Raw genomic sequence first — 225672 nt, 5'->3', positions numbered from 1 at the left:
CCGGGGCCGACGCGGTGCTGGTCCATGTAACCCCTCAGGTCCGCGGGCCGGTCGTGCTCGGGCAGCAGGCTGACCGAGTACATGAACACGTCGCGCCCGACGCGGCCGCCGAGTGCCTCCTGCACCTGCCGGAGGTTGAAGGTCATGGGCGGGCAGCGGTCGTTGCACTGCGCATACATCATGTTCACGAGTACCAGCCGGTCCTTCACCAGGTCCGAGTAGAAGCGCACCGGCTTGCCCTCGTGCGTCACCAGCGGCACGTCGGGAACGCGCCCCGTTCCGCGCCAGCGCATCGGCGCGGGCGAGGGGCTGCGCATCGTCGCCGCGCCGAACGCCGCGAGCGATGCGACCATGCCCCCGGCGCCCCAGGCGAGCAGGTTCCGGCGGCGCTGGCGCTCACCGCGAGCGCCGTCGGCCGAGGGGGTTGTGGGCTTAGGCGACGATGTCATAGCGGGCCATCATGGCGTGGTCTTCGTGGATGATGTTGTGGCAGTGCATGATGTATTTGCCGGGGAAATCCCGAAATCGCATGTAGATCTGCACGCGGTCATACGGTCCGAGATAGAAGACGTCCTTGCGTCCTCGCTCGTGAGGGGCGGGCGCGCGGCCGTTGCGCGAGATCATCTGTCCCTCTTCGAAGTGGATGTGCACCGGGTGGGCCCAGCCTCCGCTTTCGTTGTGCAGGTTCCATATCTCCGCCGTTCCCAGGCGCGGCGTGGCCACGGGGCGGTTGTTGAAGATGCGGTCGTTGATGGTCCATGAGCCGCCCGAGCGGTCGAAGCGGAACGTGCGCTCCTGCACCACGGCCGCCATGTCGATGGGGGGCTGCTCGCGCAGCTTGTACGGCACCCGGCTCAGGTCCTTGCGGGCGAGCGGCTGGTCCACGACGATCTTCAGAAGCTCGACCGGCGTCTTCAAGCGGTCGTCCTCGGGTCTGCGGCCGTCGCGCTGCTCCAGCCGGTTCACGAGATACAGCTCCGAGCCCATGGGCACGGACGAGAAGTCGATCACCAGGTCGGCCCGTTCCGCCGGAGCCAGCATCACGTCGTAGCGCGCCACGGGAGCGGCCAGCAGGTTGCCGTCGCTGGCGATCATCTGGAACGGCTGTGCGCGGCCCTGGTGGCGGATCTGCAGCTCCATGACCCGCGCGACACTCGCGTTCAGCAGCCGGAAGCGGTACCTGCGCGGCTGCACGTGGAAGAACGGCTGGATCACGCCGTTGACCAGCTGCTTGTCTCCGACGTAGCCGTCCCCACTGAGTTGGTCGAAGATTTCGTAGCCGCTGGCATCGAACTGCTTGTCGCTCAGCATCAGGGGCACGTCGAAGTTCCCGCTGGGCAAGCGCAGCGCCATGGGGTTGGCGTCGCGTTCGTCGCCCGAATCGATCTCGTCGAAGGCGATGAAGAAACCGGCCATGCCGCGATACACGTTGGAGGAGGTGAAGTCCACCCGGTGGTCGTGGTACCACATGGTGCCCAGGGCCTCGCGCGGGTCGCCGATGCCTCCGTACTGATCGACTCCGGCGTAGACCATCGGGTAGTGATGGTCCTTGTAGCGGCCCGGCCGCGTGAGCGTCGGGCCGTAGGCCGTTTCGCTGAACCAGTCGGTGGGATAGCCGTCGCTTTCCGAAGGCGTGTGCATGTTGTGCAGGTGCATGGACACATCGGGCGACCCATACCCGCGCAGGTCCCACGGCAGCTTGTTGCGCAGGCGAACCATCACCGGCTTGCCATAGCGCGCGTGGATCAGCGGACCGGGGAACGATCCGCGATAGCCCCACACCTCGTCGCTCGGGTAGTCGGGGTGGAACTTGTGCGAGCCGACCTTCACGTCGATCTCGTAGAACTCCTGGGGCGGAAAACGGGTGAAGGCCTGGTGGTCCGCCCGGCCGCACTCGTTGCGCTCTGCCCAGAGCGTGGGCAGTGGAGTCAACTCGGTCTTGGGCCGGATCGGCCGCTGCACCGGCAGCTCCTGCGCCCAGGGGCGATTGGGCGGGCTCGTCGGCATGGTCGGCAGCAACTGTGCGTTGGCCAGGTGCGGTGCGAAGGTGGCCGCCGCCGCGGCGCCCCCGGTCTTGAGCAGCCATCGCCGTCCGCTGTCGGTCGGCCCTGGGGTGCCGCATCCTCGAAGCTCACGTGAACGCCATGTCTTCATCGGGATCCCCCTGCCAGGTGAGTGACTCCGCCGCAAGGACCGATACGGACCTCGACGGCAAAGTCAGCGTAGCGCCGAGCTTCAGCTGTACCGCAGGAAATTTTCAATGCGTTGCAATTTGCGCGGTGCCCGAAGCCCAAGTGTTCTGCCTTCCTGGAAAAAAGGATGAGCAGCAGCGCGAACAATTTCCGCTCGTCAAATGGATCACTGCGGAAGTTCGCCAAAAAAAGCGAAGCGGCAGCCTCCCCCGTTTGTGACATATCGCTAGCCGGGTAACGATGCGTTTGCGCGTGGAGCGGCCTGATGAGCTTGCGCAATGGGTACTCGCGGCTTACCACGGGTGCGGGATGGAGGCGCACCACAGCCGCGCCACAGACTGGCCGCGAGGCAAGCCGAAAGGGTCCCGCGACTGCTCGATTTCGAGAGTCCATCGGGTGGGAAACCAACCCAATTGCGCTTGCCGTCGAGGCCGGTCTTGCCGGCGCAGCAGCCATGCCATCAGGGAGCCAACCATGTCCTTTCGTGTCAACCTCGAAGACCTCAGGCGCATCCTCTCGGACATCAAGATCGCCGAGCACCATGTCGCCACCAACTACACCAGCCTGACCGACGCCAGCGGCAACCCGCTGAACAACCTCGTGCCCTTCGGGCTTCGCACCGTCAGCGGCCAGTACAACAACCTGGTCAACATCGACTACGGCTCGTCCGACCTCACGATGCCGAGACTGTTGACGCCGACCTGGCGCGATGCCGAGATCAATCCGCGTACGCAGCAGGGCACCTCGTACGCGACGCCGGCCGATGTCTACGACTCGCAGCCGCGCGTCATCAGCAACCTGATCGCCGACATGTCGGTCGATAACCCCGCCGCAGTGGTCGCGGCGCTGACGGCCATCGGATCGTCGGACCCCTATGGCGACGCCACCCGCTTCGGCGAAGCGCGCCAGGCCGTGAAGGACGCCGCTGCCGCCCTGCAGGCGGTGCAGGCCAACGCGCCGCAGGGCGGCGATATATCAGCCTTGCAGGCCGCCTACGATGCCGCAGCGGCCGTGGCGGCTTCGGATGCAGCCACTGCGGGCAGCGCCGCGGCCCATGCGCAGACGCTGCAGGCCGATGCCGCCGCCCAGGCGCTTACGCTGGAGCAGGCGCAGCAGAACCTGGCCAGCGCAGTCCTGGCCGAGGCGCAGGCCGACGCGGCGAATTCTGCCGCGTACGCCGCACGCGCAGCGGCGCTCGCCGCCCGTGACTCCGCCTTGGCGCAGCACAACATGGACCTCGCCGCACGCGCCGTCGCGCTGCAGGAGTTCCGGGACGCCGCCGCAGTGGAGGCGGCCGCATCGGCGACGCTGTCGGCCGCGCGGGACAACCTGCAGAACCTCCTGAACAACAACGGAACGCAAGAGCAGATCGACGCCCAGGAGGCGCTGATCGCGCAGCTGGAAACCGCACTGGAGGTGGCGCAGCTCGCGGCGGCCGGCGCGCTGTCCAACTTCTCGGACGCCGCCGTGGCGGCCGCCGCATCCGGCGACGACCTGCAGGACGCCGAGGCCGCCTACCTGGCCGCCGACCAGGCCTGGGAGCAGGCGGCTGTTGCCGAACAGGAGGCCGAGCTGGCGGTCATCGCAGCCCAGGAGCAACTAGCCACCGCGCAGACCCAGGCCACCTTGGCCGAAGCTGCCGCCACGGCCGCCACCGCCGAGGCCGATGCCGCCGCCGCAGAGGCCGCGCAATCGCAGGCACTCGCCGACGCTGCGCTGGCCGAGCTCGAAGCCGCGCAGCAGACGCCGCAGGACTACCAGGAGCAGCTCGAGGCGGCGCAGGCCGCGCTCACGCAGGCTCAGGCCGAGCTCGAGGACGTCACCGAGGACCTCGGCCTGACGCTGGAGGGCAACGGTGCGACGGTCGTCATCCCCAACGTCATGCCCGACCTCGGCTCCAGCGCACCCTACAACAGCTTCCTCACGCTGTTCGGCCAGTTCTTCGACCACGGCCTCGACCTCATCACCAAGGGCGGCAGCGGCACCGTGTACATCCCGCTGCAGCCGGACGATCCGCTGTACGTGCCGGGCAGCCCGACCAACTTCATGGTGCTCACCCGCGCGACCAACCAGCCCGGCGCCGACGGAGTGCTTGGAACGGCCGACGACGTGCGCGAGCACCAGAACCAGACCACGCCCTTCGTCGATCTGAACCAGGTCTACACCTCGCACGAGTCGCACCAGGTCTTCCTGCGCGAGTACGTGCGCGTGGAGGTGAACGGCCAGATGCGCACCGTGGCCACCGGCCACATGCTGGAGGGCCAGAACGGCGGGCCGCCCACCTGGGCCGACGTCAAGCAGCAGGCGCGCGAGATGCTCGGTATCGAGCTCAGCGACTTCGACGTGCACCGCGTGCCGCTCGTCGCGACCGACATGTACGGCAACTTCGCGCCCAGCGCCGACGGCTATGCGCAGCTGGTCACGGCCGCCGGTCTGGTCAGCGGCACGGCCGACGCGCCCGTCTCCACCGCCAACGGCATCCCCTCGGGCGCTGCCTTCCTGCACGACATCGCCCACAACGCCGTGCCCGGAATGGTGGACCACGACCGCAACCCCGCCACCGCCCGCGTCGCCACGACCGCCGACGCGGACGAGGACGTCGGCAACGCACTCGTGCCCAACCAGTTCGGCATCAACCTCGAGTACGACGACGAGCTGCTGGACCGCCACTACATCGTGGGCGACGGCCGCGGCAACGAGAACATCGGCCTCACCGCCGTCCACCACGTGTTCCACAGCGAGCACAACAACCGCGTGGACCAGGTCAAAGGTGAGATCCTCGCCAGCGGCGACCTCGCCTTCATCAACGAGTGGCTGCTGGTACCCGTGAGCGCCGTGCCCACCAGCACCGACGCGCTGGTGTGGAACGGCGAGCGCCTGTTCCAGGCTGCCCGCTTCACGACCGAGATGGTCTACCAGCACCTGGTGTTCGAGGAGTTCGCGCGGCTGATCTCGCCGGACATCGACCCCTTCACCTTCTCCAACACCGTGGACATCGACCCGGCCATCGTCGCGGAGTTCGCCCACGTGGTCTACCGCTTCGGCCATTCGATGCTCACCGAAACGGTCGATCGGCTCTCGGCCGACGGACAGACCTTCGACAACATCGGGCTCATCGAAGCCTTCCTGAACCCGGTGGAGTTCGCCGCCAGCGGCGCCGACGCGGACAGCGCCGCCGGCGCCATCCTGCGCGGCATGACGCGCCAGGTGGGCAACGAGATCGACGAGTTCCTCACCGGCGCCTTGCGCAACAACCTGGTGGGGCTGCCGCTCGACCTGGGCGCCATCAACATCGCCCGCGGCCGCGAGACCGGCGTGCCCTCGCTCAACGAGGCGCGGCGCCAGTTCTACGAGCAGACCAACGACACCACGCTCAAGCCCTACGAGAGCTGGTATGAGTTCGCGCAGGCCATCAAGCATCCGGCATCGATCATCAACTTCATCGCCGCCTACGGCACCCACAGCTCCATCACCTCGGCGCAAACGGCGGAAGCCAAGCGCGATGCGGCCACGCTGCTGGTCATGGGCGGTGCAGGCGCTCCGGCAGACCGCATCGACTTCCTCAACGCCACGGGCGCCTGGGCTGGCGGCAGCCTCGGTGGCCTGAACAACGTCGATTTCTGGATCGGCGGCCTGGCCGAGCGCAAGATCGACTTCATGGGCCAGCTCGGCACCACCTTCAACTTCGTCTTCGAGATGCAGATGGAGGCGCTCCAGGAGGGGGACCGCTTCTACTATCTCAGCCGCACGCAGGGCATGAACCTGCTGAACCAGCTGGAGGCCGATTCCTTCGCCCACCTGGTCATGCGCAACACCGACCTCGGCAACCCGAACGCGACGCACCTGCCGAGCTCGCTGTTCGCCACGCCGGCCTACATCCTGGAGCTCGACATGCAGCGCCAGCGGGTGGCCGACCCGGTTCACACCGACCCGATCCTGGGCAGCATCGGCAGCCTGGTCGTGCGGCGCGACACCGACGGCGACGGTCGCAACGACTACCTCCAGTACAACGGGGAAGACCATGTGGTGCTGGGCGGAACGCAGGGTGACGACACGCTGATCGGCGGTCGCGGCGACGACACCCTGTGGGGTGACGGCGGCAACGACCGGCTCGAGGGCGGCTACGGTGTCGACCACCTGTTCGGCGGCGAGGGCGACGACATCATCACCGACGCGGGCACCGACTCGGGCGAGGCCGACGTGATCCATGGTGACGGCGGCAACGACGTCATCAACGGCGGCAACGGACTCGACCTGTTGTTCGGCGGCGAAGGCCAGGACTTCATCTTCGGCGGCGCCGACGGCAAGGTCATCTCCGGCGGCGAAGGCAACGACTTCATCCGCGGGCCGGGCGGCGCGAGCTTCCTGGCGGGCAACGAGGGCGACGACTGGATCGAGGGCGGCGACAGCTTCGACACCCTGGCCGGCGAGAACTCGGAGCTGTTCTTCAACAGCCCCATCATCGGCCACGACGTGCTCGACGGCGGTGGCAACGACACCGACTACGACGGCGAGTCGGGCGACGACATCATGTTCCAGGGCCCCGGCATCCAGCGCAACAACGGCATGGCCGGCTTCGACTGGACGATCCACAAGGGCGAAACGCAGGGCGCCAACTCCGACCTGGGTATCCCGATCTTCGTGAACCAGGAGGAGAACATCCTGCGCGACCGCTTCGACCTGGTCGAGGGCCTCTCGGGATGGAACCACGACGACGTTCTCACCGGACGCAACGTGGTCGTCGGCGCCTACGACGAAGAGGCGGATGCGGCGGCGCTGTTCGACGCCAACGACAAGTTCGAGTCCTACTCGAACGCACTGCTCGAAAGCGGCGTGGCGCGTGTCGCGGGACTGGACAAGCTGGTCGCACACCTGGAGCGCGTCACCTTCACGGTGGCGGGCCAGACGCATACCGCCGTGGTGTTCGATCAGGAGGCCGTCCAGTTCAACGAAGACGGCAGCGTTCGCACCCTCTACGACACCGCAGCCGACATCCTGCTCGGCGGCGGCGGCAGCGACATCCTCACGGGCAAGGCCGGCAACGACATCATCGATGGCGACCGCTGGCTCAACGTGCGCATCGGCATCCGCGACGGCCAGGGCAATGTGTTCGCCTGGGCCGACAACATGGGCGGCAGGGTCTACAGCACCGCCGGCGCGCTCCTGTACAACGGGCGCTCGCTGGACAACCTGATGTTCGACCGCACCCTCAACCCCGGGCAGCTGACCATCATCCGCGAGATCCTGGAGGCGGAGTCGGCACAGAACGACATCGACACCGCCGTCTACCGCGGCAACCTGTCCGAGTACGACATCGAGTTCCACGACGACGGCTCGATCACCGTGGCGCACCTGACCCCGCAGTCCGATCTGCTCGACGACGGCGTCGATCGCCTGTTCAACATCGAGCGGCTGCAGTTCGCCGACGCGGTGGTCTCCAACCAGGCGCTGGACATCTTCGGCACCGAAGGCGACGACCTGCTGGAGGGCGACGGTCGCGCCGACCGCATCTTCGGCTTCGGCGGCAACGACATCCTGATCGGCCATGCCGGCAACGACCTGATGGAGGGCGGCACGGGCAACGACACGCTCGACGGCGGCTCGGGTCGCGACACCCTGCGGGGCCAGGGCGGCAGCGACATCCTGCTGGGCGGCGCAGGCGACGACATGCTGGACGGCGGCGCCGGCAACGACACCCTCGATGGCGGCACCGGCAACGACCACATGATGGGCGGCGCGGGCAACGACATCTATGTGGTCGACAGCACCGGCGACATCGTGCAGGAGGCGGAGAACAGCGGCACCGACACGATCCGCACCGCGCTGGGCGCCTATGTCCTGGGCGAGCACATCGAGCACCTGACCTTCACCGGTGCCGGCGACTTCGACGGCCGCGGCAACGACCTGAACAACACCATCACAGGCGGCGCCGGCAACGACACGCTGAACGGCGCTGGCGGCACCGACCGGCTGGTCGGCGGCGCCGGCGACGACACCTACCACCTGGCCGACCAGGACGTGGTGGTGGAGGCGGCGGGCGGCGGCATCGACAAGGTGGTCTACAGCGGCAGCGGCAGCTACGTGCTCGCCAACAACGTCGAGAACCTCGACTACCTGGCGGCCGGAGGCAGCCTGACCGGCAACAACCTCGCCAACACCATCCGCGACCTCGGCGATGCGGCCTCGATCAACGCTGCCGGCGGCAACGACGTGGTGTTCGCCGGCGCCGGCAACGACACCGTCTTCGGCGGCGCGGGCAACGACACGCTGCATGGCGGCGAGGGCAACGACACCCTGCACGGCGACGGCGGCAACGACACGCTCTACGGGGACGAGGGCGACGACACCCTGTTCGGTGGCGCGGGCGCCGACACCCTGGAGGGCGGCGTCGGCAACGACACCATCCACGGAGGCGACGCGGCCGACCAGATCCACGGCGGTGATGGCGACGACACCCTGCACGGCGACCTGGGCAACGACGTGATCCAGGGCGGCGCCGGCAACGACACCATCTACGGGGGAGCCGGCAACGACCGCATCACCGGAGGTGCCGGCGACGACACGATCGATGTCTCCCTCGGCGCCGACATCGTGGTGTTCGGGCCCAACTTCGGCAACGACACGGTGCTCGGCTTCACGGCGGGCGGCGCCGGCCAGGACCGGCTGAACCTGGCCGCGTTCGAGTTCGACACGGCTGCATTCAACAGCCGCGTGCAGGTCAGCGCCGATGGTGGCGACACGCTGGTGACGGTCGCCGGCGCCGACGGCGGCACGGTGCGGCTGGTCGGGGTGGCCGACCACACGACGGTCACGATCGTCGACTTCCAGCTGGCCTGACCGCAGTCCTCGCGCGGCCGGCGCCGGCCGCGCGAGCCCCATCGCCACTTCGCACCGAGGCCATCATGTCGCTCGAATCCACCACCGCTGCCGTGAGCGGCGATGCCGCGCCCGCCCGGGCCGGCGTCTTCCGCTTTCCCAACAACGAGATCGGCGAGGCGCTGGGCGCCTGCCGCGCGTCCTTCCGCACCGTGGGCGCCTTCAGCGCCATCATCAACCTGCTGATGCTGGTGCCGTCGCTGTACATGCTGCAGGTCTACGACCGGGTGCTCGCCAGCGCAAACCAAACCACGCTGTGGATGCTCACCGTGATGGTGCTGGGTGCCTACCTGCTGATGAACGGCCTGGAACTGGTGCGCAGCTTCATGCTGGTGCGCGTCGGAACCCGCGTCGATCTGAAGCTCAACCAGCGCGTCTACACCGCCGCCTTCGAGCAGAACCTGCGCCAGCCCGGCGGCAACGCCGGCAACGCGTTGCAGGACCTCACCACGGTGCGCCAGTTCGTCACCGGGCAGGGGCTGTTCGCCTTCTTCGATGCGCCCTGGTTTCCGGTGTACCTGGCGGTGATCTTCCTGTTCGACTGGGTTCTCGGCGCTTTCGCCGTCGGGGCCACGCTGCTGCTGGTGGGGCTGGCCTGGGCCAACGAGGCGGTGTCGCGCAAACCGCTGGCGCAGGCCAACGCGCTGTCGGTGCAGGCGGGCAACCTGGCTACCAACCACCTGCGCAACGCCGAGGTGATCGAGGCCATGGGCATGCTGCCGGCGCTGATGGGCCGCTGGTGGCGGCTGCACGGCCGCTTCCTCGCGCTGCAGGCGCAGGCCAGCGAAAAGGCCGGCACGGTCGCGGCCATCTCCAAATTCGTGCGCGTCTCCATGCAGTCGCTGATCCTCGGGCTCGGCGCGCTGCTGGCGCTGGAGCAGCGCATCACCCCCGGCATGATGATCGTCGCCTCCATCCTCATGGGGCGGGCGCTGAGCCCTGTGGACCAGTTGATCAACAGCTGGAAGGGCTGGGCGGCCACCCGCAGCGCCTACGCCCGCCTGGCCAAGCTGCTGCAACAGAGCCCGCAACGCGCGCACGCCATGTCGCTGCCCCGGCCGAAGGGGCAGCTCGCAGCCCAGGCCGTGACCGCAGTGCCGCCCGGCGCCACGCTGCCGGCGGTGCGCGGCATCAGCTTTGCCGTCGAGGCAGGCGAGGTGCTCGGCATCATCGGCCCCAGCGGCTCGGGAAAGTCCACGCTGGCGCGGCTGCTGGTGGGCGTGTGGGCTCCCACGCAAGGCAAGGTGCGGCTGGATGGCGCCGACCTGCAGCACTGGGACAAGCGTGAGCTCGGACCGTGCGTGGGCTACCTGCCCCAGGACATCGAACTCTTCGCCGGCACCGTGAGCGAGAACATCGCGCGCTTCGGCGACATCGATCCGCAGCAGGTGGTCGAGGCGGCGCGGCAGGCCGGCGTGCACGAGCTGATCCTGCAGCTTCCACAGGGCTACGACTCGGTGCTGGGCGAGGGCGGCAGCGGACTCTCGGGCGGACAGAAGCAGCGCATCGCGCTGGCGCGCGCCCTGTACGGCAACCCGGCGCTGCTGGTGCTGGACGAGCCCAACTCGAACCTCGACGACATGGGCGAGCAGGCCCTGGTGACGGCGCTCGGGCAGCTGCGCGAGCGCGGCGCCACCGTGGTGGTGATCTCGCATCGGGCGAGCACCCTGGCCGCCACCACCCGCTTGCTGCTGCTGCGCCAGGGCTCGGTGCAGGCGTTCGGACCGACGCAGGAGGTGCTGGGCGAGCTGTCCCGGCTGTCCGGCTCGCACGCGGCTGCGCCCGGCGCGAAGCTGCGCGCGCCGCGCCGGCGCGTCGCCGCAACCGACGATGCCGAGCGCGCAACCACCACCGCCTGAACGGGAGCACTGCCATGACCACACCCTTTACCCCCATGCCGCAGGAACCGTTCGCGTCCATGGACCAGGCGCCCGACACCAATGCCGGACGATTCGGCCGCTGGGGCTGGCTGCTCGTCCTCGTGGGCCTCGGCGGATTTCTGCTGTGGGCGGGGCTGGCCCCGCTGGACCAGGGCGTGCCCGTCACCGGAACGGTCACCGTCTCGGGCAACAAGAAGGCGGTGCAGCACGAGATCGGCGGCACCGTGGAACGCATCCTGGTCCAAGAGGGCGCGCGCGTCGTCGCCGGACAGGAGCTGGTGCGCATGAATTCGGTGCACGCGCGCTCCAACGCCGACAGCACCCGGGTGCAGTACCACACGGCGCGCAGCACGGAGGCGCGCCTGCTGGCCGAGCGCGACGGCCGCACCGCGATCTCGTTCGCCGCCGACACCCAGGCGGCAGCGCGCAGCCAGCCGCGCGTAGCCGCCATCATGGCGGTGCAGCAGCAGCTTTTCTCGTCGCGCCGCTTCTCGCTGCAGGCCGAGCTGTCGGCGCTCGACGAAAGCATCGCGGGCATCGAGGCCCACAGCGCCGGGCTGCAGGCCGCGCGCAGCGGCAAGCTCGATCAGCAGCGCCTGATGAAGGAGCACATCGACAACCTGCGCGAGCTCGCACGCGACGGCTATGTTCCGCGCAACCGGCTGCTGGAGCTCGAACGCGGCTACGCACAGCTCGCGGCATCGCTGTCGGAGGACCTGGGCAACATCCACCGCGCGCAGCGGCAGGCGAGCGAGTTCAAGCTGCGGCGGCTGCAGCGGCTGCAGGAATACCAGATGGAGGTGCGCACCCAGCTGGCCGACGTGCAGAAGGAAGCCGACGTGCTGCGCAGCCAGCTGGAGGGGTTGGAGCACCAGCTGGCCACTGCGGTGGTGCGTGCGCCCGTGAGCGGGATCGTGGCCGACCTCAGTGTCTTCACCGAAGGCGGCGTGGTAGCGCCGGGCTTGCGCATGATGGACATCGTGCCGCTTTCGGAGCCGCTGGTGGTGCAGGCGCAGCTGCCCGTGCACCTGGTCGATTCGGTTCGCCCGGGACTCCCGCTGGAGCTGATCTTCTCGGCCTTCAATCAGAACGTCACGCCTCGCGTGCCCGGCGTTGTCACCGAGGTCTCGGCCGACCGGCTGGTCGACGACAAGAGCGGCTCGGCCTACTACCGCCTGGAGGCGCACATCACCGAAGAGGGCAAGCGGCTGCTGGCGCAGTTGCCGGTGCGCCCCGGCATGCCGGTGGACCTGTTCGTCAAGACCGGCGAACGCACGATGGCCAACTACCTGCTGCGCCCGCTGCGCGACCACCTCGCGATGGCCTTGACGGAGGAGTGAGATGACGCTTCGTGTGCGCGTCCCGAAGCTGCGGCGGATCGTCGGGGCGGCGGCCGTGGTTGCCGCCGCGTGGTGCGGCGCGGCCGGTGCCCAGCCGGATGCCTCGCTCGGGCTGCTGGAAGCCTACATGGCCGCCCGTGCGAACGACCCGGTTTTTCAGGCGGCCATCGCCGACCAGCGGGCTGGCCAGGAGTTCGAGGCGATCGGGCGCGCGTCGCTGCTGCCATCGATTTCGGCGGTGCTGTCCACCAACCGCAACTCCGCCGTCGTCGATGCCGCCGACGGCTCGCGCGAGGACCGAGGCGACTACACCAGCAGAACCAACGCCATCCAGCTGCGCCAGCCCCTCTTCAACCCCGAAGGGTGGGCCGCGCGCCGCCAGGGTATCGCGCGTGCGGCCGAAGCGCAGGCGCAGTTCCGGCACAGGCAGCAGGAGTTGATCGTGCGCGTGTTCGACGCCTATTCGCAGGCCCTGGTCGCGCAGGAGGAGGTGCAACTGGTGCGCGCGCAGCTTGCGGCGCTCGATACGCTCCTGCAGGCCAACGAACAGCGCCTGCGCGCGGGCGAGGGCACCCGCACGGAGGTCCTCGAGACCAGCGCGAAACGGGCCCTGGTGCGTGCACGGCTGGTGGAGGCGCAGGACGCCTATGCCAACCGGCTCGAGGCCTTGCGGGCGCTGGTCGGCGTGCCGTTCGCGCGGCTGCACACGCTGCGCACCGGCGCCGCGGCCCGCGTGGAAGCGCCCGGCTCGCTGGAGGAGTGGCGACGCCGGGCGCACGCGGCCAGCGCCGAGCTCGAAAGCCTGCGGCATGCGGTCACGGTCGCGCGCGAGGAAATGCGGCGCCTGCAAAGCGGCCATCTGCCTCGCCTGGACCTGCTGCTGAGCGCCGGCCGCAGCGCATCGGAGACCACGGCGACGTTCCAGCAAAGCTCGAGCACCCGCACCGTGGGGCTGCAACTGAACGTGCCGCTGTATTCGGGCGGCGCCGTGTCGGCCCAGGTGCGGCAGGCCGCTGCACTGGTGGATCGCGCACAGGCGGAGCTGGACATCCGCCGCGCCGAACTGGATGTCGAACTGCACCGCCACTACGCCGTGCTGCAGCAGGGCACGCTGCGCTACGAGGCGCTGTCGGAAGCAGTGGCGGCGGGCGAGGCCCTCGTCCTGGCCACGGAGCGCAGCGTCGCCGGCGGCGAGCGCACCAACGTCGATGTGATCGATGCGCGAGAACGCCTGGCGCAGGCGCGGCGCGACCTCGCACGGGCCGGCTACGAACAGCTCACGGCGTTGCTGCGTCTGCGCCTGTTGGCGGGAGAATTGGACGAGGCGCAGCTGCAGGCTCTGGCGGCGCGCTTTGTTGCCGGGTGAGGGCTAGGGTGGCGTGGACCTGCGGCAACGTGGCATAGCTCTATTTTTTGTAACAAGGTAGCCTTTAAGATTTTATTTCCGCCACTCGCGAATTCCTGCGTTCTATTTGCGGCACCGGCTTGATTTGCACATGGAGCGAGGTCTTTCCTACACTGCGTAAACAGATGTAAGGGTGGGCCGATGTCGCACGCTTTCTCCGCAATGCCGGGGCTCCCGGCCGAATCGCCGACGAATGGCGGAACACTTTCCGCCTTGACGCCGCTGCCGTTTCGCGAACCGGGGCGGCCGGTGCGGGTGATCGTCATCGACGACGATCCCGACATACGCGCTCGCGTGGTGAAGGAGCTCGAGGCCGATCCGCGCATGCACCTGGTTGCCCACGGCGGCTCCGTGCGGTCGGGCAAGCGGCTGATCGCCACGCGCACTTTCGATGTCATGCTGGTCGATCTGAACCTCGGCGACGGATCGGGTTTCGAGCTGATCGAATACATGAAGTGCACGCGCGACCATGCCGAGGCCATCGTCATCTCGGTGATGGACGACGAGCAGCGGGCCTTGCGCGCGTTCGAGCTCGGGGCTGCCGGGTACCTGACCAAGAACACCGCCTTCGGGCAGTTCGCCACGGCCGTGCTGCAGGTCTGGAACGGAGGCGCCTCCATCACGCCGACGCTGGCGCGCCGTATGCTGCAACGGCTGCGACCCGCTGCCGCGCCGGCGCCGGCGCCGGGCTGGGCAGCGCAGATGACGCAGGACGAAGACGTGCCGCTGTCTGCGCGCGAGATCGAGGTGCTCAAGCTGATCGCCATCGGCTACACCAATCCGGAGATAGCCCAGCGGCTCGGCCTGAGCGTCCAGACGGTGCATACGCACGTGCGCAACGTCTACACCAAGCTGCACGTGAACTCGCGTGCACAGGCGGTCAGCAAGGCAACCCGCCGGCGCCTGATCTGAACCGGCACGGAAGGCGCCATGCTCCACGGTGACCAGGTCGGCTTTCTGTTCGGCTTGCTGCTGGTGGTGTTCAGCGCCGGAATGCTCACCGTGCTGAGCCGTCGGCTCCCCTCGCGCCTGGTCGATCAGCTGCTGGCGCTCGGGATCGTCGCCTGGACGGTGTTCCTCGTCTGGAAGCCGCGCTTTGCGGACCACATGCCCGGCAGGCAGGACGAGTTCATCGAGCACATGGCCCTGCAGGTGTGCATCGCGGTGGCGTGCAGGCTCATGCTGGAGGGAACCCGTGCAGTCCGCCGGACGCTGCCGATCTGGCTGGGGCAGCTCGCCGCCGGCGCCGGCTTGCTGCTGCTGTGGATCACGGGCGGCAACGGGCAGTGGTACACGGCCTGGATCCTGGCGAACGCGGCGTTTGCGCTGTGCCTGCTGCTGCGCGTCGCGGCGCGGCGCAGCCCCTGGCGCAGCCGCGACGAAGCGCGCATCTTCGTGTTCTCGACGCTCCTGTTGATCTCGACCATCGCTGCGGAATTCTGGAGCGATGCGGCCTCTGCGCCGGTGCTGGCTGCCTTGTTCACCTACCCGGCCGCGCTGATCGGCCTGTGGAAGGTCACCACGCTCAGGAGCGGCGAGGAGCCGCGGCACGCGCAGCCTTCGCAAAGCGAAGCTGCCGAGCGCGAGCGGCAGCGGATCGCGCAGGAGGTGCACGACGGCGTTGGCTCCCAGCTCGTGGCGCTGCTGTCCTCGCTCGATCCGCGCGACCCGCAGCAGCAGGCGCTGGCATTGGGGCTGGAGCGCTGCCTGCTGGAGTTGAAGATCACGGTGGACAGCCTGCATACGACGACACCTCCTGGGCTGCTCGAGGGCCTGGGCACCCTGCGCCATCGGCTCCAGCCCAGCCTGACACGCATGGGCGTCGAACTGCACTGGCACGTGGAGCCGCACGAATGCATCGAGCAGCTTCGACCGTTGACGGTGACCCATGCCCTGCGCGTCGCGCAGGAGGCGGTGGCCAACGCGCTGCGGCACGCGCAGGCACGCCACCTCACCGTGGGCTGCTACTTCGACGAGACGCGTTGCGGCGTGGTGCTGGACATTCGCGACGACGGCACCGGAATGCTGCCGCGCGAGCTGGGAAGCAACCGCGGCCGCGGCCTGGCCGGCATGACGCGGCGCGCTGAGGAAGCCGGCATTCGCCTGGAGATCGATGCCGCGCCCGAACGCGGGTGCGCGGTGCGGCTGCTCATTCCGGTGGACCCTGCGTCGGCGCGCCAGGTGGGGGAGGCGGGAGCGGCGCCGCACGGGCCGAAACCGTCGGGGAGCGACAGTCTGCGGCAGCGCAAGGGTAAGCCGGTCGCCGCTGCATAGCCGTTGCGTGGTCCCGCCGATCCCACTGCGCCGATGGTCTCGTCCGCGCGCCGGCCCAGCCGGCGTGGCTCTTCGGCTTGATCGATCCCTTGTCGATGCGGCCGTGTCGCCGAGCTCGGCGCCTAGGCCCCCGGTCCGAACGTCGAACCAGGTCCCGGCTGTGACGTTCCCGGTAGTTTGCCAAGTCTCGACTGATCGATGCCGTCGCGCACGCCTGCCCGGATCACGATGTACAGCACCCACATGAAAGCAAGAAAGACCAGCAGTTGCAGCACGAGGCCGGCAACCATCATTCCGCCGCCCATGTCCGTCATCATCACGAGCTCCTGAGAAAAATTCGATTGTCTCCCGGGAGCATCTGCGGTGCGAGTCGGCTCGCCTGCAGAGTTGCGCGACCCGCGGGCAGTCGCGGCGGTTGCGCTTTCCTGCGCACTTGCGAGTGACGGTGTCGTTGGTGAGCAATTGCTGCAAGTGAGGTCCTGTTCGCGCGGAGATCAGGGTTGATCCGGAGTCGGGTGCATCTGCGCTGGCCTATGGTGTGCAGATCCATCATCAGGAGACTACCCATGCGCACCCTGCTCGTTGCCCTCGGTCTGGCCTTCACCGGCGCGGCCTTCGCGCACAACTGCCCGAACGAGATGAAGGCCATCGACGCCAAACTGGCCACCAAGCCGCAGATGTCGCAGGCGAACGCCGACAAGGTCGCCAAGCTGCGGGCCGAAGGCGAAGCGCACCACAAGGCCGGGAAGCACACCGAATCCATGGCGGCACTGGGCGAGGCCAAGAAGCTGCTGGGCCTTTGAGTCGCGCCTCGGGCGGACTTCCCCTTCGGCCGGAACGCAGGCTTGAACGAGGCTGCGCCTGAGCAGGACCTGGCGCGTGTTCAGACGCTCGCGTCGTTGCCCGATACGACGTGGGCCTTCTACCAGCAGGCGGTCCGGGCGCGAGGCATCTTCTGCTCGCCCAGGCTTGCCGTGAAGGGCGCGTTGTTCTGGCGCGGCGGCTGGCGGATCAGGGTGCGTTACGCAGCGCCATCAGTTCCTGTGGCGCTGCGGCGGCTTCCAAGCCGGACAGCTCCGAGAGCAGCATCTGGTCGCTCGCCGCCGCCCCGATCCCGCGCGCCGCAGCACGCAGAGCCGGCAAGTGGCGTCGCACCATCTCTCGCTCGGTCATCGCAGCGCGGTTCCAGTTGATGTTGAGGGCGCCAAGCACCCAGCCGCCGTGCACGATCGGCACGGCGATCGCCTGCAGCGCATCATCGCGCGGCACGCCGTTGTAGCCGCCGCCCTTGTACTGTGGGTGGCGGGCGGCATAGCCTCGGCGACGCGCTTCCTCCACGCGCCGTTCGAGGTCGCTGGCTGCGATCACAGCCATGTTGTGCGGATCGCGCCCGCAGCGCGCTGCCTGCACCAGCTCTTGCCGACGGGCAGCGGGCAGTGCGGCCAGATATGCGCTTCCGGCTGCCGATCCGAGCAGGTTGACCCGCACCCTGCCACCGCGGCGCCGTACGTAAAAGCGTGACTGCCGCAGGCTGGACTCCAGCACCATCAGGAAATCATCGTCGCCCTGGTGTACAGCGAGATCGGACGGCCATTCCACCTGCTGGCAGAGGCTGTCGAGCCAGGGCGCCGCCACATCCGCCAGCCGCTCCGCCGGCTCCATGCCCCGGGTCAGCCCCTGCAGCTGCACACTGTTGCGGTAGCGCTGGTCCGTGGTGCTGCGCCGTACCGCCTGCACCCCGATCAGCGTCTTGAGCATGCGCAGCAGGGTCGGCCCTGAAAGGCCGGTCGCCGCCTGCAGCTCGACCAGCGTCGCGCCCTGCGGCATGGCTTGCAGCGCGCGCAGCACTTCGAAGGATCGCTCTACCGCTCGGATGGTCTTGACGCTCTCCACCAGATTTCACCACGTGTAATTGCTTCGATTTTCGCTTGGTCGGGATGTTGCGACGCCCTACCGTGAAGGTCAGGAGACACATGGAAATGATCGAAGCCCTGACCACCGCCATCTCGCGCCGCGGGCTGCTGCGCGCCAGCCTGCCCGTGCTTGCCGCCGCCGCCGGATTGCCTGCCCTGGCGCAGGCGCGCCTGCAGCTCGCCACCATCACCACCGGCTTTCCGGCAGGCGGCTCATCTGACGTCACCGCCCGCCTGCTGGCAGAGCATCTGCGGGGCCGCCACGCCGAAACGGTGCTGGTGGAGAACAAGCCCGGTGCCAGCGGCCGCATCGCGGTGGAGCACGTGAAGGCAGGCGCCGCCGACGGCAGCAGCCTTCTGCTGAGCCCGAGCGGCATGATGGTGCTGTTTCCGCACATCTATCGCAACCTGCGCTATGAGCCGCTGCAGGACTTCGCCCCCGTGACGCCGTTGGCGAAGTTCCCCTTCGTGCTGGCCATCAGCGACAGGGTGCCGGCCAGCGTGCAGTCGCTGCCTGACTTTCTGGCCTGGGCCAAGGCGAATTCGCGGCAGGCATCGTTCGGGTCCCCCGGCGCCGGCACCAGCGCCCATTTCTCCGGAATCATGCTCGGGCGGCGCGCGAACATCGAATACACGCACGTGCCCTATAAAGGCATGGCGCCGCTGGTGCAGGACCTGCTGGGCGGCCAGATCGCCTCCGGCGTGCTGACGCCGGGCGACGCACTGCCCGTGGCCTCCAAGGGCAGGCTGCGGCTGCTGGCCACGACCGGTTCCACCCGCTCGCGCTTCATGCCGCAGGTGCCTACCTATACCGAACTCGGGTTTCCCGAGATCCTGATCGAGGAGTCCTACTCCCTCTACGCGCCCGCCGCGGTTCCCGCAGGCAGCATTCAGCAGATAGCCACGCTGTCGCACGGCATGCTGGAAAAACCCGATGTGCAGGAGCGCTTCACTCGCATGGGACTGGAGCCGGCCCGCAGTTCGCCAGCGGAGTTCCGCCAGAACCTGCGCGCCCTGCACGAACGCTGGGGCCGCATCGTGCGCGAGTCCGGCTTTACGCCGACCGAATGACAAAGAAGGTTAGCAATCGTCATGAACCACCGCAGTACACCCGCAGCGCCGAGCACCAGCCTGCGCGGCGATCCCGTCGTCGCCGACGTTGATGTCGTCGTCATCGGCGGCGGCCCGGGCGGTTTCGCTGCGGCCCTGCGTGCGCGGCGCGAAGGCTGCAGCGTCGTGCTGGTCGAGAAGTTCGACATGCCCGGCGGGGTCCACACATCGGGCCTGCAGGGCGCGGCCAACCCCGGAGTCGGTGGCATCCACACCGAGTTGATGGACCGCTTCGCGCGCGAGGGCTGCATCTACGAGGCCAACGAGACAAACCTGCCGCACTGGGCTGGCAACGCGCTATCCCACTACGACTATTACCTGCCGCCCGGCAGTCCGTTCAGGCGGGTGTCCTTCAATCCCGACGGCGCCGGCAACGTGATGGTGAAAATGCTGGAAGAGGCCGGTGTGCAGGCGATCTACGGCGCTTCCTTCGTCGATGTGGAGATGGAGCCCGACGGCGCCGCGCGTCGCATCACGCACGCGGTCATCGAGACGGTGGCGGGCCGCCAGGCCATTCGCGCAAAGGTGTTCGTCGAAGGCAGCGGCACGGGCGAAGTGGTGGCGCGCGCCGGTGCGCCCTTCGTGCGGGGCGGCGGCCGCCAGCCGGAGACCCTTACCGACGGCCAGAGCCGCCCGATTCCCGGCGGCCTGCTGTGGATCATGAGCGGCATTGACTTCGCCGAGACCGCCGCCTACCAGAAGCGCGAGAACGATCCCGCTCTCAGCAACCTGATCAACAAGGCGCGCGCCGCCGGCGACATCCCGCCGGAGCTGTACCGGCCCCGCCTGGCGGACAAAGGCGTCTACGGCGACCACTACATCGGCCATCCCACCGTGGACATGAGCCCGATCCAGGGACCCGGGACCTTCATCCTGTGGCAGAACGTGCCCTACGAGTGGGCGCTGCACATGGACGACGACGCCGAGCATGCCTCGCGCGCCAAGAAGGAGCTGCGGCGGCTGATCGACGCCGAGGCGCGCTTTCTCACGAAGTACGTGCCGGGCTTCCAGAACGCCTTCATTTCGCACGTGGGCCGCTACGTGGGCGTGCGCGACGGGCGCCATCCGATCGGAGAGTACGTGTTCTCCATCGATGACGCGCGCGAGGGCCGGCGTTTCCCGGATGCGGTCACGAAGCCGATGACCAAGACCTTCTTCTGGGACGCTTATGCGAAGTACACCTTCGAGGTGCCGTTCCGCTGCTTCCTGCCCAAGGAGGTGAACAACCTGCTGCTGACCGGCGCCTCGTTGTCGTTCACCTTCGAGACCATCTTCATGGTGATGCGCAACTTCCCCTGGTGCACCCAGACCGGCGAGATCGCCGGCCTGGCCGCCGCCAGGGCCGTCCGGCGCGGCATCTCACCCAAGCAGCTGCAGTGGACAGAGCCGATCTTCTGAGGAGACACGTCCCATGCCGACCCGCAGGAGGCTCTTGGCGGGCGCAGGTGCAATTCCTCGCCGCCGCCAAGGCCGACCCGCTCAAGGGCAGCATCGGTACGTCCAGCATGAGCAGTGCGGCGCCCTGCTGATGCTGCGACTGCGCCAGCTCTCCAGTTTTGTTCGACAGGCTTCTTCGTGCGCGGCGGAGTCGATGGAACGGGGACCCGCGGAGGTTCGCAACCCTGTAGGTCGTCTCCGACAGTGGCGAACTCGCACAGCCGACAAGGTCAGTGGATTTGCAGAATCACCATGCAGTAGGCCGCTGAAGGTAGCCCAGGCGTAGCCGTTGCACCGGGCTTGGCGGCACCGTACCCGCCCCCGAAACTCGCGCGAACAGGTGAGCGCATGATCGGCCTCACACGGCTCGCGCGCATTCCCCCGCGACGAGATCAAGATGAATCGGAACCGAATGTCCAGAATTCCTGCGCGCGCCCTGGCCGGCGTTCTACTGGGCGCCAGCGTTGGCTTCGCTGCAAGCCTGCTGCCGGTATGGGCTGCCGCCCCATCAGCCGAGGCGCCCAAGCTGACCCGTACCGTCGTGATGACGGGCTTGCAGAACCCGTGGGACATTGCCTTCACGCCCGACGGCGTGATGCTGTTTACCGAGAAGTGTCGCGGCGTATCGGCTCGCCTTGCCGACGGAAAGACGGTCCGGCTGTTCGGCACCACCGGCTCGGCTGTCGTGGCGCCGGATCTGTTTTGCCAAGGCCAGAGCGGTGTGCACGGCATCGTGGTCGATCCGGATTTCGCCAAGGGAAAACGCGACATCTATGTGTTCATGGCATCGAGCTTGCGCACACCGGCCACCAACAGGGTTGTCCGCTTGACCCTCAACGCCGACGCAACGAGTGTCAGCAACCGTACCGACATCATCGAGGACATTGCCTACAAGCATGCGGCCAATGGAGCTGGAGCCGCCGGCGCCCACAGCGGCGGGCGAATGCGTTTCGGCCCGGACGGATATCTGTACGTCACCACCGGGGACAACCACAACGCAACGCTGCCCCAGGACCTGAAGCGTCTCGGAGGCAAGGTGCTGCGCGTGAACCGCGACGGCGCGGCGGCGCCGGGCAACAACACGCCGGCCGGAGGCGACCCGCGCATCTTCACTTACGGTCATCGCAACGTGCAGGGCATCACCTTCCGGCCGGCGGGGCAGCCCGACGCCGGCCGGCCGTTCACCGCCGAGCACGGACCGAACCACAGCGACGAAGTCACTGCGCTGGTCGCGGGTGGGAACGCCGGATGGGATCCGCAGAATCGTCCGGGACTGCGTTGCCCCGACGACTACTGCGGCTACGCGGGCAACCCCAACACGATGCCGATGACCGACACCCAGCGCTTTCCCGACGCGATGCCCCCAAGCTGGGTCTACAACGGCAGTGGCCGCGGAATGGACTCGGCGCTGTTTCTCGACGGAGAACAGTGGAAGGGATGGAACGGCCGCTTGCTCGTGAGCTTGATGCGCGGGCAAAGGATCGTGGTGCTCAAACTCGACGAGCGCGGCATGGCGGTCGATGATGCGACCGTCGATCTGCCTTCGACGCGAACCCGCACGCTGGTGCAAGGCCCCAAGGGGAATCTCTACACCGCCAACGACGACGGCGAGATCTGGCGCGTCGTTCCGAACTGATACCAGCTGCCCAAGGTGCTGCGGCGCAGGAGCTGCTTGCCGTCTCCGGTGTTCAGCCCTTCGCCAAGGTCTGGATCAGCGCCATGATGTTGCCCTCACTGTCCTTGAACCAGGCTGCCTTGGCGCCGCCAGCGGTGATGGCTCCCTGCGGGCTGCGTTCGCCGGGCATGTCGTCATAACGCTCGAACTGCACACCGCGGGCTTTGAGCCTCTGCATTTCCGCGTCGATGTCCTGCACTGACCAGAAGGCCTGGCTGGCGTGTGAGGTGCCGGCGTTCGGCGTGGGGTAGAGGAAGGCGGCCGTGCCGCCGCCGAACTCGTACACGACACCTCCGTTCGTCTCCTCCTTCGGGCGCAGCCCGAGCGTGTCCTCATAGAACCGGCGCGCGCGGGCAATGTCCTTGGCCGGGATGTACGAGTACATCGGGGAAGCCTGCAGCATCACCTGTTCTCCACCACGACCTGGAAGCCGCCGAAGATCATGCGCTGGCCATCGAAGGGCATGTCCTTCATCTCCTTGATCCGCGGCTCGTCCATGAACTTCTTCATGCCATCGTCGCGCACGGCCTTGGACGGCCAGGTGATCCAGGAGAACACGACGGTTTCGTCCGCCTTGCGCTGGACGGCCATCGGAAACGAAGTGACCTTGCCTTCCGGCACGTCGTCGCCCCAGCACTCCACGACCTCCAGGGCTCCGAGCTCCCTGAAGACTTGTGCGGCCACGGCGGCATGCTGGAGGTACTCCTCCTTCCTGGCAGTGGGCACGGCAATCACGAATCCATCGACGTAGTTCATGAGCGTTCTCCTGTTGACGGCGCACGATTGTCACGCCATCCGGAGTACGACGCAGCACCACTGCAGCCGGGCATGAACCCATCATGTTTGCTGAGGTTGTACCTGCTGAGCCCAGGTCACCCTCACGCACGTACCGGCTCGCAGCCGCACCTTGGGCAGCATGTGCTGTGCTGTGCTGTGCTGTGCTGTGCTGTGCTGTGCTGTGCTGTGCTGTGCTTGCGGGTCGGGTACACCGGAATTTCGCCTTGCTCCTCGCCTCGCTTACGATGCCTCGGTGCCGATCACGCACTACACCTAGGAATTGGACGGTCGGTTTCCTCCGGCATCTCACCACCTCAGGAAAGGCAGACCGCATGAGTCCGACCTGGCCAGACATACCTTATTCGCCCTGGCGCGAGACCTGTTCGGCGCTGCACCTGTATGCGCAGATGATCGGCAAGTACCGCTTCGCCCACGCTCCCTGGCAGAACCATTCCTGGCACGCGACGCTCTACGTGACTGCGCGCGGCTTCACCACCTCGCTCGTGCCCGATGGATCGGGCGGGGTGGAGATCACCCTGGATCTCGTCGATCACGCAGTGGTAGGCGCGGCGGCCGACGGGAGAACGGCGCGATTTGCCCTCGGTCCGATGGCGGTAGCCGATTTCCACGCGCACTTCCTCCGACTGCTCGGCGAGCTTGGGGCTACGCCCGCTTTCCATGGACGGCCGAACGAGGTGGCGGACGCGTTGCCATTTGTCGAGGATCGCGTTGAGCGGCCATACGAGCGCGACGCCGTCAGCCGCTTCTTCCGCGCCAGCGTGTTGGCGGACCGCGTCTTGAAACGCTTCCGCACGGGGTTCCTGGGCAAGGTCAGCCCTGTGCACCTGTTCTGGGGCAGCTTCGACTTGGCGGTGACGCGCTTTTCCGGGCGAGACGCGCCCATGCACCCAGGCGGCATCCCCGCGCTGCCCGACGAAGTCACGCGCGAAGCCTATAGCCACGAGGTGTCCTCGGCCGGCTTCTGGCCGGGCGGCGGGCCGATCGACTATCCGGCCTTCTATTCCTACGCCTATCCCGCGCCGATCGGTTTCGCCGAAGCGCAGGTCGCGCCGGAGGGCGCCTTCTACAGCAGGGAACTCGGTGAATTTCTTCTGCCGTACGACGCGGTGCGGCAGGCCGCCGATCCGGAAGCGGCGCTGATGGCGTTCTTCGGCACCACCTATCGAGCGGCGGCCGACCTTGGCGGATGGAATGCCGGCGCCCTTGAATGCGCCATCGGCGAGCCACGCCGGCCGCGCGCGCTCCACCCCCTGAGAGAAGAGAAGGAGCAACGGTGATGGGCGAAACGCCGACTTCGAAGGACAGCTTCACGATCGTACGGGAAGAGGGATCGTCCAAAGGTCGCTACGTAGTGCGGCTGGGCGGCCACGAAGCCGAGATGACCTATTCGCGCACTGGCGAACGGATGATCATCATTGATCACACCGGCGTACCGGACGCACTGCGCGGCCGCGGAGTCGGTCTGGCGCTGGTGCGCCGCGGCGTGGAAGACGCGCGGGCGGAGGGTCGCGTCGTCATCCCGCTGTGTCCGTTTGCCAAGGCTCAGATCGCCCGTCACTCCGAATGGCAGGACGTGCTGAAGCGCTGACGGCGCGCGCGAAGAGGCCGAGGGGTAGTAGGACCTGCCTGGCGTTTGAAAGTGGCGCTGACGCGGCGTGCGGCGGACGGGACGCAGTGGGCCGCGGTTGCGCAGTCATCAACCCGCCAGACGTCCGCTTCCGGCCAGAAGAGCCTTTTCAGGGAAACCTATCGTCACCGGTCACCGGTCACCGGTCACCGGTCACCGGTCACCGGCGCACGAGCGCACGCGAACGGTCAAGGTATCGGCCGGCCAAGCCGGCGGCTTGCCCTCGAAATGGCGTAGTTCACCGAGCAGTACAGCATCGCCACCGCAAGGTACACGGGTACGAGAGACCGGTAGTTGGAGATCAGCACCTTGGCGTTCTGCATCAGTTCGCCGTACGTGACGACGTAGCCGAAGGTCGTGTCCTTGACCACGATCACCAGCTGTGCGACCAGTGCGGGGACGATGTAGCGCAGCGCCTGTGGAAACACGACATGAGCGAAGACGCGTGCTTCGCTGAGACCCAGCGCCCGGGCCGCATCGGTCTGGCCGCGGGGAACGGCGAGCACGCCTGCGCGGTACACCTCCGCGACCACGGCGGCGGTGCTCAGGCCCACGGGCAAGGTCAACATCCAGTAGGCACTCAGCTTGATCCCGACCGACGGAAGAACCAGGAAAAACACGTAGATGAGCAGCAGCGTCGGCACGCCGCGCAGGAATTCGATGATCGCGACGGCCGGCCAGCGCGCGAGCCGCAGCCGCGACTGGCGGCCCAGCATGAGCACCAGCCCGAGGACCAGTGCGATGGCGGCCGCCGCTGCCGCCGAAGCGAGCGTGCCGAGCAGGCCCTTGCCCAGGAAGATCCAGGTACTCTCCCAGGCGAAGAATTCCCAGAGCCTCCCTGCGAACTGGCCCGCGGCATGGAACCGGTAGACGATCCCTGCGGCCAGTACGAGCAGTGTTGTCGCGACGGTCACGCTCAGGGCGCGGGTGATGGCCCGCGCCCTGGGCCCCAGGTCGGCAAAGAGAATGTCTTCCACGGCGCGGCTCATCGCAGGATCCGCACCTTTTTTTCCAGGGTGGCGCCCGCCCAGGCGATGAGCAGGCCCGATACCAGGTACATCGCAGCAGCCACTGCGAAGGCGGAAATCCCGGCGGCGGAGTCGTTGGCGATCTTGGCCACCAGCGCCGTGAGTTCGCGGCCCGGCAGGGGGACCTGTGACGCCAACGACGTCGACAACATCAGCGCGATCAGCAGTGAGGTCATCGGTTGCACGACGGAGCGCATCGCCTGCGGCAGCACGATCGATGAGATGACCACCAGCGGCCGCATGCCCAGACTGCGGGCGGCCTCGATCTGGCCGCGATCGACCGTGTTGATGCCCGTGCGCAGATAGTCCGCCGTGAATGCGGAGCACACCAGGGTCAGGGTCAGGATCACGCTCGGCTCATAGTCGATCACGACACCGAGATCCGGCAGCGCGAACACGATGAAGACCAGCAGCGCGACGCTCGGAATGTTGCGGAAGACCTCGACGTAGCCGGTCAGCACGAAACGAAGTGGCCGCAGCGGCAGGAGCAGGGCCACCGTCACGACGACGCCGAGCGCGAAGCCGGCCACGAACGACAGCGCCGTGAGCTTCCAGGTGAGCAAGAGGGCCTGTCCGAAGGCAGGCCCGTAGTCGGCCAGCAGCCCGACGACACTCTCCATCGGTCAGGGGATCGGGGGCGGCGTCGGAACGTTCGTGCTGCCGGTGCGCTGTCCGATGGTCACCGTCCACAGCTTGGCCCAGGTGCCATCCGCCTCGATCTTCTTCAGGAAGTCATTGACGAAGGCTACGCCGTCCGAGCCCTTCGGCAGTCCGACGCCGTACTGGTCTTGCGGACCGAAGGGAGCACCAGCCAGACGCGTTTCGCCGGCGCCGAGGCTCAGGACATTCAGCAGCAGCGTGTAGTCGGTCACGTAGGCCGCCACGCGTCCCTGGCGCAGGGCGTCGAGGGCTTCCTGATGTGTCTGGAATTCCTGCACGACCGCCTTGGGCGCGAATTGCGCAAGGATCGCGGGCCCCGTCGATCCCGCCTGGGTGGCGACCCTCTTGCCGGCGAGGTCGTTGTACGACTGGATCGTCTTGTCGTTCTCCTTGACCAGCACCCCCGCCTGCGAGGTGTAGTAGGGCCCGGCGAAAGAGATCTTCTCCGCGCGGGCAGGGGTGATCGAATACGTCGCCAACACCATGTCCACCTGGTCGTTGATGAGCACCTGTTCGCGCGTGGACGACGTGACCTGCGTGAAACGGTACTTGGACCCGTCGCCCAGGATGTAGCGGGTGAGGAGCTGCGCCAGCCCCGCATCGAACCCGCGGATCTTGCCGTCCTTCTCGTTGAGCTGCGAAAAGAGGTTCGACGTCTGGGTGGCGCCGAGGCGCAGCGTGCCGGCCTGCTTGATCTTGCTTGCCCATGTGCTCGACGCGACGGTTGCCGCGTCGGCCACGGGGCCCTGAGCGACCAGCGAGTCGAATGCTGCCGCATTGATGGGTGTGGCTTGTGCAAAAAGCGGCGCACCGGTCACAACGGCCAGTGCGACCACGGCGGCTTTCAGGACGGATGGGATCGACATGGGATTCTCTCGGTTGGTGTGTACCGCCAGCGAATGTATAGCAGTCCTCCATTGGGGTGGTCCCTCGCGCCCGATGCCTTCTACGAGCCCTTCGCTCCGCGCTGCTCCGCCAAAGCGGCAGCAGCCCGCAATTTGTCTTTCCTGCTCGGCCTCTTTCCCTTGATGCCGCCGCTCCCGGGCGCGGCCTCGGGCGTGGGCACCGTCTCATCGACGGGCTCGAATCCCGCCACCCGCTCACGCGGCAACAGGAGCTTCATCCGCTTCTCGATCAGCCGGAAATGCGCTTGCGTGCCCGCACTCGCGAAACTCACGGCGAGTCCGCCGGCGCCCGCGCGGCCTGTGCGGCCGACGCGGTGCACGTAGTCGTTTGCGGAGCGCGGCAGGTCGTAGTTGACGACCACCTGCAGGCCGGGGATGTCGATGCCGCGGGCCGCCAGGTCGGTGGTCACCAGTACATGCCAGCGGCTGTCCTTGAACTCCGCCAGCACCTCGCTGCGGCGCGTCTGGCTCATGTCGCCGTGCAGGGGTGCGGCGCGCACGCCGCGGTCGTGAAGCTTGCGCGCGACGTGTTCGGTGGCATAGCGGGTGGCCACGAACACCAGCACGCGCCGCCAGCCCTCCTGCTTGACCAGATGACGCAGCAGCTCGGTTCGGCGCGGCGCGTCCACTGCGATCGCTCGGTGGACGATCGCGGGTTCGAGGCGTGGCTCGGCGGTGGCATCGACCCTCGCCGGGTCGCGTAGCAACCCATCGGCCAGCGCCTGCACCTCCGGCGGAAAGGTCGCCGAGAAAAGCAGGTTCTGCCTGCGGGCCGGCAGTGCAGCCAGCACACGTTCGCGTTCGGCTGAAAAGCCCAGATCCAGCAGGCGGTCGGCCTCGTCCAGCACCAGTGCCTCGACGGCGTCGAGCCGTACCGCATTTCTCTCCAGCAGGTCGAGCAGCCGCCCCGGTGTGGCCACCACGATGTCCGCGCCGCCACGCAGCGCCATCATCTGCGGGTTGACCGAAACGCCGCCATGAAGCACCGCGACCTTGAGCGCACGAGGGCAGCACGATCCCAGCCGGCGGAAAGTCTCTCCTACCTGTCCCGCCAGTTCTCGCGTCGGCACCAGCACGAGCGCGCGCACCCGCCGGTATGCATGCTGCCGACCATTGATGAACCGCTGCAGCAACGGCAGCGCGAACGCGGCGGTCTTGCCGGAGCCGGTCGGCGCCAAGGCGAGCAGGTCCTGGCCACGCAGCAGGAGCGGGATGACTTCGACCTGGATTGCGGTCGGGAACGCATAGCCCGCTTCGGCGCACGCATGCAGCAGCGGCGCGGACAGCCCCAGCGACTCGAAGCTCGTGGCGCTCATGGCGACCGGTGCAGCCTGGGCGCAGAGAGCGCTTGCAGGTTTTCGGTGATGGCGGCATCGACATCGCGCCACTTTCCCGTCAGCCGAGCGGCGTCGAGCGCTTTCTCCAAGGCTCGCAGGTCGCGGACGCTGGGCGCCACCTTGATCTGGGCGATCGCGGCCGTCGGGTTGCCGGCGCGCAGTAGAGCCAGGATCTTGCCGGGCCAGACGGGGGATTGACTCACGGGATTCTTCGGTCAGGGGGGAGGCGCATTGTCCGCCAGAGCGCTGTGAAATGATCGGACCATGTCCTCAGCACTCCAGACAAGCTTCGAAACGCTTCCCCTGCCGCCCGCCACGCTGGCCAACCTGCGCCGCCTCGGCTACCTCGAAATGACAGCCATCCAGGCCGCCAGCCTGCCGGCCGCGCTCCTGGGCAAGGACCTGATCGCACAGGCCAAGACGGGCAGCGGCAAGACTGCCGCATTCGCGCTGGCCCTGCTGGCGAACCTCAACGCGCGCCGCTTCGCCGTGCAGGCATTGGTGCTGTGCCCGACGCGTGAGCTGGCGGACCAGGTCACCACCGAGATCCGCCGCCTCGCCCGCGCCGAGGACAACGTCAAGGTCATCACGCTTGTCGGCGGCGTACCGTTGCGAGGGCAAACCACCAGCCTGGGGCACGGTGCGCACATCGTGGTCGGCACCCCCGGTCGCGTCATGGATCACCTTGACCGGGGCAACCTGCAGCTCGACGGCCTCAACACTCTGGTGCTCGACGAAGCAGACCGCATGCTGGACATGGGGTTCGCCGATGACATCGCCAGGGTGGCCCGACAGTGCCCCCCGCAGCGGCAAACCCTGCTGTTCTCGGCAACCTATCCCGAAGGCATCGCCAAGCTCGCGGCGCAGTTCCTGCGCCAACCCGTCACGGTGAAAGTCGAAGCGCAGCACGGCGACGAGCAGATCGAGCAGCGTTGGTACGAGGTATTTGAATCCCAGCGCCTGGGGCAGGTAGCGCGACTTCTGGACCACTTTCGTCCGGCCAGCACGCTCGCGTTCTGCAACACCCGGGCGCGTTGCCGCGAACTGGTGGAACTGCTGTTGGCGCAGGGCTACAGTGCGCTCGCCCTGCATGGCGATCTGGAGCAGCGGGAACGCGACCAGGTGCTCGTGCGCTTCGCGAACGGCAGCTGCTCGGTGCTGGTCGCCACCGACGTGGCAGCGCGGGGACTGGACGTCGCTGGTCTGGCTGCCGTCATCAACGTGGACGTGCCGGTCGATCCCGAAGTGCACGTGCACCGGATCGGCCGCACCGGCCGAGCCGGACAGACCGGCCTGGCGCTCAGCCTGGCGAGCCTCGACGAAATGGGCGCGGTGGGGCGCATCGAGCAACTGCAGGGGCGGGAATCGGTATGGCACGAGCTGACCGAGCTCTCGACCCCGTCGAGTGGCCGCCTGCTGCCGGTCATGGCGACCATCCATTTGCAAGCCGGACGCAAGGAGAAGATTCGCCCCGGCGATGTGCTGGGCGCTCTGACAGCCGACCTGGGCTACACCCGGGAGCAAGTGGGCAAGATCGACATCAACGAGTTCGCCACCTATGTCGCGGTGGAACGCGGCATCGCGCACGAGGTCGTGGCGCGCTTGAACGAGGGGCGCATCAAAGGCCGCAGCATCAAGGCGCGGTGGTTGAAGGAGTGAGCAAAGGCATCCGCTTCGACGCACGCTGCCGTCACGATCGCACGTTTTCTTCGGGCCTTGGCTTCACGCCCGAACGGTGACGTTGCTTCGAACTTCGTGGTCCTTGCGTGAGCTGCATGCCTGTGGACCGGTCCGGAAAGCAATTCCTGTCGAGTACGATATTTGTTCCAGAAAGAGGAGTGGATTTCATGAAGAAAATCGCACTGGGACTGATTACCGTTGCAACCCTCGCCGGTTGCGCATCGGTGAAGATGGAGCCGAAGGAAGCCTCCGACAAGGCAAAGCAATTCGCTGCTCCGGCGGCCGGCGTGGCGGGTGTCTACGTTTACCGGGACAGCTTCGTAGGCAAGGCGCTCAAGAAAGACGTCTGGATCGACGGCAAGTGCATCGGCGAGTCTGGCCCGGACGTGTTCTTCTACACCGAAGCGGCGCCGGGCAAGCACACCTTGTCAACCGAATCCGAGTTCTCGCCGAACGACTTGGCCATCATGCTGGAGGCCGGCAAGAACTACTTCTACCGGCAGTTCATCAAGATGGGGCTGGTGAAGGGCGGGGCGGATCTGGAAGCTGTTCCCGAAGCCGAAGCCAAGCCCGCCATCGCGAAGCTGGAACTTGCTTCCGGCGGCGCTTGCAGCGGCGCCTACGCCAAGTAGGAAATGCAGGCCGCGCATCTCTCTGCGCGGTGAGCGGCGCCTACTGCTCCTGCGCTGCGAGACTCGCGCCGGTGGGGGGCGGTCGGCGGCGCGGCGCAGGCAACTTCGAGATTCCCGGAGTGCCTCGGCCCAAAAGAAAAAGGCCTTGTAGAACAAGGCCTTGAAAAGATTGTGGTGGAGAGGAGGAGGATCGAACTCCCGACCTTCGCATTGCGAACGCGACGCTCTCCCAGCTGAGCTACCCCCCCACAACGGACGCATTCTAACCCGAAGGAATCGCCGATTCGTCCTCGGGGCCGCCGCTGTGTGCGGCCTTCGCGGCACAACGTGGGCGGCGAAGCTTCGTTCGCGCCGGGTCGGGCTTGCGCTATGGTTGCGCTGCAGCAGGGGCTTGCCCGGCTGCACGAGAGCAGCGGGCCGCCCCGGCTCGCAACCGACACCTTCACCCTACCTGGCAGGAGAGCGCATGCAGCTTGACGACCCCGAGTGGCTCGAGGAGCAGTACAACAACCGCACCCGCGTGCCCGATTTTCCGGAGCACTTCGCGCGCTGGGCGCGCGACTCGGAGCGGCTGCGCAGCGAGGTGCCGTGCTCGCTGGACATCGCCTACGGCGACGCGTCCGGCGAGCGGCTCGATGTCTTCCCGACGCGCCAGCGCGATGCGCCCGTGCTGGTGTTCATCCACGGCGGCTACTGGCGCGCCCTCGACAAGAGCGACCACTCCTTCGTTGGCGCTGCGTTCGCCCGGGCCGGCGCCTGCGCCGTGGTGCCGAATTACGACCTGTGCCCGGCCGTCACGATCCCGCAGATCGTGATGCAGCAGGTGAGGGCGCTCGCCTGGACCTGGCGCCATATCGCCGAGCACGGCGGCGATCCGCGGCGCATCGTCGTGGCCGGGCATTCTGCCGGCGGCCACCTGGCAGCCATGCTCATGGCGTGCGACTGGCCGGCTTTCGATGGCGGCCTGCCCGAGAACCTGGTGGGAAAGGCGCTGGCGATCTCGGGGCTGTACGAGCTGGAAGCGCTGCGCCGCACGCCGAGCCTGCAGGCTTCGCTGCAACTGACGCCGCAGCAGGTGCGCATGGCCAGCCCCGCTCTGCTGCCGCCGCCGCGAGGCGGAGCGCTCTACACCGTGGCGGGTGCCGAGGAAAGCGCGGAGTTCCTGCGGCACAACGCGCTTATGCAGCAGGCATGGGGCGCGGCACGGGTGCCGGTGTGCGAGGCGCTGCCCGGGCTGAACCACTTCAGCATCCTGGAGGACCTGGTGAACCCCGGAACGCGCTTGAACGCCCTGGCGCTGGAGTTGCTGGGGCTTTGAAATCCACTGCAGGGTCGCCGGCTCCGGCGACGCCTGCAGCGATCACATCAGCAGGTGCTCGCCCGCGTTGTCCCCACCGAGGATGACGTAGTTCACCTTGCGGATGTCCAGCAGCTTGCGACCGCCCGAATAGCTGATCGAGCTCTGGACGTCTTCCTGCATCTCGCGCAGCGTGTCGGCCAGGCGGCCCTTGACCGGCTCGAGGATGCGCTTGCCTTCGACGTGCTTGTACTCGCCCTTGTTGAAGTCCGAGGCGCTGCCGTAGTACTCCTTGAACAGCTTGCCATCGACTTCCACCGTGCGGCCGGGAGACTCTTCGTGCCCGGCCAGCATGGACCCCACCATGACCATGGTGGCGCCGAAGCGGATGCTCTTGGCGATGTCGCCGTGTTCGCGGATGCCGCCGTCCGCGATGATCGGCTTGGTCGCCACGCGGGCACACCACTTGAGCGCCGAGAGCTGCCAGCCGCCGGTGCCGAAGCCCGTCTTCATGCGCGTGATGCAGACCTTGCCCGGGCCGATGCCGACCTTGGTGGCGTCGGCGCCCCAGTTCTCCAGGTCGATCACGGCCTCGGGCGTGCCCACGTTGCCTGCGATCACGAAGCTCGAGGGCAGCCTTTTCTTGAGGTGGGCGATCATGCGCTGCACGGTGTCCGCGTGGCCGTGCGCGATGTCGATGGTGATGTACTCGGGCGCCAGGCCTTCGGCGGCCAGCTTGTCCACGGTGTCGTAGTCGGGCTGCTTCACCCCCAGCGAGATGGAGGCGAAGGCCTGCTGCTCGCGCATGCGGCGCACGAAGGCGACGTTGTCGAGATCGAACCGGTGCATGACGTAGAAGTAGCCGTGCTGCGCCAGCCAGGCGCAGATGGACTCGTCCACCACCGTCTTCATGTTCGCCGGCACGACCGGGATGCGGAAGCTGCGCCCGCCGAGCTCGACGCTGGCGTCGCATTCGGAGCGGCTTTCCACGCGGCATTTGCGCGGCAGCAGCAGGATGTTGTCGTAGTCGAAGATTTCCATACCAGGGCTCCGTGGAACTGTTGTGAGAACAGGGAGAGCGCTTGGACGTTGGCCCGGTGACCGGCGCGCGAGGAAGGAGCGGGCGCGCCAAAAAGAAACCGGGCCTCGATGCTTGGGCCCGGTGCGCGATTCTACCGCCGCCCTTCCTGGTGGCGGCATCGCGATTCCGAGATGACCCTGATACGTCCCCGTGCATCTTCCACCCAGCCCACCACCCGCAGCCGCTCTGGCCTGGCGCCCTCCGGCACGCGCATCGACCGCATCTCCAACAGCTTCTGCTCCTCTGAGCGGCTCGGCGGTCTGGAGCCGGTCCAGGGCGGCTGGAGGGCGGCGCGCACCAGGTTGCGTTCCACTTGCGTGCCCTCCGTGCCGGCGGGGATGGTCTCCACCAGCAGCAGCCAGGCTTTCCAGGGCGCGCGGCCCGCCGGGCGCAGCTCGATGGAAGTGCCGATGTAGTCGTTGAACGGCATGCCGTGCGAGACCCGCAGCGTGCGCGCCGAGGCGACCAGCGGCGACTTCAGGCGTTCCAGCCGCGACGGCGCCTGCCGCCCATGCTGGGCCAGCCGCTCCAGGGCTTCGGGCAGGGCCGCCGCAGAGAGCGGCGCCTCGTCGCCCTCCTGGCCCGGCACGATCCAGTCCAGCGCCAGCTCGCGCGGGCCCACCGGCGCGGCCGCCGGGTCGGCCCAGCAGGTGGCGCAGTCGGCGTTGATGAAGCGCTCGACCAGGGCGCGCGGGCGCGGCTGGCCATCGCTCGCACAGTAGCCCTCCTGCGCGTGGGAGGGCAGCGCCAGGAGGGCGGCGGCGCACGCGCAGGACAGCACGCGCGCCAGGCGCGGCAGCAGGGGCTTGTGTGTCATCGGGCTGGACGCTCGCTTTCTACAATGCCGCATGTTCCCAGAGTTTCAGCCATCCGCGGCCGCCGCGGGCGACACGCCGTCTTCCTCGCCGCTGCTGCGGCACCTCAACGACGAGCAGCGCGCGGCGGTGGGCCTGCCGGCCGAACATGCGCTGATCCTGGCGGGCGCCGGTTCGGGCAAGACCCGCGTGCTCACCACCCGCATCGCCTGGCTGCTGTCCACGGGCCAGGTCTCGCCCGGCGGCATCATGGCCGTCACCTTCACCAACAAGGCGGCCAAGGAGATGATGACGCGCCTGTCCACCATGCTGCCGGTGAACGTGCGCGGCATGTGGATCGGCACCTTTCACGGCCTGTGCAACCGCTTCCTGCGCGCGCACCACAAGCTGGCGCAACTTCCCCAGGCGTTCCAGATCCTCGACACCCAGGACCAGCTCTCGGCCATCAAGCGCCTGATGAAGCAGCACAACGTCGATGAGGAGCGCTTTCCGGCCAGGGAGCTGCAGTGGTTCATCGGCGGCTGCAAGGAGGAGGGCATGCGCCCCGGCGACGTGCCGGCGCGCAGCGAGGACGACCGGCGCAAGGTCGAGTTCTATCAACTGTACGAAGCGCAGTGCCAGCGCGAGGGCGTGGTCGATTTCGGCGAGCTGATGCTGCGCAGCTACGAGCTGATGCGCGACAACGCACCGGTGCGTGAGCACTACCAGCGGCGCTTTCGCCACATCCTCATCGACGAGTTCCAGGACACCAACCGGCTGCAGTACCTGTGGATCAAGGCCTTCGCGGGCACAGGCAACGCGGTGTTCGCGGTGGGCGACGACGACCAGAGCATCTACGCCTTCCGCGGCGCGCGCGTGGGCAACATGGCCGATTTCGTGCGCGAGTTCGCGGTGCGCCACCAGATCAAGCTCGAGCAGAACTACCGCAGCTTCAGCAATATCCTCGACTCGGCGAACGCGCTGATCAGCCACAACAAGGGACGCCTCGGCAAGAACCTGCGCACGGACCAGGGGCCGGGCGAGCCGGTGCGGGTGGTCGAGTCGCCCACCGACCTGGCCGAAGCGCAATGGGTCGTGGAGGAGATCCGGCACCTGGCCGGCAGCCTGGCGCGCCACGAGATCGCGCTGCTCTATCGCAGCAACGCGCAAAGCCGCGTGCTCGAGACCGCGCTGTTCAACGCCGGTGTGCCTTACCGCGTCTATGGCGGCTTGCGCTTCTTCGAGCGCGCCGAGATCAAGCACGCCCTGGCCTACCTGCGGCTGCTGGAGAACCCGAACGACGACACCTCGTTCCTGCGGGTGGTGAACTTTCCGCCGCGCGGCATCGGCGCGCGCAGCATCGAGCAGCTGCAGGACGCCGCACGGGCGGCCGGCTGTTCGCTGCACGACGCGGTGAGCGCCACCACCGGCAAGGCCGGCGCCAACCTCATGGCCTTCGTCGCCAAGATCGACGTCGTGCGCGAGCAGACGCAGGGGTGCAGCCTGCGCGAGATCATCGAGCTGGTGCTGCGGCACTCGGGGCTGGTCGAGCACTACCGCGCCGAGCGCGATGGCGCCGACCGCATCGAAAACCTGGACGAACTGGTCAACGCGGCGGAGAGCTTCGTCACCCAGGAAGGCTTCGGGCGCGATGCCGTGGCGCTGCCGGTCGATGAACTCGGCGCCAACCTCAGCCAGTCGCCGGCAAGCCAGGGGCTGGACCCCGCGCAGCCCGTCATCGACGAACCCTTGGCGCCCCTCGCGCCCGATGCCGAGACCGGCGAGACCCTGTCGCCGCTGGCCGCCTTCCTCACCCACGCTGCCCTGGAGGCCGGCGACAACCAGGCGCAGGCCGGCCAGGACGCGGTGCAGCTCATGACCGTGCACGCGGCCAAGGGGCTGGAGTTCGACGCGGTGTTCGTCACCGGCCTCGAGGAGGGGCTGTTCCCGAGCGATCGGTCGATGTCCGACCTGGACGGCCTGGAGGAAGAGCGACGCCTGATGTACGTGGCCATCACCCGCGCGCGCCAGCGGCTCTACCTCAGCTACTCGCAGACGCGCATGCTGCACGGGCAGACGCGCTACAACGTCCGCAGCCGCTTCTTCGACGAACTGCCCGAGCACGCGCTGAAGTGGCTCACGCCGCGCAACCAGGGGCAGTTGCAGGGCCGATCGGCCTTCGGTTTCGGCGCGGGCTATCCCAGCACGCGCGGCGGCGGACGCGACCATGCGCCCGCCACCTTCGCCAGTCCGCCCGTGCCGGCACAGAAGGAGCCGCCGGCCCACGGGCTGCGCGCCGGCATGAAGGTCTTTCACACCAAGTTCGGCGAGGGCAAGGTGCAGACGCTGGAGGGCAGCGGCGAAGACGCGCGGGCGCAGGTCAATTTCCCGCGCCATGGCGTGAAGTGGCTGGCGCTGAGCGTGGCCAAGCTCACGCCGGTGGACTGAGCGAAAGGGGAGGGACTGCAGGGCTGCGATCACCGCACCGCGTACCGCCGTGTCGCGCCGGGTGCTGCGGCCGCGCCTGCCGGCTCACGCAGGTGCTGTTCGGGCGCCGGCGCATGACCTGTGCAGCCGGTCGTCCGCGTCCAGGCGCTTCAGCCCTCCACGTGCTGCCACTGCTCCTCGGTCAAACCCCGCAGGTAGCCCAGGGCGTCCGGCAGCAGCCCGTGGGCCTCGGCCCACTGAAGCTGGTCGCGCAGCACCATGCGCCTGGCCAGGAACGAGGTCGGCTCCCGCTGATCACTGGCGGCCGGCGGTGGCGGCGGGCGGTCGCCGGCTGGTGCACGCGCCAGCAGCATGTCGTGCAGCTGCTGCCACGCGACCGGTCGCGGGCATACGCGGTTGTAGCGGCGGGCCTCGACCATGGCGTCGTGCAGGCTGAGCGGGCCGGTGGGTGACTGCGGCGGTGCGGCCAGGCGGCCTGCGGGGCCTGCGTGGCCGGAGTCCGGCTGGGTCGGTGCGAAGTCGGTGCCGGGCGTGGGCGCCGTGGTGCCTGCGTGCTGCGGCCCGTCCGCAGGCGACGGCAGGTCGCGCAAGCGCTCGAACTCAGCCCAGGCCGTGGCGGAGTCGAGCTCGAGCGCCGCGGGCACCGACGGCCTGTCTCCCGCAAAGCGCGCGGGCCGCAGGTAGTCCGGCTTGGACGGAGGGCTGCTGTCGCTTTCCATGGTGGTGGGCTCCGGGTGATGGCCCCGCAGCGGCAGCAAGCGCGTTCCCGTGCAAGTTCCCCAGGGGCAGGCGCGACAATGGCACAGCGGATGGGGTGGCGTCAATGGCGGATCTGAGCTCCCGCCAGCCCGTCGCGATCAGGGGGCCTGCTGCTGCTCGGGCGCCTCGACCACGTCCTCGGAGACGAAGCTGTCGCGGAAGGTGAAGTAGATGGAGCAGGAGAACATCGCCGCCAGCATCAGGGCCACCGGCATCATCATCGCCTGTGCCAGGCCGGGCCCGCCCAGAATGCCGCCCAGCAGGCCCATCAGGGAGCCTGCCCCGAGGAACAGCGCCAGCCAGGACAGGCTGAACACGACGTGTGCGCCGAAGTTGCGCACCACTGCAACCATGCTGAAAAACAGGCTCTTGGCGGGGGTGATGCCGTGCCAGTGCACCAGGGCCGGCGCATGCCAGAACATGAGGAAGAGGGGGGCGTGCAGCACCAGGGCCAGCAGCGTGCTGGCGTCGAACTGGCCGGGCTGGGGATCCTGAGGCGCGCCCGCAATGAGCGCAGCGAGGCCCGACGCGACAATGGAGCCGGTGGTGTAGATGGCCCCCAGCACCAGCATGGCACGGGCACGCTGGCGGCCGGCGCGAAAGGCGCTGATCAGCACCGACGGCATCGGGAAGCGGCCGCGGCTGGCCTCGGCGGTGGCAGCCATCAGGCCCAGGGTGGCCGCGGGCACCAGCAGCCCGCCGATCACCACGCCGATGACCGGCACCTGCGACAGCACCAGCACCGCCGTCATGTACATGAAGAACAGCCCCGCCAAGGCCAGCGGCTGCCGGAAGAAGGTGCGCAGGCCCAGCCGGACCCATTCGATGCCGGTGCGCGGCGGGACCACATGGAGTTTCATCGGCTCATGAATTTACCTGACTCAAGCCCGGGGCCTGCTTTCAGGGGTGCAGGGGACGGGCGATGCGCTCGCGCAGCACCCGCTCGAAGTGAGCCGGATCGTGCGGCTGGAGCATGCTGGCTTCGCGGGGCAGGTGAAAGTCCCACAGGCGCGAAATCCAGAATCGCAACGCGCCCGCGCGCAGCGTGGCCGGCAGCAGCTGGCGTTCGGGCCCGGTGAGCGGACGGCGCGCGGTGTAGGCGCCGAGCAGGGCCGCCGCGCGTTCGCCGTCGTGGCGGCCGGTGGCCAGGTCGATGCACCAGTCGTTCAGGCAGACCGCCAGATCGAACAGCCAGGTGTCCACCCCCGCGAAGTAGAAGTCGAAACAGCCCGTGAGCACCGGACCGGCCGGGCCCTGGTCGAACATCACGTTGTCGCGGAACAGGTCGGCGTGGACGGGGCCGCGCGGCAGAGCCGCATAGGCGCTGCCGGCGGCTACGTGGTTCTGGTAGGCGAGCTCGCTGCGCAAGAGCGCGGCCTGCGCCTCCTGGAGATGCGGCAGCACCACCGGCACGGTTTCGTTCCACCACGGCAGCCCGCGCAGGTTGGGCTGCCGGCGGTCGTAGTCGCGAGCAGCGAGGTGCATGCGCGCAAGCACCTCGCCGACTTGCGCGCAGTGCGCCGGCCCGGGCGCCAGCTCGCTGTGGCCGGGCAGCCGATCGACCAGCGCCGCAGGCTTGCCGCTCACCGTGTGCAGGATGTCGCCGTTGCGATCGGCTTGCGGATCGGGCACCGGAATGCCGCGCTCCGCGAGGTGCTTCATCAGATAGAGATAGAAGGGCAGTTGCTCGGGTGTGAGGCGCTCGAACAGCGTCAGCACCCACTCCCGCTGCAGACCGTCCTGCTCGGAGGTGACGAAGTAATTGGTGTTCTCGATGCCGCCCTGGATGCCGCGCAGCGCGCGCAACTCTCCCAGGCGCAGCTCGCGCAGCAGGCGACTCGCCTCGTCGGCGCTGACTTCAGTGAAAACGGCCATGGATGCAGCAGGAGATTCAGAAGCGCAGGACGTTCCACTTGCGCTGCCCGGCGGCGCTGGACGGGCCGTCGCGGGTGTCGGCCGGGCGGCCGCGCGCGGCGGGGTCGGACTGCACCTCGTACTCGGGCATGCCGCCCTTGGGCTGGACGGTGATGCGCTGGGTCTGGCCGCCGTAACGCAATTCGTCGATGCGGTTGGCGGCGTCTTCGTGCTGGAAACGCTCGACCTTCTGGTTGGTGCGGGGCTCCAGCGCCTCGCGCTGCGCCGGCGGGGTGGACGGCGCAAGCGGCGCCTGGGCGGCAACGAGGCCGGCCGACAGGGCGGCACCAAGGAACAGGAGCGGGGAGCGCATCGCCCGATTGTAGGAGCCTCGCGACAGGCCATTCCGAGCGGGCGGCACAATCGCGCCATGTCCGTGACCCTGCCCCATGCACACCCGGCCGACACCAAGACCCTGCTGCTGGTCGACGGCTCCAGCTACCTCTATCGCGCCTTCCACGCCATGCCCGACCTGCGGGCCGTGCCCGGCGATCCGAGCAGCCCGGCCACGGGAGCCATCCGCGGCATGATCAACATGCTGCAGAAGCTGCGCAAGGACGTGCGCGCGGATTACGCGGCGGTGGTGTTCGATGCTCCCGGCAAGACCTTCCGCGACGACCTGTACCCGCAGTACAAGGCCACCCGTTCACCCATGCCGGACGATCTGCGCTCGCAGATCGATCCCATCCACGAGGTGGTGCGCCTGCTCGGCTGGAAGGTCCTGTGGGTGCCGGGCGTGGAGGCCGACGACGTCATCGGCACGCTGGCCTGCGTGGCCTGCGAGCGCGGGGTGGACACCGTGATTTCCTCCGGCGACAAGGACCTGAGCCAGCTCGTCAACGAGCGCGTGGTCGTCATCGACACCATGAACGACCGGCGCCGCGACATGGCCGGCGTCGAGGCCGAGTTCGGTGTGCCCCCGACGCTCATGGTGGACTACCAGACGCTGGTGGGCGACGCCGTGGACAACGTGCCCGGCGTGGACAAGGTCGGCCCGAAGACAGCCGTCAAGCTGCTCAAGGAATATGGATCGCTGGACGCCTTGATCGCGCGTGCCGGTGAGGTCAAGGGCGCGGTGGGCGAGCACCTGCGCAACGCGCTCGAGTGGCTGCCCCGCGGGCGCGAACTGCTCACCATCCGCACCAATTGCGAGCTGGCCGAACACATTCCCGGCTTCCCCGACCTGGAGGACATCGTCGTCGGCGGCCAGGACACCGACAAGCTCAAGGTGTTCTATGAACGCTATGGCTTCAAGGGCCTGGTGCGGCAGCTGGAGACGCACGAAGTCCAGCCGGAGATGCTCAAGACGCAGAAGCTCCAGCCGGTGCGGACCGACGAGCCGGACGACGCGCAGGCGGGGTCGTCGCGCGTCACCAACCTGCAGTACGAGACGGTGAGCGACTGGCCGCAGTTCGACGCGCTGCTCGCCCGCCTCGAAGCTGCGCCGATCGTGGCACTGGACACCGAGACCAATTCGCTCGATGAGATGCGCGCCGAGATCATCGGCATCTCCTTCAGCACCGAGCCCGGCGTGGCGGCCTACCTGCCGCTCGGCCACGCCGGCCCCGATGGTGCGCAGCAGCTGCCGCTGGCCGAGGTGCTGGCGCGGCTCAAGCCCTGGCTGGAAGACCCGGCCCGCGCCAAGCTCGGGCAGAACACCAAGTACGACCGGCATGTGTTCGCCAACTACGGCATCGAGGTGCGCGGCTATGCGCACGACACCATGCTGCAAAGCTATGTGCTCGAAGTGCACAAGCCGCATGGCCTGGCGAGCCTGGCCGAGCGCCACCTGGGCCGCAGCGGCGTCGATTACGAAGACCTCACGGGCAAGGGCGCGCACCAGATCCCCTTCGCGCAGGTCGCCGTGGACAAAGCCGCCGAATACGCCTGCGAAGACGCCGAGCAGACGCTCGATGTGCACCTGGCCTTGTGGCCCAAGCTCGAGCAGGACGCACGCCTGCGCTTCGTGTATGAGCTGGAGCTGCAAAGCAGCGAGGTGCTCTATCGCGTCGAACGCAACGGCGTGCTGATCGACGGCCCCATGCTCGCGCGCCAGAGCGCCGAACTGGGCCAGCGCATGCTGCAGCTCGAGCAGCAGGCCTATGAACTCGCGGGCCAGCCCTTCAACCTGGGCAGCCCCAAGCAGATCGGCGAAATCTTCTTCGGCAAGCTGGGCCTGCCGGTGGTCAAGAAGACGGCAAGCGGCGCACCCAGCACCGACGAAGAGGTGCTGGAAAAACTGGCCGAAGACTTCCCGCTGCCGGCCAAGGTGCTGGAGCACCGCAGCCTCGCCAAGCTCAAGGGAACCTACACCGACAAGCTCGCGCAACTGGCCCACCCGCGCACCGGCCGCGTGCACACCCACTACGCGCAGGCCGTGGCCGTCACGGGGCGGCTGTCCAGCAACGAGCCCAACCTGCAGAACATCCCGGTGAAGACCACCGAGGGAAGGCGCGTGCGCGAGGCCTTCGTCGCTGCGCCCGGGCACGTCATCGCCAGCGCCGACTACAGTCAGATCGAGCTGCGCATCATGGCCCACCTGAGCGAAGACCCGGCCTTGTTGCGCGCCTTCACCGAAGGCCTGGACGTGCACCGCGCCACCGCCGCCGAAGTGTTCGGCGTCGCGCCCGACGCGGTCAGCAGCGAGCAGCGGCGCTATGCCAAGGTCATCAACTTCGGCCTAATCTACGGCATGAGCGCCTTCGGCCTCGCGCGCAACCTCGGCATCGACAACGCAGCTGCCAAGAGCTACATCGACCGCTACTTCCAGCGGTATCCGGGCGTGAAGACCTACATGGACGAGACGCGGCTGTCGGCCAAGAGCCGGGGGTATGTGGAGACGGTGTTCGGGCGCCGGCTGTATTTGCCCGAGATCAACTCACCGAACGGTCCCCGTCGCGGGGGCGCAGAGCGTGCGGCGATCAACGCACCCATGCAAGGGACGGCGGCGGACTTGATCAAGCTCTCGATGGTCAAGGTGCAGCAGACGCTGGAGGCGCAGGGGCGGAGCACGAAGATGATCATGCAGGTGCATGACGAGCTGGTGTTCGAAGTGCCTGAAAGCGAAGTGGCGTGGGTGCGGGAGGAGATTCCTCGCATCATGGCGGGGGTGGCGCAGCTGAGGGTGCCGCTGGTGGCGGAGGTGGGGGTGGGGGGGAATTGGGAGAGGGCGCATTGAGGGGCAAGTTGATTGAAGACTCTTCTGCGGTCGCAGGCTGCCTCCTTCTGCTGACGCGCTGGCTAACCTTTTCCACCCAGTAACGGGAACATCGTACGGACGGCCTGAATCATCACTGGCCCCAACAACACCATGAGAATGGCGGGGAAGATGCACAGCACAAGGGGAAACAGCATCTTCACCGGAATCTTTGCAGCGAGTTCTTCGGCACGTGTCTGTCGCTTGTGACGCAGGTCGTCTGAAAAGACTCGCATGCTGTCGCCGATGTCGGTACCGAACCTGTCGGCCTGTGTCAGCATGCTGGCGAAAATACTGATTTCCTCAACACCAGTGCGCAGCGCCAAGTTCCGCAAAGCCTGTTCTCGGCTGACCCCGGCACGCATTTCAAGGTTTGTAATGAGTAGTTCCTCTGCCACGGCTGGGCTTTTGCGCTCAATCTCATCGGCTACCCGGTTCATGCTGGCGTCCAGACCCAAGCCTGCTTCGACACACACGAGCATCAGGTCTGCGGCGTCGGGGAAGCCCTCGAATACGTCACGCTGGCGACTCCTCACGAGCACATAGAGCACGAGGTTGGGGAGATAGCATCCAATCAATGCAGCGGAGAACACAAACAACAGAAGCTTATACGCTTCACTGTAGTTCGCGCTGCGCAGTAGCGTATAGGTGACGCCTGCTAGAAGCAGTGGAAGCAGCGACTTGGCCGCGAAGTAGAACGCAGGAGCGTCGGGGTGGCGAATGCCTGCGTTGAGCATTCGGATTCTGATGGGCGATGTCTCCCACTCTCCAGAGGGAACAGTCAGGCGGGCAAACCGCGCCGCCGCTTTTGCTGCCGTCTCGCTCCATCCGCTCTGCTGCTTGATCGGGACGGTATCTTGGAGACGCTGTTCCACTCGCGATGGCGATGCCCACACGAGAATGGCTGCGAGCGCCAGGACGCAACTTAGAAACACCAGGAGTGAGAGAACGAGCATGGTGACTCCAGTCAAACGCGAATGCGAGTTATGCGCCGCAGAAGCAGCGCGCCGAGGGCCATGACAGGAAGCACGTACTGGAGAATCTGTATGCCCAGCGGATCAGTCCATAGCGGGCTCATGAACTTCGGGTTGAACGCGTTCAGTACTGCTGCGAGCGCGAAGGGCAGCAAGCCCATGACCCAGCCCGACAAGCGACTTTCAGCCGAGAGAACCCGTACCTTGGCCTGCAACTTGAAGCGTTCTCGCATGAGTCGGCTAAGGCTGGTGAGAATCTCGGCGAGGTTCCCTCCGGACTCGCGCTGAATCAACACTGCCACGACGAAATAGCGCAAATCCATCAGAGGAATGCGGTCTGCCATATTGGTCAAGGCTTGCTGCTGGCTCACGCCATAGGTCACCTCGTCGTGCATGACCCGGAGCTCGCCGGCAATCGGCTCCGGCAACTCCTCTCCACCCATCTTTATGGACGAAGAAAAGGCATGCCCAGCCCGCAGCGCTCGTGCGATCAGGTCCAGCGCATCAGGCAGTTGTCGTTCCAGGGTGCTCAAGCGACGAGATCGCTTCCAACGCACGACTGCCAGAGGCAAACCAAAGAGCACGCCGGCTGCCAGTATTCCGAACACCGTTCCAGGAAATAGCGCTGAGAGGAACATCCAGCCTGCAGCCGCCAACGCGATAGAAGCCAGCAGCATCCCCGTTATCGTCCAGGAAAGCCCGGCTTGCCGGATCTGCGCGTCCAGCGTGCGTGCGGCACCGAACGAGCTCAAGCTTCGCTCCAGGGGCGATGCGTCTCCAAAGGAGCCCCGCCGCAAGATCGACTGGCGATCGGCGACCTTCGCGTGTGCGAACGCTTCCATCCGCGCGTTAAGTTTGCGAGCGGCCGGTCCACGAGCCGACCGCCATAGCAGGTACCCGGCTTCTGCGAGGAGCAGGACCGCAACGAAGACGAGTACCGACACCACGGCAACGCTGTTGGAAAGCAGGTCGAACAGCATGGAGCCCCCTACTGGTAGTGGCGTGTCGGATCGAACATTTGCTCGGACAGCTGGACTCCGTACGCCCGCAGCCGATCACTGAGCTTCGGTCGCACTCCTGTGGCGGCGAAATGTCCCACCACAAGCCCGTCTGGGCCAACACCTACCTGCTTAAAGGTGAAAAGTTCCTGCATCGTCACAACGTCCCCCTCCATGCCGGTGACCTCCTGGATGCTGGTCACCTTGCGGCGGCCATCGATGAGCCGGGATACTTGCACGACGAGGTTGAGTGCTGATGCGATCTGTTGACGCGCGGCCTTATGTGGCAGATTTAGGTTGGCCATGCCAATCATGTTCTCGAGCCGGGCCAAAGCATCGCGAGGCGTATTCGCGTGGATCGTGGTGAGTGAGCCCTCGTGCCCTGTATTCATGGCCTGCAGCATGTCGAACGCTTCGGCTCCACGAACCTCCCCAACGACGATCCGGTCTGGGCGCATCCGCAGTGCATTGCGCACCAGTGCACGCGGGGTAATTTCGCCGCGTCCTTCGATGTTGGATGGGCGGGTTTCGAGGCGGATGACGTGACGCTGCTGCAACTGAAGTTCTGCGGCATCTTCGATCGTCACGACACGTTCCCCGTCCGGTATGTAGCTGGACAGGATGTTCAGGAAGGTCGTCTTGCCCGCACCCGTACCTCCCGAGATCAGCACGTTCACCTTGGCCTTCACCAGGCCCTGAAGCAAATAAGCCATCTCCGGCGTAAGTGTCTTGAGCCCCTCTCCGACGAGGTCGTCCATGCGCAGCGGCGTATGCGCGAAGCGCCGAATCGACATCATGGGACCGTCGATTGCGATTGGCGGAATGACGGCATTCACGCGCGAGCCGTCTGGAAGACGGGCATCGACCATCGGACTCGATTCGTCAATTCGGCGGCCGACGAGTGACACGATCTTGTCGATGATGCGCAGCAGGTGCGCCTCGTCCTTGAAGGTGATGTCCGTCGGCTCGATGCGACCCCGACGCTCCACGTAGATCTGGCGATACGAGTTGACGAGGATGTCGGACACCGTGGGGTCGGCCATGAGCAGCTCCAACGGTCCGAATCCCATCATCTCGTTCTGGATGTCCCGCACGAGCGACTTGCGTTCTGCGTCGTTGATCGCCACCTGCTCTTCCGCAATCAAACGTTCAGCCGCCGTTGCGATCTCCTGTCGCAACGCAACGGCGTCCAAAGACTCCAGCGCCATCAGATCGAACTTCTCGAGCAGCTTCAGGTGCAGACGGCTCTTGAGTTCCTGATAACTGCTTGATCCGGCTGACGCATCTGCCGGTTTGGGCGCTCGGTCCGATGCCGGGGCTCCCAGCTTCTCGCGCAGACTGGCACCGCCCGCGCGGCGCTTTTCACCAAGAACAGTTGCTAGTGTCATCATGCGGCCTTGAAGAACCGGCCAAAGAGTCCCTTTGCTCTCTCCTGCCGGGGTTGAACGGTTTGTGCGAACTGCGCAATCTGGCGAGCAATCTGGTGCGAGCGAGCCGTCTTGGCCAGAGGTTCACCCTGGTTGATCGACGCGCGGACATCGCGGAACGAATTCGGAATGGTGTGCACCTTCAGCCGTCCAAGGCTTCGCTGGACGTGATCTACCCCGATCTCGGAGCTGCGCTCGTGCCGATTGAGTATCAGCTCGGATTTTTCATCCGCATAACCGAGCCCTCGAAACGCTTCGAGAAGACGGCTGGCGTGACGCACGTCCGGCAGGGCGGACTGGAGTACCAGGTAGATGCGTTCCGTAGCATCGAGCGCCCGCACGATGACTGGATCCAGCGAACGCGGGAGATCGAGCAGGACGAAGTCATATTGCGTCGTTGCAAGTGCGAGGAGCTTGTCCACGTGCTCGGGCTGGATCTCTACTGCCTGCCCCATGTCATCCGGCGCCGCAAGGATGCTAAAGCGCGGCGACACACGCGTAACGCTCGAAGCAAGCAGGGTTGCGTCCAGCCGTGTGATATCCCTGGCGACTTCAGCCACGGTCGAAGTGGGTTTGCTGTCGTGCACGAAGCTCAGTGCGTCGCCGAATTGAAGGTTCAAATCGATCAGCAATACGCTGTGCCTCTCGGTCAGGGACCATCCGAGGTTAGAGGCAACGAATGTAGCCCCCGCGCCTCCTTTCGGTGCCATGAAGGAAAGTACCCGGCCTTGCTGCAGCTGGGCGGCAGGCCCCTGGCGTCGCGCGGTGATGCGTTCGACCGCGGCGTAGAGCGCCGGCGCTGCCGGCGGGGAGGGAAGTACCTCGCGGACCCCGGCGCGCATGGCGCCTATCAGGAATTCCGGTGTATGCGTCGCACACAGAAGCAGGACGGCAGTCTGCGGGTGCGCATTTGTCACCTGTTCAACCTGTTGAAGCTCCGACACGTCGCAACACATGCCATCCACCAGAACGATGTCTGGATGCTGTTGCTGCACCACTTCCACAAGCCGGCTCTTCCCTCCCGCGCTGGATGTCACCTGATGCCCCACGGCCTTCAGTCGAGTTTCCAGTTCTGCGAGATGTTGTGGGTTCGGTGAAATGATGGAAATGTTCATGATGTGGAGTTGCAGAGAATGGAGTCACTGTGGTCGTCCTGCCGCATCACCTCGCGCGGCAGGTAGGTCTGAAACCGTGGCATCGCGAACGTCGGACGGACCAGTGTTCCGACCATGGGCGTAATCCACTGGAAATTCAGGTTCTCGATGCCGACGGTGACACCCTGGCAGGTCTCTGGCGTGCATGCCGGTGGGTCCCAGACGATCGAAATATCCGCGATGTGGGGCAGCACCCCACGCATTCGCGAACGAACTGCATCGCTATGCGCACTGGTGTTGTCGTGGCACACAACGGCGAAACGCGCTCCGGCACGCGTCGCCTCGTTGGCCGCGCCCCACATGAAGAGCATTCGGGAGAAATCCACAATGCCGAGAAGAAAGGTGAGGAACAGGATCATCACCATCGCGAACTCGATCGCGGTGGCTCCCCGCTGATTGGTCCGGTTCATATGAGGGGGCTCGGCATGGTTGCACTGATGATCGGAAACGGGATCATGCCGAGGTCCACCCAGAACACCGTGCCCCAGAGCGGCACGAACTGGTAGCCCTGAATCCGCACCGTTACCACGTTCACCGTGGGCGCCGCACCGATGACGGACCACACAGGCTCGTCAACATGGGTGGCGGAGAGTCCCGGCGCAAGCGGCTGCGTGCCCGGTGTGGTCGTGCCATAGACGATGAGGTTCGTTGCCTCCTCGACGCCGGTCCCAGGCATCTGGACAGAAAGGTAGCGGGCTGCATCCCGCACCGCCTTCGTCAGCGTGTTGTACTGGTAGAACGCCCTGCTGAATTCGATGGTCACCAGCATGAGCGTCAACAGGAAGGGCACGACCAAAGCGAACTCAACAAGCGCCACGCCACGCTGCTTGTTCGTAGTAAACATGGCAGGCCTCCTCACCGCACCAACGCAGGAACTAGCGGTCCTGCGCTTCCGCCAGGAAGTCCGCTCGTAGTGCATGGGCTATTCAGCGATCCCGCGTTCCCACGAACCTCGATCTGTGCGTCGTCCTGTGGACCCGTCAGTGGATGGAGCATGAAAATGCACATGTAGTCGATGACGCGGTTCGCTTCGTCGATCACTGGTACAAGGGCCAATCTGCGGTTGGCGCCAAGTTGTCCGTGTTGTCCCGCTGCACCAGGCGTCGCGACGTCGTGAAAGCTGTTCAAGGCATTCCGGCGTCCGAAAACGATGAGGCTGCCCTCCTGAATGCTGCCGCCGTCATGGAAGCTGCCGTACGTGCGACGCTTCTCGCGAAAGTTCTGCGCAGACTCGTGCGACCCAGGCGCAGGGTCGCCTTCAAAGGCGTTCTGCGGCATGGCATTGCGCCAGTTGAGCGATGTATACGCGTACCCAGAAAAGTCGGGGCGGTTTACCGAAGGATCTTCGTTGTTGCGATAAATGCCGAAGCGATAGTTCCACGCTTCGTGGACCGACGCCTTGGCGCCGGGGGTGCCGAGTTCGTCGCCGACGCGAGTCTCGCAACGCCCCTCGATCAGTTGGTCGCGCGTCGAGCGCGCATTGGTCGATCCGTCCAGGTTGTACCAACCAAACTCACCGGGTCCTCCAAGGCGTGCTCCGTACACCGTGACCCACTGACCAACCAAGAAACCGTACAAGGGCCGGGAAGAGCCGGGCGCACGCTTCAGCGCCACAGGAATCGGGCATGTGGTTTGAGCGCTCACACGGGTCGCAACCGCACGTCCGCCCACCGTCCGTGTCTGCGGGAAAGCACTTGCATCGCGAACGAACATGCCCATCATGTGCAGCAGCCAGGTGCGTACGTTGCCGTGGCTGTGTGCGCATTCGACGTAGGTTGCCGCTAGTGGATCGGTTGTGACACCGTAGGCCTCATCGTAGAAGGTGAAGCTGGCCTCGGTCAGCTGCCCTTGCCCTGCCCAGTCGGCCGACTGAAGGTTGACAGGGTTTGCGTTACCGGCGGACATGCCCGCACTGAGTGCCCGCGTGATCGAGTTTGCCTGCGCATCCAATTCCTGAGCCGCGGCTAGGGCACAGCTGTCCAGCGCGGTCTGCAATTCGGTCCTGACGATGAACATACGTCCGAAGTCCAGCGCCAAACCCATGAAGCCGAAGAGGAAGAAGAGCAACATCGCAGCGGTGGGCAACACAGCGCCTTGCGATCCATGCGAAACACACGGTCGTCTGGTCATGGTCGCCCTCCGCTTCGATGTTTCAGCTGGGGAGCCGGACAGTTACTGAACTTCGCCGCCGCCGCCGCCGCCGCCGCCCCACGTGCAGTCGGCACCAGATAGGCACGCAGCGACCGCGTCAGCCATTTGCTGAAACTCTGCATCTGCAACGCCTGCCAACAGGACGATAAGAACGAGAGACACGACTGCAAGAATCAGTCCGTACTCGATAATTTGAGCGCCGTCCTCCTCTGCTACGAAAGAGTGCGACAGGTCGAGAAGTGTGTTCATGTAAATGCTCCAATAGAAAGGGAAGAACGCGATCGAAATCACTTGGGGTACGCTGTTGGCCTACTGCATATACGTCCTCCTTGTGTCTAACGATTGCCGCCGCCGCCGCCGCCGCCGCTACCGACTGCGCCGCCGATGTTGATAACGTTCACCACCGGAGGTGGGGCTTTGAAGCTATCGTGGTAGCGATCTGCCGCATGGCGGGCGGGCTTGCCATCAAAGGAGCGTATTGGCACTGCTGCAGCTGCAGCAGGGTTCAGCGTCATCGCGTGACGCGCTTGGCGCACCGCGTCGCCGAATCGCGCGTCGTACTGCGGCGTGCTGGAGGCGCAGCCCGACATCAGAACCACACCGAGCAGGGGGACTAGAAATAAAGAGATCGCGCGCATCGTCGGCTCCAACAAGCTAATCAAAGTGCGGGTGTTCACCGCCGCGATCCATGGCGAACGGCGGAAGCGGCACGGCGGTCGGGTAGCGGCCGGGTGGTGTTGCGCTCGCTACCACGAGGTCGGAGGCCATCGGCGCGTCACTCATCGGACGCGCTGGCGCCGGAGCGGGCCCTTCGAGCGTGCCCCGGTTCACGGGCACGTTCGGTTGCCCGGGAGGCGTCGGCATTGCAGGCGTACTCACTGGCAGGGGGTGAGTTGGTGGCGGCGGCGGGTGCCGACCTTCAGCTGCGCCATTCAGGATCACTTCGGCCCGGCTCGGCACGACGTGGTTGTCGGTCGGCACAGTGATAGGACCTGCAAGCGGCTTCACCAGGCGCGGCGTGATGACGAACATCAGCTCGGTCAGATCGTTCTGGAACTCCGTCGATCGAAAGAGCGCGCCAATTACAGGAGCCTCTCCCAGACCGGGGAACTTGTTCAGCGCCTCTGCTACATTGGTGCGAATCAAGCCCGCAACCGCGAAGCTTTGGCCGTCAGCCAACTGCACCGTTGTATCGACTCGGCGCGTGGTCATCGATGGCAAGACCGCGGTAACACCAGCCACCGTCGTGAACGGAGTGCCGGCTTGCGACAACTCCGACACTTCCGACGTGACCTTGAGATTGATGCGGCCATCAAGGACGGTCGGAGTAAACCTGAGTCCGACGCCGAACTCCTTCTCTTCCAGGGTAATCGTGGTGGCGCCCGCGGTCGTGTTCTGCGCTACGGGGATGAAGATCTTCCCGCCGGAGAGGAAGCTCGCAGCTTGTCCGCTGATGGCCATGATGTTGGGCTCAGCCAGCACTCGGAAAATGCCGTCTCGATTCTCTACATCGATGCCGAGCAGCGAGGCGCCGCGTGTGGCGTTTTGGACGAGTGCCGCGGCGGCCGCATTCGTCGGCGGCGAAATGCCCACGGTGGCGGCTCCGAGAAAGTTTCCATTACTGGCGTTGGGGCCGAATCGCCCGAGGGCGGCCGGGCTACCTCCGATGATTCCTTGGATGATGTTCGTTCGCCCACCCGAACTGACGGCTCGGGCAAAGTCCAGCCCGAAGCGGTCGAGCAGCGTCTTGCTCACCTCCGCGATCTTCACCTCCAGCATCACCTGCTGCGGTGCGCTCACGCGCATCAGGTTCACGATGCGCTTGTCGTCCCCGTAGGCGGCGGCAACGCTCATGACCTGGTCCAGCGTGGCGGTGTCGGTGACATCGCCCGTGAGGATGATCGAGTTCTCCGCAGCCGCGACGCGCACGTTGTTCTCCCGCGGCATCAGCTCGCGCAGCTTGGCCTGCAGCGTGCCCGGGTCCGCCGTGATGATGATGTCGCGCACCACGCAGCGGCCCTCGCGGTCTTGAACGATGACGTTGGCCGAGCCCGGCCGTCGGCCCAGGATCAGCAGCTCGTTCGGGCTCAGGAGGGTGATCTCGGTTTCCGCGACGCCGTCTGATGCGCTACCCCGCTGCCCACCGGCACCGCGCGCGGCCTGGCCGCCACCTGCTGCTTCCTGCGGCGCAGCCCCTGTCGATGCAACAGAACTCGACGCGCGCCCGCCGCCAATCAGACGAATCGCGGGCGCCGGCAGCTGCACCACGCGCGACTTGCCAAGCTCCATGGTCAGCGGGTCCGCAGTCGTGACGGACGTGCAGGCCAGGCGCGGCAGGTTGTCTTGCACCTGCGGTGCGGGTGCGGTGGCTGGCGTTTGCACTGCAGGACGCGAGGCCGTGGCAGCAGGCCGCGTGCGCCCCTGCTGCTGCTGCTGCGTCTGGCTGGCGGCGTGGTCCGCGAACAGGGCGGAGCTCATCGCGGTGGCAACCAGGGCGGCCTGGAGTGCGGGCTTGCGGCGAAAGTGGTGCACGTTACGGTCTCCCTGAGCGTTGAACTTGTTCTTGTTGCGCCGTTGGCTGCCCGCCCGCTCAGAAGCAGGAGATGCTGCGCTGGCCGTGCGAGATCACTTCCACGCAGTCGCGGCGCAGCGTGGGTGCGGGCGGAGGCGGCGCCGCGGGCCTGGACACCACCCGCACCACCGGCTTGGCGGGCGGTGCAGGCAACGGCGGCTTCTTGAAGCCGAACAGCTGCTCGCGCGTGATGCCCTTGGTGTCCGCGCTTTCGCGATCGAGCTGGTTGCGCAGTACCAGTGAGAGGCTCCCGACATTGCGCGCCAGGTCGAGCTTCTCAGCCTCCTCCGGCGAGAGCTCGAGCGTCACTGCGCTCACCACCTTCGGCTTGGTGTCGTCGCGGCTGGCTTCCTGCGCGATGGCGAGCACCAGCACCTGCTCGAGTACGGTCACGCTGATTTCGGTCTCTTCGCCGCCGTTGCCGGCACGCGATCCCTTGCGCGCATTCACCATCACGTCCACATAGTTGCCCGGCAACGCGAATCCCGCGACGCCCACCACGTCGTTCACCCGCACCGTCATCGCCCGCTTGCCTTCGGCGATCACCGCGGAGAGGCCGCCCTTGGTGCCGGGCGGCGCGAGCTTGCGCTCGAGGATGGTGTCGCCGCGCGGAATGGTCGTCTTCACGACGCGGTCCTGCAGCTTGGCGAGGTCGGAGAACGCGCCCGGAGGCACGGAGCCGGCGGGCCACTCGACGATCGTGAGCATCTGCGGGTTGATGCGGCTTCCCAGTTCGATGTCCACCGCCGCGACGGCCACCTTGGTGGAGGCGAAGGTGCCGCGTTGCGCGACCCATCTCGTCGCATAGAACGCGGCTGCGAGGCCGAGCAGCACCGCCAGCAGCAGCAGGAACAGGGCTTTGAGGTTGCGCATTCGGATCTCCTTGCCAATCTGCGGGTTCGCGAAGTTCGTTCGTGCGGGGTGAAATCTGGTGGGGCGCTTCGCATGCGTGGTGCCGTCGGTGCTACGCGTACCCGAGCTGTCGCAGCGCGAGGTAGGCCAGCGTTCCAGCGCAGATGCTCACGCCGTACGGAAGCTTGCCTACCGCAGGAGCCGCGGGGTTGGGTCGCCAGAGTGGAACGCCTCGCAGGACGGCGGAATACGCAAGGTCACGCAGGTTGCGCGCCATCTGCCCCGTGGCGCGATGCGCGAGGGCGAAGTAGAGGGCGAACACGCCGCCCACGATGCCCGTGAGCAGGATGGCCTTGAAGGCGGCGGCCGCGCCGAGGAAGGCGCCGGTCATCGCAATGAGCTTCACGTCGCCCGCGCCCATCGCGCGCAGAAGCCACAGCGGCAGGAAGAGGGCGAGGCCGAGGCCCAGGCCACCGAGCGCCGTGAGCAGCCCATCGATCGGGTCGGCGCCGCTGGCGACATTCCACAACATTCCTAAGCACATGCCGCCTACGGTGAGCCAGTTGGGAATGCGCATCGTGCGCCAGTCGATCCAGGCCGCCAGGAGCAGCAGCGCGATGAGCGCGCCGATTCCGGGGTTCCAGGGCAGCGAGGCCAATGACCAGGAAGGGTTCATGAGCACGAATCTAAAAACAGGAGCGATCGCAGCCAATGGGATTCGCGTCCCGAGTTGCGTGGTAGACGCGTAGACCGCATGCGTGACATCGCCATGACAAACGCCCTACCAGCGTCCAGGCGTGAGGGGCGAGACGGTATGCCGGTGCAGGCGCAGCGCGACGCCTTGGCTGCGTGTGCCGCGAGCCTGGATTCGCAGCACCTGCGCCAGCACGCGCACGCGCACGCCGCCCGGAGGCCAGGCAAGGTCCAGCGCAATCCAGGAGTCGATGCGCACGCTGCGCGGCACCAGCAGGTACAGGCCGTGACACGAGGCGTTCACCGTGCGCGCGCGGCTGCCATCGGCCAGCCTCAGCAGCAGGCAAAGTGCCTCACGGGGTTCGCAGCGGCGGTCAAAGTGCAGCACGCTCGCACTGTCAGTTTGGGTGCGGTGCTGCGTATAGGGCACATGCATTCATTTGCGGTGGTGCATGTGTCACATCGGCCATGGGAGCAGTGCCGCTCAGTCTCATTGCTGTAACGCGGCAATTCCAAGTTCCTGGAAGTGCCGCAAGCAGATGTAAGAAAACCTCGCATGATGCAGCGGCGTGCATAGCATTCGTGCTGTCGCAATTCCAGGAGTGTCACGATGTCTTCCCGCGATGACTGCATCCGAGTCGCACTCATCGCTCCACAAATGACGTGTTGGGGCTTACAACAAGTGGTCCAGTCAGCGACCCGAATGGAGTGGGCCGGAAGCTCTCCCACCTTGTCGGCGGCTTTGCAGGGGACGGGCGCCGCCTCGGCGGCCGACGTCGTCGTGGTGGACTTCGATGACCCGGCGGAATTGCCTGCTCTGTTGCAGTTCGTCTCGGTGACGGCGGCTCGCGTCGTCGTGCTCACGGGGCTGGCCGACCAGGCGAGCCTGGATCAGGCGGTGCTGCAGGGCCTCAAGGGCGTGGTGCGCAAGACCGAGCCGCCGTCGGTCCTGCTCAAGGCAATAGAGAAAGTCCACGGCGGAGAGCTGTGGATCGATCGCAGCTCCACCGGCCGCATCTTCATGGAAATGATGCGCTACAAGGCCGGCCGTACGGACGACCCCGAGCTCGCCCGGATAGCGACCCTCACGCACCGCGAGCGCCAGGCCATCGCTGCGCTGGCGGCGGACACGTCGGCGCCGGGCAAGGTCATCGCGAGCCGCCTGTGCATCAGCGAGCACACCTTGCGCAACCACCTCAGTGCGATCTACAGCAAGCTCGATCTGGCGAACCGGCTGGACCTCTACGCTTTCGCGACCCGGCATCAGCTCGACAAGCCTTCGGCCTGAGGCGCAGGGCGTTGTCCTGCATGCGCCTACAGCCGGGCCGCGCAAGCTCAGCGCGCTATCTGTCGTTCTGTTTGACTGCGCCTGACGGCGGCTCAGGGCAGTACGAGCATGCGCAACGCGTGCAGCCGCATGGCGACCCCGGTGCGGTGGCCTGCCGGTTCGATGCGTAGCGTCTGCGCGAAGGCGCGAAAGCGCAGGCCAAGCCGGCGCACCGTCAGCTCGAGTGACACCCACGGCGCGATCGGGGCGCCACTGTCCACCAGCACGTAAATGCCGCCGGCGCTGATGTCGCGTGTATGCGCGGTGCTGCCATCGACCCAGGTCAAGGGGACGGACAGCACTTCGCGCGCTTGAGCGCGGCGTTCGGTGGAGCTGGGCACCCGGTGAGTGTGGTGCCGACCCGATTCGGGTCAACCGACGAAAGCTGTGAGGCGGGTGAGCCAAAGCTCCGGGGGAGCTTGACGGCGTCTGTTCTGAACTTTGTCGCGAATTTCGCCTGCGCGTGCGTAAGCGCTTGCAAGGGCACTGGCTTGGGAGCAGTGCGGCTCCATACCATCTCGGCCCCATTTCAATAAACGAGGCGAGGCGAGTATGCAAACTGCAGCAGGTGGTCCCATTAGGGTTGCCCTGGTAGCTCCTCCCGTCATGTGCTGGGCACTTCAGCAGTTGATGGGATCTTCCGAGCGGATGGACCTGGTTGGATCGGCGGGCGATCTCCCGGCCGCCCGCCGGATATTGGCCGCGCTTTCCGCCGATGTGGTGGTGGTCGATGCCGACGGCTGTGGTGAAGTAGGCGATCTCGTCGAGTTCGTATCCGAGCGGCGCACGAGCGTGGTGGTGTTCACCAGCGCGCCCGATCTCGGCAGCCTCGACAGCGCGGTACTGTCCGGGCTGCGGGGCATCGTGCGCAAGAGCGAGTCGCCGGCGGTCCTGCTCAATGCCGTCGAGAAGGTGCACCAGGGCGAGCTCTGGATTGACCGCAGCGCCACCAGCCGGATGTTCATGCAATTGGCCCGGCAGAAGGCTGCCGAGAAGAACGACCCGGACCGTGCACGGGTGTCCCTCCTGACGCAGCGCGAGCGGCAGGCCATCGCCGCCCTGGCGGCCGATACGTCGGCGCCGGCCAAGGTGATCGCGAGCCGCCTGTGCATCAGCGAGCACACCCTGCGCAACCACCTCACATCGATCTACAGCAAGCTGCACCTGACCAACCGGCTGGACCTGTACGCGTACGCGACGCGGCACCACCTGGACAAGCTGGCCGGTTGAGCGCCCCCTGAGGGCGTGTTCGCAGCACGCGGCCCCCTACGGGCCGCGCACCACGGTGCGGCAGCTCAGCTGCGCGGCGGCTCAGCGGCTCAGCGGGCGCTCGGGAACGTCGGCGGAATTCGATCGATCTTCAACGCGGCCTCGATCGCTCGCGAACACCGGGCGGGCAGCCGGTTGCGCAGAAGGAATTCCGCGGGACGAGTGGCGGCAGGACGTCCGTACCTGCCATTTCGGGATGAAGCTCCTGCCCTCCCGGGGCATGCAAGCAAGGCGCTTCTTGCCACAATTGATTCCACGCAGCACGGGCGCCGAGGGCGCACTGCAGGCGCAATTAGTGGAGGCACGGAGCTATGAAAGTGGTCTTGTTCTGCGGTGGTCAGGGACTGCGCATGCGCGATGCGGAGAACGTGCCCAAGCCGATGGTTCACCTCGGCGCGCGCCCGCTCCTGTGGCACGTCATGAAGTACTACGCGCACTATGGGCACAAGGATTTCATTCTTTGCCTGGGGCACAAGGCCGAAGCCATCAAGAGCTACTTCCTCAACTACAACGAGTGCTTGTCCAACGACTTCGTGCTCAGTGCGGGCGCGCGGAACGTCGAATTGGTCGGATCGGACATCCACGACTGGCGCATCACCTTCGCCGACACCGGGCTGCATACGAACATCGGCCAGCGCCTGAAGGCGGTCGAGAAGTACCTGCAGGGCGAGACCGAATTCCTGGCGAACTACACCGATGGACTTTCGGATCTCTCGCTGCCTGCGCAGCTCGAGCACTTCCACCGCAACGGCAAGATCGCGAGCTTCCTGTGCGTGCGCCCGAACCTCAGCTATCACCTCGTGACGCTGCCCGCCGGCGAGAGCCTGGTGCAGGACATCCATCCGATCGACAACGGGGAGGTGCGCGTCAATGGCGGCTTCTTCATCTTCCGGCGCGAGATCTTCGAGTACCTGCGCGAAGGCGACGAACTGGTGGAGGCGCCGTTCCAGCGGCTGATTCGGGAGCGGCAGCTTCTGGGGTATAGCCACGACGGCTACTGGGCCTGCATGGACACCTTCAAGGACAAGCAGCAGCTGGAGCGCCACCTTTCCTCGGGCGCCGCGCCGTGGGAGGTCTGGAAGCGTCCGGCGCTCCACTGATCCGCCAGGATGGCTGCGCGCCCATGCTGCCCCTGAACTTCGCAGGAGATCCTTCGGCGCATCGCACCATCGTGTGCCTGGGTGCGCATGCCGACGATATCGAGATCGGCTGCGGCGCGACGTTGCTGCGCCTGCTGGCCGACTGCCGCGGCGTCGAAGTGGTGTGGGTCGTCTTCAGCGCGCTCGGCGAGCGTGAGCGGGAGGCGCGCGAAGGTGCGTCCCGCTTCCTGCACGGCGCGGCTCGCCAGCATGTGCGGCTGTTCCGCTTCCGCGACGGGCACTTCCCCTGGCAAGGCGCCGAGATCAAGGAAAGCCTGGAAGCGCTGAAGCGCGAGTTCCCCGAGCCGGACCTGGTCTTCACCCACTTGCGCGGAGACCGGCACCAGGACCACCGCACGATCGCCGAACTGACCTGGAACACCTGGCGCAGGCACATGATCCTGGAGTACGAGGTGCCCAAGTACGACGGCGACCTCGGCGCGCCGAACTGCTTCGTTCCGGTGAGCCGCGAGGTGATCGGGTTCAAGGCGCGCACGATATGCGACGTGTTCCGCAGCGAGGCGCACAAGGGCTGGATGACGGCCGAAACCTTCGAGGCGCTCGCTCGCATCCGCGGCATCGAATGCGCCGCCGCCGAGGGCTGGGCCGAGGCCTTCCATTGCCGCAAGTTCATCCTCCAGGGACAGCCCTGAGCCATGGGGCAGGCCGCGCCGAAGATCGTCTTCGTGGTGATGTCGGCGGTGAGCCGCGCCGATACGGTCGATCAGCTCGCACGCGCGCTCGCGCCGCACCCGGTGCTGGTGCACCACGATTTTTCCCAGACGCCGGTGTTCCCGCTCACGGCGCCGAACGCCCGCTTCGTTCCGGCCCCCGAGCGCACCGGCTGGGCGGTGTTCGGGTTCTGCAGGGGCATCATCCATTCGCTGCGCACCGCGCTGGCGACGATGGAGTTCGACTACCTGCAGACACTGAGCCCGAGTTGCCTGCCGATTCGGCCGATGCGGGACTTCGAAGCCCATGTCGCGGGGCCGCACGACGCGCACTTCGCTGCCATCGACCTGCTGGCGGACCGCGACGCCCTGATGTCGGTCGGATACCGTGCGTTCACGCCCGAGCACACGCTGCGCCACCGCATCTTGCGGCGGCTGTGCGCGATGTACTTCGGCCAAGGCACCGGCAGGCGCGAGGAGGAGGGCGTCTGGCTGCGAAGTGGCCGAACGCCGGGCGCGTTGGCCTGGCTTGCGCTCGTTGCCACAAAGGCGGCGTCCTGGCCCTGGTGCGGTCGCCACCCGTTCGGGGCACGCCTGCGCCCGTACTACGGCACGTCCTGGTTCGGGGCGCGCCGCGCGGTCGTCGCGGGGCTGGTCGATCTCTACGAGCCGCCGGAGCTTCGTGCCTGGTTCAGTCGGCTGCGGATCGCCGACGAGTTCCTGTTCCCGACGCTGCTGATGCATCTGTGCCCGCGCAAGGGCCCGCTGAACCACTTTGTACAGACCTACGACGAGGCGCATCCAGGCATCCTGTGCGAACAGGACTTCGCGCGGCTGCGTCGATCGGGCGCGTGGTTCGCCCGCAAGTTCCCCGACGATCCCACCGCCCCCGTGCGCCTGGCGGCTCTGCGGGAGTTGGCGGGCGTGGCTCGGTTGGAGGAGGGCGTGCTCGCGGCGCGCTGAACCGGCTGCCCACAGGGCGCAAGCGTCAGGCCGGCGCGAGCAGGTCGTGCGCGGCGAGTCGCCTGGCTGCCTCCGCGACCACGGCGAACGGGAGGTCGGCACGTTGCGCGATCGACAAAAGGTCGTGGTCGCCGTCGGAGAGGTTCAGCACCCACAGCATGGCCAGCTCCTGCTGGCGGATGTCCGTGCCACCGAGCCCGCTGTAGAGACCCCGTCGCCCCAGCTGGGGTTCACATTTGGGGTTCAGGTTCCGGAAGGTCCGGTTGTGCTCGAGTACCTGGAACACGGCGAGCAGCACGGCCAGCGATTCCTCCAGCGACCGCGGCGCCACGAAGTCGAGGTCGTCCAGGGACGTGTGGTACTGCGGGAAACGCCCGTGCTCGCTGCGCATCAGGCAACCCACCGGCAGGTTGAAGCCCGGCGAGTTGTACTGCCGCTCGTCGTAGCCGTAAGGCGAGAAGTCAAGCGTCCGGTGCGCCGTTCCCGTGTGTCGCAGTACGTGCTCGACTGCCGCATCGACAGGCGCGTTGCCGCGCCGGCTTCGCTTGTAGGTGAAGCCACCGCGGTCGCCCAGGCAGGTGAGAACGAGGCCATGGCGGATCGACCCCACGCGGTCTTCGTTGCGACTGAGCCAGGTGATCGCGCCGATGGTGCCCGGAAGGAAGACGAAGCGGAAGCTATGGCGCGGCCGGGCCTGTGCCAGTGCGCGCGCTGCGAAAACCGCCACCGCGATACCCGAGAGGTTGTCGTCGCACAGCGAAGGATGGCAGGCATGGCAGGAGATCAGCACTTCGTCGGGGCCGCTGCCGGGCACCAGACATTCACCATAGCTGAGGTGTCCGTCGTGCAGGTCGGCGTCGATGCATACCTCGTACTCGCCCTCGGGCATCTGCTCGAGCTGCCGGTGCGCCAGGCAGAAGCCCCAGCTCTCCTTGTAGTACGAGGTGCGGTAGGGGATCGCGTCGGGCTGGTCTGGCAGGGTGTGCAGATGCGGTCGCAGCTCGGCCAGGGTCATGCGCGCGCGAACGGGCACGCTGTAGTTGACGACGTGCAGGTTGTGGCGCTGGAAGTCGATCACGCGGCGGCCGGCTGCGTCGCGCACCCAGGCGTCGCGGATGGTCCACTCGCGGGGAACCGTCCAGTCGAACACACGCGTGCCGCTGGGCACCTCATGCACGACGAGCGGAATCTCCCGTGCAATCCGCGCCAGCGTCTGGCGCAGCCCCGCGCCGGTGATGCTGCGGCAGATCGGATAGAGCTCGGCGATCAGCGCGTGCATCGCCACGCCGGCGCCGGGCACGCCGATCACTCGAGCACCTCCACTTCCGGTATGAACACGACCAGGCGTCCGCCCCAGTTGCGCACGTACGCCAGCTGCTGCTGGATCTCGTCTTTCAGGTTCCACGGCATGACGACCACGAAGTCGGGCCTCGATTCGCGAATGCGCTCCGGCGGGAAGACGGGGATGTGCGTGCCCGGCAGGTACTTGCCGTGCTTGTAGGGGTTGCGGTCCACCACGTAGTCGATGAAGTCGGTGCGGATTCCGCAGTAGTTCAGCAGCGTGTTGCCCTTGCCGGGCGCACCGTAGCCGACGACCGAGCGCCCGCGCGCCTTCGCGTCGATCAGGAACTGCAGGATCTGCCGCTTGGTGGCCTGCACCTTCTGCGCGAACGATGCGTAGGTGCTCAGGCGCGCGAAGCCTTGCTTTTCTTCGCGCCAGGCCAGCTCATGCACCCGATCGCAGATCGGGCGCGACGCGTCTTCCTCGTGGCACACATGCAGGCGCAGCGAGCCGCCATGGGTTGCGAGCTCCTCCACATCGAACACGGTGAGGCCGAAGCCCGCGAGCAGCCGGCGGGCGGTGAGGAAGGAGAAGTACGAAAAATGCTCGTGGTAGATGGTGTCGAACTGGTTGCCTTCGATCAGCCGCGCAAGATGAGGGAACTCGATGGTTGCGATCCCGCCCGGCTTGATCAGGAGCTTCATGCCGGCCACGAAGCTGCGCACATCGGGGACGTGCGCCAGCACGTTGTTGGCGACCAGGAGGTCGGCCTGTACCTCCTGGGCCACCAGCTCCTGCGCGAGTTCGCGCCCGAAGAACTTGGTGACCGTCGGAATGCCCTTGCGAAGTGCCTCCCGCGCGACGTTCAGGGCGGGCTCGATGCCGAGCACGGGAATGTCCAGGGCGGCGAAGTACTGCAGCAGGTAGCCGTCGTTGCTCGCGAGTTCGATGACCCGGCTTTTCGCGCCCAGGTGCAGTTCCCTGGTCATGGTCTCGGCATGGGCCTTCGCGTGGGCCAGCCAGCTGTCCGAGTAGGACGAGAAGTACGCGTACTCGGAAAAGATGTGCTCGGGCCGTATGTACTCGTCCAGCTGCACCAGCAGGCAGTGCTCGCAGACGAAGACGTGCAGCGGATAGAACGGCTCCATGGCGTGCAGCTGGTCCGCCGCAACGATCGCCTCGCATGCGGGCGACATGCCAAGGTCCACGAAGGTTCGGTGAAGGAGGGTGCCGCAGGCGCGGCAGGATGGAGCATGGCTCGCGGATGTGCTCATCGTCATCTGATTCCTCGCTGTGCGGGTGCTGCCTGCCGTCTCGAGCGGGCACCAGGGCAGTGTGCGATTGGGCGCCGTGGGCCGCCATAGGACCGTTCTACCGGGTGTGCCGAAGCACCGCCGGTGCCCGAGGGCTCGCCCGATCGCGCCGAAGGGGGTTCCATCGGCGTGTCCTTGCGTGGCTGGAGGCAGGGCGCTGCTGCCCCATGCATCGGGCCGCGCGTTCGCTCGCCCGGCATAAAGGCAAGCAGCCCGCGCATCTCAGCGCCGGCCGAACACGACGCGGCTTGGTGCGCCGATCAGGTGGCGTTCCGCGCCGTCTTCCAGGGCCCTGGCGTAGATCTCCAACGCCCCATCGACGGCCTCGATCGTGCGGTCGATGTCGGCGTCCGTGTGCGCGTAGCTAACCACGAACGACGGTGCGATGACACCTCGCGCGATGAGCTCCTGCATGAACAGCGTGCGCAGCGCCTGCGAGGGCTGGCCGTCTGGGCCGGTGGTGGCGTAGAGCAGATTGCAGCTGCGACCCAGCACCTTGAAATGACCATCGACGCCGCGGCGGCGTGCAACGTTTCCCACGCCCTCGGCCAGGCGCTTGCCTTGCCGGTGGAGATGCTCCACCACCGGCTCGGTGCGGTAGATGCGCATGGTCGCAAGCGCCGCGGCCAGGCCGGTCGTTTCCGCTCCATGCGTCGTGGACAGCAGGAACACATCGTCGCACGGACGCTCGCGGCTGCCGAGCCGCATGAGCTCACGACTGCCGCACAGCGCCGAGACGGAAAAACCGTTCGCGAGCGCCTTGCCGAAGGTGGACAGGTCGGGGGTTACGCCGTATTCGGCCTGCGCCCCGCCCAGGTTCCAGCGGAAGCCGGTGATCATCTCGTCGAAGATAAGTACCGCACCTTCCTGCCGGCAAATGGCTTGCAGCCCCTGCAGGAAACCCGCAGCGGGCTCGTCGGTGCGCGCAGCTTCCAGCACCACGGCGGCGATCTTCCCGGGATGGGCCTGGAAGAGGGCGCGCACGCTGTCGAGTGCGTTGTAGCGAAAGGTCAGGGTCTCCTGTTGCTCCGGGATGCCGCCGTGCATCGAGGTGGTCCGGATGAACCAATCGTCGTACGAGAAGAACGGGTGTTCGGCTGCGATGGCCACGAGCGTGCGCCCCGTGTGCTTGCGCGCGAGCTTCACGGCGGCGGAGACGGCGGTGGAGCCGTCCTTGGTGAACTTCACCATCTCCGCGCCGGGAACGATGTCGAGGAATGCTTCGGCGCACTCGAGTTCCTTGATCGATGGCCGGGTGAAGTTGGTGCCGAGCGGAAGGGCAGCGGCCACCGCTTCGATGACGCGCGGCTCTGCGTGTCCCAGGGTGACGGATCGCAGGCCCATGCCGTACTCGATGAACTCGTTGCCGTCCGCATCCCACACGCGGCACCCGTGTCCGCGGGCCAACAGGCCCGGTGCGCGCTCGGGAAACTGGTCGTCTCCTTTTGCGTAGGTGTGCGAGCCGCCCGGCACGATGCGCTGCAGTCGCGACATCATGGCCTTGGAAAGATGGAACCTGTCGTTCCCGTGCGGAAGGTTTCTCATCAAGACTCCTGCTGCGGCACCGGCGTGGTTTCCCGGCCGTTGTTCGATGGTGCGCATGCCGGCGGCGGGCAGTCAAGATGCTCCGGGTCTCGGCTGCGTGCCATTCGCTGCGGTGGGCCGGAAAGTACCCTGCGTGTCCGTGGCAATGAACCATCGGCGCGCAGGACACATCTCCCATGCGGCGTCGCTTCATGCGCGCGCTGAGCGAACTCGAATATCTGCTTGCTGCAGTTGAAGAAGCCGCCGTTGACACGGATGTCACCGTTGTCGATCGGACGGATGCCGCCTACCAGGGTGCCACCCGGTTGCATCGACACAAACGTCACTCAGGTTAGGGCGAACGCCGAGGCGGCTGGCGAGCTGACGGCTGGCCGAAAGTCATCCAGTCGGGCCGGACGCGGCAAGTCAGTGAGTCCGTCGCTGTAGTTGGCTGACCTGGGAAGCACCGTGGAGCTGCGTTCGATAGCGGCCGCGCGCTGTCGGTGTTTAAGAGCGTACCTAAAACACTGCGGTGACTACTCTGCGAAAGCGACGCGATGCAGACGCTGACGACCGTCTAGCGATGGGCGAAGCCGTTAATTAAGTCGCGCAGCTTCGATTTGAATTCGGCGAAATGTCCGCTTCGCAGCATCGCCGCCGCACGCACAAGCTTTCCTTGCCAGAAGTCCAGAAAGAGGCGGGAAAAGAATGGTGCGCCATGCCCCCGCGTCATCCAGCGCGCCTGCCTCCAGAACGCGTACTTGTGAACGTCGGACATTTGCCCTTTGCGCACACGCGCCGCTCCCCAGGAGTCGTCCACGTAAAGAATCGCGAACAGCTTGCTGATCCGGATGAAGAGGTCCCAGTCGCAAACATGCATATAGCGCTCCTGGAACGTGCCCACGCACTCGACAGCTTCACGGCGAATGAAGGCGGTCTGACTCGGAATCCAGTTGCGTTCATCGACCAGATCGCGAAAGCTCGCCTGCTTGCTGCGTAGCCGCTCGATTTCGACGCTGTTCTCATCGACCGAAAGGAAGTTGCAGTAAACGATCGCGATATCCTTGTTCTGCTTCAGCGCGTTGACGGCTTTCGTGACCGCACCAGGCAACAGGTAATCATCCGCGCACAGGATGGAAACGATGTCGCCCTTGGCAATCATGATGCCCATGTTCATCTTTCCCGTGAGATCCGGTGGCGCCGGGCGGATCAGCCGCACTGACGGAAACCGCTCGAGGATCTCCGGGGTTTGATCGGTAGACCATGAGTCAAGGACGATGTGCTCGATTCGTGGGTAGTCCTGAACCTGGACGCTGCGCAGCGTCTCCTCGATGAATCTGCCCGTGTTGTACGACGGTGTGATGATGGATACGAGCGGAGTCTCCGGCAGCGGTTTCATGCGGGCTTCGTCCGTAGGTTCTTCGAAGGCATGTCAGCGGGCCTGACCATCGAGGTGCACAAGGAGCTGCAACGCCGCGCTCGCCATTCAGGTCTCCGGCAAAGCTGATTTCACGCTAACGGACCGCGAAGGTAGGCGAGCTGCTGCATTCTCCAAGCATCCACGGTAGCCGAGATTGCGCAAGCATACGGTCGGCCGCACAGGAACGAGTCGAACCAGCACAAAGATGCTATGCAATGGGGACAAACCTCCCCTTCGCTCTGAGGGGAGCTTGGACGAATCCGGACCATACTGTCCCAGCACTGTCGATAGTCCCTCTCGGCTGCGATCGAAGCTTAGGACATGGCAAGGAATAAGATCGTCCTCTACGGCCATTTCGGGGCTGGAAATATCGGCAACGACAGTACCCTGGAGGCGGTCTTGCAGTACCTCAGGAGGTATCCGCGTCCTTCGGAGGTGATATGTGTTTGCAGTGGTCCCGACGAGATCGGGAAACGCTTCGGCATCAAGACGTTGCCAATCAGTGGCGGTGCTGAAGTCCAGACGAGCCAGCACCGGTCGCTTGTCGTTCACAAGGTCATTCGCCTTTTCGATGAGCTCAGGTTCTGGCTTGAATACCCCCGATGGTTCGAGGAAGGCGATAAGTTCATCGTGGTCGGCACGGGTGCAGCCGACGATCTGGGGGTGATTCGCCCTTGGAATGCGCCCTACGAGCTTTATAAGTGGTGCAAGGCAGCCAAGATGGGCGGCGCCCAGGTCGTGTTCTTGAGTGTAGGTGTCGGCCCCATCGTGAACAGGATGAGCAGAGTGCTCATGCTCGGTGCCTTGCGAATGGCCCACTACCGCTCCTATCGGGAAACGGCAGCGTTCGACTACCTGCGCCGTTGCGGTTTTGACACCACCGAGGACAGGCTCTACCCGGATCTCGCTTTCAGTCTGGTCAAGGAACTGCCACGAGGGCCCCAAGCGGATACGCAGCGCGTGGTCGTAGGCCTTGGATTGATCAACTATCGTGGCTGGCACTTTCATCGACGCAATAGTGACGTTGTCTACGAACGCTATATCGCCGAGATCAAGCGGTTTGTCGGGTGGCTGCTGCAAAGGGGTACTTCAGTAAGGCTATTCTCGGGAGATCTCTTGGATCTCCCGGTCGTTCATGAGATCAAGCGGCATTTCGATGCAGTCCGCTACTCTCCTGATGGCGGGTCACTCATTTCCGAACCTGTCCTGACCATCGATGACCTACTCGCGCAAATAGCTCAGACGGATATCGTCGTGGCAAGCCGGTTCCACAATGTGTTGAGCGCACTGCTCGTGGGTGTTCCCGTCATTTCCCTGGGGTACCACGACAAGAACAGGAATCTGATGGGTGCGATGGGACTCGAGAAATACTGCCAGGACATCGAGCGATTCACTTTCGAGCACTTGGTCCGACAGTTCGAGTCTTATGGAGCGGAGCGGGAGCAAGCAATCCAGCGCATTCACAAGCGAAGAGAGGAATACCGGTGTTTGCTGGACGAGCAGTATCGAATCGTCCTCGGCCAGTGTGGGCGGGCCGCGTCCAACGCAGAATCACCGGTCACTGAGGCATTCTGAATAAGCGGCCTCAAGTCCGCTTACGTGTCGCTGGAGGGTGGGCGGATCACGCCAGAACTGCTCATATGCGTGGGCGCCCATGGTGGCGGCGAGGCTGGGGTCCCCGGCGAGCGCGCGCAGTTTGTCCGTCAGATCAGCCTCGTCCCCGCAGCGAAACCAAAGGCCTGTCTTGCCGTCCACCACACGGTCGCGCGCTGCACTGCCATCCGAGACGATAGCGGGCACTCCTAACGCGGCCGCTTCGTCCACCACCATTCCTTGCGTTTCGTACCACAGCGACGGAAGCACAAGCGCGCGAGCGCGAGCTATCTCCAGCTGTGCCTCGGGTGCGTTCAGCCATCCAGTTACTGCTGCAGCGGGGTTGGCCTTTAGAACGGCTCCTCGCAACGGGCCGTCTCCGACGAAGCGCGTCGGCACGCCAAGCGCGCCCGTGGCGCGTGCGAAGAGCTCTACGCCCTTCTCCGGAGAGAGGCGGCCGACGCAGACGAAGTGGTCGCCCGGTGCACGATCCTTCAGCTGCGGCCTGCGGATCACGATGGGGTTGGGCACATGGTGAATGCGTGCGTCTGAGGGTAAGTACGGCTGAAGGATGTCGGTGCTGAACGTGCTCACCGCGATGAAATGCCTGAGGCCACCGGGAAAACGCGAGACCCGCTGCTGTACGACTTGCCGGGCGACTCGCCAGAGTTTGCGAGGGTAGGATCGTGAATCGCAGTGGGTACCTAGGCAACTCATGCCCAGTGGCGCCTTGTCACAGCTGCGGTTGGACTGGTAGTTGAAGAAGCCGCCATTGGGACAAGCCGAAAAGTACTCATGCAGTGTGGCTATTGCGGGGAATTTCTGGGCAGCCACCTGTGCAATGACGCTGGGCGATAGCGCCTTTGTCCATCCGTGAAAATGGACCACCGTGTCGCGGGCCGGTAGGCGCTCAAGCAGTTCGCCCATCCTCACTTGCGCCGTTCGGTTCCAGATACCCTGGAGGGCGGCGGCAGCTGGTGACGGGTTGGACACCAGGTCCGGCTGGTTGGTGCAGATCAACTGCACTCCGGGCATGGCTGCAATACCTCCCTGCTCCCCCGCCACCGCAGCGAAGACGATGACGCGGTGACCTCGCTCAGCCAGCGCGCATGCGCTGGATAGCGCGACCATGCCCGCCCCGCCGTTGACGAATGCGAAGTCATTCACAATCACAACATGCATGCACTACCTCATATAGTTCGATGGGAATAGCTGCCTGCAAGGGACCCGCCTGGCTGCGAGCACACGCGTTCGGCCCTGCTTGGCCTCCAACCCCAATAGCGCGTGCCAGCACCTCAACGTCCGACACACAGCGGAGTGCCAGATGTGCGAGTGCAGCCAAAGAACGTTCACGGGCATGTGGATGTGGTGCTTCTCGGGGCTTCGGTCGCATTCGGACACACATTGCAAGCGCCAGACAGAGCGCGCTGTCATGGAACACGTAGGAAAAGCCTCCTCAAGATGTCCCACGATCGGGCCACCGCTGTCGATGATGGCCTGAGCTCTCGCCGCTCGAGGGTGCGGGAGGCTCCGTCCGCCTGGGCCTGTGCCCATCGCTATCCAACGGGTGACAAACCACCCATTGCAAACACGCGCAGCTGTCATCAAATGGAGACGCCGATTCACTAGGTAATCAAAGAGGCTCATGTGCTCACTCAGCGCATCCGCTGCCGCCGTGTCGCCATCGACGCGACAGGTCAGGAAAGCAGACGCTTTGCAGGCGCGCGATGTTGTTCGCGCTTCACGGCCCGAGATGCTGACCTGAATACAGCAGATGTGCGTGCGATGTCCGGTCGCGAAAAACGAGCGGCCTTATGAGCGTGGTTCTGAAAAGCGTGCAGTCGAGCCCGGCCAGGCGAGAGCGTCCGCAGTTGCACACGTACCAGGGCCAAGAGTTGGTGGACCGCCTGTTGCGCTGGCTGCTGTGCGTCTTTGTTGCAACGTTCGTTCTGGAGGCGCCGCTGCGTTGGGCGCTCGTGGTGTGGGGCTTCCCGAATGCGCTATACCTGCGCGACGTCATTCCCATAGGATCGTTGACACTGCTCCTGTTCCGCCCGCTTCTCACACGCCGTTGGATCGATCCGCTCATTACTGTTCCCCTATGTCTCCTCGGCATACATGGAGCCGTGGGGTTGGCGTTGGGGGTGGCACCCATACAGGTTGCCCTCGGCTTCAAGCTCTTCATGTACCCGTTATACGGGATCGCAATGTGGCCGCTCCTTGCCGATCATTGGACGACTGTCCTGCGCGCATCGGCGGTCGCGTTCGCCGTAACCCTATTCGGGGTGATCCTGAACTTCTTTCTCGGTCCGATGCTTTGGGATGGAATGGAGTACGACACCATCTTCGGCACGGTTTCGGCTTCGCGCCAGTGGTGGATATCTGGCGGAATCCCCCGGCTCGCCGGGCTTGCGCGCGCCTCGTTCAATGCGGCGATGATCATTGGAATTACTGGCCTCTTATGCATGGTCTGGCTGCGCCCGCCCTGGCTCCGCCTGCTGATTGCTGTCCTTGCGGTTGCGGGTATCGCTGCGACTACGAGCAAGGGCATGCTGCTAGCGTTTCCGATTGCAGCGGTTTGGCTGTTGTTCGATGGGCGCTTCGCCCATATCTTGTTGGGCCGCATGCTCGTTTATGTGCTCTGCAGCGTCAGCCTCGCTCTGCCGATTGGGGTCGTCCTTCTGGAACTCGGCTCGGGCTTGGCGCCCGTCGGATTCCCAAACTTCCTTTTCTCGGTCTGGGAGCGCTTCAGCTGGATGTGGCCAAGCGCATTCGACCTTCTGCCGAAGGGTGTCGGCTGGGTTTTGGGCGGAGGGCTCGGTAGCATTGGTACGCCACAGCTTTTTGGCCCGGAGCCACACCGGTTCAACGCCGCGGATAGCCTCGCAGTATTGCTGCTGGTGAACTTTGGGGTCGCTGGCACGCTGTACTTCCTGCTTCCGGCCTGCACTCTGCGTCGTGTCACGCAGGTCGCGCACCCTGACCAGGCGAAAGCGTTCATAGCCTTGCTGATAGTGACGTACGGGTACGGCTTTTCGATCTCGATGGTCGAAGAGCCTTTCTTCGCCCTTTGCATCGGCCTCGCGCTTGGAATGGCCGCGAATCCCGGGTTGACGGCACAAAGAAGAAACACGCGAGTTCCGGAGCGACGCGGGTCCTCCTCGCCGGACCCGTCAGCTCGTGCGACTATCTCTTGAAGACAAAATACTCTTAAAGACCCGGACTGATCGGCACGATTGCAAATCGAACACCACCACACGCCGCCCGTTTGCGACCCGCACGAATTCCATCAAGTGGCGGAAGATCGTGAGAATAGAGCTGCTCCCGTACAGTCCCCTGTGGCTATGGACAAGGTCGATTGTGGCCGGACGGGGCTGCCGACAGATGCTCTGTCCGGCTTGATATTGCTGCACCAGCCAATCTCTCCAAGGCGCTGCGGTCTCGTAGTCTGAATCATCGGGTTGCTATTCCTGAGGCGGCGCGGCTGCGCCCGGCCCTCTTTCCTGTGCAATAAGCGCGGTCCCGAAATCGAGTCCTTGCGAAGGAATTTCGTTCTTGTACCAGGCGCGCTGGGTTTCCCGAATCTTGTAATCAAACAGCGTGGCCTTATGACCATAGAGAACCCGATCTCCGGATCCACTGGGGGTTGCCGCTCCTGCCGAAGCGCCCGACCGCGCGACCTCATGCTTCTGCGGAAGCGAAACGACACTTAGCAGGGTCAGGCACAGCCCGATCGCAAGCGACGCGATCATCCCATTGGCTAACCTTCTCGAGAGGGGCGTCCTCGCGAACAGCGCCGGCGCCAGCAGGATCAGCATGGGATAAAGAAGCCGCTCGCCCGGGTTGGCAATTCCCGCCGCGTTCGTCGGCATAATGAGGAATCCGACGAATAGTAGAAGGATTGCCAACGGTTCGCCGTCCTGCAGGGGTCGTGCAATTGCCCTGCGTAGCACCAGGACCACAGCGGCCAGAGCTAGCAAAGCGAATATCACGTTTGCGGCAAGCCCAACTGTCGGTATGACACTGGCAATCGTCGAATCGTCGGCCTGTCCTACCACGAGGTTCTGGTAAGCGCCCAGCTTCGTGATCGTGTAAGCCTTGTACATGAGAAACTGAACCACGCCATTGAGCTCCAGCGCATTGGTTACCGGGACAAACTTGTTGCTGGACAAATACACGGCGGTGAGTAGGCCGGTCGGGACCATCGCGAGGGCGAACACGCGGTGCTTTTTGCAAGCTAAGCTGTACGCACCCGCCGCGACGCAGAACGAGGCGAACACTAACCCGTGGGAGAAAAACAGCAGAACTGAAAAAAGGACGAGTATGCCTAAGTGCGTCCGCTGGTCTTTAGTTAAGCCAAGGTAAATGCAGAAGATCACCAGCCCTAACTGGTAGCCCATGTATCCGCTCCAGAAGCAGGATCCAACGACCGCGGCCACAGCTAGGTAGATGACCGCTTTCGGAGACAGCGCGTTGCGCCGAACAACGAGCCAGATCGCCCAGCCGGCGAGGGCGAGGTAGGCGGCGAGGAAGAGCTTGCTGGTCGCGAAGGGTGAAAACTTGATGAGGAGCGCGCTCAGGGCGAGTTGCGACAGCGCGTACGGTACCGGGTAGGTCCGTATGGAGAACGTATCCGACGGCTCCCCTGCGATCAGGCGATTGAAGATATGCGACTGGAAGATCCACTCGCCATAATCCTGTAGCGGCACATATTCGAGAATCAGGAGCGGGATGCCCACGCTTGCGAGAACGACCGCGATTCCTATCAAAGCGACAAGTGACGTCCCCTCACGGGTGGAGGGGTGCGGCGCCTTCCCGGTAGTCTGCGTCACGCTGATCATATGGACATCCTCTTAAAGATCGTCTTGGCGAACCTACTGGACGCATATCAGCCCGATCCGTCGAACCGGGATTGTCGAAAATCGGACCTGGGCGTCGTGGCTGCCCTCGCCGCTGCAGCTGGGGTCAATGCCGTTACGGTCTTCGCGCTCAACGAGCAGCCACTCCGATATCGGCACGCCGATGGCCGCAGCCCCGCCACCGACGCGGAGGATGTAGAGCGAAGCCAGGGCAATGATGTCCACCAGCATCTTGGGCTTGAGAAAGAACGTGTACGCGGTCGTCAGTCCGACGTAGAGGAGTAGGACGGCTGCAAACGGGGGCGTGATCACAGACGCGAGCGCCATTGCCGCGACAACGAACGCAATTGAGCCGGAATAGCCGCGAACATTGGCACAGAGCCGGCCGCCACTGGGCGGAGTTTCTTGGAAGGATGCCTTCGATCCGCCTCGTGATCTGCCATGTCATTCACGATGTAGACGCCGAAGCAGCGAAGGAAACAGGCAAAGAACGCGGCTACGGCGCGTGCAGCGGAAGCCGGTGCGAGCTGCTGCGCCGGAACCAATGGGACGAATACCGAATGGTTTTTGCCCATTGGTGGACGCGGATGAGCCTTGGCCACTGCTTTTTGGATCCGACGAAGCACGTTGATCAGGCGCGCCGGGCGAGTTGCTGCACCGCGAGGCGCCGCCTCGAGGAAGAGGTCAGAGCGCACCAGCGTCCTGTCAAGGTTCACCACCGATGGTTCTGCCGCTACGACGGGTGAGGTCGTCTCGGCGACTGCCGGAAGGCTGGTGATGGACGTCATCGCGGGGTCCGGCGCCGTGTCCCGGCTGCTCGATAGCTGAAGGTTCCGCCTTTTTACGCCGCGAGCGACATCGTCCCAATAGGAGAAGGGTCCCAGGGAACCTGGGCTGTCCGAACGCGTTCGTCCGCCACGTAGTCCCTGGCTCAGCAACGACACGTAACTCTTGATGAGTAGTTCTCTCCTTAGCGCTGCTTTACGGCGCAATGGTTACGTTCCGACGCACATCCCCGGATGTTGCTCATCCTTAGCATTAGGATCCGCTCCCTCACGGCTGAGCCAGCCGGAATTCAAGGAGCCTGGATGAAGACGTTTCGTTTGGCCGCATTGGCGGTTGGTGTCGCATCGTTATCTGCCGGGGCACACGCCCTGGACATCGGTGTTAATGCGTGGTTTGGAAGCGAGAACGCTCAGACCGCCGAGGTGATGAAGCAACGCAACCTCAAGGTTCTTCGGATGGGGCTGTTCTGGGACCAGGACTTGACGGCCTTCAGGGATCTGGCCGCTCGGGTCAGGGCGAATGGTGGCACGCCACAAGCGGTGCTGCAGATTTCCTACCAGTGGGATCACAGCTGCAATCAGAACCTGGCCTGGGTAGAGCAGGATGCCTACAACCAGACGTATGGCGCGGTGAACAAGGTCAAGGACGTGGTGCATGACATCGAGCTGCTCAACGAGGTACAGCTGCGCCCCGAGATCCTGAAGGAGGTGACCTGGAATACCGTTGGCACGTCAACGGCGGCCTATGAAGGTAAGCCCTGTGTCGCCACCATGGTCAGTGTGCAGCGCGGCATGTCGCGTGCCATCGCGGACCTGCGCGCGAGTTCCGGTCTTCCGTTGCGGGTCATGGTCGGTCAGGTCGGACGAGACTTCGGCTGGCTCACGTTCCTGCGCAACAAGGGGGTGCAGTGGGACATCACCGGATTCCATATCTACCCGCGGTACGACTGGCCCAGCATGCTGAACGATCCTTGGTATGGCCAAGGCGGCCCGTACGCTCAGCTTGCGTCGTTCGGCAAGCCCGTGCACATCAACGAGTTTCACTGCAACGAAATCTATGACTCGGACTACCGAAACGCGCCAGGGGATCCGAAGACGGAGCAGTGCTACAAGAGCCTGGTCAAGCACCTGAAGGACTTGCGGGTGCAGACGTCTGCCAACATCGAAGCCGTCCATGTCTACTCACTCTGGGACGAGCCCTACAAGGCGGCCCCCGAGAACCGGTTTGGCATCATGTATGACATCAACACGCCGAAGATCAATATGTTCCTGGTGACGGCGTTCAGCGGTGGCGCACTGTCGAGCGCTGAACGTTATGAGATTACGCGGCGCGGACTGTTGACCAATGCGGAGATCGACGCGATGAAGGCATCGGCTCCAGCTCCGGCTCCAGCTCCAGCTCCGGCTCCGGCTCCGGCTCCGGCTCCGGCTCCGGCTCCGGCTCCGGCTCCGGCTCCGGCTCCGGCTCCGGCTCAACCTTCTGATACGCTTTCGCCTTCCGTCACAATCACCTCACCTGCGAATGGCGCGGAGTTCGAGCGCCGCGCCACCATCGGCGTGCGTGCCAACGCGGTCGATAACTTCGCTGTCAGCCAAGTCAACTTCTACCTCGACGGAAAATTGCGGTGCAGCGTGAACCAGGCACCTTACTCGTGCTCCATTCGTTTGCCCAGCAAGCGTTCCAGCAATACCGTCGTGGTGACGGCGCGGGATGTCGCTGGCAACGCGGGTAGCGCTTCGATTGGGATTTCCACTCGCTAGAGGAACACGTTGCGCAAGCGAGACTACGGTGCTAACGAGCGGGCGGGAGTACATCCGCTGCACTTCGCCTGCTCGGCAATTCCGCCTCGCTTAGCAACCCCCTGCTTGTGATCTCAAGGCGCTCGTGAGGCGATAGTGCTCCGCCGGCAAACGCGGACGCGAGGTACAGATGTGGCTTGGGTGTCTCCAGGTCATACATCAGCCCGAAGCGGTTTTCCGGCGCAGCCTTACTAGGATCATCAGTGAGCGAGTAGAGGTGGACGCTCTCGAGTAGAGCGCTTTGGCTGCGCAGTTCCTTAAGGTGCCGCGCAAGGCTCTTAAGGCACGTCTCGGTGGCCGGACCTCCGGCGCGGTTCTCGTAGTCCGACCTGTAGATCTCACCGCAGTTCATTTCGTTGATATGGACCGGTTTACCGAACGAGGCGAGCTGCTCTAGCGGACCGCCGGGCCCGTACCAGAGGTCATTCAGCAAGCTGCGGTGTTGGTGGAGGGGGTAAACGTGAAACCCCGTAACGTCCCATTGCACCCCTTTGCTGCGCAGGAACGTGAGCCAGCCGAAGTCGCGCCCGACTACCCCAACGATGACACGCAGCGGTAGCCCTGAACGGACCCGCAGGTCCGCGATTGCGCGGGACATGCCACGCTGCACACCGACCATCGTCGCAATGCAGGGTTTGCCCTCGTACGGCGCAGCGGACGTGCGGGCGCTATTCCACCGCACCTCGCGCTGAATTTCTGGGCGCAGTTGCACCTCATTCAGCAGTTCGAAGTCATGGACCACGTCCTTTACCTTATCGACTGCAGCAACCGTCTGGTTGTATGCATCGTTTTCGACCCAAGGCAGGTTCTGGTTGCACCTGTGATCCCACTGGTATGAGATTTGAAGCACACCCTGGGACCTACCGCCATTCGCCTTGAGCCGCGCGGCCAGATCACGAAACGCGGTCTGGTCCTGATCCCAGTAGAGTCCCATCCTGAGAACTTTGAAGTTGCGCTCAATCATCAACTCGGCGATCTTTTCGTTAGAGTCCAACCCGTAATGAGCGTTGACGCCCAAGTCGAAAGATGATGCCTCCGCTGATAGAGCCACAGCAGTGGCCGCGGCAGCGGCCAAGCCAAATTTCCACATCCATGTACTTGCGTGGCCCGGCTTCGTAGGGCTGCCCAACCTCGGTCGCGTAGATGTCCCGGTCCACGTCCAATCGGGGGTGACGAGATGGTGGCTGGCGGTGCGCTGCTGCACCTTGGAGCACGTTGCGTTGCGATCTAAACCGCTGGCCGATCTCCCGATTTGCCACCAGCGAAGATCGCACATAGTCGCCTCGTTCATGGTGTGTTCCGCCGGGCCTCTGACAGCCGACCCCAAATAATTGAAAACAATCCGAGCAGCAGCAATGTCTGGCTGCCGTAAGCCGCCATGACCGCGCCAGGCCATCCGTGTGCTGGGACCAGCATCAAGTTCAGTGAAATCGATGCGACGGCGGCAAGAGATTGCACCAGTGCCAGCCGCCGCTGATCGCCAGCCCCGGAAAGAGCAGCGGAGAAGATCGATTGGAATGTTATGAAGAACGGTAATAGGCAGAGCCAGCGCAGGATATCGACTGATCCTTCATATCCCTTCCCCAGTACCCACGGCGCTGCGGGAGCAGCAATGTACAAGCCTGCACCGATGATGCTGCAGTAGCACCCTGCGATAAGCGCGACCTGCCGCACGCCTTCGAGAGTGCCGGTCATGCCATCTCTTGCTCCGCGTCGAAAGAGCCGCGCCTGGAGGGCCGTCACGCACGCAAAGATCGGCATGCAGGCCATGAACGCCACGCGAAAGGCCGCCGTATAGATCCCTGCGGTGGCGTCTGTGGTGTTGCGCGTCAGGATAGCTTTGTCGGAGTCCGTCTGCACACTACGTGCGGAAATTATCACGGCGAAATACACGCCGATTCTTGCGTCTTTGATTGCCTGCCGCAGATCGAAATCGGGACGGCCGATACGATAAATCGTGTAACTCAGGATCGCGCATGCCGACAGGAGGCCTGCCGAGAGGTGCAATGCCGCCCAGTTCATTGCCGTCGGCCCTACGACTCCGGTCCAGAGAGCGGCTGCGGCGGAAAGTCGGAGGACTGCGTGTAAGCTGTTGAAAAACGCCGAGATCTGGTGCTTGTCTTGCCCATAGAACAGTTGGGCCGACACGTCCACAATTTTGGACATGAGGATTTCGGAGATCCCCAATAGAAGGACCAGCCGCCACGTCTCCGGCCCGCTCAGGAGGGTTGTGGCGATCAACAATGCAAGCCCCAAGCCCAACAAGCCGGTTGAACTTGTGGCTGCCAACACGTTGCCTAGGCACATTCGTGCCGACGCGCCGCGTGCGATGCGCATAACAGATACATCGCCCAAACCCATCGCGGAAAGAGGGATGAGCGCCGAGGTGATCGCGGCCACGGCAGCAAACCGCCCGAATTCCTCCGGACCGAGTGCGCTGGCCAACAGCACAAACTGTAGTGCCTGCATCAAAGCGATCGAGAGCTGGCTTCCCGCCGCATAGGCCGAGTTGATTGCAAGCTGGCTCGAGCGTAGACGCAGCCACAGCTGCTCCAATGCTTTCGGCGTGGCACTCGGCATCGAGAAATGAGGCATTCTTCCCTTTCACAGGAATGTGTCAGCGTCCCTTGGAACGATGCCTAGTACAAGGATTGGCCTATTTACCGCGTCAAGCTGCAAGATTCCGAACTGAATGCGGTGCACGATGTTTGTCTGTCTGGTGATGTCGCTGCGCGATCATCCTCACGGTTCTCGCCACGCGCTTGCGAGTGCGCCGCGCGGGCCGCATGCGGTACGCACCCGTCCATTTGGATGGGGCTGGGCGGGCTTGCCCCGTCCCATTGCTGCTCGCCGAGAGTGCTGCGGTACGTCCGGTCAAGCTCCTCCACCACGCGGTGAACCTGAAAGTGCCGAAGATAGTGCTCCCGGCCCGCTCTGCCCATCTGCCGCCAGGTCGCACGGTCAGTGCGGGCCAGCAGCCAGGCGAGTTGCTGCGCATCTCCTGGATCGAACAGATACCCGGTGACGCCGTCCACGACGAGCTCCTGCAGGCCGCCAACCCGCGAGGCGACTACGGCCAGGCCCGCCCGTATCGCCTCCGCTGCGGCCATGCCGAAGCCTTCCCAACGGGAAGGCACTACCAGTACGTCAGCGCTCGCATACAGCTCCTCCAACTGCATGCGGCTGCGCCATCCGGTCGTGTAGACATTTGAGGGTTTCGCGGCAATGCGGCCGCCCACATCAAGCACCGGACAGCCTACGGCCACTGCGAACGCTCGATCGCCGAGCCGGGCCATCGCCTCGTAGAGCACGTCCAGCCCTTTCTGGTGATCGAAGCGGCCCACGAAGAGCACGCGGGCGCGGTGGCGCGGCCATACGTGTGCGGCAGGCGCGGCCTCGCACATATGGGACACGTCTGCAATCCCGTTTGCAACCAAGGCGATTCGACTGTCGCGAATGCCGATTGCACTTGCTCTGCGCGCCTCATGCTTCGAGATACATACAACTGCGTCGCACAGGTGAGACCAGGCTCGCTCAACGAAACAAATAGCACGCGTCTGAACGGCGTCCGCCGCATGCCGGTCGAAGGCCCAGCCATGTGCGCAGTAAACGACCTTCGGCCGAGGCGAAAGCATTGCCAGAAGTGGACGCATGACCGCGCCGGCAAATGTGGAGTGCAGGTGCACCACACTTGGCTTCCAGGCGGCCGTGACTTCCAACGCCTTCGCCGCCATCTGAATAGAGCCGTAAACGCGTCCGCGTCCCTTGACCTGGAAACCGGTGACTGATGGACTTAGCAGCGGTGGGTGAAAGGCCATTTGTTCCTGAGGCAGGACGAACCTAACGGCGTCCGGTCCGTACCGCTCCCTTTGCAGCGGCAGGATTTCCTCGAGGTATGAACCTAGTCCCCCCTGGATTGTCTCGGCGACGTGGAGCACCCTCAACGGCTGCTGTTCGCGATCTTCCATGATGATGTCCTCTGCTTACTTGCTTGGTTTGCTTGCTGGGATTAATAGCCCTGCAGGTTTCCGGTCAGCCATAGCGAGACCGTTCTTCCGAGAATCTGAAGATCGAGCACCATGTTCGATGACCGGACGTAATGCAGGTCGTACGCAGTGCGCTGCCGCATCTGTGCCTCGTCCTCGCCGCCGCGGCAGCCGTTTACTTGAGCGAGTCCAGTGATCCCCGGTTTCACGCAGTGGCGCAGCATGTAGCCTGGAATCAGGGCGCCGTATCGTTCGTTCATGGCGATGGCGTGCGGCCGTGGACCCACTAGGCTCATGGAGCCTCCCAGCACATTGAAAAACTGGGGCAGTTCGTCCAGGGACGTGGAACGCAGGAACGCACCAATGCGGGTCACTCGGTGGTCGCGCGGAGCTGCTGCGGTGAAGGTGCTTTCTCCATCTTCCGACGCTGCCATGGTTCTGAACTTAAGTACGGTTATCAACTTTCCATTCAGCCCATGCCGGCGTTGTCGAAATAGAACAGGCGAGCCGCTTGTGGAGAGCAGCAGAATGGCGATCGCGAACATGAGGGGTAGGACGGCCGGCATCACGGCGATCGTCAGGCCGACGTCAAATCCCCGCTTCAGCACGGCGGAGTGACGATCCAGCGGCACCTTGGCGACGGCTAATGACGCCGCGTCGTCGGTGCTGCACAGCTGTGTCCGACCCGCGTTCAATCCGGCGCCGGACAGGACGTAAACGGACGCTGCAGTGTCCTGCAGTTGCGCGATTAGCCGTCTGATTCGCGGGGACTGTGTCGTGGGCAGTGTGATGTACACGGCGGGAACGGAGTTGCGGCGAACGAAGGCCGCCACGTCGTCGAGGCGCCCGCGCAACTGCGTAAGGTCGGATAACTCGAGCCGCGAGGCGGCGCGGTCGTCAAAGAAGCCGACGATGCTCTCCGCGCGCCAAGATTGTTGAAGGCTCTGGAAGTGTCGAGCCACCGGGTTGACGCCGACCACGATGGCGGAGCAAGCACTGTGTGAAATGTTGCACCTGGCTGGACGCGCGAGGCCGTGTAGGCCTGCAAGAACCCCCGTCGAAAGCAGAGCCCAGCTGATTGAAGTCACCGCGCCCGGGGCAATTGCTTGATGTACACCGATCCGATTCGCGGTGCTGTCCAGAACCACCATGAATGCCGCGATGCCGAAGATCTGGGCGGTTGGACGCGCTAGTGGCGACACGTGCCCGAGCCGAACACACCGAGTGGCTTGCGGTAGTAGCGCCATGAGCAGTAGTGCCACCGCATCGCCGTAGACCAACCCCCGCTCGACGAGCAGCAGAACGACGGCGTAGCACAGCATCATGACAGCTGTCGGGTACAGGCGCCGTCGCTGGTCGGATACAGCCGTGGTGCTGGGTTCTATAGCGGCGGCAGTGCGGGCAGTGAGGTCAGCAGCGGCGACGGGTGCGGATGCGGCGTCTGAATCCATCCGACGCATTGAAGGCGGTACTTTCGCCACGAGAAAGGTATGTTCATACCGGGCGCAGCAGGTAGTTCATCCCGAGTACTAGGCTCGCGGCGAATCTCCGGTCGCATCTGAGGCTCTTCGGGGAGGGTCGATGACCGCCGTAATTCGGTCGCGTTCGGTCGGAACCGATGCGCCCCACTTCCACGTTCGCTTGTGTCCACACGCGGGAGCTGCGCCACTGCTTGCGGCGACGTGCTCCTCGGCAGCAACAGCTCGAGGGGCAGGTTCGTGCAGATCCAGGTGCACCGGGGCACCAGTAATGGGCGATCTCTCCTAGATACAGCCACGAACGGTTGCATCACCATCATGGAGGTGCGCTTCTTCCCGGCGTACAGGAGTCCTTGATGCCCCTGGAGCGATTCCGTGAACTATTGCAGGGCCGATGGCGCACGGTCGCCCTGGTCTGGATACTGGTAGTAGGCGCAGTGTCCGTGGTCACCTGGCTGGCGGTTCCCCAGTATCGCGCCACTGTCGTCTTGATGGTCGATCCGCGGCTGCCTGATCCCCTGCTGGGCATTCCCATGCAGAACGGCTTGCCCAATCACATTCCTACTGAGATCGAGGTCGTGCAGAGCGAACGCGTGGCGATTGCCGCGATGCGCCAGCTCGGGATGCAGAACGATCCTGCCTGGCGAGCGCGATGGCTCCATAAGACGGGGGGAGATGGAGCAATAGAACCCTGGATTGCCCGCGAGCTCAGGCGAAACCTCGATGTACGTCCCACGCGAGAAACCAATGTGATCGCGATCTCTTATAGCGCTGCGGACGGAGAAACCGCTGCCCGGGTCGCGAGCGCAATCGCGGAGTCGTATATCAGCAGTTCGGCCGAACTACGTACAGAACCTGCGCGGCAGTACAACGCGTATTTCGAGGAGGCTGCCCAACGCCTTCGGGGAGAGCTGGAACAGGCGCAAGAGCGACTCGCCGATCACGAGCGAAGATACGGGCTGGTGGCGACCGACGAGCGACTTGATGTGGAGAACAGCCGTCTTGCTGAACTGAGCTCGCAGGTCGTGGTATTGCAGGCAATGGCTGCAGATGCCGACGAACGCAGCCGCTATGCAAGTCGCAATCAGCAGGGGTTCGGTGACGTGCAAAGGAACCCCGCAGTGTCTGCCCTTGCGGCGGAACTGGACCGCCAGGAGAACCGACTTTCGGAAATGCAGGCGCGGCTCGGTGATCGGCACCCCAATGTGGTCGAGGCCCGACAATCAGTCGCAGACCTGCGCAGACGCGTCGATGTGGCATCGCGGCGGGCTGCCGAAGGTATCGGTATTGAAAGCCGCATGGCTCGCGACCGCCTGCTGCATGCTCGGCGTGCCTTGGAGACTCAGCGCGCCCGAATCTTGGCGCTCAGGAGTGAGCGCAATGGTGCGCTGATACTGCAACGGGAAGTCGACAACGCGCGGCGCGCCTATGAGGCGGTTCTGACTCGGTCGAGCCAGACGGCCGTAGAGGCGGGGGCCACCCGTGGAAACGTTTCGGTCCTGCAGGGCGCGGCGGTACCGCACCTGCAAAGCTGGCCCCGGTATAGGTTGAACTTGGCGGTGGGTGTCGCCGCAGGACTAGTGCTCGCCTTGCTGGCGGCCGTATGGCGTGAGGCTTGGGATCGACGGCTGCGGGTGGCGGACGACATCGCTGATGTGCTTGGGCAATCACCACTGGTGGTGCTTCCCGATTCACGCGCCACGCAGCGGCGCCTGAGACTGGCTGCAAACTGAGGTGTTCTCACATGCATCTGCCACTTAGAAGAGACTCCTCAGACGAGACCGCCGAGGACCACCGGACGCTTCATGGCGCGAACCTAGGCTCCGATGCGCACAACGAAAACACCGTTGAACGACGGCGCCCGCGCGGCGACTGTGGCGGTGTTGAACCTGATCACACCGTGTGGCTGCAACGCGATCGCCGGCTGGGATTTGGCGACGCGCCAATCAATGGTGGCAGCGACGCCGCGGACATGCGGGAACTTCTCGCAATGCATCTGCGTGCGCCGGCGGCACCCTCTCCCAAGACATTTCAGGGAGACCCGGAATTGGTGGTCATGGCGGATCCGTCCGGATACGAGGCGGAGGTTTTTCGCGAGTTGCGCACGGAACTCATCGCGCGAGCCCGTCAGCGTGCGAGTAGGGCTGCGCTGGCTATCGTGAGCCCGAGCCGGCGCGAGGGAAAAAGCTACACGGCCGCAAACCTGTCCGCCTGCTTCGCACAGCTCGGCGGCCGCACGCTCTTGATTGACGCCGACCTGCGAACTCCGCGGCTGCAGTGGCTGCTCGGCTCGGGCGAGCATGGGGGCTTGAGCGGCATTCTGCGCGGCGATGAGCAAGCCTTCTCGTCGCTGCAGCCGGTCGCGCAAGTGCCGGGGCTTTTCTTCCTTCCTGCGGGGGCAGTCCCGCGCAACCCTGTTGAACTGCTGCAGAGCCCGCGCTTCAGCCTGCTTCTCCGAGAGCTGCTGCTGAAGTTCGACCAGGTGGTGCTGGACACACCCGCCGATGCCTGGGGTGCTGATGCGCGCGTGATCGCCGCCCAGTCCGGCTCCGCGCTCATTGTCGGACGCAAAGGGCACAGCGCGATGGCCGACCTGCGACGGTTGGTGGCAAGAATTGCGGACGCGCCGTCGGAGATCGCCGGAGTGGTGATCAATCGCTGCTAGATGCGCGTAAAGCGCCACGCCGGGGCGGGCGCGGGATGGTTGCCAGCCTTCCCGTCGAATGCGGGCCTCGATTCAGCCGCAAGTGAGCTGCTGGATGCGCCCGTCCGTTCCGAGTTGGACGTTCAGCCGTCCCACGCGGTACTCCTTCGTGACCATCTCGTTGAATCCGGTGGTACGCACCGTGCTTGCACCCGTCACGCGCTGCATTCGATCGAGCAGTTCGCGCTCGGGCGCCATCCCAATGGCAAAGCGGGCTGCGGAGGCATCGCAGGCATTGCCCGTCGAGCCGTGCGGTTCTGTAGAGGACGCCTTCTGTGCGCAGGCTTGCAGCACCAGCAGCAGTGCCGCGCAGGCGGCTAGCAGTGCCGTGATACGGGCCCCCCTCACGTCTTCTCCGACCAGAGCTCGCCGCCCGTCGCCCAGTCGTGCCGCTTGATATCGAAAAGCAGCACGTCGACCGACTCGGCCTTGCTGCCCAGCGTCTCGACGACGGCCTGGGTCAGCGCCTTCACGAGTTCTTTCTTCTGCTCGAGGGTGCGTCCTTCCATGAGTTCGACGCGGATGGTGGGCATGGGTGTGTCTCCTGAAGGGGTTGGGCCGTTGCGGCGTTCGGCACCGATTATGGTTCGCGCATACAGTGCGCATGGCCCGGCAGTCGCCGGGCTGCTTCAACCACCCCATCCAAGGAGATTCGCGCCGTGCTGACAGACGACATGCGTTCCGATTTCGATTCCATGCTGCCGGGTTCTGCCGGGCCCCAGGGGCCGAACCGACGCGGGGCGCTGAAGGCCGCGCTGGGCGTCGGCTTCGCAGCGGCGGCCGCGCCGGTGGTCGCCCAGGCCGCGATCAAGACGCCCTCGGACGGGCTGGTGACCGGCGAAATCAGCTACGAGGTCGGCGGCTTCAAGGTGCCGGCCTACCGCGCGGCGCCGGCAGGGCGCACCGGACTGCCGGTGGTGCTGGTGGTGCAGGAGATCTTCGGCGTGCACGAGTACATCGCCGACGTTGCGCGGCGCTTCGCCAAAGCCGGCTACCTGGCCATCGCGCCCGAGCTCTACGCGCGCCAGGGCGATCCGGGCTCCTTCGGCGAAGTGGGCCGCCTCATGAGTGAACTGGTCTCGAAAGTGCCGGACGCGCAGGTGATGGCCGACCTCGACGGAGCCCTCGCCTGGGCCGCTGCCAACGGAGGCGACGTGCAGAAGGCCGGCATCACAGGCTTCTGCTGGGGCGGTCGCATCACGTGGCTTTATGCCGCGCACGGTCCAGTCAAGGCCGGCGTCGCGTGGTATGGGCGGCTGGTGGGCAATGCCACGCCGCTCACGCCGCGGCACCCCGTCGATCTCGCCTCGCAGCTGAAGGCACCGGTGCTCGGCCTGTACGGCGGCGCCGACACAGGCATTCCGCTGGAGTCGGTCGAGAAGATGAAGGCGGCCTTGGCCGAGGGCTCGCCGGCGGCCGAGGCTTCGCAGTTCGTCGTCTACCCCGACGCGCCGCACGCCTTCCACGCCGACTACCGCCCCAGTTTCCGCAAGCAACCGGCAGAGGACGGCTGGAAGCGGGCCCTGGAGTGGTTCAAGCGCCACGGCGTTGCGTGACAATGCAGGCCGCGCCCACCGCCTCCGCCTGAGCTGAGGGGCGGCGGGCGCTCGAGACGATATGCAGGCAAGCCGCCCGCCGGGCGGCTTTTCCATGTTCCGGAGAGATAGGCGCGGCGGGCTTTCGCCGCCGCACGCGCCAGCAAGCTGATGAATCTGATCGCGATCGTGACGGCCACCCTGTGCGCGGGGATCGGCAGTGTGTGGATTGCCGCGCTGTTGCTGCGGCTGGGGGTGCGCGGCGGCGCGGCGCCCGAAGGCGGCGGCGTGGCGGCCCAGCACCTGCTGAGCCTCGCGGCCGGAGCCCTGCTGGCCACCGCCTTCATGCACCTGCTGCCCGAAGCCTTCAACACCGACGCGGGCGCCCAGGAGCTATTCGCGACCTTGCTGGTCGGTCTGGTGTTCTTCTTCCTGCTGGACAAGGCGCAGCTGTGGCATCACGGCCACGAGCATGGGCACGACCACGACCACGGACACGGACACGGACACGGACACGGACACGGACACGGACACGGACACGGACACGCGCCCGCGCCCGCGACCGCGACCGCGACCGATCCGGATCACGCGGCCGGCACCCCAGTGGCCGGCGGCGCGCACGGCTTTGCCGAACCCGAGCTTGCGGACCTACGCCCGCAGCACTCCCGACACCACCAGCATCACCACGCCCGGGATCACCATGCGCCCACCGGATCGGGTGGCTGGGCGGTCCTCACCGGCGACAGCGTGCACTGCTTCGGCGACGGCATCCTCATCGCGTCCGCCTTCATGGCCGACCTGCGCCTGGGCCTGGTCGCGGCGCTGTCCGTGATGGCGCACGAAATCCCGCACCACATCGGCGACCTGATCGTGCTGCGCGCCGCCAGTGGCAGCCGGCGTGCGGCTTTGCTCAAGGTGTCGCTCGCTGGCGCGGTGACGACGCTGGGCGGACTCACCGGCTGGTGGCTGGTCGATCGGCTGGAGCAGTGGTTGCCGTACTTCCTCGTGGTCGCCAGCAGCAGCTTCGTCTATGTCGCGCTCGCCGACCTGATTCCCCAGCTGCAGCGGCGACTGGGTGCGCGGGCCACGGCCACGCAGGTGCTGTGGCTGCTCGCAGGCATGGGCATGGTCACGCTGGTCAGCCTTTTCGGGCACGCGCACGCGCACTAGGACCGTGCACGCGCCGGGCTGCGCGCGGCGGTGTGCGTTCCCGTCCGCAGCCGCTGCCGCGGTGCCACGGTGCGTCGCCACGGTGCCCGTGCACGGTCCCTTGGCGCACAGCCTGTTCATCGGCTCGCGGAGTCCTACGTGCGCCTCGCCGCCGTCCGACAGGCGTTGGAGTGCCTGCCTTCTATGGTTCCCGATGCTTCGGCCGCGCCGCCATTCGGCCGCGGCGCTGCCCACCTTGCATAGGAGAGACCATGGCATCACGTGACGAGGAAGACCGCGACCGTCAGAGCCCCTCGCGCTCCGGCGCGGGGGAGGACGAATCGCAGCGCGGCGACGCGCAGGGACGAGGCGGCGAGGCCGGTTCGCTGTCGCATGGCTACGGACAGCGCACGGGCGAGTTCGGCGCGCAACGCTCGGGCGGCTACGGCGGTTATGGAGGCGGCGGCGAAAGCCAGGAGTGGCAGCAGCGCTCGTCGCCGGGTCAGCAAACCCACGGTTATGGCCGCGGCGGCGCGGAGTCCGGCGCGCGGGCCGGGGAGCCCGGCCGCGAGTTCGGAGGCCCGCACGGAGGCGACGCCGGCTCCCCGGGCTGGGCAGGCAGCCAGGGCGGCCAGCATGGCGGCTGGGGCAGCCAGTTCGGTCGCCAGGACGGCGCTCAGTCTCGAGGCCAAGGGTGGCCGCAGGGCACAGCAGGACAGCAAGGCTACGGCGGCAACCAGCAGCGCTACGGTGGGCAGCCGGGCTACGGCCAGCAGGACTACGGTGCCGACCAGCAGGGCTACGGTGCCGACCAGCAGGGCTACGGCGGTGGCCAGCAGGGCTACGGGCGCAGCCAGGAGTACGGCGGTGGCCAGCAGGCCCATGGCGGTGGTCCACACGGGTATGGAAGTCAGCAGCAGGGGTATGCCCGCGACCAGCAGGGCTACGGCGGCAGCCGGCAAGCCTACGGCGGTGGCAGGCAAGGCTATGGCGAAGGCACCCGAGGCTTCGGCGGCAGCCCGCAAGGCTACGAAGGAAACCAGCAGAGCTATGGCTATGGCGGCTACGGCGGCCAAGGCGCCCAGGGTGGCCATCACCAGGCTGCCGGGCAGCCGGGCACTACCGGCCACGGCTGGGGCGGCGGCCGGCAGCACGAGCAGGGCCAGGGAAGCTACGGGTCCACCAGCGGCGGCTCGGAACATGACTGGAGGTCGGGCGGTGAACCTCGGCGGCAAGGCAGCCATTTCGACCCCGATTACCACCAGTGGCGCGAAGAGCAGCTGCGTGGCCTGGACGAGGACTACCAGCAGTGGCGCCAGGAGCGGTTCAAGCGCTTCTCGGACGACTTCACCGCCTGGCGGGCGGCGCGCCAGCGTGGCGGCCAGAGCGCTTCCGGCCAGGGCAGCACGACAGAGCCCGCAGCGCAGAGCCGCCGACCGCAGGAGATGGGGCAGGGCCAGGATCAGCAGGACCACCGGCAGGAGGACCACCAGCAGGACCAGGGCGGCCGCAGTACGCTGGCAGGCTCGAGCGGCATGGGGGCGGCTGGCAAGCCCATGAGCGGAGCCTCCTCCGCCAGCCGCGGCGGCGACAGCAGTGACGCGGCCGCACGGCAGGGGACGGACTCCGCCGCCCGAGGTGGGCAGGACGCAAAGCCGCGCTGAAGTGCAGATGCGACCCGGTGCGCCGTTGAGGACCGCCAGCTGAAGCAGCGGACGTTGCGGCGCCTACAATTGCAACCCAGTTGCGATTCGTGCCGGCCGGTGCGGGCCGAGAGTCGCCGCTCCTGCCTCTTCTTCAGCCCTCACGTCCATCATGCGCAGCCCCCTCGATGCCCAGCTCGACGCAGCCCTCGCTTCTGCGGGGTTGCGCCGCACCGCGGGAACGCTGGCGCTCGCCCGGGTGTTCGGCACCACCCCTGACGCGGTCCTGTCGCACGCCGAGATCGAGCACGTGCTGGTGCGGCAGGGAGTCGAGATCAATCGCGTCACGCTGTACCGGCTGCTCGAGCGCTTTGTTGCGGCCGGGCTGCTGCGCCGCACCGTGGACGCGCAGCGTGTGTCGCGTTTTTCGGCAGCGAACCGCGAAAGCGGCGTACCCCGATTCGAATGCGACGACTGCCATCGGCACTTCCGTCTGACCGACGACGGCGGCAAGCTCGACGCCGCCGCCCGCAAGGTGCTCCAGGCGCTGGAGGCCGCCGGCCACGAGGGGCATTCGATCGATGTCGCCGTCCATGGGCGCTGCGCCGGCTGCGCGGGGCACGGCTTGCGGCGGGAGCGCGCTTGAAGGTGCACGCCGCCGCACGCCACCGGTGGCTGGCTCTGGTGCTGGTGGCGCTGGTGTGCGCCCAGGCCCTCGGCTTCATGCACCGGGTCGCGCACGCGCCCGCGGCATTCGGCGCGGTGCTCCACACGGCGCCCGGCACCTCGTCCGGTCGCCACGTTTCACACGAGAGCCACCTCGCCCGGGCTGCCCACGGCGGCGCCGACCAGCACGCCCGGCACACCCGCCAAAACGACCCCCAGGCACACGCGGGAGAGCCGCGGCACCTGGGCGCGCCCAACTGGCTCGCGCTGCTCTTCTCGCTGCATGAAGGCGAGGGCGACTGCCGGCTCTACGACAGCGCTGGGCCGCAGGTTCTTGCCTGCGCGGTGCCGCTGGTCGTCCCCATCCTTTCCGCGCCGCTCGCCTATCTGCGACTTCTTGCGTTTGGCTTCGTCGCACGCTGGGCGGCGCTGTTCGACGCCCGCGGACCGCCTTCGTTCTCCCGCTGAGACCGTGCACCCGGCGCCCCGTCTGCAGGGCGGCGCCGCGGTGCCCATTTCCCTTCCATTCGCGAGAGAACATGAACATTTCCCATTGCATGGGCGGCGTTTCGCTGCCCCCTTCCGCGACGCTGCCTGCGCCACGCATGCCGTCTTCGCCCGGGTCATCGGCGCCGGCGAAAACCCGCTCGACGAAGCGCCCGCTCGTCGCGATCGCGTGCGCGCTCGCCTGCGGATCCGCACTGGCCCAAGCCGGCGCAGCGGGCAGTCCGGGCGGCGGCTGGCAGGCCGGCGCCGTGCTGGACGTGAGCGCGAGCTCGCGCGCGCTGGCCCTGGGTCAGCGTGACCGCGGGCTGGCCCTGGGACACAGCGATCTTTCGGCCTACGGGCCGCTCGGAAACCACCTGGACGCCCAGCTCACGGCGGCCGTGCACAGCGACCATGGCAAGTACGAGCTCGAACTGGACGAGGCCTGGGTGCAGACGCGCACGCTGCCCGCGGGCCTGCAGTTGCGCGCCGGACGCTTCGCATCGCAGATCGGCTACCTCAACGAACAGCATCCGCATGCCGACGACTTCGTCCAGCGGCCGCTGCTGTACCGGGCGTTTTTCGGAGACCACTGGACGGACGACGGACTGCGGCTGAACTGGACCGCCGCCACCGATCTGTACCTGCGGCTGGGTGCGGAGGTGTTCCGCGGCAAGCGCCTGGTCGAGGAGGCCGACAGCGCATCCAGCCCAGGAGCCGCCGTGCTGTCCGCCCGCATCGGCGGCGACATCGGCGCCAGCCACAGCTGGCAGGCCGGCCTGTCGTACCTGCACAACCGGCGCGATGCCGGGCACGCCCATGAAGCCGAAGAGGAAGGGGAAGAGGCGGGGCACCACGACGCGCATGAAGACGATGGCCACGGCGATGCACACGGCGGGCACGGCGCGGCCTACAGCGGGCGCGGACTCTGGCTCGGTGGCGTTACCTGGAAGTGGGCGCCCGACGGCAACAACAGCCGCCAGCAGGTCCGCGTCACGTACGAGCGCGCCGTGGTGCGCAAGCCCGCCGGGCTCGCCGGCAGCGGCGACCGGCACCGGGCCGACACGCTGAGCGCTGTCTGGCGTTTCGCGCCGGCCTGGGAGGTGGGGGCCCGAACGGATGCGCTTTCCGTACGCATTGCGCACGAGGACCATGTCGATCATGGCCGCCTGCGGGAGCATGCGCTGATGCTGGCCTACAAGCCGACGCACCAGCAGACCTTCCGCGTGCAGGCCACCCGCCAGCGCGACCGCGGCGGCTTCGAGGCGGCCACCCAGGCGCTGCAGCTCCAGTACATCCTCAACTTCGGCGCCCATGCAGCACACGCGTTCTAACCCCCTGCGCGTGCTGCTGGCGGCCGTGGCCGCGTGCTGCCTCGCCACCCCTGCGCAGGCGCTGTCGGTCTTCACCTGCGAGCCCGAATGGGCATCGCTGGTGCGCCAGCTGGCGCCGGACGCCGAGGTGCGCAGCGCGACCCATGCCCGCCAGGACCCCCACCACATCGAGGCCCGCCCCAGTCTCATCGCGGCGCTGCGGCGCGCCGACCTGGCGGTGTGCACGGGCGCCTCGCTGGAGGCCGGCTGGCTGCCGATGCTGCAGCAGCGCGCGGGCAATCCCCGGGTGCGCGATGGAGCCGCCGGCATGCTCTATGCGGCCGACCACGTGGCGCTGATCGATCCGCGCCCGCCGGGGAGCCCCTTCGATGGCGACGTGCACTCCGAAGGCAACCCGCACGTGCACCTCGATCCGTGGCGCGTGCTCGACGTCGCCGAGGCGGTGCGCGACGCGATCGCGCAGGTCGCGCCGGCGCGCCGCGAGCAGGTCCATGCACGCCACGCCGCGTGGGAGCGTGACTGGCGCGCCCGCATCACGCAGTGGGAGCGCAAGGCCGCACCCCTGCGCGGTACGCGGGTGGCAGCGCAGCACACCACCTTCGCGTACCTCTGGAACTGGCTGGGGATCGATCAGGTGGCCGACCTGGAGCCCAAGCCGGGCATGCCACCCACGCCCGGCCACCTGCAGCGCGTGCTCGAAGCCGCGCGCGCTGCCCCGCCGCGCGCGGTGGTGGTATCGATCTACCAGGACGCGCGCCCGGCGCAGTGGCTGGGGCAGCAGTTCGGCGTGCCCGTGCTGCAGCTGCCTTCCACGGTGCTGGGCGAGCCGCCCGCGCCGGACCTTGCCGCCCTGTACGACCACCTGCTCGAGCGCCTGCTCGCCCTGGCGCGATGACGGTGGCCGACGTCGCCTGGCTGCTGCCGCCTGCGGCGGCGCTCGCCGCGGCATGCGTCCTGCTCGCGCCGTTGGGCCGGCAGGTGCTCGCACGCGGCGTGGTCTTCATCGACCTGGCGGTGGCGCAGGTGGCGGCCTGCGGTGTGCTCGTGCTCGCACTGCGGGAGGAACACCCGCCGCTGTGGCTCACCGGCATCGGCGCCGCTGCCGCGGCGCTCCTGGGCGCGGCGCTGGTGTGGTGGCTCGCGCGCCGCTGGCCGGCGCAGCGTGAGGCGCTGATCGGCCTCGTGTACGTGGCCGGAGCGGGCCTGAGCGTGGTCGCGGCGGGGTTCGACCCGCACGGGCGCGAGCGCCTGGCGGCCCTGCTGGCAGCGGATGTCCTGTGGGCGCCGCCGAGTTCGGCGCTCGTGCTCGCCGGCGCGGCCGCGATCGTGCTCGCGATCGCCCGGCGCGGCGTGCTCGGGCGCGACGCCGTTTTCTATCCGGTGTTCGCCCTGGCGCTGAGCGCCGCAGTGCCGGTGCTGGGCCTGTATCTCGTGTTCGCGCTCCTCATCGCACCCGCACTGTGGTGCCGGCGCGGCGCTGCGCTGTCCGTGTCGATCGTCCTGGCGCTCGCGGCGTGTGCCGCGGGCATGGGGCTGTCGTGGGGGCTCGATCTGCCCAGCGGCGCGAGCGTTGCCGTGGCCCTCTGTCTGCTGGGGTTGGGCGCGGCGTTCTCGCCGCGCCAGGCGACATGCGACGCGCAGGACACTCCGGCGCCCGGGCGCAACTAGCGTGTGGAGTAGCCGGTCACGCGCCAGCGCCCGTCGGGCTCGCGCACGGTGGTGACGAGCTCCTGCACGTCGGGCTTCGCGTCGAAGCGCGAGCGGAACACCAGCGTCACGTAGTCGCCCTCCGGGCGGCCTTCGAGCTTGCGCTTGTAGACCGCTTCCACCGGCGTGCGCTCGATGAGCGCTCCGAGCGGCGCCCGGGCTTTCGGAATGCCGTCCATCCACGCCGGCAGCGGAACGCTGGCGCGGAACATGGCGGCGGCGGTGTCCCAGGCCGTGCCCCAGTCGCGGCGGTCCAGCAGCAGCAGCCAGCCCATGGCGGCCAGGCGCGCCGCCTCCTGCATCTCGGCCGTGTCGCCCGTGGGCGAGGCGGAGGACGAGGGCGAGGACGAAGGCGAGGGCGAGGGCGAGGGCGAGGGCGAAGGTGCCCCGGACGGCGGTGTGGCTGCGGGCGGCTCGGCGGACCGCGGGACCGGCGCGCCGAGCCCGGTTCCTCTTGCGCCGCCCGCGCCGTTCGCGCCTTCCGGCAGCTTCAGCTGGGCGAATGCGGCCGATGCGGTCAGGGCGGCCGCGAGCAGGGCGGTGAGCGGCAGGAGTTTTCGAGAGTTCATGGCAATGGATGGGGCAGCGGGGCGCCAGGGCCCTGCCGACGGGGTGTCGGGAATCGCACCAGTCTAGCCCCCCGCAACGGGCGCCGAGGGACCCAGCAATTCCGTCATGCGCCGGGCGCAGACCTGGCCCTGGTCTTCCATGTTGTTGTTGAAGATCACGTGCACCTTGTCGGCATGGCGGCCCAGCGCGTGCAGGGGCGGCACCAGTGCGGCGAGTTCCTCGTCCGTGTAGAGGTAGTTGAAGCGGTCCGCTGCGCGGGTGGCGCCCTGCACGTTCCAGGTGGCGCGGTTGCGCCCGTGCAGCCGCAGGATGGAGAGCTCCCGGCGCGTCGCCTCCCAGATGGCAGGTACCGTGTTGGCGAAACCCTGCGGTGCATCGACCACGGTGTGGACGACGCCCAGTTCGCGCTCGAAGGCGAGTGTGGCGGCGGCGTGTTCGCCCGCAAACCAGCTCGCGTGCCGGAACTCGACCGCCATCAGCTGCCCCGCCATGCGCCGCGCACAGGCGGCTACGTGCTCGATGCCTTCGGCGTTGCGCACCACCCAGGGCGCGAACTGGAAGTGCACGGCGGTGAGCTTGCCCGCTGCCTGCAGGGGCGCCAGCGCATCGAGGAAGCGTCGCCACAGCTCGTCACGGATCTCGGGCGGAAGTTGCCGGTAGTGCAGCTGCGCGGGCGCGTGCGGTCCCAGCGCGCGCCGGATGTCCGGGTGCAGCACCGCCGGCGAAGCCGGATGCCCGGTGAACAGGCGGAAGGCCTTCACGTTGAACTCGAACCCCTGCGGCGTGCGCTCGGCCCATAGCTGCGCGGTGTGCGGGTCGGGAATGGCGTAGTAGCTCGAATCGACTTCCACCATCGGGAAGTGGCTGGCGTAGTGGCGCAGGCGCTGCTCGGCGCTCATCGACTTGCGCGGATAGAAGCGACCGCACTCGATCAGGGACTTGTCGGTCCAGGAGGCGGTCCCCACCAGGTACAGGGCCATGGCCTCATTACAACGCAGTCGCGGGCCGGCGGGCATGTCCTGGCGCCTGCGGCTTCTCGCGGCGGCGTGCCTGCGCGGACAATACGTGGCATGCGCGAATCCACCCCGCCACTGAACGCCGCACCCAATTTTCGAGACCTCTCCGAGCATGTGCGCGCCAGCATCGCGATGCGCCCGCGCACGCTGTTTCGCTCGGACCACCTCGGCGCCCTGGGCGACAAGGATGCGCAGCAGATCCAGGCGCTGGGCGTGCGGCGGGTGCTCGATTTCCGGGGCGTGGACGAGCGCCGCAGCGCCGTGTGCAAGCTGCCCGACGTAGCAGTGCACTCGCTGGCCATCGAGCCGACAATCGTTCAGGTGCTCAGCGATCTGCTCTCGGCGGGGCGGCGGCTCACGCCGGCCGACGTGGTGGCGCACATGCAGGACACCTACCGCGGCTTCGTGCGGCAGCACACGGACCGGTTCGCCGAGTTCTTCCGGCACCTGCTCGCCTCGAGCGAGCCAACGGTCTTCCACTGCACGGCCGGCAAGGACCGCACGGGCTTCGCGGCGGCGCTGGTGCTGCGCGCACTCGGCGCTTCCCAGCAGGACGTGCTGCGCGACTACCTGCTCACCAACCAGCGCCTGAAGGCACCGCCGGGCACAGCCTGGGGCCTGAGCCCTGAGGTGGCTGCTGTGCTGTGGAGCGTGCGCCCTGAGTTCCTGCAGGCCTCCTTCGATGCCGTCGAGCAGGACCACGGTTCGCTGGAGGCCTACCTGCGCGACGGGCTGCGGCTGGGGGAGCCGGAGCGCAAGGAGCTGCGCCGGCTCTACTTGTTGCAGGGCTGAGGCTGCGCTGCCGCGCGGAGTGGGCTCCTACGCCTGGCGACGCGCTGCTCCGACAGGGGAGGGCGGCGGCCGAGCAGAGCATGGGCGCCAGCACTATGCGCAAGGAGTCATCATGGTCAACCAGAATTATTCCCCCGACGGAAAGCCCCGCAAGAGCGACGACCGGGCCAGCCCGGATGTCGAGCGCTATGCCACGGACGGCCAGTCCGATGCGCGTGGCAAGGGCGCGAGCGACGAGCAGGGCGAGCGCCCGCCGCGCAGCGCCGAACGCAGCCTTGAGCAGCGCTCGCAACCGTATGCGGGAGACGGCCCCGGCAAGCCCGGGCTCACCAGTGACCGGCAGCCCGACCTGGTGGCGCCCAGCGGCGTGAACCAGCGCGACCACGGTGTCGCAGGCGACAAGCCCATGGGTGGCGGGGCGGTCAACTTCGACGACTTCGAGGAAGAGCACCCCCGCGGGGACACCCGGCGCACCGGCGGTACCTGGGACGCAACGGGCAGCGACAGCGGTTCGGTGGACGCGGCGCCGGGCGCGGGCATGTCCGACCGCATCGGCCCCAGCGACCCCGACAACAACCGCGATCCGCGCTCGCGCTGATCGCACGCCCCGTCTACGCACGCCGCAGCGGCAAGGGCTCCGTGGCGCTCGCACCGCGCAAGCCGTCTGCTGGGCCGCTGCGCGGCTTGCGACCGGCGAAGCACCCCGGGCGCCCGGTGCTTGCGCACGACGCGGGCGTGCCTTTCACACGCCATTCGGCCTCTCGAGAATCGCTTGCTCCCCCGTCCTACACCGCGCGCTGCGGCGTGCCGACAGCGATTCTGCACAGCTTGCCTAGAGTGTTCCTCCTGAAGCTTTCGATCACGACGCAGGAGGTCACCCGATGAACCAGAACGCAGACAAGCCCGACGCCGCCGGCGACCGCGAACGAGCCGAACAGCGCGAAGGCGATGCGAAAAAGACCCCGTCGAGCGACATGCAGCCCGACGACGCCGGCACCGAGGCGTCTGCAGAACCGGACGCCCGTGCGACTGCCGGTGGCACGCCGGCAGAGTCGGTGATGAAGCAGCAAAGCAAGACCGACGCGGAGCGCAATCGCTGAATACCAACAAGCTTGCAAGAAGCACCCACAGGAGGAGCCCCATGCTGGAGTCCCAGGACGACCCGATCGATCAACTCGAGGCGGAGCACGAGTGCATGCGCGCACTCTTCACGCAGTGGCGGCAACTCGCCTCGCAGGGAGCGCCGCTCGCGCAGCGCCAGGCGCTGGCCGAGCAGATCTGCCTCGAGCTGACCATCCATTCGCGCCTGGAAGAGGAGTTGCTCTATCCGCTGGCGCGCGAGCTCGTCGGAGAGGCCGGACTTCCAGGTGGCGCCGAACAGGCACATGCCTGCGCCAAGGACATGATGTGCCGGGTGCTGAAGGTGCGGGCCAACGATCCTTTGTACGACGCCCGTGTGATCCGGCTCGGCGAGGCCATCGAGCAGCACATGGCGGCGGAGCGCGATGAGCTCTTCCCTCGCCTGCGCCGCTGCGGAGCCGACCTGGCTCTGCTGGGTCGGAGGCTGCGGGAGCGGCGGCGCGAACTGGAAGCCGTGCCCGAGGCGCTGCGCGAAGAGGTGCTGGTCTCTGCCATGGCTTGAGGCGCGTCCCGGGGGCGGGCGCGGCGTGTCCTACAGCCGGCGACCGTCGCAGACGACAGCCGGAGCGGAACTTTCCGGGGCCATGGCGTTCCGGTGCCGACGAAGATGGCGGCCACCTTTCCAACGAACACAACCCAAGGAGTTCCTGATGAACCGTACCCCCCTTATTCGTGGTGTTGCGCTGTCCATGATCGTCGCCGGCAGCCTCTCGCTGGCCGCTTGCGGCCGGGAAGAGGCAGACGTCAACACCACTACCGGTGGCGCCACGACGCCCGCCACGACCCCCCCGACGACGACGACCCAGCAGCCGGTCGTGCCGGCGCCGGGCACCGGCACCGCCTCGGGTGGCGCCAGCGGCGGCGCCTCGAGCGGCGCGACGGCCGGCTCCTCCGGCTCATCGACCAGCCCCGACACCAGCACCAGCGGCGCAGGCACGGGCAGCAGCGGCTCGGGCGGCAGCAGCACATCCGGTTCGGGCAGCAGCGGTGGCACGACAGGCGCCAGCCCCAGCGCTAGCGGCAGCAGCAGCGGAAGCGGGGGCAGCAGCACCAGCGGCGCTGGCGGCAGCAGCAGCACCAGCAGCACCACCCCGCCGTCGGGCTCCGGCTCTGCGGGCGCTTCAGGGTCCGGCTCGAGCTCGGGCACGGGTTCGATGGGCGCCGGCGGGTCCGGCTCGTCGGGCTCGACCGGCTCCTCGGGCTCGTCCGGCTCGTCCGGCTCGTCGGGTGCAGGCAGCACCACCGGCGGCTCCAGCTCTGGCGGTTCCACCACCACGCCGTCGCGTTGATATGGCAGGGCGGATTCTCTTCGCATGTGTGTTGGCCGGCATGGCGCTGGCGGGATGCGAGCGCGGCGCCGACACCGGCGCCACGTCCAATCCCAATCTGCCGGGCCGCCCCGGTGAGGGGAATCCGACCACCACGGTGGCGCCGCAGCCCGAGCCGCGAACCCAGGTCGATTCCCCGGGCATCACCGAACGTGCGAAAGCCTACGTGCCTCCGGGCATCACCGGCCGTGGCCAGGCGGAGCCCGGCATTCCGACCGAGCAGGGGGTGGGCACCACCGGTGGCCTGGGCGGCTCGCCTGCGGGTGCTGGCGACGCCGCCGCGACTCGGGGCTCTCCGGGTGGCGGTGACGGACACGCGCCGCGGAGCCAATAAAGCTTTCTGCCGAACGCCGAGGGGATCAGCGCGCTGATCCCCCTTCTTGTTTCATGTCGGCTTCAGCCCCGCTCCACCGGCCGGCCGGGGTCGCTGCACCACTCGCTCCAGCTGCCCGCATACAGGCCTGTCGGCCCGAGGCCGGCCACCTCCATGGCCAGCAGGTTGGGGATGGCGCTGACGCCGCTGCCGCAGTGGTGCACCACGGTGGCCGGATCGCGTCCCGCCAGGAGGTTCTCGAACTCGGCGCGCAGCGCCTGAGGCTCCTTGAAGCGTCCGTCGGGCCCGAGGTTTTCCGTGAAAGGACGGTTCAGCGCGCCCGGTATGTGCCCGGCGACCGGGTCCAGCGGCTCCACCTCGCCGCGAAAGCGAGGTCGGGCGCGGGCATCGATGATGGTCTGGCCGCGGGAGTCGAGCCCACGCAGCACCTGCTCGGTCGTGACGAGCCGACGGTGCTCGGGACCGACGCGGAAGTTCGACTGGAAGCGCGACGGCTCATCGCCGCCGCGCAGCGCGCCACCCGCCGATTCCCAGGCCTGCAGGCCGCCATCGAGCACGGCGACCGCTTCGTGGCCCATCCACTTGAGCATCCACCACAGCCGGCCGCAGTAGTTGGCGCCCTGGCGGTCATAGACGACCGCCTGCATGTCGTTGGTAAAGCCGATGGCGCTGAGCCACATCGCGAATTTCTCCCGGCTGGGGAGTGGGTGCCGCCCGCCCGAGGCCGCGTCGGCCTGGGGACGGCGTCGGCCGTCCGGATCGACCACGCCCTCATCGCTCAGATGCCGGTCCATGTGCGCATAGATGGCGCCGGGGATGTGCGCCCGGTGGTACTGCTCTTCCCCCGCCGCCGGGTTGGTGAGGTCGAAGCTGCAGTCGAACACCATCAGCGGCGTGTCGGTCTGCTGCAGTTCCTGCAGCTGAGGCGGATCGATGAGCGTGGTGTAGGTGCGAAAGCTGTGGGTCATGGGTCAGTGTTCCTCGGCAGGTGCGTGCGGCGCGGCGCGGGCGCGCAGCGCGGTCGCCGCAAGGCCGCTGGCGACGATCAGGGCCATGCCCGCCCAGCCTTGCGCCGGAATGTGTTCCCCGAACAGCAGCAGGCTGTAGAGCGCGGCGAACACGATGCCAGAGTACTGCAAACTGGCCACCACCAGCGTGGCACCGTGGCTGTAGGCGCGGGTGATGCACAGCTGCCCGAGTGCAGCGAGAGCGGCTATGGGCAACAGCCAGATGGCGTGCTCCCAGTGCCAGCGCGAGATGCCCGTGAACGCCATCGCGATCGCACCGCCCACCGCGGAGCCCACCGCGAAATAGAAGACCGTGCGCGCCTCGGGCTCGCCGAGCTTTCCCAGCGCCATCACCTGCATGTAGGCGAAGGCAGCCGTGAATCCGGAGAGCAGGCCGACCAGGGCGGCGAACAGGCTGTCGGGATCGACCGTCGGACGCAGCATCATCACCACGCCGGCGAACCCCGCGAGCACCGTCAGCGCGAGCGGACCCTGCCGCAACGCCGGGCCAAAACCCGCACGGGGGTTCCAGGTGATCAGGGTGCCGCCAATCAGAAAGGCCGCAACCCAGACGCTGCTCATGTAGTTCAGCGTCATGGCGGTGGCAAGCGGAAGGTAGGCCAGCGCGTAGAACGACGCGCCCAGCGACAGCACGCCGATCAGGCTGCGCCAGGCGTGCATGCCGGGATAGCGCGTGGCAAGCCCCACACCCTGGCGGCGCGCCAGCAGCCACAGCAGTCCCATGCCGAGCACGCCGCGCCAGAAGACCAGTTCGGCCGTGGTGAAGCCGGCGGATGCGAGCTTGACGCAGACGGCCATGCTGGCGAAGAAGAAGGCCCCGAGGACCATCCACAGGGCCTGCATGCCGGAAGGGGGCGAGGCGGGCGTCAGACGCGTAGCGGGCCCGCGCCGATCTGGCTGCGGTACCACTCGTGGAAGTGCTGCATGCCGTCTTCCATGGGGCTCTGGTAGGGGCCGACCTCGTTGTCGCCGCGCTGCATGAGCGCCTTGCGTCCGGCGTCCATGCGCAGGCCGATCTCGTCGTCCTCGACGCAGGTTTCCATGTAGGCCGCCTGCTGGGCCTCGACGAACTCGCGCTCGAAGGCGGCGATTTCCTCGGGGTAGTAGAACTCGACCATGTTGAGCGTCTTCTGCGGCCCGAGGGGGTAGAGCGTGGACACGGTGAGCACGTGCGGATACCACTCGACCATGATGTGCGGGTAATAGGTCAGCCAGATGGCGCCGTACTTCGGCGGCTCGCCGCCGCGGTACTCGAGCAGGGCCTTGTGCCAGCGCTCATAGATCGGGCTGCCGGCGCGCCCCAGGCGGTTGGCCACGCCCACCGTTTGCACGGAGAAATGCTTCTTGAACTCCCAGCGCAGATCCTCGCAGGTGACGAACTGCCCGAGGCCGGGGTGGAACGGCCCGACGTGGTAGTCCTCGAGGTAGACCTCGATAAAGGTCTTCCAGTTGTAGTCGCAGCTGTGCAGCTCGACGCGGTCGAGCACCATGCCGCTGAAGTCCAGCTCTGCGCGCGGGCCCATACCCGCAAGGTCGGCGTGGATGTCGCGGCCGTTGTCCTCGAACAGCAGTCCGTTCCAGTCGCGCAGGCGCCAGTTGCGCAGGTCCAGGCAGGGGTCGTGCGAGAAGTGCGGCGCACCGAGCAGCGTGCCGGCAGGGCTGCCGCCCTGGCCGGCGCTGTAGGTCCAGCGGTGCAGCGGGCACACGATGTTGCCGCCCGAGGCCGGGTCGCTTCGCGTGGAGCCGCGGCCGCGCAGGATCACCGCCTGCCGATGCCGGCACACGTTGCTCACCAGTTCGACGCCGCGCGGCGTGCGCAGCAGCGCACGGCCCTCACTCTCGTGGGGCAGGGCGTAGTAATCGCCGAGTTCGGGAACCGCGAGCTGATGGCCGACGTAGCGCGGTCCGCGCTTGAAGATGGTGTCCATCTCGCGCGCGAAGAGTGCCTCGTCGAAGTAACTGGATACAGGTAATTGGCTTGTGGCCTGCTGCAGTTGAAGACTTAAATCAGACATTTCACCTGACCTAGAGACTCCCCCTATGAAGGGGCAGGTAAGCGCTTATCCGGGGACGGGCGCGGGAAAAGGACCGGCGATTGTAGCCCCCGGGTCTCGCGCGGGTGGAGGAGCCTAGAATGGTCCCTTTGCCCCGCGCCAAGATGTCCGAGCAGGCCAACGCCCCCCAGTTCCCCAGTTATGAAGCCGCACTCGCGGAACTCGAACAGCTGATCTCCCGCATCGAATCGGGACAGCTTCCGCTGGAGCAACTGCTGGCCGGCTACGAGCGCGGTGCCGAGTTGCTGCAGTACTGCCGGGGCCGGCTCGAGGCCGTCGAGAACCAGATCAAGGTGCTGGACGAAGGCAGGTTGCGCGCCTGGACCCAGGAATGAGCGCGGTCATGGCGCATTCATCCGACGCATGGGACCTCGCGTCCTGGAGCAAGGCCCACCTGGCAGCGGTGGAGTCGGCACTTTCCGATTGGGTCGTGGCCGACGCACCGGCGGGGCTGGGTGAGGCCATGCGCTACGCGGTGCTAGACGGCGGCAAGCGCCTGCGGCCGCTGCTGGTGCTGGCCGCAGCCGAGGCGGTACAAGGCGGTGCCCGCGCGGCGCTGCGGGCTGCCTGCGCGGTGGAGTTGATCCACGCCTATTCGCTCGTGCACGACGACATGCCCTGCATGGACAACGACGTGCTGCGCCGCGGCAAGCCCACCGTGCACGTGCGCTTCGGACAGGCGCAGGCCCTGCTCGCGGGCGACGCCTTGCAGGCCCTTGCCTTCGAGCTGCTCACGCCCGCAGACGACGGCGTGCCGCACCAGGTGCAGGCCACGCTGTGCCGTCTGCTGGCGCGTGCTGCCGGATGTGCGGGCATGGCCGGTGGCCAGGCCATCGATCTCGCCAGCGTCGGTGAGGCACTCGACGAGGCCCAACTGCGTCGCATGCACCGGCTCAAGACGGGCGCGCTGCTGCAGGCGAGCGTGATGATGGGCGCTGCTTGCGGCGACATCGACCCGCGGACGCACGACGCTCTCGAACGCTACGGCGAGGCACTCGGGCTGGCCTTCCAGGTGGTCGATGACGTGCTCGATGTCACGGCCGATTCGGCCACGCTGGGCAAGACCGCCGGCAAGGACGCCGCGCAGGACAAACCCACCTATGTTTCACTGCTCGGGCTGGAGCGCTCCCGCGCGTACGCCCGCGAGCTGCTTGCGCAGGCGCTCGCCGCGCTCGATGCGTCGGGGCTGCAGGACACCCGTGCGCTGCGCGCGCTGGCCGACATGGTCGTGAACCGCGAACACTGAACTACGCCATGGCATCTCTGCTCGAATCAATTGCTTCCCCCCAGGATCTGCGGCGTCTGCCGCGGCAGCAGCTGGCGCAGCTCGCGGACGAGTTGCGCGCGTACGTGCTGGACAGCGTCTCGCGCACCGGCGGGCACCTCAGCTCCAACCTCGGCACCGTCGAGCTCACCATCGCGCTGCACTACGTCTTCAACACGCCGCACGACCGGCTGGTCTGGGACGTGGGACACCAGACCTACCCGCACAAGATCCTGACCGGTCGGCGCGAGCGCATGGCCACGCTGCGGCAGCTCGGGGGGCTGTCGGGGTTTCCGATGCGCAGCGAAAGCGAATACGACGCGTTCGGCACGGCGCACTCGTCCACCAGCATCGCCGCGGCGCTGGGGATGGCGGTGGCAGCCAAGCGCAAGGGCGACGACCGCCGCGCCGTGGCCATCATCGGCGACGGCGCCATGAGCGCGGGCATGGCCTTCGAGGGCTTGAACAACGCCGGCGTCTCCGACTGCGACCTGCTGGTGGTGCTGAACGACAACGACATGTCCATCAGCCCGCCGGTGGGAGCCCTCAATCGCTACCTGGCGCAGCTCATGAGCGGCCGCTTCTACGCCGCCGCGAAGAACGTCGGCAAGAACGTCCTGAAGGTCGCGCCGCCGCTGTTCGAGCTGGCCAAGCGGCTGGAGGAGCATGCCAAGGGCATGGTCGTGCCGGGCACGCTGTTCGAGGAGTTCGGCTTCAACTACATCGGCCCGATCGATGGCCACGACCTCGATTCGCTGGTCCCCACGCTGGAGAACATCCGCGCGCTGCGCGGTCCGCAGTTCCTGCACGTCGTGACCAAGAAAGGCCAGGGCTACAAGCTGGCCGAAGCGGATCCCGTGGCCTATCACGGCCCCGGCAAGTTCGATCCGCTCGTAGGCCTTGCGCCGGCGAAGCCGGGCAAGCCGACCTTCACGCAGGTGTTCGGCTCCTGGCTGTGCGACATGGCCGAGCGCGACGATCGCCTGGTGGGCATCACGCCTGCCATGCGCGAGGGCTCCGGGATGGTCGAGTTCGAGAAGCGCTTTCCCGACCGCTACTTCGACGTCGGCATCGCCGAGCAGCACGCCGTCACCTTCGCCGCGGGCATGGCCTGCGACGGGCTCAAGCCGGTGGTGGCGATCTACTCCACCTTTCTGCAGCGCGCGTACGACCAGCTCATTCACGACGTCGCGCTGCAGAACCTGCCGGTGGTCTTCGCCCTTGACCGGGCCGGCATCGTCGGGGCAGACGGCGCGACCCATGCCGGCGTGTTCGACGTTCCCTTCGTGCGCTGCATCCCCAACATGAGCCTTGCCTGTCCGGCCGACGAGGCCGAGTGCAGGGCGCTGCTGTCGACCGCCTTCGCGCAGGACCATCCGGTGGCCGTGCGCTATCCACGCGGTGCAGGTGCCGGCGTCGCGGTACCGGCCAGCCTGGAGGCGCTGCCCTTCGGCAAGGGCGAGCTGCGGCGCGAGGGGCGCGGTATCGCGATCCTCGCCTTCGGCACCCTGTTGTACGCGGCGCTCGAAGCCGCCGGGCCTCTCGACGCGACGGTGGTCAACATGCGCTGGGCCAAACCCCTGGACCTGAGCTTGCTGCTCGAGGTTGCGCAGCGGCACGAGGCCATCGTCACCGTGGAGGAGGGGGCGGTGATGGGCGGCGCCGGCAGTGCTGTCGCCGAGGCATTGCACGCGGCCGGGCTGGCGCGTCCGCTGCTGCAGATCGGCGTGCCGGACGCATTCACCACGCACGGCGACCCCGCGCGTCTGCTGGCCCTCCTGGGGCTCGATGCGGCAGGCATCGAGCGCGCCGTGCGTGCCCGCTTCGGCAATCTTGCCGCGCCGGCGCCAGCACCCGGGCTGAAGGTCGTCGGCTGACCTGTGCCTGGACCGCGATCGCGGTCCGCGCAACGAGGGCTTCTACGCACGGGAAAACCCCGCTGAGTCGGCCTGCCTGCGCTCCTTAGAATCGCGCCGCGCTTGAATACAAAATGTTCACTGGCGCACCGATTCACTTCCAATCACGAGTAGGAGCGTATTACATGGACCGTAGGTCGCTGATCAAGAACGCCGGCATCGCCGGGGTGCTCGCAGCCGGTGTGGCACCGGCCGTTCACGCCCAGGCCACCGTCCGGTGGCGGCTCGCTTCGAGCTTTCCCAAGTCGCTGGACACCATCTATGGCGCGGCCGAAACCTTCTCTCGCGTTGTGCGTGCCATGTCGGGCGGCAAGTTCGAGATCTCCGTACATGCCGCTGGTGAGCTGATGCCGGCCTTCGGCGTCGTGGACGGCGTGCAGAACGGCACCGTCGAAGCCGCCCACACCGCGCCCTACTACTTCTTCGGCAAGGACGAGTGCTTCGCTCTGGGCTGCGCCATCCCGTTCGGCCTGAACAGCCGGCAGATGAGCGCCTGGATGCTCGAAGGCAACGGCGGCAAGCTCATGCGGGAGTTCTACGCCCGCTACAACATCGTGAACTTCGCAGGAGGCAACACCGGCGCGCAGATGGGAGGCTGGTTCCGCAAGGAGATCAATTCGCTCGCCGACGTGAAGGGGCTCAAGTTCCGCATCGGCGGCTTCGGCGGCAGGGTGATCGAGCGCATCGGCGGGGTGCCGCAGAACATTCCCGGCGGCGAGATCTACCAGGCGCTCGAAAAGGGCATCATCGACGCCGCCGAGTGGGTGGGCCCCTACGACGATCTCAAGCTGGGCTTCAGCAAGGTCGCGCCGTTCTACTACTATCCCGGCTGGTGGGAGGGCGGTCCGCAGATCGACTTCTTCATCAACCAGAAGGCTTTGGATACGCTGTCCGCGGAGAACAAGGCAATCCTCGAAGCTGCCGCTGCGCAGGCCCACGTGGCGATGCAGGCAAAGTACGACGGCCAGAATCCCAGCGCCTTGAAGCAGTTGGTGGGCGCAGGCACCAAGCTGCGCCCCTTCCCCAACGACATGATGAACGCCGCCTTCAAGGAAGCCACGGGCCTGTACGAGGAGCTCTCGTCCAAGAACGAGAGCTGGAAGAAGATCTACGCCGACTACGCGCGCTTCCGCGCCGACCAGAACCTCTGGTTCCGCTTCACCGAAGCCACGTTCGACCGTTTCCTGCAGGCACAGAAGCTCTGAAGACGGGGTGCGCGCCGCTCCAGGCGCCGCGAACCCATGGGATCGGAGGGGGACTTCTGCGCCTCCTGCACCAGGCCCCGACGGGGCCTTTTCGCTTTGGCGTTTCGCCACCCGCGCAGCGACTCCGGCTTTCCTGTCAGTCGTCTGCAAGTGTTTTGCAAGCTTGGTTGCCATCATGCGCCCGCCAATTCCTGTCACTCATGGAGACCAAGCAGATGGATCGTCGCTCCCTCATCAAGCATGCCGGCGTGGCCGGCGTGCTGGCCGCCGGCGTCGCACCCGCGGTGCACGCGCAGGCCACCGTACGCTGGCGCGTGGCGTCCAGTTTTCCCAAGTCGCTCGACACCATCTACGGCGCCGCCGAAGTCTTCGCGCAGAAGGTGCGCGCGCTGTCCGGAGGCAAGTTCGATGTGTCGGTGCACTCCGCCGGCGAACTGATGCCGGCATTCGGCGTGGTCGATGGCGTGCAGAACGGCACCGTCGAAGCGGCCCACACCGCCCCCTACTACTTCTTCGGCAAGGACGAGACCTTTGCCATCGGCGGCGCCATTCCGTTCGGCCTGAACAGCCGCCAGATGACCGCCTGGACCTTCGAGGGCAACGGCCTGAAGCTGATGCGGGAGTTCTACGCCAAGTACAACATCGTGCACTTCGCCTGCGGCAACACCGGCGCCCAGATGGGCGGCTGGATGCGCAAGGAGATCGCCAACGCCAATGACCTCAAGGGGCTCAAGTTCCGCATCGGCGGTTTCGCAGGCAAGGTGCTCGAGCGCCTCGGCGGCGTCCCGCAGAACATTCCGGGCGGTGAGATCTACCAGGCACTCGAGAAGGGCACCATCGATGCGGCCGAGTGGATCGGCCCTTACGACGACCAGAAGCTTGGCTTCAACAAGGTGGCGCCGTTCTACTACTACCCCGGCTGGTGGGAAGGCGGCCTGCAACTGGACCTGTACATCAACCAGAAGGCATACGAGGCGCTCAACGCCGAACAGAAGGCCATCGTGGAGGCGGCCGCCACCTACGCGCACGTGGAAACCCAGGCCAAGTACGACGTGAAGAACCCCACGGCGCTCAAGCAGCTCGTCGGCTCCGGCGCAAAGCTGCGGCCCTTCCCGGCCGACGTGATGACGCAGGCCTTCAAGCAGTCGATGGACCTGTACGAAGAGCTCTCCGCCAAGAACGAGAACTGGAAGAAGGTGTACAGCGACTACGCGCGCTTCCGCTCCGACCAGAACCTCTGGTTCCGCTTCACCGAGGCCAGCTTCGACCGCTTCATGCAGAGCCAGAAGCTGTAATTCGTACTAACCGGGCCCGACAATCGGCTCGGGTATCCTCGGGGGCCGCGCGACAGCGGCCCCTGTTACTTTTGCGCTCCGCATACTGCCTCGCGGGCGAGGCAGGACCAACACCCTGAAGGACTCTGGAGACCATGGATCGTCGATCCCTCATCAAGAATGCCGGCATCGCCGGCGTGCTCGCGGCAGGCGTCGCACCCGCAGTGCACGCCCAGGCCACCATCCGCTGGCGCCTCGCTTCGAGCTTTCCGAAATCACTGGACACGCTGTTCGGCGGCGCCGAGGTTTTCGCCAAGCAGGTGCGGGCCATGTCCGGGGGCAAGTTCGAGATCTCGACGCACCCGGCCGGCGAGCTGATGCCGGCGTTCGGCGTGGTCGACGGCGTGCAGAACGGCACCGTCGAAGTGGTGCAGACGGCGCCCTACTACTTCTTCGGCAAGGATGAGACGTTCACCCTCGGCTGCGCGATCCCCTTCGGCCTGAACAGCCGGCAGATGACCGCCTGGATGGTCGAGGGCAACGGCGGCAAGTTGATGCGGGAGTTCTACTCGCGCTACAACATGATCAACTTCCCCTGCGGCAACACCGGCGCCCAGATGGGCGGGTGGTTCCGCAAGGAGATCAAGGGCGTCCAGGATCTCAAGGGCCTGAAGTTCCGCATCGCCGGCTTCGCGGGCCGCATCATGGAACGCATGGGCGTGGTGCCGCAGAACCTGCCCGGTGGTGAGGTCTACACCGCGCTCGAGAAGGGCACCATCGACGCAGCCGAGTGGGTCGGTCCTTACGACGACCAGAAGCTCGGTTTCGTGAAGGTCGCACCGTTCTACTACTACCCTGGCTTCTGGGAAGGCTCTGCCGAGCTGGATTTCTTCATCAACCAGAAAGCCTGGGACTCGCTGTCGGCCGAGAACAAAGCCATCGTCGAGGCCGCCTCGGCGCAGGCTCACGTAGAGACTCAGGCCCGCTACGACGCGCGCAACCCGGTGGCACTGAAGCAGCTCGTGGCATCGGGCGCCAAGCTGCGCCCCTTCCCGCAGGACATGATGAACGAGGCGTTCAAGCACGCAGCGGCCATCTACGAGGAAACGTCCGCGAAGAACGAGAGCTTCCGCAAGATCTACGCGGACCTGGCCAGCTTCCGTGCCGACCAGAACCTGTGGTTCCGCTTCACCGAAGGCACCTTCGACCGTTTCATGCAGGCGCAGAAGCTCTGAACCGGCTGACGGTTCGTGCTTCGCGCGGGGCCCCTTCGGGGGCCTTTTTTCATGGCGAGGGCGAAGGTGCATGGTTGCGAGGCGCGCCGCGTGCCCAGCGCGAGAGGAATCGCTGCATCGCCGGTACCTGGGCAGGAACGGATGCAGGAACTGCGAGGTGCAAGGAAAGCGACTCGCCATCGAGCCGGGGGCAAGTCGTGCAGGGCGCCGGCGTCCTGTTCGACCGTGTTGCCCTTCTGTCCCGGTCGGAGTTTCGGCCGTGCCAGTCCGGAAGGGAGCAGCTGCGTTCCGCGCGCCAAGTCACCTCCTCTACAGCAGCGGAACTCCGACGCCAATCAGGGTGGCAAGCACCACGAACCAGATCACCACGCGGCCGGCCCAGGAGCCATCCCTGGTGTCGGTTTCGGCATCGGAAGCATCGGGTTGGTCGGCGGCGGCCGACGGCTGCGGCGGTGCCGTGGTCGATGCAGAACGCTGCGTGGATGCGGTGCTGCCCGAGAACCCGGTGAAGAGGGGCAGGCTGGAGAGGCGGGCGGTGCGCAGGTCCATGGTGAGTGTGCAGAGGGATGTGCGGCGGCAGGCGCCACCCGCGCAGCGAGTGTGCCGCGTCGCAGTCCATCGCTTTGCGCCAAGGCTGACAGGGTCCCTGTCAGCTTTGACGAGGCTGCGGTGCCTCCGCTCGGCGGTGCAGGCGCGCAGCAGCGCCCCACCGGCGTGGGTGGGCATCCTCAGTCTTGCAGCCGGGGTCGCCGAAGTAGCCGCTTGAAAGCATGCAAGGTACGGTCGGCCAAGGCAGAGGAGAGCCGCGGCGCCGCCCGCGATCAGCGCATGTCGAGGTCGGGCGGCACCGGAGCGCGCGAGCGCACGCGCAGGTGCAATGCGGCCTGCGCCAGCAGGTTTGCCGACACCGGTGCCGTGACGAACATGAAGAGCGTGATGAGCAGTTCCCGCAAGACCGGCTCGCCCGCCATGCCGTGCCACACCATGCTGGCCACCAGCAGCCCGCCGACGCCGAGCGTGCTGGCCTTGGTGGGCGCATGCAGCCGCATGAAGAAGTCGCGAAAGCGCACGAAGCCGATCGCGCCGATCAGCATGAACGCGCCACCCACCACCAGCAGCAGCGCGACGACGGCCTCGCCAAGAAGATGCAGTGCGGAGATGTCCATGGCCAGCCAGCCTTCCTATTCGATGACGTCGCCGCGCGCGATGAAGCGCGCGAGGGCGACAGTGGAGATGAATCCGAGCATGGCGATCACCAGCGCGGCCTCGAACAGCAGCGTGCTGTCCAGGCGCATGCCCAGCAGGATTACAAGCCCGACGGTGTTGATGTAGAGCGTGTCCAGCGCCAGCACGCGGTCGGTGGTTTCCGGTCCGACGAGAAGGCGCCATGCAGTCAGCACCACGGCCAGTGCGACCGCCGCCAAAGCGAAATCGAGAGCCCAGCCGATCATCCGAAGATCTCCTTGAGCGGACGCTCGTAGCGCCGCGCGATGTCGTCCACGATCGCCTGCGGATGCGGTGCGTCCAGCGCGTGCACCAGGATCTCGCGGCGTGCCTCGTCCACCACGCAGGACACCGTGCCCGGGGTGTTGGTGATGATGGTCGCCAGTAGGGCGACACCCCGCGGCTCCGTGAGGGTGTAGGGCACGCGCACCCACGCCGGCTGCGGCGCGGAGGCGGGGTTGAGCACGATGCGCGCCACGGCGAGGTTGGCGACCAGGATGTCCCAGAGCACGGTGAACGCGAGCTTGAGCGCGGCTCCGGGTGCGCGCGGCCGGCTGCCGGCGCCGATGAAGCCATGGACCAGCCAGGGCAGCACCAGGCCCAGGATGGCCGCCCAGAGCAGGTGCACCAGATCGAGCGAGCCTTGCAGCAGCAGCCAGACGACGGCGATCACCACGGACAGGGCGGGGTGCGCGAGCCATCGGCGTTGGCCGGCGCGGTCTCGGCTGCTTTCAGGGTGGTGGTTATTCATTGCGGGGTTCCTGTGGGGCGGTAGGGGCGCACGGCCTCGGCACCCCGTGCGGGCCCGAGCACCGCGCGCGCCAGGCCGTCGCGGTCCAGCAGCTGCACGACGGCGGCATCGGTATAGCGCTTGAGCGGCCCGGCGGCCGCCGACAGGCCGACCATCGCGGCCACCAGCAGCATGGTGGCGGCGACCAGGCGCGCGGGGGCACGGCGCACCGATGCAGGCTCTGGCGTGACCTTCCAGAACATGACGCTGCCCGCGCGGCTCAGGCTCAGCAGGGACAGGAAACCGACCAGCAGCAGGGTGGTCCAGACCCAGGGGGCGGCCGGGCCGGTGGTCGCCTGCAGGATCATCAGCTTGCCGATGAAGCCGGGCAGCGGCGGCAGCCCGATGATCGAGGCCGCGAGCACCAGCAGCAGCGTGCCCAGAAGCGCCGGCTGGGCCAGCGGCGCGGTGGTGGCGAGCCGGTCTGCGTCCTCGCCGCGCTCGCGCGCCAGCAGGTCGGTGACCAGGAACAGCCCGGCGACGACGATGGTGCTGTGCAGCGTGTAGTAGATGGCGCCCGACCAGGCGGCGGCGTTGAACAGCGCCACGGCCGCCAGGATGTTGCCGACCGAGGCGATCGTGAGCCAGGCCACCAGCCGGGACAGCGACGTGGACGCGATGGCGCCCAGCGCGGCGATCAGGCTGCCCGCCAGCGCCAGCGGCAACAGCCAGCCCGCCACCAGCAGCGCAGACTCTCCGGCGCCTTCGCCGAACACCACGCCATGCACGCGCACGATCGCGTACACGCCCACCTTCGTCATCAGGGCGAAGAGCGCCGCCACGGGTGCTCCGGTGGCGGCATAGGTGGCAGGCAGCCACAGGTGCAGGGGCAGCAGGGCGGCCTTGAAGCCGAACACGACCAGCAGCAGCAGCGCACCGACCTGCAGCAGCACCGCGTCGGTGCCGGTGACGCTGCCGACCCGCACGGCCAGGTCGGCCAGGTTGAGCGTGCCGGTGACGGCGTAGAGCAAGGCCACGCCGATCAGGAACAGCCCGGAGGCCGCGAGGTTGAGCGCGACGTACGGCACGCCCACCTGGAAGCGTTCGCGGCCCTGGCCGTGCACCAGCAGCACGTACGAGGCGATCAGCAGCACCTCGAAGAACACGAAGAGGTTGAACAGGTCGCCGGTGAGGAAGGCGCCGTTCAGGCCCATCAGCTGGAACTGCAGCAGCGCGTGGAAGTGGCGCCCGCGCGCGTCCCAGCCGGCGCAGGCGTAGGCGGCCACGGGCAGGGCAACGGCCTGGGTCAGCAGCACCATCAGGGCGGACAGCCGATCGACCACCAGCACGATGCCGAAGGGTGCCTCCCAGGCGCCAAGCCGGTAGACGCGCCACTCACCGCCATGGGCATCGACCGCGACCGCGACGGCGATGCCCAGCGACAGGGCGATGGAGGTGAGCGACACCACCCGCGCGCGCAGCAGGGTGCGCAGGCCCGTCGAGCCGCCGCGCCCGTCGAGGCCGTCGCCGAGGGCGAGCAGCAGTACCGCGGTCAGCAGCGGCACCAGGACCGGCAGCACCGGCAGGTGCGATTCGAGTGCCAGCAACGGGCTCATGACCGTGCCTTCCCGGAGGGCGGCTCCACACCATCGACATGGTCGGTTCCCGACTCGTGGCGACTGCGCAATGCCATCTCGATCAGCAGCCCGGTGGTGGCGAATCCGATCACGATCGCGGTGAGCACCAGCGCCTGGGGCAAGGGGTCGGCCGACGGCTGGCCCGCAGCGAGGATGGGGGGCGCTGCGACCCAGAGCCGTCCGGTCACGAAGATGAAGACATTGACGGCGTAGCTCAGGACCGTGAGCCCCAGCACTAGTGGGAAGGTGCGCCCGCGCAGCATCAGGTAGATGCCGCAGGCGGTGACCCAGCCGAGGCCGGTGGCGACGAGGAATTCCATGCTCAGGTTCATTCGGGCTCCCGGCTCGCCGCCCCCAGGGTGGCGAACAGCAGCAAGGTCGCGCCGACCACCGTGATGTAGACGCCGAGGTCGAACAGGGCGGCAGTGGCCAGCCCGACATCGCCGAGCAGCGGCAGGTGGGGGTGCGCGTGGGCGCTGGTGAGGAAAGGCTGATCCAGGACCATGGCGCCGATGCCGGTGGCAGCGGCGATGCCCAGCCCCAGGGCAATCCATCGGGTGAAGCGCCGCTGCGCCTGTCCACCCAGGTTGGCTTCGGCTTCGCGCTGGCCCAGCGCCATGTACTGCAGCACCACCGCCGCAGCGGTCACGAGGCCGGCGATGAAGCCGCCGCCGGGGAGGTTGTGGCCGCGCCAGAACAGGTAGGCCGTGCTCGCCAGCGCCAGCGGCAGGATGAAGCGCGCCACCACGCGCAGCATCAGCGAGGGCTGCGCAAAGGACCAGGGCTGGCCGGCCAGGCCGGGCGCCCGGTGCACGCGCATGCCCTGCAGCATCGCCAGGACGCCGACCGCGGCGATGCCCAGCACCGTGATCTCGCCAAAGGTGTCGAAGCCGCGGAAATCGACCAGGATCACGTTTACCGCGTTGGAGCCGCCTCCCTTGGGCACCGCCTGTTCGAGGAAGTACCAGGACAGCGAATCGTGGTCGCGGGTGAGCACCAGCCACGCCAGCCAGGCCACGCCGGTGCCGGCGGCGCCGGCCAGCAAGCCGTCGCGCAGCCGGCGCCCCGCAGTCGATTCGCGCGGGGTGGTCGCCGGCAGCAAGGCCAGGCCCATCAGCAGCAAGGCCGTGGAGACGACTTCCACCGAGAGCTGCGTCAGCGCGAGGTCGGGCGCGGAGAAGGACTCGAAGGTGATGGCGGTGATCAGTCCGATCACGCCTGCCAGCACCACGGCGCGCAGGCGCTGGCGGTGGCCGAGCAGCAGGGCGGCCCCGGCCGCGATGAGGAGCAGCCACAGGACGATCGCCAGGAGGTTGGCCGGCAGCAGGGCGCGGTCGCCCGCCGCGACCGGTGCGCCGGCGCGCAGCATCGGCCACGCGCCCACCACCAGCGCCGCGAGCACCATGAGGGTCAGGTAGCGCTGCAGCGAGCCGTTTTCCATGGTGTGCGTCACGCGTCGCGAGAAGGTTCGCAGCCTGTCGATGGCATGGGTGAACAGCAGCCTTCCGGTCAGGCGCGCAGGGTGGTGCAGGTGCAGGCGGTAGCGGCGCTGCAGCCCCAGGTACATCAGCACGCCGCCGACCAGCGCCACCAGGCTCATGAGCAGCGGCACGTTGAAGCCGTGCCACAGCGCGAGCTTGTACTCGGGCGGGGCTTCGTTGAGCACGGCGGCGGCCGCGACGCGCACCATCGGTCCGAAGGTGGCGGCGGGCAGGATGCCGACCGCCAGGACGACGACGACCAGCAGCGCGACCGGCAGCTTCATGAACAGCGGCGGCTCGTGCGGCACCTTCGGCAGATCGCGCGGTGGACCGTGGAAGAACACGTCGTGGATGAAGCGCACCGAATACGCGACGGAGCAGATGCCGAAGAAGACGGCAATCACCGGCACCGTGTAGCCCCAGGAGACGCCGGCGCTCAGCGCCTCGTTGAAGAACATTTCCTTGGAGAGAAAGCCGTTGGCCAGCGGGATTCCGGCCATCGATGCGGCCGCCACCATGGCGAGCGTGGCCGTCCAGGGCAGCAAGCTGCGCAGGCCCCCCAGGCGCCGCATGTCGCGCGTGCCGGTCTCGTGGTCGATGATGCCGGCGGTCATGAACAGCGATGCCTTGAAGGTGGCGTGGTTCAGCACGTGGAACACGGCGGCCACCTTGGCCAGCGGGGAGTTCAGCCCGAGCAGGAACACCAGCAGGCCCAGGTGGCTGATGGTGGAGTAGGCGAGCAGGCCCTTGAGATCGTGCTTGAAGACGGCCACGTAGGCGGCGAAGGACAGCGTGAGCAGCCCCGCGCCGGCGACCCAGAACTGGAACGTGTCGGTGCCACCGATCACGGGATAGAGACGCGCGAGCAGGAACACGCCCGCTTTCACCATGGTCGCCGAGTGCAGGTAGGCCGAGACGGGCGTCGGCGCTGCCATGGCTTCGGGCAGCCAGAAGTGGAAGGGCACCTGCGCGCTCTTGGTGAAGCAGCCCACCAGGACGAGCGCCAGGATCAGCGGGTACTGCGGATGCGCGCGGATCAGGTCGCCGCGGTCGAGCAGCACCGAGAGCTCGTAGCTGCCGCCGGCCTGGCCGAGCAGGATGACGCCGGCCAGCAGCGCGAGACCGCCGCCGCCGGTGACGGTGAGGGCCATGCGCGCGCCTGCGCGGGCATCGGCGCGGTGGCCCCAGTAGCCGACCAGCAGGAAAGAGGACACGCTGGTCAGCTCCCAGAACACCACCAGCAGCAGCAGGTTGTCCGAGAGCACGACCCCCAGCATGGCGGCCATGAACAGCATCAGCAGCGCGTAGAACTTGCCGGCGGGATCGTCCGGGCCAAGGTAATAGGCCGCGTACAGCACGATGAGCACGCCGACCGACGTGATCAGCAGCGCGAACATCAGGGCCAGTCCGTCCAGGCGCAGGCCGATATTCAGGCCCAGGTCGGGCAGCCACGCCGCCTGCAGCAGCAGGGTCTCACCCGCGAACACCGCCGGAGCGAGCACCAGCAGCAGCGCCATCGCGGCCAGCGTGATGCCCGCCGCCACCCAGGCCGCGGCGCGCCGGCGCCCCGCCTGCGGTGAGCGGCCCGCCGCGTATGTGAGGATCACCCCCGGCAGCAGGGGCAGCAGGATGACGGCCGCGAGCCACGCGCTCATGGCGTCGGGCAGCCGATGCGCGGATCGGCGGAGAAATCGTCAAGGGCTTTCATAACCCGCGAAGTCTACGTGCTGTGCATGGGTGCACAGGGAGCGCTGCTGGCGAAAGCGCGGTGCCCTGGTGCAAGCTGTTCCGCTGCTGCTGCTGCTGCTGCTGCTGCTGCTGCTGCTGCTGCTGCTGCAGCAGGTGCAGGTGCAGGTGCAGGTGCAGGTGGGGTGCAGGTGCAGGTGGGGTGCAGATGGGGTGGCGGCGGCGGTGCCCGCGGACGGGTTCGAAGGATTCACCCCCTTCGCCAGTGCCGTGAGCACGATGTCGCCTGCAAGGGGCGCAATCGTCCGCCGGGCACGGCAGTGGCTTGTGCCGGCATCGTCAGAATCGCGTCGGCCGCGCGCTGCGGCGGATCTACTCGATGCGACCGAGCCAGGCGCCGGTGCGCTCCAGCCGCTCCTGCAACTGCGTGACATCGACCTCCGCGGCCGGGCGCGCACCTGCGAGCGCCAGGTCGGCTGCGAGCCCGACCGCCTGTCCCATGACGAAGCAGGCGCCCGTGACGCGCGCGGCGGACTGCGCTTCGTGGCTCATCGAGGCGCAGCGCCCCGCCACCCACACGTTGTCCAGGGACGGTGTCACGGTCATGCGGTAGGGCAGGTGGTTGAAGCCGCGGCTCTCGGGGATCTTGGGCCAGCGAAACTCGACGTCGCCCTTGAGGTGCAGCTCCAGCGGCCACCCGTTTACGCCCACGGTGTCGTCGAAGCTCGCGCACTCCAGCACGTCCGATTCGGTGAGTTCGTAGAGCCCGCGCACGCGCCGTGTCTCTCGGATGCCGACCTGCGGCGCGATATCGACGATGTAGCTGTTCTCGAAGCCGGGGACCTCGCGCAGAAAGCCTGCGACCTCGGCGATCTGGCGCCGTCCCAGCATCTCGGCGGCACTGAGTTCGAGGGCGTCGGTGCCGTCCATGGCGTTGCCATCGGCGTTGGCGAGCTGCGTAAGGTTGACCCTCCACTCGATTCCGCTCTTTTGCGGGCGCACGATGGGCGTCTTGCGCGGGAACCGGTAGCGGCCTTCCGCCTCGGCCTGCAGCATCAGGCCCGGAATGGTCTGCCAGGCCGCGCCCGCGCGTTGCGGGTCGATGCCGTTGATGCGGAACATGGTCGAGGGATAAAGCATGTTGCCGGCGCCGTCGCCCTTCTCGAACGCGGCGCCTGCCCACGCGGCGAGGTCGCCGTCGCCCGAGGCATCGACGAAGGCGCGGCCGACCACGGCGACACGGCCCGACTTGGTCTCCACCAGCAGGGCACGCGCCCTTCGCGGCGACTCCATCACCACGCCCGCCGCCAGCGCGTGGAACAGCACCTGCACGCCCGCCGACTGCATCAGCTCGTCGGCGGCGATCTTGTAGGCCGCCGTGTCGTAGGCCTGCGCCACGGTCTTGCCGAAGAGGGCGTGCGGCGCGTTGAGCCCGCCGAGGCGATCGATGCGCGCGAGCAGCTCGTCGGCCACGCCGTGGACGACCTGCCGGATGTCGCCGTGCACGTTGGCATGCAGGCCGCAGAAATTGGTGACGCCGGCGGCGGTGCCCATGCCGCCGAGGAAGCCGTAGCGTTCGATGAGCAGCGTGCTGCGGCCGGCCTGCGCTGCGGCCACGGCGGCGGCCATGCCGGCCGGGCCGCCGCCGAGGACGACGACGTCGTATTCGCTCAGGATCGGCGTCTGCCGAGCGGGCTCAGAGAGGGAGCTCGAGTTCATAGGTGGTAGAAGTCCACGACCCCGGGGAAGAGGTCGTTGCAGACGATGATCTTCTTGCGCGTGAAACGCCAGGCGGTGTCGTCCAGGCGCAGGGTGTACTCGTAGCGGCCGAAGCGGTGCTGCGCGCGCACCAGGCGCGGGTCCCAGTCGTGCACCTGCCAGCTGGCGGTGCCGACGATGGTGTGCTCGCCCTCGAATTGCGCCAGCACGTTGGAGCTCAGATGGGTGGTGCGCGGCAGCGGCATCGAGGTCACCGACTTGCGGGTGCGGATGCGCAGCACCCGCTCTTCGAGGCCCGCGCGCGAAGGGTGCCAGGCCAGCGAGACCTCGCGCTCGACGTCCTCGACGAGATGGTCCTCGTCGCGCCAGCTGGGCACCCACCAGCTGCAGTCGGGGGCGTACAGCGACAGCCAGGCATCCCACTGCCGCGTGTCCAGCAGGTGCCCTTCCCGGGCCAGCAGGTGGGCGGCGATGGCGCGGGCGTCGTGGTCCGTGCTCACGCGTGTCCCTCACGTTTCAGCCCGCGCCGCAGCAGGCGCATCCATTCGCGGTAGGGGCCGTGCAGACAGGTCTCGTCGCCGAAGCTCACCGGCCCCCAGGCCCAGCCGGCAGGCGACAGGCCCAGCTCGGCGCCGAAGGGGTCCTGCGCCACGACGCCGGTGCCGAGGCCGCGGGCATACCCTTGCAGTTCGCCGGCCGCAACGGCCTGGTAGCCCGACTGCAGGTACTCGTACATCAGGTGGTCGTCCGACGAAGCGAGGCCTGCGGGGTTGAAGAAGTCTTCGTAGTTGCGGATGCGCATGGCCCGCGCCTGCGCGCCCTCGCCGACCGGGGCCAGGCAATGCGAGGTCATTTCCGTGCGGCCGGGGGCCAGCGGGCGCCAGGTGCGCAGCTGCTGGGAGCTGATATCGACGATCTGCAGGTTGGGAAAGATGGTGAGGTTGCGCTGGCGCAGCATCCAGCGCGTGTCGTCCTCGCCGACGCGGGCGCGGATCTCATCGACGGCACCCGGGTCCTTGGCCAGGGGGCGCGCGTGCACGCGTCCCTGCTTGCGAATCGCATACATCATGGCGTGCCCGTTGCCGAGCGACCAGCTGCCGGCGCCTTCGGGCACCTCGGGCGCCTCGTGGCTCACAGGAGCCGGCGCGGCGCCGGCCTGCACGCGCTGCTGCAGCACGTCCATGTAGGCGCTGTGCGTGGAGGAGAAATGGTAGTAGTCGAGTCCGTTCTCCAGCTGCAGCTTCCAGTTGCCGTCGAAGGTGTAGTGCATGCTGCCAGGGAGGTACTCGACGCCGTGGGGGCTCTGGTCGGCCACGAGGTCGAGGAACTTGCGCGCCTGCCCCAGGTGCTCGGCCAGCGTCGGCACCTCGGGGTTGAGGCTGCCGAAGACGAAGCCGCGATAGCTCTCCAGTTGCGCGATCGGCACCAGGTCGTGGTCGGTGCGGTCGAAAGCCGCGTGGTACTGGCCGTCGCGCGCCTGCGCTACGGCGACGTTGCGGCCGCCGCTGTCGAAGGTCCAGCCGTGGTAGCGGCAGACGTGCACCCGCTGGTTGCCGGAACGCCAGGGCACCACCATGGCGCCGCGGTGGCGGCAGCTGTTGTAGAAGCAGCGGATGCGACCGTCCGCATCGCGCGAGAGCACCACCGGCTGGCGCCCCATGTGCAGCGTGACGAAGTCGTGCGGCCGCGGGATCTGGCTCTCGAGTCCGAGGAACAGCCAGGTGCCCTCGAACACATGGGCCATCTCCAGCGCGAACAGCTCGGGGTCGGTGAACACCTCCCGCGAGACGGCGAAGACGCCGTCCGCGGGCCGGTCGTCCACCAGCGCCGCAAGGCGCTCGGGGGTGACGACGCGGTGCATGCGAGCGGGGCCTTATTCGACCTTCACGTTGGCCTGCTGGATCACCTTGGACCACACGCCCGTGTCGGCCTCGATCCGCTTGACGAGGCCCTGCGCGTCGGTGCCCTGGGCCTGCCAGCCCTGCTTCAGAAGCGCTTCCTTGATCTCGGGGCGCTGCAGGATCTCGCTGATCTCCTTGGTCAGCCGCGCCGCCACCGGCTCGGGCATGCTGGCCGGCGCGATGGCGGCCGTCCAGAGCTCGGCCTCGAAGTTCGGCAGGGTCTCGGCGATGGTGGGGACGTCGGGCACCAGCGGCGACGGTTTGGCCGAGGTGATGCCCAGCAGCTTGACCTTGCCCGCCTTGGCCTGCGCCAGCGCGCCGGAGGGCGCCATGAAGGCTGCATCGATCTGCTGGCCGAGGATGGCGTTGGTGACGGCGGGGAAGCCCTGGTAGGGCACGTGCACCATGGGCAGCTCGGCGCGGCTGGCGAACAGCTCCATGGTGAGGTGCGAGCCCGAGCCCAGCCCCACCGAGCCGTAGGTGGCGCCACCCTGCTTCTGCTTGGCCCAGGCGATGAATTCCTTCAGGTTGTTCGCCGGCACGCTGGTGGAGGTCACCAGCACCAGCGGGCTGGTGGCGGCCAGGCTGATCGGCTTGATGTCCTTGATGGGGTCGTAGGGCAGCTTCGAATAGAGCTGCTTGGAGGTGGTGAGCGGGCCGTTGGTGGTGACGCCGAAGGTGTGGCCGTCTCGCGCGAGGTTGACCTGCTGCACGCCGATGTTGCCGCCGGCGCCGGGCTTGTTCTCGACCACCACCGGGGTTCCGAGGGACTTCGAGAGGGGCTCCGAGATGGTGCGGGCCACCAGGTCGGGCGAGGTGCCGGCGGGGAAGCCGACGATCAGCTTGACCGGCTGTTGCGGCCAGTTCGAGTCGGCGCTCTGGGCGTTGGCAAGGCTGCAGGTTGCGGCGAGCGCGAAAAGGGCGAAGCGTGCGGTTTTCAAGGTGTCTCCTGATTCTGCCGAGGACATCGGGTCGATCAGTCTACGGCAAGCCGGCAACGCAACGGGGCCAGCCGGCGGTCCGGGACGCCCTGCGGAATCCGCCCGCTGCAGGAGCGCCGACGACATGAGTGCAGCCGCAACCCGAGGAGCACATGCCCGCCGACGGACCGGAACGCGGAACAGGAGGCGCGCAGGAAGAGGCGCGGAGAAGGAATGGCGGAGAAAGGCGGCGGTTCCAAGCGCAGGGCGCGCAGCGCAGATTGGAGCAGGGCGCCCCTGCAGGCAGAGGCACCCTGGCGTCGTGTCAGCGCTTGAAGAGTTCGTCGAGCTCTTTTTGCGTGTCGCCAGCAGGCTCCGGCGGCGGAGGCGGCTGCAGTCCGTCGAGCTGCGGCACGCTGCCTGGCACCGGCGGCGGTGCGAAGCCGGGCATCTGCAGCCGCTCCATCACTTCCTTGTCGCTCAGCTTCTTCGTCTTCTCGATGTTGCCGGACACCAGCTGCGGGAAGGCGATGATGCTGGAGACCATGGCAACCTGCAGGACGATGAAGGCGATGGAGCCCTTGTAGATCTGCCCGGTGGTGACGGCCGGGATCTGGCGCCCGGTGATGCGGTCCTTGTAGTCGGTGCGGGCGGCGACGCTGCGCAGGTAGAACAGCGCAAAGCCGAACGGCGGCGTGAGGAACGAGGTCTGCAGGTTCATGGCGAGGATCACGCCGAACCACACGAGGTCGATGCCCATCTTCTCGGCCACCGGCGCCAGCAGCGGAATGACGATGAAGGCGATCTCGAAGAAGTCGATGAACATCCCCAGCAGGAACACCAGCAGGTTCACCACGATCAGGAAGCCGATCTGTCCGCCCGGGATGCGGTCGAACAGGTGCTCGACCCAGATGTGGCCGTCGGCCGCATTGAAGGTGAAGCTGAAAATGGTGGAGCCCACCAGGATGAACATCACGAAGGTTGCCAGGCGGGTGGTGCTGTCCAGCGCCTGCGTGAGCAGCCCGAAGGACAGGCGCCGCTTGCCGATCGCCAGGATCAGTGCGCCCAGCGCGCCCATGGCGCCGCCTTCGGTGGGCGTCGCGACGCCCAGGAAGATGGTGCCCAGCACCAGGAAGATCAGGATGAGCGGCGGCATCAGCACGAAGGTGACCTGCTCGGCCAGCCGGGAGAGCAGGTTCATTCCCGACAGGCGGTTGGCCAGCGACAGCACCAGCGCAGTCAGTGATGCGACCGTCATGGACATGATGAGGACTTCGTCGCCGGGGCTGGCCGTCGAACGCTCGAGCCAGGAGGACATCAGGCTGTCGTGCATGCGCGACCAGGCAACGCCGACGGCCGTGGCGATGCCGAGCAGCACCAGCAGCGACGCATGGCCCGAGCTGCCGTTGCGCTCACGGTAGATGCGCGCTTCGGGCGGCAGCGCCGGCACGGCCTTGGGCGCGAAGATCGCGGCCACCACCACGAAGAGGATGTACAGACCGACCAGCATCAGCCCCGGGATCAGCGCGCCCTGGTACATGTCGCCGACAGACCGTCCGAGCTGGTCGGCCAGCACGATCAGCACCAGCGAGGGCGGAATGGCCTGGGCGAGCGTTCCCGATGCCGTGATCACGCCCGTGGCGATGGCCCGGTTGTAGCCATAGCGCAGCATGATGGGCAGCGAGATCAGGCCCATGGAAATGACGGCGGCGGCCACCACGCCGGTGGTGGCGGCGAGCAGCGCGCCGACCAGAATGACTGCAATGGCCAGCCCGCCGCGCAAAGGCCCGAACACCTGACCGACGGTCTCAAGAAGGTCCTCTGCCATCCCGGATTTCTCCAGGATGATCCCCATGAAGGTGAAGAAGGGGATGGCCAGCAGGGTGTCGTTCTGCATGATGCCGAAGATGCGCAGCGGCAGCGCCTGGAACAGCGTCGGCGGGAACAGGCCGAGTTCCATGCCCAGGAAGCCGAAAGCCAGGCCGGTGGCTGCGAGCGCGAATGCGACCGGAAAACCCGTGAGCAGGAAGGCGAGCAGCCCCCCGAACATCAAGGGCACGAAGTTCTGGGTGATCAGTTCGATCATGGTCACTTGTCTCCGTGCGCGGGGGCCCGCGTTTCGGTCTGTCCCGCCAGTTCGTGGGCGACCTGGTCGGGTTCGGGTTCATGGGTGGCGAGGGTGTCCGGACCGACGCCGCGCAGAAAGGCGATGCGCTTGACCAGCTCCGACAGGCCCTGCAGCAGCAGCAGCCCGAACCCGAGCGGCACCAGCATGTAGACGGGCCAGCGGATCAGGCCGCCGGCGTTGGACGACATCTCGCCCGAGTTGTAGGCGTTCACGAAGAGCGGCCAGCTGAGATAGATGCAGATGAGGCAGAAGGGCGCCAGGACGACCAGGATGCCGGCGACATCGATCCAGTTGCGCGTGCGGGCGCTCAGGCGCGAGGCGACGAAGTCGATGCGCACGTGGGCGTTCTGCAGGAGCACGTAACCGGCGGCGAGCATGAAGACCGCCGCGAACAGGTACCACTGGATCTCGAGCAGGGCGTTCGAACTGGAATCGAAGGCCTTGCGCACGATGGCATTGCCGGCGCTGATGAGGGTGGTGGCCAGTACCAGCCACATCGCCAGCCTGCCCACCCAGGTGTTGAGCCGGTCGATGAAGCCCGAGAGGGCGAGGAGCACAGTCATGTGCGGAGTCTCCGGGGAGTGTTGTCAGGTTTGGTAAGGTGAGGGTAACCGGCGAGTCTGCCGTGGCGAAGCGGCTCCGACTGAACGATTTCTGACAAAAACGCCTTTTCCCCACACCGGAGACCCGCCGGGCCAGCGACCGCTCGCGTCCCAACCCCGATTGTCGGTACCAAACCGCATGCCCCTGCCGCCCGCCGCGATCGATACGCCCACCATGCGCTGTGCCGGACGCGAGCTGCTGTCGCTCGCGTTGATGGACGCGCGCAACCACACCCTGCAGCTTCTCGGCGTCTGGGAACAGGCCGTGATCGACGGCATCGCGCCGCCCGAAGGCGAGGCGGCGCAGGCTCGTTGGATCGCCGGGCATGTCGGCTGGCTGGCCGAATGGTGGCTGCTGCGCCTCCCGGAGTTGGCGCCTGGCGAGACTGGCGCCGCGCTGCGCGAGCGGCGGACCGCCGGCCTTCCCGGCGCCGACGCGGTGTTCGACATCCGGCATATGGCGGCGGCACCGCGCAGTCCGGGCTTGCTGCCCGACGCGTCCGCGACGCGCGGCTGGCTTCTGGCGACGCTCGACCGGACGCTCGAGCTGCTGTCGGATGCCGAGGAAGGCGACGAGGACCTGGAACTGCACCGCGCTGCCCTGTTCCACGAGGATGCCCGCAGCGAGCAACTGCTCGTGCTGGCACAGCAAGCCGGGCTGCGGCTGCCCGTGGCCGCGCCCGAGCCGGCCGGCCTGCGCGATGCGTTGTGGATGCCGGCGCTGCGCTGGCGCATGGGCTATGACGGGCCGGGCTTCGCGTTTCCGCTGGAGCGGCCGGCTCACGAGGTGGCGGTGCCGGAATTCGAGATCGACGCGCAGCCGGTCACCTGGTCCCAGTACGTCGAGTTCGTGGCCGACGGCGGCTACGACCGGCCGGAACTCTGGCGGCCGGCCGGCTGGGCCTGGCTGCAGCAGGAGGGCCGGCGCGCGCCGCGCCACGTCGAGGAGATCGGCGTGCGCAGCGGCGCGGTCTTGCAGTCGTGGTTCGGCGTGCCCTTGCGACGAGCTGGGGGGCAGGCTGTGATGCATGTGAGCTGGTGGGAGGCCGATGCATGGGCGCGCTGGGCCGGGCGGCGCCTGCCGACCGAGGCCGAGTGGGAGGTGGCCGCGCATCTCGCGGCGCAGCGGGGTTTCCGCTGGGGCGAGGTGCACGAGTGGACGCTCGACCTGCTGCGTCCCTGGGATGGGTACGTCGCGCCTGCGTGGGCCGACGGGACGCTGTTCGATCCGACGCCCGGCTGGGGGCGTGCGCGCGTGCGGCGCGCCGCGAGCCTCGCGACCCGCGCGCGCATGAAGCATCCCAAGGCCCGGGCCTTCGCCATGCCCGAGCACGACCAGGACTTCGTCGGCTTTCGCACCTGCGCGTTGTGAGGCGGTAGAGGCCGCTTCGGCTTCGGCTTCGGCTCGGCTCCTTGGCTTGGCTTGGCTTGGCTTGGCTTGGCGGTTCGTCTGGTCAGGCTGCGCCGCCGTCTGCCGCGGGAGCCGGATCTCCCAGCAGCGCCGGTGCCATGCGTCCTATCAGCTCCAGCGTGGCGTGCTGCGTCAAGGTGCCGGGGCGCTGGGAACTCACGGCCGTAGAGAGCCGGCTGCGCAGGCGCGGCGTGCCGATCGCGCGCATGTCGAAGGCCTGTGGCCGCCCCGACGACTGCACGGCATTGCGGGTCAGCACCGCATTGCCGGCGCCGTCGGCGACCAGCTCCAGGATGGCGGCGACGGCATCGATCTCCAGCGCGATGCGCGGGCGCAGCCCGAGGTCGGCCAAGGCTGCCTCCACCTGCATGCGGATGGCGTTCGGCCGGCTGGGGATCACCAGCGGAAGCTCCGCGAGCTCTCGCATCGGCAGCGAACGGGCTGCGCCGCGGGTGCCGCTGCCGCGCGCGCGCACGAGATAGAGCGGCTCATCGACGAGCGGCGTGAGCTCGACATCCGGGCCGGGCGCGGCGTTGTACACGAGCGCGATGTCGAGCCGGCCGTTGGCCAGCGATTCACGCATGCCGCTGGACAGGCCTTCGATGATCGAAAGACTGGCTTCCGGCATCCGCCGGCCGAACTCGCGGATCAGCGGGACGGCGAGCGCCTTGGCGATGCTGGGCGGCAGGCCGAGCGCCACCCGCCCGGCGAGCTGGCCGCGCACGCGCCCGAGCTCTTCGCGGGCGCGCTCGACCTGGTGCAGGATGCCTCGGCCGTGCGCCAGCAGCAGCTTGCCCGCCTCGGTCGGGACGGCGCCACGGCCGTTGCGCACCAGCAGCGCCTGGCGCAGTTCGACCTCGAGCAGCCGGATCTGGCGGCTGAGGGCGGGCTGCGCCACATCGAGCGCCACGGCGGCACGGGTGAAGCTGCCGAGCTCGGCGACCCGCACGAAATAGGCGATCTGCTTGAGGTCCATCTCCCTGCGCCTGAGGAATAGCTAGCCGGCAATTATGCCGATCGGTTATAGCTGGTAGTCGTGCGGGCGGCTTCCGCAGTGCCAGACGCCGACTCAGAATGACGGGTTATGCAAACAGCCGCCAACGCGCCCCTGCGGGGCATCTCGTCGATGGCCACGCGCCAGTTGCTCGCCGAACTGGTCGAGCAGTTCCAGCAGCGCTGCGCGCTGCGCATCGAGTTCGAGTCGGTCGGCGGCGTCGATGCGGCCAAGCGCGTGCAGGGCGGCGAGCCCTTCGACGTGGTGGTGCTCGCGTCGGACGCGCTCGACAAGCTGGAGGCTGCCGGACGCATCGAGGCCGGCAGCAAGGTCGATCTGGTGCGCTCCGGCGTCGCCGTCGCGGTGCGGGCAGGCGCCGCACAGCCGGACCTGTCTTCGGAGGCGGCGGTGCGCGAGGCCGTGCTGGCGGCGCGCACCCTGAGCTATTCGACCGGCCCGAGCGGCGTGGCGCTGGCGCGGTTGTTCGAGCGCTGGGGCATTGCCGAGCGGATCGCGCCGCGCATCGTGCAGGCGCCCCCAGGCGTGCCGGTGGGGTCGCTGGTGGCGAGCGGCGAGGCCGAACTGGGATTTCAGCAGCTCAGCGAGCTGATCCACCTCGACGGCATCGCGGTGGTCGGGCCGCTGCCGCCGCAGATCCAGATCACCACCGTGTTCTCGGGGGGCGTGTGCACCGCCACCGGGCGTGCCGAGGCGGTGCGCGATGCGCTGGCCTTCATGCGCTCGCCCGCCTGCGACGACGCCAAGCGGCGCCAGGGGATGGAGCCCGCCTGAACGAAGCTCGCGAACGAAGCACGCGAACGATTGCCAGACCGAACACACGAACCAGCACACCAGGAGCGAACCCACCATGATCATTGACTGCCACGGGCACTTCACCACGGCACCCAAGGCGCTGGAAGACTGGCGCAACCAGCAGATCGCCGGCATCAAGGACCCGTCGGCCATGCCGAAACCCTCGCAGCTGAAGATCAGCGACGACGAGCTGCGCGAAGCGATCGAGACCAACCAGCTGCGCCTGATGAAGGAGCGCGGCAGCGACCTGACGCTGTTCTCGCCGCGCGCGAGCTTCATGGCGCACCACATCGGCGACTTCAACGTGTCGGCCACCTGGGCTGGCATCTGCAACGAGCTCGTCTATCGGGTCAGCCGCCTCTTTCCCGAGCATTTCGTGCCGGTCGCCATGCTGCCGCAATCGCCCGGGGTCGATCCGGCCACCTGCATTGCCGAGCTGGAGAAGTGCGTCAAGGAGTACGGCGCCGTCGGCATCAACCTCAACCCCGACCCCTCGGGCGGTCACTGGACCAGTCCGCCGCTGACGGACCGCCACTGGTGGCCCATCTACGAGAAGTTGGTCGAGTACGACCTGCCGGCGATGATCCACGTCTCCACCAGCTGCAACCCGTGCTTCCACACCACGGGCGCGCACTACCTCAACGCCGACACCACGGCCTTCATGCAGTGCGTGCAGGGCGATCTGTTCAAGGATTTCCCGACGCTGAAGTTCCTGATTCCGCACGGCGGCGGCGCCGTGCCCTACCACTGGGGGCGCTTCCGAGGCCTGGCGCAGGAGATGAAAAAGCCGCTGCTGGCCGAGCACGTGATGAACAACATCTTCTTCGACACCTGCGTCTACCACCAGCCGGGGATCGATCTGCTCAACACCGTGATCCCGGTCAGGAACGTGCTGTTCGCCTCGGAGATGATCGGTGCGGTGCGCGGCATCGACCCCGAGAGCGGGCACTACTACGACGACACCAAGCGCTACATCGAGGCCTCGAAGATCCTGAGCGCCGAAGACCGCCACCAGATCTACGAGGGCAACGCCCGCCGGGTCTTCCCGCGCCTGGACGCGCTTCTCTCCTCGAAAGGACTCTGACCATGTACGAACTCGGCGTTGTGTATCGCAACATCCAGCGGGCCGACCGCGAGGCGGCCGACGGCCTGGCGAAGTTCGGATCGGCCACCGTGCACGAAGCCATGGGCCGCGTGGGGCTCATGAAGCCCTACATGCGCCCGATCTACGCTGGCGCGCAGGTCTCCGGCACGGCCGTCACGGTGCTGCTGCACCCGGGCGACAACTGGATGATGCACGTGGTCGCCGAGCAGATCCGGCCGGGCGACATCGTGGTGGCGGCCGTTACGGCCGAGAACACCGACGGCTTCTTCGGCGACCTGCTGGCGACGTCCTTCCAGGCGCGCGGCGCGCGGGCGCTCGTGATCGACGGCGGTGTGCGCGACGTGAAGACGCTCACCGAGATGAACTTCCCCGTCTGGAGCCGCGCCATCAGCAGCAAGGGCACCATCAAGGCCACGCTGGGCTCGGTGAACATCCCCGTGGTGTGCGCCGGCATGATCGTCACCCCGGGCGACGTGGTCGTGGCCGACGACGACGGTGTGGTGGTCGTGCCCGCGGCCAGCGCCCGCAAGGTGCTCGAAGCCGCCGCCGCGCGCGAAGCCAACGAGGGCGAAAAGCGCGCCAAGCTGGCGTCCGGCGTGCTGGGCCTGGACATGTACAAGATGCGCGAGCCGCTCGAAAAGGCCGGGCTGCGCTACATCGACTGAACGGAAGCACTGCAGATGTCCGACAAGCCCACCTCCGGCGACTTCACCAAGACTCCAGGCTGGCTCGACTGGTACGAGGGGCCGAGCAAGCCGCGGTTCACGTTGCCCGCGGGCAGCGTGGATGCGCACTGCCACGTCTTCGGGCCGGGTGCGCAGTTTCCGTATGCGCCCGAGCGCAAGTACACGCCCTGCGATGCGAGCGCGGAGCAGCTCTTCGCGCTGCGCGACCACCTGGGCTTCGAGCGCAACGTGATCGTGCAGGCCACCTGCCACGGCGCGGACAACCGTGCTCTGGTCGATGCGCTGGAGCGCTCGGGCGGCAAGGCGCGCGGCGTGGCCACGGTGCGGCGCAGCGTGAGCGACGCCGAGTTGCAGGCCATGCACGAGGCGGGCGTGCGCGGCGTGCGCTTCAACTTCGTCAAGCGGCTGGTCGATTTCACGCCCAAGGACGAACTGATGGAGATTGCCGCGCGCATCGCCCCACTGGGCTGGCACGTGGTGATCTACTTCGAGGCGGTGGACCTGCCCGAGCTGTGGGACTTCTTCACCAGCCTGCCCACCACGGTGGTGGTGGACCACATGGGCCGCCCGGACGTGAGCAAGCCTGTCGACGGGCCCGAGTTCGAGCTGTTCCTGCGCTTCCTGCGCGAGCACGACAACGTGTGGAGCAAGGTGAGCTGCCCCGAGCGTCTCTCGGTGAGCGGTCCGCCCGCACTGAACGGCGAGCGCAACCCCTATCGGGACGTGGTGCCGTTCGCCCGCAAAGTGGTCGAGAGCTTCCCCGACCGCGTGCTGTGGGGCACCGACTGGCCCCATCCCAACCTTAAGGACCACATGCCCGACGACGGCCTGCTGGTCGATTTCATCCCGCACATTGCCCCCACGCCCGAGCTGCAGCGCAAGCTGCTGGTGGACAATCCCATGCGTCTGTACTGGAGCGAGTGATGCCACTGGAAAAACCTTACCTGGACGTGCCCGGCACGACCATCTTCGACGCCGACCAGAGCCGCAAGGGCTACTGGCTCAACCAGTTCTGCATGTCACTCATGAAGGCCGAAAACCGCGAACGCTTCAAGGCGAACGAGCGGGCCTATCTCGACGAGTGGGCGATGACAGAGGAGCAGAAGCAGGCCGTGCTCGACCGCGACCTGAACCGCTGCATCTCCCTGGGGGGCAACATCTATTTTTTGGCCAAGATCGGCGCCACCGACGGCAAGAGCTTCCAGCAGATGGCCGGCAGCATGACGGGCATGACCGAAGAGGAATATCGCAACATGATGATCGGTGGCGGCCGCTCGCCCCAGGGCAATCGTCGCGCCGGAGAGGACAAGTAAATGGCACGCATTCAAGCCAGCGTCTACACCTCGCACGTGCCGGCCATCGGCGCGGCGCTCGACATGGGCAAGACCGGCGAGGCCTACTGGCAACCGCTTTTTGCCGGTTATGACTTCTCCAAGCGCTGGATCAAGGAGAACCCGCCCGACGTGATCTTCCTGGTCTACAACGACCACGCCACCGCCTTCAGCCTGGACTTCATCCCGACCTTCGCGATCGGCACGGCCGCCGAGTTCAAGTCCGCCGACGAAGGCTGGGGCCCGCGCCCCGTGCCCACAGTGCAGGGCCATCCCGAGCTGGCCGCGCACATCGCGCAGTCGGTGATCCAGCAGGATTTCGACCTCACCATCGTCAACAAGATGGACGTGGACCACGGCCTCACGGTGCCGCTGTCGCTGATGTACGGCCAGCCCGAGGCCTGGCCGTGCCCGGTGATTCCCTTTGCGGTGAACGTGGTGCAGTACCCGGTGCCCTCGGGCCAGCGTTGCCTGAACCTCGGCAAGGCGATCCGCAAGGCGGTCGAGACCTTCGACCAGGACCTGAAGGTGCAGATCTGGGGCACCGGCGGCATGAGCCACCAGCTCCAGGGCCCGCGCGCCGGCCTGATCAACAAGGAGTTCGACAACGACTTCCTCGATCGCCTGATCTCGGACCCGGAGGGTCTGGCCAGGAAGCCGCACATCGATTACGTGCGCGAAGCCGGCTCCGAAGGCATCGAGCTGGTGATGTGGCTGATCGCGCGCGGCGCCATGGGCGACCTGGCAGGCAAGCCGGCGCCCAAACTGGCGCACCGCTTCTACCACGTGCCCGCCTCGAACACGGCGGTGGGCCACCTGATCCTGGAAGAGACGGCCTGAGCGCCGCGAAAAGGGAAAGAAAAGCATGAGCAAGAACATCCGAGTCGCCCTGGCGGGCGCCGGCGCCTTCGGCGTCAAGCACCTGGACGGCATCCGCAACATCGACGGCGTCGAGGTCGTGTCCGTGGTCGGGCGCGAGCTCGAGAAAACCCGCGAAGTGGCGCAGAAGTACGGCATCGGGCACGTCACCACCGACCTGGCCGAGAGCCTCGCACTCAAGGAGGTCGATGCCGTCATCCTGTGCACGCCGACGCAGATGCACGCCTCGCAGGCGATCGCCTGCATGCAGGCGGGCAAGCACGTGCAGGTCGAGATTCCGCTGGCCGACAACCTGAAGGACGCGCAGGACGTGGTGGCCCTGCAGAAGCAGACGGGCCTGGTGGCGATGTGCGGCCACACCCGCCGCTTCAACCCCAGCCACCAGTACGTGCACAAGAAGATCCGGGCCGGTGAGTTCGCCATCCAGCAGATGGACGTGCAGACCTACTTCTTCCGTCGCAGCAACATGAACGCGCTGGGCCAGCCGCGCAGCTGGACCGACCACCTGCTGTGGCACCACGCCGCGCACACGGTGGACCTGTTCCAGTACCAGACCGGCAGCCGCGTGGTGAAGGCCAACGCGGTGCAGGGGCCGATCCATCCGCAGCTCGGCATCGCGATGGACATGAGCATCCAGCTCAAAACCGAGAACGGCGCGATCTGCACCCTGAGCCTGTCCTTCAACAACGACGGTCCGCTGGGCACCTTCTTCCGCTACATCGGCGACACCGCCACCTACATCGCCCGCTACGACGATCTGGTGAACGGCAAGGAGGAAAAGATCGACGTGTCGAAGGTGGACGTGTCGATGAACGGCATCGAGCTGCAGGACCGTGAGTTCTTCTCCGCCATTCGCGAAGGCCGCGAACCCAACGCCAGTGTCGCCCAGGTGCTGCCCTGCTACGAGGTGCTGCACCAGCTGGAACAGCAGCTGCAGTAGCGCGCCTGTCACGGTGCGCGCGCGATGTCGTCGCGCACGCCTCGAGGCCGGGCCCCGCCCGGCCTCTTGCTTTGGTCCATCAACTTCGCGCAAGGTCGCTTCCATGCACACACGTCAACTCGGTCCCTTCCAGGTTTCGGCCATCGGCCTGGGCTGCATGAACCTGAGCCACGCCTATGGAACCCCGCCGCCGCCCGAGCAGGCCGAGGCGGTGCTGCAGGCGGCGATCGATGCGGGCGTGACGCATTTCGACCTCGCCGCGCTCTATGGCTTCGGGGCGAGCGAAACCATGGCCGGGCGTGTGCTCCGGCCGCATCGACAGCGCATCACGCTGGCCAGCAAGGGCGGCATGGCGGGCGTGGCGGGAGACGACGGCGTGGTTCGCCGCGTCATCGATGGCCGGCCGGAGGCCATACGCCGCAACTGCGAGGACAGCCTGCGGCGGCTGCAGACCGACGTGATCGATCTCTACTACCTCCACCGCTGGGACAAGAAGGTGCCGATCGAGGAGAGCGTCGGCGCGCTGAGCCGGCTGGTGCAGGAGGGCAAGGTGCGTGCCATCGGGCTGTCCGAGGTGTCCGCCACGACGCTGCGCAAGGCGCACGCGGAGCACCCGGTCGCAGCGCTGCAGACCGAGTATTCGCTGTGGACGCGCAATCCCGAGATCGCGGTGCTGCAGGCCTGCCGCGAGCTGGGCGTGAGTTTCGTGGCCTTCAGCCCGGTGGCTCGCGGCTTCCTGTGCGACGCGCTGCACGACGTGGGCACGCTGCCGGCCAAGGACATTCGCAAGCCCATGCCGCGCTTCCAGCCAGAGAACTACGCGGCCAACCTGCGGCTGCTGCCCGGCTACAAGGCGCTGGCGCAGGAGGCCGGTTGCACGCCGGCGCAGTTGGCCCTGGCGTGGCTGCTGCACCAGGGGCCGGACATCCACCCGATCCCGGGCACCACGCGCGTGGACCACCTGCTCGAAGACCTTGCCGCGGCCGACCTGCGCCTGGGCGCGGACCTGCTCGCGCGGCTGGATGCGCACATCAACCAGGGCACCGTGGTGGGTAACCGCTATTCGGAGCAGTCGCGTGCGGAGGTGGATACGGAGGAGTTCTGAGGGTGGAACAAGCTCGGGGCGACCGTTACTCAGCCAGCGGTCAATCCTGGCCGGCTTGATGGCGCGGAGCTGACTGCGCTTTAGGACGCAGCGAATGGACGTTCACCAGGCAACCGGCAACATCGCCACTGCTCTGTGGGGTACCGAGCGCAAGGCGGAGGCAACCGCGGATTTGCCCACAGACTTCAAATTCCTGGGGTTGGCGGCCAAAGAGGGTGACGAAGCTGCGATTGACACCTTGCTGAATCTTGCGGTCACAACCCGCATCGATGCCAAGTCGGTACCCGCAAGGAAGGCGGAGCTCGCTAGGCTTGCGACGCGATCCCTGCTTCGTGCGTACGCGGATACGACCATGTCCGCTGAAACGCGGGGGTCCATCAGAAACAAGATCTATGACCTGCAGCATGGGCGGCCGGCAGCGGTCATCCTCTCCACCGGCTTGTTGTACATGGCCGATCGGACGGCGTCGGTGCGGAACGACAGGGGATCACTCGATGCCACGCGCAGGGAGTTGTTCTGGCGGGTGAACCCCGGGAGCCACTTCGACCGCAGGAGTGCGGACGAGTTGGCCAGCCCTGCGAGGCTGATTCCAGATGAGGAACTGGGGAGGCTCGACGCGTGCAGCGATGCACTCGAAATCTGGCCTGACGCGCTGTCCTTGAATGACGTGGAGCCGTTCAAGGACGCTGTGACACGAATGGTCGATAAGGCGCGCAGTGACAGCACGCTGCAGGCGGCGCTGGTCCATACCGGACACAACCATTGGGTGTCCCTCATCGTCTGTCCGCCATCGAATGCCAGACTCGGATTCCTCGTATTCGACTCCGATCGTCGCCTCGAGGAGGCGCCCGAGACTGTCTCCGGAGCGTTCCGCACACCATTGGAATCGCTCATGCAAGTCGATGACGCACGTTTCGACTACGCGTGCGTCCGTGCCCGGATGCAGGAGCTAGACGCCCCGAACGGCTGTGCGCCGCTGTCCCTGCGCACGCTTCGGGAAGTCGGCGCTGCCGTGCAGAGTGGCACCCCAGGAACGTTCGCGTCGGTATTGGACTTTTTAGGAGCCAGGGAGGCGGAGTGGTCGGATCTCGAAGCCTCCACTCGCAAGGAAATCGTCGGCGCGCTGCGTGCCGAGCTGATTTCGGGGCCTCAGAAGCGTGAGCCGGTGATGTCATAGGGCGCCGTTCAAGCGGCCGCAAACTCCCGCTCATGCATCCACGCCGCATGCTTGGGCGCCCGCCGCGTGCGGCTCCATTCCTCCAGCATCTCCTCCTTCACCGCATCAAGTCGCTGGAACATCTCGGGCGTCGCAGTGTTGGCGGCGAGTTCGACGCGGTGCCCGTTCGGATCGAAGAAGTAGATCGACTTGAACAGCGTGTGGTCGGTCGGGCCTAGCACCTCGATGCCGGCGGCCTGCAGCCGCACGCGTGCCGCGTCCAGTTCCTCCACGCTCTCGACCTCCAGCGCGAGGTGCTGCACCCACTCGGGCGTGTTGCCGTCGCGGCCCATCGGCGGCGAGTTGGGGATCTCGAAGAACGCAAGGACGTTGCCGCCGCCGGCGTCGAGGAACACGTGCATGTACGGGTCGGGCGCGTGCGTCGAGGGCACCTGGTCCTCGGCGATGGCCAGCACGAAGTTCATGCCCAGGTGCGTGCGATACCAGTTCACCGTTTCCCTGGCGTCCTTGCAGCGGTAGGCGACGTGGTGGATCTTGCGGATGCTCATGGGGTCTCCTTCGATTGCGGATTGCGGATTGCGGGTCGCGGGTTTGCGGTTCTTGGGCTACAGGTCCTTGCGCGCCAGGGCGAGTGCCTCGCGCAGCACGGCGGTGTCGCCGATGTGGTTGCACAGCAGCAGGATCAGCCGGGCGTTGAGCTGCTCGCTCTGCTCGTCGCTGAGGTCGCCGTGGGCATCGAGCAAGGCTTCGTAGAAGTCGTCGCCCGGGGTGAAGTCGCGAAAGTAGCGTCGGCCGGGTTCACCGAAATTGGGTTGGACATTCAGGGGCATCGGGCACTCCTCCTTTTGCTCAGGTGTTGCAGGTGGCTCGTGCCAGGGCGGCGCGCACGCGTCCGGCGTCGAACTCGCGCCAGCGTGCGGCCACATGCTGGTCGGGGCGGATCAGGTAGACGGCGCCCGCTGCGGCGTCGTAGCGCTGCGCCGCCAGGCCCTGGGTGTCCTGCAGCACGCGGATGCCGGATCGCTCGCCTCCCGTCGGCGTGACGACGACGCTTTCGACGGGGATGGCACCGTGGGCCAGCGTGGCGAAGGCGTCGCGCTTCGAGGGGCCGAGCGCGGCGGCCTCGGGTGCGAACACCAGCAGCGTGAAGCGCCCTCCCAATGCGCCGAGCAGCCAGCCATCGCGACCGTCTTCGCGCACCGGTGCGTCCGCCATCGGCGCGCCGGGCACCATGTCGCCGGCAAAGGTGTCGGTGTCGGGTGTGCTCAGGCGCGACTGCACCAGGAACGACGGCACCGACAGGCGCCCGGAGTTGACCAGCATGCGCGCGAAGGGCTGCTCGCGCGCGAGGTCGAGCACCGCGTTGCGAAACACCTTGCTCACCCGGCTCTTGGGCGTGATGAAGTCGGTGGAGCGCGTGGAGTTGGCGATGTTTTCGTCGGCGGCGTAGGTGCGGTCCTGGCTATAGGTGTCCAGCAGGGCGTCGGGCGCTTCGCCCCGCATCACGAGGGCCAGCTTCCACATCAGGTCGTCGGTGTCCTGGAAGCCGGAATTCGCGCCCCGCGCGCCGAAGGGCGAGACCTGGTGCGCGGCGTCGCCGACGAACAGCACGCGGCCGGCGCGGAAGTCCTTCATGCGGCGGCACTGGAAGGTATAGATGCTGACCCACTCCAGCTCGAACGGTCGCTCGTCGCCCAGCATGGCGCGGATGCGGGGGAGCACCTTCTCGGGCTTCTTCTCCTCCTCGGGATCGGCGTCCCAGCCGAGCTGGAAGTCGATGCGCCAGACGTTGTCGGCTTGCTTGTGCAGCAGGACGGTCTGCCCGCGATGGAAGGGCGGATCGAACCAGAGCCAGCGCTCGGCAGGGTAGTCGGCCTGCATCACCACGTCGGCGATCAGGAAGCGGTCCATGAAGATGCGCCCGTCGATCTCCAGCCCCAGCGCCCGGCGGATCGGGCTGCGTGCGCCGTCGGCGGCGACGAGCCAGTCGGCATCGAGCTGCAGCATGCCGTCGGGTGTCTCCACCTGCAGCCGCACATGGTCGGCCTGGGGTTGCACGCTGACCACCCTGTAGCGCCAGCGGATATCGACGCCGAGCGCGCGGGCGCGCGCCACCAGCATCTCCTCCAGGTGGTACTGCTGCAGGTTGATCATGCCGGGGCGACGGTGGCCGGGCTGCGGCACCAGGTCGAAGCGGTAGACCTCCTGCTCGCCGAAGAAGGTCCGCCCGACGTTCCAGCCCACGCCTTTCGCGCAGGCTTCGTCCCCCACCCCCAGGCGGTCCAGGATCTCCAGGGCCCGCTTGGCGTAGCACACGGCCCGCGAGCCGACGGAGACCGACTGGTCCTCGTCGAGCAAGAGCACGGGCAAGCCCTGCAGGCGCGCGTCGATGGCCGCTGCCAGGCCGACCGGCCCGGCCCCGACGATGACCAGCGGACGCCGCCCCGGCGTAGACCGCAGATCCTCGGGCGGGGTGTACGGGAAGCTGGGATAGCTATACGTGCCCATGACGTCCTCGATTCACTAATGAGGAATGGGTTGTACTAAACGAAACTACAGAGACGCTTGATCCACATCAAGGGGCAGGGGAGCTGGGGGCGCGCAGCTGGCGGAACCGCCGCGTACGGCCGAGTTACTGATGGGCTGAATGCCGTAGCCCGTCGATCCTGCCGCCACCTTGATGGGGAGCCGCCGATGCCCACGAACGTAAGAACGACTTCTTCTACGCCGATCGCAGCGGGCTCCTCCGCGGCCCCGTTGCGAGCAGGGCGCACCACGCATCGGATCGCTTCCTTTCTGGGGCGGTCGGTGTCTGCCAGCCCGTCACCGGCGCCCTCGAGCGCGGCGGCAATGCAATCACGGGCCGCCGCTGCGAATGCCGGATGGACGTTCAGATCGCTGAAGGACCGCGTGGTCGCCAGGCTGAGCCGCTCGCAGATCAGCAGGGTAGAAATCCAGGCTCAGAACAACCGGATCATCGGCACCAAGCTGGCGGAGCTCGAGGCCGGCGAACCGGCACGCTCCAAAGCACTGGACTTTCTCGTCACCGGCTTTCGGGCCGGCAACACGGCGGTGATCAAAGGGCTGGTCGATGTCCTCGTGCGGAACAACGGCGCCTGCGGCAACGCTGAGCTGGGTAAGGCGGTCCGCACGGAGTTGGTCAATGCCTATCGCGTGTCCGGCACGCCCAGGACGGCCAAGGACGCCTTGGCCGAAGAATGCACGAACAGGGTGAAGCAGCTGCTGACGCCCTCCAGCACCGAGGAACTGGTGCAGTCGGGCGCAGTGATGACGAAAGTGGTTCCACAGAGCAAGGAGAGGGCGCAAGCGCTGGTCCAGCTCGCCCTCGAATGCCACCGAGAGGAGACCGGGACGATCGGTCTGGGCGTGGACATCCTCGGACCCGACAGTCTCAGGAAAATGGAACTCAACTTTCGCAATCCATGGAAGGGGCTGTCCCGTGCCCTCGGCCCGACGGGTGGCGTCGAGGACCTGCTGCGCACGGACCGCTTCATGGACCAGCACGAAATGCGGGCGATATGCGAGATGGACCGTTGTCCGGTCGTGCCAAACCCGGGATCGATCACGCCGAATGCGCGGGCTTCGGCCTTGGCGAACTTCTCGCGCCAGGTCGGCGGCGCAGGTCCCATGAGTGCAGTGCAAGCGGCGCAGGCGCTCGGCAAGCCGGTGACCCTGATGCTCAACCTGCGAGACAACCACTGGACGGCCGTGATCGTGTTTTCCCCGAGGAAGGAAGCGGGAACGACGACGGTTCCGTGTGTTCTCTTCGACAGTCTGAAGAGCGACGAATCGACGGCACTTGTGAAGCGCAAGCTCTCGGAAGCCCTGGCGGACAAGCAAGCCGTCGGCGCTGGCGCCTACAAGCTCGCCCTGACCGTGTGTGGCGGCCACCTGCAGGAGTCGGGATTCGATCGACTGAAGAAGACGATGACGCGCAAGGAACTCGACGGAACCAGCAATGCCTGCGGTACTTTCGCCTTCAAGGCGGCCAGGATCGTCAACGAGCGTGTCGCAAAGGCCACCGAAGTTGACGACGTCGTGAGCGCCCTGGACGACTTCTCGAGCACCTGGCGCCAAACGCCGGCGCCTGCGCGCCGGGAAGAGATTTCCGCGTTGCGCGCGAAGATGCTGATCGACCGCTGCACGCATAGCGATGAGGGAGACTTCATGCGCGTGGCGGCTGACCCAGACCTTCGCCGACAGGTCGGCTGGTCGAGAGTTCATTCCCAGGCGCGGTCAGTGCCCGAAACTGGCGCCGCTCCCGCTTGACTGCGCGGCCGGCGCCCCTTCAGGCGTCGCCACGCCGCAGGCGCTGGCCTGCATCGCCACGAAAAAGGGACCCGAGGGTCCCTTCTTGATGCTCCGCTCCGCGTCGATCAGAGCGAATCGATGAAGCTGCGCAGCTTGTCCGAACGGCTCGGGTGCTTGAGCTTGCGCAGCGCCTTGGCTTCTATCTGGCGGATGCGCTCGCGGGTGACGTCGAACTGCTTGCCGACCTCTTCCAGCGTGTGGTCGGTGCTCATCTCGATGCCGAAGCGCATGCGCAGCACCTTGGCCTCGCGCGGCGTCAGGCTGTCGAGGATGTCCTTGACCACGTCGCGCAGGCCAGCCTGCATGGCCGCCTCGATCGGGGCGGTGTTGCCGGTGTCCTCGATGAAGTCGCCCAGGTGCGAATCGTCGTCGTCCCCGATGGGCGTTTCCATCGAGATCGGCTCCTTCGCGATCTTCATGATCTTGCGGATCTTGTCCTCGGGAATCTCCATCTTGGCCGCCAGGATGCCGGCGTCGGGCTCGAAGCCGAACTCCTGCAGGTGCTGGCGCGAGATGCGGTTCATCTTGTTGATGGTCTCGATCATGTGCACCGGAATGCGGATCGTGCGGGCCTGGTCCGCGATCGAGCGCGTGATGGCCTGCCGGATCCACCAGGTGGCGTAGGTCGAGAATTTGTAGCCGCGGCGGTATTCGAACTTGTCGACCGCCTTCATCAGGCCGATGTTGCCCTCCTGGATCAGGTCCAGGAACTGCAGGCCGCGGTTGGTGTACTTCTTGGCGATGGAGATCACCAGCCGCAGGTTGGCCTCGATCATCTCCTTCTTGGCATCGCGCGATGCGGCTTCGCCCTCGTTCATGCGCTTGTTGATCTCCTTGAGCTCGCCCAGCGGCACGACCACGCGCGACTGGATGTCGGTCAGCTTGGTCTGCAGCTCCTGGATAGGCGGGATGTTGCGCGCGATCACGGTGCTCCAGGGCTTGGCCGCGGCAGCCTGCTTTTCGACCCACTTGAGGTTCAGCAGGTTGGGCGGGAACTCCTTGATGAAGATCTCCTGCGGCATGCCGCACTTGTCCACGATGATGCGGCGCAGCTCGCGCTCTTTCTTGCGCACGTCATCGACCTGGGTGCGCACCATGTCGCACAGCTTCTCGATGGTCTTGGCCGTGAAGCGGATCGTCATCAGCTCGGTGGAGAGCTCATGCTGCGCCTTCTGGTAGGCAGGCGTTCCGTAGCCTTCCTTGTCGTAGATCGCGTGGATCTTCTCGAACAGTTCGGCGATGCGGCTGAAGCGCTCCAGCGCCTGGTTCTTGAGCTCCTCGAGCTTCTTGGTGAGCGCCTTGGAGCCGCCGTTGCCGTCGTCGTCGTCGTCGGCATCGAACTCGTCGAAGTCTTCCTCGGCCACGTAGTCGTCGGCCTCGTTGGGGTTGGAGAAGCCATCGACCACGGTGGAGATGACGACCTTGCCCTCGCGGATCTCGGCCGCCATGCGCAGGATCTCGGCGATGGTTGCGGGCGAGGCGGAGATGGCCTCCATCATGGCCTGCAGCCCGCCTTCGATGCGCTTGGCAATCTCGATCTCGCCCTCGCGCGTGAGCAGCTCGACGGTGCCCATCTCGCGCATGTACATGCGCACCGGGTCGGTGGTGCGGCCGAACTCGCTGTCCACGGTGGACAGGGCGGCTTCGGCTTCCTCTTCGGCTTCTTCCTCGGTCGCGGCGGTGGGACCGGTGTTGGTCAGAAGCAGGGTCTCGGCGTCCGGGGTCTGCTCGTACACGGCCACGCCCATGTCGTTGAGCATGGACACCACGACCTCCAGGGTCTCGGCCTCGACCAGCTTTTCAGGCAGGTGGTCGGTGATCTCCGCGTGGGTGAGGTAGCCGCGGGTCTTGCCCAGCTTGATCAGCGTCTTGAGCCGCTGGCGCCGCTTGAGCATTTCCTCTTCGGTGAGGACGGTCTCGTCCAGGCCGAACTCCTTCATCAAGGCACGTTCCTTGGCCTTGCTGATCTTCATGCGCAGCGGCTTGACCTTCTCGGTCGTGGCCGTCTCCGTCTCGGCGGCCGGCTCTTCGGAGAACTCGGCTTCGATGTCGGAGAGGTCCTCGTCCTCGGTCTCCGCGGCCGCGGGCTTGGCCGACGCCGTGGCGGCCTTGGGTTTGCGGCCCCGCTTGGCGGGCGCCTTCGCCGCCGCATCGGATTCCGTAGCCGCCTTCGGCGGGCGGCCCGGCTTCTTCTTCACGACGACTTCATCGGCCCCGGCAGCGACCGTGGCCGTCTTCTTGAGGTCTTCCTTGGCGGCAGCTTTGTCGGTGGTCTTTGCAGTGGTCTTCGTAGCAGGCACAGGCTTGGCTTTCGTGGTTGGCTTGGCAGCCGGCGGCACCGCGACCACCTTCAGGGTGGGCTTGGCTGCGGCTGGGTTACCGAGATGAATTGCGGGTTTGATCGTTTTCTTCGCGGCGGGTTTCGCTGCGGCCTTGGCTGACTTTTGTGCGGGCATGTACGAGGTCCTCTGACATCTGAGGGAACACCAAACACGAGCGCGCCAACGGACCCGGCGCGGGGAAGACGAGCGCCTAGGCCCCGACGATCCGGGACGCTGCGGCGCAGGGGCAAGATGGGTGGGCGAACATTTGGAGTGCAGTCCTTGCGGTGAAGTGGCGCTGTCGTGTGCGTGTCCGCATGTCACGGTCGGCCGGGGCCCGGAGGTGCTGCTGTCGCTCTTGCCGCGAGCAAACCGCACATTATAGCGAAGGCCGTATTTTTCAAGACCCTGGCAGGGTACTCGATCGCGTGCTCGCCACAAGCTGGCGCAGCCGTTCGTAGGCTGCGGGGTCGCTCGCGGCACGCAGCGACAGCGCCTTCATTTCCTCTGCGCGCAAACGGTCGCGCTCGCGCTCCAGGATGTGCGCGAGCTCGGCTGGATCGTTCTCGATCGCCTCGGGCAGACGCGCCATCAGCGTGGAGGCGAAGCTTTCGTACTCATGTCCTGTCAATGCGGGGCGCAGGGCCTCCCAAGGCAGGGGGCCCTGGTCGTGCAGCCGGGCGTCGAGCCACGCGAACAGCGGGCCGTGTGGCGCAGGCAGCGCGCACAGGAGGTGGTGGTCGTCGTTGGACAGGCGGGCCCAGCTCGCGGCGTCGGACAGCAGAATCTGCAGGGCGCGGTCGGCGCGGCCCGGCGGCAGGGCGCGGCCTCGACTGCGACCGGGCGCGGCCGCGTCCGCATGCTCGGGGTTTTGGCGATTTGCCCAGCCGGTGCGGCGCCCGCCTTTCGGATGCGCCTGGCGCTGCTGCCCGCTACCGCTCAGGGGGCGGCCGCTCCAGAGCGCGGCGAGGTCGTGCGCATCGAGCTGAGCGAGCCCGGCGATTTCGCCGAGCAACTGGCGCTTGAGCGCGCCATCGGGCAGCAGGCTCCACAGCGGTTTGGCGGTGGCCGCCATGTGGGCACGCCCCTCGGCGGTCGCCAGGTCGCACCCTTCGCGCGCCGTATCGACCAGGAAGCGCGACAGCGGCGTAGCCTCGCCCACATAACGCGCGAATGCATCGCGGCCGTGCGCGCGGATGTAGCTGTCGGGATCGTGGTCGGGCGGCAGGAACAGGAACTTCACGCTGCGCAGGTCGGTGGCATAGGGCAGGGCACCCTCCAGTGCCTTGCGCGCCGCTCGCCGCCCGGCAGCGTCGCCGTCGAAGCTGAAGACCACGCTGTCGGTGAAGCGGAACAGCTTTTGGACGTGCTCGGGCGTGCAGGCGGTGCCTAGCGTGGCCACGGCATTCGGAAAGCCGAGTTGGGCCAGCGCAACGACGTCCATGTAGCCTTCGGTGACGAGCACATAGCCATGCTCGCGCAGCGCCTGCCGCGCTTCGAAAAGCCCGTAAAGCTCGCGCCCCTTGCTGAATACGGGCGTCTCGGGCGAGTTGAGGTACTTGGGCTTTTCGTCCCCCAGCACCCGCCCGCCGAAGCCGATGCACTCGCCCTTGACGTTGCGGATGGGAAAGATGATGCGGTCGCGGAAGCGGTCATAGCGCTTGTCGTCTTCCTCATGGACGATCACCAGGCCGCTTTCGCTGAGCAGTGGGTCGTCGTAGGCAGGAAAGACGCTGGCGAGGGACCGCCAGCCTTCCGGCGCATAGCCCAGCCCGAACTGGCGGGCGATTTCACCCGACAGCCCGCGCTGCTTCAGGTAGGCGATGGCGCGCGGGGCGTTCTTCAGGTGCTTGCGGTAGGCGTCGGCCGCCTTCTCAAGTACCTCGCTGAGCGTCGCCTGCTTTTGCCGCTGCTCGGCGGCCCGCGCACGGTCCTCGGGCGAACGCTCGTCCTGGGGGATCTGCATGCCGTATTCGGCGGCCAGGTCCTTCACCGCATCGACAAAGCCCATGCCGGTGTGCTCCATCAGGAAACCCAGCGCGTTGCCGTGCTTGCCGCAGCCGAAGCAATGGAAGAACTGCTTGGTCGGGCTGACGGTGAACGAGGGCGACTTTTCGCTGTGGAAGGGGCACAGGCCCGAAAAGTTGGCGCCTGTCTTTTTCAGGGGCACATGGCGGCCGACGATCTCGACCACGTCGGCGCGGGCCAGCAGTTCCTGGATGAAGGTGTCGGGGATGGCCATGGGGAGTCGGTCGCTCACCCGTATTGTGACGAGGGCGACCGACGCGCCGCCGCGACGCCCCTGCGGCTCACTCGCCCATCACGACGCCCTCGCGCCGCGGGTCGGCGCCGCCGATCCATCCGCCGGGCCTGCGCGCAATAGCCTGCAATCCGCTCGTCATGGCCTGCTCGCGCACCTCGGCGCCGCGCCCGCGCACGGCCTCGACGGTTGCTGGCGGAAAACGCCTCTCCTCCAGCAGCGTGGGGCCGTTGTTCGAGCCGAAGTTCGGCAGGTCGATCGCACTCTGCGGCGAAAGGCCCCACCCGAGAACGCCCTGCAGCGTCTTGGCCGTGAAATGGATGATGAGGGCCCCGCCAGGGCTGCCGGCGGTCATGGCGAGCTGGCCCGTGGTCTTGTCGAACACCAGTGTGGGCGCCATCGACGAGCGCGGGCGCTTGCCCGGCTCGACGCGGTTGGCGATGGGGCGGCCCTGCGCGTCGCGAGGTGCGAAGCTGAAGTCGGTCAGCTCGTTGTTCAGGAGGAAGCCGCGCACCATCTGCCGCGCACCGAACTGGTCCTCGATGGTGGTCGTCATCGCCAGTGCGTTGCCCCAGCGATCGACGATGCTGACGTGGGAGGTGCCGAACTCGGGTTGCTCCGGCATGGCTCCATGCGCCCGCCGCTCGCCGGGGGGCGTGCCGGGCTGGGCCGTTCCCATGCTGCGCGGCCCGATCAGTGCCGCCCGCTGGCGCAGGTACGCGGGGTCGAGCAGGCTCATCCAGTTGCCAGCGGGCGGCTGCACGAAGTCAGGATCGGCCAGGTACTGGGCGCGGTCGGCGAACGCCAGGCGCGCCGCTTCGGTATAGAAGTGCAGCCATTCGGCCGAAGGCAGGCCGTCCTGCAGGGGCAGGGCGGCGGCCGGCGTGTGGTTCAGGATGCCCAGGATCTGCCCGACGGCGATGGCGCCCGAGCTCGGCGGCGGGAAGCCGCAGACGCGCCAATCCTTGCCGCCCGCGCGCCAGTCGTGACACAGCGCTTCGCGCCTCTTGGGCTGGTAGGCAGCCAGGTCGGCCATCGAGAGGCGTCCGGAATTGGTGGGGTGCTGGCGCACCTTCTCCACGATGGCCTGCGCGATTTCCCCTTCGTGCAGCGCCGCGGACCCTTCTGCTGCGATGCGGCGCAGCACCGCTGCGAGGTCGGGGTTGCGCAGCGTGTGGCCTACAGGATGCGGATCGCCGTCCGCGCGATAGAAATAGGCGGCGGCGATGGCGTCGTTCTTCAGGTGGGCGTCGTTGCGCAGCAGCGTGTGTAGCCGTGGGCTCACCTTGAAGCCGGACTCGGCCAGGGTGATCGCCGGCTGGATCAGTTGTGCCCAGGGCAGCTTGCCGTGTTGCCGGTGGGCTGTCTCCAGCATGCGGACGGTTCCGGGCACGCCCACCGAACGTCCGCCGACCACGGCCTGGTAGAACGGCAGCGGCTTGCCGTCCGGGCCGATGAACAGGTTCTCGTCGGCGGCCGCAGGTGCGGTCTCGCGGCCGTCGAAGGCCTCGGTTCGCCGGCCGTCGTGGTGCAGCAGGAAGGCGCCGCCGCCGATGCCGCTGGACTGCGGCTCGACCAGAGTGAGCACCATCTGCACGGCCACGGCCGCATCGACGGCAGTGCCGCCGGCCTGGAGCACCTGATTGCCGGCGTCGGTGGCCAGCGGATTGGCCGCAGCGACAGCCCAGCGGGTGGTGGTCCACCCCGGCTTTTCGACAATCGCCGAAGCCGCCTCGGGTTGCGCAGGAGGCTGGTAGTCGAAACGGGCGCCGGGAGTGTTGGCGGCGCAGGCGGCGAGCAGCGCCGCCACGCCGAGGATGCCGAGCTGGTAAGTCATGGCGTCTCCGGAGGGGAGGGCCATATTAGCCGCGGGCTCGGCCGCAGTGCGCTCAGCGCGGCGCCAGCCGGATCGCGCCGTCCAGGCGGATCACCTCGCCGTTGAGCATGTCGTTCTCGAAAATGTGGCGCGCGAGCCTGGCGTAATCCTGCGGCGTGCCCAGGCGCGAGGGGAAGGGCACCGCAGCGGCGAGCGAGTCCTGCACCTCCTTGGGCATGCCGAACATCATCGGCGTGCCGAATATGCCGGGGGCGATCGTCATGTTGCGGATGCCGCTGCGCGCCAGGTCGCGCGCGATGGGCAGCGTCATGCCGACCACGCCGCCCTTGGAGGCGCTGTAAGCCGCTTGGCCGATCTGGCCGTCATAGGCCGCGACCGATGCGGTCGAGATGATGCAGCCGCGCTCGCCGGTGGCTTCGGGCTCGTTGCGGCCCATCGCGTCGGCCGCCAGGCGGATCATGTTGAAGGTGCCGACCAGGTTCACCATGATGGTCTTGGTGAACACGCCCAGGTTATGCGCGCCGTTCTTGCCGACCGTTTTCTCCGCAGGGGCGATGCCCGCGCAGTTGACCAGGCCCATCAGCTTTCCCAGCGAAGCGGCCTTGGTGACCACCGCCTGCGCATCGGCTTCCTGGCTCACGTCGCAACGCACGAAGGCGCCGCCGATCTCCGATGCAATGGCCTCACCCTTGTCCGCCTGCATGTCGGCGATGACCACCGTGCCACCGCATGCGGCGAGCATGCGCGCCGTGCCTTCGCCCAGCCCCGATGCGCCGCCCGTGACGATGAAGACCTTGCCCTTGATGTCCATGGATGCTCCTGGTTTCAGTTGACGTTGACGTAAACGTCACGATTATGTCGGAGCGGCGGCGCGAGACCGCAGGCGGCGCGGCGGGAGGGGCCGCGCGCCGCCGTCAGCGCAGGGTCACTTGAATCCGACGCGGTCGAGCATCTGCTGGACCTTGACGGTGTTGGCGCCCACCGCCGCGAGCGGGATGGTCTCTGCCTTGAACTCACCGCCGTCGGTCATCGCCTGCAGTGCCCGGTTATCGACCTTCACGTTCTTCGCCGTGGGCCACTCGTTGTTGCCGTTGGCGAAGTAGTTCTGGGCTTGCGGGCTCGCCAGGTACTCCAGGAACTTGACCGCGTTGGCGCTGTTCTTGGCGTTCTTGGCAACCGCGCCACCGGCGATGTTCAGGTGGGTGCCCCAGCTGTTCTGATTCGGGAACACCACGCCCACTCGCTCCATGAGGGCCTTGTCCTCGGGCTTGTCAGAGCGCATCAGGCGGGCGATGTAGTAGGAGTTGCTCACCGCAACCTGGCATTCGCCAGCGCCGACGGCGCGGATCTGGTCGGTGTCGCCTCCCTTGGGCTGGCGGGCGAAGTTGGCCACCAGCCCCTTGAGCCACTCCTGCGTGCGCTGCTCGCCCATGTGCTCCATGACGGAGCCGAAAAGCGATAGGTTGTAGGGGTGCGAGCCGGTGCGGATGCACAGCTTGCCCTTGTTCTTGGGATCCGCGAGTTCCTCGTAGGTATCCACGTCCTCGCGCTTGACCTTGAGCTTGTCGTACACCACGACGCGCGCGCGCGTCGAAAAGCCGAACCACGGCGTGCCCTCGGCGCTCTCGCGGCCGCGGTACTGGGCGGGAATAGCCTCTTCCAGCACCTTCGACTTGATGGGTTTGAACAGACCGTCCGCCTCGCCGCGGTGCAGCCGCGCGGCATCCACCAGCAGGATCACGTCGGCCGGTGAGGCCGCACCTTCGGCCTTCAGCCGCGCGAGGATGCCCGCATCGTCGGCATCTACCCGGTTGATTTTGATGCCGGTGGCCTTCGTGAAGTCGGCGTACAGCGCTTCGTCGGTCGAGTAGTGCCGGGCGGAGTAGAGGTTGAGCACCTGATCCTGCGCTGACGCGGCGGTTGCGGCAGCGAGCAAAAGGCCGGCGACGGCGATGGCATTGCGACGATGGGTCATGGGTCCTCGCGAAGTTGGTGAAAGCGGAATGCCGCGCATCATAAACGGAAGCGAGAATGATTCGCAATCAACGGTGTGCAGATTTGACGCTCGAATAGCGTGTTGCGATGTTGGACGGGCCGGGCGCTGCTGCAGTAGGCCGTCCTCGCCACGCGAAAGCGTCACGCAGCGCGGGTGAGCGGCGAAGGCGCTTGGACAGGCTGCGGGCGCGGTGGTGACGCACAAAAGAAAAGGCCCCAGCCTTGCGACTGGGGCCAAGGGATCCTGAACCGCAAAGGTGTCGAAGGACCCGAGGAGACAACCTGAAAACCCTGCCTGACAAGCTCAGGCAACGGTTTGGTAACGGCGCTTTCGGCAGAGTTCCCGAAGCGCGCCGGGCCGGATCAGCGCTTGGCGGTGCGCGAGGTGCTCGTCGATTTGGCTGCGTTCACGGCCGTGGTGGCGGCGGCGTTGAAGTTGGCTTCGGCGACATCGGAGGCCTGCTTCACGGCCTTCTGGACGGACTCGAGTGCGTTGTTGCCGGCAGCAACGGCGCTCTTGAAGACAGCGACGGCGGTCTCGCTTCCGGCGGGTGCGTTCTTGGCTGCGTTATCGACGACAGCCAGGAACTTCTTCTGCACGTCGGCAGCTTGTGCTTCGAAGGTCTTGCCGAACTCGCTGCCGGCGCCGGAGGCGATCTCGTAGAGGTGGCGGCTGTACGAAGCGGTCTTCTCGGCCAGGGGCTGGAACAGCGAGGCTTGCAGAGCCAGCAGTTCCTGGGCGTCCTTGGTGGTCAGCAGTGCCTGGGTGGTCTCGGCGGCTTCGGTGATGGCGGCCTTGGACGCCGTCATGTTCAGTTCGACCAGTTTTTCGACGCCTTCGAAGGCTTTGGCGGTCAGGCCGAACAGGGTTTCGAGGTTGGCTTTGTGGGAGGCCAGGACTTGTTCTGCGGTCAGCATGTATATCTCTCCAAGAGGTGGGTAGTGGTACTTCGGGGGGTATTGCTGCTCCGCCGGAACTTCCATGTTGCGCCGCAGCATAGGCTGAATTGTAGGGGCGGTGGCGCGCATTGCAAGCGGTTTTTGCTGCATCGCACCATTTCTCGAAAAGCCAACCCGGCAGTGAGTCCTACGCTGGCGGCCGGACAATGGCGCGCATGCAGGTGTTCTATGCCACGCAGTTCGTGTTGCCGCTTCCGGCCGGGCACCGCTTCCCGATGGCCAAGTACCAACTGCTGCGCGATCGCCTCGCAGCCGAGCTGGCGGACGTGCGGCTGATGCAGGCGCAGCCGGCCAGCGATGGCGAACTGGCTCTGGCGCACGCGCCGGCGTATATACGCGCCATCGCCGACGGTTCCGTCGATCCGGCCGTGCTGCGGGAGATCGGCTTTCCCTGGAGCGAGGCGATGGCCGAGCGGGCGCGTCGATCCGTCGGCGCGACGATCGCCGCCTGCCGCGCGGCGCTGCGCTCGGGAGTGGCAGCCAACATTGCAGGAGGCACGCACCATGCAGGCGCCGCGCGGGGCGGGGGCTTCTGCGTCTTCAACGACGCGGCCGTGGCAGCCCGCCTGATGCAGGCCGAGCAGGGCAGGGCGAACCGCCGGCGCCTTCAGGTGGCGATCGTCGATCTCGACGTGCACCAAGGCAATGGCACGGCGAGCATCTTCAGAAATGACCCGAGCGTCTTCACCTTGTCCCTGCACGGCGCCAAGAACTTCCCGTTTCGCAAGGAGCGCGGCGACCTCGACGTCGATCTGCCCGATGGCTGCAATGACGCGGAGTACCTGCATGCGCTCGACGCCGCGCTCGACGAGCTCGAACAGCGCTTTTCTCCCGGACTCGTGATCTATCTCGCCGGCGCCGATCCGCACGAAGGCGACAGACTCGGGCGCCTGAAGCTCACGTGGGACGGCCTCGAGGCGCGCGACCGGCGTGTCTTCGATTGGGCCTGGCAGCGCGGCGTGCCGCTCGCCTTCGCCATGGCGGGTGGCTACGGCCGACGCATCGAAGACACTGTGCAGGCGCAGGTAACTACCTTCGCGGTGGCACTGCAGTACTGGCGGCGCTGGCAGAATCTGCCGCGATGAGCGAGAAGAACACCGCCGACCGGCCCCAGCCCGAACCGCGCAGCGCTTACCGGGCGTTTCGCACCATCGGCACCCGGTGGGGCGACAACGACGTCTACGGCCACGTCAACAACGTCATCTACTACAGCTGGTTCGACACGGTCGTCAATGCGCACCTGATCGAGCAGGGCGCGCTCGACATCCACGCGGGGGACACGGTGGGGCTGGTGGTCGAGACCCGGTGCAACTACTTCGCGCCGCTCGCGTTTCCGCAGGCCGTCGAGGCGGGACTGCGCGTCGCCCGCATCGGGGGCAGCAGTGTTCGCTACGACATAGGCCTGTTCGCTGCGGGCGAGGAGCACACTGCCGCCCGCGGCCATTTCATCCATGTCTATGTCGATAAGGCAAGCCGCCGGCCCGTTGCGCTGCCGGTCCGGCTACGCCAGGTTCTGGAGGCTCTTTCGTGACTCAATCCCAGGTCGGCACCCGCATCGAGGATCCGCGCAGCGTCGATGCCGCCATCACCAGCCGTTTTTCGGCGCGGGCGTTCCTGCCCACGCCCGTGCCCCGTGCGACCATCGAGTCCATCCTCGAGGTGGCCAGCCGGGCTCCCTCCGGCACCAATACCCAGCCCTGGCGCACCTATGTGTTGCAGGGTGCCAGCCGCGACGCGCTGGTGCAGAAGGTCTGCGCCGCGCACGACGCGGTCTATGCCGACCCGACCCTGTCCGCGCAGTACCGCGAAGAGTGGGATTACTACCCGCAGAACTGGGTGTCGCCCTACATCGATCGGCGGCGCGAAAACGGCTGGAGCCTCTACGGCCTGCTCGGCATCGCGCGCGGCGAGAAGGACCGCATGCACGCGCAGCACCAGCGCAACTTCCGCTTCTTCGACGCCCCGGTCGGCCTGATCTTCACCATCGACCGCATCCTCGGGCGCGGCTCGCTCATGGACTACGGCATGTTCCTGCAGAACATCATGGTGGCAGCGCGCGCGCGCGGGCTGCACACCTGTCCGCAGGCGGCCTGGAACCAGTTCGGTCGCATCGTGCTGCCGCACGTGGGCGCAGGCGAGGACGAAATGCTGGTGTGCGGGATGTCGCTGGGCTGGGCCGACGAGGCTGCGCCGGTCAACGGCTTCCACACGCCGCGCGAGCCGCTGGCCCAGGTCACCCGATGGCTCGATTGACACTGACTCTCCAGGAGGTCCCCGCATGAGCGACAAACCCCGCATCCTGGTGGCACGACCCACCTTCCCCGAAGTAATCGAGCGCCTCGCCGCGCATTTCGAGGTGGAGCACAACCAGGCCGACGAGTCCGGGTCGCCCGAGCAGCTGCGCTCCCGCTTGCAAGGCAAGTCCGGCGTGTTCACCACCGGCGCCGAGCGCATCGATGCCGCCTTGCTTGCGGCCTGCCCGCAGTTGCGCATCTGCGCGAACATGGCTGTCGGTTTCAACAACTTCGACCTGCCCGCCATGACCGCCGCGGGTGTGCTCGGCACGAACGCGCCCGACGTGCTCACCGAGACCACCGCCGACTTCGGCTTCGCGCTCCTCATGGCCACGGCACGGCGCGTCACCGAGAGCGAGCATTACCTTCGCGCGGGCAAGTGGCAGAACTGGAGCTACGACCTCTTTGCCGGCCAGGAGGTGCACGGCACTACGCTCGGCATCCTCGGAATGGGGCGCATCGGCCAGGGCATCGCCCGACGCGGCGCCCACGGCTTCGGCATGCAGGTGATCTACCACAACCGCAGCCGCCTATCGCCCGAGCTCGAAGCATCCTGCAAGGCGCGCTATGTCACGAAGGACGAGCTGCTGCAGGGCGCCGACCACCTCGTGCTGGTGCTGCCCTACACCGCTGAATCCCACCATGCCATCGGCGCGGCCGAGATCGCGCGCATGAAGCCCGGCGCCACCCTGGTCAACATCGCGCGCGGCGGCATCGTGGACGACGCTGCGTTGGCGCTGGCGCTGCGAGAGCGGCGCATCGCCGCGGCCGGCCTGGATGTCTTCGAGGGCGAGCCGCGCGTGCACCCAGACCTGCTCACGGTGCCCAACGTCGTGCTCACGCCCCATATCGCGAGTGCCACCCTGCCCACGCGCCTGGCGATGGCTACCCTGGCGGCCGACAACCTGATCGGCTTCCTCGTGCACGGCAAGGCCGTGACGCCGCTGAACCCCCAGGCGCTGGAGAAACGTTGACCTTCGAGCCGTCCTGGATTTCCGCTGCCGTCGGCGGCCTTACCCTGGTCCTGCTGCTGGTGCTGCTGGCCCTGCTGGCGCGCCGGTCGAACGAGCCGATGCGGGCCGAATTGCTCGCAGCCGGCGAGCGCCTCGAGCGCGAGCTGCGCCGCGAGGTGAGCGAGTCCTCGCGTGGCGCGCGCCAGGAGCTCACGCACAGCCTGACCAGCTTCCAGCAGGCGCTGGTGCGTCAGTCGGCCGAGGCGACCCGCACCCAGAACGCCCAGATCGACGCTTTCGGCCAGCAGCTCGCGCTCCTGCAAAAGAGCCTGGGGGACACGCTCAACGTCCAGCTGCAGTCGCTCGGAGATTCCAACGCCCGTCGCATCGCGGAGGTGCGCGCCACGCTGGAGGCGCAGCTCGCAATCCTGCAGCAGTCGAATGCCGCCAAGCTCGACGAGATGCGCCGCACCGTCGATGAGAAGCTGCAGTCCACGCTGGAGACGCGGCTTGGCGAGAGCTTCCGCCAGGTGGCCGAACGGCTCGAGCAGGTGCACAAGGGGCTGGGGCAGATGCAGTCGCTCGCGCAGGGCGTCGGCGAGCTGCAGCGCGTGCTGACCAACGTGAAGACCCGCGGCATGTTCGGCGAGGTGCAGCTCGAGGCGCTGCTCGAGCAGGTGCTGACCGGCGAGCAGTACGCGCGCCAGGTCGAGACCCGGCCCGGCAGCCGTCAGCGCGTCGATTTCGCCGTGCGCTTCCCCGGCCGCTCCGACGATGGCGTGCCGGTCTGGCTCCCCATCGATGCCAAGTTTCCCCGCGACGACTACGAACGCCTGCTCGATGCGCACGACCGCGCCGATGCGGCGGGCGTCGATAGCGCGGCGCGCGCCCTCGAGGTGCGCATTCGCCAGGAAGCCAAGTCCATCTGCGAAAACTACCTGTGTCCTCCGCACACCACCGACTTCGCCATCCTCTTTTTGCCGGTCGAGAGCCTCTATGCGGAAGTGCTGCGCCGGCCTGGCCTCATGGACGTCCTGCAGCGCGACTACCGCGTCACCCTGGCCGGCCCCACCACCCTGCTGGCCATGCTGAACAGCCTGCAGATGGGCTTTCGCACGCTGGCGCTGCAGGAGCAGGCCTCCGAGGTGTGGAAGGTGCTGGGCGCGGTCAAGACCGAGTTCGAGCGTTACGGGGACTGGGTTGCGCGCATGAAGGAGCAGATGCAAAAGGCCGCCGACACGCTGGACCGCGCCGACACCCGCACGCGCCAGATGCGCCGCGCCCTCAAGGTGGTCGAAGCGCTGCCCGAACAGCAGGCGCAGGCCCTGTTGCCGCAAGTCGAGGACGGCGGTGACGACGACGAGCGATCGTGACACGCATGCGGCGCCGCGCGCCGCGGGCCTGGGATTCGAGCTCGCCCGTTTGATCGCGGGGCAGATCTTCCTGCACGCTTGCATGGCGGGCATGCGGATGGCGGCGCCTCTGATGGCCCTGCGCGAGGGCTACAGCGAAGCGGCGGTGGGCGTTCTGCTCGCCTTGTTCGCGCTCACGCAGGTGTTCCTCGCGTTGCCCGCCGGACGCTACGCCGACCGGCAGGGCGTGCGGCGGCCGCTGGCCCTCAGCGTCGCGGTGGCCACTGCTGGGGCCGGCGCAGCGGCGGCCTTTCCGATCTTCCCCGTGCTGTGCCTGAGCGCCCTGATGGTGGGCGGCGCCACCGGCGTGGCGTCGATCGCGCTGCAGCGGCATGTCGGGCGCGCCGCGTCGGGCGCCACCCAGCTGCGCCAGGTGTTCTCGTGGCTGGCCATCGGGCCGGCGCTCTCCAACTTCCTCGGGCCGTTCCTCGCCGGGCTCCTGATCGACCACACCGGCTTTCGCATCGCGTTCTTCGCCATGGCGCTGCTGCCGCTGGCCACCTGGTTCTGGGTGCGCCGCACGCGCGAGTTGCCGCCGGTCGCCGCGCCACCGGGTGCGCGGCGCGGCGCGGCCTGGGATCTGCTCGCGCAGCCGCAGTTTCGCCGCCTCATGCTGGTGAACTGGCTGCTCTCGTCCTGCTGGGATGTGCACACATTCGTCGTTCCGGTGCTGGGCCACCAGCGCGGCTTGTCCGCGTCCGTGATCGGCACATTGCTGGGTGCGTTCGCGCTGGCCGCCACCTTCGTGCGCATCGCGATGCCGCTGCTCGCCGCGCGGCTGCAGGAGTGGAAGGTGATTACCGTCGCCATGGCCGCGACGGCCCTGCTGTTCGTGGTCTATCCCCTGGTTCCCACCGCCTGGGCCATGGGATTGTGTTCGGTGCTGCTCGGGCTGGCGCTGGGGTCGGTGCAGCCGATGATCATGAGCACGCTGCACCAGACCACGCCCGAGCACCGGCACGGCGAAGCGCTGGGCCTGCGGCTGATGGCCATCAACGGCTCGAGCGTGGTGATGCCCATCCTCTTCGGGGTCGCAGGCGCGGCTGTCGGCGTCGCCGGCGTGTTCTGGTCGGTCGGGGCGCTGGTCGCCGGCGGCACGCGCCTGGCGCTGCGCATGAAGCCGGCCGACTGAGGCGCGACTACAGCCGGTAGAAGCTGCGGATAGCGTCCCAGGCGACCTCGGGCGAGTCGGCGTACTGGAACAGGGCGAGGTCGTCCGGCGAGATCACGCCTTCCTCGATGAGGGTGTCGAAACAGATCAGCCGCTTCCAGTAGTCGGAGCCGAACAGCACGATGGGGACCTGCTTGGCCTTGCGCGTCTGCACCAGCGTGATGACTTCGAACAGTTCGTCGAGGGTGCCGAACCCGCCCGGGAACGCCACCAGCGCCTTCGCCCGCATCATGAAGTGCATCTTGCGCAAGGCGAAGTAGTGGAACTTGAACGACAGCGCGGGCGGAACGTACGGGTTGGCTGCTTCTTCCATCGGCAGCGCGATCGACAGGCCTACGCTGACGCTGCCGGCCTCGTGGGCGCCGCGGTTGGCCGCCTGCATGATGCCGGGGCCGCCGCCGGTGCAGATGAACAGTTTGTCCGCGTCCTCCTTGTCGGCGCTGTAGTGCGCCACCAGCTTGCCGAAGGCGCGGGCCTGCTCGTAGTACTGCGCGTTGCGCGCGAGGGTGCGGGCGCGCCGCAGGGTGGCCTCGTCACCGCCGGCCTCGGCGGCCGCCAGCAGCGCGTCGGCCTCTTCCTGGCTGCGAAAGCGCGCGCTGCCGAACACCACGATGGTGTTCTCTATGCCGTGTTCGATCTGTTCGAGGTCGGGCTTGAGCAGCTCCAGCTGGAAACGGATGCCGCGCGTCTCGCGGCGCAGCAGGAACTCGGGGTCGGCAAACGCGAGGCGGCTCGCGTCGGGCGCGAGCGGCAGCCCCGCATCCGCATGCGCCTGCAGCGTGGCCCAGGCGTCCGCCAGCCGTTGATCGTGGATGTTGCGATTGGTAGCCATGCGACCATTTTGATCGCAATCCGCACCGGCTCCGGTGCGGTGATGGCCCGTCCGGACTATGCAGACGGTCGTGCGCCGCGGCTCGCGAGCCAGCGCAGCAGCGTCGGACGCGCGCTGGCCACGGACTTGTACTGCGCGACTTCCGCGCTCATCGAAGCCAGGCTGTCGTGCAGGCGCTGGGCCTGCCAGGGCTCGGCGACTGCGTCTTCCAGCCGTTGCAGCCGAACGCGGATCGTGAACACCGCCTGCCGCGTCCCGCGCCCCACGGGGAAAAAGGTCTGGCGTTCGGAGCGCAGGAAGCACTGCCGCGCGAAGGCCTCGGCATCGTCCGTCTCGGGCCAGGGCGTGCGCGGCTGGCGGCGCGGATGCTGGTCGTGCCGCCCGGACGGTGAGATGGTCCACACGCGGCGCTCCCAGCGCTCGCCGCCCGTGGCGAGCGCGACGAGCTGGCGCGACGCAGCCAGCAGCACGGCGTTGTCGGCCACGGGTGCGTGCACGGCCGCGAAAGGCAGGCCAAGCTTGTCCTCGGGCGCCCAGTGCGATGGCGTGCAGACGCACAGCCAGGGCAGGGTGCCGCCGTCGCCGTCCAGCACGACCAGGTCTTCTTCAAAGGCAAGTTCGAGCGGAGCGCCGGAGCGCAACGGCCCGTCGGCACCGTCTTGCGCGGCGCGCTGCGCAATGGCTTGCAGCGCCGGGGTGGCATCGAACCCCTCCACCTGAAGCCGCGATGCGCCCCGCGCCAGGACGGCCTGCTTCTCGGCGTACAGCGGCACGTGGGTCTGCAAGGCGGTGAGCTGTCTTGCCGATGCGTCCAGGCGCGACAGGCCCGGCTGCATCCGAAACGGCACGGCGATCTGGCGGAAATCGAAATCCACGGCAGAAAAAGAAGAAGGGCTCCGCAGGGAGCCCTCGGTTTTAGCAGGAAGCGTGTCGCCCTGGCTCAGACGCGTCGGCGATATTCGCCGGTGCGGGTGTCGATCTCGACCCGGTCGTTCTGCGCCACGAAGATCGGCACGCCAATCTCGAAGCCGGTGGCGATCTTCGCCGGCTTGAGCACCTTGCCCGAGGTGTCGCCCTTGACGGCCGGCTCGGTCCAGGTGATCTCGCGCTCGACGCTGGTGGGCAGCTCGACCGAGATGGCCTTGCCGTCGTAGAACACCACTTCGGCGGACATGCCGTCTTCGAGGTAGTTCAGGGCGTCGCCCATGTTCTCGGCCTCGACTTCGTACTGGTTGTACTCGCCGTCCATCCAGACGTACATCGGATCGGCGAAGTAGGAGTAGGTGCACTCCTTCTTCTCGAGCACGATCTGGTCCATCTTGTCGTCGGCCTTGAAGACAACCTCGGTGCCCTGGTTGGACAGCAGGCTCTTGAGCTTCATGCGCACCGTCGCCGCGTTGCGGCCGCCGCGGGCATATTCGGTCTTGAGCACGACCCAGGGGGCGCCGTTCTGCATGATCACGTTGCCGGCGCGGATTTCTTGAGCGATTTTCATAGGTCTGAGGGCTAGGGTTGGGCCGGGCACCGGTCAGCTCGAGCAAGGCCCCGCGAAGGGAAATCGGCAGGGCCGGAAGCGGTTGACCGCGGCGAAAACGCGAGTTGCGCCGGAGCCCGGGTTCCGGCGGTTGGGCGCAAAGCCCGCGATTTTAGCGGGTTCGCGCGCCGCCCTGGCGCGACGCAGCGCACGGGGAGAAATCCCCGCGGCGCCGCGTCTGCGCCATTCAACCGGGCCGCACCGCGCGCAGCAACTCGCTCACCAGCTCGTGCTGTCGAAGCAGGCGCGCCCGTGCGGCGCAGGCCGAGGCCTCCCATCCGTCCAGGTGGAGGGCAGGCAACTGCGGCGTGAACGCGTTCCAGGCGGCGTGGAACGACCGCAGGCTCGGCGGCGCAGCGAACCAGTCGAGGAACGCGTCCAGCTTGGCACGGTGTGCGCACTGCTCCTGGGGATAGATCTGCCACACGAACGGCCGTCCAGCCCACAACGCGCGCACCAGCGAGTCCTCGCCCCGCACGAAGTTGAGATCGCAGCCCCAGAGCAGCTCGTCGAACTCCGGCTGCGTCATGAGCGGCAACCAATGCACGTTCGGGCACTCGTCGGGTCCGAGCGAGGAGCGCACCGCCTCCACCGCTGCGCGAGCGCGGCCAGCGGTTACCAGCAGGTGCGTGTCGGGCTGCTCGCGCGCGAGGAGCCGCAGCAGTTGCGCAAGCGCCGGCGGCTCGTAGCAGAACAGGCTCACCAGCCGGTCCTGCGGTCCGATGCCGCCCAGCGCCGCGCCCATGCGCGCGCGCCAGGCGGACCGATCGAAGCCGCGCTGCCGAAGGTCGAGATCGCGCTCGCGCAGCAGCCCGCCCGTGCCCGGCGTGAAGCCCGGATAGAAGAAGCGTTTGCCCAGGCCCTGCGCCGGCCCGGCCAGCACGGGGGAGGGCAGCAGGTGACAGCGTTCGACCCAGGGTTCTGCGCTCAGGTATTCAAGGTTGATCCAGACGGGCGCGCGACCGGTCGCGCGGGCGCGTTCGGCCATGGCAGCCGCGAACGCGGGGTGCGGATCGCAGCCGAAGGCCTCGACCACCACATCGCCCGGCGGGGGCGCCGCTGCGTCCGTGCCCCAGTGCACCACCTGCACGCCAGGGTGGCCTCCGGGCGCCATCCAGGCCAGCGCGGACGGCTCGTCCACCCAAAGCCGCACCGCTTCGCCGCGCCTCGCCAGTTCGGCCGATAGGCGCCAGCACACGCCGATGTCGCCATGGTTGTCGATGACCTTGCAGAAGATGTCCCAGCGCATGCGCCGGGATAATAGGTGCATGTCCGACGCGCACTCCGAACAGCTGCTGGCCGAGGTGGCGGCCCTGCCGCAGCTGCCGGGCGTCTACCGCTACTTCGACGCCGACGGCGGCGTGCTCTACGTCGGCAAGGCGCGCAACCTGAAGAAGCGGGTTTCCAGCTATTTCCAGAAGAACCACGGCGGCACGCGCATCGGGCACATGGTCGGTCGCATCGCGCGCATGGAGACCACCGTGGTGCGATCCGAAGCCGAGGCGCTTCTGCTGGAAAACAACCTGATCAAGGCGCTCAATCCGCGCTTCAACATCCTCTTTCGCGACGACAAGAGCTATCCCTACCTGAAGATCACCGGCGCCGGCGACAAGGTCGGCGGGCAGGGGCAGAGCGCGGCGGAGTTTCCGCGCATGGCGTACTACCGAGGCGCGGTCGATCGCAGGCACCGGTACTTCGGGCCGTACCCCAGCGCCTGGGCCGTCAAGGAGTCGATCCAGCTGCTGCAGAAGGTCTTTCGCCTGCGCACCTGCGAAGACACCGTGTATGCCAACCGCACGAGGCCGTGCCTGCTCTATCAGATCAAGCGCTGCTCGGGCCCGTGCGTCGGGCTGGTCTCGCGCGAGGATTACGTGCTTGCCGTGCAGGACGCCGAGACTTTCCTGCGCGGCGACACGCAGCAGGTGCTGACGCAGCTCGAGGCCCGCATGATGGAGCACGCCGAGCGGCTCGAGTTCGAGCAGGCGGCGGAGCTGCGCAACCAGGTGAGCGCGCTCTCGCGCGTGCTGCACCAGCAGTCGGTGGAAACCGCCAGCGACAAGGACGTGGACATCCTGGCCGTCAAGGTGCAGGGCGGCAAGGCCTGCGTCAACCTGGCCATGGTGCGCGGCGGCCGCCATCTGGGCGATCGCGCGTACTTTCCCTCTCACGTCGAGGACGCCGCCGCGCTGCAGGCGCTGGACGATCAGCTCGAGGAGGCGGGAGAGCAGCAAGCGGGGGCGCCGCAGCAGGCGCGGCCGTCGGTCCGACCGGTAGAGGTCCAGGTGCTGGAGGCCTTCGTCGCGCAGCACTACATCGGGGTGCCGGCGCCGCCGGCGCTCATCACCAGCCACCCTCTCGATCGAGGGCTGATCGACGCCCTGTCGCAGCAGACCGGCGTGCGCATCGGCGCGGTGCACAACCCGCGCGAGCAGCGCCGCATCTGGCTGGAGATGGCCGAGAAGAATGCTGCGATCCAGCTCGCCCGGCTGCTCGCCGAGGAGGGCTCGCAGCAGGCACGCACGCGCGCGCTGGTGGAGACGCTGGACCTGACGCCCGACGACCTCGACGCGTTCCGGGTGGAGTGCTTCGACATCTCGCACACGGGCGGCGAAGCCACGCAGGCGTCCTGCGTGGTGTTCCACCACCACCGCATGCAGAACGGCGAGTACCGCCGCTACAACATCGAAGGCATCACGCCGGGCGACGACTACGCCGCCATGCGCCAGGTGATCACGCGCCGCTATGGGCGCCTGGCGGAGGTCGGGCGCGACCCGCCCGATGCCGCGCCCCCGTCCGGGCAGGAGGAAGCCGGCGCGCCACCCACTGCCGCCGATGCGACGCCGCCAGCGGCCGCAGCGCCTGCGCGCAAGCGCGGTGCCGGCGGTTCCGCCGCGCGCCTGCCGGACCTGGTGCTCATCGACGGCGGCAAGGGCCAGGTCGGCATGGCCCGCGAGGTGTTCGCCGAACTCGGCCTGGACCTGTCGGTGATCGTCGGGGTCAAGAAAGGCGAGGGGCGCAAGGTCGGCCTGGAGGAACTGGTGTTCGCCGATGGACGCGAGTCGGTTGCGCTGGGGCGCGACTCGGCGGCGCTGATGCTCGTGGCGCAGATCCGCGACGAGGCCCACCGCTTCGCCATCACCGGCATGCGCGCGCGGTTGACCCGTGTGCGCCTGTCGAACAGCTCGCTCGACGGGATCCCCGGAGTGGGGCCGAAGAAGCGGGCGCGGCTGCTGCAGCGGTTCGGCGGCATCCGGGGCGTGGCGTCGGCCGGGGTGGACGACATCGCCACGGTGGAAGGCATCTCGCGCGACCTGGCCGAAGAGATCTACCGGGCCCTGCACTGAGCGTTGGGGCGCGCGAACGCGGCCATGCCAGAATCGCGCGCATGTTCTTCACCGTCCCCACGCTCCTGACCTGGACGCGCATCGTGGCGATCCCGCTGATCGTTGGCGTGTTCTACCTGGGGATGGAGCCGCGCCTCCAGAACCTGATCGCCACGGTCATGTTCGTGGCGTTCGCGCTCACCGACTGGCTGGACGGCTTCCTGGCGCGGCGGCTCAACCAGACCTCGGCTTTCGGCGCCTTCCTCGACCCGGTGGCCGACAAATTCCTGGTCAGCGCGTCGCTGCTGGTGCTGGTGAACCTCGGCCGCGCCGACGTGTTCGTCGCCCTGATCATCATCGGCCGCGAGATCGCCATCTCCGCGCTGCGTGAGTGGATGGCGCAGATCGGCGCCTCGCGCAGCGTCGCCGTGCACATGCTGGGCAAGGTCAAGACCACCGTACAGATGGTGGCCATTCCCTTCCTGCTGTTCGACGGCGTGCTGTTCGGGCTGATCCACACCGGTCGGTGGGGCGCCTGGCTGATCTGGCTGTCGGCGATCCTCACCGTCTGGTCGATGATCTACTACCTCCAGAAAGCCCTGCCCGAGATCCGCAAGCGGGTGCACTGACATGGGCGAGACCACGCAAGACCGCCTGCTGCGGGCCATGCCCGCCGTGTTCGTCCTGATCTGGAGCACCGGCTTCATCGTGGCGCGCTATGGCATGCCGCACGCGCCACCGATGAAGTTCCTGCTGGTGCGCTACCTGCTCTCCGTGCTGTGCTTCGTCGCCTGGGCGCTCGCGGCACGGGCTGCATGGCCCGCCGGCCGCAGCCAGTGGCTGCACCTGTCCATCACCGGTGTTCTCATGCACGCGGGATACCTGGGCGGCGTGTGGGCAGCGGTCAAGGCAGGCATGGGCGCTGGGCTGGCGGCCTTGCTGGTCAGCCTGCAGCCGGTGCTCACGGCCTTGTGGATCTCGGCCGGAGGCGGCACGGTGTCGCGTCGGCAATGGGCCGGCCTCGGGCTCGGGCTGGCCGGGCTGGTGCTGGTGGTCTGGCAGAAGCTCGGTTTGGGCGAAGTCAGTTCCCTCAACTTTGCCCTGGCCGCCATTGCCCTCGTGAGCATCACCACCGGAACCCTCTACCAGAAACGCTTCGTGCAGCCCTGCGATGTGCGCACAGCCAACCTGGTGCAGCTCGCCGCCGCCTTTGTCGCGACGGCCCCGCTCGCGTTCCTCGAGACCGAAGCGATCCGCTGGACGCTTCCCTCCGGCGAGGCCAACCTCGAACTTGCCGGCGCCATGGCCTGGTCCGTGCTCGGGCTCACGCTCGGCGGCAGTTCGCTGCTGTACCTGCTGATCCAGCGCGGCGTAGCCACCTCGGTCACCAGCCTCATGTACCTGGTGCCGCCGACCACTGCGCTCATGGCCTGGGTGCTGTTCGGCGAGCCGATCACGGCGCTCACCGTCGCTGGCGTGGCTCTGACGGCCACCGGCGTGAGCCTGGTGGTGCGCACCCCCGCCGCCCCGGCCGCGAAGGCGGCACGGGTGTGAGTGCCACGCGAGGCACCATGACGAGCTGCTTGCTCGACGGATTCCAGGCCTTCGAGGTGCAGCGCGGCGGTGTACGGCTGCATGCCCGGCGCGCGGGGCAGGGGCCGGCGCTGCTGCTGCTGCATGGCCACCCGCAGTCGATGGCCATGTGGCACCGGGTGGGTCCGCAGCTGGCGCGCAGCTTCACGGTGGTCACTATGGACCTGCGCGGCTACGGCGATTCCGACCGTCCCGCCGCAGGCGAGGGCAGCGCCGCCTACAGCAAGCGCGAGATGGCACTCGACGCGATCGCCGTCATGCGCTCGCAGGGGCAGGAGCGCTTCCAGGTGCTCGCCCACGACCGCGGCGCCCGCGTGGCCCACCGACTCGCGCTCGATCATCCGGGCGCGGTCGAGCGGCTGCTGCTGCTGGACATCGCGCCCACGCTGGCGATGTACCGCGACACCCACGAGGCCTTCGCGCGCGCCTACTGGCACTGGTTCTTCCTGATACAGCCGCCGCCGCTGCCCGAGGCGCTCATCGAATCCGACCCGGTGCGCTACCTGCACAGCGTGATGGGCAACCGCCACGCGGGACTCGGCACCTTCGACCCTGCGGCGCTGGCCGAGTACGCGCGCTGCATCGGCATCGCCGGGAGCGCCGCGGCGATCTGTGCCGACTACCGCGCCAGCGCGGGCATCGATCTCGAGCACGACCGCGCCGACCTTGCCACCGGCCTTCTGCTGGCGCAGCCGCTGCGCGTGCTGTGGGGCGCACATGGGGCCGTCGGCCGCTGCTTCGACGTGCCCGGCCTCTGGCGCGAGCGAGCGACCAACGTGAGCGGGCACGCCGTGGACTGCGGCCACTACCTCGCCGAGGAAGCACCCGACGCGGTGCTTGCCGAGGCGCTTGAATTTTTCAGGAGACGATGAGATGAGCACCAAGCGCATCGCCGTGATCGCCGGCGACGGCATCGGCAAGGAAGTCATGCCCGAGGGCCTGCGCGTCATGGAAGCCGCAGCCAGCCGCTTCAACATCCCGCTGCAGTTCGACCACTACGACTTCTCCAGCTGGGACTACTACGAGCGGCACGGCAAGATGCTGCCCGACGACTGGAAGGACCGCATCGGCGGCCACGACGCCATCTATTTCGGCGCCGTGGGCTGGCCCGAGAAGATTCCGGACCATGTGTCGCTGTGGGGCTCGCTGCTGCTGTTTCGCCGCGAGTTCGACCAGTACGTGAACCTGCGCCCGGCGCGGCTGATGCCGGGCATCGTTGCGCCGGTGGTGCGGCGCGACGGCTCGCCGCGCCAGCCCGGCGAGATCGACATGTACATCGTGCGCGAGAACACCGAAGGCGAATACTCGAGCATCGGCGGCCGCATGTTCGCGGGCACCCCGCGCGAGATCGTGATGCAGGAGACCGTGATGTCGCGCGTGGGCGTCGATCGCGTGCTCAAGTTCGCCTTCGAGCTGGCGCAGTCGCGGCCGAAGAAGCACCTGACCAGCGCCACCAAGTCCAACGGCATTGCGATCACCATGCCGTACTGGGACGAGCGCGTCGCCGAGATGGCGCGCGCCTATCCGCAGGTGCAACTGGACAAGTTCCACATCGACATCCTCACCGCGCACTTCGTGCAGCGACCCGACTTTTTCGACGTCGTGGTCGCAAGCAACCTGTTCGGCGACATCCTGTCCGACCTGGGCCCGGCCTGTACCGGCACCATCGGCATCGCGCCCAGCGCCAACCTGAACCCCGGGCGCAGCGCGCCGTCGCTATTCGAGCCGGTGCACGGCTCTGCGCCCGATATCGCCGGCAAGGGCATCGCCAATCCGATCGGGCAGATCTGGTGCGGCGCGATGATGCTCGAGTTCCTCGGCTACAAGGCCGCGCACGATGCCGTGCTTGCGGCGATCGAGAAGGTCCTGGAGCCGGGCAGCGGTGCCGCCCGCACCCCTGACATCGGCGGCAGCGCACGCACCAGCGACCTCGGTCGCGACATCGCCGCGGCGCTATAGCGGGTGCGCCGCGGCCGATGCGTTCCGGTGCGCGGCCGCTGTTGTAATGCCACAGGTCGTATTGACACGCCTGGGGGCGGTGGCTCTAATCACTCCGGCAGCCACTGCCGCTCAGCTAGGACGCTCCCCTCGATTTCCTGCCACCGCGTGAGGCGCCGCGCGGGTACGGGCGAGCTGTCCTCCAGGTGCGCAGTCGTCGGCATCACAAGAAATCTTTTATCGAGGGGCATCCGTGAACAAGACCGAATTGATTGAGCACATCGCAAAACACGCCGACATCTCCAAAGCCGCAGCGACGAGGGCGCTCGAGTCCATGATCGGTGCCGTCAAGACGACGTTGAAGAAGGGCGGCTCGGTTTCTCTGGTCGGTTTCGGCACCTTCGCGGTGGGCAAAAGGGCCGCGCGCAGCGGGCGCAATCCGCGCACCGGCGACACGATTAAAATCAAGGCTGCCAAGGTACCCAAGTTCCGTCCAGGCAAGGCGCTGAAAGATGCGCTCAACTGAGCGGAACTATCGGTGGGGTGCTTAGCTCAGTTGGTAGAGCGGCGCCCTTACAAGGCGTAGGTCGGCGGTTCGAGCCCGTCAGCACCCACCAATCTCATGCAAAGGCGAACGGCAGTTCGCCTTTTGTCTTTCCGGATAGCGAGGCGTTTTCGCCGAAAGAGCCGACATGTTTGATTTCGTTCGCAAGAACACCAGGATCCTCCAGTTCGTCCTGTTCCTGCTGATCGTCCCCTCGTTCGTACTCTTCGGAGTCGAGGGCTACATGAACATGAGCGACCGTGGGCAGGTCGTCGCCAGCGTCGCCGGCACCGACATCCACGAGAGCGAATGGGAGGCCGCCCACCGCCGGGAGGTCGATCGTCTGCGCGAGAGCATGCCCGGGGTCGATCCCAAGCTGCTCGATTCACCGCAGGCACGCTATGGCACGCTGGAGCGCATGGTCCGCGAGCGGGTGATGCAGGCTGCAGCCGAGAAATCGCGTCTCGTGACCGGTGACGAACGGCTGGCGGGCGAGCTGCAGCGCAGTCCGCTGATCGCCTCTCTGCGCGGGCCCGACGGCCGCATCGACATGGCGCGTTACCGCCAGCTCGCCGCGGCGCAGGGCATGACGCCCGAAATGTTCGAGAACCAGATGCGCGCGGACCTCTCCAGTCGCCAGGTGCTGGCGGGGCTGGCGGGCACCAGCTTCGTGACCGCCACGCAGGCTGCGGTGGCGCTCGACGCCTACCTCGAGCGTCGCGAGGTGCAGGTGCAGCACTTCGCTCCGGCCGAGTTTGCCCGCCGGGTCACGCCAACCGACGCCGAGATAGAGGCCTACTACAAAGCCAACCCGCAACTGTTCCAGGCCCCGGAACAGATCGACATCGAGTACCTCGTGCTCGACCTCGACTCGGTCATGCGGGACGTGGCAGTGAACGAGGCCGATCTCAAGACCTACTACGAACAGAACGTGGCGCGCCAGACCGCACTCGAGGAGCGCCGCGCCAGCCATATCCTGGTGACCGCCCCGGCCAGCGCCCCGCCGCAAGAGCGTGAGGCGGCCCGGCAGAAGGCGCAGGAACTGCTTGCCCAGGTGCGCAAGGCGCCCGACACCTTCGCCGAGCTGGCGCGCCGCAACTCGCAAGACCCAGGCTCGGCCGCACGTGGTGGCGACCTCGACTTCTTCACCCGCGGTGCGATGACGAAGCCCTTCGAAGATGCGGCGTTTGCGTTGAAAAAAGGCGAGATCAGCGATGTGGTCGAGACCGACTTCGGCTTTCACATCATCCGCCTCACCGACGTGAAAGCACCGCAGCAGCGCAGCTACGAAGCCATGCGCCCCGAACTCGAAGCCGAGCTGAAGAAGCAGCAGGCGCAGCGCAAGTTCGCGGAGACCGCCGACAGCTTCGGCAACGCCGTGTACGAGCAGTCCGATGGGCTCAAAGCCGTCGCGGAGAAGTTCAAGCTGGAGGTGCGCACCGCCACGGGGCTCACGCGCGAGCCGGCCCAGGGCGCCACGGGCGTGCTGGCCAGTCCCAAGTTCCTCGCGGCCCTGTTCGCGCCCGACAGCATCGAGAAGAAGCGCAACACGGACGCGGTCGAAGTCGCTGCAAACCAGCTCGCTTCCGGCCGCATCGTCGCCCACCAGCCTGCCCGCACACGGCCGCTTGCCGAAGTGAAGGACCAGGTGCGTGAGCAGCTCAAGCTGGCTCGTGGTATCGAACTCGCCCGCAAGGCGGGTGCCGAGCAGCTCGCGGCGCTGAAGGCCAATCCGGGCGCCGCGAACCTGCCTGCGGCGGTCGTGGTTTCGCGCGAGGCTCCGCGCGACCTCTCCGAGCCGGTCGTCGAGGCCGCCATGCGCGTCGATGCCAAGGCGCTTCCTGCATTCACCGGCGTGGACATGGGGAGCCAGGGCTACTCCGTGGTGAAGGTGGTCAAGACGCTAGCACGCGAAGCGGCGCCCGCCGAGCGCGCAGGGCAGGAACGCCAGCAGGTCGGACAGATGTGGGCGCAGGCCGAGGCGCGCGCCTATTACGCGCTTCTCAAGGACCGCTACGATGCGAAAATCCGGGTGCCCCGCCCCGGGCCGGATGAGGCAGCGCAGGCCACGCGCTGAGCCCGCGCACAACATCGAAAAAGCCGGCTGAACGCCGGCTTTTTCTCGTGCGCTTCTGGTGTGCTGCCCGGTGCCCCACCGGTCTGGAACTCGTCGGCTCGCAAGCCACGGCGCGTGCTCTGCGCACTGGCAGCTCCAGGTCTGCTCTGCGCATCCACGCCGCCCGGGCACCCGCCGCGAAGGGCGCATGCACGGACCGCAGCGTGCTTGCGTGCCGGACGAACAATTCATCCGGCAGGAGCCGCTCAGGAGCGGTGCTGCTCTCCCGGCCGCGCCGCGGGCGTGCCGCCCTGGGGGTCGCGCTCCGCACGCGTCGCGTCCGACGCGTCGCCGTGCAGCGGCGCGCCATCGGCCCGCGGCTCCCGTCCCGGGTTGCCCGACTCGCTGCGATTGCTGCTGGGCGTGTGGACGTCACCCGAATCCGCCGCAGGCCCGAAGTTGCCGCCGGTCGTGCTGCCGCTGCGTCCGCTTCGGCGTGATTGGCGCCACCGGTCGAACTCGCGCTCCTGTCCGGCGGGTGTGCTTGCGTGCTGTTTGTCCTGTTCGCTCATATCTTGGTCCTCCGTGCTGAGGGGCCGCAGGCGCCGACGTTGCCCTGTGCCGTTGCCCTGTGCCGCCTCGGTTCAACCCACGGTACGCGCGCATTCGATAGGCGGCTGTCGGACACGGGCGGCACGGCCCTGCATGCGTCCTGACGTGTCCGTAGGACGCGGGGAGTTCAGGCCCTGCACGATGAAACGCTGCTCGTGTAGCGGTTCAGCAGCCGAAACGGCCGAGGCAAAAAAAAAGCCCCGGAAGCGCGTGCGTGCATTCCGAGGCTCGGGTTCTGGGGTGACTGATGGGACTCGAACCCACGACAACCAGAATCACAATCTGGGACTCTACCAACTGAGCTACAGCCACCGTCGAGTCGATGATTATAGCGGCCGTTTGCGGCCTCAATTCACCATGACCAACTTGCCCTTGACGCTGCGCGAACCCATCAACGCGTAGGCTTCCTTGAGCTGCGCCATGGGCAGCGTGCGGTCGATCACCGGCTTGATCTTGCCCGCCAGCCACCATTGCGTGAGCTCTTGCAGCATCGCGGCATTGCCCTTCGGTTCGCGGCGTGCGTAGTCGCCCCAGAACACGCCCACGATCGAAGCACCCTTGAGCAGGGGCAGGTTCATGGGCAGGGCGGGAATGGGTCCGGAGGCGAACCCCACCACGAGATAGCGGCCGCGCCATCCGATGGAGCGGAACGCCGGCTCGGCGAAGTCGCCACCCACGGGGTCGTAGACCACGTCGGGACCCTTGCCGTCGGTGGCGGCCTTGATGGCATCTCGGAACGCGTTGGGCAATTGCGACTGCCCATAGTCGATGGTGGCGTCGGCGCCGAGTGCGCTGCACAGCGCGCATTTTTCGGCCGACGAGGCCGCGGCGATCACCCGCGCGCCCGCCGCCTTCGCGATCTGGATGGCCGCCGTCCCCACACCGCCTGCGGCGCCGAGCACCAGCACGGTTTCGCCCGCGCGCAGCTGGGCGCGGTCGATCAGGGCGTGGTGCGACGTGGCGTAGGTCATGATGAAGCCCGCGGCTTCGGTGATGGGGCAGGCGGGCGGCAGCGGCAGGCACAGTTTCGCGGGCACGACCACATGGGTGGCAAAGCCGCCAGTTCCGTGCAGGCAGGCCACCGACTGGCCGGCAGCGATGTGGCTCACGCCTTCGCCGACCGCGGCCACGACGCCCGCGAACTCCGAGCCGGGCACGAAGGGAAGCGGCGGTTTGATCTGGTACTTGTTCTGGACGATCAGCAGGTCCGGGAAGTTCAGACTGGCGGCGCGGATCTCGACCAGCACTTCACCGGGGCCAGGCTGGGGCGTCGGGAGTTCCTTCCACTGGAGGGCGTCGACACCGACGGGGTTCTCGCAAAGCCAGGCGTGCATGGTGGGGTGCTCCGTGTGAAGAATGCGTGCAATGTTAGGCACGTGCCGTTCAGAGGCCTTGTCCCTGCGGCGACGGCAGGGCGTAGGCGCCTAGAATCGTTTGCATCTGCTTGCCTATGAAAATCCTCATTTCAAATGACGACGGCTACCAGGCCCCCGGGATCCTCGCGCTCTATGAGGCGCTGAAGGATCTGGCCGAGGTCGAGGTCATCGCTCCCGAGCACAACAACAGTGCAAAGTCGAACGCGCTCACGCTCAACCAGCCCCTGTCGGTGATGGATGGCGCACGGGGCTTTCGCTACGTGAATGGCACGCCGGCCGATTGCATGCACATCGCGCTCACCGGGCTGCTCGGCTACCGCCCCGACCTGCTGGTGAGCGGCATCAACAATGGCGCCAACATGGGCGACGACACGATCTATTCGGGCACCGTGGGAGCCGCGATGGAGGGCTACCTGTTCGGCGTGCCGGCCATCGCGTTCTCGCAGGTGGAAAAGGGCTGGGCACATCTCGATGCCGCTGCGCAGAAGGCGCGCGAACTGGTGCAGCAGGTGATCGCGCAGCAGCTCCACACCCGACCGGTGCCGTTCCTTCTCAACGTGAACATCCCCAATCGCCCGCTGGAGGCGCTCGGACCTTTCGAGGTCTGTCGCCTGGGGCGGCGCCACGCGGCCGAGAACGTCATCGCGCAGACCAGCCCGCGAGGCGACACCCTCTACTGGATCGGCGCCGCCGGGGCGGCCAAGGACGGCGCGCCCGGAACCGACTTCCACGCGACGGCCCAGGGCAATGTGTCGGTCACACCGCTGCAGGTCGATCTGACCGACTACGAAACGCTTCCCGAATGGCAGCGCCAGCTCGCCCCTTCCAAACCTGCATCCGCATTCGCACCGGCATCTTCCACACGCAGCTGACATGACCGCCCGACGTCCCACCTTCCCCGCGCAGCTGGTGACTGCGGCGCCCGTGCCCGGCGCGGTGCGTCCGCGCACCGCCCAGGCGCGGCCCGCGGGCGAATCGCAGCCACGCGGGGTGGGGCTCGATTCGAGCGCGGTGCGCCACCGGATGGTGCACAAGCTCGCTGCGCAGGGCATTGGCGACACGCGTGTGCTCGCCGCCATGGGCGAGGTGCCGCGCCATGCCTTTGTCGATAGTGCGCTGGTGAACCAGGCCTACGAAGACACCAGCCTGCCGATCGGACTTGGGCAGACGATTTCCAAGCCCAACGTGGTGGCCCGCATGATCGAACTGCTGCTCGGGGGGCAGTGCGATAGCCAGGGCCGCCTTGGACGCGTGCTCGAGATCGGCACCGGCTGCGGCTACCAGGCCGCGGTGCTCGCGCGCGTGGCGCGTGAGGTGTACAGCGTCGAACGCCTGCGCGGGCTGCACGAGAAGGCGCGCGACAACCTGCGTCCCTTGCGGCTTGCAAACGTGCACCTGCTGTTCGGCGATGGCATGGTCGGCTATGCCAAGGGCGCTCCCTATGCAGGCATCATCGCTGCGGCCGGCGGTGATGCCGTGCCGCAGGCCTGGATCGAGCAGCTCGCCGTCGGCGGGCGCATCGTGGCGCCCACCGTCATGCCCGGTGGCGCACAGGCCCTGGTGGTGCTCGAGAAGTCCACCGCCGGCATCACGCAGCGCGTGCTTGAGCCGGTCCATTTCGTCCCCCTAAAATCTGGAATCGCTTGAAGGAAACGCACAAGATGCCCCACATGCTGTGGCAGGGCCGAAAACACGTTCTCGTCCTGTTGTCGGTGGCGCTCCTCGCGGGCTGCGCCACCCGCACGCGGGGACCAGCTCCCATCGAAGACCGCAGTGCCGTGGTGGCGCGCAGCGCGCAGCCCGATGCGGTTGCCGTCGAACCGCTGAAGCCGCCCCTGGGCGCCGAGAACGCAGGCAAACCGGGCTACTACTCGGTACGCCCCGGCGACACCCTGATCCGCATTGCGCTCGATACGGGCCAGAACTGGCGTGACATCGCGCGCTGGAACAACATCGACAACCCCAACCTCATCGAAGTCGGGCAGGTGCTGCGCATCCTGCCGCCGGTCGTCACGACGGCGGCCACGCCGACGTCGCCGGGCTCCCCCGCCTCCCAGGACGGCGCGGTCTCCCGCCCGGTGACCGCCGCGCCGATCACCGGCCTGCCGATGCCGCCAGCGTCCGGCACGGGTGCGTCGCAGGCGCGTGGCGCTACGGGTTCGTCGTCCACGGCACCGGCCGCGCCGGCGCCTGCCGCCGGTTCGGCTGCCACGGCATCCGCTCCGGCGCCGGCCCCGGCTCCCGCGCCTGCGCCGCCGACTACGCTGCCGCCGGTGGCCGGCGCTCCCGCCAGCCCCGGGCAAAGCGCCGGCACCGCCAGCACACCTGCTTCGCCCGACGACGAGATCAGCTGGGCCTGGCCCGCTCCTGGCAACACCACTGTGCTGGCTGGTTTCGACGAGGCCCGCAACAAGGGCCTGGACATCGCCGGCAAGCCGGGTGACCCGGTGCTCGCGTCCGCCGATGGCCGCGTGGTGTATGCGGGCGCGGGGCTGCGCGGGTACGGCAACCTCGTGATCCTCAAGCACAACAACACCTATCTGACCGCCTACGCGCACAACCAGACCTTGCTGGTCAAGGAAGACCAGGTCGTGCGCAAGGGGCAGAAGATCGCCGAGATGGGGTCAAGCGACGCGGACCGCGTGAAGCTGCATTTCGAGATCCGGCGCCAGGGCAAACCGGTCGATCCGGCGCGTTTCCTGCCGACGCGCTGAGACGCTGCGCGACTTGCTTCGCCAGCCCCCGCGCCGGGGAGCCTGGCGCGTCCGCCCGGGGCAGCCGGCGTCGTGGACTGCACGTCGCCCAGGAGGCGATGCCACCGGTCTGATGCAGCAGGATGGCGCTGAAAAACCCGCCAAGCGTCCAGCCGAGGAGCAAGCCCCGTCCATCAAGCTCGCTGCGTAGCTCGAGACTCGGCCGGGGGGGCCACTGTGCATCGGCGCGGCGTACGAAGCAGTGGGGGAGGGCGGCCGCCCTTGCAGGCACCGCCGACATCACCGCAGGGCTCAGGCACCCGAGACGGAGGCCCCCCTGCGGACCGTGATGGCGTAGTGAAAAGGGGCGGGCGTCGCTTGCCTGGGCGCGGCACTCACGTGCCGCGGTGGCTCAGCCCCGCATGCCCGCCGTCGAACGTGCTTCGCCCCCGCCCCCGCCGCCGTCGGAGGGGCCGTGGCTGCGCGCGCGCTGCAGCTTGATGTGGGCAGCCAGACCGCCCGAGCTGGTGTTCGCCAGCGCGAATACGCCGCCCATGCGCTGGACCGTCTTGTCCACGATCGCGAGCCCCAGCCCGGCGCCGGTGGCGGCGGTGCGCGCGGTGTCGCCGCGGAAGAACGGCTTCATCAGGTTCGGCAGCGCCTCCGGGGCAACTCCCGGGCCGTGGTCGCGCACCTTCAGCAGCACCCACTCGTTGCGCGCCTTGGCGGCGATGTCCACGACGGTGATGCCGGACTGCGGCGACTTGCCGTAGCGGCGCGCATTCTCCAGCAGGTTGGAGATCACGCGCGCCAGTTCGACCTCGTCTGCCAGCACGTACAGGTTGCGGGGCAGATCGACATTGATGCGGATGTCGCCCTGGTCCTGGACGGCATAGACGCAGGCCTGGATCACCTCGGCCAGGCTCACCCGGCGAAGCTGGGCATGGTCGGGCCGGGCGTAATCGAGGAACTTGTCGATGATGGCGTCGAGCTGGTCGATGTCGGCGGCCATGTGGTCGCGCGCATCCTGGTCGGCCACGCTCATTTCGGTTTCGAGCCGCAGCCGCGCCAGCGGAGTGCGCAGGTCGTGCGAGATCCCCGCCAGCATGACGGCGCGGTCCTGCTCGATCTTGGCGAGCTGCTGCGCCATGCGGTTGAAGCCGATGTTGACCTCGCGGATCTCGCTGGTCACCGCCTTCTCGTCCAGCCGGCTGGCATCGAAGTCGCCGTCACGCACGCGGCTGGCGGCGAACGACAGCTGCTTGAGCGGCCGGTTGATCAAGCGCGCGATGAGGGCTGCGCCAGCGAGCGACAGGGCTGCCGCGGTCACCAGCCAGATCAGCCAGGTGCGGCCGCCCACGCGCGAGAAGCGTGCCCGGTCCATCAGGAGCCAGTAGCTGTCTTCGCCGATGGTGAAGCCGACCCACAGCCCGGGTTCGTTGTTCACGCTCGCGGCCAGCACGGTGCCCCGGCCGAGGCGCGAAAACAGCTCGCGCGCCATGTCCTGGTCCATGGATTCGGAGCCGAAGGGGATGTGCTGGTCGGTGGTCTTGCGCGGCATGATGCGCACGCCTTCACGCTCGGCCAGCGTCTTGATGAGGGAGACCCGGGCGATCGCGTCCGAATATTCCAGCGCGGCGCGACTCAGGTTCACGAGCGACGCGATCTGCTGGGCCGTCTGGATGGCTCGCGGCTCGAACTCCAGGGCCCTGAAGGTCTGGAGCCAGGCCACGATCGAGCCGATCAGCAGCAGCGAGAGCAGGAAAAAGGTGCGCCAGAAGAGGGACAAGCCCACGCGCGGCCGGGTCTCGAGCGGCGCCGGCGCCGTCTCCAGGGTGCCTGGGCCACTGTTGCCTTCCATGGCGGCAGTACTGTGGGCTGTGTGCAAGACCTTCCGTTCCTTCGCGCGTTGGCGTTCGTCCAAGGGCGAAGGCTCAACCCGCGCCGTCCGGCACGAACACGTAACCCACGCCCCACACGGTCTGAATGTAGCGGGGCGCGGCGGGATCGCTCTCCACGAGTTTGCGCAAACGCGACACCTGCACGTCCAGGCTGCGGTCGAACGGTTCAAATTCACGGCCGCGGGCGAGCTGCGCCAGCTTCTCGCGCGACAGCGGCTGGCGCGGATGGCGAACCAGCGCCTTGAGCATCGCGAATTCGCCGGTGGTCAGCGGCAGCTCGTCGCCGTTCTTGCGCAGGGTACGCGCGCCCAGGTCGAAGGAGAAGGGGCCGAAGTTGACCACCTCGTTCTCGCTGGACGGCGCGCCCGGCGCCTCCTGGACCGGCCGGCGGCGCAGCACGGCATGGACCCGCGCCAGCAGTTCGCGCGGATTGAAGGGCTTGCCCAGGTAGTCGTCGGCACCCACTTCGAGCCCGACTATCCGGTCTACGTCCTCGCCCTTGGCGGTGAGCATGATGATCGGCGTACGGTCGTTCGCCGCGCGCAGGCGCCGGCAGATCGACAGCCCGTCCTCACCCGGCATCATCAGGTCGAGCACGATGAGGTCGGCCGTCTCGCGAAGCATGAGCCGGTTCAGGGCCTTGCCGTCTTCGGCAAGGATGACTTCGAATCCTTCCTGCGTCAGATAACGGCGCAGCAGGTCGCGGATCCGCGCGTCGTCATCGACCACGAGGATCTTGTCGGTGCGGGCTGCAGTCTGATTCATGGCGTTCCAACGTTTATTTGTAACAGTGGCGATTTTGAGCCGCATGTTGCATGTCGTGCGAAGTTTGGTCCGACCTCTAACACAGGGTTACAAAAGTTGCCCGATGCTCCCGCGACGGCCCTGGCCTGTCGTACGCTGGAGCTTCCGTGGACCCTGACATGCACGAGGACGAAGAAAGAACTACATGAAATCGCCACGTTCGCTGATGTTGCCGCTTTTCCTTGGTTGCTGGTTGAGCTGCGCCCCTGCCTATGCCGACGCAGCGCCACCGCGCGACGTGCTGCACCTCACGGCTAGCGCCCGCGTCGAGGTACCGCAGGACAAGCTGCAGATGGTGCTCAGTACCACCCGCGAGGCGGCGCAGCCGGCGGCCGTGCAGGAGCAACTGAAGGCCGTGCTTGACAAGGCGCTCGCCGTCCTTCGCCCGCTGGCCGAGCGCGGGCAACTGGACGTGCGCACCGGCGGCTTTCAGGTGCATCCGCGTCACGGCCGCGACGGCCGGATCGAGACATGGGCCGGCACGGCGGAGATCGTCCTGGAAGGGCGCGACATCGCCCGCATCAGCCAGGCCGCAGGGCGCGTGGACGAGCTCACCGTCTCAGGCGTGCAGTTCGGCCTCAGTGAAGAGCAGGGGCAGCAGGCCGAAGTCCGGGCGCAGCAAGACGCCATCGCGCAGTTCCGCCAGAAGGCAGCCGACCTCACCCGCGGCTTCGGCTTCGGGGGATACGGGCTGCGCGAAGTGACCGTGCAGTCCAGCGAGGAAATGCCGCCGCCGCGGCCGCGCCCGATGGCCATGGAAATGCGCAGCGCGGCCGCAGACAAGTCGGTGCCGGTGGAGCCGGGGCGCAGCACGGTGTCGGTGACGGTGTCGGGCTCCATCCAGATGCATGCGCCGCAGGCGCTTTCTTCGCCGGCCGCAGCGCAGCCGCCGGCGGGCACCGGTCGCTAGCAGCGCCGATCGGCGAACCGGACCGGCAGTGCGGCCCTTTCTTGTCCTGATCAATCCTGCTTCCGGTGCCGGCGACCTCGAGCACCGGCAGCAATTGCTCGAGCGCGTGTTCGGAGAAGCCGGGCAGCCTTTCGAGTTCGTGCCGGTGGACGGCCCGGCCAGTCTGGAGACGGCGAGCCGAAGCGCCGCCGAGCGCGCCGCCCAGAGCGACTCGGTGCTGGTGGCGGTGGGCGGCGACGGGACGATCACCACCGTGGCACAGGCAGCGCACCGCAGCGGCTGCATCATGGGGGCGCTGCCGCAGGGCACCTTCAACTACTTCGGGCGCGCGCACGGTATCTCCCAGGATCTCGAGCAGTCCGCGCGCTCGCTTCTGCGTGCGACGCCCGAGCCGGTGCACGTCGGCATGATCAACCACCGCCTGTTCCTGGTGAATGCCAGCTTGGGGCTGTATCCACAACTGCTGGACGACCGTGAGGCCTTCCTCGACCGCTTTGGTCGGCGGCGCTGGGTGGCGCTGGTCGCTGGGCTGGCGACGCTGTTCAAGTGGCGCCATCAGCTCTCGGTCGAGATCCAGGCGGACGGCGCCCACCGGGTGCTGCGCACGCCGACGCTCTTCGTGGGCAACAACGCGCTGCAGCTGGCACGCCTCGGCCTCGAAGAGCAGTTGGTCGCGCAGGTCGGCAGCGGTTCCATGGCCGCCCTGGTGGTGCGGCCGATCGGCACGCTCGCGATGCTGGGGTTGCTGCTGCGGGGGGCCTTTGGCCGGCTGGGCGATGCAGGCCAGCTGGACAGCTTCACCTTCCAGCGGCTCACCGTGCGCATGCGCGGCATTCGACGGGTGAAAGTGGCCGCCGATGGAGAGATCGGCCTGATGACCCAGCCCATCACCTTCGAGGTCTGCCCGACACCGCTGATGCTCATGCTGCCGTGTGCCGACGACCGGGTGGAGGTCGCGTGAACCGAAGGACCGTATCGCGTGCGAGCAGTGCCGCAGTTCGAAGTACGCAGCCGCTTCCGATAAGCCGCGGGGCCGCTGAGCACACGGGATGCCCTGCACCGGGCGCCGCGGAGGTGACGCGATGAGCGTGCTGCTGCATATCTCCGACACGCACTTCGGCACCGAGCAGGGCCCGGTGGTTGCGGCCCTGCGCGCCCTCGCGCGAGAGCGGCGGCCAGACCTGATCGTGCTCAGTGGCGACGTGACCCAGCGCGCCACGGAGCGCCAGTTCGCACTCGCCCGATCGACGATGAACGAGCTGGCCGCGGGTATTCCGCTGCTGGTGCTGCCTGGGAACCACGATATTCCGCTCTACAACCTCGCGATGCGTGCGGTGCGGCCCTACGCGCGCTATCTGCAGGCGTTCGGACCGCGCCTGGAGCCGGTACTCGAGTCGAACGATTTCCTGGTGATCGGGGTGAACACGACCCGGCGGGAGCGCCACACCAACGGCGTGGTCTCACCCGGCCAGATCGAGGCCGTGTGCCAGCGCCTGGCCCAGGCCGGCCCGCGGCAGTTGCGGGTGGTGGTCACGCACCAGCCGGCGGCGGTGCTGCGCGCCTCCGATGAGCACGACCGGTTGCGAGGCGCCGACGCCGCCTTGCAGGCATGGTCTGCGGCCGGAGCCGACCTGGTGCTCGGCGGGCACATCCACCTGCCGTACGTGGTGCAGTTGCAGGAGCAGTCGCCCCCGACGCCGCGCCCCATGTGGTGCGTGCAGGCGGGCACCGCGCTGTCGCACCGGGTGCGCTGGGGAACGTCGAACTCGGTCAACCTGATTCACTGGCACCCACCTTCCGTGGGCGGCCCGCGATCCTGCAGGGTCGAGCGCTGCGACTACGACGCGGAAGCTGGCGTGTTCCTGTCGGCCTCGGACCAGGTGCTGGCGCTCGCCTGAGAGCGCGCGCGTGCGTGGTCAGCGTCCGCGACGCCTGCGTGCACAACGGAGACAACGCGCGCTTCGCGCATCGCCGCCAGCCACCGCCTGCTACTGGGCTGCCCAGCCCCCGTCCATGTTCCAGGCCACCCCGCGCACATTACCGGCGGCCGGGGAGCACAGGAAGACGGCCAACTCGCCCAGCTCCTCGGGCGTGGTGAACTGCATGGAAGGCTCCTTTTCGCCGAGCAGGCGGCGCGTTGCCTCTTCGTTGCTCCACCCGTTGGCCGCCGCCTTCGCGTCCACCTGTTTCTGCACCAGGGGCGTGAGCACCCAGCCGGGGCAGATGGCATTGCAGGTGACGCCGGTGGTGGCGTTCTCCAGCGCGACCACCTTGGTCAGGCCGACCAGCCCGTGCTTGGCCGCGACGTAGGCACTTTTCTCGGCGGACGCAACAAGGCCGTGCACCGAGGCCACGTTGATGATGCGGCCCCAGTTGGCCTCGCGCATGGCCGGCAGCGCAAGGCGCGTGGTGTGGAAGGCGCTGGAGAGATTGATCGCCATGACGGCGTCCCACTTCTCGGGCGGAAAGTCCTGCACCGGCGCCACATGCTGGATGCCGGCGTTGTTGACGAGGATGTCGATGCGGCCGAAGCGGTCGGCCGCGAAGCGCATCAGCTCGGCGATTTCACCGGGCCGGCTCATGTCGGCGCCGTGGTAGTCGACCTCGACCCCGAGCGCGGCTACTTCATCCCTGGCGCCCTGTACGTCGCCGAAGCCGTTGAGGACGATGCGTGCATCCTGGCGCGCGAGGGCCTTGGCCATGCCGAGCCCGATGCCGCTGGTGGAGCCGGTGACGAGGGCCGTCTTGCCTCTGAGCATGTGAATCACTCCGATCAATTAGGATGCACCGAGTATCCGCATTTTTGGCGCGCCCACCCCCGCAACATCCCCCGCCTTCCGTCTTCACGCACCACCTCATGACCGAGCCACGCCTGCACCACGTCAGCTGCCGCAGTTCCGCCGGGACGCACCGAATGGCGTATTGGCAGTGGGGCGATCCGCAGGCGCCGCAGGTCGTGGTCTGCGTCCATGGGCTGTCTCGTCAGGGGCGTGATTTCGATGCGCTGGCGCGCGCGCTGCTCGCGGGCGCCTCGCAGCCGCTGCGGGTGGTGTGCCCCGATGTGGTCGGGCGCGGTCACAGCGACTGGTTGCGTGACCCATCCCTCTACCAGGTGCCCACCTACGCGGCCGACATGCTGGCGCTGTTCGCCGCGCTGGACGAACACGCCCCGGTGGCCTGGTTCGACTGGGTCGGCACCAGCATGGGGGGGCTGATCGGCATGTCGCTGTGTGGCAGCCCTGAACTGCCCCTGCCTGCGCCCGTGCGCCGGCTGGTCCTCAATGACGTCGGCCCGGTCATCCAGTGGGCGGCCATCCAGCGCATCGGCGGCTATCTGGGCCAGGCGGGCCGCTTCGATACGCTGCAGCACGCGGCCGACGCGCTTTCGGCCATCTCCGCCGGCTTCGGGCCACACACGCCCGAGCAGTGGCTGGCGCTGTCGCAGCCTATGGTGCGGGCGCTGCCGGAGGGCGGCTTCGCATTGCACTACGACCCGGCCATCGCGGTGCCGCTGCGCGCGCTCACGCAGGCGCAGGCAGAAGAGGGGCAGACCGCGTTGTGGCATCTGTACGACCGCATCCGCGCGCGCACGCTGTTGCTCCGCGGCACCGAGTCGGATCTGCTTACGCACGAGACGGCCCTGGAGATGACACGGCGCGGGCCGTGCGCGCGGCTGGTGGAGTTCGAGGGCGTCGGGCACGCGCCGACGCTGGTGAGCGAGCAGCAGCGCGAGCCGGTTGTCACGTTCGTGCTGCAGGAGGAAGAGTCGGGTCATGAAGAGCTCCACCGGCGAGGCGCCTGAGGCCGCAGCCGTTTCTGAACTGGTGGCTGCCGCCGAGCAGTCACTGCCGCATCAGGTCGATACGCTTGCGCGGGCCCGTGCCTTCGCCGAGCCACTGATCTCCGGCGAGACGCTGGACACGGGCGAGAACACGCTGGTGCACGCCGACGCGGTGGCTGCGATCCTCAAGCAGATGGGCGGCTCCGACGCCATGCAGGCCGCGAGCTATCTCGTCTATGCCTGCCCGCACCTGAACCGGCCGCACGAAGTGATCGCCAAGGCCTTCGGCGACAACTACGCCGCGCTCGCAGTGGAGACCACCAAGCTGGTGGCGGTGCAGCGGCAGACCCGCGACGGTGAGCAGCGCCCCCCCAATGCCGCGCACCAGCAGGCGGAGGCCGTGCGCAAGATGCTGCTGGCTTTCTCGCGCGACCTGCGCGTGGTGATGCTGAGGCTGGCTTCACGCCTGCAGACCCTGCGCTGGCACGCGACGTCGCGCACCGCGGCGCCGCCCGACGTGGCGCGTGAGGCGCTCGACGTGTTCGCGCCGCTCGCCAACCGTCTCGGCATCTGGCAGATCAAGTGGGAGATGGAAGACCTCGCCTTCCGCTTCCTGGAGCCCGAGACCTACAAGCAGGTGGCGCGTCTGTTGGACGAGAAGCGCGTGGAGCGCGAAGCCTATGTCGAACACATGCGAGCGCAGCTCGAAGCGCAGCTGCGCTCGCAGGGGATCGAGGCACAGGTGCACGGGCGTCCCAAGCACATCTACAGCATCGTCAAGAAGATGCGCGGCAAGTCGCTCGAGTTCGAGAACGTGTTCGACGTGCGGGCCTTGCGCGTGATCGTTCCCGACGAGCGCGCCTGCTATGCCGCCCTGGCCTGGGTACATGAGCGCTTCGAGCCCGTGCAGGGAGAGTTCGACGACTACATCGCCCGTCCGAAGCCCAACGGATACCAGTCGCTGCACACCGTGGTGCGCGACACCGCCGGACGGGCCATCGAGATCCAGATCCGCACGCAGGCCATGCACGAGCATGCCGAGCACGGTGTTGCGGCGCACTGGGCCTACAAGGAGGCGGGCAGCAAAGGCTATGCGGGTGTCGCGGCCAGCGGCGAGTACGACGCAAAGATCGCAGTGCTGCGGCAACTGCTGGCATGGGAGCGCGATCTCGCCGGCGCCGCTACCGGATTGTTCGACGACCGCATTTACGTCCTCACGCCGCAGGCCTCGGTAATCGAGCTGGTGCAGGGCGCAACGCCGGTGGATTTCGCCTACACGGTGCACACCAGCCTGGGACATCGCTGCCGGGGTGCGCGTATCGACGGTGCCATGGTGCCGCTGAACACGCCGCTGAAGAACGGGCAGACGGTGGAGATCCTCGCGACAAAAGAGGGTGGCCCCTCGCGCGACTGGCTCAACCCCGACCTCGGCTTCCTCGCCAGCCACCGGGCTCGCGCCAAGGTGCGCGCCTGGTTCAACGAGCAGCACCGGCACGAGGCGGTCGCGCGCGGGCGCGAAGCGGTGGAAAAGCTCCTGCAGCGCGAGGGGCGTACCGCCATGAAGCTGGAGGATCTCGCCGGCAAGCTGGGCTTCAAGTCCGCCGACGACCTGTTCGCCGTGGTGGGAAAGGACGAGTTCTCCCTGCGCAACATCGAGGCGCTGCTCAATCCGCCCGAAGCGCCGCCTACGCAGGACGAGGTGCTCCTGAAGAAGCCGCGCGGCCCCTCGGCCTCACCCAAGGGCGGCGTGCTGGTGGTGGGCATCGATTCGCTCATGACGCAGCTCGCGCGCTGCTGCAAGCCGGCTCCACCCGATGCGATCGGCGGCTTCGTCACGCGCGGCAAGGGCGTCACCATCCACCGCCGCGATTGCAGCAGCTTGCGCGAGATTTCGGCGCGCAATCCCGAGCGCCTGATCGAGGTGGAGTGGGGCGGCTCCGAAGGTGCCGCAGGCACGGTCTACCCGGTCGATGTGGCCGTGGAAGCCACCGACCGGCAGGGGCTGCTGCGCGACATCTCCGAAGTGTTCGCGAAGGAGAAGATGAACGTGATCGGTGTCCAGACGCAGTCGGTCAAGGGCACCGCATGGATGACGTTCACCGTGGAAATAGCCGACTCGCAGCGACTCGCGCGGGTCCTGTCCCAGGTCGCCGAGGTGCAGGGCGTGCGCTGGTCCCGCCGCCGCTAGCAACGCGGACGCCAGGCAGGAAAATCGCGCTTTCAGGCCTGCTACAATCTCGCTTCTCGAACGAACACAGGCGCGTAGCTCAGCTGGTTAGAGCACCACCTTGACATGGTGGGGGTCGTTGGTTCGAGTCCAATCGCGCCTACCAGACAAACCCCTTGCAAGCGGCCCTTGCAAGGGGTTTTTCTTTGGGAGATCGCATGGGTCCTCACACGCGCGGGCCGTGTTGTGCGTAGGGTAAACCTCGGACGGTTCGGCTTGCCGCATTTCCTACAATGCCCGGCACTGCGCCCCACCAGCCGCCCCGCGGCCGCGCCCGTTCCAGGAGTGTCGAATTGCAAGGCAAGAATCCCCAGCCCACCCCGAGCGAACCGGCACGTCGGGTCATCAAGAAGTATCCGAACCGCCGGCTCTACGACACCACCACGTCCGCCTACATCACGCTCGCACAGGTCAAGCAACTGGTGCTGCAGAACGAGCTGCTGGTGGTGCGCGACGCCAAGACCAACGACGACCTGACGCGCAGCATCCTGCTGCAGATCATCCTCGAGGAGGAGGCGGGCGGTGCGCCGATGTTCAGCGAGGCGGCCCTTGCCAACATCATCCGTTTCTATGGACATGCCATGCAGGGCTTCATGGGCACCTACCTTGAGCGCAATGTGCAGGCCTTCACCGACATGCAGGCCCAGCTGGCCGAGCAATCCAAGCTCACCCCCGAAATGTGGGCGCAGTTCGCGAACGTGCAGAACCCGGTGATGCAGGGCTTCATGGGCAGCTACCTCGAGCAGTCCAAGACCATGTTCGAGCAGATGCAGGAGCAGATGCAGAAGCAGACCGAGCAGATGTTCGGCGCATTCGGCATCAAAAGGTAGGTGCTTCCCCAAGCTGGGACAATGCGGGCATGAGTGAACCCGCCGTCCTGCCTTCCCAACCCCCCAAAGTCGGCTTCGTGAGCCTGGGCTGCCCCAAGGCGCTCACCGACTCCGAACTCATCCTCACGCAGCTTTCGGCCGAAGGCTACCGCACCGCCAAGGATTTCGCGGGTGCCGACCTCGTGATCGTCAACACCTGCGGCTTCATCGACGACGCCGTGAAGGAAAGCCTCGACACCATCGGCGAGGCGCTGGCGGGCAATGGGAGGGTGATCGTGACCGGCTGCCTGGGTGCGCGCGCGGGTGAGGGCGGCGGCAACCTCGTGCGGCAGATGCACCCGTCCGTGCTGGCAGTCACCGGCCCGCACGCGACGCAGGAGGTGATGGACGCCGTCCATGCGCACCTTCCCAAGCCGCACGACCCCTTCGTCGATCTGGTGCCCGGTGGTTTCGGCGAAGCGGGGATCAAGCTCACGCCACGGCACTACGCATACCTGAAGATCAGCGAAGGCTGCAACCACCGCTGCACCTTCTGCATCATTCCATCGATGCGCGGCGACCTGGTGAGCCGGCCCATCGGGGACGTGCTCAAGGAGGCGCGGGCGCTCTTTGAAGGGGGCGTCAAGGAACTGCTGGTGATCAGCCAGGACACCTCGGCCTACGGTGTGGACCAGAAGTACCGCACCGGCTTCTTCGACGGGCGGCCGGTGCGCACACGCCTGCTCGAGCTGGTCCAGGCCCTCGGCGAGCTTGCGCAGCCGCACGGAGCCTGGGTGCGGCTGCACTACGTGTACCCCTATCCCTCGGTGGACGAAGTCATTCCGCTGATGGCCACGGGGCACGTGCTGCCCTATCTCGACGTACCGTTTCAGCATAGCCACCCCGACGTCCTGCGGCGCATGAAGCGTCCGGCCAGCGGAGAGCGCAACCTCGAGCGCATCCAGCGCTGGCGAGAGGCCTGTCCCCAGTTGGTGATCCGCAGCACGTTCATCGCCGGCTTCCCTGGCGAAACCGACGAGGAGTTCCAGGATCTGCTGGACTTCATGCGAGAGGCGCGCATCGACCGCGCGGGCTGCTTCGCCTACAGCGACGTGGCCGGCGCGGCGGCCAACGAACTGCCGGGCATGCTGCCGAGGGAGGTGCGCGAGGAGCGCCGTGCCCGCTTCATGGCCGTGGCCGAACAGGTGTCCGCCCAGAAGCTGCGCGAGCGTATCGGCGCAACCATGCAGGTGCTGGTGGATTCCGCACCGGCGCTGGGCCGCAAGGGCGGCCTTGGACGCTCCTATGCGGACGCGCCGGAAATCGATGGCGTGGTGAGGCTGCTGCCGCCCGAAAAACTGAGCAAGCAGCTCAAGGTGGGCGAGTTCACGCGCGCGCGGATCGTGGGCACCGAAGGCCACGATCTGGTGGGTGTGCCGATTTGACGAAGAGCGGCTGGAGCAGCCCGGACGTCGCAGCGACGAACCCGGCGGCAGGCTATGTGTCACACGCGCGGGGCGGCAATGGCCGGTGCTCTGCACGAGCGGCCGTTGCTGCATCTGTTCTCCCTGGCCTTCAGACAATGAGCAAAGCAAAAGAGCCGGCAAGTGCCGGCTCTTGTCACATGCTTCGATCGTGTCTGGTGCCCAGGAGAGGACTCGAACCTCCACGGAGTTACCCGCTAGTACCTGAAACTAGTGCGTCTACCAATTCCGCCACCTGGGCCAGCGGTGCACCTTGCGTACACCGGCGAACTCTACTTTTCCCGTTGCTTTGCGCAGCGCGTGCGCAAGGCATCCTCACACGATCTCGAGACCTCTTCCAGCGAAATCTCTTCGCGCAGAAGAAAGCCGGCTCAGCCGGCTTGTCTCTTGACTTTTCTCTTTATGATTGGTGCCCAGGAGAGGACTCGAACCTCCACGATGTTACTCGCTAGTACCTGAAACTAGTGCGTCTACCAATTCCGCCACCTGGGCATTTCAGGAAAAACAAGATTGTATATCAAGAACACAGCCTCACCAGAGAGCAGCCTGCTGCAAGAAATAGAAGGCGTGGTCCAGGGACACCGCGATGGCCATGGGTTCGTGCTGCGTGACGACGGTGAGGGAGACATCTACCTGCCGCCCAACGAAATGCGCGCGGTGCTGCACAAGGACCGGGTCAAGGCCCGAATCGTGCGGCACGACCGCCGCGGCCGCGCCGAAGGCCGCGTGCTCGAAATCGTCGAGCGGCCCAACAGCCCCATCATCGGCCGGCTGCTGCACGAAAGCGGTGTCTGGCTGGTTGCCCCCGAAGACAAGCGCTACGGCCAGGACGTGCTCATTCCGAAGGGCTTGACCGGCCTTGCGAAGGCGGGGCAGGTGGTGGTGGTCGAACTGACCGAGCCACCCAGCCTCTACGGGCAGCCGGTGGGACGCGTCAAGGAAGTCCTGGGCGAGATCGACGATCCGGGCATGGAGATCGAGATCGCCGTGCGCAAGTACGGTGTGCCGCACGAATTCTCCGAGGCCTGCATCGCGCTCGCGCGCAGCCTGCCGGACAAGGTGCGGCCCCAGGACCGTCGCCAGCGCATCGACCTGACCGACGTGCCGCTGGTCACCATCGACGGCGAGGACGCGCGCGACTTCGACGACGCGGTCTACTGCGAGCCGGCGCGTGTCGGAAGGGGCAAGGGATGGCGCTTGCTGGTGGCCATCGCAGACGTGAGCCACTACGTCGAGACCGGCAGCGCCATCGACGTCGATGCGTACGAGCGGGCCACCAGCGTGTACTTCCCGCGGCGCGTGATCCCCATGCTGCCGGAGAAGCTCTCGAACGGGCTGTGCTCGCTGAACCCCGAGGTCGATCGGCTCTGCATGGTGTGTGACATGCTCATCGCCGCAACCGGCGAGATCCAGGCCTACCAGTTCTACCCCGCCGTCATGCACAGCCATGCCCGCTTCACCTACACCGAGGTCGCGGCGATCCTCTCGAACACCCGCGGACCCGAGGCGCAGCGCCGCAAGGAGCGCGTCGCCGACCTGATGCACCTGCACGATGCCTATCGTGCCCTGCTCAAGGCGCGGCAGGCGCGTGGCGCGGTGGACTTCGAGACTACCGAAACCCAGATCATCTGCGACGACAGCGGCCGCATCGAACGCATCGTGCCTCGCGTGCGCAACGATGCGCACCGCCTGATCGAAGAGGCCATGCTGGCGGCCAACGTCTGCAGCGCCGACTTCATCCAGGAGAGCAAGCACCCGGGGCTGTTCCGTGTGCACGAGGGCCCGACACCGGAGAAGAAGGACCTGCTGCGCAACTACCTCAAAGCGCTGGGCGTGGGCATGTCCATCAGCGACGAGCCGCATCCGTCGGAGTTCCAGCGCATTGCCGAAGCCACCAAGGAGCGCCCCGACTCGCAGCAGATCCACACCATGCTGCTGCGCTCGATGCAGCAGGCCATCTACACCCCCATCAACAGCGGTCACTTCGGCCTCGCCTACGAGGCCTACACCCACTTCACCAGCCCGATCCGCCGCTATCCGGACCTGCTGGTGCACCGCGTGATCAAGGCGATCCTCGGCAAGGGACGCTATGCACTGCCGGCGCTGCCCACGCCGGGCGAGGCGCACGAGAAGCTGGCAAGGCGCCTGGCCGCGCGCGTCGCAAGCCCGGGCAACAAGCCGCGCAAGGCGGCCGCGCCGCCCAGCCGCGAAGTGCAGGCCTGGGAGGCGGCGGGCCTGCATTGCAGTGCCAACGAGCGCCGGGCCGACGAAGCCAGCCGCGACGTGGAGGCCTGGCTCAAGTGCAAGTACATGCGCGAGCACCTCGGCGAGGAGTACTCCGGCGTCGTGACCGCGGCCACGAGTTTCGGCATCTTCGTCACGCTGGACGCGATGTACGTCGAGGGGCTGGTCCACATCACCGAACTCGGGGGCGAGTACTTCAAGTTCGACGAGGCCCGCCAGGAACTGCGCGGCGAGCGCACAGGCATCCGCTACGCCATCGGCTCCCGGGTGCGGGTTCAGGTGAGCCGCGTCGATCTCGACGGTCGCAAGATCGACTTCCGGCTGGTGCACGAGGGCGAAGACCTCGCGAGCCGCGCCATGAAGGACAAGGGGCTCACGTCCGGCGGGGGCGGCAAGGCCGCCGGCAAGAAGCGCTCCCGCAAGGCCGACGCGGGGCCGGGCGAGGCGACGGACTCGCCCATCCAGGCGCTGAAGTCCGCGGTGAAGAAGGCCGCGAGCAAGTCCAAGGCGCGCAAGCCGCGCCGTTGAGGCCCCACGGCGGCGGCTGCACCGGCTCTCGGTCGAGCCGGTGCAGCGCCCCAGCATCCATACGATTTCCATTCACGACACGAGGAGACACCCATGGCAGCGCACCCTGAAGGAGGCAAGATCGCGATCGTCACCGGCGGCGGCACCGGCATCGGCAAGGCGGCCGCGCTGTCGCTGCTCGAAGACGGCTGGCGCGTGGTGCTGGCCGGCCGCCGGCGCGAGGTGCTGCAGGAGACCATCGATGCTGCTGGTGCGCACGACCAGGCAATCGCGGTTCCCACGGACGTGACCGATCCGGGCTCCGTGGAAGCGCTCTTCGCCACAGCCTTGCAGACGTGGGGCCGCGTCGATCTGCTGTTCAACAATGCCGGCATCGGGGCGCCGGGCGTTCCGTTGGAGGATCTGTCGCTGGACGACTGGAAACGCGTGGTCGACACCAACCTCAACGGCATGTTCTATGGCATCCAGCAGGCGTTCCGGGTGATGAAGGCGCAGTCGCCGCAGGGCGGACGCATCATCAACAACGGCTCGATCTCGGCGCATGCGCCGCGGCCCAACTCCATCGCCTACACGGCCACCAAGCACGCGGTGGCGGGGCTGACCAAGACCGCGTCGCTCGACGGGCGCAAGTACAACATCGCGGTCGGCCAGATCGACGTCGGCAACGCGGGCACCGAACTGGCCATGCGCATGACGCAGGGGGTGCCTCAGGCCAACGGCGAGATCGCGGCCGAACCGCTGATGGACGTGCGGCTGGTGGGTGAGTCGGTGCGCTACATGGCCAGCCTGCCGCTGCAGGCCAATGTGCTGTTCCACACCGTCATGGCCACCAAGATGCCCTTCGTCGGGCGGGGCTGAAGCGCGGCGCCGCACAGCCTTTCGGACGTGCCGGTCGGCGCATCGCACCCAGGGCGCAAGCACCGGGCGGTGCCATTTTCCTCACGTCTGGAGCGGAAGGCGGACCGCGGGGGCTGCCACGCCGGACGCTCACTGCGCTCGGGATGCGCGAGCACTGCCCGAGCAGCAACGACGACAACAATGCCGCCCTCGAAGTCGAGGCGCAAGCCGTAGTGCAGGCGCCGAGGTGAGGCCCTGCGCCTGCTTGGCGCCTCAGGGGGGCGAAAACGATTCCGCGAGCCGCGTCGCCGTAAACGGCACGGCTTCCGGCCAGTCGTCGGCAACGCGGCCGTGCTCCCACACGCCGCCCGCCGCCGCGTCGAACGCACTTGCCCCGGCGGCAAGGCGCGCAGCGAGCAGTCCGGCCAGGACGTCCCCTGTGCCGGCGGTCGCCAGGCGCGCGTTGCCCGTGGGGTTGATGGCCGCCGTGTTCTCCGGGCCGGCAATCACGCTGCCCGAGCCCTTGAGCACGACGACGCAGCCGTGGGCCTGCGCGAGGACGCGTGCGGCGGCGAGCCTGTCCGACTGCACCTCGGCGGTGCTGCATGCGAGCAGGCGTGCGGCTTCCAGTGGGTGCGGCGTGATCACGGTGCGGCGCCCGCGCCCTGCGCGCGACCGCAGCAGGACCTGCAAGGCCGTGTCTGCAGCCATCGCGTTGAGCGCGTCTGCATCGAGCACGAGCGATGCGGCGGTGGACAGCACGCGCGGCAGCAGCGACCGGATCGCGTCACCACCGCCGCAGCCGCAGGCCACATGCATGCGGCTCAGGTCCAGGTCCGCGGCGCCACGGAACATCAGCTCGGGAGAGGCGGGGTCCAGTCCCGCGCCGTCGCCGTCCGGGGCGCAGACGAAGACCCGGCCAGCGCCTGCGTGCAGTGCCGCACGGGCGGCCAGCAGGGCGGCCCCGCGCATGCCCGCTGCTCCGCCGATTACCGCGACGTCGCCCCAGCTGCCCTTGTGCGACGCGTGCCTGCGCGGCACGCGCGACGGCGCTCCCGCCAGCAAGGCCGTGGGCGCGGCGATGTCCGGCGACACGCCGAGATCGTCGAACCAGATCTCGCCGGCAGCGTCACGGCCGGAGCCGGTGAAGAGGCCGGGCTTGAGGGTGAGCAGGCTGAGCGTGTGCGTCGCACGGACCGGCTGTTCGCCCGTGCCGGTGTCGGCGTCCAGGCCCGACGGCAGGTCTACCGCCAGCACCGGGCGAGCGCCGGCGCGCATGTGATCGCGCCAGCCCGCGGCGGGGCCCGACAGCGGCCGCTGCGCGCCGAGCCCGAACAGGGCGTCCACGCAGAGGTCCCACGAGGGGGGTGGGGCCTCGGCAAACGCGACACCCGCCTCGCGAGCCCGCTGCAGCGAGGCGCGCGCGTCCTGCGGCGCGCGCTGCGGCTCGCCCAGCCAGGTGACCACCGGGTGGCCACCCCACCGCTTGAGATGCATGGCCGCTTCGAGGCCATCGCCGCCGTTGTTGCCGGGCCCGCAGGCCAGCCACACGTCGCGCGCGTGAGGCGCGAGCGCCAGTGCGAGCCGCGCGACGGCCAGGCCGGCCCGCTGCATGAGGGCATGTTGCGGAAGCTGTGCCGCTGCGGCGGCCTCGACGCGACGCGAGGCTGCGGTGTCGTGCAGCGGCCAGGGCCGACCGGGAACGATGCGGTGCATGGGCGGCATTGTGCCGCCGGCGGTCAGCCGCGCAGCCGCGCGATGTCCAGCCCTTCGAGGTCCACCGCCGGTGCGCGCCCCCCCACCAGGTCGGCCACGGCCCGCGCGCTGCCGCAGGCAAGGGCCCAGCCGCTGGAGCCGTGTCCGATGTTGAGCCAGATGCCCGGAACACCGCTTGCGCCGAGCACGGGTGGCCCGTCCGGAAGCATCGGGCGCGCGCCTTTCCATTCCTGCACGGTGACGCACTTGCCCGCCAGCCGGGCGGCGGCGGGAAACCAGTCCTGCAACACCTTGTAGAGCGTGCGCAGGGTCGCTGCGTCCTTGTCGTGGGCACGGCCACCGATCCCGGCGCTGCCCGCGACCCGCACCCGCTCACCCAGCCGCGAAATCGCGACCTTGTAGCGCTCGTCCATCAAGCCGCTGCGCGGCGCGTTGAGCGGATCGCCCAGTGCGGCGGTGATGGAATAGCCCCACACCGGGATCAGCGGCACCTTCAGCCCCACCGGGTGCAGCAGGGCGGCGCTCTCGACGCCGCCGCAGACGACCACGGCATCGAAGCGCCGCGTCTGCACCTCGCCGTCGATCTGCGCGATTCGCAGCGCGTTCGGTGCTGCCGCGTCCAGCGGCAAGACGGTACGCCCGAACTCGAACACCACGCCGAGGGATTCGGCTTCCCGCCGCAGCAGCTGCGCGACCTGCCTGCAATTGGCCACGCCGTCGTCCGGCAGGTGCAGGGCGCCGGCCAGCGCACGCTGCGGATCCAGCGCCGGCTCGATCGAACGTGCGGCCTCGGGGCCGAGCTCCTCGTACCGCACGCCTGCTTCGTCCAGCAGTGGCAGGCCGGCCCGCACGGCGGCGCGCTCGCGCTCACCGCGCAGCAGGACGAGGTACCCCGGGCTGCAGTCGTAGTGCAGATCGAGCCCGACGCTGAGCTCGTGCAGGCGCGTGCGGCTGTAGAACGCCAGGCGCTGCAGGCGCGCGCGGTTGGCCCGCCAGGTCTCGGGGCGGCAGGCGCGCCGGAACGCCGCGAGCCAGGCCAGCTCGCGCAGCGACAGCGGCCAGCGCAGGTGCACGGCAGAGTGCGGTGCGAACCATTGCCGCAACACCTTGGCTGGCATGCCGGGCGCAGCCCAGGGCGTCACGTAGCCAGGTGCGATCACGCCGGCATTGGCGAAGCTGGTTTCCTCGGCAGCCGCGCCCCGGCGCTCGAACACGGTGACCGCATGTCCATCGGCGCCGAGCTCGAAGGCCGTGGTGACGCCGACGATGCCGGCGCCCACGATGGCGATGTTCATTCAGTGCCCGTGAACGGATGCGAGGAGGGTCTCGAGTTGCGAGGCGATCTCCAGGACGACGTCGTCGCGCAGCGCCCCGTGCCAGATCATGAGCCCCGCGGGCAGCTCGTCGGGCGCATGGCAGGGCAGCGAGATCGCGCAGCCGTCGAGCATGTTGACCACGCTCGGATTGCGCAGCAGCAGGGCGTTGGTGTGGAAGAAGTTCTGGTCGCGCGCCGCATCGAGGGCGGCGTCGCGGCCCTCCGCCGGAGCCAGGTCGGCGATGGCCGGGGCAACGACCGGTACGGTGGGCGTGAGCAACGCGTCGTAGCCCGCCACGGCGTGCTCGATGCGGCCGATCCAGGCGCGCCTGGCGCGCACCAGTTCGAGGTATTCCCACGCCTTCATCTCGGCGCCGCGCTCGATGCGCAGGCGTACGCGCGGGTCGTAGCGATCGCCGCGCTCGTGCAGCAAGCGCCGGTGCCATGCGTAGCTCTCCGCGGCGGCGAAGCCTCCGGCCGCCTGCAGCCCCGACAGTTCGGACAGCAGCGCCAGCGGGATCTCCTCGATCTGCGCGCCGGCTTCGCGTAGCGCGCGCAGGGCGCGTTCGAACGCGCGCGAGACGGTCGCGTCCATGCCGTCCAGCAGCCCCGTGGTGGGCAGCGCGAAGCGCAGGCTCGACAGCGGCCTCCCGCTCGGCCGCACCTGGCGCGCCGCGAGGATCTCGTGCGCCAGGATGGCGTCGCGCACCGAGCGCGTCATGGCGCAGACGGTGTCGAGCGTGGTCGACAGCGGAAGCGCGCCGTCGAGGGGGGTCAGCCGGGCCGTGTTCTTGAAGCCGACGATGCCGCACAGCGCCGCCGGGATGCGGATCGAGCCGCCGGTGTCGGAGCCCAGCCCGATGAAGGCGGCGCCAGCGGCGACCGACACGGCCGCTCCGGAGGACGAGCCGCCCGGAATGCGCGCGACGCTCGTGTCGGCCGGATTGCGGGGCGTCGGGAAGTGCGGGTTGGTGCCCACGCCCGAGAAGGCGAACTCGGTCATGTGGGTGCGGCCGATCACGACCCCGCCCGCCGCCTTGAGCCGGGCCACCGCGGCGGCGTCCGAGGTGGCCGGCGGCGCATCGTGCAGCACGCGCGAGCCCGCCGGGGTGGGCTGGCCCTGCAGGTCGAACAGATCCTTCACCGACACCGGCAGTCCCGCCAGCGGCAGCGCCGCGAGGTTCGGCTCGCGCACAGCCGCGCGGGCCTGCTCACCCAGAAGCCGCACGAAAGCGTCGCGGCAAGGGGCTTGGCCTGCCACCTCGAGCGCGTGCTCGAGGTGCTCCGCAGCGCTTGCGTGGCCGGCGCGGAGGGCAGTGAGCGTATGGGTGAGGTCGGTTTTCATCGGGCGGTGCGGTGGAGGGCCTGTGATAAACTCTTTGGGCTTTGCTGGTGCCGGGCGCATGGCGCGTCAGGCAGCAAGGCACCACCCGCGAATCCGTCCCACCAAGGTGTCGGCGTCCTCCTCGAGAGGGCCGATTTCGGGGCGGATTTTAGACCCAACCTTCAGGAAGACAGACATGCCCGCAACGATGCGCGAGATGCTGGAAGCCGGTGTCCACTTCGGCCACCAAACCCGCTTCTGGAACCCCAAGATGGCCCCTTTCATCTTCGGCCATCGCAACAAGATCCACATCATCAACCTGGAAAAATCGCTCCCGATGTTCCAGGACGCGATGAAGTTCGTGAAGCAGCTCACGGCCAATCGTGGCACCGTGCTCATGGTGGGCACCAAGCGCCAGGCCCGCGACATCGTTGCCGGCGAAGCCCGCCGCGCCGGCGTGCCGTACGTCGATCAGCGGTGGCTGGGCGGCATGCTGACCAACTTCAAGACCGTGAAGACCTCCATCAAGCGCCTGAAGGACATGAAGGCGCAGCAGGAAGCCGGTCTGGAGTCGCTGTCGAAGAAAGAGCAGCTGATGTTCCAGCGCGAGATCGAGAAGCTCGAAAAGGACATCGGCGGCATTCAGGACATGAACAGCCTGCCCGACGCCATCTTCGTGATCGATGTGGGCTTCCACAAGATCGCCGTGGCCGAAGCCAAGAAGCTGGGCATTCCGCTGGTGGGCGTGGTCGATTCGAACCACTCGCCCGAGGGCATCGACTACGTGATCCCCGGTAACGACGACTCCGCCAAGGCCGTCACGCTGTACGCCCGCGGCATCGCCGATGCCGTTCTCGAGGGCCGCTCCAGTGCCGTCAACGACGTTGTCAAGGCGGTCTCCGACGGCGGCGGCGACGAGTTCGTCGAAGTGGAAGAAGGCGCCGGCGCCTGACCCCGCCACGCGCCTGGAGGCGCGGCATACGAAGGGGCTCGTGAGCCCCTTTTTTTCCATCGAATCTGAACTGAACGCTACGAGGAACTAGACATGGCAGCAATCACCGCAAGCATGGTCGCCGAACTGCGCGCCAAGACCGACGCCCCCATGATGGAGTGCAAGAAGGCGCTCACCGAAGCCGAAGGCAACATGGACAAGGCCGAGGAGATCCTGCGCGTCAAGCTCGGCAACAAGGCCGGCAAGGCGGCCGCGCGGGTCACTGCCGAAGGCGTGGTGACTGCCGCCATCGACGGCACGACCGGCGCCCTGCTCGAGACCAACTGCGAAACCGATTTCGTCACCAAGAATGACAGCTTCCTCGCCCTGGCGCGCGCCGCGGCCGAGCTGATCGCCAGGCACAAGCCGGCCGACGTGGCCGCGCTGGGTGCGCTGCCCTACAGCCAGGACGGCTTTGGCCCTACGCTCGAAGACGTGCGCAAGGGCCTCATCGGCAAGATCGGCGAGAACATGAGCTTCCGTCGGTTCAAGCGTTTCGAGGGCTCCAGCAAGCTGGCCTCCTACCTGCACGGAACCCGCATCGGGGTGGTGGTCGAGTACGAAGGCGACGAAACCGCTGCCAAGGACGTCGCGATGCACGTTGCCGCCATGAAGCCGGTCGCACTGACCAGCGCTGATGTGCCGGCCGAGCTGATCGAGAAGGAACGCTCGGTGGCCACCGCCAAGGCGCAGGAGTCGGGCAAGCCGGCGGACATCGCCGCCAAGATGATCGAGGGCTCGGTGCAGAAGTACCTCAAGGAGGTGTCCCTGTTCAACCAGCCCTTCGTCAAGAACGACAAGCAGACCGTGGAGCAGATGCTCAAGGCGTCCAACACTTCGGTGAAGGCGTTCACGCTGTACGTGGTGGGAGAGGGCATCGAGAAGAAAGCCGACGATTTCGCTGCCGAAGTCGCGGCGCAGGTCGCTGCTGCCAAGGGCGCTGCCGCCTGATCGGATGCGCTAGCGGGCATGCCGCTGCAGCCGGGCCGCGAGGCGCAGCGGCCGCGGCACCTCGCGGGCCGCAGGCGCCGGCGGCGGCAGCCGCAGAAGTGCCAGAATGCGGCACCCGTCCGCCGGAAGATCACATTCCAGCCCATTAGAACGAAGGACCCACTCCATGCCCGACACCCCGCCCGCCCACCGGCGCATCTTGCTGAAGCTCTCCGGCGAAGCGCTGATGGGCGACGATGCTTTCGGCATCAACCGGGCGACCATCGTGCGGATGTGCGAGGAAGTGGCCGAGGTGGTGAACATGGGCGTGCAGGTTGCGGTGGTCATCGGCGGCGGCAACATCTTCCGCGGCGTGGCGGGCGGCTCGGTCGGCATGGACCGTGCGACAGCCGACTACATGGGCATGCTGGCTACCGTCATGAACGCCCTCGCGCTGGCCGACGCGATGAACAAGCAGGGGCTGGTGGCGCGCGTGATGTCGGCCATCGCCATCGAGCAGGTGGTCGAGCCCTATGTGCGCCCGAAGGCCTTGCAGTACCTGGAAGAAGGCAAGGTCGTCGTGTTCGCGGCGGGCACGGGCAACCCGTTCTTCACCACCGATACCGCCGCAGCGCTGCGGGGCGCCGAGATCGGGGCCGAGCTGGTGCTCAAGGCCACCAAGGTCGATGGCGTCTACTCGGCAGATCCCAAGAAGGATCCGCACGCCACGCGCTACACGAAGATCAGCTTCGACGACGCGATGGCGCAGAACCTCGGCATCATGGACGCGACCGCGTTTGCCCTGTGCCGCGACCAGAAGCTGCCGATCAAGGTTTTTTCGATCTTCAAGCACGGCGCGCTCAAGCGCGTCGTTCAGGGCGCCGACGAGGGCACCCTGGTCTACGCCTGAACGGCAGGACACGAAGGACTTCATCATGGCCACCATTGCAGAGATCAAGAAGACAACCGAATCCAAGATGGACCAGTCCATCGCGGCGTTCAAGAACAACCTGACCAAGATCCGCACCGGCCGCGCCAACCCGGCGCTGCTCGACACCGTGCAGGTCGATTACTACGGCTCGCTGCTGCCGATCAGCCAGGTGGCGAACGTTTCGCTGCTCGATGCCCGCACGATCAGCGTGCAGCCCTGGGAGAAGGGCATGGGCGCCAAGATCGAGAAAGCCATTCGCGAGAGCGACCTGGGGCTGAATCCAGCGTCCATGGGCGATCTCATCCGCGTGCCCATGCCCCCGATGAGCGAGGAGCGGCGCAAGGAGATGACCAAGCTCGTGCGGCAGGAAGGCGAGAGCGCGAAGGTTGCCATCCGGAACCTGCGCCGCGACGCCAACGAGCACGTGAAACGCCTGGTGAAGGACAAACTGGCCTCCGAAGACGACCAGAAGCGCGCTGAAGCCGATATCCAGAAGGTGACGGACCGCCATATCGCCGAGATCGACAGCATGGTTGCCACCAAGGAGCAGGAAATCCTGGCGGTCTGACCATGCCGCGCACCCTCCTTCGCCTCCTGCGCCGCGCCGATGCTCGCGGCTTCGCTCCTGCGCGCCCGGCAGCGCGCGCTGCCCTCCTGCGGGGCCCGCGACCTTGAGCACATCCATTCCCCACCACATCGCCGTCGTCATGGATGGCAATGGCCGCTGGGCCACTCGGCGCTTCCTGCCGCGCGTGGCCGGGCACAAGGTCGGAGTCGATGCGCTGCGCGCCTGCGTGCGCCACTGCGGCGACATCGGCGTCAAGGTGCTTACCGTGTTCGCCTTTTCCTCCGAGAACTGGAGCCGGCCGCCCGAGGAAGTGTCGGGGCTGATGGAGCTGCTGGCTCTGGCGCTCTCGCGCGAGGTACCGCAGCTCAAGGCCGAAGGCGTGCGCATCCATTTCGTCGGCGACCGCTCCAGCCTGCCCGTCAAGGTGCGCAAGGGGCTGGCCCAGGCCGAGGCGGACACGGCAGGCAACCAGCGGCTGGTCTTCAACATCTGCTTCAACTACGGCGGCCGCTGGGATATCGCGCAGGCTGCCGCCCGCCTGGCCGCCGAGGGCCGCGCCATCACCGAGGAGAGCCTCGCCGGCGCCATGTCCCTGGCCCACGTGCCCGACCCCGACCTGGTGATCCGCACCGGCGGCGAACACCGCCTGAGCAATTTCCTGCTGTGGCAGTCGGCTTACTCCGAGTTCTACTTCAGCGACAAGCTCTGGCCCGAGTTCGACACCCGCGCGCTCGACGCCGCGATCGAGGACTACAGCCGGCGCGAGCGGCGCTTCGGCAAGACCTCGGAGCAGCTCGATCCCAAAGCGGCCCGCAAGGCGGCTTGAGCCGACGGGCAGACATGCTCAGGCAGCGCGTTCTTACCGCCATTGCCCTGCTGGCCATCCTGCTGCCGGCCCTGTTCTGGCCGGCGCCGGGTCCGTTCCTCCTGGTCGTGCTGGTGCTGCTGGCCGCAGGTGCCTGGGAATTCGCGCGCCTGAACGGTTTCGGGCAGGCCGTCGCCGTTGCCGCGGCCGCCGTGTGCGTCCTGATCTGCCTTGCCGCCTGGTCGGTGGGCCTGACCACGCGCCCCCTGGTCGAGCTGTGGCTGCTCGCCGCGGCCGCGTGGGTGCTCGGCGGCGCGCTGCTGCTGCGCCGCGGGGTGGCAGGCTGGCCTGGACTGCCGCCACTGTTGCGGCTGGTTGGTGGCGTTTTCGCGCTGTGCCTTGCCTGGCTGGCGGCGGCGCAGGCGCGCGAGATCGGCGTGAACTTCCTGCTGTCGGTCCTGGTGCTGGTCTGGGTGGCCGACATCGGTGCCTACGCGGCTGGGCGCACCTTCGGCCAGAAGCTCGTGCGCGCCAAGCTGGCCCCGGCCATCAGCCCGGGCAAGAGCTGGGAGGGGGTCTGGGGTGGCATGGCCGGCGTGCTGGTCCTGGCCGTCGGCTGGACCCTCGCCGACCAGTTCACGCAAGCGGAGATCCCCAGCCTCTACTCGGTACTGGCCGGGCGGTCATGGTGGCTGCTGCTGGTCGGCGCGGCATTCCTGGCGGGCATGAGCGTGGCGGGCGACCTCATCGAATCGCTGGTCAAGCGCAGCGCAGGTGCGAAGGATTCCAGCCGCTTGCTGCCGGGCCACGGTGGGGTGCTCGACCGCGTCGATGCCTTGCTGCCGACCCTGCCGCTCGCGATGATGCTGGCGTCGTTCTGATCGTCTGCGGATGAAGCAACAACTCGTCACCGTGCTGGGCTCGACCGGCTCCATCGGCACCAGCACCCTGGACGTCGTTGCCCGGCATCCCGAGCGCTTTGCCGTGTTCGCGCTGAGCGCGGCGCGCCAGATCGATCTGATGGTCTCGCAGTGCGCCCGCTTTCGGCCGCGTTACGCCGTCATGGCCGACGCAGGGGCGGCGGCTGCGCTGGCCCAGCGTCTCGCTGCCGAGCACCTGCCCACCCGCGTGCTCACCGGAGCCGATGCGCTGGAGCGCATCGTGGTCCACGAGGAAGTCGATGCCGTGATGGCGGCGATCGTCGGCGCCGCCGGACTGGCGCCCTGCCTGGCCGCCGCGCGAGCCGGCAAGCGGCTCCTGCTGGCCAACAAGGAGGCGCTGGTGGTCGGCGGCGAGCTGTTCCTCGACGCCGTGCGGCAGGGAGGCGCCACGCTGCTGCCCATCGACAGCGAACACTCGGCCATTTTCCAGTCGCTGCCGGAGGACCGCAGCACCTGGGACGGCCGCGTCGACAAGATCATCCTCACCGCGTCGGGCGGACCATTTCGCACCTGGGAGCCGGAGCGCCTGCGCGAGGTCACGCCGGAGCAGGCCTGCGCCCATCCCAACTGGGTCATGGGCCGGAAAATCTCGGTCGATTCCGCGACCATGATGAACAAGGCTCTCGAAGTGATCGAGGCGCGATACCTGTTCGGCCTGGGTCCCGAGCGGCTGGACGTCGTCATCCATCCGCAGAGCGTGATCCATTCCATGGTGCAGTACCGCGACACCTCGGTGGTCGCGCAGCTCGGAACGCCCGATATGCGAGTCCCCATCGCCTACGGGCTCTCGTGGCCGGAGCGCATCAGCTCGGGTGCCTCGGCGCTCGATTTCACCCGTCTCGCAGACATGGCCTTCGAGTCGCTCGACAGCCGCGGGCACCGCGAGCGCTTTCCCGGCCTGCAATTGGCCTGGGACACCTTGCGCGCGCCGGCAGGCACCACGGCCGTGCTCAATGCGGCCAACGAAGTCGCCGTCGCGGCCTTCCTGGAGCGCCGCATCCGCTTCGACCAGATCCATGCCGTGAACCTCGCAACTTTGGAGGCGGTCGCGGCCTCCAAACCCCAGGAGCTGCCGCAGCTCCTGGCCCTCGATGGACAGGCGCGCCGGCAGGCCGAGCGCACCATCGACCGATTCACCTGACCCCCACCCCTGACCGGAGCGAGCCGCCATGCTGACCCTTGTCGCCTTCCTCGTAGCCCTCGGACTGTTGATCGCGGTGCACGAATACGGCCACTACCGCGTGGCAGTGGCTTGCGGTGTGAAGGTGCTGCGCTTCTCGGTGGGCTTCGGCAAACCGCTGGTGCGCTGGAAGCCGCGCCGCCAGCATCCGGGGCAGGACACCGAGTTCGTGATCGGCGCGCTTCCGCTGGGCGGCTTCGTGCGCATGCTCGACGAGCGCGAGGGGCCGGTCGCGCCCGAGGAACGGCACCGCGCCTTCAACACCCAGCCGCTGCGTTCGCGCGCGGCCATCGTGGCCGCCGGGCCGCTGGCCAACCTGCTGCTCGCCGTGCTGCTCTATGCGGTGGTGAGCTGGTGGGGCGTGCAGGAGCCGCGCGCCGTGCTGGCCAGCCCCGTCGCAGGGTCGGTGGCGGAGCGCGCGGGAGTGCGCGGTGGCGAGACCGTACAGGCCGCCGCCTTCGGAGAGGCCGAGTTCGAACCGGTCGAGTCCTTCGAGTCGCTGCGGTGGATGCTCACGCGGGGCGCGCTCGACGGGCGCGACCTGCGCCTGCAGCTCCAGAGTCCGCGCGGCGACTCGCGCGAGCTGCTGCTGCCGCTGTCCGAGATGGAGACCCGCGAGGCGGACGCGAGCCTGTTCCGCAAGATCGGCATCGTCGGTCCCTGGACCCGCCCGGTGCTGGGCGAGCTGGTGCCCGGCGGTGCGGCCGAGCGGGCGGGCCTGCGCGCCGGCGACCTCGTTGTGTCGGCGGGCGGCGAAGCCATCGTCGATGGCCAGCAACTGCGCGAGTGGATCCGCGGCCAGGTGCGCGGCGGCGAGACGGTGGAGGCCATCTGGCGCGTCGAGCGGGAAGGCCGGATGCTCGCGATCCCCGTGCGTCCGCAGCTGGCGCAGGATGGCGACGCCGCCGTCGCCCGCGTCGGTGCCTACGTGGGCGCGTTACCCGACATGCTCACGGTGCGGCGCGGCCCGATCGAGGGGCTGTGGAGCGGCGCCGTGCGCACCTGGGAGGTCTCGATCCTCACGGTGAAGATGCTGGGGCGCATGGTGATCGGCGAGGCATCGCTCAAGAACCTCAGTGGCCCCCTCACGATCGCCGACTACGCCGGCAGATCGGCGAGCCTCGGACTTTCTCAATACCTGGTGTTCCTGGCCCTTATCAGCGTGAGCCTGGGGGTGCTGAACCTGCTGCCGCTGCCCGTCTTGGACGGGGGGCACCTGATGTATTATCTTTGGGAGGCCGTGACGGGCAAGGGTGTGTCGGACGCCTGGATGGAGCGCTTGCAGCGCGGGGGTGTGGCGGTCCTGCTGGTCATGATGTCGATCGCGTTCTTCAACGATGTGACGCGCCTGTTCGGATAACAAACATTCCCGGCCCCCGCCGCGACACGCTGCCAGGCGGTCGCGGTCCCAACGAATCCATGAAGAAATCTTTGAAGCGCTTGCACGCGCGTACCCTGGTGAGCGTCGTGGCGCTGGCCCTTGCGGCCCACGTGTGGGCGGTCGAACCGTTCACCGTGCGAGACATCCGCATCGAGGGGCTGCAGCGGGTCGAGCCCGGTACGGTCTTTGCCTCGCTGCCGTTCCGGGTCGGCGAGCAGTACACCGACGAAAAAGGCACCGCGGCGATCCGGGCCCTGTTCGGGCTGGGCCTGTTCAACGACGTCCGCCTGGAGGTCGCGGGCAACGTGCTGGTGGTGGTCGTGGAGGAGCGGCCCACCGTGGCGGGGGTCGATTTCGCCGGCACCCGCGAGTTCGACCGCGACACGCTGGTCAAGGCCCTGCGCGAGATCGGCCTGGCCGAGGGCCGGCCCTACGACCAGGCTCTGGCCGACCGGGCGGCGCAGGAACTCAAGCGGCAGTACATCAGCCGCAGCCTGTATGGCGCCGAGGTGGTGACCACCGTCACGCCCATCGAGCGCAACCGCGTGAACCTCACCTTCACCGTCACCGAAGGCGAGCCCGCGCGCATCCGCGACATCCGCATCGTGGGCAACCAGGCCTTCAGCGACGCCACCCTGCGCGATCTGCTGGAGGTCGATACCGGCGGCTTCCTGAGCTGGTACACCAAGTCCGACCGCTACTCGCGCGTGAAGCTCAACGCCTCCCTGGAGGCGCTGCGCTCGTACTACCTGCAGCGCGGCTTCCTCGAGTTCCGCATCGACAGCACGCAGGTTGCCATCGCGCCCGACAAGCAGGACATCAGCATCACGATCAACATCACCGAAGGCGATCGCTTCGTGGTGAGCGGCGTGCGGCTGGACGGCAACTACCTCGGCCAGGAAGACGAGTTCAAGTCGCTCGTGACCATCCGCCCCGGCGAGCCGTACAACGCCGACCAGGTCGCCGAGACGATCAAGGCGATGACCGACTATTTCGGCAATTTCGGATACGCCTTCGCCCAGGTTGAAGCGCGTCCCGAGATCGACCGCGCCAGCAACCGCGTGCAGCTCGTGCTGGCAGCCGAACCTTCGCGCCGTGCGTACGTGCGGCGCATCAACATCTCGGGCAACGTGCGCACGCGCGACGAGGTGATCCGGCGCGAGTTCCGCCAGCTCGAGTCGAGCTGGTACGACAGCGACCGCATCCGCCGCTCGCGCGACCGCATCGACCGCCTGGGATTTTTCCGCGACATCAACATCGAGACCGTCGAGGTGCCGGGCGCGCCCGACCAGGTCGATCTGAACGTGGCGGTGGTCGAGAAACCCACCGGCAGCCTGCAGTTGACCGCCGGCTTCTCGAGTGCCGAGAAGCTGGGCCTGGGCTTCACCATCCGCCAGGAGAACGCCTTCGGCTCGGGCAACTACCTGAGCCTGGACCTGAACACCAGCAAGTACAACCGCACGGTGGCGTTCACCACCATCGATCCCTACTTCACGGCCGACGGCGTCTCGCGCGCCCTCGAGGCGTACTACCGCCGCTCGCGCCCCTACGAGGACCAGGGGGGCAACTACTCGCTCGCCACCATGGGCGGCGCCCTGCGCTTCGGGGTGCCCTTCACCGAAGTGGACACCGTGTACTTCGGCGTCGGCGTCGAGAGCACCGAGATCGACCCGGGCACCAACATTCCGGCGGCATATCTCGATTACGCCAGCCGTTTCGGCTATCGCAGCACGGCGGTGCCGCTGACGCTGTCCTGGTCCCGCGACGACCGCGACAGCGCGCTGGTGCCTACCCGCGGACGGCTGCAGCGGCTGACCGGCGAACTCGGAGCGCTGGCAGACACCCGCTACTGGCGCACCAGCTACCAGATCCAGCAATACCTGCCGATCGCGCGCGACTACACGCTGGCGTTCAACGGCGAAGTGGGGTGGGGCGACGGGCTGGGCGATCGGCCGTTCCCTGTCTTCAAGAACTTCTATGCCGGCGGCCTCGGCTCGGTGCGCGGTTTCCAGCAGGGCACGCTGGGCCCGCGCGACGTCACCGGCGCCTCCATCGGCGGCGCGAAGAAGCTGGTCCTCAACGGCGAACTGCTCACGCCATTTCCCGGGGCGGGAAGCGACCGCACCTTGCGCCTCTACGGCTTCGCCGACGTCGGCAACGTCTTCGGCGACCGCGACCGCGTCGAGCTCTCCAGCTTGCGCGCCTCGGTGGGCATCGGCCTCGCCTGGATCTCACCGCTGGGCCCGCTGCGCCTGGCTTATGCCCAGCCGGTGCGCACCGAGCCTGGCGATAGAATCCAGAAACTCCAATTCCAGATCGGGACGTCCTTCTAATGCCAAACCTGACCCGTCAGTGGGCTGCCTGCCTGCTGGGCCTGGCCGTGCTGTCCGGCCCCGTGCTCGCACAGGAATTCCGCGTCGGCTTCGTCAACACGGATCGCATCTTCCGCGAGGCCAACACCGCCAAGACGGCGCAAAGCAAGCTCGAGCAGGAGTTCTCGCGCCGCGAAAAGGAACTCAATGAACTGGGGGCAGGGCTCAAGGCCGCGTCCGAGCGCTTCGAGCGCGAGGCCCCCACGCTGGCCGAGAGCCAGCGCATGGCGCGCCAGAAGCAGCTTGTCGATCAGGACCGCGAATTCCAACGCAAGCGTCGCGAGTTCCAGGAAGACCTCAATGCCCGCAAGAGCGAAGAGCTGCAGCAGGTGCTCGATCGCGCCAACCGGGTGGTCAAGCAGGTCGCCGAGCAGGAGAAGTACGACCTGATCATCCAGGAAGCGGTCTACATCAACCCCAAGCACGACATCACCGAGAAGGTGATCAAGGCGCTCAACGCGAGCAAGTGAGGTGGGGCTCGCTCTGGGCGACATCGTCGCGGAGCTCGGCGGCGAACTGCACGGCGACCCGGGCCTGGTGATCGAGGCCCTGGCTCCCCTCGAATCGGCTTCTGCGCAGCAGCTGAGTTTCCTCAGCAACCCTCGCTATCAATCCCAGCTGGCGAGCACCCAGGCGGGCTGCGTCATCGTGGCGCCCACGCAGCGTGCGGCTGCCCAGGCGCGGGGCGCTGCCATCGTGGCGCCCGATCCCTACCTCTATTTCGCCCGTCTCACACGTCTGTGGAAGCGCAAGGTGCTGGGCGCTGGCTTCTCGCCAGGCATTCATCCGAGCGCGGTGGTCGATCCCGGTGCGTTCGTCGATCCACAGGCGCGCATTGGCCCGCTGTGCGTGGTCGAACGTGGCGCACGCATCGGCTCCGGCACCGAGCTGAAGTCGCGCGTGACCGTCAATGAAGACTGCGTCATCGGCGAGCGCTGCATCCTGCACCCCGGCGTGGTGATAGGCGCCGACGGATTCGGGATTGCGCGGCACGAAGGAGCCTGGGAGAAGATCGAGCAGCTCGGTGCGGTGCGCATCGGCAACGACGTCGAGATCGGCGCCAACACCTGCATCGATCGCGGCGCGCTGGCCGACACCGTCATCGAAGACGGGGTGAAGCTCGACAACCTCATCCAGATCGGCCACAACGTGCGCATCGGCCGCCACACGGCCATGGCGGGTTGTGCGGCCGTGGCGGGCAGCGCCACCATCGGCGCCCACTGCACCATCGGCGGGCGCGCCGGCATCCTGGGGCACCTCACCATCGCCGACCACGTGCACATCTCCGCCACCTCCCTGGTGACCCGTTCCATCCACAAGCCGGGCCACTACACCGGCATCTTTCCCCTCGACGAGAATGCCGCCTGGGAAAAGAACGCGGCGACGCTGCGCCACCTCCATGCCCTGCGCGAGCGGGTCAAGGCTCTCGAGAAAAAGCAACCATGATGGACATCCACCAGATCCTCAAACAGCTGCCGCACCGCTATCCCATCCTGCTGGTGGACCGCGTCGTGGCGCTCGAGAAGGGCAAGAGCATCCGCGCGCTGAAGAACGTCACGATCAACGAACCTTTCTTCACGGGGCACTTCCCGCATCGCCCCGTGATGCCGGGCGTGCTGATCCTCGAAGCCATGGCGCAGGCGGCGGCGCTGCTGTCGTTCGCCACGCAGGGCGTCACGCCGGACGACAAGACGGTGTACTACTTCGCCGGCATCGACGGCGCACGTTTCAAGCGGCCTGTCGAGCCGGGCGACCAGCTGGTGATGGACGTCACCCTGGAGCGGGCGAAAGCGGGCATCTACAAGTTCAAGGGAGTGGCCCGGGTGAACGAAGAGGTGGCCTGCGAGGCCGAACTCATGTGCACCATGCGCCGCATCGACTGACGGCATGATCCATTCCACGGCACTCGTCGCCGAAGGCGCGCAGATAGACGCCTCGGTGTCCATCGGCCCCTATTCGGTGATCGGGCCGCACGTGTCGATCGGCGCAGGCACCACCGTGGGTCCGCACTGCGTCATCGAGGGTCACACGACCATCGGCCGCGACAACCGCATCTTCCAGTTCGCGTCGCTGGGCGCGATTCCGCAGGACAAGAAGTACGCCGGCGAACCCTGCGAGCTGGTGATCGGCGACCGCAACACCATCCGCGAGTTCTGCACCTTCAACATCGGCTCCCCCGGCGGCGGCGGCATCACGCGCGTGGGCAACGACAACTGGCTGATGGCGTACGTGCACCTGGCGCACGACTGCATCGTCGGCGACCACACCATCTTCGCCAACAACACGCAGCTTGCCGGCCACGTGGAGGTCGGCGACTGGGTGATCCTGGGCGGCTTCACCGTGGTGCACCAGTTCGTGCGCATCGGAGCGCACGCCATGACCGCCATGTGTTCGCTGCTCTTTGCCGACCAGCCGCCTTTCGTCATGAGCCAGGGCCAGCCCGCGCAGGCCCGCTCCATGAATTTCGAAGGACTGCGCCGCCGCGGCTATTCCCCCGAGCGCATCGCGGCCGTGAAGGCCATGCACAAGGCGCTCTATCGCGACGCACTCACCCTCGCCCAGGCGCAGGAGCACATCCGTGCACTGGCCGACCGCACTCCCGAAGCCCGCACCGAGGTGGCGCTCATGCTCGCCTTCCTCGAGGGCGTTTCCCCCCAGCGCGGCATCGTGCGATGACGCCCGCGCCCTGTGTCGGCATGGTCGCCGGCGAGGTCTCGGGGGACCTGCTCGCCGGGCTCCTGCTCGCCGACATGCGCCAGCGGTGGCCGCAGATGCGCGCCGGCGGCATCGGCGGCCCGCGCATGGCTCGCCAGGGGTTCGAGTGCTGGTGGCCCTACGAGAAGCTTGCGGTACGCGGTTATGTGGAGGTGCTGCGGCACTACCGCGAGATCGTCGGCATCCGGCGCCAGCTGCGAACCCGGCTGCTGTCGGCGCGGCCCGATCTGTTCATCGGCGTCGATGCCCCCGATTTCAACCTCGCGCTCGAAGCAGATCTCAAGGCGGCCGGCATTCGGACGGTGCACTTCGTCTGCCCTTCGATCTGGGCCTGGCGCGCCAAGCGCGTGCACGCGATCCGCCGCAGTGTCGATCACCTGCTGTGCATTTTTCCGTTCGAGCCGGAGCTGCTTGCGCGCAACGGCATCGCAGCCACCTATGTCGGCCACCCGCTCGCGGCCGTCATCCCGCAGGAGCCCGACCGCGCGGCAGCCCGCCGGGCGCTGGGGCTCGCGCCCGACGCGCAGGTGCTGGCGGTGTTGCCGGGCAGCCGCGCCTCGGAAGTGGCGCATCACGCCGAGCCCTTCCTGCGTGCGGCGTTGGCGGTACAGCGCGCCCGACCCAGGCTGCAGGTGGTGGTGCCGGCGCTGCCGGCGCTGCGCCCCGCCATCGAGCGCGCGGCCCGAACGGCGGGGCTTGAACAGGGCTTCACGATCCTGGATGGCCGCTCGCACGAGGCGCTGGCGGCCTGCGACCTCACGCTGATCGCCAGCGGCACCGCCACTCTGGAGGCGGCCCTTTTCAAGCGGCCGATGGTGATCGCCTACCGCATGAACGCCCTCAGCTGGCAGATCATGCGGCGCCAGGCCCTGCAGCCCTGGGTGGGCCTGCCCAACATTCTTCTGCGCGACATGGCGGTGCCCGAACTGTTGCAGCACGACGCCACGCCGCCCAGGTTGGCACAGGCAGTGTTGGACTGGCTGGACGACCCTGCCAGAATGGCGGCCGTCCAGACCCGATTCGATGCGCTGCACCACGAGCTGCGGCGCGACACGGCCCGACTCGCCACCGATGCCATCCAGCAAGTCCTCCACGCCTGAAGCGGCGGCACCCCGCAGCCGCAAGTCCGCCCCCGCCAAAGTCCAGCGCCGGCTGGACTGGGACCCTGTCGGCCTGGTGTGCGGCGTCGATGAAGCGGGCAGGGGGCCGCTGGCGGGGCCGGTCGTTGCGGCCGCAGTCATCCTCGACGACAGCCGGCGCATCCGCGGCCTCGCCGACTCCAAGGTGCTGACTCCGCTGCAGCGCGACCGCCTCTACGACCAGATCCGCGACAAGGCCTTGTGCTGTTCGGTGGCCGAGGCCAGCGTCGAGGAAATCGACAGCCTCAACATCCTGCACGCCACCATGCTCGCGATGAAGCGCGCCGTGGAGGGCCTGCGGCTGCGGCCGGCCAAGGTGCTGGTGGACGGCAACCGCCTGCCCCAGATCGACGTACTGGCCGAGGCGGTGATCGGCGGCGATGCGCTCGTCAAGTCGATCTCGGCGGCGTCGATTTTGGCGAAGGTGCACCGCGACCGCCTCTGCGCGCAGCTGCACGAGGAGTTTCCGCACTACGGCTTCGCCACGCACAAGGGCTACAGCACGCCCGAGCACCTCGAGGCGCTGCGCACGCATGGTGCGTGCCGGCACCACCGGCGCTTCTTCGCACCCGTGGCTGCGGCTCTGGGCCGCCAGCTCGCCGGCGAGATCGACGATCCCGGCAGGCTGGCCGCGTGAGCGATCCGGTGAGCGAGCCTGGCCTCACCCGCATCAGCTCGCGCGACAACGCGTGGCTCAAGCAGCTGCGGCGCCTGGCCCACGAGAGCGGCGCCAGTCGCCGCCTGGGACAGGCCTGGCTGGAAGGCGACCATTTGTGCAGGGCGCTTCGTGCGCGGGGCATCCAGGCCGAGGCCGTAGTTTTTTCCGAAAGTTGCTGGGACCGCGAGCGAGCGTCCGACTGGAGCGACGCGGCGGCGCGGCTGGTCATCGTGCCCGACGCCCTGTTCCAGGGCCTGAGTGCACTCGAGTCTCCGGCCGCGATGGGCTGTGTCATTGCGCTGCCTTCGGCACCGCAGCTGCAGCCGGGCGCCGCCACCGTGGTGCTCGATCGTCTCCAGGACGCCGGAAACGTCGGCGCCATCCTGCGTTGCGCGGCCGCCTTCGGCTTCGGCCAGGTGATCGCGCTCAAGGGCACGGCCGGCCTCTGGTCGCCGAAGGTGCTGCGCGCCGGCATGGGTGCGCACTTCGGCCTGCGGCTTATCGAGGGCGCCGACGCATCCGCCCTGGACGACCTCCGCGTGCCGCTGCTCGCGACGAGCTCGCACCAGGGCGAGCTGCTGCACCGCAGCGCGCTGCCATGGCCTTGCGCGTGGGCCTTCGGGCACGAAGGGCAGGGCGTTGGTGCCGCCCTGGCCGCCCGCGCCGGCGGGCACATGCGGATCGTTCAGCCGGGCGGCGAGGAGTCGCTCAACGTCGCCACAGCGGCCGCCATCTGCCTGCACGCCAGCGCCGCCGCGCTCGAGTCGCGCCAGGGTGGCTCCGTGCCCGCTTGAGGGCACCTGGAGCGGCCGCCGCGCGCCCGCCGCGAAGCTCCCGCGCGCTCGGCCGTCACCTGCCCGAAGGCTATAATCAGCGGCTTTCCCGCAAACCCGTACGCCTAGCGCAGTCGCGACTTATTCCCTGAACAAAAGCAGCTTCGAGCGCGCGCTCGATGCGCGTTTGGGCGTACCCGACATTCATCCGGAGATCCCAGTGCTTTTGTCTCAACAGGCTTCCCAGCCTCCCGCCATCCTGGCGCTCGCAGACGGCACGGTCTTTGTTGGCATTTCGATCGGGGCCCACGGCTCCACCAGCGGTGAGGTGGTGTTCAACACCTCGCTCACCGGCTACCAGGAAATCCTCACCGACCCGAGCTACGCCCGGCAGATCGTGACGCTCACGTATCCGCACATCGGCAACTACGGCGTCAACGAAGAGGACGTCGAAGCCGGCAAGGTCCATGCTGCGGGCCTCATCATCCGCGACCTGCCGCTGGTCGCGTCCAATTTCCGCGAGAGCCTCACGCTTTCGGAGTACCTGCGACGCGAAGGCACCGTCGGCATCTCCGACATCGACACCCGCAAGCTCACGCGCATCCTGCGCACCAAGGGCGCGCAGAACGGCTGCATCCTCGCGCTGCAGCCTGGCCAGGAGGCCTCGCCGGCCGCGATCGAGCAGGCGCTCGCCGAAGCCCGCAAGGCGCCCGCGATGGCCGGCCAGGACCTCGCCAAGGAAGTCTCCAGCCGCGAGTCCTATGAGTGGACCGAAACCGAATGGCAGCTGGGCAGCGGCTACGGCAAGCTCGAGAACCCGCGCTACCACGTCGTCGCCTTCGACTACGGCGTGAAGAAGAACATCCTGCGCATGCTGGCCGAGCGTGGCTGCAAGGTCACCGTCGTGCCCGCGCAGACGCCTGCCGCCGAAGTCCGGAAGCTCAACCCCGACGGTGTCTTCCTCTCCAACGGCCCCGGCGATCCCGAGCCCTGCGACTACGCCATCGAGGCCACCCGCGAACTGATCGAGGACGGCGTGCCCACCTTCGGCATCTGCCTGGGCCACCAGCTGATGGCGCTGGCCTCGGGCGCCAAGACCTTCAAGATGAAGTTCGGCCACCACGGAGCCAACCATCCGGTCAAGGACCTCGACAACGGGCGCGTTTCCATCACCAGCCAGAACCACGGCTTCGCGGTGGACGAAAGCAGCCTGCCGGCAAACCTGCGCCCCACGCACGTGAGCCTGTTCGACGGCACCCTGCAGGGCCTGGCCCGCACCGACAAGCCCGCCTTCTGCTTCCAGGGCCACCCGGAAGCCTCGCCCGGTCCGCACGATATCGACTACCTGTTCGACCGCTTCACGGGCCTGATGGACCAAGCAAAGAAGTAAGCAATGCCCAAGCGCCAAGACATCAAGAGCATCCTCATCATCGGCGCCGGCCCGATCATCATCGGCCAGGCCTGCGAGTTCGACTACTCCGGCGTGCAGGCCTGCAAGGCGCTGCGTGAGGAGGGCTACAAGGTCATCCTGATCAACAGCAACCCCGCCACGATCATGACCGACCCGGCCACGGCCGACGTCACCTACATCGAGCCCATCACCTGGCAGACGGTCGAGAAGATCATCGCCAAGGAGCGGCCCGACGCGATCCTGCCGACCATGGGCGGACAGACGGCGCTGAACTGCGCGCTGGACCTGTGGCGCCACGGCGTGCTGCACAAGTACAAGGTCGAACTGATCGGTGCCACGCCCGAGGCCATCGACAAGGCCGAGGATCGCCAGAAGTTCAAGGAGGCCATGACACGCATCGGGCTGGGCTCCGCGCGTTCGGGCATCGCGCACTCGCTCGACGAGGCCTGGGCAGTGCAGAAGACGGTGGGCTTTCCGGTCGTGATCCGCCCGAGCTTCACGCTCGGCGGCACCGGCGGCGGCATCGCCTACAACCCCGAGGAATTCGAGACCATCTGCAAGCGCGGCCTGGAGGCCTCGCCCACCAACGAACTGCTCATCGAAGAGTCGCTGCTCGGCTGGAAAGAGTACGAGATGGAGGTCGTGCGCGACAAGGCCGACAACTGCATCATCGTCTGCTCCATCGAGAACCTCGATCCGATGGGCGTGCACACGGGCGACTCCATCACCGTCGCGCCGGCCCAGACGCTGACCGACAAGGAATACCAGATCATGCGCAACGCCTCGCTGGCGGTGCTGCGCGAGATCGGCGTCGATACCGGCGGCTCGAACGTGCAGTTCTCGATCAACCCGCAGGACGGGCGCATGATCGTGATCGAGATGAACCCGCGCGTCTCGCGGTCCTCGGCGCTCGCCTCCAAGGCCACCGGATTTCCCATCGCGAAGGTCGCGGCCAAGCTGGCCGTCGGCTACACGCTCGACGAGCTGCGCAACGAGATCACCGGCGGCGCCACGCCCGCGAGCTTCGAGCCCAGCATCGACTACGTCGTCACCAAAATCCCCCGTTTCGCGTTCGAGAAGTTCCCGCAGGCCGACAGCCGCCTGACCACGCAGATGAAGTCGGTGGGCGAGGTCATGGCGATGGGCCGCACCTTCCAGGAGAGCTTTCAGAAGGCGCTGCGCGGCCTCGAGGTCGGCGTCGATGGCATGAATGAAAAGACCCAGGACCGCGAGGTGCTGGAGCGCGAGCTTGGCGAGCCCGGCCCCGAGCGCATCTGGTACGTCGGCGACGCCTTCGCCGCCGGCTGGAGCGTCGAGGAGGTGCACGACCTCACCAAGATCGACAAGTGGTTCCTGGTGCAGATCGAGGAGATCGTCAAGATCGAGCTCGAGCTCGACAAGCTCACCGACACCGCGGGCCAGGGCGCACTCGCCTCACTCGACGCCAAGACGCTGTGCTTTTTGAAGCGCAAGGGCTTCTCCGACCGCCGGCTGGCCAAGCTGCTCAAGACCACCGACAAGGCGGTGCGCGAGCAGCGCAAGGCGCTGGGCGTGCGCCCGGTCTACAAGCGCGTGGACACCTGCGCTGCCGAGTTCGCCACCGACACCGCCTACATGTACTCGACCTACGAGGACGAGTGCGAGGCCGAGCCGACGAACAACAAGAAGATCATGGTGCTCGGCGGCGGCCCGAACCGCATCGGTCAGGGCATCGAATTCGACTACTGCTGCGTCCACGCGGCCCTCGCCCTGCGCGAGGACGGCTACGAGACCATCATGGTCAACTGCAACCCCGAGACCGTCTCGACCGACTACGACACCTCCGACCGCCTGTACTTCGAGCCACTCACGCTCGAAGACGTGCTGGAGATCGTCGATAAGGAAAAGCCGGCCGGCGTCATCGTGCAGTACGGCGGACAGACCCCGCTGAAGCTCGCGCTCGGTCTGGAAGCCGAGGGTGTGCCCATCATCGGCACCAGCCCCGACATGATCGACGCCGCCGAAGACCGCGAGCGGTTCCAGAAGCTGCTGCACGAGCTCGGCCTGCGCCAGCCGCCCAACGCCACGGCCCGCACCGAAGCCGAGGCGCTGGAGAAGGCCGCCGCGCTCGGGTATCCGCTCGTGGTGCGCCCGAGCTACGTACTCGGCGGCCGCGCGATGGAGATCGTGCACGAGCAGCGTGACCTCGAGCGCTACATGCGCGAAGCCGTGAAGGTCTCGCATGACTCGCCGGTGCTGCTGGACCGCTTCCTCAACGACGCCATCGAGTGCGATGTCGATTGCCTGTCCGACGGTCAGCGCACCTTCATCGGCGGCGTGATGGAACACATCGAGCAGGCCGGCGTGCACTCCGGCGATTCGGCCTGTTCGCTGCCCCCGTACTCGCTGTCCAAGGCCACCGTGGACGAGCTCAAGCGCCAGACCGCCGCGATGGCCAAGGCACTGAACGTGGTCGGCCTCATGAACGTGCAGTTCGCGATCCAGGAGATCGACGGCAAGGACGTGATCTACGTGCTGGAGGTCAACCCCCGCGCCTCGCGCACCGTGCCCTACGTGAGCAAGGCCACCGGCATTCCGCTGGCCAAGGTGGCGGCGCGCTGCATGGTGGGCCAGTCGCTCGAGTCGCAGGGCATCCGCGACGAGGTGACGCCGCCGTATTTCAGCGTCAAGGAGGCTGTGTTCCCCTTCGTCAAGTTCCCGGGCGTGGACACCATCCTGGGTCCGGAGATGAAATCCACCGGTGAGGTGATGGGCGTCGGCAAGACCTTCGGGGAAGCTTTCGTCAAGAGCCAGATCGGTGCCGGAACGCGCCTGCCGCTTCCGTTCACGGACGACGGCAAGCCCACCGGCAAGGTGTTCCTCACGGTGAAGAACAGCGACAAGCCGCGCGCGGTGGATGTGGCGCGTCAGCTCGCCGAGATGGGCTTCGAACTGGTCGCCACCAAGGGCACGGCCGCCGCCATCAGCGCGGCGGGCATCGCCTGCCAGAGCGTGAACAAGGTCACCGAAGGCCGCCCGCACGTGGTGGACATGATCAAGAACGATGAGATCGTCATGGTGGTCAACACCGTGGAAGAGCGGCGCAACGCAATCGCCGATTCGCGCGCGATCCGCACCTCCGCACTGCTGGCCCGCGTCACCACCTTCACCACCATCGCCGGCGCCGAGGCGGCGGTCGAGGGCATGAAGGCGATGGAGAACCTGGGCGTGATTTCGGTGCAGGAAATGCATGCGCAGCTGAGCTGAGCTGCGCACGTCACAAGGGCCGAACGCAAGTGTGCGTTGGGCCCTTGCTCCGTCTGAGGCTGAATCAGCGGCCGGCGCTGCGTGGTCGCAGTCGCCGCAATTGCTGCTTGCGACTTCATCTCCCGCTTTGCCGAAGGTCGCGACCGCGCGGACCAGGTCCGGATGTCGATCACCACGTCCTGCGCTGCTTAGGCGGCATGCTCCGGATGCCTGACGCCAACGGTTTCGCCCGGCGGACGGTGTGCCCGATCCTCATCCCCTCACGTCGCATGCGCCGACACCGACACCCCAGCCGCAAGGCCGACCATCCGCTTTGGGCATAATCAGCCTGTACACCGCCGGCTGGCAACTGCCGGCGGTTTCGCTTTTGGATCCAGCAATCTGCAGAGAACATGGCCACCATCCCCATCACCACCCGCGGCGCCGAAAAACTGAAGGCCGAACTCCACCGGCTCAAGACCGTGGACCGCCCCAACGTGATCAACGCGATCTCCGAGGCCCGTGCCCAGGGCGACTTGTCCGAGAACGCCGAATACGACGCCGCCAAGGATCGCCAGGGCTTCATCGAAGGTCGCATCCAGGAAATCGAAGGCAAGCTGGCCGCAGCGCAGGTGATCGATCCCTCCACCCTCGACGCCGCGGGCAAGGTGGTGTTCGGCGCCACCGTCGATCTCGAGGACGAGGACACCGGCGACCACGTGACCTACCAGATCGTCGGCGAGGACGAAGCCGATCTGAAGCTCGGGCTGATCAACGTCTCCAGTCCGATTGCGCGTGCGCTGATCGGCAAGGAAGCGGGCGACAGCGTCGAGGTGCAGGCACCCGGCGGCCTCAAGCATTACGAGATCACCGGCGTGCGCTACGCCTGAGGCGTGCAGTGCAGGGGCGTGAGCGGCTGGCGTTGATGGCGGCTGCCCTCTGGTGGGGCAGTCTCACGACCGTCGGCTTCCTGGTCGTTCCCATGCTTTTCGCGTACCTGCCCAGCCCCGCTCTCGCAGGCGGTACGGCGGCCCGGCTGTTTTCAGCACAGACCTGGGTGACGCTGGCCTGTGGAATGACCTTGCTGCTCGCTGTGCGCCGAGAGGCCGCCGCGCCGCAGGCCTGGGCCGCCGGCGCGGGCGGTGCGCTGCCCCTGGTCGTCGCCGGCCTGCTGCTGGCTTTGCTTATCGAGTTTGCGGTGGCTCCGCGCATCGTTGCGCGGGAAAACCTGCGGCTGTGGCACGGCGTCGGCACGGCCCTGTATGCCCTGCAGTGGCTGTGTGCGGGCGCGGTGCTGTGGAAGCTCGGTGGGCGGCGCGGGCCGCTGCCATAGGCAAGCGTCTCACGTCGGACCTGCCCTCAGCCCAGCCGTCCCTTCTTCACCGACTTCTGCTTGGGCTTGGCTCGCTTGACCTGGCCGCCCGGGGTGAGGCGCTGGTTGCCCAGCACCCGCATCGTCTTGACCTCGGGCCGCTGCCCACCGCGCTTGCTGTACTTGAGGACCTTGAACTCGCGCGGGCCGGGTTTGCGGTCTTCGTCTTCGGCGCGTTCCTTCTTCGGCTTCGGCCGCCACAGCACCAGCAGCTTGCCGATGTGCTGGATGGGGGCGGCATTCAGCTCGTCGGCGAGCTGCTGGTAGATCGCCTCGCGTTGCGCGCGATCGTCGCCGAGCACCCGGATCTTGATGAGCCCGTGTGCATTCAGCGCGGCATCGCACTCCTTCGTGACGGCGGGTGTGAGGCCGTCGTTGCCGATCATGACCACGGGGTCGAGGTGGTGGGCTTCGGCGCGGTGCGCCTTGCGCTCGGCGATGGACAGTTCGATGGCGGACATAAGCCGCCTATTATCGCCACGGCGACCCGGTGCAATCCGGCGAGCCGCTGGCACCCTGAAAGAAGTGATGAAGGTCAAAACCAAAAGCAAGAAGGTCAACAAGGCGTGGCTGAACGATCACGTCAACGACCCCTACGTGAAGCTCGCGCAGCGCGAGGGATACCGTGCCCGCGCTGCCTACAAGCTCAAGGAGATCGATGAGACGCTGGGGCTGATCCGCCCAGGCCAGGTGGTCGTCGATCTCGGCTCCAGCCCGGGCGCCTGGAGCCAGTACGTGCGCCGGGCGCTGGCGCCCCAGGGCGCCGCCGCCGGAGCCCTCGACGGCACGATCATCGCGCTCGACATCCTGCCGATGGAACCCGTCGAAGGTGTGCTCTTCCTGCAGGGCGACTTCCGCGAGCCCGAGGTGCTGCAGCAGCTCGAAGCGCTACTTGCCGGGCGCGCCGTGGATGTGGTCGTGTCGGACATGGCGCCCAACCTGTCCGGGATCGAGTCGGCTGATGGCGCGCGCATCGCGCATCTTGTCGAGCTGGCGGTGGAGTTCTCCGCGGCCCATCTCAAGCCCGGCGGTGCGCTTGTCACCAAGGTCTTCCATGGCAGCGGCTACAGCCAGTTGGTCAAGTTGTTCAAGGAAACTTTCCGTGTCGTGAAACCTCTCAAGCCCAAGGCGTCGCGCGACAAGTCCTCGGAGACTTTCCTCGTAGGCATCGGGCTGAAGTCGGCGGGTTGAGATCGCATTTAGGGTATTCCCCAGGCGCTCGCCGCCTACGAAGCCTGTAGCCATTTCGAATCGAGGGCTGGCTTGAAAGCCCTAGAATGAGCCGCAAGTAGCCCATGAATCCAAGCAAGCAGCAGGGTGGCAAGGTGCCCGAGTACTCTTCCCGGAGACTGAGTTGAACAATCAGTGGTTTTCCAAAGTGGCCGTGTGGTTGGTGATCGCCCTCGTGCTGTTCACCGTTTTCAAGCAGTTCGACACGCGCGGCGCTGCCGGAGCCAACATGATCGGTTATTCGGACTTCCTCGAGGAGGTCAAGAACAACCGCATCAAGAGTGCCGTGATCCAGGAAGGGCCGGGCGGTACCGAGATCGTGGCTGTCACCAACGAGGACCGCAGGGTGCGCACGACCGCCACCTACCTCGACCGCGGTCTCGTCGGCGACCTGATCGCCAACAACGTCAAGTTCGACGTCAAGCCGCGCGAAGAAGGCTCGCTGCTCATGACGCTGCTGGTCAGCTGGGGTCCCATGCTGCTGCTGATCGGCGTCTGGGTGTACTTCATGCGGCAGATGCAAGGCGGCGGCAAGGGCGGTGCCTTCAGCTTCGGCAAGAGCAAGGCACGCATGCTCGACGAGAACAACAACCAGATCACCTTCGCCGACGTCGCGGGCTGTGACGAAGCCAAGGAAGAGGTAAAGGAAGTCGTCGATTTCCTCAAGGACCCGCAGAAGTTCCAGAAGCTCGGCGGGCGCATCCCGCGGGGACTGCTGCTGGTCGGCCCTCCCGGAACGGGCAAGACGCTGCTGGCCAAGGGCATTGCGGGCGAAGCCAAGGTGCCGTTCTTCAGCATCTCCGGTTCGGATTTCGTCGAGATGTTCGTCGGCGTGGGCGCGGCCCGCGTGCGCGACATGTTCGAGAACGCCAAGAAGAATGCGCCCTGCATCATCTTCATCGACGAGATCGACGCTGTCGGCCGCCAGCGCGGCGCTGGGCTCGGCGGCGGCAACGACGAGCGCGAACAGACGCTCAACCAGATGCTGGTCGAGATGGACGGCTTCGAGACCAACCTCGGCGTGATCGTCGTGGCCGCGACCAACCGCCCCGACATCCTCGACGCTGCGTTGCTGCGCCCCGGCCGCTTCGACCGCCAGGTTTATGTGCAGCTGCCGGACATCCGCGGCCGCGAGCAGATCCTGAACGTGCACATGCGCAAGATCCCGATCGGTACCGACGTCAACGCGAGCATCATCGCCCGCGGCACGCCCGGCATGTCCGGCGCCGACCTGGCCAACCTCTGCAATGAAGCCGCCTTGATGGCCGCTCGCCGCAATGCCCGCGTCGTCGAGATGCAGGACTTCGAGAAAGCCAAGGACAAGATCTTCATGGGCCCCGAGCGCAAGAGCATGGTCATGCCCGAGGAAGAGCGCCGCAACACGGCCTACCACGAGGCTGGCCACGCCATCATCGGCAAGCTGCTGCCCAAGTGCGATCCGGTGCACAAGGTCACCATCATCCCGCGCGGCCGGGCGCTCGGCGTGACCATGAGCCTGCCGGCCCAGGACCGCTACAGCTACGACCGCGACTACATGCTCAACCAGATCAGCATGCTGTTCGGCGGGCGTATTGCCGAAGAGGTGTTCATGAACCAGATGACCACCGGCGCCAGCAACGACTTCGAGCGCGCCACGCAGCTCGCCCGTGACATGGTCATGCGCTATGGCATGACCGACGCTCTGGGCCCGATGGTCTATGCCGAGAACGAGGGCGAGGTGTTCCTGGGCCGCTCGGTCACCAAGACCACGAACATGAGCGAGCAGACCATGCAGAAGGTCGATGGCGAAGTGCGCCGCATCATCGACGATCAGTACGCCCTGGCACGCAAGCTGATCGAGGACAACAAGGACAAGATGCACGCGATGGCCAAGGCGCTCCTCGAGTGGGAAACCATCGACGCCGAGCAGATCGACGACATCATGGCCGGCAAGCCGCCGCGCCCCCCGCGCGACTTCACGCCGCGCACGCCGCCTTCGGGCGGTGATTCCGGCGGCGCCCCGGTGGCCGACCCGGCACCGCACGCAGCCTGATTCGCGCCCGCCGCACGACAATTCGCTGCACAAGAGCCCCGGCATGTGACACATGCCGGGGCCTTTTTTCTTTAGAACCGAGGGCATGCAACTTCTGCGCTTGGTGGCCGGCGAACTGCGGGCCGAGATCGTTCCTGAAGTCGGCGGCGCGCTGGCCGGGTTCTGGACCGAAGGCGGTGGACATCGCCGCACGCACTGGCTGCGCCACACGGACGAACAGTCGGTGACTGTGGCCAACCCGCTGGGCATGGCCAGCTTTCCGCTGGTGCCCTTCTGCAACCGCATTCGCAACGGCCGCGCAAGCTTCGAGGGGCGCGAGATCCGGTTTCCTCCGAACCATCCGGCCAAGCCGTCGCCGCATCCGCTGCACGGCATCGGCTGGCAGCGCCCGTGGGTGGTGGACGGCGTCAGCCGGCATGCGGTCGATCTGAGCTTGCAGGTCGATGCCAGCGAGGCCTGGCCCTGGGCCTTCCTCGCGCAGCAACGCTACGAGCTCGACGAGCGCGCGCTGCGCGTCACCATCAGCATCACCAACCAGGACGATGCGGCCATGCCCGCCGGCATCGGGCACCACCCCTACTTTCCGCACACGCCGGGAACGCGGCTGACCAGCCCCGCGGCGGCGATGTGGCGCACCGATGCCGAGGTGATGCCGGTCGCGCTGGACACCGGGGATGTGGTGGACCGGCTGCGGGCCGGCGCTCTGCTGGGCGAGCTCGTGCTGGACAACAATTTCGTGGGTTGGGAGCACTCGGCCCGCATCGACTGGCCCGCCGATGCAAACGGCCCGGTGCGCAGCCTGGTCATGCGCGCCGACGAGGTGTTCGGCTTCTTCGTCGTGTATTCGCCGCATGGTTCGGACCACTTCTGCGCCGAGCCGGTCTCGCAGTGCACCGATTGGCTCAACCTGCTGCCGCGCTTCGGCCATGGGGTATTGGGCGGCGCCCGCCTCACACCGGGCGAGCGGCTGGCGGCGAGCTTCACGCTGATACCTTCGCTGGCGTGAGTCGCGCCGCCTGCCCTCGCGGCGGCAGCGAGAATCGCGGCCATGCATCCACCGAAGCACTCCTGGCAGACCACGCGCTTTCGCATCGAGCTCGCCCAGCCCAGGGTGATGGGGATCGTGAACCTCACCCCCGACTCGTTCTCCGACGGAGGACACCACGCCGAGCCCGCCGCAGCGCTCGCCCGGTGCGAGCGGCTGCTGCAGGACGGCGCCGACATCCTGGACCTCGGTGCCGAATCGACCCGCCCGGGCACGCCGCCGGTGCCGCTCGACGAAGAGCGGCGGAGGCTGCTGCCGGTGCTGCGCGAAGCGCTGCGCCTGGGTGTGCCGATTTCCGTCGATACCTACAAGCCCGAGCTGATGCGGGAGGCCTTGGGGCTGGGCGCCGACATCGTCAACGACATCTGGGCTCTGCGGCGGCCGGGGACGCTCGACATCGTCGCGAGCAGCGGATGCGGCGTGTGCCTGATGCACATGCACGGTGAGCCGCAGACCATGCAGCGCGCGCCGCTGGAGGGCGATCCGCTGCCGCCGGTGCGCGCCCTGCTGCGCGCCGCAACAGCAGACCTGCGCGCGCGCGGTGTCGCGCCCGAGCGCATCGCCTGGGATCCGGGCATCGGTTTCGGCAAGACGCCGGCGCAGAATTTCGCGCTGCTGGCGCGCCAGCACGAGCTGCTGGCGGACGGCCACCCGCTGCTGGTCGGCTGGTCGCGCAAATCGTCGCTGGGCGGCGCCACCGGGCTGGCCGTACAGGAGCGGATGGTGCCCAGTGTGGCCGCCGCCCTGCTGGCCGTGGAGCGGGGCGCCAGCATCGTGCGTGTGCACGATGTCCGTGAGACCGTGGCGGCGCTGCGCGTGCGCGCCGCCGTGCTGGCCCAGCTGACGGCCGAAGCAGGACAATCGGTGTCATGACTCGTCAATTTTTCGGTACGGACGGCATCCGCGGCACCGTCGGCCAGCCTCCCATCACCCCGGACTTCGTTCTGCGCCTGGCGCATGCGGTCGGCCGTGTCCTCAAGCGCAGCGAAGCGCGCCCCACGGTCCTCATCGGCAAGGACACGCGGATCTCGGGCTACATGCTCGAGAGCGCGCTCGAGTCGGGCTTCAACTCCGCCGGCGTGGACGTGGTGCTGCTCGGGCCGCTGCCTACGCCCGGAGTGGCCTATCTCACGCGCGCGCAGCGCGCCAGCCTCGGCGTGGTGATCAGCGCCAGCCACAACCCGTTCGAAGACAACGGCATCAAGTTCTTCAGTGCTCAGGGCGCCAAGTTGTCGGACGCGTGGGAGCAGGACGTCGAGGCCATGCTGGAGCAGCCGCCGGCCTGGTCCGACTCTGCCAACCTGGGCAAGGCCCGGCGCCTCGACGACGCGGCCGGCCGCTACGTCGAGTTCTGCAAGAGCACCTTCGATCCGCACCTCACGCTGCGCGGCATGAAGGTCGTGGTCGATGCGGCGCACGGCGCGGCCTACCAGATCGCACCGCTGGTCTTCCACGAACTCGGCGCCGAGGTGCAATGCATCGGATGCGCGCCCGACGGGCTCAACATCAACCGGGAGGTCGGTGCGACCCACCCCGAGGCACTCGCCCAGGCGGTTCGCGAGCACGGTGCCGATCTCGGCATCGCACTGGACGGTGACGCCGACCGCCTGCAGCTCGTCGATGGCTCGGGCCGCATCTTCAACGGCGACGAACTGCTCTACGTCATGGTGGCGGACCGGCTCGCGCAGGGGGAGGCCGTCGCGGGCGCGGTCGGCACCCTCATGACCAACATGGCGGTCGAGCTCGCGCTGCGCGAGCGCGGGCTGGAGTTCGTACGCGCCAAGGTCGGCGACCGCTATGTGCTCGAGGAACTCCATCGGCGCGGCTGGCTGCTCGGCGGCGAGGGATCGGGGCATCTGCTTGCGCTGGACAAGCACACCACGGGCGACGGCCTCGTGAGCGCGCTGCAGGTCCTCAAGGCCTGTGCGCGCAGCGGCAAGCCGCTGGCCGGCCTGCTGGAGGGCGTGCAGCTGTTCCCGCAGGTGCTGCTGAACGTGCGTTTGAGGCCAGGCCAGGACTGGGCCGCCAGCGCCGGGCTCGCGGACACCCGGCGCAGCGTGGAGGCGCAGCTGGGCACAACGGGGCGCGTCCTCATTCGCCCGAGCGGCACCGAACCGCTGCTGCGCATCATGGTCGAGGCGCCCTCCGAGGCGCTGGCGCAGGACAGCGCCCAGCAACTCGTGCGCGCAGTCCAGGAGGGTTGAAGCGCCGCGCGGGCGCGTCCTCAGGGCGGGCAGGCGGCAAGTTGGTGGAGAACACCGTGGCGCAGGGCCCCATGCGCCTGCTCCATCGCGTCGATCTCGAATAGAACGAACACCGCCAGCAGCACCGCAAGCCCTCCGCCGATCACGGGCCGGAGATCGTCCGTCAGCCCGTCGAATCGGACCCGCTCGGCGTGCCCATCGACGAGCAGGCGCGCGCGCAGCCACTGCAGGCTCTCGCGCGTGATCTGCCCCGGGGGCCAGCCGCAGGCGCTGAGCACTCTGGCGACGGCGCCGACGGTGCCCGAGGCGCCGTAGGCCTGGTCCCAGCCCTGTTGACGATACCGGTCCGCGGCTCCTGCAAGCACCGCCTTCGCGGCTCCTTCAGCGCGGTCGAAGGCTGCGTCGGTGAACGCGCCCGTGGGGAAGTACTGCTGCGACCAGGACACGCTGCCCACGCGCAGGCTGTCGGTCAGCGCCGCCTCGAACCCCTTTCCGAGGATCAGTTCAGTGGACCGGCCGCCGATATCGACCACCAGGCGGCGCTCGTCCGACTTCGGCAGCAGGTGCGCGACCCCGGCATAGATCAGCCTGGCCTCTTCGCGACCGTCGAGCACCTCGATGGGAAAGCCGAGCACCTCGCGCGCCCGCGCCAGGAACTCGTCGCGGTTGCGTGCCTCGCGCAGGGTTTGCGTAGCCACGGCACGCACGCGCACCTGCGGAAATTCCTGCAGCCGTTCGGCAAAGCACGCCAGGCACTCCAAGCCGCGCTGCATGGCCGGCTGCGTGAGCCGCCGGGCGGAGTCGAGCCCGCCGCCCAGCCGGACCGTTTCCTTGGCGTACGCGACGCGTTCGATGAGGCCGCGTTCACTGCGGCCGATCTCGAGCCGGAAGCTGTTCGAGCCGAGGTCGATCGCAACGAGGTGCATTCGGTCGTCCATACGCGGTCCAGGTCAGCACGGTCGGGAGGGCAGGGCAGGGCAGGGTAGGCAGCGGCAGTGACAAGGTCGTGACAACCGCATGACGAGATCTGCCGTGCTGGGGCGTGCGTCAAGGACTGTCACATGACTGTCATTCAAGCCCCCTACAGTCCGCCGCATCCCTCCCAACCAACCCTCTTTTGTGGAGCAAGCATGAACCTGAGCTACAAGACCGCCGTCCTCGGCGCAGCCGCATTCTCGATCGCCAGTTTTGCCTCGGCCCAGGAAGTGACCGGCGCCGGCGCCAGCTTCCCGGCTCCGCTGTATTCCAAGTGGGCGGCCGAGTACAACAAGGCCACCGGCGTCAAGGTCAACTACCAGTCGGTCGGCTCCGGTGCCGGCATCCGGCAGATCGATGCCAAGACCGTCGCCTTCGGTGCCTCGGACATGCCGCTCAAGGACGAAGAGCTCGAGAAAAAGGGCCAGGTGCAGTTCCCCACTGTCATCGGCGGCGTGGTGCCGGTGATCAACGTGAAGGGCATCCAGCCCGGCCAGCTCAAGCTGAACGGCCAGGTGCTCGGCGATATCTTCCTGGGCAAGATCAAGAAGTGGGACGACCCCGCCATCAAGGCATTGAACCCCGGCCTGCCTCTGCCCGACGCCACCATCGCGCCGGTGCGCCGCGCCGACGGCTCGGGCACCACCTTCATCTTCACGAACTACCTGTCCAAGGTGAACCCCGAGTGGAAAGAAAAAGTGGGTGAGGGCACGGCCGTCAACTGGCCGGCGGGCGCAGGCGGGAAGGGCAACGAAGGCGTCGCCGCTTTCGTCGGGCGCCTGCCCAACTCGATCGGCTATGTCGAGTACGCGTACGTCAAGCAGAACAAGATGAACTACGCGCAGGTGCAGAACGCCAACGGCCAGTTCGTCAATCCCGAAGACGCGAGCTTCAAGGCCGCGGCCGCCGGTGCCGACTGGAGCAAGAGCTTCTATCAGATCCTGACCAATCAGCCTGGTGCGCAGTCCTGGCCGATCACCGGCGCGACCTTCATCCTGATGCACAAGCAGCAGGACAAGCCCGAGCAGGCCGCCGAGGCGCTGAAGTTCTTCGACTGGGCCTACAAGAACGGGGACAAGACCGCCGAGGACCTCGACTACGTGCCCATGCCCGACGCGGTGAAGCAGCAGGTGCGCAAGCTCTGGTCGAACCAGATCAAGGACGGCTCCGGCAAGTCGGTCGCGCAGCTCTGATCCACACGGCGCCATCTCACCCGCTCCGGTCGAACCCTTACGAGCCGCCGCATGTCCACTAGACTCCCGGCCCATGAGGCTTCTTTCGACCTGAGCGCGCCCGTGCAGATGGACCGTACAACCTTTCCACCGGCCGGCAGGCCGGCCCGCGGTGGTGCCATCGCGGACCGGCTGTTCGGCTGGATGGCGGCGGCAGCCGCCTTTTTCACGCTGAGCGCCCTGGTGGCGATCATGCTGTCCCTCGTGATCGGCGCCTGGCCTGCCATCGAGAAATACGGGCTTGGTTTCCTGACCAGCAGCGTCTGGGACCCGGTGACCGAAGAGTTCGGCGGCCTGGTGATGATCTACGGCACGCTGGCCACCTCGGCCATCGCCTTGCTGATCGCCGTGCCGGTGAGTTTCGGCATTGCGCTCTTTCTCACCGAGCTGTCGCCGAAGTGGCTCAAGCGTCCGCTCGGCACGGCCATCGAACTGCTGGCCGCGGTGCCGTCCATCGTCTATGGCATGTGGGGCCTGCTGGTGTTCGGGCCGCTGCTCGCGCAGTACGTGCAGCAGCCGCTGCAGGCGCTGTTCGGCGACGTGCCGTATCTCGGTGCGCTGTTCTCCGGGCCGCCGGTGGGTATCGGCGTGCTCGCTGCCGGCATCATCCTCGCGATCATGATCATCCCGTTCATCGCGGCGGTCATGCGCGATGTCTTCGAGGTGACGCCGCACATGCTCAAGGAGTCCGCCTACGCGTTGGGCTCCACCACCTGGGAGGTGACGTTCAAGGTCGTGCTGCCCTACACCAAGAGCGGCGTCATCGGCGGCATCATGCTCGGCCTGGGCCGGGCCCTCGGGGAGACGATGGCTGTGACCTTCATCATCGGCAACTTCAACCAGCTCGATACCTTGAGCCTGTTCGCGCCGGCCAACAGCATCACCTCGGCGCTTGCCAACGAATTCGCCGAGGCGACCACCGGCCTGCACCAAGCCGCGCTCATCTACCTGGGCCTGGTGCTGTTCTTCATCACCTTCATCGTGCTCGCGCTGTCCAAGCTGCTGCTGTCGCGGTTGCGCAAACACGAGGGACGCAAATCATGAGCAGCAGCGCCGTGCAATCCCTGACGAACGCCGAGCGCGTCCGGCGCAACAAGTTCGCGCGCCGCAAGCGCATGAACTATGTGGCTTTGACCCTGTCCCTGTCGGCCATGGCGTTCGGCGTTTTCTGGCTGCTGTGGATTCTTTTCGAAACGGCGCGGCTCGGCTTTGCCGGGCTCACGTGGGCCGTGCTGACCGAGATGACGCCGGCTCCCAACGAGCCCGGCGGCTTGGCCAACGCCATCCTCGGCTCGGCGATGATGGTCTCCGCGGCGACCTTCATCGCCACACCCATCGGCATCATGGCCGGCGTCTACCTGGTCGAGTACGGCAGCCGGGGCTGGCTCGGTCGGGTGACGCGCTTCGTCAACGACATCCTGCTGTCGGCGCCGTCCATCGTGATCGGCCTCTTCGTCTATGCCGTGGTGGTGGCGCGCTTCAAGCAGTTCTCCGGCTGGGCCGGAGTGGCCGCGCTCGCGCTCATCGTCATTCCGGTCGTGATCCGCACCACCGACAACATGCTGGCGCTGGTGCCTTCGGCATTGCGCGAGGCGGCCTATGCGCTGGGTGCGCCGAAGTGGAAGGTGATCACCCTCATCACCTTGCGCGCGGCGCGGGCCGGCGTGGTCACCGGCGTGCTGCTGGCGGTCGCGCGCATTGCGGGCGAGACGGCGCCGCTGCTGTTCACCGCCCTGAACAACCAGTTCTTCACCGCCAGCCTGTCCGAGCCCATGGCCAGCCTGCCGGTGACCATCTTCAAGTTCGCCCTGAGCCCGTACGAGAACTGGCAGCAGCTGGCGTGGGCGGGTGTCGCGCTCATCACGCTCGCGGTGCTGGGCCTGAACATCCTCGCTCGCGTGCTGACGCGCAACAAGCTGTGAACACCACCACCATGAACACCACCCATGCGCCGAAGCTCGCGGTGCGCGACCTCAACTTCTACTACGGCAGCTTCCATGCCCTCAAGGGCATCAACCTGGACATCCCCGAAAAGAAGGTCACCGCCTTCATCGGGCCGTCCGGCTGCGGCAAATCCACCCTGCTGCGCACCTTCAACCGCATGTACGAGCTCTACCCCGAGCAGCGCGCGGAGGGCGAGATCGTGCTGGACGGAGAGAACCTCCTGACCTCGCGCCAGGACGTCGCCCTGATCCGCGCCAAGATCGGCATGGTCTTTCAGAAGCCCACGCCCTTCCCCATGTCGATCTACGACAACATCGCCTTCGGCGTGCGGCTGTTCGAGAACCTCGGCAGCAGCGACATGGACGAGCGCGTCGAGTGGGCGCTGCGCAAGGCGGCGCTGTGGGACGAGGTGAAGGACAAGATCGACCAGAGCGGCGCCGGCCTCTCGGGCGGGCAGCAGCAGCGCCTGTGCATCGCGCGCGGCATCGCCATCAAGCCCGAGGTGCTGCTGCTCGACGAGCCGTGTTCCGCGCTCGACCCGATCTCCACCGCCAAGATCGAAGAGCTCATCGCGGAGCTGAAGAACGACTACACGGTGGTGATAGTCACCCACAACATGCAACAGGCCGCACGTTGCAGCGACTACACGGCCTACATGTATCTGGGCGACCTCGTCGAAGTGGGCGAAACCGAGCAGATCTTTTTCAAGCCCAAGCGCAAGGAAACCGAGGACTACATCACCGGCCGCTTCGGCTGACCGGTTCGGGGACACACAAGGAGCACGCAGATGCCAGACAAGCACATCTCAGCCCAGTTCGACAGCGAACTGAACAGCGTTTCGTCGCGCGTGATGGAACTCGGCGGACTGGTGGAATCGCAGATCCACCAGGCGATCTACGCGCTGTCCCACTTCAGCACCGAAGCGGCCGACCAGGTGATGGAGATCGAAGGGCGCGTGAACGGCATGGAAGTCGAGATCGATCGCGACCTCGCCTCCATCATCGGGCGGCGCCAGCCCACCGCGCGCGACCTGCGGCTGCTGCTGGCGATTTCCAAGACCACCGCCAACCTCGAACGGGTGGGGGACGAGGCGACCAAGATCGCCCGCATGGTCAAGTCCATCGTCGAGAGCGGCTCGGCCCGGGCGCTCCCCACCTCCGACCTGCGCACGGCTGCCGACCTGGCCGCCGGCCTGCTGCGCAAGGCGCTCGACTCGTTCGCCCGGCTGGACACGCAGGCGGCCGTCTCCATCCTCAAGGAAGACAACCTCATCGACGAGGAGTTCGACGGCTTCGTGCGCAAGCTCATCACCTACATGATGGAAGATCCGCGCACGATTTCCGCCAGCCTGGACCTGCTGTTCCTGGCCAAGGCCATCGAGCGCATCGGCGACCACGCCAAGAACGTCGCCGAGCTGATCATCTACGTGGTCAAGGGCGCCGACGTGCGCCACTTCTCCATGGAGCAGATCGAGTCCGCCGTCAAATGAATGCCCTGAACGGGACCTACGATCCAGCATGAAACCCCGTGTCCTGATCGTCGAGGACGAGCCGCACATCGCCGAGCTGATCGCGGTCAACCTGCGCCACAACGGCTTCGCGCCCACCTGGAGCGAAGACGGCCTTTCGGCACAGCGCGAGCTCGACGCGGTGCTGCCCGACGTGATCCTGCTCGACTGGATGCTGCCCGGGCAGAGCGGCGTGCAGCTGGCGCGCAAGTGGCGCGCCGACACGCGCACCAAGGCTGTTCCCATCCTCATGCTCACGGCACGCGGCGACGAGCGCGACAAGGTGGGCGGTCTCGATGCCGGGGCCGACGACTACATCACCAAACCCTTTTCCACCCAGGAACTGCTGGCGCGCATCCGGGCCGTGCTGCGCCGGCGCGTACCGCAGCAGTCGAGCGAGCCGGTGCGGGTGGGCGAACTCACGCTCGATCCATCGACCCGTCGTGTCGCCTTCAAGGGGCAGCCCCTCAAGTTCGGGCCCACCGAGTTCAAGCTGCTGCACTACCTCATGGCGCATCCGGAGCGGGTACATAGCCGGGCGCAGTTGCTGGACAAGGTCTGGGGCGACCACGTCTTCATCGAGGAGCGCACGGTGGACGTGCACGTCAAGCGCCTGCGTGAGGCGCTGGGCCCGGCCAGCGCGATGGTCGAGACGGTGCGCGGTGCCGGCTACCGGCTGGCGGCCCCCCTGCCGTCGATGCCGGCCTGATCGATGCTCTGGCGCATCGCCAGCTTTCTGCTGCTGGTGGCTGCGGGCGCCTTGCTCGGGGCCGCCGCCGCGCGCACCTGGGGCGCCGCTGCGGGTGCGGCGCTGGCGGCGCTGGCATGGTTCGTCGCCGATCTGTTGCGGGGGCTGCGCGTGCTGCGCTGGCTGCGCCGCCCCGATACCGCCACGGCGCCGCGCATGGCGGGCCTCTGGGGCGAGGTGGCCGACCGGGCCCGGCGGGCGCTGCGCGCGCGCGAGCAGCAGACGGCCCAGGCCGAGGCGCGGCTGCAGGAGTTCCTCGCCGCGATCCAGGCCTCACCCAACGGGGTCATGCTGCTCAACCCCACGGGCCACATCGAGTGGTGCAACCAGACCGCGGCCAGCCACCTGGGCATCGATCCCGCGCGGGACCTGATGCAGCAGGTGGGCAACCTGCTGCGCGATCCGGCCTTCGCCGCCTACTACGCGGGTGGCGACTTCACCCGGGACGTGGTCATCTCCGGGCGCGGCAGCACGCCCTTGCGGCCGAGCCGCATCTCGATCCGGCTGCACCCGTACGGCGAAGGGCGCAAGCTGCTGCTGTCGCGCGACGTCACCGCCCTGGAGCAGGCCGAAACCATGCGGCGCGACTTCGTGGCCAACGTCTCGCACGAGATTCGCACGCCGCTCACCGTGCTGGGCGGCTTCGTCGAAACCCTGCAGACCCTGCCGCTGGAGGCCGACGAGCGCGGCCGCTACCTCGCCCTCATGGCGCAGCAGGCGCAGCGCATGCAGTCGCTGGTGAACGACCTGCTGACCCTGTCGCGCCTCGAGGGCAGTCCCTCGCCGGGCGTCGGCGAGTGGGTTCCGGTCGATAGCCTGACGGCCCAGTGCGAGAGCGACGCCCGGGCCTTGTCCGAGCTCCTGGGCAAGCAGCACCTCCTGGAGTTCGAGAGCGTTCCCGAGCTGGCTGTCGCCGGTGCGCAGGGCGAGCTGCACAGCGCGCTGTCGAATCTCGTCACGAACGCCGTGCGCTACACGCCCGCCGGCCAGGGCATCCGGGTGCGCTGGCGTGTGCTGGACACCGGCGAGGCCGAGTGCAGCGTGCACGACAGCGGTCCCGGGATTGCGCCGGAGCACCTGCCGCGGCTCACCGAGCGCTTCTATCGCATCGACCGCAGCCGCTCGCGCGACACTGGTGGCACCGGGCTGGGCCTGGCGATCGTCAAGCACGTGGTGCAGCGCCATGGCGGCGAGTTGCGCATCGCCAGTACGCCGGGGGCGGGTTCGACCTTCACCATCGTGCTGCCCGCGCATCGCGTGCGGCAGGGCCTGGCCGTAGAGGCCCACTGATCGGTGCCCACGGGTAGTGATGCCGGCCCGTGCGCGGAGGCGCTCAGCCTGCCCGTCGCTGCGCCCGCGCGGCCCGCGCCAGCAGCAGCAGGAAGGTGGCCGAGGTCAGCACCAGGGCGACGCCGCCGGCGGCCCAGAACGCCACCGGCGAGCGCAGCGGCTGCATCAGCCCCGGCACGCCGACATACGCCAGCACGTAGCCCCCGCCGAGGCCCACTCCCCACAACAGCAGCGAGTACACCACCAGCGCCGCCGCCGCGATGCCGAAGCTGCGCAGGATGAAGACGCACACCGCCTGCGTGGCGTCGGCCACGTGGTAGGCAGCGACCCAGGGCAAGAGGGCGGCGGCGAGCAGCACCACCTGCGGATTGGGGCCCGAGAACAGGCGTGCCAGCGGCTGCTGGAGCACCAGCAGCAGCGCGGCGCTGCAGAGGGCCAGGCCGACGGCCAGCTGCAGCCCGAGCCGCAGCGCCTGCCGCGCCGCGCGCCCGTCGCCCGCGCCCAGCCAATAGCTCACCCGCGCGCTGGCGGCGATGCCCAGCGACAGCGGGACCATGTAGAGCAGGCCCGTGAGGCTCGCGGCCACCTGGTGGCTCGCCGCCGCCACCGTGCCCTGGCGCGCGATGAAGAGGGCCATCAGGGTGAACGAGGTCACCTCCACCATGATCGCGAGCCCGGTGGGAACGCCCAGCCGTGCGAAGGCGCGCTGCGCCTGCCAGTCGGGCCGCTCGGGGCGCCGCCAGAGCGCGAAGGGGCGGTAGATGGCCGCGCCGCGCAGCATCACCACGGCAATCACCAGCATCAGGTAGCTGACCACCAGCGTGGCCCAGGCCGCGCCGGCCAGTCCGAGCGAGGGCAGCCCGGCGCCGCCGAAGACGAACCAGATCGACAGCGGCACCTTGGCCGCGAGCGAGCCGATCTGTACCCAGGTGACGAGCAGCGGCTTGCCCAGGCTCTGGTTGAGGGTGCTGAAAAGACGGAACGCCAGCGCCGCCGGCAGCGCGAAGGCCAGGATGGCCAGGTAGCGACGCACCTCGTCCTGCAGCTGCGGCGGCACGTCCGTGGCGCGCAGCAGTGGACCGGGAAAGAGCAGGGCCAGCATGCCCAGCACGGTGGTGGCCAGCGCCATGTAGAGCGACTGGCGCACCGAGCGGCCGAGTTCCTCGTGGCGCCCCGCGCCGCGCAGGTGCGCCCAGATCGGCAACTGCGCCTGCAGCACGCCCATGAGGCCGACGAACACGCTGATGTACACCGCCGACCCCACGGAAAGCCCGGCCAGGGCCTCGCTGGAGAAGCGGCCGGCCACGAAGGTGTCGGTCAGGCCGAACGCCATCACCGCCACCTGGCCGACCAGCACCGTGCCGGCGTGCCGCGCAATGAGGCGGACCTCGGACTGCCGCGTCGCCATCAGCGCAGGCGGCGGTAGACGCGCAGGGTGTCGCGCGCGTCGGTAGGACGGCGCACGGTCGCCGCGAGCAGCCACTCGTCCATGCGCAGCGGCTCGAGCTCGGCGCCGGCCAGTTCGGCTGCGAGGACGCGCCAGCGGCAAGGGGCTTCGGCGGGCGCCTGCGCAGTTTCGCTAGCCGGGTTGCGCAGCGTGAGGCGGCCGTGATAGTGCAGCGCCGCCACCTGTCCGCGCGTCAGCCCGATCACTTCGACGCAACCGGGATCGGGGCCGATCGTGCGCAACACGCCCTGGACCGAGGGAACGTAGCTGCGCGCATAGTCGAGCACCGGCAACCAGAGCGTCATCACCAGCAGCCAGCACCAGGCGGCACCGCCGGCCGGCAGCACCAGGCTTTTCCAGATGGCCGAGCGGTGCCTGCCCACGCGCCAGCGCACCAGGGCGGCCCAGCCCAGCGTCCCGGCCAGGGCGACCGCGAAGGCGAAGAGCGAAAAACTCGGTTCGAACCCGGGCGCGAGCTTGTAGACGTTCAATGCCGGCTTGGGCGGAATGCCGGTTTGCAGCGAGATCCAGACCACCCAGATCACCAGGCCGCAGCCGGTGAAGAAAAGCAGCGTGAACCAGTCGATCAGCGCGGACACCGTGCGGCGCAGCGTCGGCAGGGCGAACGCGGCGAGCGCCGCGAGCGCGGGCAGGCCGAGCAGGAGCGCCCGGTCGCTCGCGCGCGTGGCCAGCGCCGCCACCAGCGCCAGCGCAACGAAGCTCAACGGAAGCGCAACATGGCGGCTCCCCAGACGAAGGCGCCAGCGCCACACCGTCCAGGCCGCCAGCGGCCAGGCCGGCCAGGTGAACCACAGCACGAGCCGCAGGAAGCTGACCCAGTCGCGTGCGGGTCCGGTCAGGTTCCAGACCCACAACCCGAGCGCCGCCGCCAGTACGCCGACCGCCACCGCCACCGCCAGCACCGCGAGCGCCGCCCAGCGTGAGGTGGCCTCCTCGTGCGCGCCGCCGCCGTCCACGGCCAGCGCGAGCGCACCGCCGAGGCCGAACAGCACGGCCAGCGTGGGCGCACCGCTCAAGGAGAGCCCGGCCAGCCCCAGCACCACCGCAATGGCAGGCCAGAGCCTGCGCCCAGGCAGGGCGGCGAGACCGTAGAACGCGAGGCTGGTGAACCCGAGCTGCGCGAGCGCGGGCGTGGTCTCGTGTGAAAGCTGGGCCAGCCCGAGGCAGGCGAGCAGGGCCAGGAGGCTGCCGTCCGCCATGGCGCGCGCGTAGTCCACCGGCCGCGCCTCACCGCCGAAGGCAAAGGCGACGGGCTGCGCCTGCGGCCGGCGCGCGAGGTGGTAGACGCCCCACCAGGTGGCCGCCAGCGTGAGCACCAGCAGGGCGACGAAAGGCAGCCGCGCAGCCAGGTCGGCCGGCACCCAGTCGGGCGTCCAGCGGATCGCCCAGGCGCCCAGCCAGTAGGGCAGCAGGGCGCCGAAGTCGGGCGCTTGCCCGAGCATCCGTGGCTGCCACCAGTCGCTGGAGCCGCGAGCCAGCTCGAACATGTAGCCGAAGGCCGTCATGTCCTGCGTCTTCCACGGCTCGCGCCCGACGAAGCCCGCCAGCACATAGGCGGTGCACAGCAGCAGCAGCCCGAGGCGGGGCAGCGGCCGCACGGCGCCCTGGGCGACGATGGCGGGGGTGGGGTGATTCACGCGGGCGATTATGGGTGGCAGGAAAAAGGGCAGCGCGGTTGCCCGGGCTGCCCTTCTCGAAGACGGTTTCGGCGGATGTTTCCTGCCGGATCTCCGTCCTGCTGGTGCCTGCTTACTGCTTGGCGGCGTTCTTGCCGAAGCGGTTGCGGAACTTCTCGACGCGCCCGCCCATGGTATCGACGGACTTTTGCGTGCCGGTGTAGAACGGGTGCGACTCGCTGGAGGTGTCCAGCTTGTACAGCGGGTACTGCTTGCCCTCGAAGGTCTCGGTCTCGCGGGTGTTGACGCACGAGCGGGTCACGAACCTGAAACCGTTGGAGAGGTCCACGAAGAGCACTTCGCGGTAGTTGGGGTGGATGCCTTCTTGCATGATCTTTCCTTGGGGGCTGGTGCGGGAGCCGGTCCGGCAGGTTGCGGGCTACTTTCCGCGGAAAACCGGCGATTATAAGCGGGGCAAAAGCTCAGCCGCCGCGGCGCATCATGTCGAAGAACTCGACGTTGGTCTTGGTCGCCTTCATCGACTTGAGCACCATTTCCATGGCCTCGATCTCGTCCATGTTGTACATGAACTGGCGCAGGATCCGGGTCTTCTGCAGGATCTCGGGGGCGAGCAGCAGCTCCTCGCGTCGCGTGCCGCTGCGATTGAGCTGGATCGAAGGAAACACGCGCTTCTCGTAGAGGCGGCGGTCCAGGTGCAGTTCGCAGTTGCCGGTGCCCTTGAACTCTTCGAAGATGACTTCGTCCATGCGGCTGCCGGTATCGATCAGGGCGGTGGCAATGATGGTGAGCGAGCCGCCTTCCTCGACGTTGCGGGCGGCGCCCAGGAAACGCTTGGGCCGTTGCAGCGCGTTGGAATCCACGCCGCCGGTCAGCACCTTGCCCGAGGAGGGCACCACGTTGTTGTAGGCGCGGGCGAGGCGCGTGATGGAGTCGAGCAGGATGACGACGTCCTTCTTCAGCTCGACCAGGCGCTTGGCGCGCTCGATCACCATCTCGGCGACGTGCACGTGGCGGGCGGCAGGCTCGTCGAAGGTGGAGGCGATCACTTCGGCCTTCACCGAGCGCTGCATGTCGGTCACTTCCTCGGGCCGCTCATCGACCAGCAGCACCATCATGTAGCTGTCCGGGTAGTTGGCGGAGATGGCGTGCGCGATGTGCTGCATCATCACCGTCTTGCCGCTCTTGGGCGGCGCCACGATCAGCGCGCGCTGGCCCTTGCCGATCGGGGCAATGATGTCGATCACGCGCCCCGTGATGTTCTCCTCGCCCTTGAGGGCATCACGCTCGAGCTTCATCTGCTCACGCGGGAACAGCGGCGTGAGGTTCTCGAACATGATCTTGTGCTTGTTGTCCTCCGGCGCACGGCCGTTGACCTTGTCGAGCTTGGTCAGCGCGAAATACCGCTCGCCGTCCTTGGGCGTGCGCACCTCGCCCTCGATCATGTCGCCGGTGTGCAGGTTGAAGCGCCGCACCTGGCTGGGGGAGATGTAGATGTCGTCGGTGCTCGCGGTGTAGCTGGTGTCCGGGCTGCGCAGGAATCCGAAGCCGTCGGGCAGGATCTCCAGCACGCCATCGGCAAAGACCTGTTCGCCGGCGCGGGCGCGCTTCTTGATGATGGCGAACATCAACTCCTGCTTGCGCATGCGCCCGGTGTTCTCAATTTCCAGCTCTTCGGCCTGCTTGAGGACTTCGGAAACGTGCAGCGCCTTGAGTTC

207 protein-coding genes, 6 tRNA genes and 1 pseudogene (2 of these 214 only partly in view) are annotated in these 225672 nt (G+C 67.4%); 118 read left to right on the top strand and 96 right to left on the bottom strand.

The window, feature by feature from the left end; genetic code table 11:
- Positions 1–449: the 5' portion of an SCO family protein gene (locus WG922_RS07350; protein ID WP_340281741.1), read on the bottom strand. Its footprint begins 253 nt before the window's first position; only the first 449 of its 702 coding nucleotides appear in the window; its start codon is at positions 447–449; the stop codon falls past the left edge of the window.
- Entirely contained in the window at positions 433–2154 is a 1722-nt protein-coding gene (locus tag WG922_RS07345; RefSeq protein ID WP_340281739.1) for a multicopper oxidase family protein, read from the bottom strand. Before WG922_RS07345 ends, WG922_RS07350 begins: the two co-directional genes overlap by 17 nt.
- A gap of 17 nt (positions 2155–2171) precedes the next feature.
- Here WG922_RS07345 and WG922_RS07340 point away from each other — a divergent pair, with 17 nt between their 5' ends.
- The 7 genes from WG922_RS07340 (at position 2172) to WG922_RS07310 (ending at position 15967) form a co-directional block, all read left to right on the top strand.
- Positions 2172–2411: a hypothetical protein gene (locus WG922_RS07340; RefSeq protein WP_340281738.1), complete on the top strand. Its 240-nt coding sequence runs from the start codon at positions 2172–2174 to the stop codon at positions 2409–2411.
- 255 nt (positions 2412–2666) lie between these two features.
- Positions 2667–9029, top strand: a complete 6363-nt coding sequence (locus WG922_RS07335) for a peroxidase family protein (RefSeq protein ID WP_340281736.1) — start codon at positions 2667–2669, stop codon at positions 9027–9029.
- Positions 9030–9094: 65 nt separating this feature from the next.
- Complete coding sequence (locus tag WG922_RS07330; RefSeq protein ID WP_340281734.1) at positions 9095–10927, top strand: type I secretion system permease/ATPase; 1833 nt, start codon at positions 9095–9097, stop codon at positions 10925–10927.
- Between the two features lie 14 nt (positions 10928–10941).
- Positions 10942–12288 (top strand): HlyD family type I secretion periplasmic adaptor subunit, encoded by a 1347-nt coding sequence (locus WG922_RS07325; protein ID WP_340281733.1) that lies wholly within the window; start codon positions 10942–10944, stop codon positions 12286–12288.
- A gap of 1 nt (position 12289) precedes the next feature.
- Entirely contained in the window at positions 12290–13654 is a 1365-nt protein-coding gene (locus WG922_RS07320; protein WP_340281731.1) for a TolC family outer membrane protein, read from the top strand.
- Between the two features lie 252 nt (positions 13655–13906).
- On the top strand, positions 13907–14605 hold the full coding sequence (locus WG922_RS07315; protein WP_340281730.1) for a response regulator transcription factor: 699 nt from the start codon (positions 13907–13909) through the stop codon (positions 14603–14605).
- An 18-nt stretch (positions 14606–14623) separates the two neighbouring features.
- Positions 14624–15967 carry a sensor histidine kinase gene (locus WG922_RS07310; RefSeq protein ID WP_340281728.1) on the top strand — a complete coding sequence of 448 codons (1344 nt, stop codon included), beginning with the start codon at positions 14624–14626 and terminating at the stop codon, positions 15965–15967.
- Positions 15968–16089: 122 nt separating this feature from the next.
- Here WG922_RS07310 and WG922_RS07305 read toward each other — a convergent pair whose 3' ends face one another.
- Positions 16090–16284, bottom strand: coding sequence for a hypothetical protein (locus WG922_RS07305; RefSeq protein ID WP_340281726.1), 195 nt, complete (start codon positions 16282–16284; stop codon positions 16090–16092).
- 249 nt (positions 16285–16533) lie between these two features.
- Between WG922_RS07305 and WG922_RS07300 the strand changes: the two genes are divergently transcribed.
- The gene (locus WG922_RS07300; RefSeq protein WP_340281725.1) at positions 16534–16770 is read left to right on the top strand and encodes a hypothetical protein; all 237 of its coding nucleotides are present in this window, start codon (positions 16534–16536) and stop codon (positions 16768–16770) included.
- A 208-nt stretch (positions 16771–16978) separates the two neighbouring features.
- Here the strand turns inward: WG922_RS07300 and WG922_RS07295 are convergent, their stop codons facing one another.
- Positions 16979–17860, bottom strand: coding sequence for an IclR family transcriptional regulator domain-containing protein (locus tag WG922_RS07295; protein ID WP_340281723.1), 882 nt, complete (start codon positions 17858–17860; stop codon positions 16979–16981).
- An 80-nt stretch (positions 17861–17940) separates the two neighbouring features.
- On the opposite strand from WG922_RS07295, the gene WG922_RS07290 reads away from it, so the two are divergent.
- From WG922_RS07290 to WG922_RS07280, 3 genes are all read left to right on the top strand, one after another.
- Positions 17941–18951: a Bug family tripartite tricarboxylate transporter substrate binding protein gene (locus WG922_RS07290; protein WP_340281722.1), complete on the top strand. Its 1011-nt coding sequence runs from the start codon at positions 17941–17943 to the stop codon at positions 18949–18951.
- Between the two features lie 21 nt (positions 18952–18972).
- Entirely contained in the window at positions 18973–20388 is a 1416-nt protein-coding gene (locus tag WG922_RS07285; protein WP_340281720.1) for an FAD-dependent oxidoreductase, read from the top strand.
- A gap of 451 nt (positions 20389–20839) precedes the next feature.
- On the top strand, positions 20840–22063 hold the full coding sequence (locus WG922_RS07280; protein WP_340281719.1) for a PQQ-dependent sugar dehydrogenase: 1224 nt from the start codon (positions 20840–20842) through the stop codon (positions 22061–22063).
- Between the two features lie 52 nt (positions 22064–22115).
- Here the strand turns inward: WG922_RS07280 and WG922_RS07275 are convergent, their stop codons facing one another.
- Both WG922_RS07275 and WG922_RS07270 read right to left on the bottom strand, forming a co-directional pair.
- Positions 22116–22505, bottom strand: coding sequence for a VOC family protein (locus WG922_RS07275; protein WP_340281828.1), 390 nt, complete (start codon positions 22503–22505; stop codon positions 22116–22118).
- Entirely contained in the window at positions 22505–22858 is a 354-nt protein-coding gene (locus tag WG922_RS07270; RefSeq protein ID WP_340281717.1) for a DUF1428 domain-containing protein, read from the bottom strand. The genes WG922_RS07275 and WG922_RS07270 overlap by 1 nt, the downstream gene beginning before the upstream one ends.
- A gap of 353 nt (positions 22859–23211) precedes the next feature.
- Here WG922_RS07270 and WG922_RS07265 point away from each other — a divergent pair, with 353 nt between their 5' ends.
- Entirely contained in the window at positions 23212–24177 is a 966-nt protein-coding gene (locus tag WG922_RS07265; protein WP_340281715.1) for a DUF5996 family protein, read from the top strand.
- Positions 24177–24488 carry a GNAT family N-acetyltransferase gene (locus tag WG922_RS07260; protein ID WP_340281713.1) on the top strand — a complete coding sequence of 104 codons (312 nt, stop codon included), beginning with the start codon at positions 24177–24179 and terminating at the stop codon, positions 24486–24488. Before WG922_RS07265 ends, WG922_RS07260 begins: the two co-directional genes overlap by 1 nt.
- A 227-nt stretch (positions 24489–24715) precedes the next feature.
- Here the strand turns inward: WG922_RS07260 and WG922_RS07255 are convergent, their stop codons facing one another.
- From WG922_RS07255 to WG922_RS07235, 5 genes are all read right to left on the bottom strand, one after another.
- Positions 24716–25516, bottom strand: a complete 801-nt coding sequence (locus WG922_RS07255) for an amino acid ABC transporter permease (RefSeq protein WP_340281711.1) — start codon at positions 25514–25516, stop codon at positions 24716–24718.
- Positions 25513–26175, bottom strand: coding sequence for an amino acid ABC transporter permease (locus WG922_RS07250; protein WP_340281710.1), 663 nt, complete (start codon positions 26173–26175; stop codon positions 25513–25515). Before WG922_RS07250 ends, WG922_RS07255 begins: the two co-directional genes overlap by 4 nt.
- Positions 26176–26178: 3 nt before the next feature.
- Entirely contained in the window at positions 26179–27081 is a 903-nt protein-coding gene (locus tag WG922_RS07245; RefSeq protein WP_340281708.1) for a glutamate ABC transporter substrate-binding protein, read from the bottom strand.
- Positions 27082–27161: 80 nt separating this feature from the next.
- Complete coding sequence (locus WG922_RS07240) at positions 27162–28436, bottom strand: DEAD/DEAH box helicase (RefSeq protein ID WP_340281707.1); 1275 nt, start codon at positions 28434–28436, stop codon at positions 27162–27164.
- On the bottom strand, positions 28433–28660 hold the full coding sequence (locus tag WG922_RS07235) for a hypothetical protein (protein WP_340281706.1): 228 nt from the start codon (positions 28658–28660) through the stop codon (positions 28433–28435). The genes WG922_RS07240 and WG922_RS07235 overlap by 4 nt, the downstream gene beginning before the upstream one ends.
- Before the next feature lie 61 nt (positions 28661–28721).
- Here WG922_RS07235 and dbpA point away from each other — a divergent pair, with 61 nt between their 5' ends.
- Both dbpA and WG922_RS07225 read left to right on the top strand, forming a co-directional pair.
- On the top strand, positions 28722–30116 hold the full coding sequence (dbpA, locus tag WG922_RS07230) for an ATP-dependent RNA helicase DbpA (protein ID WP_340281704.1): 1395 nt from the start codon (positions 28722–28724) through the stop codon (positions 30114–30116).
- A 188-nt stretch (positions 30117–30304) separates the two neighbouring features.
- The gene (locus WG922_RS07225) at positions 30305–30769 is read left to right on the top strand and encodes a DUF2846 domain-containing protein (protein ID WP_340281701.1); all 465 of its coding nucleotides are present in this window, start codon (positions 30305–30307) and stop codon (positions 30767–30769) included.
- Between the two features lie 172 nt (positions 30770–30941).
- On the opposite strand, the gene WG922_RS07220 is transcribed toward WG922_RS07225, so the two are convergent.
- Positions 30942–31017: transfer RNA gene (locus WG922_RS07220), tRNA-Ala, on the bottom strand.
- 218 nt (positions 31018–31235) lie between these two features.
- Here WG922_RS07220 and WG922_RS07215 point away from each other — a divergent pair.
- On the top strand, positions 31236–32087 hold the full coding sequence (locus tag WG922_RS07215; protein WP_340281699.1) for an alpha/beta hydrolase: 852 nt from the start codon (positions 31236–31238) through the stop codon (positions 32085–32087).
- Positions 32088–32129: 42 nt separating this feature from the next.
- Here the strand turns inward: WG922_RS07215 and WG922_RS07210 are convergent, their stop codons facing one another.
- Positions 32130–33107: a GMP reductase gene (locus WG922_RS07210; RefSeq protein WP_340281697.1), complete on the bottom strand. Its 978-nt coding sequence runs from the start codon at positions 33105–33107 to the stop codon at positions 32130–32132.
- A 131-nt stretch (positions 33108–33238) separates the two neighbouring features.
- Positions 33239–33964, bottom strand: a complete 726-nt coding sequence (locus tag WG922_RS07205; protein WP_340281696.1) for a hypothetical protein — start codon at positions 33962–33964, stop codon at positions 33239–33241.
- Between the two features lie 31 nt (positions 33965–33995).
- On the opposite strand from WG922_RS07205, the gene WG922_RS07200 reads away from it, so the two are divergent.
- Positions 33996–36389 (top strand): UvrD-helicase domain-containing protein, encoded by a 2394-nt coding sequence (locus tag WG922_RS07200; protein ID WP_340281695.1) that lies wholly within the window; start codon positions 33996–33998, stop codon positions 36387–36389.
- Between the two features lie 149 nt (positions 36390–36538).
- Here WG922_RS07200 and WG922_RS07195 read toward each other — a convergent pair whose 3' ends face one another.
- From WG922_RS07195 to WG922_RS07180, 4 genes are all read right to left on the bottom strand, one after another.
- Complete coding sequence (locus tag WG922_RS07195; protein ID WP_340281693.1) at positions 36539–37108, bottom strand: hypothetical protein; 570 nt, start codon at positions 37106–37108, stop codon at positions 36539–36541.
- 138 nt (positions 37109–37246) lie between these two features.
- Positions 37247–38008 (bottom strand): BPSS1780 family membrane protein, encoded by a 762-nt coding sequence (locus WG922_RS07190; RefSeq protein ID WP_340281691.1) that lies wholly within the window; start codon positions 38006–38008, stop codon positions 37247–37249.
- Between the two features lie 40 nt (positions 38009–38048).
- Entirely contained in the window at positions 38049–39023 is a 975-nt protein-coding gene (locus tag WG922_RS07185) for a homoserine kinase (protein WP_340281690.1), read from the bottom strand.
- 16 nt (positions 39024–39039) lie between these two features.
- A complete protein-coding gene (locus WG922_RS07180; RefSeq protein ID WP_340281689.1) occupies positions 39040–39375 on the bottom strand; it encodes a hypothetical protein in 336 nt (111 codons plus the stop codon).
- Between the two features lie 57 nt (positions 39376–39432).
- On the opposite strand from WG922_RS07180, the gene polA reads away from it, so the two are divergent.
- A complete protein-coding gene (gene polA, locus WG922_RS07175; RefSeq protein ID WP_340281688.1) occupies positions 39433–42240 on the top strand; it encodes a DNA polymerase I in 2808 nt (935 codons plus the stop codon).
- A gap of 62 nt (positions 42241–42302) precedes the next feature.
- Here the strand turns inward: polA and WG922_RS07170 are convergent, their stop codons facing one another.
- The 13 genes from WG922_RS07170 to WG922_RS07110 all read right to left on the bottom strand — a co-directional run bounded on the left by WG922_RS07170 (position 42303) and on the right by WG922_RS07110 (position 53467).
- Positions 42303–43214, bottom strand: a complete 912-nt coding sequence (locus WG922_RS07170) for a type II secretion system F family protein (protein WP_340281686.1) — start codon at positions 43212–43214, stop codon at positions 42303–42305.
- 11 nt (positions 43215–43225) lie between these two features.
- On the bottom strand, positions 43226–44212 hold the full coding sequence (locus tag WG922_RS07165; RefSeq protein ID WP_340281684.1) for a type II secretion system F family protein: 987 nt from the start codon (positions 44210–44212) through the stop codon (positions 43226–43228).
- A gap of 8 nt (positions 44213–44220) precedes the next feature.
- Positions 44221–45618 (bottom strand): CpaF family protein, encoded by a 1398-nt coding sequence (locus WG922_RS07160; protein ID WP_340281682.1) that lies wholly within the window; start codon positions 45616–45618, stop codon positions 44221–44223.
- Positions 45618–46772 carry an AAA family ATPase gene (locus WG922_RS07155; RefSeq protein WP_340281680.1) on the bottom strand — a complete coding sequence of 385 codons (1155 nt, stop codon included), beginning with the start codon at positions 46770–46772 and terminating at the stop codon, positions 45618–45620. Before WG922_RS07155 ends, WG922_RS07160 begins: the two co-directional genes overlap by 1 nt.
- Positions 46769–47221 (bottom strand): TadE family protein, encoded by a 453-nt coding sequence (locus WG922_RS07150; RefSeq protein WP_340281679.1) that lies wholly within the window; start codon positions 47219–47221, stop codon positions 46769–46771. Before WG922_RS07150 ends, WG922_RS07155 begins: the two co-directional genes overlap by 4 nt.
- Positions 47218–47655, bottom strand: coding sequence for a TadE/TadG family type IV pilus assembly protein (locus tag WG922_RS07145; protein ID WP_340281678.1), 438 nt, complete (start codon positions 47653–47655; stop codon positions 47218–47220). The genes WG922_RS07150 and WG922_RS07145 overlap by 4 nt, the downstream gene beginning before the upstream one ends.
- A gap of 11 nt (positions 47656–47666) precedes the next feature.
- The gene (locus WG922_RS07140; RefSeq protein ID WP_340281676.1) at positions 47667–48941 is read right to left on the bottom strand and encodes a pilus assembly protein TadG-related protein; all 1275 of its coding nucleotides are present in this window, start codon (positions 48939–48941) and stop codon (positions 47667–47669) included.
- A gap of 42 nt (positions 48942–48983) precedes the next feature.
- Complete coding sequence (locus WG922_RS07135) at positions 48984–49211, bottom strand: Flp family type IVb pilin (protein WP_340281674.1); 228 nt, start codon at positions 49209–49211, stop codon at positions 48984–48986.
- Positions 49212–49297: 86 nt separating this feature from the next.
- On the bottom strand, positions 49298–49639 hold the full coding sequence (locus WG922_RS07130) for a hypothetical protein (protein ID WP_340281672.1): 342 nt from the start codon (positions 49637–49639) through the stop codon (positions 49298–49300).
- Complete coding sequence (locus tag WG922_RS07125; protein ID WP_340281670.1) at positions 49617–51494, bottom strand: type II and III secretion system protein family protein; 1878 nt, start codon at positions 51492–51494, stop codon at positions 49617–49619. Before WG922_RS07125 ends, WG922_RS07130 begins: the two co-directional genes overlap by 23 nt.
- Before the next feature lie 58 nt (positions 51495–51552).
- Positions 51553–52407, bottom strand: a complete 855-nt coding sequence (gene cpaB / locus WG922_RS07120) for a Flp pilus assembly protein CpaB (RefSeq protein ID WP_340281668.1) — start codon at positions 52405–52407, stop codon at positions 51553–51555.
- Positions 52408–52498: 91 nt separating this feature from the next.
- On the bottom strand, positions 52499–53062 hold the full coding sequence (locus WG922_RS07115; RefSeq protein WP_340281665.1) for an A24 family peptidase: 564 nt from the start codon (positions 53060–53062) through the stop codon (positions 52499–52501).
- 105 nt (positions 53063–53167) lie between these two features.
- Complete coding sequence (locus tag WG922_RS07110; protein WP_340281663.1) at positions 53168–53467, bottom strand: PilZ domain-containing protein; 300 nt, start codon at positions 53465–53467, stop codon at positions 53168–53170.
- 342 nt (positions 53468–53809) lie between these two features.
- On the opposite strand from WG922_RS07110, the gene WG922_RS07105 reads away from it, so the two are divergent.
- On the top strand, positions 53810–54367 hold the full coding sequence (locus WG922_RS07105) for a helix-turn-helix transcriptional regulator (protein WP_340281661.1): 558 nt from the start codon (positions 53810–53812) through the stop codon (positions 54365–54367).
- A gap of 92 nt (positions 54368–54459) precedes the next feature.
- On the opposite strand, the gene WG922_RS07100 is transcribed toward WG922_RS07105, so the two are convergent.
- Positions 54460–54747, bottom strand: a complete 288-nt coding sequence (locus WG922_RS07100; protein ID WP_340281660.1) for a PilZ domain-containing protein — start codon at positions 54745–54747, stop codon at positions 54460–54462.
- A 289-nt stretch (positions 54748–55036) separates the two neighbouring features.
- Between WG922_RS07100 and WG922_RS07095 the strand changes: the two genes are divergently transcribed.
- The 4 genes from WG922_RS07095 to WG922_RS07080 all read left to right on the top strand — a co-directional run bounded on the left by WG922_RS07095 (position 55037) and on the right by WG922_RS07080 (position 58448).
- Positions 55037–55636 (top strand): helix-turn-helix transcriptional regulator, encoded by a 600-nt coding sequence (locus WG922_RS07095; RefSeq protein WP_340281659.1) that lies wholly within the window; start codon positions 55037–55039, stop codon positions 55634–55636.
- A gap of 350 nt (positions 55637–55986) precedes the next feature.
- Positions 55987–56775: a glucose-1-phosphate cytidylyltransferase gene (locus WG922_RS07090; RefSeq protein WP_340281657.1), complete on the top strand. Its 789-nt coding sequence runs from the start codon at positions 55987–55989 to the stop codon at positions 56773–56775.
- Positions 56776–56798: 23 nt separating this feature from the next.
- On the top strand, positions 56799–57467 hold the full coding sequence (locus WG922_RS07085) for a PIG-L deacetylase family protein (RefSeq protein WP_340281656.1): 669 nt from the start codon (positions 56799–56801) through the stop codon (positions 57465–57467).
- Positions 57468–57470: 3 nt separating this feature from the next.
- Complete coding sequence (locus tag WG922_RS07080) at positions 57471–58448, top strand: hypothetical protein (protein ID WP_340281655.1); 978 nt, start codon at positions 57471–57473, stop codon at positions 58446–58448.
- 25 nt (positions 58449–58473) lie between these two features.
- On the opposite strand, the gene WG922_RS07075 is transcribed toward WG922_RS07080, so the two are convergent.
- The 3 genes from WG922_RS07075 to WG922_RS07065 all read right to left on the bottom strand — a co-directional run bounded on the left by WG922_RS07075 (position 58474) and on the right by WG922_RS07065 (position 62588).
- Positions 58474–59757 (bottom strand): DUF4910 domain-containing protein, encoded by a 1284-nt coding sequence (locus WG922_RS07075; RefSeq protein ID WP_340281654.1) that lies wholly within the window; start codon positions 59755–59757, stop codon positions 58474–58476.
- A complete protein-coding gene (locus WG922_RS07070) occupies positions 59754–61004 on the bottom strand; it encodes a class I SAM-dependent methyltransferase (protein WP_340281652.1) in 1251 nt (416 codons plus the stop codon). Before WG922_RS07070 ends, WG922_RS07075 begins: the two co-directional genes overlap by 4 nt.
- A gap of 261 nt (positions 61005–61265) precedes the next feature.
- The gene (locus WG922_RS07065; protein WP_340281651.1) at positions 61266–62588 is read right to left on the bottom strand and encodes a glutamate-1-semialdehyde 2,1-aminomutase; all 1323 of its coding nucleotides are present in this window, start codon (positions 62586–62588) and stop codon (positions 61266–61268) included.
- 176 nt (positions 62589–62764) lie between these two features.
- On the opposite strand from WG922_RS07065, the gene WG922_RS07060 reads away from it, so the two are divergent.
- Entirely contained in the window at positions 62765–62923 is a 159-nt protein-coding gene (locus tag WG922_RS07060; protein WP_340281650.1) for a hypothetical protein, read from the top strand.
- 221 nt (positions 62924–63144) lie between these two features.
- On the opposite strand, the gene WG922_RS07055 is transcribed toward WG922_RS07060, so the two are convergent.
- Complete coding sequence (locus WG922_RS07055) at positions 63145–63966, bottom strand: glycosyltransferase (RefSeq protein ID WP_340281649.1); 822 nt, start codon at positions 63964–63966, stop codon at positions 63145–63147.
- Positions 63967–64308: 342 nt separating this feature from the next.
- Between WG922_RS07055 and WG922_RS07050 the strand changes: the two genes are divergently transcribed.
- On the top strand, positions 64309–65562 hold the full coding sequence (locus tag WG922_RS07050) for a polysaccharide pyruvyl transferase family protein (protein WP_340281648.1): 1254 nt from the start codon (positions 64309–64311) through the stop codon (positions 65560–65562).
- Here WG922_RS07050 and WG922_RS07045 read toward each other — a convergent pair.
- Complete coding sequence (locus WG922_RS07045) at positions 65539–66762, bottom strand: glycosyltransferase family 4 protein (RefSeq protein ID WP_340281646.1); 1224 nt, start codon at positions 66760–66762, stop codon at positions 65539–65541. The two genes, WG922_RS07050 and WG922_RS07045, sit on opposite strands and share 24 nt — an antisense overlap.
- Before the next feature lie 632 nt (positions 66763–67394).
- On the opposite strand from WG922_RS07045, the gene WG922_RS07040 reads away from it, so the two are divergent.
- Positions 67395–68777, top strand: a complete 1383-nt coding sequence (locus WG922_RS07040; protein WP_340281644.1) for a hypothetical protein — start codon at positions 67395–67397, stop codon at positions 68775–68777.
- Positions 68778–69044: 267 nt separating this feature from the next.
- Here WG922_RS07040 and WG922_RS07035 read toward each other — a convergent pair whose 3' ends face one another.
- The 3 genes from WG922_RS07035 to WG922_RS07025 are packed head-to-tail and all read right to left on the bottom strand — an operon-like array spanning position 69045 to position 71227.
- A complete protein-coding gene (locus tag WG922_RS07035; RefSeq protein WP_340281642.1) occupies positions 69045–70421 on the bottom strand; it encodes a hypothetical protein in 1377 nt (458 codons plus the stop codon).
- A 33-nt stretch (positions 70422–70454) separates the two neighbouring features.
- Positions 70455–70751: a hypothetical protein gene (locus WG922_RS07030; protein ID WP_340281641.1), complete on the bottom strand. Its 297-nt coding sequence runs from the start codon at positions 70749–70751 to the stop codon at positions 70455–70457.
- Entirely contained in the window at positions 70748–71227 is a 480-nt protein-coding gene (locus tag WG922_RS07025; protein ID WP_340281639.1) for a hypothetical protein, read from the bottom strand. Before WG922_RS07025 ends, WG922_RS07030 begins: the two co-directional genes overlap by 4 nt.
- A gap of 300 nt (positions 71228–71527) precedes the next feature.
- On the opposite strand from WG922_RS07025, the gene WG922_RS07020 reads away from it, so the two are divergent.
- Complete coding sequence (locus tag WG922_RS07020; RefSeq protein ID WP_340281638.1) at positions 71528–72985, top strand: Ig-like domain-containing protein; 1458 nt, start codon at positions 71528–71530, stop codon at positions 72983–72985.
- 31 nt (positions 72986–73016) lie between these two features.
- On the opposite strand, the gene WG922_RS07015 is transcribed toward WG922_RS07020, so the two are convergent.
- From WG922_RS07015 to WG922_RS07000, 4 genes are all read right to left on the bottom strand, one after another.
- A complete protein-coding gene (locus tag WG922_RS07015) occupies positions 73017–74315 on the bottom strand; it encodes a hypothetical protein (RefSeq protein ID WP_340281637.1) in 1299 nt (432 codons plus the stop codon).
- Positions 74312–75619 (bottom strand): lipopolysaccharide biosynthesis protein, encoded by a 1308-nt coding sequence (locus WG922_RS07010; protein ID WP_340281636.1) that lies wholly within the window; start codon positions 75617–75619, stop codon positions 74312–74314. The genes WG922_RS07015 and WG922_RS07010 overlap by 4 nt, the downstream gene beginning before the upstream one ends.
- Positions 75620–75684: 65 nt before the next feature.
- Positions 75685–76992, bottom strand: a complete 1308-nt coding sequence (locus tag WG922_RS07005; protein ID WP_340281635.1) for a glycosyltransferase family 4 protein — start codon at positions 76990–76992, stop codon at positions 75685–75687.
- A 41-nt stretch (positions 76993–77033) separates the two neighbouring features.
- On the bottom strand, positions 77034–78335 hold the full coding sequence (locus WG922_RS07000) for an exopolysaccharide biosynthesis polyprenyl glycosylphosphotransferase (RefSeq protein ID WP_340281634.1): 1302 nt from the start codon (positions 78333–78335) through the stop codon (positions 77034–77036).
- Between the two features lie 596 nt (positions 78336–78931).
- Here WG922_RS07000 and WG922_RS06995 point away from each other — a divergent pair.
- Both WG922_RS06995 and WG922_RS06990 read left to right on the top strand, forming a co-directional pair.
- Positions 78932–80221: a GNVR domain-containing protein gene (locus tag WG922_RS06995; protein ID WP_340281633.1), complete on the top strand. Its 1290-nt coding sequence runs from the start codon at positions 78932–78934 to the stop codon at positions 80219–80221.
- Positions 80222–80232: 11 nt separating this feature from the next.
- On the top strand, positions 80233–81153 hold the full coding sequence (locus tag WG922_RS06990) for a CpsD/CapB family tyrosine-protein kinase (RefSeq protein ID WP_340281632.1): 921 nt from the start codon (positions 80233–80235) through the stop codon (positions 81151–81153).
- A 72-nt stretch (positions 81154–81225) separates the two neighbouring features.
- Here the strand turns inward: WG922_RS06990 and WG922_RS06985 are convergent, their stop codons facing one another.
- Entirely contained in the window at positions 81226–81540 is a 315-nt protein-coding gene (locus tag WG922_RS06985; RefSeq protein WP_340281630.1) for an I78 family peptidase inhibitor, read from the bottom strand.
- Positions 81537–81725, bottom strand: a complete 189-nt coding sequence (locus WG922_RS06980) for a 4-oxalocrotonate tautomerase (protein WP_340281628.1) — start codon at positions 81723–81725, stop codon at positions 81537–81539. The genes WG922_RS06985 and WG922_RS06980 overlap by 4 nt, the downstream gene beginning before the upstream one ends.
- Before the next feature lie 126 nt (positions 81726–81851).
- Here WG922_RS06980 and WG922_RS06975 point away from each other — a divergent pair, with 126 nt between their 5' ends.
- From WG922_RS06975 to WG922_RS06940, 8 genes are all read left to right on the top strand, one after another.
- A complete protein-coding gene (locus WG922_RS06975) occupies positions 81852–82748 on the top strand; it encodes a dienelactone hydrolase family protein (RefSeq protein ID WP_340281627.1) in 897 nt (298 codons plus the stop codon).
- A 150-nt stretch (positions 82749–82898) separates the two neighbouring features.
- Positions 82899–83897, top strand: a complete 999-nt coding sequence (locus tag WG922_RS06970) for a ZIP family metal transporter (protein ID WP_340281625.1) — start codon at positions 82899–82901, stop codon at positions 83895–83897.
- A 251-nt stretch (positions 83898–84148) separates the two neighbouring features.
- Positions 84149–85540: a hypothetical protein gene (locus tag WG922_RS06965; RefSeq protein ID WP_340281623.1), complete on the top strand. Its 1392-nt coding sequence runs from the start codon at positions 84149–84151 to the stop codon at positions 85538–85540.
- A gap of 151 nt (positions 85541–85691) precedes the next feature.
- A complete protein-coding gene (locus WG922_RS06960; RefSeq protein WP_340281621.1) occupies positions 85692–86165 on the top strand; it encodes a Fur family transcriptional regulator in 474 nt (157 codons plus the stop codon).
- A gap of 2 nt (positions 86166–86167) precedes the next feature.
- Complete coding sequence (locus WG922_RS06955; RefSeq protein ID WP_340281826.1) at positions 86168–86653, top strand: hypothetical protein; 486 nt, start codon at positions 86168–86170, stop codon at positions 86651–86653.
- 71 nt (positions 86654–86724) lie between these two features.
- Positions 86725–88005, top strand: a complete 1281-nt coding sequence (locus WG922_RS06950) for a hypothetical protein (protein WP_340281619.1) — start codon at positions 86725–86727, stop codon at positions 88003–88005.
- The gene (locus tag WG922_RS06945; protein WP_340281617.1) at positions 87986–88900 is read left to right on the top strand and encodes a metal ABC transporter solute-binding protein, Zn/Mn family; all 915 of its coding nucleotides are present in this window, start codon (positions 87986–87988) and stop codon (positions 88898–88900) included. The genes WG922_RS06950 and WG922_RS06945 overlap by 20 nt, the downstream gene beginning before the upstream one ends.
- The gene (locus tag WG922_RS06940) at positions 88897–89673 is read left to right on the top strand and encodes a metal ABC transporter permease (protein ID WP_340281614.1); all 777 of its coding nucleotides are present in this window, start codon (positions 88897–88899) and stop codon (positions 89671–89673) included. Before WG922_RS06945 ends, WG922_RS06940 begins: the two co-directional genes overlap by 4 nt.
- On the opposite strand, the gene WG922_RS06935 is transcribed toward WG922_RS06940, so the two are convergent.
- Both WG922_RS06935 and WG922_RS06930 read right to left on the bottom strand, forming a co-directional pair.
- Positions 89670–90281: a DUF4019 domain-containing protein gene (locus tag WG922_RS06935; RefSeq protein WP_340281611.1), complete on the bottom strand. Its 612-nt coding sequence runs from the start codon at positions 90279–90281 to the stop codon at positions 89670–89672. The two genes, WG922_RS06940 and WG922_RS06935, sit on opposite strands and share 4 nt — an antisense overlap.
- Before the next feature lie 63 nt (positions 90282–90344).
- The gene (locus WG922_RS06930) at positions 90345–91262 is read right to left on the bottom strand and encodes a DUF72 domain-containing protein (protein ID WP_340281610.1); all 918 of its coding nucleotides are present in this window, start codon (positions 91260–91262) and stop codon (positions 90345–90347) included.
- Between the two features lie 90 nt (positions 91263–91352).
- Between WG922_RS06930 and WG922_RS06925 the strand changes: the two genes are divergently transcribed.
- The 4 genes from WG922_RS06925 (at position 91353) to WG922_RS06910 (ending at position 93732) form a co-directional block, all read left to right on the top strand.
- Complete coding sequence (locus tag WG922_RS06925; RefSeq protein WP_340281609.1) at positions 91353–92090, top strand: tyrosine-protein phosphatase; 738 nt, start codon at positions 91353–91355, stop codon at positions 92088–92090.
- Positions 92091–92202: 112 nt separating this feature from the next.
- A complete protein-coding gene (locus WG922_RS06920; RefSeq protein WP_340281608.1) occupies positions 92203–92688 on the top strand; it encodes a hypothetical protein in 486 nt (161 codons plus the stop codon).
- A 283-nt stretch (positions 92689–92971) separates the two neighbouring features.
- The gene (locus WG922_RS06915; RefSeq protein WP_340281606.1) at positions 92972–93190 is read left to right on the top strand and encodes a hypothetical protein; all 219 of its coding nucleotides are present in this window, start codon (positions 92972–92974) and stop codon (positions 93188–93190) included.
- A 41-nt stretch (positions 93191–93231) separates the two neighbouring features.
- Complete coding sequence (locus WG922_RS06910; RefSeq protein WP_340281605.1) at positions 93232–93732, top strand: hemerythrin domain-containing protein; 501 nt, start codon at positions 93232–93234, stop codon at positions 93730–93732.
- A gap of 30 nt (positions 93733–93762) precedes the next feature.
- On the opposite strand, the gene WG922_RS06905 is transcribed toward WG922_RS06910, so the two are convergent.
- A complete protein-coding gene (locus WG922_RS06905) occupies positions 93763–94545 on the bottom strand; it encodes a hypothetical protein (protein WP_340281604.1) in 783 nt (260 codons plus the stop codon).
- Positions 94546–94559: 14 nt separating this feature from the next.
- Here WG922_RS06905 and WG922_RS06900 point away from each other — a divergent pair, with 14 nt between their 5' ends.
- Positions 94560–94892 (top strand): hypothetical protein, encoded by a 333-nt coding sequence (locus tag WG922_RS06900; protein WP_340281603.1) that lies wholly within the window; start codon positions 94560–94562, stop codon positions 94890–94892.
- A gap of 62 nt (positions 94893–94954) precedes the next feature.
- On the opposite strand, the gene WG922_RS06895 is transcribed toward WG922_RS06900, so the two are convergent.
- The 3 genes from WG922_RS06895 to WG922_RS06885 are packed head-to-tail and all read right to left on the bottom strand — an operon-like array spanning position 94955 to position 97935.
- Positions 94955–95860 carry a sulfurtransferase gene (locus tag WG922_RS06895; protein ID WP_340281601.1) on the bottom strand — a complete coding sequence of 302 codons (906 nt, stop codon included), beginning with the start codon at positions 95858–95860 and terminating at the stop codon, positions 94955–94957.
- Positions 95861–95863: 3 nt separating this feature from the next.
- The gene (locus tag WG922_RS06890; protein ID WP_340281600.1) at positions 95864–96763 is read right to left on the bottom strand and encodes a DMT family transporter; all 900 of its coding nucleotides are present in this window, start codon (positions 96761–96763) and stop codon (positions 95864–95866) included.
- A 23-nt stretch (positions 96764–96786) separates the two neighbouring features.
- Positions 96787–97935: an aromatic ring-hydroxylating oxygenase subunit alpha gene (locus WG922_RS06885; RefSeq protein WP_340281598.1), complete on the bottom strand. Its 1149-nt coding sequence runs from the start codon at positions 97933–97935 to the stop codon at positions 96787–96789.
- A gap of 119 nt (positions 97936–98054) precedes the next feature.
- Here WG922_RS06885 and xseB point away from each other — a divergent pair, with 119 nt between their 5' ends.
- The 6 genes from xseB (at position 98055) to WG922_RS06855 (ending at position 104868) form a co-directional block, all read left to right on the top strand.
- Complete coding sequence (xseB, locus tag WG922_RS06880) at positions 98055–98309, top strand: exodeoxyribonuclease VII small subunit (RefSeq protein ID WP_340281597.1); 255 nt, start codon at positions 98055–98057, stop codon at positions 98307–98309.
- An 8-nt stretch (positions 98310–98317) separates the two neighbouring features.
- Complete coding sequence (locus WG922_RS06875; protein WP_445322799.1) at positions 98318–99220, top strand: polyprenyl synthetase family protein; 903 nt, start codon at positions 98318–98320, stop codon at positions 99218–99220.
- Positions 99221–99228: 8 nt separating this feature from the next.
- Positions 99229–101115, top strand: a complete 1887-nt coding sequence (gene dxs / locus WG922_RS06870) for a 1-deoxy-D-xylulose-5-phosphate synthase (protein WP_340281595.1) — start codon at positions 99229–99231, stop codon at positions 101113–101115.
- A gap of 164 nt (positions 101116–101279) precedes the next feature.
- On the top strand, positions 101280–102359 hold the full coding sequence (locus tag WG922_RS06865; protein WP_340281594.1) for a TRAP transporter substrate-binding protein: 1080 nt from the start codon (positions 101280–101282) through the stop codon (positions 102357–102359).
- Positions 102360–102574: 215 nt separating this feature from the next.
- Entirely contained in the window at positions 102575–103654 is a 1080-nt protein-coding gene (locus WG922_RS06860) for a TRAP transporter substrate-binding protein (RefSeq protein ID WP_340281593.1), read from the top strand.
- Between the two features lie 134 nt (positions 103655–103788).
- Positions 103789–104868, top strand: coding sequence for a TRAP transporter substrate-binding protein (locus WG922_RS06855; RefSeq protein WP_340281590.1), 1080 nt, complete (start codon positions 103789–103791; stop codon positions 104866–104868).
- A 309-nt stretch (positions 104869–105177) separates the two neighbouring features.
- On the opposite strand, the gene WG922_RS06850 is transcribed toward WG922_RS06855, so the two are convergent.
- From WG922_RS06850 to WG922_RS06790, 13 genes are all read right to left on the bottom strand, one after another.
- Positions 105178–105417 carry a hypothetical protein gene (locus WG922_RS06850; RefSeq protein WP_340281588.1) on the bottom strand — a complete coding sequence of 80 codons (240 nt, stop codon included), beginning with the start codon at positions 105415–105417 and terminating at the stop codon, positions 105178–105180.
- A 272-nt stretch (positions 105418–105689) separates the two neighbouring features.
- Entirely contained in the window at positions 105690–106034 is a 345-nt protein-coding gene (locus tag WG922_RS06845; protein WP_340281587.1) for a Na+/H+ antiporter subunit G, read from the bottom strand.
- A 15-nt stretch (positions 106035–106049) separates the two neighbouring features.
- Complete coding sequence (locus tag WG922_RS06840; protein WP_340281585.1) at positions 106050–106319, bottom strand: K+/H+ antiporter subunit F; 270 nt, start codon at positions 106317–106319, stop codon at positions 106050–106052.
- Positions 106316–106843: a Na+/H+ antiporter subunit E gene (locus WG922_RS06835; RefSeq protein ID WP_340281583.1), complete on the bottom strand. Its 528-nt coding sequence runs from the start codon at positions 106841–106843 to the stop codon at positions 106316–106318. Before WG922_RS06835 ends, WG922_RS06840 begins: the two co-directional genes overlap by 4 nt.
- A complete protein-coding gene (locus WG922_RS06830) occupies positions 106840–108438 on the bottom strand; it encodes a monovalent cation/H+ antiporter subunit D (RefSeq protein ID WP_340281581.1) in 1599 nt (532 codons plus the stop codon). Before WG922_RS06830 ends, WG922_RS06835 begins: the two co-directional genes overlap by 4 nt.
- Complete coding sequence (locus WG922_RS06825; protein WP_340281824.1) at positions 108435–108779, bottom strand: Na+/H+ antiporter subunit C; 345 nt, start codon at positions 108777–108779, stop codon at positions 108435–108437. The genes WG922_RS06830 and WG922_RS06825 overlap by 4 nt, the downstream gene beginning before the upstream one ends.
- Before the next feature lie 8 nt (positions 108780–108787).
- Positions 108788–111595, bottom strand: a complete 2808-nt coding sequence (locus WG922_RS06820) for a monovalent cation/H+ antiporter subunit A (protein WP_340281580.1) — start codon at positions 111593–111595, stop codon at positions 108788–108790.
- Between the two features lie 403 nt (positions 111596–111998).
- Positions 111999–113345 (bottom strand): FAD-dependent oxidoreductase, encoded by a 1347-nt coding sequence (locus tag WG922_RS06815; RefSeq protein ID WP_340281578.1) that lies wholly within the window; start codon positions 113343–113345, stop codon positions 111999–112001.
- Positions 113342–113845: an aromatic-ring-hydroxylating dioxygenase subunit beta gene (locus WG922_RS06810; protein ID WP_340281576.1), complete on the bottom strand. Its 504-nt coding sequence runs from the start codon at positions 113843–113845 to the stop codon at positions 113342–113344. The genes WG922_RS06815 and WG922_RS06810 overlap by 4 nt, the downstream gene beginning before the upstream one ends.
- Positions 113842–115206, bottom strand: coding sequence for an aromatic ring-hydroxylating oxygenase subunit alpha (locus WG922_RS06805; protein WP_340281575.1), 1365 nt, complete (start codon positions 115204–115206; stop codon positions 113842–113844). The genes WG922_RS06810 and WG922_RS06805 overlap by 4 nt, the downstream gene beginning before the upstream one ends.
- Before the next feature lie 12 nt (positions 115207–115218).
- Positions 115219–116187 (bottom strand): Bug family tripartite tricarboxylate transporter substrate binding protein, encoded by a 969-nt coding sequence (locus tag WG922_RS06800; protein ID WP_340281574.1) that lies wholly within the window; start codon positions 116185–116187, stop codon positions 115219–115221.
- A 304-nt stretch (positions 116188–116491) separates the two neighbouring features.
- A complete protein-coding gene (locus WG922_RS06795; RefSeq protein ID WP_340281573.1) occupies positions 116492–118252 on the bottom strand; it encodes a TRAP transporter large permease in 1761 nt (586 codons plus the stop codon).
- A gap of 2 nt (positions 118253–118254) precedes the next feature.
- Positions 118255–118857 (bottom strand): TRAP transporter small permease subunit, encoded by a 603-nt coding sequence (locus tag WG922_RS06790; protein WP_340281572.1) that lies wholly within the window; start codon positions 118855–118857, stop codon positions 118255–118257.
- 178 nt (positions 118858–119035) lie between these two features.
- Between WG922_RS06790 and WG922_RS06785 the strand changes: the two genes are divergently transcribed.
- On the top strand, positions 119036–120268 hold the full coding sequence (locus tag WG922_RS06785; protein WP_340281570.1) for an SUMF1/EgtB/PvdO family nonheme iron enzyme: 1233 nt from the start codon (positions 119036–119038) through the stop codon (positions 120266–120268).
- Between the two features lie 82 nt (positions 120269–120350).
- Here the strand turns inward: WG922_RS06785 and WG922_RS06780 are convergent, their stop codons facing one another.
- Positions 120351–121283: a LysR substrate-binding domain-containing protein gene (locus tag WG922_RS06780; protein WP_340281567.1), complete on the bottom strand. Its 933-nt coding sequence runs from the start codon at positions 121281–121283 to the stop codon at positions 120351–120353.
- Positions 121284–121391: 108 nt separating this feature from the next.
- On the opposite strand from WG922_RS06780, the gene WG922_RS06775 reads away from it, so the two are divergent.
- The 9 genes from WG922_RS06775 to WG922_RS06735 all read left to right on the top strand — a co-directional run bounded on the left by WG922_RS06775 (position 121392) and on the right by WG922_RS06735 (position 129337).
- Entirely contained in the window at positions 121392–122093 is a 702-nt protein-coding gene (locus WG922_RS06775) for a substrate-binding domain-containing protein (protein ID WP_340281565.1), read from the top strand.
- Positions 122094–122169: 76 nt separating this feature from the next.
- Positions 122170–123198: an amidohydrolase family protein gene (locus WG922_RS06770; RefSeq protein ID WP_340281564.1), complete on the top strand. Its 1029-nt coding sequence runs from the start codon at positions 122170–122172 to the stop codon at positions 123196–123198.
- 2 nt (positions 123199–123200) lie between these two features.
- On the top strand, positions 123201–123884 hold the full coding sequence (gene ligK, locus WG922_RS06765) for a 4-carboxy-4-hydroxy-2-oxoadipate aldolase/oxaloacetate decarboxylase (protein WP_340281563.1): 684 nt from the start codon (positions 123201–123203) through the stop codon (positions 123882–123884).
- A 15-nt stretch (positions 123885–123899) separates the two neighbouring features.
- On the top strand, positions 123900–124829 hold the full coding sequence (locus tag WG922_RS06760; RefSeq protein WP_340281562.1) for an amidohydrolase family protein: 930 nt from the start codon (positions 123900–123902) through the stop codon (positions 124827–124829).
- Complete coding sequence (gene ligA / locus WG922_RS06755; RefSeq protein ID WP_340281561.1) at positions 124829–125218, top strand: protocatechuate 4,5-dioxygenase subunit alpha; 390 nt, start codon at positions 124829–124831, stop codon at positions 125216–125218. Before WG922_RS06760 ends, ligA begins: the two co-directional genes overlap by 1 nt.
- Positions 125219–126076 carry a class III extradiol dioxygenase subunit beta gene (locus WG922_RS06750; protein ID WP_340281560.1) on the top strand — a complete coding sequence of 286 codons (858 nt, stop codon included), beginning with the start codon at positions 125219–125221 and terminating at the stop codon, positions 126074–126076.
- A 25-nt stretch (positions 126077–126101) separates the two neighbouring features.
- On the top strand, positions 126102–127055 hold the full coding sequence (locus WG922_RS06745) for a Gfo/Idh/MocA family oxidoreductase (protein WP_340281559.1): 954 nt from the start codon (positions 126102–126104) through the stop codon (positions 127053–127055).
- Positions 127056–127158: 103 nt separating this feature from the next.
- A complete protein-coding gene (locus WG922_RS06740; protein WP_340281557.1) occupies positions 127159–128160 on the top strand; it encodes an aldo/keto reductase in 1002 nt (333 codons plus the stop codon).
- A 94-nt stretch (positions 128161–128254) separates the two neighbouring features.
- Positions 128255–129337, top strand: coding sequence for a hypothetical protein (locus WG922_RS06735; RefSeq protein WP_340281556.1), 1083 nt, complete (start codon positions 128255–128257; stop codon positions 129335–129337).
- An 8-nt stretch (positions 129338–129345) separates the two neighbouring features.
- Here the strand turns inward: WG922_RS06735 and WG922_RS06730 are convergent, their stop codons facing one another.
- The 3 genes from WG922_RS06730 to WG922_RS06720 are packed head-to-tail and all read right to left on the bottom strand — an operon-like array spanning position 129346 to position 131845.
- Positions 129346–129885 (bottom strand): VOC family protein, encoded by a 540-nt coding sequence (locus tag WG922_RS06730; RefSeq protein WP_340281555.1) that lies wholly within the window; start codon positions 129883–129885, stop codon positions 129346–129348.
- Positions 129886–129942: 57 nt separating this feature from the next.
- Positions 129943–130167 carry a DUF2783 domain-containing protein gene (locus WG922_RS06725; protein ID WP_340281554.1) on the bottom strand — a complete coding sequence of 75 codons (225 nt, stop codon included), beginning with the start codon at positions 130165–130167 and terminating at the stop codon, positions 129943–129945.
- Between the two features lie 19 nt (positions 130168–130186).
- On the bottom strand, positions 130187–131845 hold the full coding sequence (locus WG922_RS06720) for an FAD-dependent oxidoreductase (RefSeq protein ID WP_340281552.1): 1659 nt from the start codon (positions 131843–131845) through the stop codon (positions 130187–130189).
- Positions 131846–132187: 342 nt separating this feature from the next.
- Here WG922_RS06720 and WG922_RS06715 point away from each other — a divergent pair, with 342 nt between their 5' ends.
- Positions 132188–133627, top strand: a complete 1440-nt coding sequence (locus WG922_RS06715; RefSeq protein ID WP_340281549.1) for a hypothetical protein — start codon at positions 132188–132190, stop codon at positions 133625–133627.
- Positions 133628–133734: 107 nt separating this feature from the next.
- Here WG922_RS06715 and rpoD read toward each other — a convergent pair whose 3' ends face one another.
- The 6 genes from rpoD to WG922_RS06685 form a co-directional block, all read right to left on the bottom strand.
- Complete coding sequence (gene rpoD, locus WG922_RS06710; RefSeq protein WP_340281546.1) at positions 133735–136125, bottom strand: RNA polymerase sigma factor RpoD; 2391 nt, start codon at positions 136123–136125, stop codon at positions 133735–133737.
- A 265-nt stretch (positions 136126–136390) separates the two neighbouring features.
- A complete protein-coding gene (dnaG, locus tag WG922_RS06705) occupies positions 136391–138232 on the bottom strand; it encodes a DNA primase (RefSeq protein ID WP_340281545.1) in 1842 nt (613 codons plus the stop codon).
- Between the two features lie 67 nt (positions 138233–138299).
- The gene (locus tag WG922_RS06700) at positions 138300–140087 is read right to left on the bottom strand and encodes a gamma-glutamyltransferase family protein (protein WP_340281543.1); all 1788 of its coding nucleotides are present in this window, start codon (positions 140085–140087) and stop codon (positions 138300–138302) included.
- Positions 140088–140139: 52 nt separating this feature from the next.
- The gene (locus tag WG922_RS06695) at positions 140140–140898 is read right to left on the bottom strand and encodes a 3-hydroxyacyl-CoA dehydrogenase (RefSeq protein WP_340281541.1); all 759 of its coding nucleotides are present in this window, start codon (positions 140896–140898) and stop codon (positions 140140–140142) included.
- Between the two features lie 114 nt (positions 140899–141012).
- Positions 141013–142062, bottom strand: a complete 1050-nt coding sequence (locus WG922_RS06690) for an extracellular solute-binding protein (RefSeq protein ID WP_340281540.1) — start codon at positions 142060–142062, stop codon at positions 141013–141015.
- A 383-nt stretch (positions 142063–142445) separates the two neighbouring features.
- Positions 142446–143000 (bottom strand): phasin family protein, encoded by a 555-nt coding sequence (locus tag WG922_RS06685; RefSeq protein WP_340281538.1) that lies wholly within the window; start codon positions 142998–143000, stop codon positions 142446–142448.
- Between the two features lie 197 nt (positions 143001–143197).
- Between WG922_RS06685 and WG922_RS06680 the strand changes: the two genes are divergently transcribed.
- From WG922_RS06680 to WG922_RS06655, 6 genes are read left to right on the top strand one after another with little or no spacing between them, the layout of a single operon-like run.
- Positions 143198–144127 carry a histone deacetylase family protein gene (locus WG922_RS06680; RefSeq protein ID WP_340281537.1) on the top strand — a complete coding sequence of 310 codons (930 nt, stop codon included), beginning with the start codon at positions 143198–143200 and terminating at the stop codon, positions 144125–144127.
- Positions 144124–144573, top strand: coding sequence for an acyl-CoA thioesterase (locus WG922_RS06675; RefSeq protein ID WP_340281536.1), 450 nt, complete (start codon positions 144124–144126; stop codon positions 144571–144573). Before WG922_RS06680 ends, WG922_RS06675 begins: the two co-directional genes overlap by 4 nt.
- The gene (locus WG922_RS06670) at positions 144570–145295 is read left to right on the top strand and encodes a nitroreductase (RefSeq protein WP_340281534.1); all 726 of its coding nucleotides are present in this window, start codon (positions 144570–144572) and stop codon (positions 145293–145295) included. The genes WG922_RS06675 and WG922_RS06670 overlap by 4 nt, the downstream gene beginning before the upstream one ends.
- A 25-nt stretch (positions 145296–145320) precedes the next feature.
- Positions 145321–146310 (top strand): 2-hydroxyacid dehydrogenase, encoded by a 990-nt coding sequence (locus WG922_RS06665; protein WP_340281533.1) that lies wholly within the window; start codon positions 145321–145323, stop codon positions 146308–146310.
- Positions 146307–147662: a DNA recombination protein RmuC gene (locus WG922_RS06660; protein ID WP_340281531.1), complete on the top strand. Its 1356-nt coding sequence runs from the start codon at positions 146307–146309 to the stop codon at positions 147660–147662. The genes WG922_RS06665 and WG922_RS06660 overlap by 4 nt, the downstream gene beginning before the upstream one ends.
- Positions 147663–147690: 28 nt before the next feature.
- Complete coding sequence (locus tag WG922_RS06655) at positions 147691–148833, top strand: MFS transporter (RefSeq protein WP_340281823.1); 1143 nt, start codon at positions 147691–147693, stop codon at positions 148831–148833.
- Positions 148834–148840: 7 nt separating this feature from the next.
- Here the strand turns inward: WG922_RS06655 and WG922_RS06650 are convergent, their stop codons facing one another.
- The 4 genes from WG922_RS06650 to earP all read right to left on the bottom strand — a co-directional run bounded on the left by WG922_RS06650 (position 148841) and on the right by earP (position 152508).
- The gene (locus WG922_RS06650; protein ID WP_340281529.1) at positions 148841–149704 is read right to left on the bottom strand and encodes an LOG family protein; all 864 of its coding nucleotides are present in this window, start codon (positions 149702–149704) and stop codon (positions 148841–148843) included.
- Positions 149705–149760: 56 nt separating this feature from the next.
- Positions 149761–150579, bottom strand: coding sequence for a heme-dependent oxidative N-demethylase subunit alpha family protein (locus tag WG922_RS06645; protein WP_340281527.1), 819 nt, complete (start codon positions 150577–150579; stop codon positions 149761–149763).
- A gap of 65 nt (positions 150580–150644) precedes the next feature.
- The gene (efp, locus tag WG922_RS06640) at positions 150645–151199 is read right to left on the bottom strand and encodes an elongation factor P (protein ID WP_340281525.1); all 555 of its coding nucleotides are present in this window, start codon (positions 151197–151199) and stop codon (positions 150645–150647) included.
- A 226-nt stretch (positions 151200–151425) separates the two neighbouring features.
- Positions 151426–152508 (bottom strand): elongation factor P maturation arginine rhamnosyltransferase EarP, encoded by a 1083-nt coding sequence (earP, locus tag WG922_RS06635; protein WP_340281522.1) that lies wholly within the window; start codon positions 152506–152508, stop codon positions 151426–151428.
- Here earP and uvrC point away from each other — a divergent pair.
- The 8 genes from uvrC to WG922_RS06595 all read left to right on the top strand — a co-directional run bounded on the left by uvrC (position 152507) and on the right by WG922_RS06595 (position 160713).
- A complete protein-coding gene (uvrC, locus tag WG922_RS06630) occupies positions 152507–154582 on the top strand; it encodes an excinuclease ABC subunit UvrC (protein ID WP_340281520.1) in 2076 nt (691 codons plus the stop codon). The two genes, earP and uvrC, sit on opposite strands and share 2 nt — an antisense overlap.
- Positions 154583–154623: 41 nt before the next feature.
- Entirely contained in the window at positions 154624–155190 is a 567-nt protein-coding gene (pgsA, locus tag WG922_RS06625) for a CDP-diacylglycerol--glycerol-3-phosphate 3-phosphatidyltransferase (RefSeq protein WP_340281519.1), read from the top strand.
- A gap of 1 nt (position 155191) precedes the next feature.
- On the top strand, positions 155192–156115 hold the full coding sequence (locus WG922_RS06620; protein WP_340281518.1) for a DMT family transporter: 924 nt from the start codon (positions 155192–155194) through the stop codon (positions 156113–156115).
- A gap of 17 nt (positions 156116–156132) precedes the next feature.
- Positions 156133–157026, top strand: coding sequence for an alpha/beta fold hydrolase (locus WG922_RS06615; RefSeq protein WP_340281517.1), 894 nt, complete (start codon positions 156133–156135; stop codon positions 157024–157026).
- 1 nt (position 157027) lies between these two features.
- Positions 157028–158113, top strand: coding sequence for a tartrate dehydrogenase (locus tag WG922_RS06610; protein WP_340281515.1), 1086 nt, complete (start codon positions 157028–157030; stop codon positions 158111–158113).
- A 232-nt stretch (positions 158114–158345) separates the two neighbouring features.
- Entirely contained in the window at positions 158346–158618 is a 273-nt protein-coding gene (locus WG922_RS06605; RefSeq protein WP_340281513.1) for an HU family DNA-binding protein, read from the top strand.
- 15 nt (positions 158619–158633) lie between these two features.
- Positions 158634–158709, top strand: a tRNA-Val gene (locus WG922_RS06600).
- Positions 158710–158784: 75 nt separating this feature from the next.
- Positions 158785–160713 (top strand): SurA N-terminal domain-containing protein, encoded by a 1929-nt coding sequence (locus tag WG922_RS06595; RefSeq protein ID WP_340281512.1) that lies wholly within the window; start codon positions 158785–158787, stop codon positions 160711–160713.
- A 245-nt stretch (positions 160714–160958) separates the two neighbouring features.
- On the opposite strand, the gene WG922_RS06590 is transcribed toward WG922_RS06595, so the two are convergent.
- The 3 genes from WG922_RS06590 to WG922_RS06580 form a co-directional block, all read right to left on the bottom strand.
- Positions 160959–161264 (bottom strand): hypothetical protein, encoded by a 306-nt coding sequence (locus WG922_RS06590; RefSeq protein WP_340281511.1) that lies wholly within the window; start codon positions 161262–161264, stop codon positions 160959–160961.
- A 276-nt stretch (positions 161265–161540) separates the two neighbouring features.
- Positions 161541–161616 (bottom strand) — tRNA-His (locus WG922_RS06585).
- Positions 161617–161651: 35 nt separating this feature from the next.
- Positions 161652–162638 (bottom strand): NADPH:quinone oxidoreductase family protein, encoded by a 987-nt coding sequence (locus tag WG922_RS06580; protein WP_340281510.1) that lies wholly within the window; start codon positions 162636–162638, stop codon positions 161652–161654.
- A gap of 116 nt (positions 162639–162754) precedes the next feature.
- Here WG922_RS06580 and surE point away from each other — a divergent pair, with 116 nt between their 5' ends.
- From surE to WG922_RS06565, 3 genes are read left to right on the top strand one after another with little or no spacing between them, the layout of a single operon-like run.
- Positions 162755–163552, top strand: a complete 798-nt coding sequence (gene surE / locus WG922_RS06575; protein WP_340281508.1) for a 5'/3'-nucleotidase SurE — start codon at positions 162755–162757, stop codon at positions 163550–163552.
- Between the two features lies 1 nt (position 163553).
- The gene (locus tag WG922_RS06570) at positions 163554–164327 is read left to right on the top strand and encodes a protein-L-isoaspartate(D-aspartate) O-methyltransferase (RefSeq protein WP_340281506.1); all 774 of its coding nucleotides are present in this window, start codon (positions 163554–163556) and stop codon (positions 164325–164327) included.
- Between the two features lie 14 nt (positions 164328–164341).
- Positions 164342–165394, top strand: a complete 1053-nt coding sequence (locus WG922_RS06565; protein ID WP_340281505.1) for a peptidoglycan DD-metalloendopeptidase family protein — start codon at positions 164342–164344, stop codon at positions 165392–165394.
- A 391-nt stretch (positions 165395–165785) separates the two neighbouring features.
- On the opposite strand, the gene WG922_RS06560 is transcribed toward WG922_RS06565, so the two are convergent.
- Entirely contained in the window at positions 165786–167234 is a 1449-nt protein-coding gene (locus WG922_RS06560; protein WP_340281504.1) for a sensor histidine kinase, read from the bottom strand.
- A gap of 73 nt (positions 167235–167307) precedes the next feature.
- On the bottom strand, positions 167308–168039 hold the full coding sequence (gene ompR / locus WG922_RS06555) for an osmolarity response regulator transcription factor OmpR (RefSeq protein ID WP_340281503.1): 732 nt from the start codon (positions 168037–168039) through the stop codon (positions 167308–167310).
- Positions 168040–168223: 184 nt separating this feature from the next.
- Here ompR and WG922_RS06550 point away from each other — a divergent pair, with 184 nt between their 5' ends.
- From WG922_RS06550 to WG922_RS06540, 3 genes are all read left to right on the top strand, one after another.
- Positions 168224–168988: an SIMPL domain-containing protein gene (locus tag WG922_RS06550; RefSeq protein ID WP_340281502.1), complete on the top strand. Its 765-nt coding sequence runs from the start codon at positions 168224–168226 to the stop codon at positions 168986–168988.
- Positions 168989–169016: 28 nt separating this feature from the next.
- Positions 169017–169949, top strand: a complete 933-nt coding sequence (locus tag WG922_RS06545; protein WP_340281501.1) for a diacylglycerol/lipid kinase family protein — start codon at positions 169017–169019, stop codon at positions 169947–169949.
- A 121-nt stretch (positions 169950–170070) separates the two neighbouring features.
- Positions 170071–170886 (top strand): metallophosphoesterase family protein, encoded by an 816-nt coding sequence (locus WG922_RS06540; RefSeq protein ID WP_340281499.1) that lies wholly within the window; start codon positions 170071–170073, stop codon positions 170884–170886.
- 90 nt (positions 170887–170976) lie between these two features.
- Here the strand turns inward: WG922_RS06540 and WG922_RS06535 are convergent, their stop codons facing one another.
- Positions 170977–171747 carry a 3-hydroxybutyrate dehydrogenase gene (locus WG922_RS06535; RefSeq protein WP_340281497.1) on the bottom strand — a complete coding sequence of 257 codons (771 nt, stop codon included), beginning with the start codon at positions 171745–171747 and terminating at the stop codon, positions 170977–170979.
- Between the two features lie 98 nt (positions 171748–171845).
- Here WG922_RS06535 and WG922_RS06530 point away from each other — a divergent pair, with 98 nt between their 5' ends.
- The 5 genes from WG922_RS06530 to rimO all read left to right on the top strand — a co-directional run bounded on the left by WG922_RS06530 (position 171846) and on the right by rimO (position 177250).
- Positions 171846–172790, top strand: coding sequence for an alpha/beta fold hydrolase (locus WG922_RS06530; protein WP_340281496.1), 945 nt, complete (start codon positions 171846–171848; stop codon positions 172788–172790).
- Positions 172762–174957 (top strand): RelA/SpoT family protein, encoded by a 2196-nt coding sequence (locus WG922_RS06525; protein WP_340281494.1) that lies wholly within the window; start codon positions 172762–172764, stop codon positions 174955–174957. Before WG922_RS06530 ends, WG922_RS06525 begins: the two co-directional genes overlap by 29 nt.
- Positions 174958–175025: 68 nt before the next feature.
- Positions 175026–175102: transfer RNA gene (locus tag WG922_RS06520), tRNA-Val, on the top strand.
- A gap of 127 nt (positions 175103–175229) precedes the next feature.
- Positions 175230–175826, top strand: coding sequence for a polyhydroxyalkanoate synthesis repressor PhaR (phaR, locus tag WG922_RS06515; protein WP_445322798.1), 597 nt, complete (start codon positions 175230–175232; stop codon positions 175824–175826).
- Between the two features lie 29 nt (positions 175827–175855).
- Complete coding sequence (rimO, locus tag WG922_RS06510; RefSeq protein WP_340281490.1) at positions 175856–177250, top strand: 30S ribosomal protein S12 methylthiotransferase RimO; 1395 nt, start codon at positions 175856–175858, stop codon at positions 177248–177250.
- Between the two features lie 195 nt (positions 177251–177445).
- On the opposite strand, the gene WG922_RS06505 is transcribed toward rimO, so the two are convergent.
- Positions 177446–177530 (bottom strand) — tRNA-Leu (locus WG922_RS06505).
- Between the two features lie 166 nt (positions 177531–177696).
- A tRNA-Leu gene (locus WG922_RS06500) sits at positions 177697–177781 on the bottom strand.
- Between the two features lie 54 nt (positions 177782–177835).
- Between WG922_RS06500 and rnr the strand changes: the two genes are divergently transcribed.
- Positions 177836–180061: a ribonuclease R gene (gene rnr, locus WG922_RS06495; RefSeq protein ID WP_340281820.1), complete on the top strand. Its 2226-nt coding sequence runs from the start codon at positions 177836–177838 to the stop codon at positions 180059–180061.
- 93 nt (positions 180062–180154) lie between these two features.
- Positions 180155–180919, top strand: a complete 765-nt coding sequence (locus tag WG922_RS06490) for an SDR family oxidoreductase (RefSeq protein WP_340281488.1) — start codon at positions 180155–180157, stop codon at positions 180917–180919.
- A 252-nt stretch (positions 180920–181171) separates the two neighbouring features.
- Here the strand turns inward: WG922_RS06490 and WG922_RS06485 are convergent, their stop codons facing one another.
- From WG922_RS06485 to WG922_RS06475, 3 genes are read right to left on the bottom strand one after another with little or no spacing between them, the layout of a single operon-like run.
- Positions 181172–182614: an NAD(P)H-hydrate dehydratase gene (locus WG922_RS06485; protein WP_340281487.1), complete on the bottom strand. Its 1443-nt coding sequence runs from the start codon at positions 182612–182614 to the stop codon at positions 181172–181174.
- Positions 182615–182637: 23 nt separating this feature from the next.
- Positions 182638–183909, bottom strand: coding sequence for a D-amino acid dehydrogenase (locus WG922_RS06480; RefSeq protein WP_340281486.1), 1272 nt, complete (start codon positions 183907–183909; stop codon positions 182638–182640).
- Entirely contained in the window at positions 183910–185274 is a 1365-nt protein-coding gene (locus WG922_RS06475; protein WP_340281484.1) for an amidase, read from the bottom strand.
- Positions 185275–185449: 175 nt separating this feature from the next.
- On the opposite strand from WG922_RS06475, the gene rpsB reads away from it, so the two are divergent.
- The 20 genes from rpsB (at position 185450) to WG922_RS06375 (ending at position 206606) form a co-directional block, all read left to right on the top strand.
- Complete coding sequence (rpsB, locus tag WG922_RS06470; protein ID WP_340281481.1) at positions 185450–186205, top strand: 30S ribosomal protein S2; 756 nt, start codon at positions 185450–185452, stop codon at positions 186203–186205.
- A 93-nt stretch (positions 186206–186298) separates the two neighbouring features.
- The gene (gene tsf, locus WG922_RS06465) at positions 186299–187195 is read left to right on the top strand and encodes a translation elongation factor Ts (protein WP_340281479.1); all 897 of its coding nucleotides are present in this window, start codon (positions 186299–186301) and stop codon (positions 187193–187195) included.
- A gap of 166 nt (positions 187196–187361) precedes the next feature.
- The gene (gene pyrH, locus WG922_RS06460; protein WP_340281477.1) at positions 187362–188084 is read left to right on the top strand and encodes a UMP kinase; all 723 of its coding nucleotides are present in this window, start codon (positions 187362–187364) and stop codon (positions 188082–188084) included.
- 25 nt (positions 188085–188109) lie between these two features.
- Complete coding sequence (gene frr, locus WG922_RS06455) at positions 188110–188673, top strand: ribosome recycling factor (RefSeq protein WP_340281476.1); 564 nt, start codon at positions 188110–188112, stop codon at positions 188671–188673.
- A 103-nt stretch (positions 188674–188776) separates the two neighbouring features.
- A complete protein-coding gene (gene uppS / locus WG922_RS06450) occupies positions 188777–189499 on the top strand; it encodes a polyprenyl diphosphate synthase (protein ID WP_340281474.1) in 723 nt (240 codons plus the stop codon).
- Between the two features lie 14 nt (positions 189500–189513).
- Positions 189514–190359, top strand: a complete 846-nt coding sequence (locus WG922_RS06445; protein WP_340281472.1) for a phosphatidate cytidylyltransferase — start codon at positions 189514–189516, stop codon at positions 190357–190359.
- Between the two features lie 10 nt (positions 190360–190369).
- Positions 190370–191560 (top strand): 1-deoxy-D-xylulose-5-phosphate reductoisomerase, encoded by a 1191-nt coding sequence (ispC, locus tag WG922_RS06440; RefSeq protein WP_340281470.1) that lies wholly within the window; start codon positions 190370–190372, stop codon positions 191558–191560.
- 28 nt (positions 191561–191588) lie between these two features.
- On the top strand, positions 191589–192959 hold the full coding sequence (rseP, locus tag WG922_RS06435; RefSeq protein WP_340281467.1) for an RIP metalloprotease RseP: 1371 nt from the start codon (positions 191589–191591) through the stop codon (positions 192957–192959).
- 59 nt (positions 192960–193018) lie between these two features.
- The gene (gene bamA / locus WG922_RS06430) at positions 193019–195313 is read left to right on the top strand and encodes an outer membrane protein assembly factor BamA (protein WP_340281465.1); all 2295 of its coding nucleotides are present in this window, start codon (positions 193019–193021) and stop codon (positions 195311–195313) included.
- Positions 195313–195822: an OmpH family outer membrane protein gene (locus tag WG922_RS06425; protein ID WP_340281464.1), complete on the top strand. Its 510-nt coding sequence runs from the start codon at positions 195313–195315 to the stop codon at positions 195820–195822. Before bamA ends, WG922_RS06425 begins: the two co-directional genes overlap by 1 nt.
- A gap of 1 nt (position 195823) precedes the next feature.
- A complete protein-coding gene (gene lpxD, locus WG922_RS06420) occupies positions 195824–196798 on the top strand; it encodes a UDP-3-O-(3-hydroxymyristoyl)glucosamine N-acyltransferase (RefSeq protein ID WP_340281463.1) in 975 nt (324 codons plus the stop codon).
- Positions 196795–197235: a 3-hydroxyacyl-ACP dehydratase FabZ gene (fabZ, locus tag WG922_RS06415; RefSeq protein ID WP_340281461.1), complete on the top strand. Its 441-nt coding sequence runs from the start codon at positions 196795–196797 to the stop codon at positions 197233–197235. The genes lpxD and fabZ overlap by 4 nt, the downstream gene beginning before the upstream one ends.
- A gap of 4 nt (positions 197236–197239) precedes the next feature.
- On the top strand, positions 197240–198028 hold the full coding sequence (lpxA, locus tag WG922_RS06410) for an acyl-ACP--UDP-N-acetylglucosamine O-acyltransferase (protein WP_340281459.1): 789 nt from the start codon (positions 197240–197242) through the stop codon (positions 198026–198028).
- Complete coding sequence (gene lpxB / locus WG922_RS06405; RefSeq protein WP_340281458.1) at positions 198025–199167, top strand: lipid-A-disaccharide synthase; 1143 nt, start codon at positions 198025–198027, stop codon at positions 199165–199167. The genes lpxA and lpxB overlap by 4 nt, the downstream gene beginning before the upstream one ends.
- Positions 199139–199843 (top strand): ribonuclease HII, encoded by a 705-nt coding sequence (rnhB, locus tag WG922_RS06400; protein ID WP_340281457.1) that lies wholly within the window; start codon positions 199139–199141, stop codon positions 199841–199843. The genes lpxB and rnhB overlap by 29 nt, the downstream gene beginning before the upstream one ends.
- Complete coding sequence (locus WG922_RS06395; RefSeq protein ID WP_340281456.1) at positions 199840–200658, top strand: TrmH family RNA methyltransferase; 819 nt, start codon at positions 199840–199842, stop codon at positions 200656–200658. Before rnhB ends, WG922_RS06395 begins: the two co-directional genes overlap by 4 nt.
- 199 nt (positions 200659–200857) lie before the next feature.
- On the top strand, positions 200858–202027 hold the full coding sequence (carA, locus tag WG922_RS06390; RefSeq protein WP_340281455.1) for a glutamine-hydrolyzing carbamoyl-phosphate synthase small subunit: 1170 nt from the start codon (positions 200858–200860) through the stop codon (positions 202025–202027).
- Positions 202028–202030: 3 nt separating this feature from the next.
- The gene (carB, locus tag WG922_RS06385; RefSeq protein WP_340281454.1) at positions 202031–205294 is read left to right on the top strand and encodes a carbamoyl-phosphate synthase large subunit; all 3264 of its coding nucleotides are present in this window, start codon (positions 202031–202033) and stop codon (positions 205292–205294) included.
- A 392-nt stretch (positions 205295–205686) separates the two neighbouring features.
- Positions 205687–206163 carry a transcription elongation factor GreA gene (gene greA, locus WG922_RS06380; RefSeq protein ID WP_340281452.1) on the top strand — a complete coding sequence of 159 codons (477 nt, stop codon included), beginning with the start codon at positions 205687–205689 and terminating at the stop codon, positions 206161–206163.
- Between the two features lie 35 nt (positions 206164–206198).
- The gene (locus WG922_RS06375) at positions 206199–206606 is read left to right on the top strand and encodes a DUF4149 domain-containing protein (protein WP_340281451.1); all 408 of its coding nucleotides are present in this window, start codon (positions 206199–206201) and stop codon (positions 206604–206606) included.
- 26 nt (positions 206607–206632) lie between these two features.
- Here WG922_RS06375 and WG922_RS06370 read toward each other — a convergent pair whose 3' ends face one another.
- Positions 206633–207106, bottom strand: a complete 474-nt coding sequence (locus WG922_RS06370) for a YhbY family RNA-binding protein (protein WP_340281450.1) — start codon at positions 207104–207106, stop codon at positions 206633–206635.
- Positions 207107–207173: 67 nt separating this feature from the next.
- Here WG922_RS06370 and WG922_RS06365 point away from each other — a divergent pair, with 67 nt between their 5' ends.
- From WG922_RS06365 to glmM, 5 genes are all read left to right on the top strand, one after another.
- On the top strand, positions 207174–207836 hold the full coding sequence (locus tag WG922_RS06365) for an RlmE family RNA methyltransferase (protein ID WP_340281448.1): 663 nt from the start codon (positions 207174–207176) through the stop codon (positions 207834–207836).
- Positions 207837–207999: 163 nt separating this feature from the next.
- Positions 208000–209907: an ATP-dependent zinc metalloprotease FtsH gene (ftsH, locus tag WG922_RS06360; protein WP_340281447.1), complete on the top strand. Its 1908-nt coding sequence runs from the start codon at positions 208000–208002 to the stop codon at positions 209905–209907.
- Between the two features lie 85 nt (positions 209908–209992).
- A complete protein-coding gene (locus tag WG922_RS06355; RefSeq protein ID WP_340281446.1) occupies positions 209993–210913 on the top strand; it encodes an aldose 1-epimerase in 921 nt (306 codons plus the stop codon).
- A 42-nt stretch (positions 210914–210955) separates the two neighbouring features.
- Positions 210956–211825 carry a dihydropteroate synthase gene (gene folP, locus WG922_RS06350; RefSeq protein WP_340281445.1) on the top strand — a complete coding sequence of 290 codons (870 nt, stop codon included), beginning with the start codon at positions 210956–210958 and terminating at the stop codon, positions 211823–211825.
- On the top strand, positions 211822–213156 hold the full coding sequence (glmM, locus tag WG922_RS06345; protein ID WP_340281444.1) for a phosphoglucosamine mutase: 1335 nt from the start codon (positions 211822–211824) through the stop codon (positions 213154–213156). Before folP ends, glmM begins: the two co-directional genes overlap by 4 nt.
- Before the next feature lie 38 nt (positions 213157–213194).
- Here the strand turns inward: glmM and WG922_RS06340 are convergent.
- A pseudogene (locus WG922_RS06340) lies at positions 213195–214094 on the bottom strand (Ppx/GppA phosphatase family protein); the annotation flags it as partial.
- A 192-nt stretch (positions 214095–214286) separates the two neighbouring features.
- On the opposite strand from WG922_RS06340, the gene pstS reads away from it, so the two are divergent.
- Genes pstS through phoR form a run of 7 tightly spaced genes read left to right on the top strand, consistent with a single transcriptional unit; the run spans position 214287 to position 220852 of the window.
- Positions 214287–215324, top strand: a complete 1038-nt coding sequence (pstS, locus tag WG922_RS06335) for a phosphate ABC transporter substrate-binding protein PstS (RefSeq protein WP_340281442.1) — start codon at positions 214287–214289, stop codon at positions 215322–215324.
- 51 nt (positions 215325–215375) lie between these two features.
- Positions 215376–216407, top strand: a complete 1032-nt coding sequence (gene pstC, locus WG922_RS06330) for a phosphate ABC transporter permease subunit PstC (protein WP_445322797.1) — start codon at positions 215376–215378, stop codon at positions 216405–216407.
- Positions 216404–217285 (top strand): phosphate ABC transporter permease PstA, encoded by an 882-nt coding sequence (gene pstA / locus WG922_RS06325; RefSeq protein ID WP_340281441.1) that lies wholly within the window; start codon positions 216404–216406, stop codon positions 217283–217285. Before pstC ends, pstA begins: the two co-directional genes overlap by 4 nt.
- An 11-nt stretch (positions 217286–217296) precedes the next feature.
- A complete protein-coding gene (gene pstB, locus WG922_RS06320) occupies positions 217297–218064 on the top strand; it encodes a phosphate ABC transporter ATP-binding protein PstB (RefSeq protein WP_340281439.1) in 768 nt (255 codons plus the stop codon).
- Positions 218065–218094: 30 nt separating this feature from the next.
- Positions 218095–218796 carry a phosphate signaling complex protein PhoU gene (gene phoU / locus WG922_RS06315; protein ID WP_340281438.1) on the top strand — a complete coding sequence of 234 codons (702 nt, stop codon included), beginning with the start codon at positions 218095–218097 and terminating at the stop codon, positions 218794–218796.
- A gap of 28 nt (positions 218797–218824) precedes the next feature.
- Entirely contained in the window at positions 218825–219523 is a 699-nt protein-coding gene (gene phoB / locus WG922_RS06310) for a phosphate regulon transcriptional regulator PhoB (RefSeq protein ID WP_340281437.1), read from the top strand.
- 3 nt (positions 219524–219526) lie between these two features.
- A complete protein-coding gene (gene phoR, locus WG922_RS06305; protein WP_340281436.1) occupies positions 219527–220852 on the top strand; it encodes a phosphate regulon sensor histidine kinase PhoR in 1326 nt (441 codons plus the stop codon).
- A gap of 43 nt (positions 220853–220895) precedes the next feature.
- Here phoR and WG922_RS06300 read toward each other — a convergent pair whose 3' ends face one another.
- The 4 genes from WG922_RS06300 to rho form a co-directional block, all read right to left on the bottom strand.
- Entirely contained in the window at positions 220896–222260 is a 1365-nt protein-coding gene (locus tag WG922_RS06300) for an MATE family efflux transporter (protein WP_340281435.1), read from the bottom strand.
- Complete coding sequence (locus WG922_RS06295; protein WP_340281433.1) at positions 222260–223957, bottom strand: hypothetical protein; 1698 nt, start codon at positions 223955–223957, stop codon at positions 222260–222262. The genes WG922_RS06300 and WG922_RS06295 overlap by 1 nt, the downstream gene beginning before the upstream one ends.
- Positions 223958–224069: 112 nt before the next feature.
- A complete protein-coding gene (locus WG922_RS06290; RefSeq protein ID WP_340281431.1) occupies positions 224070–224327 on the bottom strand; it encodes a type B 50S ribosomal protein L31 in 258 nt (85 codons plus the stop codon).
- 91 nt (positions 224328–224418) lie between these two features.
- Positions 224419–225672, bottom strand: the 3' portion of a protein-coding gene (rho, locus tag WG922_RS06285) for a transcription termination factor Rho (protein WP_340281430.1). Its footprint extends 12 nt past the window's final position; the window shows 1254 of its 1266 coding nt (coding positions 13–1266); its start codon lies beyond the right edge, outside the window; it ends in the stop codon at positions 224419–224421.

This window comes from Ramlibacter sp. AN1015 (genome assembly GCF_037726105.1).
Taxonomy (GTDB): Bacteria; Pseudomonadota; Gammaproteobacteria; order Burkholderiales; family Burkholderiaceae_C; genus Ramlibacter.
The sequence above is the reverse complement of the archived record's forward strand: the minus strand, read 5'-3'. Positions and strand labels throughout refer to the sequence as shown.

Excerpts from the sequence above, each read along its gene's own strand:
- WG922_RS07345 (WP_340281739.1), bottom strand. The coding sequence starts at position 2,154 with ATGAAGACATGGCGTTCACGTGAGCTTCGAGGATGCGGCACCCCAGGG.
- WG922_RS07335 (WP_340281736.1), top strand. The coding sequence starts at position 2,667 with ATGTCCTTTCGTGTCAACCTCGAAGACCTCAGGCGCATCCTCTCGGAC.
- WG922_RS07330 (WP_340281734.1), top strand. The coding sequence starts at position 9,095 with ATGTCGCTCGAATCCACCACCGCTGCCGTGAGCGGCGATGCCGCGCCC.
- WG922_RS07325 (WP_340281733.1), top strand. The coding sequence starts at position 10,942 with ATGACCACACCCTTTACCCCCATGCCGCAGGAACCGTTCGCGTCCATG.
- WG922_RS07320 (WP_340281731.1), top strand. The coding sequence starts at position 12,290 with ATGACGCTTCGTGTGCGCGTCCCGAAGCTGCGGCGGATCGTCGGGGCG.
- WG922_RS07310 (WP_340281728.1), top strand. The coding sequence starts at position 14,624 with ATGCTCCACGGTGACCAGGTCGGCTTTCTGTTCGGCTTGCTGCTGGTG.
- WG922_RS07305 (WP_340281726.1), bottom strand. The coding sequence starts at position 16,284 with ATGATGACGGACATGGGCGGCGGAATGATGGTTGCCGGCCTCGTGCTG.
- WG922_RS07300 (WP_340281725.1), top strand. The coding sequence starts at position 16,534 with ATGCGCACCCTGCTCGTTGCCCTCGGTCTGGCCTTCACCGGCGCGGCC.
- WG922_RS07290 (WP_340281722.1), top strand. The coding sequence starts at position 17,941 with ATGGAAATGATCGAAGCCCTGACCACCGCCATCTCGCGCCGCGGGCTG.
- WG922_RS07285 (WP_340281720.1), top strand. The coding sequence starts at position 18,973 with ATGAACCACCGCAGTACACCCGCAGCGCCGAGCACCAGCCTGCGCGGC.
- WG922_RS07280 (WP_340281719.1), top strand. The coding sequence starts at position 20,840 with ATGTCCAGAATTCCTGCGCGCGCCCTGGCCGGCGTTCTACTGGGCGCC.
- WG922_RS07275 (WP_340281828.1), bottom strand. The coding sequence starts at position 22,505 with ATGCTGCAGGCTTCCCCGATGTACTCGTACATCCCGGCCAAGGACATT.
- WG922_RS07270 (WP_340281717.1), bottom strand. The coding sequence starts at position 22,858 with ATGAACTACGTCGATGGATTCGTGATTGCCGTGCCCACTGCCAGGAAG.
- WG922_RS07265 (WP_340281715.1), top strand. The coding sequence starts at position 23,212 with ATGAGTCCGACCTGGCCAGACATACCTTATTCGCCCTGGCGCGAGACC.
- WG922_RS07260 (WP_340281713.1), top strand. The coding sequence starts at position 24,177 with ATGGGCGAAACGCCGACTTCGAAGGACAGCTTCACGATCGTACGGGAA.
- WG922_RS07255 (WP_340281711.1), bottom strand. The coding sequence starts at position 25,516 with ATGAGCCGCGCCGTGGAAGACATTCTCTTTGCCGACCTGGGGCCCAGG.
- WG922_RS07250 (WP_340281710.1), bottom strand. The coding sequence starts at position 26,175 with ATGGAGAGTGTCGTCGGGCTGCTGGCCGACTACGGGCCTGCCTTCGGA.
- WG922_RS07245 (WP_340281708.1), bottom strand. The coding sequence starts at position 27,081 with ATGTCGATCCCATCCGTCCTGAAAGCCGCCGTGGTCGCACTGGCCGTT.
- WG922_RS07240 (WP_340281707.1), bottom strand. The coding sequence starts at position 28,436 with ATGAGCGCCACGAGCTTCGAGTCGCTGGGGCTGTCCGCGCCGCTGCTG.
- dbpA (WP_340281704.1), top strand. The coding sequence starts at position 28,722 with ATGTCCTCAGCACTCCAGACAAGCTTCGAAACGCTTCCCCTGCCGCCC.
- WG922_RS07225 (WP_340281701.1), top strand. The coding sequence starts at position 30,305 with ATGAAGAAAATCGCACTGGGACTGATTACCGTTGCAACCCTCGCCGGT.
- WG922_RS07215 (WP_340281699.1), top strand. The coding sequence starts at position 31,236 with ATGCAGCTTGACGACCCCGAGTGGCTCGAGGAGCAGTACAACAACCGC.
- WG922_RS07210 (WP_340281697.1), bottom strand. The coding sequence starts at position 33,107 with ATGGAAATCTTCGACTACGACAACATCCTGCTGCTGCCGCGCAAATGC.
- WG922_RS07205 (WP_340281696.1), bottom strand. The coding sequence starts at position 33,964 with ATGACACACAAGCCCCTGCTGCCGCGCCTGGCGCGCGTGCTGTCCTGC.
- WG922_RS07200 (WP_340281695.1), top strand. The coding sequence starts at position 33,996 with ATGTTCCCAGAGTTTCAGCCATCCGCGGCCGCCGCGGGCGACACGCCG.
- WG922_RS07195 (WP_340281693.1), bottom strand. The coding sequence starts at position 37,108 with ATGGAAAGCGACAGCAGCCCTCCGTCCAAGCCGGACTACCTGCGGCCC.
- WG922_RS07190 (WP_340281691.1), bottom strand. The coding sequence starts at position 38,008 with ATGAAACTCCATGTGGTCCCGCCGCGCACCGGCATCGAATGGGTCCGG.
- WG922_RS07185 (WP_340281690.1), bottom strand. The coding sequence starts at position 39,023 with ATGGCCGTTTTCACTGAAGTCAGCGCCGACGAGGCGAGTCGCCTGCTG.
- WG922_RS07180 (WP_340281689.1), bottom strand. The coding sequence starts at position 39,375 with ATGCGCTCCCCGCTCCTGTTCCTTGGTGCCGCCCTGTCGGCCGGCCTC.
- polA (WP_340281688.1), top strand. The coding sequence starts at position 39,433 with ATGTCCGTGACCCTGCCCCATGCACACCCGGCCGACACCAAGACCCTG.
- WG922_RS07170 (WP_340281686.1), bottom strand. The coding sequence starts at position 43,214 with ATGCTCGTTCTCTCACTCCTGGTGTTTCTAAGTTGCGTCCTGGCGCTC.
- WG922_RS07165 (WP_340281684.1), bottom strand. The coding sequence starts at position 44,212 with ATGCTGTTCGACCTGCTTTCCAACAGCGTTGCCGTGGTGTCGGTACTC.
- WG922_RS07160 (WP_340281682.1), bottom strand. The coding sequence starts at position 45,618 with ATGACACTAGCAACTGTTCTTGGTGAAAAGCGCCGCGCGGGCGGTGCC.
- WG922_RS07155 (WP_340281680.1), bottom strand. The coding sequence starts at position 46,772 with ATGAACATTTCCATCATTTCACCGAACCCACAACATCTCGCAGAACTG.
- WG922_RS07150 (WP_340281679.1), bottom strand. The coding sequence starts at position 47,221 with ATGAACCGGACCAATCAGCGGGGAGCCACCGCGATCGAGTTCGCGATG.
- WG922_RS07145 (WP_340281678.1), bottom strand. The coding sequence starts at position 47,655 with ATGTTTACTACGAACAAGCAGCGTGGCGTGGCGCTTGTTGAGTTCGCT.
- WG922_RS07140 (WP_340281676.1), bottom strand. The coding sequence starts at position 48,941 with ATGACCAGACGACCGTGTGTTTCGCATGGATCGCAAGGCGCTGTGTTG.
- WG922_RS07135 (WP_340281674.1), bottom strand. The coding sequence starts at position 49,211 with ATGAACACACTTCTCGACCTGTCGCACTCTTTCGTAGCAGAGGAGGAC.
- cpaB (WP_340281668.1), bottom strand. The coding sequence starts at position 52,407 with ATGCGCAACCTCAAAGCCCTGTTCCTGCTGCTGCTGGCGGTGCTGCTC.
- WG922_RS07115 (WP_340281665.1), bottom strand. The coding sequence starts at position 53,062 with ATGAACCCTTCCTGGTCATTGGCCTCGCTGCCCTGGAACCCCGGAATC.
- WG922_RS07095 (WP_340281659.1), top strand. The coding sequence starts at position 55,037 with ATGGGATCTTCCGAGCGGATGGACCTGGTTGGATCGGCGGGCGATCTC.
- WG922_RS07090 (WP_340281657.1), top strand. The coding sequence starts at position 55,987 with ATGAAAGTGGTCTTGTTCTGCGGTGGTCAGGGACTGCGCATGCGCGAT.
- WG922_RS07085 (WP_340281656.1), top strand. The coding sequence starts at position 56,799 with ATGCTGCCCCTGAACTTCGCAGGAGATCCTTCGGCGCATCGCACCATC.
- WG922_RS07080 (WP_340281655.1), top strand. The coding sequence starts at position 57,471 with ATGGGGCAGGCCGCGCCGAAGATCGTCTTCGTGGTGATGTCGGCGGTG.
- WG922_RS07070 (WP_340281652.1), bottom strand. The coding sequence starts at position 61,004 with ATGAGCACATCCGCGAGCCATGCTCCATCCTGCCGCGCCTGCGGCACC.
- WG922_RS07065 (WP_340281651.1), bottom strand. The coding sequence starts at position 62,588 with ATGAGAAACCTTCCGCACGGGAACGACAGGTTCCATCTTTCCAAGGCC.
- WG922_RS07060 (WP_340281650.1), top strand. The coding sequence starts at position 62,765 with ATGCGGCGTCGCTTCATGCGCGCGCTGAGCGAACTCGAATATCTGCTT.
- WG922_RS07055 (WP_340281649.1), bottom strand. The coding sequence starts at position 63,966 with ATGAAACCGCTGCCGGAGACTCCGCTCGTATCCATCATCACACCGTCG.
- WG922_RS07050 (WP_340281648.1), top strand. The coding sequence starts at position 64,309 with ATGGCAAGGAATAAGATCGTCCTCTACGGCCATTTCGGGGCTGGAAAT.
- WG922_RS07045 (WP_340281646.1), bottom strand. The coding sequence starts at position 66,762 with ATGCATGTTGTGATTGTGAATGACTTCGCATTCGTCAACGGCGGGGCG.
- WG922_RS07040 (WP_340281644.1), top strand. The coding sequence starts at position 67,395 with ATGAGCGTGGTTCTGAAAAGCGTGCAGTCGAGCCCGGCCAGGCGAGAG.
- WG922_RS07035 (WP_340281642.1), bottom strand. The coding sequence starts at position 70,421 with ATGATCAGCGTGACGCAGACTACCGGGAAGGCGCCGCACCCCTCCACC.
- WG922_RS07025 (WP_340281639.1), bottom strand. The coding sequence starts at position 71,227 with ATGACGTCCATCACCAGCCTTCCGGCAGTCGCCGAGACGACCTCACCC.
- WG922_RS07020 (WP_340281638.1), top strand. The coding sequence starts at position 71,528 with ATGAAGACGTTTCGTTTGGCCGCATTGGCGGTTGGTGTCGCATCGTTA.
- WG922_RS07015 (WP_340281637.1), bottom strand. The coding sequence starts at position 74,315 with ATGAACGAGGCGACTATGTGCGATCTTCGCTGGTGGCAAATCGGGAGA.
- WG922_RS07010 (WP_340281636.1), bottom strand. The coding sequence starts at position 75,619 with ATGCCTCATTTCTCGATGCCGAGTGCCACGCCGAAAGCATTGGAGCAG.
- WG922_RS07005 (WP_340281635.1), bottom strand. The coding sequence starts at position 76,992 with ATGGAAGATCGCGAACAGCAGCCGTTGAGGGTGCTCCACGTCGCCGAG.
- WG922_RS07000 (WP_340281634.1), bottom strand. The coding sequence starts at position 78,335 with ATGATGCTGTGCTACGCCGTCGTTCTGCTGCTCGTCGAGCGGGGGTTG.
- WG922_RS06990 (WP_340281632.1), top strand. The coding sequence starts at position 80,233 with ATGCATCTGCCACTTAGAAGAGACTCCTCAGACGAGACCGCCGAGGAC.
- WG922_RS06980 (WP_340281628.1), bottom strand. The coding sequence starts at position 81,725 with ATGCCCACCATCCGCGTCGAACTCATGGAAGGACGCACCCTCGAGCAG.
- WG922_RS06970 (WP_340281625.1), top strand. The coding sequence starts at position 82,899 with ATGAATCTGATCGCGATCGTGACGGCCACCCTGTGCGCGGGGATCGGC.
- WG922_RS06965 (WP_340281623.1), top strand. The coding sequence starts at position 84,149 with ATGGCATCACGTGACGAGGAAGACCGCGACCGTCAGAGCCCCTCGCGC.
- WG922_RS06960 (WP_340281621.1), top strand. The coding sequence starts at position 85,692 with ATGCGCAGCCCCCTCGATGCCCAGCTCGACGCAGCCCTCGCTTCTGCG.
- WG922_RS06950 (WP_340281619.1), top strand. The coding sequence starts at position 86,725 with ATGAACATTTCCCATTGCATGGGCGGCGTTTCGCTGCCCCCTTCCGCG.
- WG922_RS06945 (WP_340281617.1), top strand. The coding sequence starts at position 87,986 with ATGCAGCACACGCGTTCTAACCCCCTGCGCGTGCTGCTGGCGGCCGTG.
- WG922_RS06940 (WP_340281614.1), top strand. The coding sequence starts at position 88,897 with ATGACGGTGGCCGACGTCGCCTGGCTGCTGCCGCCTGCGGCGGCGCTC.
- WG922_RS06935 (WP_340281611.1), bottom strand. The coding sequence starts at position 90,281 with ATGAACTCTCGAAAACTCCTGCCGCTCACCGCCCTGCTCGCGGCCGCC.
- WG922_RS06930 (WP_340281610.1), bottom strand. The coding sequence starts at position 91,262 with ATGGCCCTGTACCTGGTGGGGACCGCCTCCTGGACCGACAAGTCCCTG.
- WG922_RS06925 (WP_340281609.1), top strand. The coding sequence starts at position 91,353 with ATGCGCGAATCCACCCCGCCACTGAACGCCGCACCCAATTTTCGAGAC.
- WG922_RS06920 (WP_340281608.1), top strand. The coding sequence starts at position 92,203 with ATGGTCAACCAGAATTATTCCCCCGACGGAAAGCCCCGCAAGAGCGAC.
- WG922_RS06915 (WP_340281606.1), top strand. The coding sequence starts at position 92,972 with ATGAACCAGAACGCAGACAAGCCCGACGCCGCCGGCGACCGCGAACGA.
- WG922_RS06910 (WP_340281605.1), top strand. The coding sequence starts at position 93,232 with ATGCTGGAGTCCCAGGACGACCCGATCGATCAACTCGAGGCGGAGCAC.
- WG922_RS06905 (WP_340281604.1), bottom strand. The coding sequence starts at position 94,545 with ATGCGAAGAGAATCCGCCCTGCCATATCAACGCGACGGCGTGGTGGTG.
- WG922_RS06900 (WP_340281603.1), top strand. The coding sequence starts at position 94,560 with ATGGCGCTGGCGGGATGCGAGCGCGGCGCCGACACCGGCGCCACGTCC.
- WG922_RS06895 (WP_340281601.1), bottom strand. The coding sequence starts at position 95,860 with ATGACCCACAGCTTTCGCACCTACACCACGCTCATCGATCCGCCTCAG.
- WG922_RS06890 (WP_340281600.1), bottom strand. The coding sequence starts at position 96,763 with ATGCAGGCCCTGTGGATGGTCCTCGGGGCCTTCTTCTTCGCCAGCATG.
- WG922_RS06885 (WP_340281598.1), bottom strand. The coding sequence starts at position 97,935 with ATGTCTGATTTAAGTCTTCAACTGCAGCAGGCCACAAGCCAATTACCT.
- xseB (WP_340281597.1), top strand. The coding sequence starts at position 98,055 with ATGGTCCCTTTGCCCCGCGCCAAGATGTCCGAGCAGGCCAACGCCCCC.
- WG922_RS06875 (WP_445322799.1), top strand. The coding sequence starts at position 98,318 with ATGGCGCATTCATCCGACGCATGGGACCTCGCGTCCTGGAGCAAGGCC.
- dxs (WP_340281595.1), top strand. The coding sequence starts at position 99,229 with ATGGCATCTCTGCTCGAATCAATTGCTTCCCCCCAGGATCTGCGGCGT.
- WG922_RS06865 (WP_340281594.1), top strand. The coding sequence starts at position 101,280 with ATGGACCGTAGGTCGCTGATCAAGAACGCCGGCATCGCCGGGGTGCTC.
- WG922_RS06860 (WP_340281593.1), top strand. The coding sequence starts at position 102,575 with ATGGATCGTCGCTCCCTCATCAAGCATGCCGGCGTGGCCGGCGTGCTG.
- WG922_RS06855 (WP_340281590.1), top strand. The coding sequence starts at position 103,789 with ATGGATCGTCGATCCCTCATCAAGAATGCCGGCATCGCCGGCGTGCTC.
- WG922_RS06850 (WP_340281588.1), bottom strand. The coding sequence starts at position 105,417 with ATGGACCTGCGCACCGCCCGCCTCTCCAGCCTGCCCCTCTTCACCGGG.
- WG922_RS06845 (WP_340281587.1), bottom strand. The coding sequence starts at position 106,034 with ATGGACATCTCCGCACTGCATCTTCTTGGCGAGGCCGTCGTCGCGCTG.
- WG922_RS06840 (WP_340281585.1), bottom strand. The coding sequence starts at position 106,319 with ATGATCGGCTGGGCTCTCGATTTCGCTTTGGCGGCGGTCGCACTGGCC.
- WG922_RS06835 (WP_340281583.1), bottom strand. The coding sequence starts at position 106,843 with ATGAATAACCACCACCCTGAAAGCAGCCGAGACCGCGCCGGCCAACGC.
- WG922_RS06830 (WP_340281581.1), bottom strand. The coding sequence starts at position 108,438 with ATGAGCCCGTTGCTGGCACTCGAATCGCACCTGCCGGTGCTGCCGGTC.
- WG922_RS06825 (WP_340281824.1), bottom strand. The coding sequence starts at position 108,779 with ATGGAATTCCTCGTCGCCACCGGCCTCGGCTGGGTCACCGCCTGCGGC.
- WG922_RS06820 (WP_340281580.1), bottom strand. The coding sequence starts at position 111,595 with ATGAGCGCGTGGCTCGCGGCCGTCATCCTGCTGCCCCTGCTGCCGGGG.
- WG922_RS06815 (WP_340281578.1), bottom strand. The coding sequence starts at position 113,345 with ATGAACTCGAGCTCCCTCTCTGAGCCCGCTCGGCAGACGCCGATCCTG.
- WG922_RS06805 (WP_340281575.1), bottom strand. The coding sequence starts at position 115,206 with ATGCACCGCGTCGTCACCCCCGAGCGCCTTGCGGCGCTGGTGGACGAC.
- WG922_RS06795 (WP_340281573.1), bottom strand. The coding sequence starts at position 118,252 with ATGATCGAACTGATCACCCAGAACTTCGTGCCCTTGATGTTCGGGGGG.
- WG922_RS06790 (WP_340281572.1), bottom strand. The coding sequence starts at position 118,857 with ATGACTGTGCTCCTCGCCCTCTCGGGCTTCATCGACCGGCTCAACACC.
- WG922_RS06785 (WP_340281570.1), top strand. The coding sequence starts at position 119,036 with ATGCCCCTGCCGCCCGCCGCGATCGATACGCCCACCATGCGCTGTGCC.
- WG922_RS06780 (WP_340281567.1), bottom strand. The coding sequence starts at position 121,283 with ATGGACCTCAAGCAGATCGCCTATTTCGTGCGGGTCGCCGAGCTCGGC.
- WG922_RS06775 (WP_340281565.1), top strand. The coding sequence starts at position 121,392 with ATGCAAACAGCCGCCAACGCGCCCCTGCGGGGCATCTCGTCGATGGCC.
- WG922_RS06770 (WP_340281564.1), top strand. The coding sequence starts at position 122,170 with ATGATCATTGACTGCCACGGGCACTTCACCACGGCACCCAAGGCGCTG.
- ligK (WP_340281563.1), top strand. The coding sequence starts at position 123,201 with ATGTACGAACTCGGCGTTGTGTATCGCAACATCCAGCGGGCCGACCGC.
- WG922_RS06760 (WP_340281562.1), top strand. The coding sequence starts at position 123,900 with ATGTCCGACAAGCCCACCTCCGGCGACTTCACCAAGACTCCAGGCTGG.
- ligA (WP_340281561.1), top strand. The coding sequence starts at position 124,829 with ATGCCACTGGAAAAACCTTACCTGGACGTGCCCGGCACGACCATCTTC.
- WG922_RS06750 (WP_340281560.1), top strand. The coding sequence starts at position 125,219 with ATGGCACGCATTCAAGCCAGCGTCTACACCTCGCACGTGCCGGCCATC.
- WG922_RS06745 (WP_340281559.1), top strand. The coding sequence starts at position 126,102 with ATGAGCAAGAACATCCGAGTCGCCCTGGCGGGCGCCGGCGCCTTCGGC.
- WG922_RS06740 (WP_340281557.1), top strand. The coding sequence starts at position 127,159 with ATGCACACACGTCAACTCGGTCCCTTCCAGGTTTCGGCCATCGGCCTG.
- WG922_RS06735 (WP_340281556.1), top strand. The coding sequence starts at position 128,255 with ATGGACGTTCACCAGGCAACCGGCAACATCGCCACTGCTCTGTGGGGT.
- WG922_RS06730 (WP_340281555.1), bottom strand. The coding sequence starts at position 129,885 with ATGAGCATCCGCAAGATCCACCACGTCGCCTACCGCTGCAAGGACGCC.
- WG922_RS06725 (WP_340281554.1), bottom strand. The coding sequence starts at position 130,167 with ATGCCCCTGAATGTCCAACCCAATTTCGGTGAACCCGGCCGACGCTAC.
- WG922_RS06720 (WP_340281552.1), bottom strand. The coding sequence starts at position 131,845 with ATGGGCACGTATAGCTATCCCAGCTTCCCGTACACCCCGCCCGAGGAT.
- WG922_RS06715 (WP_340281549.1), top strand. The coding sequence starts at position 132,188 with ATGCAATCACGGGCCGCCGCTGCGAATGCCGGATGGACGTTCAGATCG.
- rpoD (WP_340281546.1), bottom strand. The coding sequence starts at position 136,125 with ATGCCCGCACAAAAGTCAGCCAAGGCCGCAGCGAAACCCGCCGCGAAG.
- dnaG (WP_340281545.1), bottom strand. The coding sequence starts at position 138,232 with ATGGCCATCCCCGACACCTTCATCCAGGAACTGCTGGCCCGCGCCGAC.
- WG922_RS06700 (WP_340281543.1), bottom strand. The coding sequence starts at position 140,087 with ATGACTTACCAGCTCGGCATCCTCGGCGTGGCGGCGCTGCTCGCCGCC.
- WG922_RS06695 (WP_340281541.1), bottom strand. The coding sequence starts at position 140,898 with ATGGACATCAAGGGCAAGGTCTTCATCGTCACGGGCGGCGCATCGGGG.
- WG922_RS06690 (WP_340281540.1), bottom strand. The coding sequence starts at position 142,062 with ATGACCCATCGTCGCAATGCCATCGCCGTCGCCGGCCTTTTGCTCGCT.
- WG922_RS06685 (WP_340281538.1), bottom strand. The coding sequence starts at position 143,000 with ATGCTGACCGCAGAACAAGTCCTGGCCTCCCACAAAGCCAACCTCGAA.
- WG922_RS06680 (WP_340281537.1), top strand. The coding sequence starts at position 143,198 with ATGCAGGTGTTCTATGCCACGCAGTTCGTGTTGCCGCTTCCGGCCGGG.
- WG922_RS06675 (WP_340281536.1), top strand. The coding sequence starts at position 144,124 with ATGAGCGAGAAGAACACCGCCGACCGGCCCCAGCCCGAACCGCGCAGC.
- WG922_RS06665 (WP_340281533.1), top strand. The coding sequence starts at position 145,321 with ATGAGCGACAAACCCCGCATCCTGGTGGCACGACCCACCTTCCCCGAA.
- WG922_RS06650 (WP_340281529.1), bottom strand. The coding sequence starts at position 149,704 with ATGGCTACCAATCGCAACATCCACGATCAACGGCTGGCGGACGCCTGG.
- efp (WP_340281525.1), bottom strand. The coding sequence starts at position 151,199 with ATGAAAATCGCTCAAGAAATCCGCGCCGGCAACGTGATCATGCAGAAC.
- uvrC (WP_340281520.1), top strand. The coding sequence starts at position 152,507 with ATGTCCGACGCGCACTCCGAACAGCTGCTGGCCGAGGTGGCGGCCCTG.
- earP (WP_340281522.1), bottom strand. The coding sequence starts at position 152,508 with ATGCACCTATTATCCCGGCGCATGCGCTGGGACATCTTCTGCAAGGTC.
- pgsA (WP_340281519.1), top strand. The coding sequence starts at position 154,624 with ATGTTCTTCACCGTCCCCACGCTCCTGACCTGGACGCGCATCGTGGCG.
- WG922_RS06620 (WP_340281518.1), top strand. The coding sequence starts at position 155,192 with ATGGGCGAGACCACGCAAGACCGCCTGCTGCGGGCCATGCCCGCCGTG.
- WG922_RS06615 (WP_340281517.1), top strand. The coding sequence starts at position 156,133 with ATGACGAGCTGCTTGCTCGACGGATTCCAGGCCTTCGAGGTGCAGCGC.
- WG922_RS06610 (WP_340281515.1), top strand. The coding sequence starts at position 157,028 with ATGAGCACCAAGCGCATCGCCGTGATCGCCGGCGACGGCATCGGCAAG.
- WG922_RS06595 (WP_340281512.1), top strand. The coding sequence starts at position 158,785 with ATGTTTGATTTCGTTCGCAAGAACACCAGGATCCTCCAGTTCGTCCTG.
- WG922_RS06590 (WP_340281511.1), bottom strand. The coding sequence starts at position 161,264 with ATGAGCGAACAGGACAAACAGCACGCAAGCACACCCGCCGGACAGGAG.
- WG922_RS06580 (WP_340281510.1), bottom strand. The coding sequence starts at position 162,638 with ATGCACGCCTGGCTTTGCGAGAACCCCGTCGGTGTCGACGCCCTCCAG.
- surE (WP_340281508.1), top strand. The coding sequence starts at position 162,755 with ATGAAAATCCTCATTTCAAATGACGACGGCTACCAGGCCCCCGGGATC.
- WG922_RS06570 (WP_340281506.1), top strand. The coding sequence starts at position 163,554 with ATGACCGCCCGACGTCCCACCTTCCCCGCGCAGCTGGTGACTGCGGCG.
- WG922_RS06565 (WP_340281505.1), top strand. The coding sequence starts at position 164,342 with ATGCCCCACATGCTGTGGCAGGGCCGAAAACACGTTCTCGTCCTGTTG.
- WG922_RS06560 (WP_340281504.1), bottom strand. The coding sequence starts at position 167,234 with ATGGAAGGCAACAGTGGCCCAGGCACCCTGGAGACGGCGCCGGCGCCG.
- ompR (WP_340281503.1), bottom strand. The coding sequence starts at position 168,039 with ATGAATCAGACTGCAGCCCGCACCGACAAGATCCTCGTGGTCGATGAC.
- WG922_RS06550 (WP_340281502.1), top strand. The coding sequence starts at position 168,224 with ATGAAATCGCCACGTTCGCTGATGTTGCCGCTTTTCCTTGGTTGCTGG.
- WG922_RS06540 (WP_340281499.1), top strand. The coding sequence starts at position 170,071 with ATGAGCGTGCTGCTGCATATCTCCGACACGCACTTCGGCACCGAGCAG.
- WG922_RS06535 (WP_340281497.1), bottom strand. The coding sequence starts at position 171,747 with ATGCTCAGAGGCAAGACGGCCCTCGTCACCGGCTCCACCAGCGGCATC.
- WG922_RS06530 (WP_340281496.1), top strand. The coding sequence starts at position 171,846 with ATGACCGAGCCACGCCTGCACCACGTCAGCTGCCGCAGTTCCGCCGGG.
- WG922_RS06525 (WP_340281494.1), top strand. The coding sequence starts at position 172,762 with ATGAAGAGCTCCACCGGCGAGGCGCCTGAGGCCGCAGCCGTTTCTGAA.
- phaR (WP_445322798.1), top strand. The coding sequence starts at position 175,230 with ATGCCCGGCACTGCGCCCCACCAGCCGCCCCGCGGCCGCGCCCGTTCC.
- rimO (WP_340281490.1), top strand. The coding sequence starts at position 175,856 with ATGAGTGAACCCGCCGTCCTGCCTTCCCAACCCCCCAAAGTCGGCTTC.
- WG922_RS06490 (WP_340281488.1), top strand. The coding sequence starts at position 180,155 with ATGGCAGCGCACCCTGAAGGAGGCAAGATCGCGATCGTCACCGGCGGC.
- WG922_RS06485 (WP_340281487.1), bottom strand. The coding sequence starts at position 182,614 with ATGCACCGCATCGTTCCCGGTCGGCCCTGGCCGCTGCACGACACCGCA.
- WG922_RS06480 (WP_340281486.1), bottom strand. The coding sequence starts at position 183,909 with ATGAACATCGCCATCGTGGGCGCCGGCATCGTCGGCGTCACCACGGCC.
- WG922_RS06475 (WP_340281484.1), bottom strand. The coding sequence starts at position 185,274 with ATGAAAACCGACCTCACCCATACGCTCACTGCCCTCCGCGCCGGCCAC.
- rpsB (WP_340281481.1), top strand. The coding sequence starts at position 185,450 with ATGCCCGCAACGATGCGCGAGATGCTGGAAGCCGGTGTCCACTTCGGC.
- tsf (WP_340281479.1), top strand. The coding sequence starts at position 186,299 with ATGGCAGCAATCACCGCAAGCATGGTCGCCGAACTGCGCGCCAAGACC.
- pyrH (WP_340281477.1), top strand. The coding sequence starts at position 187,362 with ATGCCCGACACCCCGCCCGCCCACCGGCGCATCTTGCTGAAGCTCTCC.
- frr (WP_340281476.1), top strand. The coding sequence starts at position 188,110 with ATGGCCACCATTGCAGAGATCAAGAAGACAACCGAATCCAAGATGGAC.
- WG922_RS06445 (WP_340281472.1), top strand. The coding sequence starts at position 189,514 with ATGCTCAGGCAGCGCGTTCTTACCGCCATTGCCCTGCTGGCCATCCTG.
- ispC (WP_340281470.1), top strand. The coding sequence starts at position 190,370 with ATGAAGCAACAACTCGTCACCGTGCTGGGCTCGACCGGCTCCATCGGC.
- rseP (WP_340281467.1), top strand. The coding sequence starts at position 191,589 with ATGCTGACCCTTGTCGCCTTCCTCGTAGCCCTCGGACTGTTGATCGCG.
- bamA (WP_340281465.1), top strand. The coding sequence starts at position 193,019 with ATGAAGAAATCTTTGAAGCGCTTGCACGCGCGTACCCTGGTGAGCGTC.
- WG922_RS06425 (WP_340281464.1), top strand. The coding sequence starts at position 195,313 with ATGCCAAACCTGACCCGTCAGTGGGCTGCCTGCCTGCTGGGCCTGGCC.
- fabZ (WP_340281461.1), top strand. The coding sequence starts at position 196,795 with ATGATGGACATCCACCAGATCCTCAAACAGCTGCCGCACCGCTATCCC.
- lpxA (WP_340281459.1), top strand. The coding sequence starts at position 197,240 with ATGATCCATTCCACGGCACTCGTCGCCGAAGGCGCGCAGATAGACGCC.
- lpxB (WP_340281458.1), top strand. The coding sequence starts at position 198,025 with ATGACGCCCGCGCCCTGTGTCGGCATGGTCGCCGGCGAGGTCTCGGGG.
- rnhB (WP_340281457.1), top strand. The coding sequence starts at position 199,139 with ATGCCATCCAGCAAGTCCTCCACGCCTGAAGCGGCGGCACCCCGCAGC.
- carB (WP_340281454.1), top strand. The coding sequence starts at position 202,031 with ATGCCCAAGCGCCAAGACATCAAGAGCATCCTCATCATCGGCGCCGGC.
- greA (WP_340281452.1), top strand. The coding sequence starts at position 205,687 with ATGGCCACCATCCCCATCACCACCCGCGGCGCCGAAAAACTGAAGGCC.
- WG922_RS06375 (WP_340281451.1), top strand. The coding sequence starts at position 206,199 with ATGGCGGCTGCCCTCTGGTGGGGCAGTCTCACGACCGTCGGCTTCCTG.
- WG922_RS06370 (WP_340281450.1), bottom strand. The coding sequence starts at position 207,106 with ATGTCCGCCATCGAACTGTCCATCGCCGAGCGCAAGGCGCACCGCGCC.
- WG922_RS06365 (WP_340281448.1), top strand. The coding sequence starts at position 207,174 with ATGAAGGTCAAAACCAAAAGCAAGAAGGTCAACAAGGCGTGGCTGAAC.
- WG922_RS06355 (WP_340281446.1), top strand. The coding sequence starts at position 209,993 with ATGCAACTTCTGCGCTTGGTGGCCGGCGAACTGCGGGCCGAGATCGTT.
- folP (WP_340281445.1), top strand. The coding sequence starts at position 210,956 with ATGCATCCACCGAAGCACTCCTGGCAGACCACGCGCTTTCGCATCGAG.
- glmM (WP_340281444.1), top strand. The coding sequence starts at position 211,822 with ATGACTCGTCAATTTTTCGGTACGGACGGCATCCGCGGCACCGTCGGC.
- pstS (WP_340281442.1), top strand. The coding sequence starts at position 214,287 with ATGAACCTGAGCTACAAGACCGCCGTCCTCGGCGCAGCCGCATTCTCG.
- pstC (WP_445322797.1), top strand. The coding sequence starts at position 215,376 with ATGTCCACTAGACTCCCGGCCCATGAGGCTTCTTTCGACCTGAGCGCG.
- pstA (WP_340281441.1), top strand. The coding sequence starts at position 216,404 with ATGAGCAGCAGCGCCGTGCAATCCCTGACGAACGCCGAGCGCGTCCGG.
- pstB (WP_340281439.1), top strand. The coding sequence starts at position 217,297 with ATGAACACCACCCATGCGCCGAAGCTCGCGGTGCGCGACCTCAACTTC.
- phoU (WP_340281438.1), top strand. The coding sequence starts at position 218,095 with ATGCCAGACAAGCACATCTCAGCCCAGTTCGACAGCGAACTGAACAGC.
- phoB (WP_340281437.1), top strand. The coding sequence starts at position 218,825 with ATGAAACCCCGTGTCCTGATCGTCGAGGACGAGCCGCACATCGCCGAG.
- phoR (WP_340281436.1), top strand. The coding sequence starts at position 219,527 with ATGCTCTGGCGCATCGCCAGCTTTCTGCTGCTGGTGGCTGCGGGCGCC.
- WG922_RS06300 (WP_340281435.1), bottom strand. The coding sequence starts at position 222,260 with ATGGCGACGCGGCAGTCCGAGGTCCGCCTCATTGCGCGGCACGCCGGC.
- WG922_RS06290 (WP_340281431.1), bottom strand. The coding sequence starts at position 224,327 with ATGCAAGAAGGCATCCACCCCAACTACCGCGAAGTGCTCTTCGTGGAC.